This window comes from Streptomyces sp. NPDC019890 (genome assembly GCF_044903445.1).
Taxonomy (GTDB): domain Bacteria; phylum Actinomycetota; class Actinomycetes; order Streptomycetales; family Streptomycetaceae; genus Streptomyces.
In genome coordinates this window covers 121,289-317,292 of sequence record NZ_JBJDQK010000010.1, presented here as the reverse complement: position 1 = coordinate 317,292, position 196,004 = coordinate 121,289, and the positions used below count along the sequence as shown (strand labels likewise).

Sequence of the window (196,004 nt, the reverse complement as noted above, 5' to 3'; positions counted from 1 at the left end):
GTGGCCAGCAGCGGCACCACCTGCGGGTGGGCCAGCGCGACCTGGTAGGTCGCCTGCGCGATGCGGTGCAGCTCGGCGCGCCATTCGGGCCCCTCCGCGGCGTCGCCCTGAGGCGTCGCCTGCGCGCCTCCGTTGGCGAGGAAGTCCTGCAGCTCGAGATACAGCGCCTCGACCAGGCCGTCCAGGAGTGCGTCCTTGCTGGGGGCGTACCGGTACAGGGCCATGGCTTCCACGCCCAGCTCGGCTCCCACCCTGCGCATGCTCAGGGCCGACAGGCCCTCGCGGTCGACGAGTTCCAGAGCGGCGGCCAGGACGCGCTCCCGGCTCAGCTTTCCGTAACGGCCGCGGTCCGCGGCGCGTCTGCCTCGGCTCGGTCCGTCCCCTTTGGCCATCGGCGGCCCTCCAGCGGCTCGATCTCACGGCGTGATACCGATTCCTTGACTCTACGTCCAGACTGGCTCAAGGTGTACATATACGGCGTAAACGTGCGCCAAGCGGAGTATTGCGGGGATTTTTCCACCTCGCGCCATCTCCAGGGCGTGTTTCATGGAGCACTTCGCAGCGGATGCCGGCGGCGGCAACGACCGCCTGGTCCGGTCCGGCGAGCCGGAGGAAACGCTCGCCAGGCCGAGGTCCGGCGGCTCGCGCGCCTGCCTTGAGCTGATCACTGCCGAAGGACCGGTATTCGCCCGGCCGGCTCACTCCCGCGCGTCGTGCCGCGGCACTTTCGTTCCCCGGTGAGCCAGTAGGCCGTCCAAAGGACTTCCGACTCCACGGATCCCAAAGGAGAAAGCACATGCCCACCCACTCAACGATCATGGTGACCGGTGGCGCCGGCTTCATCGGCAGCCATACCTGCGTCGAACTGCTCGGCCACGGCTACGAGGTCATCGTGGTCGACGACTACTCCAACAGTTCGCCGCAGGTCGTCTCACGGATCCAGCGAGTGGCGGGCCGCTACCTGGGTGCCGTCTACGAAGTGGACCTGCGGGACCGGCGAACTCTGTCGTCGGTGTTCGACCGCCACCACGTGGACGCGGTGGTGCACTTCGCCGGGAAGAAAGCCGTCGGGGAATCCGTGCTGATACCCATCGAGTACTACGACGTCAACATCGGCGGGACCACCGCGCTGCTGGCGGCCATGCAGGAGCACGGGGTGCGCCAGTTGGTGTTCTCCTCGTCCACCTCCCTTCACGGGGACACCGACAGGGGCCCGCTGACCGAACAGGACCCGACCCGGCCCAGCAACCCCTATGCGGCTTCGAAGTGGACCTGCGAACAGATGCTTGCTGATGTGTGCCGTCTCCGCCCGGAGTACACGGTGCTGTCGTTGCGCTACGTGAACCCCGTCGGGGCGCATCCCAGCGGACTCCTGGGAGAAGCCCCGCCAAGGGAGCCGTACATCCTGGCGCCCGCCGTGGCCGAGGTCGCCGTCGGCAGCCGAGAGCCGCTCGGGGCTTCCGGCGCAGACGGCTCTGCCGCGGCTGCCTCGGGCGTCCGTGATGTTATCCATGTCATGGATGTCGCGGAGGCCCACCGCATCGCTCTGGAGCACCTCGACGACAGCACGGGCCTGCGGGTGTTCAACCTGGGCGTCGGCTCCGGCGCATCGGTCTTCGAACTCCTGATGGCATTCGGCGAAGTGTCCGGCAAGACCACCCCGTACGAGGTTGGGAACCCCCAACCGGGCGATGTCGCGGAACGTGTCGCGGCGCCCGGAGCGATGACCCTTGAATGGGGCCGGCGCGCGACCCGTGATTTCGCCGCGATGTGCCGCGACGCCTGGCGCCTCCACCGCATCGACCTCACCGGCTACGCGGGCTGAATCCCACGAGGCGCCTGCCCGGAGCAGCATGATTCTTTCCGGTCGCCGCTCTGGCATACCGGACATATCATCGAAGGGAGCTGATGGCGGGCCGACTTCGCCGACCGATGACGGGGACTGTCCTCCGTGCCCGGTGGTGGAAGGAGGCGGTTTCCATTGAGTCGGGTGCACCGCCTGATGGCCGTATACGTCGTACTCGTGGTCCCGCCCACTGTCGTCTATCTGACGGTGCCAGGACTCCATACGGTCACCTGGGCCGTGATCGGTCTCGCCAGCGTCTGCGCCATTCTCGTGGGCTTGCGGATGCATCGGCCGACGCACCGTTGGCCATGGCTGGTGCTGGCTGCTGCCAACTTCACCTTCACGGCGGGCGACACGACGTACAACGTGCTCAACACGTTCTTCGACCAGCAGAATCCATTTCCGTCGCTGGCCGACGTCTTCTATCTGGCGACCTATCCGCTGTTCGCCGCCGGGCTGTTCGGGTTCATCCGGTACCGCACCACGGAGCGTGACCTCGCGAGCCTGCTGGACGCGTTGATTCTCACGTCCGGGCTGGCGCTGCTTGCCTGGGTCTTCCTCATCACGCCCAACGCCCAGGCCGCCGACTCGACGTGGATTCAGAAAACCATCTCGATCGCCTATCCGCTCGGTGACGTACTGATGCTGGCGATGCTCGCGCGGTTGATCACGCCCGGCAGTGTGCATACCCGCTCGGTCCAGTTCCTCACTGTCGGCACGATCGGCATCCTCGTCTCCGACGTCCTGTACGGACTGCTGCAGCTCAAGGGGGCCTGGCAGGTCGGCACCCCGATGGATCTGGGCTGGGTGGTGTTCTTCACCGCCTGGGGGCTGGCGGCGCTGCATCCCTCCATGGTGGAACTGACCGAGCCGGTGCCCCCGCGTGAACCAGGGATCCTCCCTCTCCGGCTCGCCGCGTTGGCCCTCGCCTCACTTATCGCGCCGGTGCTGCTGCTCTACGAGGCACGGCGCGGCGACCTCTACGACGCGGGCGTGATCGCGGTGTTCTCGGGCCTTCTCTTCCTGCTTGTGCTCGCCCGCCTGTCGGGTCTGGTGGTGGTTCACCTGAAGGCCGTGAACCGCGAACGGGGCCTGCGCGTGGCGGCCGCTTCGCTGGTGGCGGCCGCCAGTCTGAAGGAGATCGCGGCCTCGGTACAGGATGCGGCGGAGTTGTTGTTCGGAGCAGGCGAGCGACACAGTGCCGTGCTGCTGACAGCCGATTTCGGCGTGACCAGGATGAAGGCCGTGCGCACGCCGTCGCGCGCGTGGAACTGGAATGTCACCTGGACGGACGAAAAGGCCGACACGTGGCTGCCCGGGCTGCTGACCGGTGAGACACAGGTCGTGCGCGTCGGTGACCTCGGAGCGTCCGCGGCTGCCGAGTTGGGGAGCCTGCCGAGTGCGCTGTTGTGCCCATTGGCCCTGAGGGACCGTCCGACCGGTCGCCCGCTGATCGGAGCTCTGGTCGTGGCGGGTACCGAGAGGAGCCTGCTGGAACGGTGGGCCTCGTGCGAGGCGCTGGCCTCGCAGACCGCCCTGGCGGTGGAACGCGTCGTCCTCAGCCAGGAGATCAACCGCCGCAACAGTGAGGCGTACTTCCGCACCCTCGTGCACAACGCCTCGGACGTGATCCTGATTGTCGACGACGACAACACCGTCAGGTACGCGAGCCCGTCGGCCGAGGGAATGTTCGGCCGCGTGTCCCTGAGCGGAGTGGGGCTCACCGAACTCGTCGCGCCCCAGGACAGCGACCGCGCGATGCAGACCCTGACACGCATGCGCTCCGGCAGCGACCAGGACAGCCGCGACGACTGGCAGGTGCTGCAACAGGGGGACGCGCGCATCGACGTGGAGGTCAGGTGCAGCAATCTGCGGCACGACCAGACCGTCCACGGACTGGTCCTCACGCTGCGGGACGTCACCGAGCAGCGGCAGTTGGAGCGCGAACTGACGCATCGTGCCTTCCATGACTCGCTGACCGGTCTGCCGAACCGGGTGCTCCTGCTGGAGCGGATCGAGCGCGCGCTGCTGCGCGGACGCCGGGCTTCCACCCTCACCTGCGTACTGTTCATCGATCTGGACGACTTCAAGGTGGTCAACGACACGAGGGGTCACTCGGTCGGGGACGAACTACTGGTCGCGGTGGCGCGGCGGTTGTCCGGGACGCTGCGGGCCAGTGATACGGCGGCGCGTCTGGGGGGTGACGAGTTCGCGGTGCTCATGGAGGGTGCGAAGGAGCCGGCGGACGCGGAAGTGCTCGCCGAGCAGATCGTGCATGACCTCATGCAGCCGTTCCGGCTCACGGGCGCATCGATCAGCCTCTCGGCCAGCGTCGGCATAGCCACCGCACGCGACAGCGCCAGTGGAGAAGAACTGCTGGGACACGCAGATCTGGCGCTGTACGCGGCGAAGACGGCCGGGAAGCGGCAGTGGCGCCGCTACCAGGCGAGTCTGCACACCGGAATGCTGGAGCGGCGCGAACTCCAGGCAAGCCTCGAGAGCGCGATCGCCGCCGAGTCGTTCGACCTGCGCTATCAGCCCATCGTGGAGCTTGCCTCCGGCGAGATATCCGGCTTCGAAGCGCTGGTCCGCTGGCCGCACGACGAGCGTGGCCTGGTGCCCCCGGGTCAGTTCATCGCACTCGCCGAGGAGACCGGGCACATCATGCCGCTCGGCGCCTGGGTACTGGAGCAGGCCGCCGCCCACGTCGCCCGCTGGCAGGAGTTGGTGCCACGGCCGGACGCGCTGAAGATCAACGTGAATGTCTCCGCCCGCCAGTTCCGGGACCCGGGCTTCCTCGACCAGGTGCGGCACGTCCTCGACACGTCCGGCCTGGCGCCCGGTTCGCTGGTGCTGGAGCTGACGGAGACCGTCCTGATGCACCGCGACGATCAGATCCGGGCCGTCATGGGGACCGTCAAGGATCTCGGCGTGGGAATGGCGATCGACGACTTCGGCACCGGTTTCTCGTCGCTGAGTTATCTACGGGAATTCCCGATCGACGTGCTCAAGGTCGACAAGTCCTTCATTGATGATATTTGTGTTGATGAGCAACAGATTGCCCTGGTCGAGGGTATTGTGCGCATCGCCGACACACTCGGCCTTCAGGTCATAGCCGAAGGCATCGAAGAGGTGGAGCAGCGGGACCAGCTGGTTGCCATGGGCTGCCGGTTCGGACAGGGATACCTCTTCGCCCGACCGATGACAGCGGACCAGGGGCAACAACTCCTGCGCAGCGTCCATGAGGACCAGATGCCACGCCTCGTTCGCGGCGCCGTGCAGCCGCAACGGGCTCGCATTGGCCAGAGAGGTGTTGGCCGGAGCATCGCCCTTTCGGGATCGCAGCCGTCGGGGACGAGCGAGGCGGGCGCGGAGAGGAAGTCTGGCGCGGAGCAGGACAAGGAGGCGGGCACGGAGAAGGAGGCGGGCACGGAGAAGGAGGCAGGCACGGAGAAGGAGGCAGGCACGGAGAAGGAGGCAGGCACAGATCAGGAGGCGGGCACGGAGAAGGAGGCAGGCGCGAAGAAGGAGGAAATCGTGGCCAGTCCACTGCGAGTCGGCGACGGTGCACGACGCGATCCACGCTGGGGCGATCTCGAACGCCTGCGGCAGTCCAGCCCGATGTGCGATGCGGTCTTCGACGAGGTGCGCGGTCGGCACATTCGCAGCGGCGATCACTGGATGGTCGACTTCGCGTCGAGCAGTTACCTGGGTTTCGACATGGACCCCGAGATCTTGGACGCGATCGAACCACAGGTCCGTCGTTGGGGCACCCAACCGAGCTGGTCGAGGTTGATCGGCAGCCCCCGGATCTATCCGGAGATCGAGGAGCGGCTCACCGCACTGCTCGACGCGCCGGACACCCTGCTGCTCCCGACCATCACCCTCATCCACTCCTCGGTGATCCCGGTGCTCGCCGGGGAGGGACACATCCTCGTCGAAGCAGGAGCACACCGCACGGTCTACGACGGGTGTCTCTTCGCCCGAGGACAAGGCGCCACGGTGCGGCGCTTCCACGCCGACCGGCCCGAAGAACTCAAGGCCATGCTGCGCGACATGCCGTCCAACGCGTCCCGCCTGGTGTGCATGGACGGCGTCGACAGCATGACCGGGAACGTGCCCAACCTGGCGGAACTGGTCGACGTCTGCCGTGAGCACGGCGCAGTGCTGTACATCGACGACGCGGACGGCTTCGGGATCGTCGGCGAACGCCGGGCCGACGAGTCCTCACCGTACGGGACCCGCGGCAACAGCATCGTCCGTCATCTCGGCGAGACCTACGACGGCATCGTGCTGGTGGGCGGATTCTCCAAGGCGTACTCCTCCATGCTCGCCTTCCTGGCCCTTCCGACCTGGCTCAAGGACCACCTCAAGGTGGCAGCCGCGCCCTACCTCTACTCCGGTCCCTCACCGACCGCTTCGCTCGCCACCGCCCTCGTCGGCCTCGACGTCAACGACCGGCGCGGCGACGCCATCCGCGCCGAACTGCACCGCAAGACGATGCGCATTCAGGACCACCTCGACCGCCTCGGCATCCGGACCCCGAACTCCAACGGGCTGCCCATCATCGAGATCCCCCTGGCCAACAGCGCAGACATGGACGCGGCCGCGACATTCCTGTGGGACCGAGGGATCTACGTCACGCTCGCGGCCTATCCGCTGGTCCCGCACGACCGTGTCGGGTTCCGCATCCAGGTCACCGCCACGAACACCGACGAGGACATCGACCAACTCAACGAGACGCTGACCGCCCTCTCCGAGCAGTTCCCGCTGCAGCAGAGGACCTGAATGCGGGTCATCGACGATGCGGGTCGCGGCCGCCGGGTGCGCCTGCTGGCACCCCTTGCCCACCGCGACTTCCGGATCCTGTGGATCGGGATGAGTGTCTCGCTGCTGGGCGACGGAGTGCTGCTCGTCGCCCTCGCATGGCAGGTCTACACGCTGTCCGGCACCCCCAGCGCGATGTCCGTCGTCGGTGTGGCCCTGGCCGTCCCGCAGATCGCGCTGGTGCTGGTCGGCGGTGTCGTCAGTGACCGCTTCGACCGTCGCAAGGTGATGCTGGCCAGTGACGCGGTCCGCGGGATGTGCCTGGCAGTGCTCGCACTGCTCGCGCTGACCGGCACCCTGCGGCTGTGGCACGTGATCTGCGTGGTCGCGGTGTACGGCGCCGCGTCCGGGTTCTTCCCGCCTGCATTTGAGGCCACCGTGCCCAGCCTCGTCCCCAAGGCCGAGCTGGTGGAGGCCAACGCGCTCGACCAGTTTGTCCGCCCGGCGGCCGTGCAGATCGGTGGAACCGCCCTCGGCGGCGCGCTCGTCGCGGGCGTCGGGCCCGGCTGGGCCTTCGGGTTCGACGCCCTCACCTTCACTGTCTCTGCCGCGTGCCTGGCCGTTCTGCGGCCGCTGCCGCCGAGCGACGACCAGGACCGGGATTCGCTCTGGAAGGACCTGCGCGCAGGTCTGAGCTATGTCCGGGCCAACACCTGGCTCTGGGGCACCTTTGTCTCGGCCACCTTCGCGTATCTGCTCTTTCTCGGCCCGACCGAGGTGCTGCTGCCGTACATGGTCAAGAACGTCCTGCACGGATCGGCGACGGAGCTGGGGTTGGTGCTCACCAGCGGCGGTGTGAGTGCCGTCCTCGCGGCGGTGATCGTCGGGCAGATCGGACTGCCCCGCCGGTTCATCACCTTCATGTACTGGACCTGGACCTTCGCCACCCTGGGGGTCGCCGGGTACGGCCTCGCCACCAGCAGCTGGCAGCTCGCCATCACCTGCGCGGTGGTCAACGGGCTCGAGACGGCCGGAATCATCGCCTGGGCGACGGCGAAGCAGCGACTGGTGCCTGCCGAGTTGCTCGGCCGGGTCTCCAGTGTCGACTGGTTCGTCTCACTCGCGCTGCTGCCGCTCTCCTATGCCCTCGCCGCCCCCGTCGCCGCTGCGTTGGGGGTACGCAGGACATTCATCGGCGCCGGTGTCATCGGCGCGGTGGTCACCCTGGCCTTCCTGTATCTGCCCGGAGTACGTGCTGTGGAGCGGGGCCGCCACCGCGGCCCGGAGATGGACACCTCATGAACTGGCCCGCGAACAACCGACGTAGACCGCTGCGCAATCTGGATGCGGACTGGGACCGCTGGCCGGTCCTGGACTACCTTGCGGAGAACTACCGTGAGATCCACCCCAGTGACGCCGCCGTCATCCGGCACCATTCCGCCTTCTACCGGCAGTTCGCGCCGGGCAGCCTCGGTCGTTCCCTGGAATTCGGCGCCGGCCCCAACCTCTACCCGCTCATGCTCGCCGCGGCCGCCAGCAAGTGCGCCGACGCCGTGGAGTTGAGCAGTGCCAACGTCGCCTATCTGACCGGCCAGCTCCACGACGGGCCCGACAAGAGCTGGCAGGCGTTCTACGCACTCTGCCGTGAGCTCAACACCGCCCTGCCCGCGACGCTGCCCGAGGCGCTCTCCCGTGTCCGAGTGACGCACGGAGACGTCCGGACCCTGCCCCTGCGCTCCTACGATCTGGCATCGATGAACTTCGTCGCCGAGAGCGTCACCGAGGACATCGAGGAGTTCGCGGAGTTCTGCCGCACGTTCATCGGGACGGTCAGACCCGGCGGACACCTCGTCGCCGCCTTCATGGAGAACATGCCGACCTACCGCATCGGCAACGCACCGCCGTGGCCCGGCTGTCCGGTGGACGGGTCCGCGGTCCGCGAGGCGTTCGCACCGCACACCGACCGGCTCGTGATCACCAGAGTCGACGCCGACCCCACCCTGCCCGACTACGGCGACACCGGCATGGTGCTGCTGACGGCGGTCAGACGCTCCGAAGCCCCGTGACGGACGGCTTCCGGCCGGCGGCCGCTTCCTGCAGGGCGAAGGCCGTATTGACCAGCGCCAGGTGGGTGAACGCCTGTGGTGTGTTTCCGAGCTGACGGCCTGACTCCGGATCCCACTGTTCGGACAGCAGCCCCACATCGTTGCGGACGTCGAGGACTCTCTCGAACACCGCGCGGGCATCGTGCGGTCGTCCGGTGATGGCCAGCGCATCGGCGAGCCACAGGGAGCACGCGAGGAACGCGCCTTCCGAACCCCGCATGCCGTCCACGGCGTGCACTCCGTCGCCCGTGCCCGCGTAGCGGCGCTGAAAGCCGTGATGATCCAGTGCCCCCATCGCCGAAACGGTGCTGAGCACCCGGGGGTCGTGAACCGGGAGGAAGCCGAGCCTGGGGATCAGAAGCGCGGACGAATCGAGCGTGTCGGCCCCGTAGTACTGGACGAAGGACCCCTGCTCGTCGTCCCAGCCGTCGCGGCACACCTGCTCGTACACCTCTTGGCGCATGGCCCGCCAGCGTGTCACCGATGTGTTGCGCCCGGCCAGGTGTGCGATCCGCAGGGCGCGGTCGGCGGCCACCCAGCACATGATCTTGGAGTGGACGAAGTGCCGTCTGGGCCCGCGCACTTCCCACAGTCCCTGGTCCGGCTCGCGCCAGTGCTGTTCGAGATAGTTCATGAACGAGTCGACCAGGCTCCAGACATGGTGCTCCATGGCAACGCCGGAACGCAGGGCCACAAACAGCGTGTCGAGGACCTCGCCGTAGACGTCCAACTGGAACTGGTCCACCGCCGCATTCCCGAAACGCACCGGTTCCGATCCCTCGTAGCCGGGCAGCCATTTGGCCGGTGCCTCGGGCAGCAGACGCTGTCCGGCCACGCCGTACAGCGTCTGCAGGTCCGCCGGTTCGCCGGCGATCGCACGCAGCAGCCAGTCCCGCCACGCCACGGCCTCCTCCCGGAAACCGCTGCGCAGGAGACAGGACAGGGTGAGCGTGGAATCGCGAAGCCAGCAGAACCGGTAGTCCCAGTTCCGCTCGCCGCCGATGCATTCGGGCAGGGACGTCGTGACAGCCGCGACGATGCCGCCCGTCGGGGCATAGGTGAGCGCCTTCAAAGTGATCAATGACCGCATCACCGCCTCCCGCCAGGGCCCGCGGTAGTGACACTTCGCCGCCCAACGCTCCCAGAATTCCACGGTGTCCCCGAGTGCGGTCTTCGGATCGATGGAGAGAGGGACGGGCAGATGCGACGGTGACCAGGTCAGCAGGAAGGCAATACGCTGACCTGCCGAGACGGTGAAGTCGAAGGAGGTGCACTCATCGGTCGAGTGGACCTCGACGTGCTGGTCGGTACTCAGCCACACCGAGTCGGGTCCGGCAACGGCCACTGTGTACGTGCCGGTGGAGCGCATCCAGGGAACGATGCGTCCGTGATTGAAGCGTGGCCTCAGCTCTCCGCTCATGGCGACCGAACCCGCCAGGCCCTCGACGATGCGCACGATGTACGGAAATTGGGCGCGCGGAGGCATGAAATCGGTGACCTTCACCGCACCGGACACCGAATCCCAGAATGAATCCAGCACGAGAGTGTTGCCACGGTACTCCCGGCGATTGCACGGACGCCGGTCCGCCGGGGATATCTGCCAGCATCCGTTTTCCGCCTTGCCCAGAAGTGCGGCGAAGCAGGCCGGAGAATCGAATCGGGGAAGGCAAAGCCAGTCGATCGACCCGTCTCTGCTCACCAGGGCGGCAGTCTCCAGATCGCCGATGACCGCGTAATCCTCAATCATTCCGGCCATCATGCAATGTCACCGCCGTATGTTTTCCCGAAGCGGCCTCGGCAATATGTGGCGCAGGTCGATCCAAGTCCCTCTCAGCGAGCCGCACCTCGCGAGAGAGCGGCTTCATCCCACAGTTCCAGGGTGCGCCGTCACCGGTTCGGCCGCAACTTGCGCGGTGCGTACCGGGGTGCTGCGCCGAGGCGTTACGATGCATGGCCACCTGCGGGGATACTGGCTCCCATGCGCGTTGACTTTGATCCCGAAGCCATGGACCGGGGCTCCTTCTACAGGCTGCTGACCGCGGTGGTGGTGCCCCGGCCGATCGCATGGGTCTCCACCACATCGGCCGGGGGTACCGACAATCTCGCCCCGCACTCCTTCTTCACGATCGCGTGCGTGACGCCGCCGGTCGTGCAGTTCACATCGGTCGGCCGGAAGGACTCGCTGCGCAATATCGAGGACACGGGCGACTTTGTGGTCAATGTGGCGCCGGAGCCGCTCTTCGAGCAGATCAACGCCACCGCCACCGATTTCCCGCGCGGCATCAGCGAGTTCGACGCGGTGGGCCTGGCGCGCGAGGCGAGCCTGCGGGTGAAGCCGCCGCGGGTCGCGGCATCGCCGGTGGCCCTGGAGTGCGAACTGCACAGCACCGTACGTCTCGGCGACTCGACCGTCGTCTTCGGCCGCGTTGTGCACGCCGTGGTCAGTGAAGAAGTCATGGAGGACGGGCACCCCGAGGTGACAAAGCTGGCGCCACTCGCCCGCCTTGGCAAGGACGAGTGGGTCACGCTCGGAGGCGTACGCGAGATCTCCCGTATTCCCTACGAGCAGTGGCCGGACGGAGACGGCCTGGGCCGGTAGGACGGCGCGGGGCCGCCGCTACTTCTTGACCGCCCGCAGGACCACGAACTTCGGGTCGGCGGCGACGACTTCGCAGTTTCCGAAGAGACGGCGCAGCCGCACGTGGTACCCGAGGTGTCGGTTGCCGACCACCCACAGCTCGCCGCCGGGACGCAGGGCGCGGCGCGATTCGCCGAACATCCGGCGGGCCGTCGTGTCCGTCGTCGCCCGGTGCGAGTGGAAGGGCGGATTGTTCAGCACCAAGTCGACGCTTCCGTCCGGCACGTCGGACAGACCGTCGCCCACCACGAACTCCGCCTTGGCGTCCGAAGTGACGTTCTCGCGATGGGTGGCCTCGGCCGAGGCCACCGCCGAGAACGACTCGTCGATGAACGTCACCGACGCCTCGGGGTTGGCGAGCGCGGCGGCCGTGCCGATCACGCCGTTGCCGCAGCCCAGGTCCACGACCCGGTCCGGGCCGTGGCGCTCGGGCAGGCTGCGCAGGAAGAGCCGCGTGCCGATGTCGAGCCGCTCGGCACAGAAGATCCCGGCGTGATTGGTGACTGTCCGGCCCGCGAGGGCTCCCACGTCCGCGGGCAGCGTGTACCGAAGGGGCCAGGGGCTGGGCCCCGGGGCGAGCTCGGGGTCGGGCGTGCAGAAGATCAGCCGCGCCTTCTTCACCGCCAGCGAGGTCCTGGTCGGACCCAGGATCCGCTCGAACAGCTTCAGCGTGGAGGTGTGGATCTCGGTGACCATGCCGGTGCCGATGACGACGGTGCCTGCGTGCACGGCGGGTGCGAGGCGGTGCAGTTGGTCCTCGAGGAGCGCGAGGCTCTTGGGCACCCGGATCAGCAGTACGTCGATCCGCTCCGGCGGCATGTCTCTGACCGAGAGCAGCCCCACCGCGTCCGCGGCTATGCCGTTGCGCGCCAGATTCGCCCGGGTCGCCTGCCGGCCCAGGAAGGAGTCGGCAATCTGTACCGGGTGGTGCGCGGCCAGCGAGGTGGCGAGGGCGCCCCACCGGTCGCCGACGACGGCCACCGTGCCGGTCAGATCGGTGGGCCCTGCATCGTCGATTCCCTTGAGCTGCCGCAGCAGGTACTCATCGGCGGCGTCCCAGGCGCGGAGGGTGTCGCGCGGGTCCTCGGGGAAGCGGGCGAGGTCGAAGGCGCCCCATGACGTCGTCAAACGGTTCATTGTGCACTCAGGCTAGCCGAGCGCTCCGCGCTGCCGCGCACCCGTGGAGGCCGGGCATCCCGGGGGCCGCCCGCCGCCAGGACCAGGCCGCGCGCTCGACGCTCAGGCCGCGCGCTCGACGTCCCCGAGAGCCGCCGCGGCCCACTCCACCACCAGTGCCTCGTACTCCGGGCGCCGGTCGTCGGGCAGCTCGCCGTCCGCCCACAGCTCACGGATCCGGGCATTCAGCTCGGCTGCGGACAACGCGGCTTCTGTCGCGCGGGGAAAGGGGGACATGGAGACAGGCTACGGCCTTGGCAGCACGGCCGTCTGCCCCTCGGCAGCGGGGGTCAGCCCGCCGACTCACCCGCGTGCGGGCTCAGCACATCCGCGCCGACCAGGATGAACAGCGCGATTCCCAGCACGATGCGATAGATCACGAACGGCATGAAACTCTTCGTAGTGATGAACTTCATGAACCAGGCGATCACCGCGTAGCCCACGACGAAGGCGATGATCGTCGCGAAGATCGTCTGGGGCCACGCCACATGACCGCTCTGGCCCGCGTCCTTGAGCTCGAAGACGCCTGAGGCGAGAACGGCCGGGATCGCCAGCAGGAACGAGTAGCGCGCCGCCGCCTCACGGGTGTAGCCCATCAGCAGACCGCCGCTGATGGTGGCGCCCGAGCGGGAGACGCCGGGAATCAGGGCCATCGCCTGGCACACGCCGTAGATCAGACCGTCCCGGACGCCCAGCTCCTGGAGCGTCTTGCGCTCCTTGATGGCGCGGTGCTTGGCTCCGGTCTCGTCGCGGGCGGCGAGGCGGTCCGCGATGCCGAGGACGATGCCCATGACGATGAGGGTCGTCGCGATGAGCCGCAGATCACGGAAGGGGCCCTCGATCTGGTCCTTGAAGGTGACGCCGAGCACACCGATCGGGATCGAGCCCACGATCACGAGCCAGCCCATCTGGGCGTCGTGGTCGCCGCGCATCTCCTTGTTCGTGAGGGAACGGAACCAGGCGGAGACGATCCGGGCGATGTCCTTGCGGAAGTAGATCAGCACGGCCGTCTCCGTGCCGATCTGGGTGATCGCGGTGAAAGCCGCGCCCGGGTCCTCCCAGCTCGCGAAGGCGGCCGTCAGCCGCAGATGCGCGCTGGAGGAGATGGGCAGGAACTCGGTCAGCCCCTGGACGAGCCCGAGGATGAATGATTCGAACCAAGACATGGAAAACTACGCCACCCAAGAGATCTGCACGGTCTGACGGCGCGTAGCGTTCCCGATCATGCGCCAGTTGTGAGGAAGCGTAGCGTCCTTCGTTGACGGGGCTGCCTCAGCCCCCTTGAGGCCCGTCCGACGGTGCCCGCGGCCGGGGCTCCGGGTGCCCCAACTCCCCGGCGCCGCCCGCTCAGTGGCCCTGCAGTCGGTGCCGCTTGCACCAGGCGACCGCGGCCGCCGCGATCCCCGTCACCACGATGAAGCCCATCGCGATCAGGAACGCCGGGGACGTCGGAGAGCCCGCCCGGCTGCCCGCGACCACATACGCGGCCGTGTTCGGGATCGAGCCGATGCCCGTCGCCAGCAGAAAGGGCACACAGCCCATGCGGGAGACGGCGGCGCAGTAGTTGGCCGCCGCGAACGGCACGCCGGGGAAGAGCCGCAGTGCCAGCATCGAGCGGAAGCCGTGCCTGCTCAGCTGGGTGTCGGCCGCCTTCAGCCAGCGGCCCCGCAGCAGCGGCCGCAGCGCGTCCTGCCCCAGCAGCCGGACGAGCGCGAAGGAGATACCCGCGCCCAGCACTGTCCCGGCGAGTGCGGAGACAAGTCCGGCCTGCGATCCGAACAGCGCGCCCGCCGCCAGATTGAGCAGCGGCCGGGGCACGAGGGCAGCGGTGCACGCCCCGTACGCGACGCCGAACATCACGACCGCCGCCGCGCCGCTCAGCTGCGGCGGCCAGCCCGCCGAAAGCAGCCGCTGCGGCTCGTACACGACCACCGTCACCGCCGCCGCGAGCAGCATGGCCACCAGCAGCGACAGCCGCGACCACGGTGAGAACAGCGCCCGGGTACAGCGCACGGCGAGGCCCGAAGTCGGCCTGGGGACGGGGTCGAGCATCCGGGGAGACTAACCGACAAGGGGATGTGATCGCCGTATCCGGTACGCCGAAAACCATTCGACGCGGCCACGGCCGTGGGCGATGATCAACGGCATGTTCCGGTACGCCTTCCTCGCAGCGCCGTCCGCAGTCGCGGACGCGCCGAAGGCTGCCGCATTCCCCGCAGCGGCCGCAGCCGCTGCCGCAGCGCCCCTCGACGGCGCCCGAAGCTGACCCTTCCCGGATCGTCCGGCGGACCCCACAGGGGGAGGGTCGGCAAGGCCCAGGGGTCCCAAAACGCTTCGAGTTCCGAGGGGAACAGCCATGCCCAAGACGGCATACGTGCGCACCAAGCCGCACGTCAACATCGGCACCATGGGCCATGTCGACCACGGCAAGACCACACTCACCGCAGCCATCACCAAGGTCCTCAGCGGGCGCGGCACCGGCACCTTTGTGCCGTTCGACCGGATCGACCGGGCGCCGGAGGAGGCGCAGCGCGGCATCACCATCAACATCGCGCACGTCGAGTACGAGACCGACACCCGGCACTACGCCCATGTGGACATGCCGGGCCATGCCGACTACGTCAAGAACATGGTCACCGGCGCGGCCCAGCTGGACGGGGCGATCCTCGTCGTCTCCGCGCTCGACGGCGTGATGCCGCAGACCGCCGAGCACGTCCTGCTGGCCCGCCAGGTGGGCGTCGACCACATCGTGGTCGCCCTCAACAAGGCGGACGCGGGTGACGACGAGCTGACCGACCTGGTGGAGCTGGAGGTCCGCGAACTGCTCACGGCCCACGGGTACGGCGGAGACGCCGCGCCCGTCGTCCGTGTCTCCGGGCTCAGGGCGCTCGAGGGCGAGCCACGCTGGACCGCCGCCATCGAGGCGTTGCTCGACGCCGTCGACACGTATGTGCCGATGCCCGTCAGGTACACGGACGCGCCTTTCCTGCTCCCGGTGGAGAACGTCCTTACCATCACCGGGCGGGGCACGGTCGTCACCGGCGCCGTCGAGCGCGGCACCGTCCGCGTCGGCGACCGGGTACAGGTACTCGGTGCGGACACCGGTCCGCTGACCAGCACAGTGACCGGTCTGGAGACCTTCGGCAAGCCGATGGACTCCGCCGAGGCCGGTGACAATGTCGCGCTGCTGCTGCGCGGCATGGCGCGCGACGCGGTCCGCCGCGGCCATGTGGTGGCGGCGCCGGACAGCGTCGTACCGAGCCGGCGCTTCACCGCGCAGGTGTACGTCCTGTCGGCCCGCGAGGGCGGCCGCACCACGCCGGTCTCCAGCGGCTACCGGCCGCAGTTCTACATCCGTACCGCGGATGTCGTCGGGGACATCGACCTCGGTGAGACGGCGGTCGCGCGGCCCGGCGACACGGTCACCATGACCGTCGAGCTGGGTCGTGACATCCCGCTCGAGCCCGGGCTCGGCTTCGCGATCCGCGAGGGCGGCCGCACGGTCGGCGCCGGGACGGTGACCGAGCTGGTGTGATCCCGGGCCTGCTTCCCGCCCCCCGCGGGAGGCAGGCCCTCAGGGGTGTCTTCGGGATCCTGCCGGGCTCGCGTGCCCCGGCCGCCGTGCGCAAGACTGATTCCCGTGGCTGATACGGCAGTTGTACTGGGCGCGGGCGGAATCACCGGTGTGGGCTGGGAGATCGGGATGCTGCACGGACTGGCCCGGGCCGGGGTGGACCTGACCACCGCCGACCTCCTCGTCGGCAGCTCGGCGGGATCGGTCGTCGCAGCCCGGCTCGCCTCCGGGAAACTCAGCCTCGCCGAGCTGTACGAGCGTCAACTCACTGTTCCAGAGGGCGAGATCGCGGGCGGGCTGGGTGTTTTGACGCTGCTGAAGTACACGCTCGGCATCCTGACGGTCCGCAGCCCGGAGGCGTACGGCCAGAAGCTCGGCCGGATGGCGCTCGCGGCCCACACGGTGGACGAGGCCACCCGACGCGAGGTGATCGCCGGGCACCTCCTTTCGCACGAATGGCCCGAGCGGCGCCTGCTCGTCACCGCGGTCGACGCCGTCACCGGCAAGTTGAGGACGTACGACAAGGAGAGCGGCGTTCCGATTGTCGACGCCGTCGCGGCCAGCTGCGCGGTCCCTGGAGTGTGGCCACCCGTCACGATCGAGGGCCGCAGGTGGATCGACGGGGGAGTGCACTCCACGGCGAACGCGCACCTGGCCGCCGGACACGAGCGGGTCGTGGTCATCGCGCCCATCGCCTCCGGCAACAGGGTGTTCGTCTCGCCGCGCGCTCAGGCCTCACGGCTTGCCGCGGCCGGTGCACGCGTCGAGGTCATCACCCCGGATGCCGCCGCCAAGCAGGCCTTCGGTCGCAATGTGCTGGACCCGGCGCGCCGGGCGCCCGCCGCCCGCGCGGGCCTGGCCCAGGCCGCCGCGCACGCCGAGGCCGTCGCCGCGGTGTGGGCACAATGAGACGGTGAACGAGCAGATACCCGTCATCCGCGAGGTCGACGGCGGCACCGCCAAGCTGATGCCCGACGTCGACCGCGAGCGGGCCTGGCTGCTGACGGTGAACGGCGCGCCCCAGTCGTATGTCGACCTGGACGCGCCCACGCATCTCGAGTTCGAGTACGCGCAACGCCTCGCCCATGTCGTGGACTGCGCCGCGGACGAGGGTGACCCGCTGGAGCTGCTGCATCTGGGCGGCGGGGCGCTGACCCTGCCCCGCTATGTGGCCGCGACCCGGCCTGGCTCGCGCCAGCATGTCGTGGAGGCCGACCGCGGGCTGCTGGTGCTGGTCGCCGAGCGGCTGCCGCTGCCCACGGGATCGGGCATCGAGGTGCACGCAGCCGATGCCCGCGCCTGGGTGGAAGCGGCCTCCGCGGACTCGGTGGACGTACTGATCGCCGATGTCTTCGGCGGCTCGCGGGTACCCGCGCATCTCACCTCGGTCGAGTACGCACGCGCGGCGGAACGCGTCCTGCGCCCCGACGGGATCTATGTCGCCAACCTCGCCGACGGCGCGCCCTTCGCGTTCCTCCGCTCCCAACTCGCCACGTTCGCCGCGGTGTTCGAGGAGCTTGCGCTGATCGCCGAACCGTCCGTACTGCGTGGCCGGCGCTTCGGCAACACGCTGCTGCTCGCCTCGCACGCCCCCATCGACACCGCTGCCCTGGCCCGGCGCGCCGCCTCCGACGCCTTTCCGGCGCGGGTGGAGCACGGCCAGGCGCTGGCGCGCCTCATCGGCGATGCCACGGCGGTCCGGGACGCGGACGCCGTGGAGTCACCCGAGCCGCCCGACGGCGCTTTCAGCATCGGCTGACGGCTTCGCGGCCGCGATCTGCCTGGTGCGTCGCTTCACCGTCCCCGCTGTCGCGCCACCGTGCCGAACGGCTTATCCCGCGGGCGTTCCCGCCAGTCGCACCGTGCTCAGGATCTGCTGGATGGTCGCGTTCGGGAGCTCGTCCTTGATGCCGGTGTTGGCGTAGAGGACCCAGCTTGCGAAGTCACCCTTGCTGTTCTTGAAGCTGAAGGCGATTGACTTGCCGTCGGTGCTGCACTTGTTCGTCTTCTTGGTGCCGAGGGCGGTCGCGGTCGCGACGCTGCCGCTGAGCCCGGACTTGGTGGTGTACGGCTGGGCCTTGGTGACCTTGATCGTGCCCTTGGGCTCGGTCTGGGCGTATCCGGCCCACACCCAGTTGCCGGCCTCGTTGTAGGCGGCCGTGGCGGCGTCGGTCGCGCCCTTGCCGCCCTTGGTGCCGGTCGTGCTCAGGCCCCAGTCCTCGAGCTTGCCGTCCTTGTCGGAGTCGAAGGTGCACCACTTGCTCTTGAAGTGCGCCGGCGCCGACATGGCGATGACGGGGGAGCCGTCGCCCTTCTTCTCGTCCTCGAAGCCCGTGCTCGTGCCCGAGCCCGCGACCTCCCAGCCGGGCGGGACGTCGAACTGCGTACCGTGCTTGGGGTTGGTGACGACCTTCCAGCCCGCGATGACAGGCTTGGCGTCGTCGCCGCCGCGCGGGTTCTCGGTCGGCGACGCGGGCGCCTGGCTCGCCTTGTCCGATGGCGTCTTCGAGGCGCTGACCTTGGAGCCCGCGTCCGAAGTGCCGCCCTTGTCGTCGTCCTTCAGCACGATGACGCCGGTGACCACCGCAGCCGCGACGACCGCCGTTGCCGCGACGATCGCGACGATGGTCGTCTTCTTCCTGTCGTCCTGCGGCGGTTGGGGCCCACCGGGCGGCTGCCCGGGCACGGCGTACTGCGGCACAGTCGGCTGCTGGTACGGATTGGGCTGCTGGTACCCCGGCTGCTGATACGGGTTCGGCTGCTGGTACCCCGGCTGCTGGTACGGGTTCTGGTCCTGCGGGTTCTGCTCGCCCCCGGGCGGCTGCTGTCCTGGCCACATGGCGAGTAACGATAGAGGTGCGGCGTCACAGGTGCCACGTCCGCCCCCGCACGGGGCTGGCCAAGCGTGCTACCGGTGGGTAACATCGCGGCCATGAGCGCTGATCAGATGTCCGTCGGCGAGATGCTCGCCGCCACGGTCCCCATGGCCCGGACCCTCAACCTGGAGTTCCTGGAGACCACCGCAGAGCGTGCTGTCCTGCGCATGCCGGACCAGCCCGACTTCCACAACCATGTCGGCGGGCCGCACGCCGGAGCGATGTTCACGCTCGCCGAGTCGGCGAGCGGCGCGATCGTCATCGCCGCATTCGCCGACCAGATGACGCGTGCCGTGCCGCTCGCTGTCAGGGCCGAAATCGGCTACAAGAAGCTGGCGATGGGCGAGGTCACCGCGACCGCCACCCTCGGCCGCCCGATCGCCGACGTGATCGCCGAGCTGGACGCGGGCGAGCGGCCGGAATTCCCGGTCGAGATCGCCATCCAGCGCGCGGACGGCGCGGTGACCGGTGAGATGAGGATCATCTGGACGCTGCGCCCCAACGCCTGAGATCCACCGAGGTGGGCCATTCCTCACGGCGGGGGCCGCGGGTCACCAGGTAGGCTGCCCCGACGCGCACCGACACGGTCGCGCGCCGGGGCGGCCAGGCCCCGTGTGCACACGGGAGGAACAGGCGTTGCACGTCCAGGAGTGGCTCGAGACCGTTCCCGCGGTCAGTATCTACCTCCTGGTGGGGGTGGTCATCGGCCTTGAGAGCCTCGGCATCCCGCTGCCGGGCGAGATCGTCCTCGTCAGCTCGGCCCTGCTCGCCTCACAGCACGGCGAGGTCAATCCGTACATCCTCGGTGCCTGCGCCTCCGCGGGCGCGATCATCGGCGACTCGATCGGGTACGCCATCGGGCGCAAGGGCGGACGGCCGCTGCTGGCCTGGCTCGGCGGGAAGTTCCCCAAGCACTTCGGTGAGGCGCAGATCGCCATGGCCGAGCGCTCCTTCGAGAAGTGGGGCATGTGGGCCGTCTTCTTCGGCCGGTTCGTCGCCCTGCTGCGCATCTTCGCCGGGCCGCTCGCGGGCGTCCTGCGCATGCCGTACTGGAAGTTCCTCATCGCCAATGTCCTCGGCGGGATCCTCTGGGCGGGCGGCACCACCGCTGTCATCTACTCCGTCGGCGTCGTCGCCGAGGCGTGGCTCAAGCGGTTCTCCTGGCTGGGTCTCGTCCTCGCCGTGCTGATCGGGCTCACCTCGATGCTGGTGCTCAAGAGCCGCGCCAAGAAGGCGGCCGCGCAGGCGCAGGCCGCTCCGCCGGCCGAGCCGGAGACCGTGCCCGCCGCCGACTGAGCGGTCCGGCCCGTACGCCCGGACGCTGAACTGGGAAGACGCTGAACAGAGAAAAGGACAAGGCGATGGCAGCAGAGGCACTGATCGCTTCAGTGGGCGGCAAGGAGCCGAGCATTGCGCCCGACGCCTTCACCGCTCCCACGTCCGTCGTGATCGGCGACGTCACCATGGCCGCGGGCGCCAGCGTCTGGTACCACACGGTGCTGCGCGCCGACTGCGGTCCGATCGTTCTCGGCGCCGACACCAACATCCAGGACAACTGCACGGTGCATGTCGACCCGGGCTTCCCGGTCACCGTCGGTGCGCGTGTGTCGGTCGGTCACAATGCGGTGATCCACGGCTGCACCATCGAGGACGACGTACTGGTCGGCATGGGCGCCACCGTCCTCAACGGCGCGCACATCGGCGCGGGTTCACTGATCGCGGCGCAGGCCCTCGTGCCGCAGGGGATGCGTGTGCCGCCGGGCTCGCTGGTCGCGGGCGTACCCGCCAAGGTCAAGCGTGAGCTGACCGAGGAGGAGCGCGAGGGCATAAAGCTCAATGCGGTGATGTATCTGCAACTGGCCAAGGGTCACCGCGAGGCGACCCGGATCGACTGAGCCGGGTCGACTGAGCCGGGTCGGAGCCCGACGGCCGGGGCTGATTCGCGCGCAGGGCCGACGCCCGGAGGGTCCCCGGAGCCCGACACCTGGGGCCACCCCACAGCCTGACGCCCAGGCCTCAGTGCGTCGGGCGCGCCCCCGTGCCCCGCGCGCCTCCCGCGCGCTGAGACAACTGAGGCATCACGATCTCCGCCGCCACCACACTGCCCGCCTCCAGGCGGAGCGTCGTGATCCGGGTCGCGTAGGCGTCGACGATCGAGAGGCCGTGGCCGCAGTCGGCATGGGCGTCCAGGGGCTCCTGCCGCCGCACCGGGCGGTGCTTCCACTGACCGCCGTCCCTGACCTCCGTCGTCAAGGTGTTGCCCGTGACCTTTATGGCCACGGCTACCCAAGGGCTGCCGCTGTGCAGCACCACGTTGCTGACCAACTCGGTGACTATCACGGCGAGCGCGTCGTGGCAGTCCTTCTCCAGGCGCCACCGGCGTGCCACCGCACGGGCGAAATGTCTCAGCGTGCGCGCGGCTTCCGGCGTCGCCGACATCGCACACTGGGCCAGACCCGAGATTCCGCCGTGCGGCACGCGGCCGGACGACGGACTGTGGGATGACTCCTCTGATGCGATCACGACGGCTCCTTATCGCTCAGGTGGACGCCCGAGCCCTGCTCTACGCTCGGGGTCACGCCTTGTCGGCGCAATTGGGGAGACTGAAGTACGGATACCTAAAGAAATGAAATGCCCGGAAATGTCGAGGAGGGTGAGGCGGTGAGTACGCTCAGTGACCAAGCCTGGGAGCGCTGGCTGAAACAGACGCTCGCTCATCCCACGCGCGAGCCGGCGCTGCTGCTGATCGAAGGTCCGGCCGGAACCGGCAAGAGCCGGCTCGTCGACCGGCTGATCGAGGCCGCGCAGCCCGGTCCCAGGCCGCGCATCGTGCTGGCCTTCACCGCCTCAGGCGTCGCACTGGCGCACCACCCGATCCACGCTGCCCGCAATGAGACGGCCCGTACCGACGTGGGCAACGGCCGCACCGCCGGGCGCATACGCAGCGAGCCGCCCCTGTTGCCCCCGCGCGTCCACCGGGACGCCGTCGGCCTGGCCGAGGATCTCGATGCCCTGCTGGACTCCGGTGGCCCGGTGCTGCTGATCGCCGAAGACGTCCACCGTGCCGAACCGGGCAGTCAGGAGCTGCTGCGGCGCCTCCTCGAGCGCCCGCCCGCCGGCCTCGCCGCCGTGCTTTCCTACCGCCCCGAGGAGCTGGCCCAGCCCGGTCTTGTGCTGGGCCGCGCCGTCACCTATCCGGCCCGGCTCTCCCTGCTGCGCATACGCCTCGAAGCGCTGGACGCCGACCAGGTCCGGCAGCTGGTCGAGGAACGGCTCGGCGCCGAGTCCTGCCCACCCGATCTTGTCGACCGTATCCATGAGCGCTCCGCCGGAGTCCCGCAGGTCGTCGTCGACCTGGTGCGCCAGCTGGAGGACGTGTGCGGCCCCAAGGAGCGGTACACCGCCAGGGACGTCGATGCCACGGGGACCCCCGTACGACTGGCCGAGCTGGTACTCGGCCGCCTTGCCGCGCTGCCGCAGGAGCACCGGGCCGTCGTCCTCGCGGCAGCGGTGCTCGACGAGCCGAGCAGCGCCGAAGATCTGTACGCGGTGGCCGCGCTGCCCGCCGAGACCGGCCGCCTCGCCCTCGTCGCCGCGCTGCGCGGAGCCGTACTGCAGGAGACCGGCAGGGATGTGTACGCCTTCCCCTCGCCGCTTGCAGGCACCGCCGTGTACCAGGAGCTGCCCGGACCGCTCCGGCAGGACATGCACCGCCGCGCGGCCACCGTCCTCGCGAACCGGCAGCCGGTGCCCTGGGCGCGGCTTGCCGCACACCGGCACCGCGGCGGTCCGTTCCGCCCCTGGCTGAAGGCCGTCGAGCGGGCCGCACTGCAGTGCACCGAAGCCGGCGAACACCAGACGGCGATGGACCTGCTGGAACAGGCGCTGTCCCATCCCGCCGTCCCGCGGGAGGTGCGCGCCCGCCTCGCCCCGCTGCTGGCCCACAGCGCGGTGCTGGGGCTGCACACCGACCAGACCGTACAAGTGCTGCGGCAGATCCTTGACGACCAGTCGCTGCCCCCTGCCGTACGCGGTCAGATCCGGCTCGACCTGGGGCTCGTCCTGTACAACCAGGCGGGCATGGGCCTGCAGGGCTGGGTGGAGCTCGAGCAGGCCGTCGACGAGCTCGCCGAACGGCCCCCTCTCGCCGCGCGTGCCATGTCCGCGCTCGCCATGCCCGTGATGTCCGCCGTTCCGCTGGAACGCAATCTGCACTGGCTGGAGAGGGTCAAGGAGGTGGCGGCCCGCAGCGACGACGCCGAGGTGCGCACGGCCGTCGCGGCCAACTGCATCGCCGTCATGCTGGAGATCGGCGACCCGTCGGCCTGGGACGTCCTCGACCGGCTGCGCACCGACGCCGACCACACCGACCGGCTGCCGCACGTGGCCCGGGGCCTTGTGAACGGGGCGGACGCCGCCCTGTGGCTGGGACATCTGCAGCGCGTCGCGGAGCTGCTGGAGGAAGGGCTGGACCTGGCGACCCGCAGCGGAGCCTCGTATGTCGAACAGGACGGGCGGGGCAGCGTCCTCCTGCTCGACTGGATCACCGGCCGGTGGGCCGGTCTGGCCGGCCGGGCACGGGCCTTCGTCGCCGAGACCGGCGTCATGCCCGGGCCCGCCGCCGACGCCAGGATCGTGCTCGGCAACCTCGCCCTGGCCCAGGGCGAATGGCAGCAGATGGCGGCCTGGCTCTCGGGCGACGGGCATCCGCTGCCCGTCGGCTCCCCGCTGCCGCATGTGGCTGCGGCCGCCGGCGCGCTGGTCCGTACCGCCCTGGCCCGCGGGGACTTCGACACCGCGGCCTCGGAGGCGGCGGACGCCTGGGACAGGCTGCGCGCCAAGGGTGTCTGGGTGTGGGCGGCGGAACTCGCGCCCTGGGCCGTCGAGGCCACCGCGCGCGCGGGCCGCCGTCGGACGGCGGAGGAGATGATCACCGAGTTCGAGAGCGGGCTGAAGGGAGATCCGGCGCCCGCGGCCACGGCCGCACTCCACTGGTGTCGTGGCGTCCTGCTGGAGGCGGGGGACGAACCGGCCAAGGCTGTGCCGCACTTCCGCGAGGCGGCCGCCGCATACGCCGAGATGCCCCGGCCGTACGCCGCCATCCTCACCACCGAGGCGGCCGCCCGGTGTGTGCTGGAGTCCGGGGAGGACGGCGAGGCCGCGGCCGGGGCCGTGGAGGAGCTCGCCAACTGCGTCCAGCAGCTCAGCGACCTGGGCGCGGGGTGGGACGCCGCACGCGTACGGGCGACACTCCGTGCACATCAGCCCGCGGCCGAACAGCGTCCCCGCGGCCGCCCCAGCTACGGTGACCAGCTCTCCCCGCGCGAGCAGGAGGTCATCGACCTGGCATCGGCGGGACTCACCAACCGGGAGATCGCGGCCACCCTGCACCTGTCGCCGCGCACCGTGGAGCAGCATGTCTCCCGGGCCAGGCGCAAGCTCGAAGCGCAGTCCCGGCAGTCCCACAGCCGGACCCGGACAAACCGTCCCACGTGAATTTTTTACGTATCCGTAGATCCCTTGCACGGATAGGCGTGTCTCGGTATGTGGTCATAGCTTCCAGGGACCGAAAGCGGAACGCACCGTTGCCGTCTCCCACCACGGCAACCCGAGTGCCCGCGTCGGTGCTGTGCCCGGGGGGCCGGAGGGCCGGGCGAGTGCCGCGCCACACCCCCACCTCTGTGGCTGCCGCTCGTCGAGGCGCGAGGGGCCCGGCCCCCGGGGACAGCAACTCAGGGGTGCGCACCGTCACGGCACGACCGGCGTGAACCGCACCGGGAGCGAGGTCAGGCCCCGCATCCAGATCGACGGACGCCAGGTGAGCTCGCCGGGCTCCACCGCAAGCACCACATCGGGCAACTGCTCCAGCAGCGTCTCGACCGCCGTGCGCGCGATCACGTCCGCGAGCAACGGTGCCGGATAGGGGCAGCGGTGCTCGCCGTTGCTGAAGGACAGATGGGCGGCGTTCTCGGCCCCGGTATGCCCCTCGGGCCAGATCTGCGGATCGGTGTTGGCGGCCGCGAGCCCCAGCACCAGACAGTCGCCCGCCCGGATCTGCCGGCCGCCGAGCAGGGTGTCGCGCACCGCCCACCGGCCGATGAAGTTCTGCACGGGGGTGTCCAGCCACAGGACCTCGTTCAGAGCCTGGCCGACGCTGAGGCGACCGCCGGACACATTGAGCGCGAAGCGATCGTCGGTCAGCAGCAGACGCAGCGTGTTGCAGATCCAGTTGGCGGTCGGCTGCTGGGCGCCGACGATGATCGAGACGAGGTCCTGGACGGTCTCCTCGTCGGTGAGACCGGCCGGATGCGCCAGCATCCTTGACGTGATGTCCGGGCCCGGGGCGCCCCGCTTGTCCTTCACCAGGCGCCGGATGCGTTCCTGGACCCGTCCCAACGCGGCCACCGGTTCGTCGCCCTCGGCGGCGTCGAGCGCGATCCGCAGGTCCCGCACCAGATCGTCGGTGTCCGCGCCCCGGGCGGGCATACCGCACATCTGGACGGCTGCCCGCATCGGCAGCGCATGCGCGTACGCCGCCATCAGCTCGGCCCGCCCGCTGCCGGAGAAGGAGTCGATCAGCTGCTCGGCGATCTGCCTGCACCAGTGGACCAGTTCGAACTGGTCCACCCCTTCCAGCGCCTCGGTGATGACGCCCGCGCGCCGCTGGTGCGCGGCTCCTTCCGTGAACAGCACGGAGGGCTGGTGACCCACGAACGGCATCAGCGGCCAGTCGGCGGGGACGGCGCCCCACTGGTTCCAGCGCCGGGAGTCGCGGGCGAACAGCTCGTCGTGGCCGGTGACACAGGTGACCTCGGCATAGCCGAGCACAAGCCAGGCGGGGATGAAGCCGTCCAGCAGGATCGGAGCGACCGCGCCGTGTTCCTGGCGCATCGAGCGATACAGCTGGGACGGCGTCTGCCGGTACTCCAGGCCGCTGAGCGGGACGGCGCCCGCGTGGGCGGGGCAGCCCGGCGGCGCGGGAACGGGTCCGGTGGGGTCGGTCAGTCCGGTGGGGTCGGTCACGGTGTCATCTCCCGGGCCATGGCCAGTTCATGGAGGTGGTCGACAAGGCTGATCAGGACGTACTTGCCGGACGAGCGGACCCGAGCGTCGCAGTCGATCAACGGGACGTGCCGGGGCAGCGACAGGGCCTGGCGTATCTCGTCGAGCGAGAAGGCGGCCAGGTCGTCGCCGAAGCGGTTGACCGCGACCACGAACGGCGTGTTGTGGTGTTCCAGGCGGTCGATCGCGTACCAGGAGTCGCTCATCTGCCGGGTGTCGACCAGGACGACGGCGCCGAGCGTGCCCGAGAAGAGCCGGTCCCACAGGAACCAGAACCGTTCCTGCCCCGGTGCTCCGAACAAGTAGAGGACCGTGCGGTCGTTCAGGCTGATCCGGCCGAAGTCGAAGGCCACGGTCGTGGTGGTCTTGGTGGCGGCCGGACCGGCCGCCTCGTCGATGCCTATGCCCGCCTGCGTCATCACCTCTTCGGTGTTCAGCGGGCGGATCTCGCTGACCGACTTGACCAGGGTGGTCTTGCCGACGCCGAAGCCGCCCACGATGACGATCTTCAGACCGGTCTCGGCGGTGTCGCCCAGCGGGGTACGGGCGGGCGGCTCAGAGGTTGCGGAGTCCATGGAGCACCTCCTTCAAGAGGGCCGAGTCGGCCAGGCAGGCGGTGGAGCGGGAGGCAAGCGGATGGCGAGCGGTGATGCGCCCCGTCGCGAGGAGATCGCCGAGGAGGATCCGTACCACCGTCACCGGCAGCTTCAGCTCCGCGGAGATCTCCACGACCGCGGCGGGATGGCGGCACATGTCGAGGATCCGTACGTGCTCGGACTGCATGCCCGGCGACGGACTGCACTCGCTGACGATCAGCGTCACCAGGTCGAGCGAGTCGTCGTCGGGGCGGCTGCGGCCGCCGGTGACGGTGTAAAGCCGGTCCGGATCACCCGTGTCGACGGGGCGGCGGGTCATGAGAGAGGGCTCTGCGGGTACGGCAGACGCGGCGCCGCCCGCAGATGCTCGCCGATCTGCTCGACCAACTCCGTCATGTGGTGGCCGACCACGCCGGGATCCGCGGCGTCATCGGCCACCACCGCCAGATGCGCGCCGTCGCCCGCCTCCACGATGAGCAGCAGTCCGCCGTGGAACTCGGTCATCGAGTGCCGTACGCCGCCGCTGCCGTTGCCGAACTCGACCGAGGCGCCCTGCGCGAGCGCCTGGATGCCGGAACAGATCGCGGCCAGCTGATCCGCCTGGTCGAGCGTCAGATGCCCGCTCCAGCACAGCTTCAGCCCGTCGCGCGAGAGCACCAGCGCGTGCCGGGTTCCGTGGGTGCGTTCCAACAGGCTTTCCAGAAGCCAGGTGAGGCTGTTGTCAGTGGTCTGCATCGTGTGCGTGGGGCGGGTGTTGCCCGGTAGGTCCGGGCGCCGGCCCGTGCCTCCTGTCTCACGTTCTCGTACGGGGGATGGGCGCCGGTCCCCGGGCGCCGGGCGAGGGTCTCGGGCTACTGCTCCGCTGCCTTGCGCGAGCGGTGGAAGGCGCCGAACCGGGCGCCGACGTCACGGCCGGGCGAGTCATGGACTTCGGCGGGCGCGGCAGGCGTGGCGGGCTCGGGGCGGCGGCGGTCGGCGGCGGCCATGGTGCGTCCCGGCGGCCGTACCGGCAGCCCGTTCGCGGTCGCCACCTGTGCTGCGGTCCGGGACGGGATCTCGGTCCCGGGAACGGATTCGGGCAGGACCGAACCGGTTCCGGAGGCGGTCGGGGCGTCAGGCACCGGTACGTCCAGGGCCGGCGCCTGCGGTATGCGCGGGTCCGGGTCCGATGGGTCCGGGACCGGTGGGTCCACGACCGGCCGCCGGGTGACCGGCTCCGGCACGGTGCTGCGCGGCTGGGCAAGCAACTGCGGCGGGAACAGCACCACGACACCGGTGCCGCCGCGGGACGAGGGCCGGAAGCTGACGCTCATCCGGTACTTGGCGGCCAGCCGGCCGACCACGGCCAGACCCAGCCGGGTGCCCTGCAGCGCGGCAAGGTCCGTCACCCGCCCGGAGACGGCCTCCTCGGCGCGCCGCAGGGCGGCGTCGGCCATCTTCAGACCGCTGTCCTCGATGGTGACGACGAGCCCCCCGGTGCGCTCCTCGACATAGACGTGGACCTCGTCGATCGGCGGCGAGAAGTTCGCGGCGTTGTCCATCAGCTCGGCCAGCAGGTGCATCACGCCCTCGGCGGCGAACCCGGCGACCGCGGCGGTGCTGGACGAGTGCAGCCGCACCCGCCGATAGGCGGCGATCCGGCCCACCGCGCCGCGCAGGATGCTCTCCATGCCGATCGGCTTGTTCCACGCCCGGCTCGCCCGGCCGCCCATCAGCAGGGCAAGACGGTCGGTCAGCAGTCCCAGCTGCGAGGTGTTGTGGTCGAGCTGGAGGAGATCCCCGAACACCTCTTCGCTGTGACGATCCTGCATCTCGCGCAGATCGGCGAGCATGCTCACGGCTTTTGCCTGCACCCGGCTCAGCGCCTTGGCGCTCGCGACCTGGGCGGCCGCCGCACGCCGTTCACCGGTGGCGAGCTCCCGTACCGCCGCCTCCAGCAGCGCCCGCAGCCGCGCCTCGGAGGGGCGTTCCAGCTCGGCGAGGACGGTCTCGGCCGACGCTCCCCGGCGCAGATGCGCGACCGCGGCGGGCAGAGTCACCGTCGTCAGCCGGTCCAGACCGTCGGCGGTCTGCGCCAACTGGCTGTGCGCCGAGCGCAGTTCACCGTCGGTGGTGGCGGCTTCGCCGTGCAGCCGCCGGATCGCGAGCAGGGCGGCGGCCACTGTCACGGCCAGAAAGAGCCAGCCGGCCGAGGCGGTCCCCGCGACCCAGCTGCGAGCTGCCGGCGGAGCCGCCGCGATCACCGCGCCGCCGATCGCGGCGGCCATGACGAGCGAGGCCGTCGCAACGGCGAGCGGTAATGGCCGTGATGTGCGTATCCGGTGCGGTTTCGGGCCGACTGGCACAGGCATTTCCGCGATCCCTCGCTGTTCGAGTGCGGGAAGAACAGACGGGCCGACCGGCGCGCGGCGGCAACATACGCGGGTGTGACACCGAGTTGACGGTGATCGTCCGGGCGCATGCGGCGCTCATGCTATGCACGAGCCGGAGCCGGCGAGTCCGGATGCGACCGACTACCCACAGAACGGAGGACTTGGGCCCGAACCGGCTGCCTGCGGGCCGGTAACCGTGGTAACCGGAGGAATTCAGCGGGCCGGTGATCGGCGCGGCGTGGGGTGAACATCACAGGCCGCCTGCGCGATCGGGCCAGGTCGGGCCGACTACCGTGTGCGGGTGCCGAAGAACAGAAACACGTTCTCGTCGCTCGCCGGCTGGCGGCGACGAGTTCTCGCGCGCGCGGTCCACCGAGGCTGGCGCTGGGTGCAGGAGGCAGGCGCCGTCACCGCCGAGCACCCCGGACGGTTGCGCTTCCGCCGCCTCGGCTCCGGCACCCGGCTCGCCTTTCCGCAGGGCACGGTGTTCGGCGAGGCGTGGATCGAGCTCGGCGAGCACTGCATCATCGCCGAGCAGGTCACGCTCACGGCGGGGATGATGCCGGGCCTGGACCTGGGGGCCGACCCGATCCTGACCTTGGGCAACGGCGTCGTACTCGGCCGCGGCAGCCATGTCATCGCCGACACCAGGGTGACCATCGGCTCGGACACGTACTGCGGTCCGTACGTCTACATCACCTCCACCAATCACAGCTACGACGACCCGCACGAGCCGGTCGGCAAGCAGTGGCCGCGCACCGAGCCGGTGGAGATCGGCCCCGGCTGCTGGCTGGGCACGGGCGCGGTGATCCTGCCCGGCGCGCGGCTGGGCCGCAATGTGGTGGTCGCCGCGGGCGCTGTCGTACGGGGAGAGGTCCCCAATCACTCGGTGGTGGCCGGCGCCCCCGCCCGCGTCGTACGGAGCTGGGATCCGGTCCGCGGCTGGCAGCCTCCGCTGCGCACGCCGGCGCCCGTGCCCATTCCCGAGGGCGTCACGCCCGAACAACTGCTGGCGCTGGCGGAGTTGGACCCGGACGCGGCATCGTAAGGCCTGATCCGGAGGACAGGACCTAACCGCCGGCGAGGAGCACCGTGCCCACCAGGGCGAGCCCCGCGCCCGTCGCCTGGACCAGGCGCAGCCGTTCCTTGAGGAGCACGAGCGCGGCAAGCACCGTCACCACCGGATAGAGGTTGGCGAGCACGGCGGCGACGGTGACCGGACCGTGCTGCGCGGCGATGGAGTACGTGCCGTTGGCCGCGACATCCGCGAGGCCGACGAAGGCGAGCGCCGGGAGCGAGGACAGGATGATCCGCATCCCGCCGTCCTCGGGCAGCGCCCGCGCGCCGCGCCGCACCGAGGCGTACAGGGCCGCGCCGCCCACCGCCACATTGGTGACGCGCTGTACGAAGAGCGCGAGGAAGAGCCCGGTGATGGTCGTCGAGGCCTCGGCGATCAGGGTCATGACCGCGCCGAAGCCGAAGGCGGCGAGGAGGGTCAGGAGGATCGCCTGGCGCTGCACGGGCGCGCCCCGCAGCTCGGGCCCGCCCGCAAGGACGATGCCGGCCACGGCCACCGCGATGCCCGCGAACTGGAGCAGCCCGGGCCGCTCGCCGACGAGCAGGCCGACGCCGATGGGCACGGCGACACCCAGCGAGCCCAGCGGTGAGACGACACCCATGGGGCCGAGGGCGAGCGCCTTGTAGAAGGAGAGCATTGCCACAGGGCCGACGGCGCCCGCCGCGACTGCGTACCAGAGCTGGGGTCCCGCCTCCTGCCAGCCGCCGGTGGCCATGACGATCGAGCCGAGGACGACCACCGCGATCGACTGCGAGGCGACGACGACCGTGAGGGCCGGTGTACGTCGCGTCAGCAGTCCGCCGCCGAAGTCGGCCAGCCCCCACAGGAGGCTGGTGGCCAGGGCGAACAGTGCGGTCATGGGGGGCCTCGCAGTACAGTGCAGTGAACGTTTGAGTGCACCACACCGTAGTGCACTGTATTGGACTCTGTCATCCAGAATATTGGACGGAATGTGTCGGACCTCGACCAGCTCACGCAGTCGCTCGCCCGCAATCTCAAGCGCTGGCGCGGCGAACGGGGGCTCACGCTCGACGCTCTTGCCGCCCGCTCCGGGGTCAGTCGCGGCATGATCATCCAGATCGAGCAGGCGCGTACGAATCCGAGCGTCGGGACCACGGTGAAGCTCGCCGACGCGCTTGGTGTCAGCATCACTACGCTCCTCGACTACGAGCAGGGTCCGCAGGTCCGTGTCGTGCCCCCCGAGCAGGCCGTACGCATGTGGTCCACCTCGACCGGCAGCTTCACCACCCTGCTGGTCGGCACCGAGGGCCGCGGGCCCCTCGAACTGTGGTCGTGGCGGCTGATGCCCGGTGACCGGAGCGAGTCCGACCCGCACCCCGACGGCACGATCGAGCTGCTTCACGTCACCGCGGGCGAGCTCACCCTCGTCGTCGACGGTGAGGCGCACACCATGCCGGCCGGGACCTCGGCGACCTTCGAGGCGAATGTCGCGCACGCCTATCGCAACGACGGCGAGGAGGCGGTCGAGATGACGATGGCGGTCTCCATCCCGCCCGTACGCTGATCCCGTCCGTACGCTGATCCCGCCGTGCCGCCGCCCGCACGCTGAGACGGTCAACCGTCCACCGGAACGGCGCTGTTAGCGTGACGCGTATGCGCGCACCCATCGGAAGCTTCACCGACGCCCGGCCTGCCGTCGACTGCCTCGACCTGCTCGTGCGACCGGTCGCCGACGCCGTGCGCGCCTGGAGCGGCGACATCCCTGTCGAGCAGCTGATCCACGTCGACACCGATCCGGAGATCGCGGACACAGCAGTCTTCGTGGAGCACTACGGGCAGGAGCTGCTCGAGCAGTCGGCGAACTGCGTCGTCGTGGCGGGCAAGCGGGGCGCCGAGTCCACGCTCGCCGCATGCCTCGTCCTGTCCAGCACACGCGTCGACGTCAACGGTGTCGTCCGTAAGCAACTGGCCGCGCGCAAGGCGTCGTTCGCATCGATGGACACCGCGACCGGCGAGACCGGCATGGAGTACGGCGGCATCACACCCATCGGGCTGCCTGCCGACTGGCCGCTGCTCATTGACTCGCAGGTGGTCGACACGGAGTGGGTGCTGATCGGGAGCGGGCGACGGCGGGGGAAGCTCATCGTGCCCGGCAAGGCCTTCGCCGGGCTGCCGGGCGCCGTCGTCCTGGCCGGACTTGGAATTTCGGCGGCTTGACCGCACCTTGAATGTGGCGCGGACACGCGGCGGCAAAATAGGGTATGCGTCACCCGGATGGCCTCTCGAAAGTATGGCCTGACTGGGTACTCCCAGAACTTTTGCGGCAGTTTTCCCGTTGACGCGGGGGAGGCGTGTGTCGTGACGAAATGTCCGAATCGCTGGATTCGTTCATCATAGGGAGAGTCGTGGCCGCATCTCCGCTGCCATGAGTCGTCCGTACAACCGAAAGGCGCTCAATGGACACTGCTCTTGTCTCCGCTGTCGGCAGGCCCGGGCCGGCATCCCGTGGCCAGGCTACCCATAGGGTGCCGTTGGCCAAACGGCCTGCCGCTCAGACTGGTGGGGACCTGCCCGCGTCGGTCAGTCGTCTGCTGTCGACCAGTGATCGGCCGAGTCCATTGGTTGTTGCTGCCTTTCAGTCGTCGGTCTGAGTGACCGGACAGACCTCGGCCATGGACCGGCCACTGCCATCACTGAGTCAGTTTGTGCTGAAGGTGCACAGTCGCTGCGATCTCGCGTGCGATCACTGTTACGTCTATGAGCACGCGGATTCGAGCTGGCGTGGCCGGCCCAGGGCAATGTCGGAAAAGATCATGGAAAAGACGGCGGACCGTATTGCCGAGCACGCCGGGAATCACGGGCTTTCCATGGTCCACGTCGTATTACATGGCGGAGAACCATTGCTGGCGGGGCCGATTCGACTGCGAAAAGCCGCAGCGGAGCTGAACCGCGCGTTAGCCGGTGTGTGTGCGCTGGATCTTCGCATCCACACCAATGGCGTCCTGCTCGACGAACGCTTCTGCGATCTCTTTGCCGAGCTGGACATCAAGGTCGGTGTCTCGCTCGACGGCGACAAGGCGGCGAACGACCGTCATCGCCGCTACGCCGACGGAAGGAGCAGCCACCCGCAGGTGTTGCGGGCGGTGGAGCTGCTCAACCGGCCCCAGTACCGGCCGTTGTTCGCGGGACTGCTCTGCACCATCGACATCGAGAACGATCCCGTCGCGGTGTACGACGCACTGCTCGCACTTGATCCTCCGCGCATCGACTTTCTGCTGCCCCATGCGACCTGGGACGTGCCACCGCCCCGGCCCGCCGGATCGGCCACGCCCTATGCGGACTGGCTCGATGTCATCTACCGCCGCTGGGACGGTACGGGACGACCGGTCCCGGTGCGTACCTTCGACTCCGTACTGCGCACACTGCACGGCCGGAGCAGCCTGACCGAGTCGATGGGCCTGGCTCCTGCCGATCTCGTGGTGATCGAGACCGATGGCTCCTTCGAGCAGGCCGATTCGCTCAAAACTGCCTACGACGGCGCGCCTGTCACCGGCATGGATGTCATCGCGAACTCCCTGGACGAAGTGCTTGAGCACCCCGGAATGCTCGCCCGTCAAGGGGGAGTCGAGGAGCTGAGCGAACAGTGCCGCAGCTGCCCGGTGGTCACCTCCTGCGGCGGCGGTCTCTATGCCCACCGCTACCGGACCGGCAGCGGCTTCGACAACCCTTCCGTGTTCTGCCCGGACCTGATGGAACTGATCATGAATATCGGAGACAGTGAAGCTTCCGCACCACCCCGGCCCGTGGTCTCGGTGCCGCCGGGGGAACTCTCTGAACTCGACGAGCTGGCAGCGGGGTTCGGCAGCGCGGAAACCGTCGCGCGGATGGCGGCGGCCCAGCTCGAACTAAACCGTGAACTGATTCGCGCGGTGAGCGAGCGCGTCGCGCGGGACGACAGCATCGCGGCCGCGGCCTGGGAGCTGCTGAGCGAGCTGGACGGGCAACACCCCGAAGCGCTGGACTCGGTGGTGGGCCATCCGTACACGCGGCCCTGGGCGCTGCGCATCCTGGAGGGCCGCGCACCGGCGACGATCGGCCCGGGGCTCGCGGAACTCGCCGCCGCGGGGGCGTTGCGGGCGCGGCAGGCGGACACCGTAGTCGTTCCCGTACGCGACGGACTGCTGAGGCTGCCGGGCCTGGGTGCCGTGGCGCTCTCCGCCGACGTCGATCACGCCGAAGTGACCGCGGGTGCCGATGACTTCACCGTACGGGCCGCGGGCCGGGTGCTGCGGATCGGCTGGGACGAAGGGATGGACGGGCTCACCCCGCACTGGCAGCCCGTACGCGTCGTGGAACTGCCCGACTGGGCCGTGGCACTGGAGGACACCGACCCGCTGCGCGACTGCCATCAGTGGCCGGTCGCGGGGCGACTGTCCGCCGGAGAGGCCAAGGGGTGGGCAGCGGATCTGACGGCGGCCTGGTCGCTGATCAGTCGTCAACTGCCGGTGTACGGACCCGGTTTGACTTCCGGTCTGCGAGTCATCACGCCGCTGCACGCTCCGGACGACGGCGAGGTCAGTGCCGCGTCCAAGGAGGCCTTCGGGGCGATCGGCGCGGCGCGGCCCGACTCGCCCGATCAGCTGGCACTGCTGATCATCCATGAGTTCCAGCATGTGAAGCTGGGTGCGGTCCTCGATACGCACGACCTGTACGACCCCGCGGACAGCCGGACGTTCTACGCGCCCTGGCGCAGGGATCCGAGGCCGCTGGCCGGTCTGATCCAGGGCACGTACGCGCATATCGCGGTGACGGACTTCTGGCGGGTGCGGCGGCTGGACGCGGAGGGGGGAGCGGCGCGGACGGCGGAGGCGCAGTTCGCGCGCTGGCGTCAGCAGACCACCGAGGCGATCGAGGTGCTGGCCGGCTCCGGCGCGCTGACGGAACTGGGCGAACGGTTCGTGGCGGGGATGGCGAGCACGGCGCACGGTTGGTCGGCGGAGCCCGTCTCGCCTGCGGCGTTGTCCAAGGCCACGAGCGCGGCTGCCCGGCATCGCGCCGACTGGCAGGCCCGGAATTCGATCAACTAGCTCAATTATCAGGCGTGTTCGCGCTGTTCCGCCGAGTAATCGACGTTTCCTACACTGAGGCTCCATCCAGCTGAACCGGGGGAGACGTTGGTGCTTGGATCCATGGGGGCGGGGGGAGATGGGCCAGAACCATACTTTTTCCTCAGCTATGCGCATACGCCCAAGAATCATCCCAAGGACAAAGACCCGAACATCTGGGTGGAGAGGTTCTATCGCGATCTGTGCGCCCACGTGCTGCAGCTGACCTCGCTGCCGGCCGGTGTACCGGCCGGATTCATGGATCAGCAGATGCAGCCGGGCGACGGCTGGCAGGAACGGCTCTCCGAGGCGCTGGCGCGCTGCAGGGTCTTTGTGCCGCTCTACTCGCCGCGCTATTTCCTGAGCGAGCAGTGCGGCAGGGAATGGTTTGTCTTCTCCACCCGGGCCGTGCACCACCAGGCGCGCGGCAATGGCAGCCCGGTGAGCGGGATAGTCCCCGCGCTCTGGGTGCCGGTGCCTGCGAAGCAGTTGCCGCAGCCTGCCGAGCGGCTGCAGTTCAACCACGCCACCTTCGGCGACGACTACGCCGACGAGGGGTTCTACGGGCTGATCAAGCTCAGATATCTGCGGGACCAGTACGAGCGCGCGGTCTATCTGCTGGCGAAGCGGATCGTCAGCGTGGCCGAGCAGACCCGCATCGCGGAAGGCGACCCGCACCAGGACTACGGGGCGATGCCCAGCGCGTTCGGGCCGCCCGGTCCCGCGCGGGAGATCGACGTCTCCGTACTCGCCTGTTCCCAGTCCGACTTACCCGAGGGCCGTGGCACCGACTGCTACGGCCCACGCCCGCGCGACTGGAATCCGTACCACCCGAAGTCGTCCAGGCCGCTCGCCGACCACGCCGTCGACCTCGTCCGGAACCTTGACTACCGCGTGCGCGTAGGGGAGTTCGAGGCCGATGCCGAGCGCCTGCTGGCTGCCGGCTCGCCACGGGCACCGGGACTGCTGCTGCTCGACCGCTGGGCGCTCGAAGCCCCGCACCGCAAAGAGCTGCTGCGGCGGCTCTGTGCCGAGAGCCGCCCGTGGATCAGTGTCATGATCCCCTGGAATCGCGAGGACCCCGAGTCCCAGCTGCGGGAGGACGAGTTGCGCGCGGGCATCGACGAGTCACTGGCCCCGAGGCAGGAGGAGAGCGGCGGGCATCGGTCGCCGAGTGGCGGTCTCCCCACACTGGAGGTTTTCAGCCAGGAACTGCCCGGCGCGGTCAAGGCCGCCGAGAAACACTATGCGGCCCATGCGCGCACCTATCCACCACAGGGGCCCAGCGCTGCGATCCCGCGAGTGCTTCCGTCCGGGGTCGGCTACGGCGCAGGAGTTCCGGCCTCCGGAGCCCCGGCTTCCGGCAACCCCGCCGCCGGAGGTCCGGCATCCACCACCCGCGACGCGGACCAGACAAAGGGCAACGCCGACAAGGGGGAGGGATCGTCGTGACAGAGAACCGCGAAGGCACCATTGTCACTTTTTATTCATACAAGGGCGGCACGGGCCGCACCATGGCGCTGGCCAATGTCGCCTGGATTCTGGCGGCCAACGGCCACCGGGTGCTGGCCGTCGACTGGGATCTTGAAGCACCCGGACTGCACCGCTTCTTCCATCCGTTCCTCGACCTTTCCGATCTGGAGGCCACTCCGGGGCTGATCAATCTGATCACCGAATATCAGGAGGAGGCCCGGCGGGCCGCGGAACGCGAACCGGACTGGCACCGCGACTACGCCCGCGTCAGGCCGCATGCCACCTCGCTCAGCTGGTCCTTTCCGCACGGCGGCAGCCTTGACTTCCTCTCCGCCGGCCGACGCAACCGCGACTATTCGTCGACCGTCGGAAGGATGGACTGGGACGACTTCTACGAGCGTTTCGGCGGCGGGCAGTTCTTCGACGCGATGCGCGGCGACATGCGACGGCACTACGACTACACCTTGATCGACAGCCGGACCGGGCTCAGCGACATCGCCGATATCTGCACGGTCCAGATGCCTCAGGTCCTGGTGGTCTGTTTCACGCTCAGCGACCAGAGCATCGACGGCGCCTCGGCCGTGGCGCGCGACATCGAGGAGCGGTTCCACGACAAGCGCATCCGCATCCTGCCTGTGCCGATGCGGATTGACGACGGCGAGAAGGAGAAGGCCGACGCCGGACGTGCGCTGGCCCGGGAACGCTTCCCGGGGCTTCCCGCCGGTCTGAGCGGGGAGGAACTGACCAACTACTGGGGTTCGGTGGAGATTCCGTACCGCCCGTTCTACGCCTATGAGGAGATCCTGGCGACCTTCGGAGACGCGCCGAACATCTCGAGTTCGATGCTCACCGCCTGCGAACGGCTCACCTCCGTGCTCACCGACGGTCAGGTGAACACACTGCCGCCGATCGACGAGGCGGAACGGCTCACGCATGTGATGGCCTATACCCGGCGACGGCCGGCTCCGCCGTCGAATGTGGTGCTGACCTATGTGGCAGAGGACCAGATGTGGGCCGACTGGCTGGAGTCGGTGCTCACCCGCGCCGGCTTCCATGTGCTTCCGGTCGACGTCCGTACGGCCCAACTGACCAGGATTGAAACGGAACTTGCGGCGGGCGGGACCTACCGGGTGCTCCCCGTCGTCTCGCAGGCCTTTCTCAGCTCCCGCCGGGCAGGGAACCTGTGGGAGTCGTTCATGAGCCTCGACGCCTCGGGTGCCCGGCGTCAGCTGGTCCCGGTGCGCGTCGGCGACGTACGGCTGAGCCTGCCCATCTCCAGCCGCGGTGTCGTCGACCTGGTGCGCCTCGACGAGGCCGAGGCGGCGGCCGCGGTGCTGTCCGCGCTGGACCGTGGGGAGTCGGCCGCTGCGCCGGTGGCCGCGACCGGTGGGGCGCGATACCCCGGCGCCGTTCCCAAGGTCTGGAACGTACGGCCCCGCCACGCCTGGTTCACCGGCCGCACCTCCGTACTCGACCGGCTGCGGGACCAGTTGCGCGGCGACACCCACTCCGCCCAGCGCTTCCCCCAGGTCCTGTACGGACTCGGCGGCGTCGGCAAGACGCAGGTCGCCCGGGAGTACGCGCACCGGTTCCGGTCCGACTACGACCTGGTCTGGTGGGTGGAGGCGGAACAGCCCGACCAGGTGGTTTCGTCGCTGGCAGATCTGGCGGCCGAGCTGGATCTGCGGGCCGGCGACGTGTTCGCCGAGGCGGCCCAGGCGGCGATGCAGGCGCTGCGGCGCGGTGTTCCGTACTCCCGGTGGTTATTGATCTTCGACAATGTGGATGATCTTGATCAGGCGCTGAATCTGCTGCCCGACGACACCGCTCCCATCCCCAACGATGTGTACGGCCACGTTCTCGCCACCTGCCGCAACAAGCCGGTGTCGACGCGGCTGGAGGCGATGGAGGTGGAGGTCTTCACCCGCCCGGAGAGTGTGGAGCATCTGCGCCGCCGGGTGTCGAAGCTGCCGGCCCGGGACGCCGACCTGGTGGCCGAGGCCGTGGGTGACCTCCCGCTCGCGGTGGAGGTGGCGGGCGCCTGGCTCGCGGAGACGGCCACTCCCGTGGACTCGTACGTGGAGCAGCTGAAGGAGCAGAGCACCAAGGTTCTTTCGCTGGGCACGCCCGAGGACTACTCGCAGCAGATCGGCGCGACCTGGAAGATCTCCATCAATCGGCTGCGCGAGGAGTCGAGGGCGGCGGTACGGCTGCTTGAAATGTGCTCGTTCTTCTCCGCCGAGCCGATATCGATGCGTCTGATCGGCAGCGACTCCATGTTCCAGTCGCTCCTTCCCTACGACCCCGACCTGCGGGAACGGTACATGCTGGGCAAGGTCATCCAGACGCTGAACAGATTCGCCCTGGCCAAGGTGGACCCGGCGGACAGCAGCATCCAGGTCCACCGGCTCGTCCAGGCCGCGGTCCGGGCCGAACTCTCCCCGGACGAGCGGGAGAAGGCCATGCACGAGGTGCACCGCATTCTCGCGGAGGCCAGGCCCGCGGAAGGAGTGGACAGCGACAACCCGGTCAACGACCCCAAGAGCTGGCCGAGTTTCGAGCTGATCTGGCCCCACCTGGGCGCGTCCGGCATCGCGGACTGCGACGAGGAGAACGTACGGCAGTTGATGGTGGACCGCGTCCGCTATCTGCTCAAGCGCGGTGAACTGGAGAGCGCACGAGTCCTGGGCTCGCAGCTGAACCAGACCTGGACCCGCGACCTGGGCGAGAACGATCTTCAGACGCTGAACATCCGCTTCGAGCTGGCCAACGCGCTGCGCGCACAGGGCAAGTACCAAGAGGCCCGCGAGATGGACGAGGACACCCTCGAACGACAGATCCAGGTACTCCACGAGGACCATCCGAACGACGACCACCCCAGCATTCTGATCACCACGGGGAGCCTGGCCGCCGACCTGCGCGCCCTGGGGAGGTTCGACGAGGCGCTCGGACGCGACCTGCGGATCTACCACGGACTCCGGCAGATCTTCGGCGAGAATCACCCGCGGACGCTCATCGCCGCCAACAACCTGGCGATCGACTACCGGTTGACCGGCGACAGCGAGCGAGCGCGCCGGCTGGACGAGGAAACGGTGGAGCGCCGCAGCGCCCTGCTCGGGGAGGAGCACCCGTTCACCCTGACCACCAAGGGACATCTCGCCCGTGACCTCAGGGAGACCGGCGAGTACCGGTCCTCCGTGCAGGTCCTGCGCGAGGTGGTGGCCGCATTCGAGCGGGTGCTGAACGCGGATGTGCCCGAGGTGCTGCGTACGGCCAAGAGCCTCGCGGTCTCCCTGCGCAAGGCGGGCTACCCGCACGAGGCGAAACGCATCACGGAGGAGACGTACAACCGCTACCGGGAGCGATACGGAACGAAGGTGCCCGACGCCCTGGCCTGCGGCCTCAATCTGGCCGCCGACTACTCGGCGGTCGGCGACAAACAGGCGGCCCTGGACCTCGCCTGCCAGATCCTTCAGGGATACCGGGACACGCTGGGCGAAGACCACCCCTTCACCCTGGCCTGCCGGAACAACGTGACGATCTATCAGCGTGGACTGGGCGACGCGGCGCAGGCGGCGGAGGCGGGCGAAGGAGTCCGCACGGCACTGGAACGAACGCTGGGGCCGCGCCATCCCTTCACCCTGTGCACCGCGATCAACCTTGCCAACGCCTATGGCGACCTGGGGCAGCAGGACCGCGCGGAAATGTGGGAACGGACCGCTCTCGAAGGCCTGTTGCAGCGCTACGGGCCGGATCATCCGGACGTACTGGCGTGCCGGTCCAATCTCGCGATCACGCTGCGTGCGGCAGGCCGGGAGGAGGAGGGGCAGCGGCTGCGCGCCGAGATTCTGGCTTCGGCCGCCAAGCAGCTGGGCGTCGAGCATCCGATCACGGAGGCGGCCCGGGCATGGCGGCGCATCAACCGGGACCTCGAACCGCAGCCGGTCTGACTCGGCCGGGAGGAAGCGACGGGCGGCTCAGCGGGTGGCCCAGCTCAGTACCTGCGTGAGCACCCGCAGCGCCCCGAAGTGCGCTGCCCCCCGCTCGATCACCAGCTTCGCACCGGGAATCCGCTCGGCCAGCCACCGGGTGTGCTGCACCGGGGCGAAGACATCGTCCTCGCCGTGCCAGAGCAGCACCTTGGCTCTGATGTCCTCGGGCCGGAACTCCCAGTCGGTGCTGAACGACATCACGTCGTCGATCCAGCCGCCGGCCGAACTGCGCAGCCCCTCGGCGAAGTTGCGCACCAGCATGGCCCGGATGCCCGCATCGGCGACGATCTCGCGGTCCGACTCGGGCAGCCCGTGGCGCATGGCGGCGACCGAGGCCATCGGGTCCGCCCGGATCGTCACCGTACGGAATTCCAGCGCGGCCGACAGCTGGCGGTGCCCGGCCGCCGCGTTGATGTACTCGCGGACATTGGACTCGGTCATGCCCTCGAACCAGTCGAGGCCCTGTGCATCCCGCGGAGCGAGGCCGACAAGGGCAGCCGTCCGCACGCTGCGCTCCGGCAGCAGTGCGGCGCAGGCGAGCGCATGAGGGGCGCCGCCGGACCGGCCGACGACGGCGAACTCGGTGATGCCGAGCTCGTCGGCGATGGTTTCGACATCGGCCGCGGCATGGGCCACGCTCCGTCCGGGTAATCGGTCGGACGCACCGTAGCCGGGACGGTCGAAGGTGATCAGGTGCACTCCCAGCCGGTACAGCACCGCACTGCGGGGAGCCGGTCCCAGCCGGCTGCCAGGGGTGCCGTGCAACAGGAAGACCGGTCTGCCATGCGGGTTCCCGTGCCGCTCCACTGCGAGAGTCCGACCGTCCCGGGTGCGAATCTGCTGCCCCAACTGGTGCCTCCCCCTCCGACCGATAGGGGCAAGTATGGGCGCACTGCGAGGGCGCGGTACATAGGTCCGGTCCGCACAACCCATGGGCGCTCCGGCAGCGCTCTCGTCCGGTCCCCGGCTCAGCCCAGCCGGGGGATCTCGATCGCCGGGCAGCGGTCCATCACCATGTCGAGGCCGGCCGCGCGGGTGCGCTCGTACGCCTCCTCGTCGATCACTCCGAGCTGGAACCAGACGGCCTTTGCGCCGATGGCGGCGGCTTCGTCGGCGACCTGCCCCGCCAGGGTGGAGTTGACGAAGACATCGACGACATCGACAGGGAAGGGGATGTCGGCGAGCGTCGCATAGCCCTGCTCGCCATGGACCGTTTCGGCCTTCGGATGGACCGGGACGATGCGCTTGCCGTAGCGCTGGAGGACGTCGGCGACGCCGTATGCCGCTCGGCGCTGGTTCGACGACAGGCCCACGACCGCCCAGGTGTCGCCCAGCTCGGTGAGGATCTTGCGGATCGTTGCTGGGTCGCCGTACACGGTCGGCCTCCTCGGCTTCCTGAAAGGTCTGCTGTGGCTGGCAACAGTGGCTACAGGAGTGTGATTCCCGGTGAGACGCCGAGGACTTCCAGGGGGCGAGAGAAGTCAGGAACGCGGTCGGCGCGGTTGGAGGTCAGGAACGCCGTCGGCGGTGTTGGGGGTCAGGAACGCGGTTGGCGGGGTTGATCGCCTCGCTCCGCGTTCTTCTCCTTGATCCGCACGGCTTCCTTCCGGACCTCGGCCTGGGTGGCGCGTTCCTTTTGCAGCCACTCGGGAAGGTCCCGCTTCAGCGCGTCGATCTGCTCCGTGGTGAGGGCGTCCGTGACTCCGCCACGCGCGAGACCCGCGATGGAGACGCCCAGCTTCGCCGCGACCACCGGCCGGGGATGCGGGCCGTTGCGTCGCAGTTCCACCAGCCACTCGGGCGGATCGCCCTGCAGCGCACTCAGCTCGTCGCGCGAGACGACACCTTCCTGGAACTCGGCGGGGGTGGCCTCGAGGTACACACCCAGCTTCTTTGCCGCGGTGGCGGGCTTCATCGTCTGGGCGGTCTTGTGCGACGTCATGGTGTCAAGAGTATCGAGCGTGTGCGCTACCTCTGACCATGACCGGTAGCCTGGCGCAGTGACAGGCTCGGAAGTATCCCCTTCGTTCCGGCTCGCGTATGTCCCGGGAGTGACGCCCACGAAGTGGGTGCGGATCTGGAACGAGCGGCTGCCCGACGTCCCACTGACACTCATCGCCGTGTCCGCCGCCGAGGCACCCGACGTGTTGCGGGGCGGCGGCGCCGACGCGGGTTTCGTGCGGTTGCCGATCGACCGGACGGACCTCAGCGCGATCCCCCTCTACACCGAGACGACAGTCGTGGTGGTCCCGAAGGACCATGTCGTGGCAGCGGTCGAAGAGGTGTCCGCCGAGGATCTGGCCGACGACATCGTGCTGCACCCCCTCGACGAGACCCTCGACTGGGAGCAGCGGCCGGGACGGCCCGCGAACGAGCGTCCCGCCACGACGGCGGACGCCGTCGAACTGGTGGCGGCAGGAGTGGGGCTACTCGTCGTCCCGCAGTCACTTGCCCGCCTGCACCACCGCAAGGACCTCACGTATCGGCCGGTCTCGGACGCCCCCGAGTCGCGCGTCGCGCTGTCGTGGCCGGAGGACGAGACCACCGACCTGGTGGAGGACTTCATCGGGATCGTCCGCGGGCGGACCGTCAACAGCTCTCGGGGGCGCTCCCCGGTCCCGGCACCGGCTCAGCCGAAGCGCAAGCGCCCCGATACGGGCGGCGCACGGCGGAAGCCCGCAGCCGGCAAGTCGACCGGCAAGAGCCCACGGAGTGGTTCCGGCGGTTCCAAGGGCGCCAAGGGCGGCAAACCTCGTCGCCGCTCGTAACTCCCGCCTCGCGCATCCGTGGGCTCCGGCCGGCGTTCACGGGCCGGACAATTTGATCATGAGTGCTCCGGGACAGTCGGTGTGCCGGGACGAGGAATGGCGGGGCGGGCGGCCGGGGCGTACTGAGCGGCCTGGGTGTGGAACATCGCGGCATACCGTCCGTTCGCCGCGATCAGTTCGTCGTGGCTGCCGTGTTCGGCCAGGCGGCCCTGGTTGAGGACGTAGATGGTGTCGGCGTAGCGCACGCCGGACATGCGGTGGGTGACCAGGACGACGGCGCGCCGGGGGCCGGCGAGGCGCCGGATGCGCTCGAATGCCTCGATCTCCGCCTCGGGATCGAGTGCGGAGGTCGGCTCGTCGACGATCAGGATGGTGTCGGCCGGGCAGGTCTCGGTGCGCCAGTGGGTGCGGGCCAGCCCGATCTTCTGCCACTCCCCGCCGCTGATCTCCGATGCACCGCGGAACATCCGGGCCAGCAAGGTCTTCAGTCCGTGGGGCAGTTTCGCCATGACCGGCGTCGCGCCGGCATAGCCGACCGAGGGCTCCAGTTCCTCGTGGGAGGCGGCTTGGTGAGGACGCCCGATCTGGATGTTCATCGCGGCGGTCACCGGCCAGCGCTGGAAATCCTGCGTGAGCAGGGTGACCCGTTCGAAGAGATGGGACCGGTCCAGATCCGTCACCTCCACGCCGCCCCAGCGCACGCAGCCGCTCTGCGGCAGCAGCAGCCCGGCGAGGATCTTCATCAGGGTGCTCTTGCCGGAGCCGTTCTCGCCGACCACCGCGATCACGGAGCCCATCGGTACGGTCAGCGACACCTCGTCCAGCGCGGGCTCGTCCCGGTCGGGGTACTGGTAGCTGACCTTGTCCAGGGCCACCTCGTCCATCCGTACGGGCACGCTCGCACCTCCCTGGGGGATGGCACGCTGCGCCGCCTCGGTGAGGAACCGGTCGTGGTCCTGGACGTACAAGGACTCCTCGTGCAGCTGGTTGATGTTCATCACCAGCGCCCCCAGGCTCGCCGAGCCCGACCTGACAGCGATCACGGCGGTGCCGGCGACCGCAAGCTCCATATGGCCGGCCACGATGAGCCAGCCCATGACCCCATAGGTGCAGGCCATGGCGAAGCCGGAGAGTGCCGCGGCCACCAGCTCGGTGACCGCCTTGTCGTTGGCGAGCCGCTTCTGTTCGGCCTCGGCGCTCTCGGCCATGTCGCGGTAGCGGTCCAGCAGGAACGAGCCGACCCCATGGATCCGCACCTCCTGAGCCGCGGTGCGCTCGGTGAGGAGATTGCCGATGAGGCGGCTGGCCCGCATGTGCTCGACCCAGGTCATCACCGACACGTACCGCTCCTGCGCCACCCGCATCGCACCCCACCCGCGCGGGGCGGCGATCAACAGCAGCATCGGCAGCAGCGCCGGGTGCAGGACGGTGAGGACTCCGGCGGTGGCGATCAGGGCGATCGTGCCGTTGAGCGCGGCGACGCAGGCCCCGATCATGCGCCGGGCGGAGGCGGCCCCGTACTGCGCCACGTCGATCAGACGGCGGAACTCCGGGTCCTCGATCGCCTCCAGTTCCACCGCGGTGGCCGCTGCCAGGTATTCGGTGGTGGCCAGTCGCTCCACCAGTGGTTCCAGGCGTCCGGCCCGGGAGGTGGACCAGCCCGCGAGGCCGGCGTTGACCACCGCGACGGCCGCGACGGTGATCAAGGCGGGCAGGGCCGTATGCAGCCGCTCGACCGGGGTGCCGCCGCCGAGCAGAGCGTGCATCACCGCGTTGACCGCGAGCAGGCTCACCGCGGCCGCGATGCCCTGCCCGATCTCGCTCACCCCCACCCCCAGCAGCGACGGCCGGTCCGCCTGCCAGGCCCGGTGCAATGTCCCGCGGACCAGCCGCGGCATGACCCGGATCGCCGTGAGCATCGTCAAGTCCAGCCAGGCCCGCTCATGTTCGGACCACCCCGTGTCGTACCGCAGCGGCCCTCCGAACAGCTCCCGCTCCGCCTCGGAGACCGTGGGCTCGGTCATCCGTACCCGCCCGAAGAACCTCTTCACGCCGCATCACTCCCGCCCGGGACCCAAGGGGTGACGCTCGCGACCCGGCCGTCGCCGGGCCGCGGTAACCACGACGCCGGCGGCGTCAGCCTGAGTGACGTCGACTGGTTTCGGAAACGGGAACTGTCGTACACACACGGGTCGATGACAGGCGAAGCGAGCGGATCCACGACGTCTCCTCACGGGACAGTGGGGATGAGAGTGCCCGGAGAACGTGCCTGATCAACACCCCGTCACGGCGCCGGACGGATGATTCTTCGGGCGAAGGTTCGATTGTGGCGCAGGGGTGGGCGCCGCTTTCAGGGATTGTTCGGCGGCGGCGCGTCTGGAGCGTGCGGAGCATCGCCGCCCGCTCCTCCTGGTGCTGCTTGTTCGGCGGGTCGGCCGGGTTGGCCGTGGCTAGGGTGACCACCCCGCCCCGCCGAGCACGACGGCGCCCACGGTCAGCCAGACTCGGCGCTTCATGCTCAGTGGTCGGTACGTATGCGATGTACGCCTCGCATCCCCTCCGCGCCTGCCGCTCCGTGCGGCGCATAGGGTGGCCGGATGCAGGAGCAGTACCGGACGGTCGCCCGCGAGGGTGTGCACGAGACCGAGATCAACAGATCGCGCTTCATCTGCGCGCTGGCGCCCGCCGCGACGGAGGACGAGGCGCAGGCCTTCGTCGCACGCATCCGCAAGGAGCACCCGACCGCCACGCACAACTGCTTCGCATACGTCATCGGCGCCGACGCTGCCGTGCAGAAGGCGAGCGACGACGGCGAACCGGGCGGCACGGCCGGTGTACCCATGCTGCAGATGCTGATGCGGCGTGAGGTCCGTTATGTCGTAGCTGTGGTCACTCGCTACTACGGCGGTGTGAAACTCGGCGCGGGTGGGCTGATCAGGGCCTACGGCGGAGCGGTCGGCGAAGCCCTGGACGCGCTCGGCACCCTCACCAGACAGCGCTTCCGGCTCGCCACCGTCACCGTCGACCACCAGCGGGCGGGCAAGCTGGAGAACGATCTGCGGGCGACCGGACGCGATGTGCGCGAGGTGCGGTACGGGGAGGCCGTGACCATCGAGATCGGTCTGCCCGACGCCGATGTGGACGCCTTCCGCGGCTGGTTGGCCGACGCCACGGCGGGCACGGCGGGGCTGGAGCTGGGCGGTGAAGCATATGGAGACGCCTGAAGGTGTGGGGACGCCTGAAGCCGCCCGTGATGTCCGACCCCACCGATACTCTCGGGGATCATGAGATTCCTGCATACGTCGGACTGGCATCTGGGGCGGTCGCTCCACCGGGTGAGCATGCTCGACGCCCAGTCCGCGTTCCTCGACCACCTGGTGGCGACGGTGCGCGAGCGCGACGTGGACGCGGTGCTGGTCGCAGGAGATGTGTACGACCGGGCGGTGCCTCCGCTCACGGCCGTGGAGCTGTTCGACGAGGCGCTGCACCGGCTCGCCGGAGCGGGCGTGCCGACCGTGATGATCTCCGGGAACCATGACTCGGCGCGGCGGCTCGGCGTGGGCGCCGGGCTGATCGAGCGCGCCGGAATACACCTGCGCACCGACCCGGCCGGATGCGCCACCCCCGTGCTGCTCGGCGACGCGCACGGCCCGGTCGCCTGCTATGGGCTGCCCTATCTCGAACCCGCCCTGGTCAAGGACGAGTTCAAGACGGAGAAGGCGCACCACGAAGCCGTCATCGGAGCGGCGATGGAGCGGGTACGGGACGACCTCGCGAAGCGCGAGCCGGGCACCCGGTCCGTCGTCCTCGCCCATGCCTTCGTTGCGGGCGGCCAGGAGAGCGACAGCGAGCGGGACATCACCGTCGGCGGCGTGTCCGCGGTGCCCGCGGGGGTCTTCCACGGCGTCGACTATGTCGCCCTCGGCCATCTGCACGGCTGCCAGACCATCACCGAGCGCGTGCGTTACTCGGGCTCGCCCCTCGCGTACTCCTTCTCGGAGTCGCAGCACCGCAAGACGATGTGGCTCATCGAGCTCGGCGCGCAGGGCGAGATCGGCGCGGAGCGCATCGACTGTCCCGTGCCGCGGTCCCTCGCCCGGCTGCGCGGAACGCTGGAGGAGCTGCTGGAGGACCCGGCGCTGGAGGCGCACGAGCAGTCGTTCGTCGAGGCGACCCTCACCGACCCGGTGCGCCCGGCCGAGCCGATGGCGCGGCTGGCCGAGCGCTTTCCGTACGCGCTGAGCCTCGTCTTCGAGCCCGAGCGCTCCGACGACGACGCGGACGCCTCGTACGCGCAGCGGCTGAAGGGGCGTGACGACCAGCAGATCGCGGAGGACTTCGTGGCCCATGTGCGCGGCGGCAGCGGGCCCGACGACCGCGAGCGCACGGTGCTGCGCGGCGCGTTCGACTCCGTACGGGTCGAGATGGGCGTGCGCGAGGTGGCCGGATGAGACTGCACAGGCTGAGCGTCACCGCCTTCGGCCCGTTCGGCTCCGGCCAGGAGGTCGACTTCGACGCGCTCTCCGCCGCCGGCATCTTTCTCCTCCATGGGCCGACGGGCGCCGGCAAGACGTCTGTCCTCGACGCCGTCTGCTTCGCGCTGTACGCAGCGGTGCCGGGCGCGCGGCAGAGCCCCGGGGCATCGCTGCGCAGCGACCATGCCGCAGCCGGGACATACACCGAGGTGTGCCTCGAACTGACCGTGGGCGGACGGCGGTTGGAGATCACCCGGCGGCCCGCGCAACCGCGCCCCAAGAAGAAGGGCGCCGGCTTCACCACCGAGAAGGCCCAGAGCTGGCTGCGGGAGTACGACTTTGAGGCGGGGGAGTGGAAGGCGCTCAGCCGTTCCCACCAGGAGATCGGCGACGAGATCACCCAGCTCGTCGGGATGAGCCGGGACCAGTTCTGCCAGGTGGTGCTGTTGCCGCAGGGCGACTTCGCGCGCTTTCTGCGCGCGGATGCGGAGGCGCGGGGCAAGCTGCTCGGGCGGCTCTTCGACACCCGGCGGTTCGCCGCGGTCGAGGAGCGCCTTGCCGAGCAGCGGCGCGGGGCCGAGCAGCAGGTGCGGGCCGGTGACGAGCGGCTGCTCGCGATCGCCCACCGGATGGAGCAGGCCGCGGGCGCGTCGGCGGGCGACTGGCCGCCGCCGCGCCGGCAGCCGGGCGATCCCGGTCTCGCCGCGGCCGTCCTGGAATGGGCGGCCGTCGCCCGCGCGGGCGCGCGAGAGCGGCTGGACATCGCCGGGTGCGCGCTGGCCGCGGCGGAGAGCCGGCAGGCCGCAGCCCGCCATGCGCTGGAAGCCGAACGGGAACTCGCCGGGCTCCAGGAGCGCTACGAGGACGCCCGGCGACGGCAAGCCGCGCTGGAGGCGCGGCGTCCCGAGCGGGAGCAGTTGCAGGCCACCTTGCAACGGGCCCGCAAGGCGGAGCTCGTCGAACCCGCGCTGCGGCTGCGGGACGACGCCCAGCGGGACCACCGGGTCGCGAGCGCGGACCGTGAGCGGACCCGGGCCGGGCTGCCGCCGGAGTTCGCCGAGGCCGGGGCGGAGCAACTGGCTGCCCTGGAGCGGGGTCTTCGCCAGGACCTGGGCGGCCTCGACGCCGCGCGGCGTGCGGAGCGACGCAGCGCTGAGATCACCCGCGAACGCGCGGACCTCGAACGCCAGGCGCGGGCGGACGACGACATCCTCCAGGACGCGGCGGGCTGGCTGGCGAACTGGGCAACCGTACGCCGCACCCACCAGGACCGGATCGCGGCGGCGCAGGATGCCGCCACCCGCGCTGAACACCTCGCGGGCCGGCTCGACCCCGCCCGCCGCAGACTGCGCTCGGCCCGCGAACGGGACGAGCTGGCGGCCCGCACCGAGCAGGCCGAGGAACTGGTGCGCTCGGCCCATGAGCAGGCCAACGCGACCCGCGAAAGCTGGCTCGACCTCAAGGAACGCCGACTGCGGGGCATCGCGGCGGAGTTGGCGACCGGCCTGGTGCCGGGCGATCCGTGCGCGGTCTGCGGCTCGCCGGACCATCCCGCCCCGGCCCGCGCCGGTGCCCGTCATGTGGACCGCGCGGCGGAGGAAGCGGCGTACGCGGACTACACGCGCGCGGACGCGAAGAGAGGGGCGGCGGAGCGCGAACTGGCGGTGGTGCGGGAGGCGTTCGCAACCGCGAGAAACGAGGCGCGGGCCGGGCGGGGCGCTGAGCTCGGCGCGCCGGAAGGCGATGCGGCGTCGGGGGGCTCGGTCACGGCGGCCAGGCCTGCGGAGGGCTCGGCGCCCGGGGCCGGCCGTGAGGCCGATGAGGCGGCGGGCAGGCCCGCCGGAGACGGCTTCGCGGCAGCTGAGTCCCGCGATCCCGCTGTGCGCGAACTGGCCACCCTCGTCCAGCAGTTGGAGCTCGAGCACTCGCAAGACCACCGCATCGCCTCCGGAATGCACGCCGCCCGCGAAGCCCTCGATCAGGCCGAGCGCGAGCACCAGGAACGGCTTGCCGCGCAGCAGCAGGCCGAGCGGCGGGTTGCCGCCCGTACTTCGCAGCGGGAGGCACTCGAGCGGGAACAGGCCGCGCTCGAAGGTGAGTTGGCCCTGGCCAGGGGCGGCGCGGGCAGTGTTGCCGAGCATGCCGCGCTGTTGGAGCGCCGGGTGCGGCTGCTCGGCGAGGCCGTCGATGCCGTGCGGGCCTTCGACGTCACCGCGCAGCGGCTGAAGGAGGCCGACGACCGGCTGGCCGACGCGGCGTTCCGGGCCGGGTTCGACACTCCGCGTGCCGCGGCCGCCGCGCTGGTCGGCGATGCGGGGCAGCGCGACCTGCAGCATCGTATCGACGCCTGGCAGACCGAGGCCGCCGCCGTTGCCGACCGGCTCGCCGAGGCGGAGACCCGCAGTGCCGCCGAGCATCCGCCCGCCGACCCCGAGGCGGCCGGGGCGGCTCACGACGCGGCCGAGCGAGTCCTGCGCGACGCCGCGTCCGTGCTCGCCACCGCCCGCGACCGGTGCGCGGAACTGGCCCGGCTGTCCCGCCAGGCCGTCGCGGAAGTGCGCGGACTGGGCCCGCTGCGCGAGGAGTACGACCGGGTCGCCCGGCTGGCCGGGCTTACGGCCGGCACCTCCGCGGACAACGAACGCAAGATGCGGCTCGAGTCGTACGTTCTCGCGGCCCGCCTCGAACAGGTCGCGGCCGCCGCCACCGCACGGCTGCAGCGCATGTCCTCCGGCCGCTACACCCTCGTGCACTCCGACGCCCGGGCCGGCGGCAAGCGCTCCGGGCTCGGGCTGCATGTAGTGGACGCCTGGACCGGCAGCGAGCGCGACACCTCGACGCTCTCCGGTGGCGAGACCTTCTTCGCCTCGCTCGCCCTCGCGCTCGGCCTCGCCGACGTTGTCACCGACGAGGCCGGGGGCGTACGGCTGGACACCCTCTTCATCGACGAGGGCTTCGGCAGCCTGGACGACCAGACCCTGGACGAGGTGCTCGACGTACTCGACTCACTGCGTGAACGGGACCGCAGCGTCGGCATCGTCAGCCATGTCGCCGATCTGCGCCGCCGTATCCCGGCACAGCTGGAGGTCGTCAAGGAGCGGCACGGTTCGGTGGTGCGGCTGCGCTCGGCCCCGCTCAGCGGCTGACCGGCACTGCTCAGCGGCTGAGCGGCCGGCGCGGCAGTGGCGAGGAGTAGACGACGCTCGTCGTCACCGAGCCGAGCGCGCCGATCCTGCCCGCGACCTCTTCGAGATGGCGCATGGACCGGGTGGCGACCTTCAGTACGAAGCAGTCGTCGCCGGTCACATGGTGTGCCTCAAGAATCTCGGGCGTCGTGTCCAGCAGATCGTGGAACGGCTTGTAGTTGCCGTGGGGATAGCGCAGCCGTACGAACGCGAGGACCGGCAGGCCCAGCCGCTCCTGGTCGACCACCGCGGTGTACCCCGATATGACGCCCGCCTCCTCCAGTCGCCGCACCCGCTCCGTGACCGCGCTCGCGGACATGGAGACGGCCCTCGCCAGCTCGGCGAAGGTGGCCCGGCCCTGGTGCTGGAGGGCATGAAGGATGCGCCAGTCCGTGGCGTCCGGTGAATATCCGGTCATGTGAGAGAGATAGCAGCGCAATCCCCGGCCGATCAAGACAAGTGCCGGGGAATCTCACTTCAGCCGCACCATCACCGACCGTAGATTTTCCGTCATGACGACAACGCAGCTCACTACCAACCCTGTCCTTCGCGTTCCGCCGGCCCGGCCCGCCGCCGCGGCCGCCTACTTCCGCGCCGACCTGGCCTTTCACGCCGATGTCTCCGACGTCGCCTCGGTGCTGGCGTCCGGCGGCGACCCCGGATTCGTCGTCCTCGACTCCCGGTCCACCGAGTCCTGGGACCAGGGGCACGTTCCCGGTGCGATCCACCTGCCGACCGCGCTGATCCCCGAGCAGGCCGAGCAGCTGCTGGACAGGTCGGTGCCGGTCGTCACGTACTGCTGGGGCCCGGGCTGCAACGGTGCGACCCGCGCCGCGCTGGCCCTCGCCGAACTCGGCTACCAGGTCAAGGAGATGCTCGGCGGGTTCGAGTACTGGGCGCGTGAGGGCTTCGAGTTCGAGACCTGGGAGGGCATACAGAAGCCGGCGGCCGACCCGCTGACCGCGCCGCTCGCCGCGGGCGACTGCGGCTGCTGATCCGCGAGCCGTTGGGGTCGACGGCGACAACGGCGGCCGGGCTCATGCCATGCGGGCGAGCCCGGCCACCACCCGAACGTCAGAGCTTGGAGAGCTCGTCGACCAGATCGTCCAGCCCCATCGAACCCTGCGAGAGCGCGGCCATGTGCCACGCCTTCGCGTCGAACGCGTCGCCGTGCGCCCGGCGAGCGTTCTCGCGGCCCAGCAGCCAGGCCCGTTCACCCAGCTTGTAGCCGATCGCCTGGGCCGGCATCGACAGATACCGCGTCAGCTCGCTCTCCACGAACTCCGCCGGCCGCCCGCTGTGCCTGCCGAAGAACTCCTGCGCCAGCTCCGGAGTCCAGCGCTCGCCCGGATGGAACGGCGAGTCCGCCGGAATCTCCAGCTCCAGATGCATGCCGATGTCGACGATCACCCGACACGCCCGCATCATCTGCGCGTCGAGATAACCGAGCCTGCGCTCCGGGTCGGGCAGAAAGCCCAGCTCGTCCATCAGCCGCTCCGCATACAGTGCCCAGCCCTCGGCGTTGGCGCTGACGCCGCCGACCGTCGCCTGGTAGCGGGAGAGCTGATCGGCGACATGCGCCCACTGCGCGATCTGCAGATGGTGGCCGGGCACACCCTCGTGGTACCAGGTCGACACCAGGTCGTACACCGGGAAGCGGGTCGCGCCCATCGTCGGCAGCCAGGTCCGGCCCGGCCTGGTGAAGTCCTCCGAGGGGCCGGTGTAGTACGGGGCCGCGGCACCGCCGGGCGGAGCGATCCGGGACTCCACCTTCCGTACCCGCTCGGCGAGTTCGAAGTGCGTGCCGTCCAGCGCCTCGATGGCCTCGTCCATCAGCTTCTGCAGCCAGACCCGCACCTCCTCGACGCCCTCGATGTGCTCGCCGTGCACATCGAGATGCGCAAGTGCCTCCCAGGGCTCCGCGCCGGGAAGGATCTTGTCCGCCTCGGTCTTCATCTCGGCCAGCAGCCGGTGGTATTCGGACCAGCCGTACGCATACGCCTCGTCGAGATCGAGGTCGGTTCCGTTGAAGAAGCGCGACCAGCGGGCGTAACGCTCGCGGCCGACGGTGTCGGGCGCGTCCGCGACCGCCGGCGCGTAGACATCGCGCATCCAGTCGCGCAGGTCAGCCAGGGCATCGGTGGCCGCGCGGGCCGCTTCGTCGAGTTCGGCGCGGAGCGTGAGGGGGCCGTCCGCGACGAAATCCTCGAACCAGCTGCGGCCGGTACCGAGCCAGTCCGTCATTTGGCTGATATTCGTCTGTGTGGCACGTGGGCCGCCGAACAACTTGCGCTCAAGTCCCAGTGCCAGTGAGGCCCGGTAACCCTCAAGCGCATGCGGCACCGCACGGAGCCGCTGCGCGATGGCCGTCCAGTCCTCCTCGGTCTCCGCCGGCGTCACGGTGAACACCTCGCGCACCGTATGTACGGGCGAGCGCAGATTGCTCACCGTGCGCAGCCCTTCATCCGCCTCGTGAACAGCGAGTTCGGCCGTCAGACGCTCCCGTAGCAACCGGCCGCAGCGCCGCTCCGCATCGCTCTTCGCGCCCGGCAGCTTCTCGGCGTCGTCGAGCCGGGCGAGCGTCTCCCGGGCGAGTTCGGCGAATCGCTCCTGACCTGCGGGGGAGTAGTCGGGAAGGAGGCCCGAGCTCTCCTTGATCCCGAGAAACGTGCCAATGGTCGGATCGAGTTCGATGAGTGCGTCGACGTACGCGTCGGCGACCTGGCGCGGCAGCGCGCTGCTGAGGGTGACTGGCATGCGCACATCCTCATACGAGTGGGGCCCCCGCGTCACCATCATCGGATCTCAGCGGCCTGTCAGTCACCCCTGCGTGGCGGGCGGAAGCAGCGGGCCACAGTCCCACTGCTGGAAGATCAACCGGGTCTCTACACGGGCGACTTCGGGCCGTGAGGTGAACTCGTCCACGACCAGGCGCTGCAGATCCGCCGTGTCCGCCACGGCCACATGCACCAAGTAGTCGTCCGGCCCCGTGAGATGGAACAGCGCCCGCGACTCGGGCAGTGCGCGGATGCGTTCCACGAACGGGCCGATCAGTTCGCGCCGGTGCGGACGCACCTGGACCGAGAGCAGCGCCTGCAGGCCGCGCCCGAGCCGGGCCGGGTCCAGTGCCAGCCGGTGCCCGAGGATCACACCGGAGCGGCGCAGCCTCGCCACCCGGTCCAGACAGGTGGAAGGAGCCACTCCGACTTCCGCCGCAAGATCGCGATAGGTGGTCCGGGCGTCGTTCTGCAGCAGGCGGAGTATCTGGAGATCCACCGGGTCGAGAGCGACAGTTTCAGCCATTTGCCGAACGTAGCACGGGCTCAGGCCAAAACCATCCGGTCAGTGTTCACAGTGCCGCCATGGAAAACACCGCCTTCACCGCCCACACCCCCCGGGCGCTGGCCACCGAAGCAGTCCACGCCGGACGCGAGGACCTCGCGCAGCTCGGTCTGCACGCCCCGCCGCTGGACCTTTCCACGACCTACCCGTCGTACGACGCCGCAGGCGAGGCGGAGCGGATCGACGAGTTCGCGGCCACCGGCGCCCGCCTGGAGGGGCCGCCCGTCTACGCCCGGCTGGACAACCCGACCACGGCGCGCTTCGAGACGGCGCTCGCCCGGCTCGAAGGCACGGAGAGCGCGGTGGCCTTCGCCAGCGGGATGGCGGCGCTCACCGCCGTACTGCTGGTACGGGCGAGCATGGGGCTGCGGCATGTCGTGGCCGTGCGGCCGCTGTACGGATGCAGTGATCATCTGCTCACCGCGGGGCTGCTGGGGAACGAGGTGACCTGGACGGACCCGGCGGGCATCGCGGAGGCGATTCGGCCCGACACTGGTCTGGTGATGGTGGAGACGCCGGCCAATCCGACCCTGGCGGAGGTTGATCTACGGGCGCTGCGGCACGCGTGCGGCTCCGTCCCGCTGCTCGTCGACAACACCTTCGCCACACCGGTGCTCCAGCGGCCGGTGGAGCACGGCGCCCGGATCGTGCTGCACAGCGCCACGAAGTATCTGGGCGGGCACGGCGATGTCATGGGCGGCGTGGTGGCCTGCGACGAGGAGTTCGCCCGCCTGCTGCGGCAGGTCCGCTTCGCCACCGGCGGAATTTTGCACCCCATGGCCGGATATCTGCTGCTTCGCGGACTGTCCACGCTGCCGGTGCGGATAAGGGCCGCGTCCACCACCGCCGCCGATCTGGCCTGTCGGCTGGCCGCCGATCCGCGTGTCGCTCGCGTCCACTATCCGCAGGTGGGCGGCGCGATGGTGTCCTTCGAGGTGTTTGGCGACGCGCGCCGGGTGATCGCGGGCGTACGGCTGATCACTCCCGCGGTCAGCCTCGGCAGCGTCGATACGCTGATCCAGCACCCCGCCTCCATCAGCCACCGCATTGTGGCTGAGGGAGACCGGCGCTCGGCGGGCGTCAGCGACCGGCTGCTGAGGCTGTCGGTCGGTCTTGAGGACGTCGAGGATCTGTGGCGCGATCTGACCGAGGCCCTCAGCGCTCAGCCTGTTCGAAGCGGGAGCGGGGACGTGCGGCGGTCGCGCCCAGTCGGGCTGTGACCACCAGCGTGCCCTCCTCGATCTGGTAGTCGAGCGGCAGGCCGAGGCCGCGCATGGCCGCGACCATGGCGGTGTTCGAGGACTGGGTGACGGCGTACACGCTCTCGCAGCCGGCCTCGACGGCGAGGGCGACCAGCCGGCCGAGCAGTTCCGCGCCGATGCCGCGGCGCTGCCAGTCGTCCTCGACGAGCAGCGCGACCTCGGTCTCGTCGCCGTCCCACAGAAGATGGCCGAGGGCGACGAGCCGGCCGGAGGTCGTCTGCACGGCGAGAGTGCGGCCGTAGCGCGGGCTGAGCAGGTGGTTGAGGTAACGGCCGGCGTCACCGACCGGGCCGTGGTAGCGCATGCTCAGGGTGCGGTCCGAGCAGCGCTCGTGCATCGCCTTGGCCGCCTCGAGGTCACCCTGGTCGACACGGCGCACGGTGATCTCGTTGCCCTCGGGGAGGGTGAGGACGTCCTGGCTGCGCGGGATGCGGGGGCCGAGCCGGGCATCCAGCTCGACCAGGGCGCGGGCCCGGGCGAACTCCGTGGGCGTGAACGGGAGATAGGGCCGCTCGACGGTGATGGCACCGCCGTTCGGGTCGCGCAACCGCATCACGGTGTCCTCGAGCACGCCCTCCACGGGCGGGGTCTCGCCCGAGGGCCGGCCGCTGAGGGTGACGGCGGGCACCGAGTGGATCGTGCAGCGGCCGAGCAACTGGCGCAGCGCGAGGGGAAGTTCGGCCGCGTCGAGCGCGGTGCGGGTGGCGAGGCCGAGCACCCGGGTCGGGGTGTCGACGAGATCGTGGGTGTCGGCGCGCTCGATCCAGGTGTTGCTGCCGCCCGCTGACGAGACCTCCCGGGTGAGCTCATGGGCCTGCAGCGTCGCGGGGGCGCGCAGCAGGAACTCGTCCACCGTGCCCTCGGCGAGCGGGTGCGTCTGGAGGGTGAGGATGTCGACCCGGTGCCGGGCGAGTGCGGTGCACAGTGCGGCCAGGCTGCCGGGCCTGTCCCGTACGGTCGTACGCATCCGCCACAGCACGGTCTCGTACAGGTCCTCCTCGGGTTCGGTCGCGGCAGCGCCCTGAGCCGCGGCCCCGACGGTATCCGTGGCGTGCTTCGGAGGGGCATGACTGTGGCGTCGTGCCCACCATGTGTGGAAGGTGGCCGTGGCGACGAGGGCCACGGCCGAGACGACGAGCAGGAACGGGCCGTCCGGCGCGTGCCCGATCATGTTCGCGACAGCGTCGGCGACCGCCACAGCGGTGAACAAGGCCGCCAGCTCGACCAGATCCCGCCGCCAGTAGTGTGGACGGCGGGCACTCTTCGCAGAAGTCACATCTGTCATGCCCTCACTGTGGCCGAACGGTGTTGCGTGATCACGAACGCTTTGTGACTGATGGGTAAAGCGTGGTTCTGGACCGCTATCGTCTATTTTTCGCCGTTTCTGGCGTGGAGTGTTCGGCTCAGTGGTCCAACGCGGTCAGCAGCCGGGACGCCTGCGCGATGAGCTGGGAAGATCCCCGTCGTCCGGCGAGGTCGACAAGACCGGGTATCCCACCCGGGCTGCCCGAAACCGCCGCCGACCCGCAGTGCTCGACGCATTCGGCCGCCACGGCAAGTATCTCCCCGAGCCCGCGCGGAGGTTGGTCCGCGGCCAGCAGACCGGGCAGCGCCCCGGCGAGTACGGACCAGGTCGTGGCGTACGCACCGGTCGCGGCGGCCGTGCGGGCCGACGCGGCCAGCCGGTTGGGCTTCACCGTGCCCTGCCCGACCAGCTCGGCCAGATCACGGCCGAGGCGTGGGCCGTCCAGCCGGCCCCGCGCGGCCAGCACCAGCAGGGCGTCCACCGCCGCAAGGCGGTCCTCGTGGCTACGAGCACCGAGACCGGTGGCGAGGGCCCGATGCAGCGCGGGCCCCGCGGGCTCCGCCGGTTGCCCGGGGTCGCCGGCACCGGCGGGACTGTCCGCCTCGGCCAGCGGCGGCAGACCCCAGGTCGCACCCGGCAGATCCTCCAGCGCGCACGCAGTCAGCCCCGGCAGCATCCAGGCGGCGTGCGCCTCCCGTTCGTGCGGCAGCGCGGCGACCCAGTGCGTGCGCCCGGCCGCCCAGTGGTAGCAGCTGCGGTAGGAGTTGCTCTGCGTGCGGCCCAGCCAGTGGAACGAGCGGGGGAACTCCCGCTGGATCGCGAGCCGTCCCTTGGTCTCGTCGAGCCTGCGCCGCGTGTATCTGCCGGGCTGCCAACGCCCGGGCGTGGCCGGCGCCGGGACGTCGGCCTCGTCCGCGCTCTGGAGCGCGGGGACGACCGGCCCTTCCCCGGTCAGCCACGCCGCGAGCCGGTCGCCCTCCGTGGTGCCCAGTTGCGCGGCGGCCCGGGCTGCGCTGCCGCCGGCGTCCCGCGGCACGCGCAACAGCGCCTGGGCGAAGTCCACCGGTCCAGGAGCCACGTCGAGCCGCCGGTACTCCCGTAGCCGGTCGACCAGTTCGTCGGCGTCCAGTGCGCCGGTGTGCCAGGTGGGGGTCGCGAGCAGGAACGGCAGCGGTCGGGTGCGCACACGGAAGGCGGCCTCCCACATCCGTGCGTTGAAGATGCCGTCGAGACCCGTGTGGGCGCAGCTGTCCGATGGGGTCCCGCGCACGCGAGCGTTGTGCACAGTCTTGACGGACACCCGCTCCAGCAGGGCGGCGGTCACCACCTCCAAGCCGAACGGATGGCCGGAGAAGCGCTGGTCCCGGTCCCAGCGGTAGCTGTCGTCGAGCCACCAGCGATCGGCCAGCGCGGCGCGCAGCGCATCGGCCAGCGCCGCAGGCTCGCGGTGGACGAGGCGGACGAGCCCGTCCAGGGTCCGCTCGAACTCACTCACATCGTCGTCGGACCGCAGCTGGACCACCACCTCCTCGACGAGCTCGGCCACCGAGTCCGCGGCGGGTGCGAGCCTCCGGGGTTCCGCGGCGGGCGGCAGGATCTCCATGTATTCACCCGGCACCCCGTCGTCCGGCAGGGCGCCGAAGATCTCCACGGCCGCCTTCCGGTGCGCCGGGCTCAACAGGGTCGCGGCCGCGGCCAGTTCCTTGCGCAGGCTGTCGTCGGCGGCGGGCAGATGCCGGCCCACCAGCTTCAGCGCCCGTTCCTGAACGCCTACGTCCTGGTGACCGAAGGCATCCGCGAGCATCGGCAGCAGCTCGTCGGCGGCGCCCGCGTCCCGTCGCAACACCTTGCCCAGCAGCACCAGTTGGGCCCGCACCAGCTTTTTCTCGGTACGGAAGAGAACGGCCCCCGACACTTCGGCCAGGGTGGAGGCAGAGAGCTCGCCGCTCTCGGCGAGCCGGGCCAGCACATCCTGGGCGTGCGCGGCGACCGTGGACATTCCGTCGGCCGCCATGCCGGTCCAGTCGGCGACCCTGGCGCCCTCCTCCGCCGGGGTCAGCTCGAGCCGGCGCAGCAGGACGAGGAAGAACCGCATCTCACCGGGCCGTCCGCCGCGCAGCAGCCGGGCGACGCAGGCGTCCACCAGCACCGTCCGGTCGAGCACCCCCTCCGTGGCCAGCGCGGTGAGCGCCGTCGGCCAGTGGTTGGGCGCTTCGGGGTCGTTGTACCAGGCGAGCGGGCGGGCCAGTTGAGGTGTCTCGAACAGCCGCGGTACCAGGGTCCGTACATGAGGGTCCTCGCCCAGCCTGCCGAGTCCCCTGCCCCGGGCCGAGGTGACCGCCTCGGCCCAGCCGTACACCACGCCGTCGGTGGTGGGAATCCCGCACTTCGCGAGCCGCACCAGCTCATCGATCAGCGGGTAGTCCTCCTCAGCGGTCGAGGAGCGCCCGGCCAGCCGGTGGGCGAGATCGCCGAGCCACTCGGGGTCGCGGTCCGAGAGCAGGTCGATCAGCATTCCGTGCAGTGGCCGGTCCCCGTCGCGCAGATCCCGGGCGCCGATCCAGGCGGCCGTCGCCGCGGCGCCCGTGTGGCAGCCGGCGCCCGCGGGCAGCAGCGCCCTGCTGACCTTGAAACGCTCCTGCCAGCGGTCCCAGTCCCAGCCGCGCAGCTCGGCCCGCAGTGCCTTCAACTCGACGAGGCACGCCTTGCGTTCGGCCGGTGTCAGTGGCTTCAACAGCCCCGGGACATCGCCGGCACGCCCTTCCCGGACGGCGGCGAGCAACTCCTTCATCGCGTACCTCCGGCGGTGAGGGCACTCGTCCCGGTCGTTCCGGTCGCGGCCACCGCCACTCTCGCGCCGGTCGCCACAGCCCCGCGCCGCGCCATGCGGACCGCCAGCGCGTGTTTGCAGGGGCCACGCCGACCTTGGTAGTCCGACCACCACTGGCAGGTGCAGCTGAGCACACCGCCCGTCTCCCGCACCTGGTATCTGCGCTCACCGGAGAAGACGGACGCCAGGTCCCCGGCGAGCTCCACCGACCCGGCCGCAACCAGTGCGCGGGCGGCGACGAGCCGCGGATTGTGCCGCTCGGCACGGTCCGCGTCGTACGGCAGCTCCCGGTGGAAGTACGCCGCGTCCGCGATGTCGTAGCCCACCCGGCCCGCCGTGCCGAGCCGGGTCAGCGCCGCCCGTACCCGCTCGACCGTCAGGCCGGACTGCGCGGCCAGCTCGGCCGGGTCGATCCGCGGCTCCCACGCCAGCAGTACGGAGATCAACTCCGCGTCCTGGGCGGCCTCTTCGGTGGCCAGCGCCTCCAGTACCCCGCCCTCGCCGGAGAATCCGCGCGACGCCTCGGGCGAGAGGGTGAGCGTGAGCCGCATCCCCGGCAGCACCACCTCCCAGGCGCTCGCGGTCGCCGCTCCGTCGGCCGGGGGCCCGTACACCCGAAGCGCCGTCGCCTGCCGCAGCACCCGCTGCAGCGCGGCCAGCCGCTCCGGCCCCGGCAGGCACACTGCCCCTGCTACCGGCCGGGTGGTCGGCCGCAGTGTCTTCCCGGCCGGCACCACCCACATCGCACCGCGGGACGCGCCGCCGGACCCACGGGGCAACGACCGCAGAAACCGCACCGCCTCGGCGGCGGGCAGCTCGGCCCGCAGATCGAAGGCGACGCTCGCCACCTGAGCCTCGGCGAACCCTCGCAGCCAGCGGTCCGGCAGCGGAACCTTCTTCTCCACCACGGCGCCGTCCAGTGTGGTCACCGCCAGCTCCTGCGGACCGACCCGCAGATGGAGCGGCTCGTCGCCGGTCATCCGCGAAAGAGCCTCGCGCAGCGGGTTGTTGACATCCACATTGGTCGTGCCGTGCCCGGTCTCCGCGCCGTCCAGCCCTTCGCGCAGCACATCGAGGCGGGCATACACCCCGCAGCAGCCGGAGAACGACTCGAACCGCAGCCGGTCGCCGTTCCCCGTCACCACCGGGTCGAGCAGTGGCCGCCGAGTCCGGTCGATGTACCGGGCGGCCGCGACATCCGCGACAGCCAGCAGCCCCCGCGCCGCTGTCTGCGGCGACGTCAGGAAGCCGGAGAAGAAGTGGGGATGCGCCTGGGCGCCCGTCGGTGTCCGCCCGCCGGAGGTCTCCAGACCGAGGAGCCGTCCGCCTTCGGCGGATGCGAGGGCGGACGGTCGGGCGTAGGCCAGTGCCTGCACTGATCGCGTCATGGAAACGACGCTAGAGCCCAGCACTGACAATCGCCCCGGAGGCTAGGAGAGTTCAGGCCCCCGGCGCGCGGCGCGTGCGGCGAGGGGACGAGGTCACTGGCCGACGCGGCCCGGCTGGAGCACCTTGCTGAACAGGACCGTTCCGCCCTCGGCCCGCAGCCGCACCGTCAACTCGCCGCTGCCGCCGTCGATGTCGACCTCGCCGAAGTACTGCGGGGACTCCATCGGCGACACATTGGCACGCTCCGGTGCGCGGACGAAGACGCGTTCGGGGCCGAAGGTCGAGTCGAGCGCGTTGGCCGGGAAGCCGCCGGCGGCCAGCGGGCCCGAGACGAACTCCCAGAACGGTGCGAAGTCCTTGAACGCCGCCCGCTCCGGGGCGTAGTGCTGTGCCGAGGTGTAGTGCACGTCAGCCGTGAGCCAGAGCGTGCCCGTGATCCGGCTGTGCTTGATGTACCGCAGCAGTTCGGCGATCTGCAGCTCGCGTCCGAGCGGAGCGCCGGGATCGCCCTGTGCCACCGCCTCGAAGTTCGCCGCGCCGTCCGGGACGACCAGCCCCAGCGGCATGTCGGAGGCGATCACCTTCCACACTGCGCGCGACCGGGACAGCTCCCGCTTCAGCCAGGCGAGCTGCTCGGCGCCGAGGATGCCCTGTGTGTCGTCGGCCTGGCGGCCGGGGGAGTTGGCGTTCCGGTAGGAACGCATGTCGAGTACGAACACGTCGAGCAGCGGCCCGTAGCGCACCACGCGGTGGACGCGGCCCTCGCGCCCGGGCGCGTGGAGGGTCGAGATCGGGAAGTACTCGCCGAAGGCGCGCACCGAGCGCTCCGCGAGCACATCCACGTTCTTCTCTGTGTAGCGAGCGTCGTCGAGGATCTGTCCCGGGTACCAGTTGTTGCGCACCTCGTGGTCGTCCCACTGCACCACCGTCGGCACCTGTGCGTTGAATCGCCGGACGTTCTCGTCGAGCAGGTTGTAGCGGAAGTTGCCGCGGAAGTCGGCCAGTGTCTGGGCGACGTGGGACTTCTCCTCCGTGGTGATGTTCCGCCAGATCCGGCCGTCCGGCAGGGTCACGCTGGGCTGGATCACGCCGTCCGCGTAGACCGTGTCGCCGCTGCACAGGAAGAAGTCCGGGTCGAGACGCCGCATTTCCTCGTACGCGCGGTAGCCGCCGATGTCCGGGTTGATGCCCCACCCCTGGCCCGCGATATCGCCCGACCAGAGAAAGCGCACGCCCTCGCGGCGCTTCGAAGGAGCCGTACGGAACGTCCCGTACACCGGCTCTCCGGTGCGCCGCGGGTCGTCGGGGTCGGCCAGCGTGACCCGGTAGTGCACCTGCTCGCCGGCGGGCAGCCCGCGCAGCGACGTCGTACCGGTGAAGTCCGTGCCGGATCCGAGCAGCGGGCCGTGCCAGCGGTGCGCGCGGCGGAAGGAATCGGTTGCGGAGGTCTCCACGATCATCCGCGCCGGCCGGTCGGAGCGCACCCACACCAGGCCGGACGAGGCGGTGACATCGCCGGTCTGCACACCCCAGGCGGCGCCCGGGCGGCCGGACAGCGCCAGGGCGGGCGCCGTCGCCAGGGTGGGAAGGGCCAGCGCCGCCGAGGCGGCGACTGTGCCACGCAGTACGGAACGGCGGTCGGGGGACGATATCCGCGGGCTCTGCGACATCGCTGCGCCTCCAGGGGCAGGTCGGGCGGGTGTGCCGAGCCATGCCTAACGCCCCGCCGCGGCCGGTGCGCGAACCTCACGTGAACAACTGGTCCGTTGCCCTTGCGACGCAGGATCAACGGCGGCTGGTCCGGTGCGTGCGTGGCTGGTCCGACGACTTCGAGGACTCAGTCAGTTCACTGCTGCCCCGGCCATCAGCCGCACTCCGCGCGTGATGTCGGACGGCGCCAGATGGGCATACCCGAGGACCAGCCGTACGCCGTAGTCCTCGGAGTGCGCCACCCGGTAGTCGGCCAGCGGGCGTACCGCCACGCCGGCCCCCGCGGCACGCTCCAGGAAGCGCCGCTCGGGTCCGTACCGCTCGGGCAGTCGCGCAATGATGTGCAGACCGGCCGCGATGCCGCTGACCTCGGCCCCGGGGAAGTGCTCCGCAAGGGCGCCGACAAGTGTGTCCCGGCGCTCCCGGTAGGCGCGTTGGCAGCGGCGCAACTGCCGGTCGTAACCGCCGCGGTCGATGAAGTCGGCGAGCAGCGCCTGGTCGAGGGCGGGATTGCCGAGGTCCATGGTGCGCTTGCGCTCCACGACCTCCTCGACGAGTCGTGACGGCACGACCAGCCAGCCGAGCCGCAGCCCCGGAGCGAGTGACTTGCTGACCGATCCCGTGTACGCGACACGCTCCGGGTCGAGGCCCTGGAGGGCGCCGACCGGTGCCCTGTCGTAGCGGAAGTCCCCGTCGTAGTCGTCCTCGACGATCAGCCCGTCCACGGCCCTGGCCCAGCCGAGGAGTTCGGCTCGACGCTGCGCGGAGTAGGCGATTCCGGTGGGGAACTGGTGGGCCGGAGTGGTCACCACCGCACGTACGCCCGACGCCGCCAGCGGCCCGGTCGCCAGTCCTTCGTCGTCGAGCGGCAGTTCCGTCATGGTCAGCCCGGCCGCCGCGAACAGCGGTGCGTGCTCGGGGCTTCCCGGGTCCTCCGTGCCCACCGTCCGCAGGCCGTGTCCGTGCAGTACGAAACCGAGCAGCGTCATTGCCTGGGCGACGCCCGAACACACCACCAGATGTTCGGGATCGGCGACGACTCCGCGTCGCCTGGTGAGCAACGCGGCGAGCATGGTGCGCAGTTGGGGTAGTCCGCGCGGATCGGGATAGCCGAGCGCGTGGTGCGGCAGCCGCGTGAGCACGGACTTGTGCGCGGCGGCCCACGCGGCGCGGGGGAAGAGCGAGAGATCGGGCGTCCCGGGGCGGAAGTCCACCACCGCCCCGGGGGTGCGGGGCGCCAGGTCCCGCGCCCCGCGCACAGCGGCGCGCGCCGCGTCCCCGACCCAGGTGCCCGCGCCGCGGTCGCTGCGCAGATATCCCTCGGCCGTCAGCTGCTCGTACGCCTCGGTGACCAGGCCGCGGGAGACGCCCAGATCGGCGGCGAGTTCACGGCTGGACGGCAGCCGGGTGCCCGCGGCCAGCCGTCCCGTTCGCACCGCGTCGCGCAGGGCGGACTGGAGCGCTCGGCCGCGCTGCCGGGCGGGTGCGGCCGCCGCGGGCAGCAGCAGTTCCCAGGCCGCGTTCCAGGACGGCTCGCCGGCCGTCGGATTGGTCCCCGATGACGTCATGAAAGTGGACCTTAAAGGGGACCGCTCCGCTGCCTAGCGTCGGCTGCATGAACCATGTGAACGCGGGCGCACTGCGCGGGGTCGTCCTCGTGTCTTTCGCCTACTCCCTCGTCGGCGCCTCCTTCACTGCCAACAGCGTCCTGGGCGACTATCCCTACGCGGGCGGCCAGGCCCTGCGCTACGCCCTCGCCGGTCTGCTCCTGCTGCCGCTGCTCGGCGGACGGGCGGCCGTACTGACCCGACTGCGCACCCTTCGCGGCCGGCAGTGGGGACGGCTCGCCCTGCTCGCCGCGGTCGGCATGGTCGGCTTCAATCTGGCGATCCTGGCCGCGGAACGCACCTCGGAGCCTGCCGTTCCAGGCGTGTTCGTGGGCTGCGCACCCGTCATCGTCGCCGTGCTCGTACCGCTTCTGGACGCTCGCCGGCCCGCTCGGCTCGTGCTGTACGGAGCGCTGCTCGTGGCGGCCGGGGCCTTCACCGTTCAGGGGTGGGGGCGTACCGACGCGGTGGGCATCGCCTGGTCGGTCGGCGCGCTGGCCGGCGAGGTCGGCTTCGCCGTGCTTGCCACGCCGGTGCTGCGCCCGCTCGGCCCCAGACTGCTCACCGCCACCGTCTGTGGCGTCGCGGCCGTCGAGTCCACGCTCCTCGGCCTGGTCCTCGACGGCACCGGCTTTGTGCGCACGCCCAGCCAGGCGGAGACGCTCGCCCTGTTGTGGCAGGCGGCCGTCGTCACCGTCGTCGGCTTCGTCACCTGGTACATGGGCGTGCAGCGGATCGGCACCGAGCGCGCCACGCTCTTCACCGGCCTCATCCCCGTGGCCGCCGCGCTCACCGCCCCTCTCGTCGGCACGGGGACGTTCGGTCCGGCCCAGGCGGTGGGCGGCGTCCTGGTCGGGGCGGGCGCGGCGCTCGGCTCGGGCGTGTTCAGCAGGCGGTCAGCGGCTGCCGTCCAGGATGACGCGCGCGACGAGCGCGGGGTCGTCGTTCATGGGGACATGGCCGCAGCCGGGAAGTCGCACCAGCCGCGCCCCCGGGATGGCGTGCTTGGCCCTGATGCCCTGACGGCGCAGCAGCAGCCGGTCCTGCATACCCCAGCCGATGGTGACGGGCAGATCGGGGATGTCGTCGGCGAAGACGATGTCGCGGCCGGCGGCGAGCGTCTGGTGGAAACCGGTGGCAGCGCGCAGTGCGAGGGTCTCCGCGACGGCCGCTGCGGGTGAACGCCGTCCGGGCCGTGCGTAAATGGTGCTGGTCAGCGCCGCCCGTCCGGCCGCCGACCGGGACAGCCCCTCGATCAGCGGCAGCGGCAGAGCCCGCGCCGCGCGACGCATGGTGAGCAGCATCCCGAAGGCGTACTGCCGCTCGCCCGGCGACCAGAAGCCGGCGGGCGACAGCGCCGTCACCGACCGCACGAGCTTCTCCCGGCCCAACTCCAGGGCGAGCAGCCCGCCGAGGGAGTTCCCCGCGACATGGGGGCGGTCGATCTCCAGCGCCTCGCAGAACCCGCCGAGGGCCGAGCCCACGGTGGTGAGGTCGTACGAGACCCCCTGGGGCAGTGCCGGGGACGTGCCGAAGCCGGGCAGGTCGATGGCGATGACATCGCGCTCGGCGGCCAGGATGCCCATGACCGGCTCCCAGGCCTGCCAGTGGTGCCCGATGCCATGCAGCAGCAGCAGCGGCTCACCCTTGCCCGCACGCTCATAGCTGACGGACAGCGTGTGGCTGCCCTCGGGGGACTCGATGGAGAACGAGATCTTCGCGGCCATGCTTGCTGCTCCCTGGTGTCGCCCACGTGAATACGCTTTAGACGGCTCGTCAGTAACAATTACCGCTCAGTAGCTTCCAGTTCAAGTGGGGAGCGCCGTTCGGGCGGGTGCTGCGCGCCGTACCTGCCCTGCACTGTGTGTGCGACGTGCGCAACCCCGCCTGACCCGCCTCGCTGGCCGAGGTGTGGCGGGCTCCTATCCAGCCACTTCCGTCGCACGTCAGACCCCGTGTTCCGCGAGGAAGCGGGGTCTTGTGCTACCTGTGTTTCACAGCGGCGCGAACGGCTTGTGAACGCTCTGCGAAACCGCTTGGTTTCGCTGTGTGACCGACGGAGGATTGGTCTTGACCAAGGGGGGGTGCCGCCCTATGGTCGCAGTGGTTAGTGCAGGAACCTTTAATAAACAAGGGCGCGGAATAGCCGCCGCTGACAAGGCGATTGCGGAGGATCAGGGTGGGGACCACGCAGCTGGAATCGGTGCCGGAGCCCAAGTACTGGCACCTCAAGACCGTGATCGGTGAAGCGCTCGACTCTGATTTCGCGGTGGGGGAGATCCTGCCCAACGAGCGCGATCTGGCCGCTCGCTTCGGAGTCGCCCGCGCCACGCTCCGTCAGGCGCTCGAACAGCTCGAGCTCGAGGGCCGGTTGCAGCGCCGTCGCGGCGTCGGCACGACCGTCGCCCCGCCGCGCATGGGTGTCGATGTCTCCACCACCCAGCAGGCCTGGCCGGGCACCGGACAGGACGCCTGGCAGTCCGTCGACTGCACCACCATGGTGCCGCCGACGGCGGTCGCGCGACTGCTCGACACCGACAGTGACGCCGACGAAGAGACGTACTCCGTCCGCAGGCTGCGCGTCAGCCAAGGCCAGTCGGTCGCGGCCGAGCTGCTGTACATCCCGGCCTCGTCCCTGCCCGAGCTCACGGCCATCGACGCGCCGTCCGGGCCCGCCCGCGCCCGCGCCGTACTGCGTGAGCTCCAGCGGCTCGAGCTCGAGGGCCAGGACCGCGCGGTGGAGCTGGGCTCGGCACGGGCCGACCACGCCAAGGAGCTCGACCGGCTGCCGGGCGCGCCCGTCCTGGTCGTCACCACGCGGTACTTCTCCGAGGGCAGGACGGCGGCCGTCTCGGTCGCCACCTACCGCGCCGACACGTGCCGGCTGACCTTCGGGGACTCGGGCGATCTGGAGATCAGCCACGACGACCAGGAGCGTCGCGCTTCCTGAGCCGTCTGCTCTGTCGTACGGCCCGTCGCACCGAGCCCTGCTCAGCGGCGGGCCGTCACCGTTCCCTCGACGGCGAAGAGCTGCTCCTCGACATGGTCCAGCGCCAGGCGCAGCGCACCGGTGGCCACGGCCGCCTCGCCGAGCAGCGACAGCGCAACGCGCGGCGGACGCAGACAGTACCGGGACAGCTCGTCGCGCAGCGGATCGAGTACGCCGTCGAGCCCCGCGGCCCAGCCGCCGATCACCACAAGCTCCGGGTCGAGCGCCAGCACCAGCGCCGCCACATCGTGCACCAGGCGCTGGATGAACCGCTCGACCGCGGCCTGCGCTCGGGGGTCTCCCTGCCTGGCGTGGGCGAAGACAACGGCGACAGCCTGCTCGTCCAGTGGGTGCAGCGGCTCGTCCGTCGTCGACAGCAGCCGCTCCGGGGTCGCCTCGCGGCCCAGCAGGTGCAGCGCCCCGATCTCGCCCGCCGCCCCGCCGAAGCCGCGGTGCAGCCGGCCGCCGATCAGTGAACCCGCGCCCGGGCTGAGCCCTGCCAGCACGAACACGATGTCGTCGGACTCGGTCGCGGCGCCCTTCCAGTGCTCGGCGACCGCGGCGGCGTTGGCGTCGTTCTCGACCAGCACGGGACATCGGAACGACCTGCGCAGCCGGTCGCCGAGCGCGAGCCCGGTCCAGCCCGGCAGCGCGGTCCCGAGTCGTACCGTTCCATCGGCCTCGACGATCCCCGGGGAGCCGATTCCGACGGCCCGCAGGCTGCTGCGCGCGACACCCGCCCGGCGCAGCACATCGGCGACGAGCAGCCGGACCCGCTCGAGCCGCTCGTCCGCGGAGGCCGTCTCGGACACATCCTTGGAGCCGGCACCGATGATGCGCCCGTCCAGGCCCGACAGCAGTGCGGCGACCCGGTGCGGGCCGATCTCGACACCCAGCAGATGGCCGGCCTCGGCCCGGAATCTGAACCGGCGGGCCGGGCGTCCCTGGCGGCGCGTGCCGCCCTCCTCGGGGATGCTCTCGACGACCAGTCCGCCCTCGATGAGCCCTTCGATCACACCCTCGACGGTCGGCCGGGACAGACCGGTGATTCGAGTCAGATCCGTGAGCGTGGGGGAGTCCGCGCCCCGCAGTGCATGGAGTACCACCGCGGAGTTGATCCGCCGCAGCAGCGACGGGTCTCCGCCGGTCAGCCGCCCCACTGTGTGTCCTTCCAGCTCTAGCGCGTGTCTGCCGGATCGTACTCGCTGGTTGTACGGCGCGCTGGATCTCGGCCAACCGTGGGCAGCCCCGCTGTCGCTGGTGCCTTCTGACGGGGAGCCAATTGTCAGTGGGGGCCGGTTTACTGGGTGCATGACCACCGCACGGCACCTCGAGACGATCGACTTGCTGCGCTCCCGGGCCTTCCCCACGGAGTTCGGCCCGTCGGACGTCGGCACGGAAGGCCCCGGCTTTCACATGGCGGAGCTGAACGGGCATTTCGGCGACGGGGCGGACGGGGACGGGGAGGGCGATGGTGACATCGACGCGACCGCTGAGAGGGAACAGCGCGTGGCCGAGCACGACGACCTGCTGGACAGGCTGACAGACCGCTGGGGCGAACCGGATCTGTTCAGCCTCGCCGGCACCCAACTGCGCGATGCGGCGGAGGAAGACCTGCCGGAACCATGGCTCCGGCTCAGCCGGCTGATGGGCTGGCTGCATCTGTGGCGGGCAGAGGGCCGGTGGATAGCCGTCGGCCGGACCAAGTCCCAACTGCTCGCCGTGGTCACCGAAACGGACCCTCCCTAGCCCGGCCCGCACGCCCGCACCTTGCAGAGGCACCCGCGCGCCTAGTACGAGCCGTCCTCCGTCGCCGTGCGCAGCCGGGTGAACTCCTCCGCCATCGTCTGTGCGGTCCAGTGCGCATTGAGCCCGCTGGGATTGGGCAGCACCCAGATCTTCGTGTCCCCGATCGTGCGCTCCTGAGGCCCGATCTTCGCCTTCTTCTCGCCGAAGGCCGTGCGGTACGCGGTGATGCCCACGACCGCCAGCCACCGCGGGCGCAGCCGCTGCACCTTCGCCGTCAGCAGCCGTCCGCCTTCGCGGAACTCCTCGTCGCTCAGCTCATCGGCGCGCGCCGTCGCCCGCGCCACCACATTGGTGATGCCCAGCCGACGGCCCAGCAGCTTCTGCTGCTCCGCGGGCTTGAACCGATGCGGTGTGAAGCCCGACAGATGCAGCACCGGCCAGAACCGGTTGCCGGGGCGGGCGAAGTGATGGCCCGTCGCCGCCGTCATCAGGCCGGGATTGATGCCGCAGAACAGCACGGAAAGACCGCCCGCGACCACATCCGGAACGATGCGGTCGCGGGCGGCCTCAAGCTCTTCGGGGGTCAGAGGATCGACCCCGGGGTGTAGCCCGCGGCCTCCGGGTGCTGCTTGACGATCTCCTCGATGCGCGAGGCGACCGACGCGACCTGGTCGCCCGCCGCGCCCGTGAAGGACAGCTTGTCGGCCATCAGCGCGTCCAGCTGCGCCCGGTCCAGCGGAATCCGCTCGTCCGCGGCGAGCTTGTCGAGCAGCTCATTGCGCTCGGCACCCTGCTCACGCATCGCCAGCGCCGCGGCCACCGCGTTCTCCTTGATGGCCTCGTGCGCGAGTTCGCGGCCCACCCCGGCCCGTACGGCGCCCATCAGCACCTTGGTCGTGGCGAGGAAGGGGAGGTACCGGTCCAGCTCACGGGCGATGACTGCAGGGAACGCGCCGAACTCGTCGAGCACCGTGAGGAAGGTCTCCAGCAGGCCGTCGAACGCGAAGAACGCGTCCGGCAGCGCAACGCGGCGCACCACCGAGCAGGAGACGTCGCCCTCGTTCCACTGGTCGCCCGCCAGCTCGCCCGTCATCGACGCGTAGCCGCGCAGGATGACCATCAGGCCGTTGACGCGCTCGCAGGAGCGGGTGTTCATCTTGTGCGGCATCGCGGAGGAGCCGACCTGGCCCGGCTTGAAGCCCTCGGTGACCAGCTCGTGCCCGGCCATCAGCCGGATCGTCTTGGCGAGTGACGACGGCGCGGCTGCGAGCTGCACCAGCGCCGAGACCACGTCGTAGTCGAGGGAGCGCGGGTAGACCTGGCCGACCGAGGTGAAGGCGTTTGCAAAGCCCAGGTGCCCGGCGATGCGCTGCTCCAGCTCGGCGAGCTTGGAGGTGTCACCGCCCAGCAGGTCGAGCATGTCCTGCGCGGTGCCCACCGGGCCCTTGATGCCGCGCAGCGGGTAGCGGCCAAGCAGGTCCTCGAGCCGTCCGTACGCCACCAGCAGCTCGTCGGCCGCGGTTGCGAATCGCTTGCCCAGCGTGGTGGCCTGCGCGGCGACATTGTGCGAGCGACCGGCCATGACCAGCTCGGCGTACTCGCCCGAGAGCTTGCCCAGCCGGGCGAGCACCGCGACCGTGCGGTCCCGCATCAGCTCCAGCGAGCGCCGGATCTGCAGCTGCTCGACGTTCTCGGTCAGATCGCGGGAGGTCATGCCCTTGTGGACCTGCTCATGGCCCGCGAGCGCGTTGAACTCCTCGATCCGCGCCTTCACATCGTGGCGGGTGACCTTCTCGCGCTCGGCGATCGAGGCGAGGTCGACCTGGTCGAGCACCCGCTCGTAGTCGGCGATCGCGGCCTCGGGCACCTCGATGCCGAGGTCCTTCTGAGCGCGCAGCAGAGCGAGCCAGAGCTGACGCTCCAGCTTCACCTTCTGCTCGGGGGACCAGAGGACGGCGAGCTCCGCGGAGGCGTAGCGGCCGGCCAGGACATTGGGGATGCGAGGCTTCGCAGGAACGGCAGTCACGTGTCGAGATTCTACTGGCGGTTTCTGCAGGCCAGCGCCGCGGCCCGGGTTGTACGTTGCTACGAGAGCGGCGGTGCACGGCACCGGGCCCCCGCGCCCGGTGCCGTTGCTAGTCGACCGGCGGCTCGTACGGGAGCAGTTCGGGTCGCTTGGCCGGCCGGCCGTCGCCCGACGAGCGGCCCGTCAGCCGGCGCCCTATCCACGGCCCCAGATGCGTGCGTGCGAACCGCAGATCGCCGGCCCGCCGCGCCGCCCAGCCCGGGCGTACCGCGGGTGGCAGCAGCGCCTGCCAGTCGTCCTCGGCGGCCAGGCCGAGGGTCTGCCAGACGGCCTCGGCGACGCGTCGGTGCCCATCGGCGGTCAGATGCAGCCGGTCCACGTCCCACATCCGCTGATCGGCGAGCACCTCGGAGCCGTAGAGGTCGACGACCAGGGCGTTGTGCCGGGCGCCCAGTTCGTCGACGAATCCGAACAGCTCTTCCATGCGGGGGCGGAACCGTTCCATCACCGGGCCGTTGCGGCCCGGGCTGCGCATCAGGACGAGCCGGTCGCAGGACGGACGCAGCTTCTCCACGGCCTCCTCCAGGAGCCCGCGTACCCGCCCCATGTCGCACTTGGGCCGGAGGGTGTCATTGAGCCCGCCCACCAGCGTGACCACATCGGCCTGCATCGCGGCCGCTGCGGCCACCTGTTCGTCGACGATCTGGCCGATGAGCTTGCCGCGTACGGCGAGATTCGCGTACCGGAAGTCCGGCGTACGGGTGGCCAGCCGGCCCGCGAGCAGATCCGCCCAGCCGCGGTACGAACCGTCCGGCAACAGATCGGACATGCCTTCGGTAAAGGAATCGCCGACCGCGACAAAACTGGTGTAACTGGCATTCATCTCCATGGCGGAGAGATCGTACCGCGCGGTAAGGTCCCTCGGTTCCGTACCGGGAGGGGAGCGCTGTGAGTGACGCACTGCTGAACGCCCTGGCCGAGGCACTGGCCGATCTGGTGACCACGATCGACACCTGCGACGACGATGTTCTCGACCCCGACACCGCGGTGAAATGGCTGGAGACAACGGGTTATCTCCTCGACCGGCTCCCGCCCGCCGACCGCCGGACCCTCTCCCTGCTGGTGCGCCGGGCCGCCGCGCGCCACCCCGAGGGCGCCTGGCGGGACGAACTGCTGGGCATCCCCGAGGGCTTCGGCCTCGACGACGACCAGCACGAGCTGTACTGCGACGTCATCGAGCAGCTGGAGAAGCGATTTGTCGAGACGGTACGGGACGTGGATCCGGCCACGCCCGTGCCGAGCTGCCCCGGCTGGACCTTCGCCGACCTCGTCAGGCACCACGGCACCACGCACCGCTGGATGGAACACCTCGTACGGACCCGGGCCGCCGAGCGCGTCTGGTCGCGGGACGTCCCGCTCGAACTCCCCGAGGACCCGGCGGCGTATCCGCAGTGGCTGGCCCGCGGCGTCGAGGTCACGCTGCGCACCCTGCGCAGTGTCGACCCCGAGACCCCGATGTGGTCCCACGGCGCCGACCAGCGGGTGCGCTTCTTCCCGCGGCGGCTGCTCTTCGAGGCCGTCGTCCATCTCGCCGACGCCGAACTGGCCCTCGGTCTCGATCCGCGTATCGCGGCGGGCACGGCCGCCGACGGCATCGAGGAGTTCCTGGAGAACCTGCCCTACTACACCTGGATCGCCGAGCCGGTCGCCGCTCTCGCCCAGGGCTCGGTCCGGCTGACGGCCACGGACACCGGCGCCGCCTGGACGATCGGCTTCGGTGCGGACGGCTTCTCCTGGACCAAGACCGAGCGGGAGGCGTCCGCGGCCGTCGAGGCGACCGCGGGCGATCTGCTGCTGCTCGTGTACGGACGCCTCCGGGCGGACGACGCGCGCTTCGCCATCAGCGGCGACCGCGCCGTTCTTGACGTCTGGCTGGCGGCGACCGCGTTCTGATTCCCCGCCGGGTCTGTCGCTGCGGCGATTTCCGCAGTATGTCCAGTACATGTTCACCGCAGACTTCTGGAAAGCCACCGCGGAGCGCGCCGTGCGCACCTTCGCCCAGTCCCTGGTCGCCGTGCTGACAGCCGGTGCGACGAACCTCTTCGACGTCGACTGGCAGGCCGCACTCGTCACCGCGGGCCTGGCCGCCGTTCTCGCCGTACTCACCGCGATCGGCACGGCAACAGCCGGACGGCCCGGCCCGGGTCTCACCGAGACCACGGAACGGGCCGCCACCGCAACCACGGTGAGTCAGCCGGGCACGCCGACGAGCTAGCCGGGCCCGCCGTCCGGTCAGCCGGGCATTCCCACCAGTTCGCGCAGCACGTCCTCCATCGTCACAAGGCCCACCGGCGTGCCGTCCTCGTCCAGCACCGCCGTGAGGTGCGTACGGCTGCGCCGCATCGCCGTGAGCACATCGTCGAGCGGTGTCTCCGCCCGCACCCGTGCGATCGGGCGCAACGCCGTGACCGGGAACGGCATGTCCCGCCCGGTGGCGTCCAGCGCGTCCTTCACGTGCAGATACCCGAGGATCCGGCGGCCCGAGTCCACCACCGGGAAGCGGGAGAACCCGGACTCGGCAGCCAGCAGCTCCAGCTGCGCGGGCGTCGTTTCGGTGCGCGCGTACACCACGCGCTCGACCGGCATCACCACATCCCGCACCGGTCGGCGGCCAAGCTCCAGGGCGTCGCGCAGCCGCTCGGCGGACCGGCCGTCGAGCAGCCCTGCGTTGTCCGCGTCGCGCACCATCCGGGCCAGCTCGTCGTCCGAGAAGGTCGCCTCCACCTCGCCCTTCGCCTCCACCCGCAGCAGCTTCAGCAGGCCGTTGGCGAGGGCGTTGACCGTGAAGATCACCGGTCGCAGCCCTCGCGCCAGCGCGACCAGCGGCGGGCCCAGCAGCAGCGCGGTCCGGGTGGGTTCGGCCAGCGCGATGTTCTTCGGGACCATCTCGCCGAGCAGCATGTGCAGATACGTCGCCACGGCCAGCGCGATCACGAACGAGATCGGGTGGATCAGGCCGTGCGGCACGCCCACCGCGTTGAAGACCGGTTCCAGCAGATGCGCGATGGCGGGCTCGGCGACGATGCCCAGCACCAGGGTGCACAGCGTGATGCCGAGCTGCGCGGCCGCCAGCAGCGCGGAGACATGTTCCAGGCCCCACAGGACGCTGCGCGCCTGCCGGTTCCCGGCCTCCGCCTCCGGCTCGATCTGGCTGCGGCGTACGGAGATCAGGGCGAACTCCGCGCCGACGAAGAAGGCGTTGACCACCAGCGTAAGGAGGCCGATGAGGAGCTGGATCGCGGTCATCGTCCGGCCTCCTCGGTGTCGTCGGTGTCGTCGTCCGACGGCGGGGGAGCATGCAGCAGCACCCGCGCCGCACGCCGCCCTGATGCGTCCACGACATCGAGCCGCCAACCCGCGAGCTCGATCCGGTCGCCCTCGGCGGGGATGCGCCCGAGCTCGGTGGCGATCAGGCCGGCGAGCGTCTCGTACGGCCCTTCCGGCACCCGGAGTCCGATCCGCTCCAGCTGGTCGGTGCGGGCAGCGCCGTCCGCCGACCAGAGAGTGCGTCCGTCCGCGTCCTCGCCCGCCGGCGCCAGGTCCGGCGTCTCGTGCGGATCGTGCTCGTCGCGCACCTCGCCGACGACCTCCTCCACGATGTCCTCCAGCGTCACGACACCGGCCGTGCCGCCGTACTCGTCGACGACGATTGCCATCGTGTTCTTCCCGGACAGCCGGTCGAGGAGACGGTCCACGGTCAGTGTCGCCGGTACGAGCAGTGGCTCGCGCAGCAGCTCGGAGACCGGGTGACGCCTACGGCGTTCGGCCGGGATCGCCAGGACGTCCTTGATGTGCGCTATGCCGACGACGGTGTCCAGGCTGCCCCGGTAGACGGGGAAGCGGGACAGGCCGGTCGCGCGCGTGGCATTGGCGACGTCCTCGGCGGTGGCCTGCACTTCGAGGGCCGTGACCTGGACCCGCGGGGTCATCACGTTCTCGGCGGTCAGCTCGGCCAGTTTGAGGGTGCGTACGAACAGCTCGGCGGTGTCCGCCTCCAGCGCACCTGCCTTGGCGGAGTGGCGGGCCAGGGCGACGAGTTCCTTCGGGCTGCGGGCGGAGGCGAGTTCCTCGGTCGGCTCCATGCCGAGCCGCCGCAGAATGCGGTTGGCCGAGTTGTTGAGGTGGCTGATGAGGGGCTTGAAGGCGGCGGTGAAGACCCGCTGCGGCGGGGCCACCACCTTGGCCACGGCGAGCGGGGACGAGATGGCCCAGTTCTTCGGGACCAGCTCGCCGACGACCATCAGCACCATCGTGGACAGCGCGGTGCCGATGACCAGAGCGGCTGACGACGCCACCGACGCGGAGACGCCGAGCGCCAGCAAGGGGCCGCGGATCAGCTTGGCGATGGACGGCTCGGAGAGCATGCCGACGACCAGGTTGGTGACGGTGATGCCGAGCTGGGCTCCGGAGAGCTGGAAGGTGAGACTGCGTACGGCCTTGAGGGCACTGGCCGCCCCGCGCTCGCCGCGCTCCGCGGCCCGCTCGAGTTGGCCGCGCTCGACGGTCGTGAGGGAGAACTCCGCCGCGACGAAGCCGCCGCAGGCGAGCGCGAGCAGCACTGCCACACAGAGGAGGAGCACTTCGGTCATCGGTTCACCTCCGTCCCATGATCGGGCAGGGGCAGGAGGAATGCTCGATGTCTGCTACTGGGAGGCTCGCCCATGGGCGGACGCTCACACCTTTCGTCGGGACTGTGTCGTGCTGGGGAACCCCCGGACGCCTGGCGGAAGAGCAGGAGGCCGGGCCGAACTGTCCACCATGGTAAAGGACAGGTAAATACCTGGTGCACGGCTCTGGACGATTGATTCCAAGGTGTCCCGTCTCACTCGACCTGGCCCCCAATCTCTCCGTTCGGCAACTTCCGTGGGCGGTTTGTACGCCTTCGATTCAGCGTGGCCGCAGTCCGTCGAAGACGACCTCGAAGATCCGCTCCCGGGGCGCCGGATCCGCTCCGAGCTGTTCCATCGCCCTGCCGACGCCGGCCAGGAGCGCGATGAACTCCGGCAGGCCCAGCTCCGGGCGGACCGCCCCCGCCCGTTGCGCCCCGGTCAGTAGATCGGCCAGCCGAGCCTGGATCTCCATGGTCGGCTCCTGCAGGGACGCGTGGACGTTCACCCCGGCCGCAGCGAGAGCCTGGGCGAACTCGTTCTTGCCCGCGGACTGATCCACCACCAGACGGAAGCAGGCGAAGAAGGCTTCGGCGGGCCCGGCCTCGGCGGCCAACTGCGCGGTCTGGGCTGCCATTTCCTCCAGTCTGCGCACCATCACCGCCTCCAGCAGTGCCTCCTTGGTCGGGAAATGCCTGAAGAGCGTGCCGACTCCGACCCCGGCGATGCGGGCGATCTCCTCGGTCGGCACGCTGACGCCGCGGGCGGTGAATACCTCCGTGGCGACATCCAGCAGCCTGGCCCGGTTGCGGACCGCGTCCGCCCGCAGCGGGCGCTCCTGAGCGCCACCCATCCCTCTCCCATCCCTTCGCCGGCGACGGCAGAACCACCCTGGACAACCGGAGTCTCCAGTCCGTATCGTAAAAACGGAGTCGCTAGTCCGATTCTAGCCGTGGATCCCACCGGAGGTTTGTCATGCCTGAAACGCTGTCACCGCGCGAGGTCTTCCAGGAGCTGATCGAGGGCATCAGGGCGGGGCGGTTCACGGAGCTGGCCGAGCTCTATGCCGAGGACGCCGTAGTGGAGACCGTCTTCGAGCCGGTCGGTCCGCGCCGGTTCGAGGGGCGGACCGCGCTCAAGGAGCGATTCGCTCAAGTCTCCGCAAGTTCGCCCGTGGAGCTGACCCCGGCGAACGTGGTCGTCCGGGAAACCGACGACGCGGAGGTGGTCGTCGCCGAGTTCGACTACCACGTGCACCACCGGTTGACCGGACGGACCTTCGAGGCCTCCAACATCCAGGTGCTGCGGGTCCGCGACGGCCTGATCGTCAGCAGCCGGGACTACCACGACCACCTTGCCCTCATCGTGGCCGGCGGCGGTTTGTCTCAGCTGGTGGCGGCGCTGGAAGGCAAGTAGCACGAGTGCGGTGCTCAGGGCCGGGATCCCTGAGGTCCCGGCCCGCATCGCGTTTCCGGCGCCGGCTCAGTGCTTGGCGCGGGCCGCGAACGGCTTCACCCAGCGCCGCCAGTGGTCCTCGCGGTGGTACCCGGCCGAGGCCCACGCCCGCTGGGCAGGCTCATTGACCTCCAGCACCATCGCGTCACCGCGCCTGCCGCCCACCGCCAGGAAGCGCTGCTCGGCGGTCTGGAGCAGTGCCGTCGAAACGCCCTGCCGGCGGTGCGACGGCAGCACGGCGAGCCGGTAGAGCGAGCAGCGCCATCCGTCGTATCCGGCGATCACCGAGCCCACCACCCGGCCCTGGGACTCGGCCAGGATCAGCGCTTCGGGATCGCGCACGATCAGGCCCCTGACCCCGGCCACGTCGTCCGTGATGCTCGTGCCCTCCGCCGCCTCCTTCCAGAAGCGGAGAACGGTCTCGGCCTCCTCGGCCCCGGCGGTGCGTATCTGCAGGTCGATCATGGCCGGAAGCCTATTCGGGCGCGCGGCTACTCGTGTGCGATGGCTGTCAGCACGTTCATCCGCGAGGCGCGCAGCGCCGGGAGCACCGCGGCCGCAAGACCCACGACGACCGATCCCACCACGACCGCGATCACCGTCCCCCACGGAATGGCGAACGCCGTCAGCCCCTCCAGCGCAAGCACCTGCTGCACCGCCACACCCCACACCATGCCCAGGGCCAGACCCAGCAGCGCACCGAAGACCGCGATCACGACGGATTCCAGCCGGATCATGCGCCGCAGCTGGACCCGGGAGAGACCGATCGCCCGCAGCAGACCGATCTCCCGGGTCCGCTCCACCACCGACAGGGCAAGGGTGTTGACCACACCCAGCACGGCGATCACGATCGCCAGGCCCAGCAGCGCGTACACCAGATAGAGCATCACGGCGATCTGCTGGCGGATCAGCTCCTTGTAGTCGGCCTGGTCCCGCACCTGTACCTGCGGATAGGGGTCGAGCGCCCGCTCCAGGCCCTTGCGCAGTTCCTTGGCGTCGCTGCCGCCCGCGGCGTTGACGTACAGCGCCGCGTCCTGCCCGCCCGGCAGATACTTCTCCACCGTGCCGAGCCCCATGAACAGGCCGCCTTCCATCCCCGGCCCACCGCTCTGGTCCATGTCCGTGAGCGCTCCGACCGTCAGCCTGGTCTTGTTTCCGCCGGCGAACTCGGCAGGCAGGACCGACCCGATGCGCACCTTGTGCTCCTCGGCATATCCGCGGTCCATCGCGATGCTGCCGGGCGCCAGCGCGGCCGCGGTGTTCCCGCTCGCGTAGGTGATGTGCGCGGCCTCGTCCAACTGCGGGTCGTAGCCGGAGGCGGTCGACTCCACCCGCTTCCCGTCGGGCAGATTCAGCGCGAGCGGCGCGAAGCGCTGCCGTACGACGGTGCCCGCGCTGTCGACGTCCTTCACCTTCTCGGTGATCTCCTGCGGGAACGGCTGGAAGTTGCTGTTCTGTATGACGAAGTCGGCGCCCAGTGTCTTGTCGATCTGGTTGTCGAAGGACTTGGTCATCGAGGCGCTGGCGATCGAGAGCCCGCCCACCAGTGCCAGGCCCACCATCAGCGCCGCCGCGGTGGCGCCCGTGCGCCGCGGATTGCGCAGCGCGTTGCGCTGGCTCATCCGGCCGACCGAGCCGAACAGCTTGGGGAATGCGCCGCCCAGCACCCGGATCACCGGCCGGACCAGCAACGGCCCCGCCACCACCGTCGCGATCAGCGTCAGCACCACGCCCAGGCCCAACAGCGAGGAAGCGGTCGCGGTCTTCCCGCTCACCGCGCAGCCGACGAGGGCGGCCGCGCCCGCCGCCCCGACCATGGTCCCGGCGATCGCCCGGACCGTCAACGGCCGCCCCACGCCCGCGACTTCGGCATCGGCGAGCGCGGCCATCGGGGAGACCTTGGCCGCCCGCCGGGCCGGCAGATACGCGGCCACGAAGGTGACCCCGAGCCCCACCGCATACGCGGACACCGGCGTCGCGACCTTCACCACCATCTCGGCGGCGCTGAGATTCATGCCGAGCAGACCCATCAGCTCGATCAGCCCGGCCGCCAGCCCGATGCCCGCGGCAAGTCCGAGCGTCGAGCCGACAAAACCCAGCAGCAGTGCCTCCGTGAGCACCGAGCGGCGCACCTGGCGGCGGTCCGCGCCGAGCGCCCGCAGCAGTCCCAGCTCGCGGGTGCGCTGGGCGATCAGCATGGAGAAGGTGTTGACGATCAGGAAGATGCCGACCAGGACCGCGACGCCCGCGAAGCCGAGCATCACCCACTTGATGACATCGAGGAATCCGCCCAGCTGGGCGGCCGCCGACTTGGCCTGCTCGTCCGCGGTCTTGAGTTCGTACACATCACCCAGCTCGGCCGCGACACGCTGCTTGAGCGTCGCGTCGTCGACCCCGTCCGCGGCGTCCACCGAGATCGCGGTCGCGACCCCCGCCCGGCCCAGCAGCTTGGTCTGAGCGGTCGGAGTGTCCAGGAAGACCAGCGCGGCGCCGGGGTTGGTGGTGGTGAAGGTGGCGATGCCGACGATCTCGACCTTGAAGGAGCCGGGCTGCGCGAGAACGGTCAGCGTGTCTCCGATGCGCAGCTTCTTCTTGTCGGCCGTGTCCGCATCGAGCAGCGCCTCGCCGGGCCCGTGCGGCGCGTGCCCGCTGGTCAGCTTCACCGGACTGCGTTCGGTGACATACCAGTTGGTGGCGATGGTGGGCGCACCGGTCGTCGGCCCGACCGCCTTGTTGGTCGCGTCGACGACGGTGATGTTCTCCACGGCGGCGTCGACATGGGTGGCCTTGACGCCGTCGACCGAGTCGATCCGCTCGGCGAGCGAGGCAGGGACGGTCCGTACGACTCCCGTCGGCAGGCGCTCGTCGAGGCCCTTCTTGGGCTCGACGGTCACGTCCGCCGATGTGGAGGCGAAGAGCCGGTCGAAGGTACTGGAGACGGTGTCGGAGAAGATCAGACTGCCGCTGACGAAGGCGACCGACAGCAGTACCGCCAGTGCCGACAGCAGGAGCCGGCCCTTGTGCGCGAAGAAGCTCCGCAGTGTCGCTCTGAGCACCGTGTCCTCAGCTCTTTCGCAGGGCGTCGAAACGCTTCATGCGTTCCAGCACCGCCTCTGCCGTCGGTTCCGGCATGACATCGACGATGCGTCCGTCCGCGAGGAAGAGCACCAGGTCGGAGTGGGCGGCCGCGCCCGGGTCGTGCGTCACCATGACCACCGTCTGCGCCAGCCGGTCGACGGCCTCGCGCAGGAAGGCGAGCACCTCGGCCCCCGCGCGCGAGTCGAGATTTCCGGTCGGCTCGTCGGCGAAGATCAACTCGGGGCGGGAGGCCAGCGCACGGGCGCAGGCGACGCGTTGCTGCTGCCCGCCGGAGAGCTGGGCGGGCCGGTGACGCAGCCGGTCGCGCAGTCCGAGCGTGTCGATGACCTGCTCCACCCACTCGCGGTCCGGCTTGCGCCCGGCGATGTCCATGGGGAGCGTGATGTTCTCGGCGGCGGTCAGGGTGGGCAGCAGATTGAACGCCTGGAACATAAAGCCGATCCGGTCCCGGCGCAGCCGGGTGAGCTCGCGCTCCTTCAGAGAGGTGATCTCCGTGTCGCCGAGCCAGACCTGACCTGCGGAGACGGTGTCGAGACCGGCGAGGCAGTGCATCAGGGTGGACTTGCCGGAGCCGGAGGGGCCCATGACCGCGGTGAACCGGCCGCGCGCGATGTCGACGTCGACGGCGTCCAGGGCGCGGACGATCGTCTCCCCGCTGCCGTACGCCTTGGTCAGGCCCCGCGCCCGGGCGGCGAGCGGCACGTCCGCCGACTGGTCGTGGGTGAGTGCTGTGGCAGGTGTGGACAAGGCCGCCTCCCGGGTCGTGGCCGCTCCCTCTCCCGTACAGGATGCGAGGGTAGATCGAGTCTGCGCACCTCGGTATCCCTCGTAGGTCCGGTCCTCGCGGTTGATGTAAGGGGCACGGGATGCTTGCGGGGTACGTTGGGGGCCCTCTTGCCGGTGCTAGCGCCGACACGCTAGCTTGAAGTGTGGCGAAGACTCAGCTGAACGTGAGAGTGGACGAGACAACCGCGGAGGCCGCGCGCCAGCGGGCGATGCAGCGCGGGATGAGCGTGAACCGCTACATCGAGGAGCTCGTCAAGCAGGACGCGGGCGAGGTGGGACGCACCTTCGTCGAGGCGGCGTCGGACTTCATGAAGCAGTACGAGTCCGTGTTCGCCGAGGAGTTCGGCGAGCTCGCCACGGATGACGGTACGGGCACCGGCAGCGGCGGCGCGCGTACGGGCAGCGGACGCGAAGGCACCCGTTGAGTCTTCAGATCGACCTCGCCTGGCTGCTCATGGTCGCCGAGCACAAGACCCCCGGCGATCCGCAGGTCACCGACTGGGGCGCGCTCGTCGCCGCCGTCAGCCGTCATGACGCCGAGATATTCGGCATCCCCGTCTACAGCGACCCGCACGCCCGTGCCGCCTCCCTGCTTCAGCTGCTGCTCCATGTGCCCGCGCTCGAGCACTCGAACGCGATGTTCGCCTCCGCCGTCGCGTACGGCTATCTGGTTGCCGGCGGACTGAAGGTCGTCACCTCGCCCGAGCAGGTGCGAGACCTCGCCCGGCTGGTCAAGGAGGGCAAGGCGGACGTGCGGACCATCGCCGCGGAGCTACGGCAGTGGAGCGAGTGAATCCTGTTGAGCGAGCTGTTCCTGTTGTACGGGATCACTGGAAGCCCTCCGTCCGGGCGATGCCGGCCGCCGCGGTTGCCTGCGAGCTAGCTGGGGTCCGTGACGAAGGGACGGCGGGCCACGCCCAGCACACAGGGGGACGAGGGCAGTCGCACACCGCCCTCCGGCACCTGGAGTCTGCGGTACGAACCGAGCTCGAAGCCCGCGGACTCGATCGCGGCGATGGTGTCCCGCGCGGTGTGGCAGCCGCCGAACAGCAGTGGCCAGACCGTGCGGTCCAGCGCCCGCTGGGTCCTCGCCATGCCTCTGCTCTCGGCCAGCCCGTGCTCGAAGAACCGCAGTTCACCGCCGGGCCGCAGGACCCGTCTGATCTCGCCGAGCGCCCGCGGCAGATCCCGTACGGAGCACAGCACCAGTGAGGCCACCGCGGCGTCGAAGGCCTCGCTCTTGACCGGCAGCGCCTCCGCCGCGCCCGGCACCACGTCCACCGGGACGTCCGCGCGGCGGGCGGCCTGCGTGGCCAGATGCCGCAGGATGCGCTCGGGTTCAATCGCGACGACCTCGGAGACGGCCGACGGGTAGTGGGCGAAATTCAGCCCGTTGCCCGCGCCGATCTCGATGACCCGGCCGGAGAGCCCGGACAGCAACTCCTTGCGGTGGTCGGCGATCTTGGCGTTCTTGTCGGCCACCACGCTGATTCTGGCGTAGAAGCGGGCGAAGAGCGGATGGTGCACGGCGTCCCGGGGCACTTTGGTGCTGCGCAGGGGCATTGCGACCTCCTCGGGACGGCGGTGCACTCACCGACATTGTCCCCCCGGTCAGACGAAGCAGAACTCGTTGCCCTCGGGATCCGCCAGGACCTGGAAGCGGCCGTGGTCATCGGTGATGGCCGGTCCCATCCGTACGGCGCCGAGACCGACCGCCTCGTCGACGGCCCGGTCGACATCGCCTGCGTCGAGATCGAGATGGAGCCGGTTCTTGACCGCCTTGCCCTCGGGCACGCGTTGGAAGGCGACCCGTACGAATCCGGGCGGATCGATGTACGACCAGTCGGCGCTGCGGTCGACGGGGTCCCCGCCGAGCAGGGCGGCCCAGAAGCGCACCAGGCGGGCGGGGTCCTGGCAGTCGAAGACGATCTCGTCGATCCGGGCTCGCATGGGCTCAGCGTACGGCGGCGGTGAACGCCTCGGCGTCCCAGACGCCGCCGAGCGTGGGCGCGAGCCAACGTGCGGCCCGCGCCCGGAACTCGGCGGGAGCCAGCGCACCGGCCCCGGCCGGCACGGCTCCGAGGAGCGGCGCCCCGGCCGCCTCGGGCAGGTCCACGAGATTGCACCGCGCGGCCAGATCCGGCTCGGCGGGCCAGCTCCCGACGACCACGCCGAGCTGCTCCAACTCCCGCGCGCGCAGGGCCTCCGCGGTCAGCGTGGTGGTATTGAGCGTCCCGAGTCCGGCGGGTACGACGACGAGCACGGGCGCGCGGAGCAGCCCCGCGACGTCGGCGAGCGTCGCCCCCTCCTCGTCGAACCGTACGAGCAGGCCGCCGGCGCCCTCGACGAGTACGAGGTCATGATCTGCGGCCAGCTTCTCCACGACCTCGACGACGTCCCGCGGCCGGACGGCGTCCATCCCGGCGCGCAGCGCGGCGGTCGCGGGAGCGAGAGGCTCGGGATACCGCGCGATCTCAACCCCGTTGACGTGCCCGGCGAGCCGCACGACCTCGTCCACGTCGCCGGCCTCCCCGGGGGCCACCCCGGTCTGCGCGGGTTTCACCACGGCGACGGAGGAGCCTCGCCCACGCGCGAGCGCGGCAACGGCGGCGGTGACGACGGTTTTACCGATCTCGGTTCCGGTCCCGGTGACGACGATGACTGCCATTGCTGCGGTCTGCCTTTCTGTTCATGTGCACGCCCTGAGTCCGGGGCTGCCGCCCCTTCCCGTAGCCGGGGCTCCGCCCCGGGCCCCGCGCCTCAGCCGCCGGCGGGGCTTGAAATCAAGCCCGTCCGGCGCTTGAGGACACGCGGCCGAAGGTCGCGTTCGGGGGCTGGGGGCGGAGCCCCCGAGTCCGCGCCGCGAAGCCGGCGGCCCCTGGGGTGCGAGGGCGTTAGCCCCCGCGGGTCCCGGGTCCCGGGTCCCGGGTTCCGGGGCGGGGCCCCGGTCGTGGTCAGCCCGCGGACGCCGCCGCGCATACCGCCCCGCAGACCCGGGCCAAGTCCTCGTCTCCCGTCACATACGGCGGCATCACATACACCAGGTCCCGGAACGGCCGCAGCCACACCCCCGCCCGCACCGCAGCCTCCGTCGCCGATGCCATGTTCACCTCGTGGTCCAGCTGTACGACACCGATCGCCCCCAGCACCCGTACCTCCTTCACACCCGGCAGCCCTTCCGCCGCGGCCAGCCCTTCCCGCAGGCCCGCCTCCAGGCGTTTGACCTCCCGCTGCCAGTCCTGCGCCAGCAGCAGATCGATCGAGGCGCAGGCCACCGCCGCGGCCAGCGGATTGCCCATGAACGTCGGGCCGTGCGCCAGCACCGGGACCGCGCCGCGCGAGATGCCGTCGGCCACCTCCGCCGTGCACAGCGTCGCCGCCATCGTGAGATAGCCGCCGGTCAGCGCCTTGCCCAGGCACATCACATCCGGCGAGACTCCCGCGTGCTCCGCCGCGAACAGCGTGCCGGTACGGCCGAACCCCGTCGCGATCTCGTCGAACACCAGCAGCACCCCGTGCTCGTCGCACGCCTCCCGCAGCACCCGCAGATACTCGGGGGAGTGGAACCGCATCCCGCCCGCACCCTGCACCACCGGCTCCACGATCACCGCGGCCAGCTCGTCCGCGTGCCGCGCGACAAGATCGCGCAGCTGCTGTGCGTACGACTCCTCGAAGCCCACCGGCGGCGCGTCCGCGAAGATCTGCCGCGGCAGCACCCCCGACCACAGCTCGTGCATGCCGCCCTGGGGGTCGCACACCGACATCGGCTGCCAGGTGTCCCCGTGGTAGCCGCCGCGCCAGGTCAGCAGTCGCTGCTTGGCCGGCCGCCCCACCGAGCGCCAGTACTGCAGGCACATCTTCACCGCGACCTCGACCGAGACGGAGCCCGAGTCGCAGAGGAAGACATGCCGCAGCGGCTCGGGCGTGATCTCGACCAGCCGGGCGGCGAGCCGCACGGCGGGCTCGTGCGTGAGCCCGCCGAACATCACATGGCTCATCCGCTCCAGCTGGCCGTGCGCCGCCTCGTTGAGGACAGGGTGGTTGTAGCCGTGGATCGCCGACCACCAGGACGACATGCCGTCGATCAACTCGCGCTGCCCGTGGACCGGTTCGGCGAGCCGCAGCCGTACGCCGGACGCGGACTCCACGATCAGCGGATCCGTACGGCCCGGCATCGGGCCGTACGGATGCCAGACATGCGCCCGGTCCAGCGCCAGCAGCTCGCCGGGGCCGTAGCCGGACTCCGGTACGGACTCAGGCATTGGGCGCGAGATCCGTGCCCGCGCCACGGCGGCGCACGGCGACCAGATCCGTACGCGCCGCGGGAACCTCGGCGACGGGCTCGGCGACCGCCTCACCGTCACCGCACGGCCCGCACCCGCCGGAGCCGGAGTGCGAACCGCAGCCACCCGCGAGCGCGTCCGCGCGGTGCTCCGGCAGCGTCGTCGTGTCCGTGCCCTCCACCTCGAAGCCCGCGTCCGCGATCATGTCGAGGTCGGCCTGGCCCGCCTGCCCCTCGCTCGTCAGATAGTCGCCGAGGAAGATCGAGTTGGCGAGGTTCAGCGCGAGCGGCTGCATCGAGCGCAGATGCACCTCGCGACCGCCCGCGATCCGTACCTCCACATCGGGGCAGACGAAACGGACCATCGCGAGAATCCGCAGACAGCGCTGCGGGGTGAGGTTCCACTCCTTGGCCAGCGGTGTGCCCTCGAAGGGGATCAGGAAGTTGACCGGCACCGAGTCGGGGTCGAGCTCGCGCAGCGAGAAGACGACGTCGACCAGGTCCTCGTCGCTCTCACCCATGCCCGCGATCAGACCGGAGCAGGCGGAAAGCCCCGCGGCCTGCGCCTGGTGCACGGTGTCCACCCGGTCCGCATAGGTGTGGGTGGTGGTGATGTCCCCGTATGTCCCCTCGGACGTATTGAGGTTGTGGTTGTACGCGTCCGCGCCCGCGGCCCGCAGCCGCTCCGCCTGCCCGCCCGAGAGCAGCCCGAGGCAGGCACAGACCTCGACGCCCTCGTTCTGCTCCTTGATCGCCTCGATCGTCTTCGAGACCCGGTCGACGTCCCGGTCGGTGGGACCGCGGCCGCTGGCGACCAGACAGACCCGCTTCGCGCCGCCCGCGACACCCGCGGCGGCCGCCTGCGACGCCTCGTCCGGCTTCAGCCAGGTGTACTTGAGGATCTCGGCCTTGGAGCCGAGCCGCTGCGAGCAGTACGAGCAGTCCTCGGGGCACAGCCCCGACTTCAGATTGACGAGATAGTTCAGTTTCACCCGCCGCCCGAACCACTGGCGGCGCACCTTGCCGGCCGCCGCAACCACTTCGAGCAGTTCGTCGTCGGAGGTCGCCAGTACGGCGAGGGCTTCTTCACGGGTCGGCAGCTCGCGCCGCAACCCCTTCTCCACCAGGGTGTTCAGCAGGTCCATGGCGCCGATCCTGACGTACGGCACACGCCGCGGCCAAGGAGGAACCACACAAGAGACCGTGTTTGAGGTGTGTGCATGGCCACATCCGTTCCTCGAGTGACCCCGGTTAGGGTCTTGTGCGCTGCCTACAAAAGGACCGGACCACCATGCCCCAGGATCCTTTCGACTGGATCGACGACGAGTCGCGCCGCCGTGAGCGCGCGGGCCTCGTGCGTACGCTCCGGCCGCGCACCGCCGAGTCCGAACTGCTGGATCTCGCCAGCAACGACTATCTGGGCCTCACCCGCCGTTCTGAGATCACCGGCGCCGCTGCCGAAGCGGCCCGCCGCTGGGGCGCCGGGGCCACCGGCTCCCGGCTGGTCACGGGCAGCACCGCGCTGCACGCCGAGCTCGAGCGGGAACTCGCCGCCTTCTGCGGCTTCGAGGCAGCCCTGGTGCTTGCCTCCGGCTATGCCGCGAATCTCGCCGCGGTGACCGCGCTGAGCGGCCGCGGCTCACTGATCGTCTCCGACGCGGGGAACCATGCCTCGATCGTCGACGGCTGCCGGCTCTCGCGCGCCGAGACCGCGATCGTGCCGCACGCCGATGTGGAAGCCGTACGCAAGACGCTCGACGCGCACCCAGGGCGGCGGGCCCTCGCGGTCACCGACTCGGTCTTCTCGGTGGACGGCGACGCCGCGCCGCTGGCGGCCCTCGCTCAGGCCTGCGGCGAGCACGGCGCGGCGCTGCTCGTCGATGACGCGCACGGTCTTGGCGTGCTGGGCGACGGCGGCCGCGGGGCGCTGAACGCCGCAGGCATCGCGGGCGCCTCCGGCGTCGTCGCCACGCTCACTCTCTCCAAGTCCCTGGGCAGCCAGGGTGGGGCGGTACTGGGCCCGGCCCGGGTGATCGAGCACCTGGTCAACACCGCCCGCACCTTCATCTTCGACACGGGCCTGGCTCCCGCCGCCGCGGGAGCCGCGCTGGCGAGCCTGCGGCTGCTGCGCCGCGAGCCCGCGCTGGCCGACCGTGCCCGTACCGTCGCGTCGACGCTGCACCGTCGTCTCACAGACGCGGGTCTGACCGCCGCTCGACCCGACGCCGCCGTGGTGTCCGTACGGGCGCCGTCGCCGGAGGCCGCCCTGCGCTGGGCCGCGGACTGCCGGGACGCCGGACTTGTCGTCGGCTGTTTCCGCCCGCCGTCGGTGCCGGACGGCATCTCCAGGATCAGGCTCACCGCGCGGGCGGACCTCACCGATCAGCAGATCGACCGGGCGATCGCCACGATCACCGGGGCCGCGCCGGTCGGATGACGGTCGATTGACCGTCAGTCGGTAGTAAGTCGGTGGTCAGTTGACGGTCTCCTCGTGGATGGCCGTCAGGAAGCTGCTCCAGGCTCCCGGCGAGAAGCGCAGGGCCTGCCGCCTGATGTTCTTGGAGTCGCGTACCGCGAGCGAGTCGTCGGGCAGCCGGGCCGCCTCGACGCAGTTGTTCATCCCCGTGCTGCGGCTGCTGCGCCGCCACCGTAATGCGTCGCGCGTGAGGAAATCTGACATGGAGGGTGCCTCCCTATGCGCCGTCACTGATCCGGGCGATGAGATCCAATGAGTCCGCGGGTGACAGTGCGCGCGCCTGCATCGCTCGGAAGGCGGCGCCGTACACCTCAAGGTCTTCTTTCCGCTCGAGGTAGAGGCTACTCGTCAAATGGTCGAGAACAATCACATCCAGATCAGAAGTGTTCGGAAAGGAGAAGATAATGAAAGGACTGGTGAGTCCCGCATAGCCGCCGACCGAGAACGGCAGTACCTGGAGGTGCACATGGGGCAGTTGTGCCGTCTCCGCCAGCGACCGCAGTTGCTCCCGCATCACTTGGACGCCACCCACTTCACGACGTAGCGCCGCCTCGTCGAGCACCGCGCTCAACTCCAGGGGCCTGTCGCCCCAGAGCACCGACTGGCGCGTGATCCGTACGTCCACCAGCGAGTTGACGGTCACCGCGGACAACTCCTCCAGCGCCGCACGGGTCACCGCACGCGCGTAGTCCGGCGTCTGCAGCAGTCCGGGCACCACCGAGGTCTCCAGGGTGCGCGCCGCGCAGGCATGGGCCTCCAAGCTGATGAAGTCCCGGTACTCGGGCGGGATCAGCCCGCGGTACTCGTGCCACCAGCCGCTGCCCGTGCCGTCGGCCGCGTCCACCAAGGTTTCGAGCAGCGCACGCAGTTGAGGGTCGGCGACTTCGTACACATCCAGCAACAGGTGTACATCCGCGGCCTTGACCCCGCTGGCGCCGGTCTCGATCCGGCTCACCTTCGACTGGTGCCAGCCGGCCAGTCCGCCGGCGTCCCGGCTGGTGAGTCCGGCGTCCAGGCGCAACCTCCGCAGCTCCTCGCCGAGCTTGCGACGGCGCACCGCGGGGACGTGTCGCATCTCGTGCTCCTTTCCACTCGATCAAAGCGAGAGTGTGCCGCCCAAATACGGTCTCGCGTAGCAGAGTTCACCGCTTTGAGCGACAGATATATGCATATCTTGGTGGATCCTCGCCACCGACGGCGTGTGAGGTGGCACTCTGGCGCGAAGCACAATCCGTGGCCGTCCTCGCAATTCCGCTACGAGTCGGAGCCCGGCCCCGGTGGGAAAGGGACAGCTTCGCCATGGCAGATCACCAAGAAGCATCCGTTACTCTGCCGAGCGATCCCGCCTCGGTCTCCGCGGCCCGGCGGTACGCCACACACGTCATCTCCGAATGGGGCCTGCCGGTCGAGACCGACGCCGTCGACACCGTCCGGCTGATCGTCTCCGAACTCGCCACCAACGCCGTCCAGCACACCTTCGGCCAGTCGCCGACCTTCACCGTGGACCTTCGTCTGGAGCGGGACGAGGAACTGCGCATCGGTGTGACCGACAGCCACCCGCGCTGGCCGCAGCGGCTGCCTGCCGCCGTCCGCCAGGACAACGGCCGCGGCATGGTCATCATCCGCAGCCTGACCGCGGAGTGCGGCGGACAGCTCACCGTCACTCCCACTCCGGAGGGCGGCAAGACCGTCTGGATCGCCCTGCCGTGGACCGTACCTGTGCAGAGCTGATCACGGCGTGGCCGGTCGGCCCGGCGCGCCTGGCCGGGCCGTCAGTTTCCCGCGCGGCCGAACGCACCGCGCAGCAGAGCCCGCAGCGACTCGGCCGCCGGGCCCGACTCCTCGCCACGGTGCGCCACCGAGATCGTCCGCCTGAACCCCGCCGACTCCAACTGACGTGCGCTCAATGGTGTCGCGGCCATCGCGGCGACCATCTCCGGCACCACCGCAACCCCGAGCCCCGCGCTGACCAGCGCGCACACCAGCGCATAGCCGGGTGACTCGCACACCACGGCGGGACTCGCCCCGGCGCGTGCCAGGGCTGACTCCACACCCTTGCGGGACGGGTGCGAGGGAGCGCTGCTGATCAGCGGCTGCCCGGCAAGATCGGCCACCGGCAGCCGGCCCGAGCCGCCCGCCAGTGCATGGCCGGGGGCCGTCACCAGTACCAACTCCTCGACCAGCAGGGGCTCCAGGATCACACCGGCGGGCGGCTGTGCGGGCTCGGCCGGTTCGTACGCATGCGTGAGCGCCAGCTCGACCTCGCCGGCCGCCACCGCCAGGACCCCGTCCGGTGGTTCGTACTCCGCGACGGTGAGTTCCACATCAGGATGTGCCCTGCGGAACGTGCTCAGCACCGGGGGCAGCAGATGAACGCCGACGGTGGTGAAGGTGCCGACCCGCAGCCGCCCTCCGGAGAGCCCGGACAGCCGGGACAGCTCATGACGCGCCCGGTCCATCTCGTCCAGCACCCGGCGGGCCCGCGCTGCCAGCAGCTCGCCCGCGGCCGTCAGCCGCGCCCCGCGATGGTGCCGCACCAGCAGTACCGCGCCGGCCTCGCGCTCCAGCTTGGCCAGCTGCTGGGAGAGCGCGGGCGCGGTGTAGCCGAGACGAGCGGCCGCGCGGGTGATCGAACCGGCCTCGGCGACCGCCACCAGGGCCGCCAGCCGTGTCGGGTCGTACATGCCACTCCCTCCCTGCCAGGCTTAAGCATTGCTTTAGGCAGACCCAGAAGTTTATAAGTACACGTTAAGCCCTGCGGCGGGCCACGATGGTCGGCATGGACGCACAGCTGGTCGCTTTCACCGGGGTCGCCGCGGGCATGGTCGCCATGCCGGGCGCGGACTTCACCGTCGTCGTACGCAATGCGCTCGCCTCCCGGCGCGCGGGCGTGGCCTGTGCCGTCGGTGTGGCCGGGGGGCTGCTCGTGCACACCGCGCTCGCCGTCGCGGGACTCGCGGCCGTCCTGGTCGCGGTCCCGGTGCTGTACCGCACGCTCCAGATCGCCGGTGGAGCGTATGTGCTCTACCTGGGTGTACGGGCGGTGCGCTCGGCCCTGCGTCCGGCGCTCGCCGTGCCGGAGACGGTGGGCGAAGCGGCCGACGGCATGGGCCGCAGTCTGCGGCAGGGGTTCCTCACGAACGTCCTCAATCCGAAGGCGCCGGTCCTGTTCCTCAGCCTGCTGCCGCAGTTCGTGCCGGACGGTGCGCCGGTGCTGCCGCGGACTCTGCTGCTCGCCACGATCGTCGTCGTCCTGGCTCTGCTCTGGTTCCCCGCAGTGGCGCTGCTGGTGGACCGGCTGGGGCAGTGGCTGCGCCGGCCGCGCACCACGCGCGCCGTGGAAGGCGTTACCGGCGGGGCGCTCACCGCGCTCGGCGTGACTCTGCTGGCCGAGCCGCTGGCGCACTGACGCCGGGTGCCAGGTGCCGACTGGCGGGTGCCCGGGCGCCCGGGCGCGGGCCCGGCTCGGTCCCGGTGCGCCGACCGCCGGTGATGAGCGGCGATCGGCGCACCATCAGTCAACGGGCCGTCAGCGCACCCGGCCGTACCAGACGCTCTTGCTCCAGATCTTTTCCAGTTTCACCCAGGAGCCGCTCTTCGGCGAGTGCCAGATCTTGTTGCGGCCGGCGTAGATCCCCACGTGGTAGACGCTGCTGCCGGAGTGGAAGAAGACCAGGTCTCCCTGCTGCCGGGAGGACGCCGAGATGTGACGGGTCTTGTTGTACTGCTGCTGGGCCGTACGTGGGAGCTTCTTGCCCGCCTTTTTGTACGAATAGAGCGTCAGCCCTGAGCAGTCGAACCGGCGCGGACCCGAGGCGCCGTACTTGTACGGTGCGCCCTTCTTCGAGGCGGCCACCTGAAGTGCCTTGCTCGCGTGGGTCGTAGCCGCGTATGCCTCTGAGGCTCCCCCCGGAGCCAGCAGCGAGCCACCGACGGCGGCGAGGGTCAGGGCCGATACGGCGCCCGCCCGGCCCATCAGAAACGGGACATGAATCTGCGCAGTCATGCGCAACCCTTCGTCAGCCGCCTGTGAAGGATGACCTGTCGGGTTCGGACGGACGAAGATGCCCGGCCGCGGCTGCGGCTTCACCCCAAGGGACTGCCGACCTTCCGGCTGTCCCGTCGTGCTTGGGTCCTCCACTCCTGCCGATGCACTCCTGTCGACCAGTCATCCGGGAGCGGCGGCAGGACTCGGCGTCCGCCCGGACCGCCCCGCCGCGGTGGCGGGGGCTTGTCGTCCCAGGGATCTTGACCCAACTCATGCCGGATTTCCGAACTGAAACGGCAGTTTGTGAGCTTTACCACCACTCACCTGTTCGGGTGGACAGGGCAGTTTCGAGGGGTGGCAGGGGACGCCTGAGGACCCTTGCACCAGCGGCGGAACAAGTCATTCCGCCAAATCGGTAGCCGTGCCGCGCAAGTTGTCCGTAGGGCTTCGGGGGACAGTGATTACATCGAATGGGGGAGGGCGACCAGTACCCTGATGGCCGTAGACGGAAGAGGTGAGTTCGTCAACTGAGCGGTACGGGCGGCATCGTCACCCGGTGCGCCCGGCGTTCGCCGTCGAGGGCTCGGAGCGCCTCGGCCAGCGTCGCCGCATGGATCTCGCTCTCGCCGCGCATATGCATCAGCGTCAGGGCGTCCTTGAGCGCGCCCGCCCGGCCGGCCAGGGCCTGTGCCGCGCGGAGCGCTCCATAGGTGTGCGTGGCGCGCGCCGGGTTGATGCGCCCCAGCAGATCGAGCACTTCGAGGTAGCTGTCGATGAACTCGCTCTCGGCGCGGGTCAGTGCGGGCAGCGGCGGCAGTTCGGGCGGCAGCACGGTGTGCTCACCTCGAGCCGTGGGACGACAGTGACGCCTTGCGGTTCTTGACCACATGGTCCACCAGCCCGTAGGCCTTGGCGTCGACGGCGTCGAAGATCGTGTCGCGCTCCAGGTCGGCGGCGATCCGCTGGGAGGTCTGGCCGGTGTGGTGCACGAGCATCCGGGCGAGTTGGTCGCGCAGCCGGAGCAACTCCTGTGCCTGGATCTCCAGATCGGATGGCCGGCCCTGCAACGGCTCATCGAACGCGGGCTGCTGGACGACGATCCGCGAGCCGGGCAGTGCCATCCGCTTGCCGGGGGCACCGGCGGCGAGCAGCAGGGCGGCGGTCGACGCGGCCTGCCCGAGGCAGGTCGTCTCCACGTCGCAGGTGACCACCTGCATCGTGTCGTAGATCGCGGACATGGCGCTCAGTGAGCCGCCGGGGGAGTTGATGTAGAGGGAGATGTCGCGGTCGGGCGCGGCGTACTCGAGATGCAGGAACTGCGCGATCACATCGTTCGCCGCGGTGTCGTCGACGACGGTGCCCAGGAAGATGATCCGCTCGTCGAGCAGCTTCGAGTACGGATCGAGGGTGCGGGATCCCGCGCTGGTGCGCTCGGTGAACTCGGGCAGGACATAGCGGGCGGCAGGGCGGTTCATGACGTACCTTTCCACGTGCTCCTCGGTCACTGGCCTGTAAAAAATGTACAGGACGTACAGATTGCGGGCCGGAAGCGGGGCGGATGCTCGCTGAGGGCGAACGGTCACCGCTGTACGACTGCGCCGCGGCATGACAGCGCCCCCGCTGTCCGGGCAGCGGGGGCGGGAGGTCAGGCGCTCAGCAGAACCTGTAGTCGACCCTGGTCGAGTTGTAGGAGCAGGCGTCGACCCGGACGCCCGTCGACTTCCTCAGCGTCGCCGTGTCCTTGTCGTTGTTCCACACGTACCAGGCACGCCCCTGATAGCGGTGCGCCGTGCTGTTCGTCCCCTTGCCCGTGTGGACCGTCACCGTCTTCCCGCTGCCGAGCGTGTACGTGCCGAAGACGTACCTGTGGTTCGACGCGTCGACGAGCGTCCAGCCCTTCAGGCTGACGGCCTTCGAGGTGGTGTTGCGTATCTGCACATATTCGGCGTTCAGGCTTGCGTTGGATCCCCGGTCCGAACCCGGGCTGTCGTAGTAGATCTTGTACAGATGGACGGAGCCGGCCGCGGCCTGTGCCGGCATCGGCAGCAGTGCGAGGCCTGCGGCTGATGCCGCGACAGCGGCAACGGCCATGGTGCGGGTGCGGAGCATGAGCGTTCCTCGATTTCAGGCCGGAATCCCCCCAATTGGGCCCAGCGAGAGGCCCAGACTAATGACGACCCACATGATCCGGGACGGAATCTGTAAAACCGGGACGTCATGGTCGCGGATTAAGCTATGGGCATGGCCTACGAGATTCCGGTGACGCAAGCCCGCGCAGAGCTCGCCGAGCTGATCAACCGTGTTGTCTACGGCGGGGAACGGGTGGTCGTGACCCGGCACGGGAAGCCGCTCGTGGCGCTGGTGTCCGCGGCTGACCTGGAGCGCCTGGAGAGGGATCAGGAAGCGGCCGAGGAGCAGGTCATCAGCTCGGTCTCCAAGCTGGGCCAGGTCGGATCCCCTTCCGGTGAACACGCCCGTTTCGGTCTGACGGCCGAGCACCGGCGCCCTGACCGCCGCGGCTGAACCTGCCACGTATACGACCCGGTCCCCGATCGCGGTGCGGGCTGCTCTGAGGGAGCTGATGTCATGCGTGCCCAAGATCAGTTAACGCGCCGGAAAAACTTTCGTCCTAACGTTCAACCCCTGGTCGCGAGACATCCGTGCGCACGTCAACAGAGTGTTGATGTGAACCGGTGTCCCGCAGCGCCCGGACGGGACTGGGCCGGAAGACAGTGAGGTGGACACGTGCAACTCTCCCCGCACGAGCAGGAACGACTGCTCATCCATGTGGCCGCCGACGTGGCGGACAAGCGCCGAGCGCGCGGGGTCAAGCTGAACCACCCCGAGTCCGTCGCCCTGATCACCTCGCACATCCTGGAGGGTGCCAGGGACGGACGCACCGTCGCCGAACTGATGGCATCGGGCCGCAAGGTCCTCACCCGCGCCGACGTCATGGACGGCATCCCCGAGATGATCCACGACGTCCAGGTCGAGGCGACCTTCCCGGACGGCACCAAGCTCGTCACCGTCCACGACCCGATCGTCTGAGAGGGGCCGCGCCGATGATCCCCGGAGAAATACTGTTCGCCGACGGGAACGTGCCCCTCAATCAGGGGCGCGAGGTCACCCGCCTCGCCGTCGTCAACGCCGCCGACCGGCCGGTCCAGGTCGGCTCCCACTACCACTTCGCCGAGGCCAACCCCGGTCTGGACTTCGACCGCGCGGCCGCCAGGGGCCTGCGGCTGAACATTGCCGCGGGCACCGCCGTGCGTTTTGAGCCCGGCATCCCCGTGGAGGTCGAACTCGTACCCCTCGCAGGCCGTCGGCTCGTCCCCGGGCTGCGCGGCGAGACCAGAGGTGCCCTCGAAGCGACGGGAGATGAAGGTGCCTGAGCTCAACCGTGCCGTGTACGCGGATCTCTTCGGGCCCACCACCGGCGACCGGATCCGGCTCGCCGACACCGATCTGCTGATCGAGATCGAGGCGGACCGCTCCGGCGGGCCCGGACTCGCGGGCGACGAGGCCGTGTTCGGCGGCGGCAAGGTGATCCGCGAGTCGATGGGCCAGTCCCGTACGACGCGGGCCGAAGGCGCACCCGACACCGTCATCACCGGTGTCGTCATCGTCGACCACTGGGGCATCGTCAAGGCCGACATCGGTATCCGCGACGGCCGGATCACCGGCATCGGCAAGGCCGGGAACCCCGACACGATGGACGGCGTGCACGCCGACCTCGTCATCGGCCCCGAGACCGAGATGATCGCCGGCAACGGGAAGATCGTCACCGCGGGCGCCATCGACGCGCACGTCCACTTCATCTCGCCGACGATCATCGACCAGGCCCTCGCCACCGGCGTCACCACGCTCGTCGGCGGCGGCACCGGACCGGCCGAAGGGACCAAGGCCACCACCATCACCCCTGGGCCGTGGCACCTTGCCCGGATGTTCGGGGCGATGGACTCCCTGCCCGTCAACATCGGGCTGCTCGGCAAGGGCAACACGATGTCCCGCGAGGCCATGCACTCCCAACTGCGCGGCGGGGCGCTCGGGTTCAAGATCCACGAGGACTGGGGCGCGACCCCCGCCGTCATCGACGCCTGCCTGAGCGTCTGCGACGAGACCGGCGTGCAGCTCGCCATCCACACGGACACCCTCAACGAAGCGGGCTTCGTCGGGGACACGCTGGCCGCGATCGCGGGCCGCACGATCCACGCGTACCACACGGAGGGCGCGGGCGGCGGGCACGCACCGGACATCATCACCGTGGTCTCCGAGCCCCATGTGCTGCCCAGCTCCACCAACCCGACCCGGCCGCACACCGTCAACACGATCGAGGAACACCTCGACATGCTGATGGTCTGCCATCACCTGAATCCGGCGGTGCCCGAGGACCTGGCCTTCGCGGAGTCCCGGATACGGCCCTCCACGATCGCGGCCGAGGACATCCTGCACGACCTCGGCGCCATCTCGATCATCTCTTCCGACTCCCAGGCCATGGGGCGTGTCGGCGAGGTGGTGATGCGCACCTGGCAGACCGCGCATGTGATGAAGAAGCGCCGGGGCGCACTGCCCGGGGACGGCCGCGCCGACAACCACCGCGCACGTCGCTATGTCGCCAAATACACGATCAACCCGGCGATCGCACAGGGCCTGGACCGCGAGATCGGCTCGGTCGAGACGGGCAAGCTCGCCGACCTGGTGCTGTGGGAGCCCGCCTTCTTCGGCGTCAAGCCGCAGCTCGTCATCAAGGGCGGACAGATCGCGTATGCGCAGATGGGCGATGCCAACGCTTCCATCCCGACCCCGCAGCCGGTGCTGCCGCGCCCGATGTTCGGCGCGCTGGGGCGGGCGGCGTCGCTGAGCTCGTTCAACTTCGTCGCCCAGGCGGCGATCGAGGACGATCTGCCCGAACGCCTGGGCCTGGCCAAGAAGTTCGTGCCGATCACCAGCACACGGCGCATCACCAAGGCGGACATGCGGGAGAACGATGCGCTGCCGCGCGTCGAGGTCGACGCCGACACGTTCACGGTGACGATCGACGGCGAGGCGGTCGAGCCCGCGCCCGCCGCCGAACTGCCCATGGCTCAGCGCTACTTCCTCTTCTGAGCCATGAACGACGCCACGACTGCGCGCGCCCCCGCGGCGGGCGGCTTCGGCCCGGTCGCCGGCGACGGCGGACCCGCTGCGGGCCGCTCCGCGCCGAGAGCGCGCGCGGCCCTGCTCGTCCTCGCCGACGGCCGGTTTCCCGCCGGCGGGCACGCCCACTCCGGTGGGGCCGAACCGGCCGTCAAGGCCGGACGGATTCGCGACGCCCGGGATCTGGCCGCCTTCTGCCGGGGACGGCTGCACACCACCGGTCTCACCTCGGCGGGGCTCGCCGCCGCGGCTGCCCTGGGGCTCGATCCGACGGCACTCGACGAGGCCGCGGACGCCCGTACCGCCTCACCGGCTCTGCGGGCCACCGCCCGCAAGCTCGGCCGGCAGATGATGCGCGCCGCCCGGGCGGCATGGCCGTGTGCCGAACTCGACGCGCTCGCCGCGGCGTTCCCGCGCGGCACGCACCAGCCGATCGTCCTCGGGCTCGCCGCCCGCGCCGCGGGGCTTGGGCCGATCGACGCCGCGCACTGCGTCGCGTACGAGACGGTCAGCGGTCCGGCCACCGCGGCGGTACGTCTGCTCAGTCTCGATCCCTTCCAGGCCACCGCCGTCCTCGCCCGCCTCGCCCCCGACATGGACGAGGTCGCCGCCCGCGCCGCGGCAGCCGCGGCCGAGGGCATCGACGCCCTGCCCGCCGCGTCGGCGCCGCTGCTCGACATCACGGCCGAGCAGCACGCGACCTGGCCCGTACGCCTCTTCGCCTCGTAAGACATCCAGGAGCCGCACCATGCACCTCGACCACTCCCACGACGGACCGGCCGCAGTCGGCGCCGACGCGACCCGCCCCGACGGCACCCGGCGTGCCCTGCGCGTCGGCCTCGGCGGACCCGTGGGCTCCGGCAAGACCGCCACCGTCGCCGCGCTCTGCGGCGCACTGCGCGACCGGCTGTCCATCGCGGTCGTCACCAATGACATCTACACCCGTGAGGATGCCGAATTCCTGCTCCGTAACGCCGTGCTGCCTCCGGAGCGCATCCAGGCCGTGGAGACCGGCGCCTGCCCGCACACGGCCATCCGCGACGACATCTCCGCCAACCTCGAAGCCGTCGAGGAACTGGAGGAGAGCGTCGGCCCGCTCGATCTGATCCTCGTCGAGTCGGGCGGCGACAATCTCACCGCCACCTTCTCCAAGGGGCTCGTCGACGCCCAGATCTTCGTCATCGACGTCGCGGGAGGCGACGACATCCCGCGCAAGGGCGGCCCCGGCGTCACCACCGCCGATCTGCTCGTCGTCAACAAGACGGACCTCGCGCCGTACGTCGGCTCCGACCTCGGGCGGATGGCGCGCGACGCCAAGGAGCAGCGGGGTGAACTCCCCGTCGTCTTCACCTCGCTGAAGGGCGAGGGGGGCGTGGGCCCGGTGGCCGAGTGGGTGCGCGACCGGCTCGCCGACTGGACCGCATGAGCATCCAGGCAACCGCCCGTATCGTCGCCACCCGCGAAGGACTGCCGGAGCTGTTGAGCGACGGACCGCTCGCGCTGCGCCGCACCCGCGCCACCGGCCCGTACACCCGGGTCACCGTCGTCGGCGCGATGAGCGCCCCGCTCGGCGGCGACCGGCTCGCCATCGAGACCGAGGTGGGTCAGGGCGCCCGGCTTCAGGTCGACTCCGCGGCCGCCACCATTGCGCTGCCCGGACGCACACCCGAACAGGCCTGCTACGACGTGCGGCTGACCGTCGGCGAGGACGCCGAGCTGCGCTGGCTGCCGGAACAGCTCATCTCCGCGTACGGAAGTGACCTGCAGATGCGTACGCGGGTCGAGCTGGCTGCCACGGCACGGCTGGTGCTGCGCGAGGAGCAGATCCTCGGCCGGTACGGCGAGCAGCCCGGCACCCTTGCCACCCGCCTCACGGTCCGCCGCGCCGGGCGCCCGCTGCTCGACCAGGAGCTCGGCTACGGCCCGGGCGCGCCCGGCGGCTGGGACGGCGGCGCCGTCCTCGGCGGGCACCGTGCCGTCGGCCAACTCCTTGTGGTCCATCCGGCCTTGGATGACAAACCGGTCGAATCGCGACTCGTCGGCGAGACCGCGGTTCTCACTCCGCTCGCCGGTCCGGCCTTCCTGGTCACTGCCGTCGCACCCGACGCCCGCCAGTTGCGCTGCGTCCTCGACGAGGTGCTGCGCACCGAACTCCCCGGCTGACCACCCGTCGGCGCGTGCCCCGTAATGGTGCACCGCTCAGCGGGACTTGAGTCACCGGTTATTGGTTCGGTAAAGAAACACCAGTACGACCTGTCCTCGGCATGCCCGCAGACGAAAGGATCCCCCCTAGAACTCGACAACAGATAGGGGGAGTTCTACGTGAGACGCACAGCAGTGCTCGGCTCGGCCGGCACTCTGATCGCGGGCACGCTCATTGCAGGCGCGATGGCGGCTCCGGCGGCCAACGCCGAGAGCCGCCATCGCGGCTACTCCGAGGCTCGCGGCGCTCAGTTGGCCGCCGAGCGTGCCGCAAAGAAGGGCATCGACTGGGCGGACTGCCCGGCGGACTGGGGATTCGCCAAGCCCATCCAGTGCGGCTGGGTGAGCGTTCCGCTCGACTACGCGCGGCCCAACGGCAAGCAGATCAAGATTGCCGTCGACCGCATAGGAAACACGGGCGCCGCGGCCGACCGCCAGGGCGCCCTGGTCTACAACCCGGGCGGCCCCGGCGGCTCGGGCATGCGCTTCCCGACCCGGGTCACGAACAAGAACCCGCTCTGGGTGAACACCGCCAAGGCGTACGACTTCGTGGGCTTCGACCCGCGTGGTGTCGGCCACTCGAGCCCGATCTCCTGCGTCGACCCGCAGGAGTTCGTCAAGGCCCCGAAGGCCGACCCGGTGCCCGACAGCGAGGCCGACAAGCGCGCCCAGCGAAAGCTCGCCGCCCAGTACGCGGACGGCTGTGCCGAGCGCAGCGGCTGGATGCTGCCGTACATGACCACGCCGAACACCGTGCGCGACCTGGACGTCATCCGGGCCGCCCTCGGTGAGAAGAAGCTCAACTTCCTGGGCGTCTCCTACGGCACGTACATCGGCGCGGTGTACGCGACGCTCTACCCGGGCCATGTGCGCCGGATGATCGTCGACAGCGTGGTCAACCCGTCGCGGGAGAAGATCTGGTACGAGGCCAACCTCGACCAGGACGTCGCCTTCCAGATGCGCTGGGACGACTGGAAGGCCTGGGTCGCCAAGAACGACGCGACCTACCACATCGGGGACACCCCCGAGAAGGTCGAGCAGCAGTGGCTGAAGCTGCGGGCCACCGCCAAGAAGAGCCCCCTCGGCGGGGTCGTCGGACCGGCGGAGCTCATCAGCTTCTTCCAGAGCGCGCCGTACTACGACTCCTCCTGGGCGCCCACCGCCCAGGCCTGGAGCAAGTACGTCGCCGGTGACACCCAGGCGCTGGTCGACGCCGCGGCGCCCGACCTGTCGGACACCGCGGGCAACATCGCGTCGGAGAACGGCAACGCCGTCTACACGGCCGTCGAGTGCGCGGACGCCAAGTGGCCCACCAGCTGGAAGAAGTGGGACCGGGACAACACCAGGCTGCACAAGGACCACCCGTTCATGACCTGGGCCAACGCCTGGATGAACCTGCCCTGTGCCACCTGGTCGTCCAAGCAGCAGACCCCGGTCAGGGTGAAGACGGGCAAGGGTTTGCCGCAGGTGCTGATCGTGCAGTCGACCCGTGACGCCGCCACGCCCTTCGACGGCGCCGTCGAGCTGCACAAGCGGCTCAAGGGCTCGCGTCTGATCATCGAGAAGGACGCCGGCTCGCACGGTGTGACCGGTCTGGTCAACCCGTGCATCAACGGGCGGGTGGAGGCCTACCTGCTCAGCGGCAAGCTGGACAGCAGCGATGTGACGTGCACCCCGCACGCCACGCCGAAGCCGTAGGACACACCAGCAGCACGGGGGAGGGGCGGCCGGTTCCGGCCGCCCCTCCTCCTCTCAGCTTCTTCGCCGTGGGAACTTCTTCGGCTGCTCCAGCTCCGCCTTGACGTCGGCGGCATAGCGGTCCACGTACTCCTGTCCGGACAGCTCCAGGATCGCGTACATGATCTCGTCGGTGACCGCGCGGATCGCCGCCTTGTGGTTCTCCATTCCCGCGTACCGCGAGAAGTCCATCGGCTCGCCGAACCGCACCGTCACCCGCTTGATCTTCGGCAGGACCTGCCCCGGTGGCTGGATCTCGAACGTCCCCACCATCGCGCACGGCACCACCGGCACCTGCGCCCTGAGCGCCATCACGGCGACGCCGACCTTGCCCTTGTAGAGCCTGCCGTCGTGCGAGCGGGTGCCCTCGGGATAGATCCCCAGCAGCTCGCCCTTGGACAGCACACCGAGGCCCTCACGGATCGCCGCCTGACCGGCCTCCTTGCCGGAGCGGTCCACCGGGATCTGCCCGGCGCTGTGGAAGAACGCCGCCGTGAGCCGCCCCTTGAGACCCGGTCCGGTGAAGTACTCGGCCTTCGCCAGGAAGGTGATGCGGCGCTTGATGATCGCCGGCATCAGGAAGTGGTCCGAGAAGGACAGATGGTTTCCGGCGACGATCGCCGCGCCCTCTGCCGGAATGTGCTCGAGTCCCTCGATCCTGGGCCGGAACAGCAACCGCAACAGCGGCCCCAGAATGACGTATTTGAGCACGTAGTAGAACAATTGAGGGTGCTCCTCACTTGGTCCGGATAGGCGTCAGGACTGCGTTGTGCCAGGTCAGTAGCGTCGCAAGAACGGTCAGTCTAGGTGCAGCCATCGCCCCGCGTAACCGCCTGGTACCGGACAGTCTGCTTGCGCCGGACGGGCGATGTGTTGCGGTCTTGGGCACCCGAGGTCAATCTGGGTGGTGACCCAGAAGCGACACTTGCTCACTCTTCGCACTCGGGGGTCAAGCAGCCGAAGGGGTGACCAGGTCGCGGTGAGGAGTAACGGTCATGCATGTCACGGCCGCCTGCCGCTACACCTTGGAAGTGCAGGCATCGACAGAGCGGATTCCTCAGATCCGGCGCATTCTCGCCGCGCATCTTCGGTACTGGAGCCTGGAAGACCACATCACACCGGTCTGCCGGGCGGTCGACGAACTCATAGGCAATGTCGTCCAGCATGTGAAGGGCGACAAGGCGTGCGTGGTGGAACTGCGCTGGACGGGTCGGCACCTGATCGCGTCGGTGGCGGACAAGGACCGCCGAATGCCTCGGCTGACCAGTTCCAGCCCCTCCAAGGGCGGACTCGCCACCGTCGCGGTTCTCAGCGACAGCTGGGGCACCTGCGGCACCGCCACGGGCAAGGTGATCTGGTTCAGCCGCAGGGTGAAGGAGGTCCAGCGTGTCCGTCGGGCAGCGCCGGTCCCGAAGTCGCCCGTGCCTGAGTTCAAGCCCCTGCCGGTGAGCCCCGTGCTCCACGACGACGGTGTCCCGGCCGTGCCGCAGGAGGCTCGGTCCGTCGATCGCGTGGGCGCGGCCGTGGCAAGCGGCTGACCGCTTGCCGCTGCTTGCAGACTGCGGAGCCGTACGGGCGATTCGCCTCGCCCGTACGCGCTACCCGCCCGCGCGGCCCCTTGTCGACGTCGGCCGTGAGCAGGTGCTCTGGCCTGTGGGTGGTCCGACCCTGCGCCGGGCCACCCAAGACACACGGGCCACCAAGACTCACGGACCATCAAGACTCAGGAGCCCTGGATGCACCGCAGCGCCGTCCTCGTCGCAGCAGCCCTGATGTCCCTTGCTGCGACCGCTGTCCCCGCACACGCTGTCCCCGCACACGCCGTCGGCGACGAGCCGGCCCCCCGAGGCCTGTTCCTCACCGTGTCCGGGAGCGAGAACACCTGGGTGCGCGGCGTGCTGCTGCACTGCTCGCCCGAGCCCGGCGGTGCGCACCCCGATCCCGCCGCCGCGTGCAGCGCGCTCGCGGCGGCGCGCGGTGATCTGGACCGGCTGCCGGGCGATCCGCATCCGTGCACCGAGGAGTTCGCCCCGGTCACGGTCGACGCCACCGGAACCTGGCGCGAACGCATGACCGCCTGGCACAAGACATACGCCAACGCGTGCGCGCTGGACGCGGCAACCGGCGAGGTATTCCGGTTCTGACCGTGCTCGCTCGCTGGTCGCGCGGTGAGGTCCTGTCCTAGTTGCTGCGCGAGGCCACCACCCCGATCGTCACCAGACCGAGTACCACCCAGCCGAACCAGAGCCACCCATTGCTGCCGAGTGCCGCTGTATACGCCGTCACGACCACCAGGGTCCCGACGGTGAGCACTCCCATCGCCTTCGTGGATCCGGACATGCGCGCCCTCCTCCGACGGCCCCGGCCGTCGCCCTCATGGTCACCCGTGAGGAGGGCTGCGCGCTACTGCCCGCGCGCCTGGAGCGAGGCGAGATACGCGTTGTACGCCGCAAGATCCTTGTCGCCGTCCCGGTCCGCGGCCCGGTCCATGCGCCTGGCCTGCCGTTGCTCGGAGCGGTACCACTGGAAGACCAGCGCGATCAGCACCAGCACGGACGGGATCTCGCTGAACGCCCAGGCGATACCGCCGGCCGCGGTCTGGTCGGCGAGCGCGTCGATGCCGAGCGAGGCCGGCGGATTCTCGTACGCCTTGATCATCGGCTCGGTCGCCATCATCAGCGCGATGCCGAAGAAGGCGTGGAACGGCATGCCCGCGAAGAGCTCCAGCATCCGCATCACATAGCCCGGCCGGTGCGGACCCGGATCCACGCCCATGATCGGCCAGAAGAAGACCAGGCCCACCGCGAGGAAGTGCACCATCATCGCCACATGCCCGGTCTTCGACTCCATGAGGAAGTCGAAGAGCGGGCTGAAGTAGAGCGCGTAAAGGCTCGCGATGAACAGCGGGATCGTGAACACAGGGTGTGTGACGACACGCATATAGCGGCTGTGCAGCAGCCCCAGCAGCAGCTCGCGCGGCCCCTTGCGGCCGCGGCCCGCGACCGGCAGCGCGCGCAGCGCCAGCGTCACTGGTGCGCCGAGCAGCAGCACGATGGGCGAGAGCATGCTGATCACCATGTGCTGCACCATGTGCACGCTAAACATGACCATGCCGTAGTCATTGAGCCTGGTGCACATCACCAGCGCCACGCTCAGCACACCGAGCGCGAAGGCGACGGTGCGGCCGACCGGCCAGGCGTCGCCGCGCCTGCGCAGCCGCAGTACGCCCCAGCCGTAGAGGCCGAGCGCCAGCAGACAGCCGACCAGGAAGAACGGGTCCGGTGAGAATTCGAGCCCCCGCCCCAGCGTGAACGGCGGCAGATCCATCGTCATGCCGTGCCCGCTGTGATCCATCCGCCGGCTCCTGTTTCCGCTGCTGGTTCGTGCTGAGATGTCCGCTTGTCCGCACCAGAGTAGAACTGCCCCCGATCGCCTCTGCGACCGGGGGCAATTCGTTCAGATATGGACCGATTTGTGAGGCGCCAACCTCAGGGCATGCAGCCTCAGAGCACGCACTCGGCCTCGGCGTAGCGCTCCGCCGGGACGGTCTTCAGCGTCTCCACCGCCTGGGCCAGCGGCACCATGGTGATGTCCGTGCCGCGCAGCGCCGTCATCATGCCGAACTCACCGCGGTGCGCGGCCTCCACGGCGTGCCAGCCGAAGCGGGTGGCAAGCACCCGGTCGTACGCGGTCGGGGTACCGCCGCGCTGGACGTGGCCGAGGATCACGGCCCGGGCCTCCTTGCCGAGCCGCTCCTCCAGCTCGACAGAGAGCTGCTGGGCCACGCCCGCGAAGCGCTCGTGCCCGTAGACGTCCTTGCCGCCCTCGTTGAACTTCATCGAGCCCTCGCGGGGCTTGGCGCCCTCCGCCACCACGACGATGGCGAACTTCTTGCCCGCCGAGAAGCGCTCACCGACCCGCTGGGTCAGCTCGGCGATGTCGAAGGGCCGCTCCGGTACGACGATGGCGTGGGCGCCCGCCGCCATGCCCGAGTGCAGCGCGATCCAGCCGGTGTGCCGCCCCATGACCTCGACGATCAGTACGCGCTGGTGCGACTCGGCGGTGGTCTTCAGCCGGTCGAGCGCTTCGGTCGCGACACCCACAGCGGTGTCGAAACCGAAGGTGACATCGGTCGACGCGATGTCGTTGTCGATGGTCTTCGGCACGCCGACGATCGGCAGCCCGCCCTCGGAGAGAAGGTTGGCGGCCTTGAGAGTGCCTTCGCCGCCGATTGGGATGATCGCGTCGAGACCGAGCTCGGCGACATGCCCCTTGGCCCGCTCCACGCCGTCGCGCAGATGCGCGGGCTGGACCCGGGAAGAGCCGAGAATCGTGCCGCCGCGAGCCAGGATGCCGCCCACCGCGTCAAGATCGAGCTTGCGGTAGTCGCACTCCAGAAGGCCCTTCCAGCCGTCGTGGAAGCCGATGACCTCGTCGCCGTGATCGACGACGGCGCGGTGCACGACGGAACGGATGACGGCGTTCAGACCGGGGCAGTCGCCGCCGGAGGTGAGCACACCAATGCGCATAGCCCGAAATACCTTTGCAACGTGGGCCGACTTCCGGACCACGTCGTCCGGTTGGATCCCCGCCACCCTACCGGCGATGGGTGACGGGGCCGAACCGGGCGTCCGACTGATGGACGGCAGCTTCCTGCCGGTCCGGTTCCTGCCAGGCGGACCCGGCAGCAGCTCCCGCGCGCAGGCGCCAGGTCAGGCGGGCTGCGTCGCCGACGCGATGCGCTCGGCGCGCAGCGCCTCGTACCACCGGTCGTCCGTCGGCGGCAGCGCGTTCACATCGAGGGCCAGCTTCAGCAGCAGGTCCGCGATCTGTGGATTGCGCGCCATCACGGGACCGTGCATGTACGTGCCGAAGACGGTGTCGTTGTACGCGCCCTCGGTGCCGTCGCCCGTGCCGTTGCCGCGGCCGAGGATCGTGCGCGCGAACGGGCGGGCCGTCGGGCCGAGGTGCGTGATGCCCTGGTGGTTCTCGAAGCCGGTCAGCTGCGGCAGGCCCAACTGCGGGTCGATGTCCGCCAGTACGTCACCGACGCACCGCTCGCCCTCGCCGCGCGTGGAGATCACGTCGATCAGACCGAGACCCGGCTCGCGCTCGCCGAGATCGTTGATGAACTCATGGCCGAGGATCTGGTATCCGGCGCAGACGGAGAAGATGATCGCGCCGTTGGACGCGGCCCGGCTCAGTCCGCCGTCGCGGCGCAGCCGCTCGGCCGCGAGCCGCTGCGGCCGGTCCTCGCCGCCGCCGATCAGATAGATGTCGCCGGAGGTGGGGACCGGCTGGTCGCTGCGTACGTCGATACGCATCACGTCCAGACGGCGCTGCCGGGCACGGCGCTCCACGACCAGCGCGTTGCCCTGGTCGCCGTAGGTGCTGAGCAGGTCCGGGTAGACCCAGACCAGACGCAGGCTGCTGTCGCTCATACTCTCGTCAATCCTCTGCGGTCAGTTGCCGACGCGGCGGCGCAGGTCCTGGAAGGCGGTGTAGTTGGCGATGACCTCGATCCGGCCGGGCGGGGCCAGCTGCACCGCCTCGTCTGCGTTCTCGCACACCCGGAAGTCCAGGCCCGCGACCTCCAGGCGGACGGCCAGGTCCAGCTTGCGGTCGCCGATCACGAAGATCGGATGGCCGGCGAGCCGGGTGTAGTCGACGTCCCAGAGCCAGGAGGTGTCCGTGCCGTCGGCGCCGCGCGCGTTGACCGAGAGGATGACGGGCGTCGGCGGCGGGTCGATCAGGGAGAACGTTTCGAGCCAGCCGGCCGGGTTCTTCGCGAGCAGCAGGCGCAGCTCTCGGCCGAGGAAGCTGACCACGTCATAGCGGCCGGCGACGGCCTGGACCTGGTACATGCGCTCCAGGGCGACCTGCGGCGGCACTCCGAAGCAGGCGGCGACGGCGGCGGAGGTGGCGGCGTTCGCCTTGTTGGCGCGGCCGGGCAGCTGGAGGTGGATCGGCCAGGCCGAGCCGTGCGGGTCGAGGACGTGGTCACCGCTCAGCACCCAGCTGGGGGCGGGGCGCCGGAAGCCGCACTCGCCGCAGAACCAGTCGTCGCCCGGGCGCTGCATCACACCGCCGCAGGACGGGCAGGACCAGGCGTCGTCCTTCCACTCCTGGCCGGCGGCGACCCACACCACATTGGGCGAGGAGGAGGCGGCCCACACGATCAGCGGGTCGTCGGCGTTGGCGATGACCATGGCCTTCGTACCGGAGAGTCCCTCGCGCCACTTTTCGGCCAGCATCCGGGTCTCGGCGGCGCGGTCCAGCTGGTCGCGCGAGAGGTTGAGCAGCGCGATCGCCTTGGGCGTCACATCGCGGGCGACGCCGGCGAGGTACTTCTCGTCGACCTCGATCACACCGAACTTGGCGTCGGAGCCGCCGGCCAGCGCGGAGGTGATGCCGGCGGGCATATTGGCGCCGAGCGCGTTGGAGACGACCGGGCCACTGGCCCGCAGCGCCTCGGCGATCAGCCGGGTGGTGGTGGTCTTGCCGTTGGTCGCCGACACGAGGACGACGTCCAGGTGCTGCGCCAGCCGCCCCAGCAGATCGGGGTCGAGCTTGAGCGCGACCCGGCCGCCGATCACCGAACCGCTGCCGCGTCCGGCGGCGCGCGACACCGCCGCTGCGGCCTTGCCTGCCGTCACGGCGAGCTTGGCGCGCGGCGTCAGTGGCTCCGAGTTGCCTGACATCGTCCTTGATCCTCCTTGCATCGGTCCGGCCCAGCCTATCGAGGTCCGCTCATGCGCCCGTACGTCGGCACCGGCGGAAAACGTGGAGGTCACGGCGGACCGTACGCTTACGGCCATGCGAAACCGGCCGATCCCAGGCAGTTCCGGACTCGTGAGGGGCATGAGCCTGCTCGGAGATCCGGTGCTGCACGCTCCGTGTGAGACCGTCACGGACTTCTCTCCCGTGCTGAAGACGCTCATCGAGGACATGTTCGCGACGATGTACGCGGCGCAGGGGGTGGGCCTCGCGGCGAACCAGGTGGGGGTGCCGCTGCGGGTGTTCGTGTACGACTGCCCGGACGACGATGACGTCCGTCATCTCGGACACATCGTCAATCCGCGTCTGGTGGAGGTGGACGGGGTGATGGTGCGGGGGCCGGAGGGCTGTCTGTCGCTGCCGGGCCTGGAGGCGGGTACGGAGCGCTTCGACCACGCGGTGGTGGAGGGGGTGACGGCGGACGGTGAGCCGGTGCGGGTGGAGGGCACGGGCTTCTTCGCGCGGTGCCTGCAGCATGAGTGCGACCACTTGGAGGGGGTGGTCTATACGGACCGCCTGAGGGGGTGGCGGCGACGGAGGGCGCATCGTGCGGCCCGCCGCGCGCCGTGGTCACGGTAACCGGGGGCTCCGCCCCCAAACCCCCGCGCCTCAATCTCCCCCAGACTTCGTCCGGGGGGACCCCCACGGGGCTGAATGTTCAGCCCGTCCGGCGATTGAGGACACGCCCGAAGGGCGTACTGGGGGTCCCCCCACGCCCGCAGGGCGTAGGGGGAGGGTCTGGGGCAGAGCCCCGGTTCGGGAACAGGCGCACCGCCCGGCCCGGTTCAGAACGCCTGGCCGCCCGGACGGTCCGCCGCCGCGGCCAGCCGCCCCCACAGCAGGTCCGCCAGGCACCGCACCAACTCGGCGCGGGAGCACTCGCGTTCGCCCAGCCACCAGTCCCCGGCCGCGTGCATCATGCCGACGATGCCATGACCCCACACCAGGGCCAACTGCTCGCTGCCCGGCCCAAGGTCGACCCGGTCGTAGATGACCTTCGCCAGCTCTTCGCCGAGCCGTCGCAGCAGCGGCGCCGAGTGCCGGCCGACGTCGAACCCCGCCTCCGAGGGCTGGCTGTCCTCGGCCGGATGCATCAGGAAGCGGTAGACCTGCGGCCTGGCTTCGATCGCCGCGAGATACGTGTCCAGCGTCGCCTCGACCCGCTCGCGGCGCTCGGAAGGCGCGTCGACCGCTTCCCGCAGCGCGTGCAGCAGTGCATCGGTGTGGCGCTTGGCCAGCGCCCGGTACAGGCCGCTCTTGTCGCCGAAGTGCCGGTACAGGATGGGCTTGGTGATGCCCGCCTCCGCGGCGATCGCGTTCATCGACGCCTGCGGCCCGTCCCGGAGCACCACTCGGTCCGCGGCTTCAAGCAGCTGCCGGCGCCGCTGGTCGGCCGACCGCTGTTGGCCGTCCGCCTGCTGTGTGGTCTCCATTGTCGTTTCTCCCCGCCCGTGCGATTGCGTGACGCCTGCGCAACGTAACACCCTGCCAGTCGGTCGAGGTGATCGGGCGGCGGCCGGTTGACATGGTCTACTTGCCGGTAACAGACTGCGGTTACCGCAAGTAACACGCAAGAGGTCACCGCAGTACTGGAGGGGAAATGGCCGAGTTCACGCTCGAACTCAACGACGACCAGAAGCAGATCCGTGACTGGCTCAACGGATTCGCCAAGGACGTGATGCGTCCGGCCGCCGCCGAGTGGGACGAGCGTGAGGAGACACCCTGGCCGGTCATCCAGGAAGCGGCCAAGGTGGGAATCTACTCCCTGGACTTCTACGCCCAGCAGTTCTTCGACCCCACCGGCCTCGGCATCCCGATGGCGATGGAGGAGCTGTTCTGGGGCGACGCCGGCATCGGACTCTCCATTGTCGGCACGGGACTTGCGGCGGTCGGCGTCCTCGCGAACGGCACCGAGGAGCAGATCGGCACCTGGATCCCCCAGATGTACGGCGACGTGGACGAGGTGAAGGTCGCGGCCTTCTGCTCCTCCGAGCCGGACGCGGGCTCCGACGTCGGTGCGATGCGCACCCGTGCGGTGTACGACGAGGCCAAGGACGAATGGGTGCTCAACGGCACCAAGACCTGGGCGACCAACGGCGGAATCGCCAACGTCCATGTCGTGGTCGCGGTCGTCGACCCGGAGCTCGGCTCCAAGGGCCATGCCTCCTTCATCGTCCCGCCGAACACCCCCGGCCTCTCGCAGGGCCAGAAGTTCAAGAAGCACGGCATCCGCGCCTCGCACACCGCCGAGGTGGTGCTGGAGAACGCACGCATCCCCGGCTCCTGCCTGCTCGGCGGCAAGGAGAAGCTGGACGAGCGGCTGGCCCGCGCGCGTGAGAGGGCCAAGTCCGGCGGCGAGAGGGTGAAGAACGCGGCCATGGCCACCTTCGAGGCCTCCCGCCCGGCGGTCGGCGCGATGGCGGTCGGCACCGCCCGTGCCGCGTACGAGGTCGCACTCGACTACGCCATGACCCGCAGCCAGTTCGGCCGCCCGATCATCGACAATCAGGGGATCGCGTTCCAACTCGCCGACATGCGCACCCAGATCGACGCGGCGCGGCTGCTGGTGTGGCGCGCCTCCTGGATGGCGGTGACGGGCAAGCCCTTCACCTCCGCCGAGGGCTCGATGTCCAAGCTGTACGCCTCCGAGACCGCGAAGAAGGTCACGGCGCAGGCCATCCAGATCCTGGGCGGCAACGGATTCACCCGTGAGTACCCGGTGGAGCGCATGCATCGCGACGCCGCGATCTACACGATCTTCGAGGGAACGAGCGAGATCCAGCGCCTGGTGATCGCCCGGACGCTGTCGGGCATGCCGATCCGATAGGCCGGCTGGTCCTCAGCCGCCGGACAGGCATGCGGTCAAGCCCGTCCGGCGCCTGAGGACACCGCGCCCTCAGGCGCCGAGCAGCGCCTCGATCGCCGCGACGACCTCCGGGGCCTCCGGCTCCGTACGCGGGCGGATCCGCGCCACGACATGGCCGTCCTTGCCGATCAGGAACTTCTCGAAGTTCCACTGGACATCGCCGGCCTCGCCGTCCGCGTCCGCGACCTTCGTCAGCTCCGTGTACAGCGGGTGCCGACCGTCCCCGTTCACATCGGTCTTCTCCAGCATCGGGAAGGTCACGCCGTACGTTGCCGAGCAGAAGGACTGGATCTCCTCCGCGTTGCCCGGCTCCTGGCCGGCGAACTGGTTGCAGGGCACGCCCAGCACCGTGAAGCCGCGGTCACCGTAACTCTTCTGAAGCCGCTCGAGACCGGCGTACTGCGGCGTCAGTCCGCATCGAGAGGCGACATTCACCAGCAGCACGGCCTTGCCCTCGTAGTCGGCAAGCGACGCGGACTCGCCGGTCAGGGTGCGCAGCGGGATGTCGGACAGACTCATCGGGTCTCCTTCTGGTGATAGCGATGCGGTCCAGTCTGACAAAGGCCGCAGACACTCCAACGCGCTCCGAAGCTGCTTATGCCTTGAGTTCGAGGAGTGTCACGGTGATGCCTGTCACATGCGCGGAGCCGTACGCCGTGTACCGCGCACGCAGCGCCCGCTCCTGGTCGTCGGGCAGCTCCCTGAACGGATCCCCCCAGTTGCCCGACACGACGAGCCACACGCGCTTGTCGCCCCGCAGACAGGCACCGGGGTCCCCGCACTCCGTGGGCCGCAGGTCGTCCCGGTCGGCGGCCGACTCGGCCAGGAAGACGTCATGCATCCGCAGATCGTCCGGCAGGTAGAAGCGGACCCCCGCGTCGAGCATCCGCCAGGAGTCGTCCCCACGGTCGTAGATCACCGCATCACCGGGCTGGTAGAACTTCTCGATGGTCAGGGCGGCGCCCGGATAGTCCAGGCCGCTGCTGAAGTGCGCGAACGGCTTCCGCAACGCCTGCTGCTCGCGCAAGGTCAGCACCGCGAGCACCACCAGCGCCGCCGCCACGACCGCCCGGCTCCGTGCGGCGACCAGGCCAGCCCCGGCGAGCATCACCCACGCCGGCAGGGTGAACAGAAGGTACCGGTAGAAGAAGTACGACACCTGCCCGTGCGAGATCACCCACAGGACCAGCGGCGGCAGCACCGCCATCGCGGTGCAGCACAGTGCGGCACCGCGGCGCTCGCCCCACGCGGTGACCGCCAGTGCGATCACCGCCCCGGCCAGCATCGCCGACGTAAACAGCTGCGGCCAGATGGCGACCAGGCCCCACACGTCCGGCCGGGGGATCCAGGAGATCTGCCGACCGGTCTGCGCCCTGCCCAGCAGCGCCACGGGAACCGCACCGATCACACCCACCGCGGCCGCGAGGCCGAAGCCCCACAGCACCCGCCGCTCGGCTCGCACCCGGGAGGCAGCCGCCACCATGTGCCCGAGCAGCACGGTCAGTGCCAGCAGATGGAACAGGCCGACCGCCGCCACACCCAGGGCGTACGCGGCCCAACGCCGTCTGCTTCCCGGCCGGTCCAGCGCCCGCAGCAACAACAGCGTGGACAGCGAGACGGCACAGACGACCAGTGCGTAGGGACGAGCCTCGTGGGCGTACCTGCTCACCACCGGGATCAACGCGAACAGCAGGCCCCCGGCCAGCCCGGCTCGGCGCCCGAACAGCCGTTGCCCGCACAGCGCCGCGCATCCGGCGGCACCGGCCATGGCCAGAGCCGAGGGCAGCCGCAGCGCGGTCGCCGAGTCCCCGAAGACCGTCATCCACCCGTGCAGGAACAGGTAGTAGGTACCGAGCACGGCATCCACCCGCTGGACCGTGTCCAGCAGTTGCCCGAGGTCGCGGGAGGCCACGTCCCAGCTGGTGAGCTCGTCCTCCCACATCACCGGGGTGCGGATGCCGTACACCGTGCACGCCAGCGTGGCGACAACGGGCCACAGCCAGACGCTGCGCAGCACCCGATGGGATCTCTGCGGCGCTTCGGGTGTCTGCGAGGGCCCGGTGTCCTCGGCGGGGGCCGACCGGTCGAAGGTTGTCGGGCGGGGGAGAAGTGCCATGTCGGAGCCTTACGTCGCGGCGGTAGCGCGACGACCCTAGGGACTCCGACCTGTCAAACGGGTGGCGACATACCGGATATGGCGGATTTCCCCTGTTCGGGCACTTGGCCCTGTCCGGCCGATCCTGCCGGGCTCGCTCGTCAGTCGCCCAGCCTGCGGAACAAGCCCTCCTGTACCACCGACACCAGCAGCCTGCCCTCGCGGTCGTAGATGCGGCCACGCGCCAGCCCGCGTCCGCCCGTCGAGATCGGCGACTCCTGGTCGTACAGGAACCACTCGTCGGCGCGGAAAGGCCGGTGGAACCACATCGCGTGGTCCAGGGACGCCATGTCGAAGCCGCGCCTGCCCCACAGCGGCTCGACCGGAATGCGGACCGCGTCGAGCAGCGTCATGTCGCTCGCGTACGTCAGCGCGCAGGTGTGCACCAGTGGGTCGTCCCCCAGCGGGCCGACCGCGCGCATCCACACGGCGCTGCGCGGGTCCGCCTCCTTGATCTCCTCGGGGGTCCAGCGCAGCCGTTCGGCATAACGGATGTCGAAGGGCTGGCGGCGGGCCATCCGCTCCAGCGCCTCCGGGAGTTCGCCCAGATGCTCGCGGATCTCCGTGGTGAGCGAGGGGAGGGTCTCGGGGGCCGGGAACTGAAGCCGCGGCGGCAGCTGATGCTCGATGCTGCCCTCCTCCGGCCGGTGGAAGGAGGCGGTCAGATTGAAGATGGTCTTGCCCTGCTGGACCGCGGTGACCCGGCGGGTGGTGAACGAGCGGCCGTCCCTGACGCGTTCGACCTGGTAGACGATCGGCACGCCGGGGATTCCCGGCCGCAGGAAGTACGCGTGCAGCGAGTGAACCGGCCGCTCGCCGTCGGTGGTGCGGCCGGCCGCGACCAGCGCCTGGCCCGCCACCTGCCCGCCGAAGACCCGCTGCAGGGACTCGTTCGGGCTGAGGCCGCGGAAGATGTTGACCTCGATCTGCTCCAGGTCCAGCAGATCGACCAGGCGCTCGGCCGGATTCGTCATCGGGTGGTCTCCTGTGTTCCCAGTGTCAGAGCTGGCCGACGGATGTGACCCGCAGGACGGCCCGGCCTTCGTCGTCGGATGCCGCCAGATCGACCTCTGCGCTGATGCCCCAGTCATGGTCGCCGTTCGGGTCGGCGAAGATCTGCCGGACGCGCCACAGACCGTGCTCCGGATCCTCCTCGATCAGCAGCAGCTTGGGGCCGCGCGCGTCGGGTCCGGTGCCCAGGTCCTCGTACTCGTCCCAGTACCTGTCCATCGCCTCGCCCCAGGCGTCCTCGTCCCAGCCGGACTCGGCGTCCAGCTCGCCGAGCTCGCGGACGTGGTCCAGCGCGGCCAGTTCGACCCGGCGGAACATGGCGTTGCGTACGAGCACACGGAAGGCGCGGGCGTTCGCGGTGACCGGCTTGACCTGGTCGGCCTTCTCCTGTGCCTGCTCGGCGGTCTCGATCTCCGGGTTGGCCAGCTGCTCCCACTCGTCGAGCAGGCTGGAGTCGACCTGGCGCACCATCTCGCCGAGCCAGGCGATCAGGTCTTCCAGGTCCTCGGTCTTGAGGTCGTCGGGGATGGTGTGGTCAAGCGCCTTGTACGCGCTCGCGAGATAGCGCAGCACGATGCCCTCGGTGCGCGCGAGTTCGTACCAGGAGGTGAACTCCGTGAAGGTGAGGGCCCGTTCGTACATGTCACGGATGACGGACTTCGGCGAGACCGGGTGGTCACCGACCCACGGGTGCGACTTCTTGTAGACGTTGTACGCGTGCCAGAGCAGCTCTTCCAGCGGCTTGGGGTACGAGATGTCCTGGAGTCGCTCCATGCGCTCCTCGTACTCGACGCCGTCCGCCTTCATCTGGCCGACCGCCTCACCGCGCGCCTTGTTCTGCATGGCGGCGAGGATCTGGCGGGGGTCGTCGAGCGTCGACTCGACGACGGAGACCATGTCCAGGGCGTAGGACGGGGACTCCGGGTCGAGCAGGTCGAAGGCGGCGAGCGCGAACGTCGACAGCGGCTGGTTCAGCGCGAAGTCCTGCTGGAGATCGACGGTGAGCCGGATGGTGCGGCCCTCGGCGTCGGGCTTGTCCAGCTGCTCAACCACCCCGCCGTCGAGCAGCGAGCGGTAGATGGCGATGGCCCGGCGGATATGGCGCAGCTGCGCCTTGCGCGGCTCGTGGTTGTCCTCGAGGAGGCGGCGCATCGCCTCGAAGGCGTTCCCGGGCCGGGCGATCACCGAGAGCAGCATGATGTTGGTGACCCGGAAGCGCGAGGTCAGCGGCTCCGGCTCGGAGCCGATCAGCTTCTCGAATGTGGTGTCCGACCAGGCGACAAAGCCCTCGGGGGCCTTCTTCCTGACCACCTTGCGGCGCTTCTTCGGGTCGTCGCCGGCCTTCGCGAGCGCCTTCTCGTTCTCGATGACGTGCTCGGGGGCCTGGGCGACCACAAAGCCGGCGGTGTCGAATCCGGCCCGCCCGGCGCGACCGGCGATCTGATGGAACTCGCGGGCGCGGAGAGTGCGTACGCGATTGCCGTCGTACTTGGTGAGAGCGGTGAACAGCACCGTGCGGATGGGGACGTTGACGCCGACGCCGAGCGTGTCGGTACCGCAGATGACCTTCAACAGGCCTGCCTGCGCGAGCTTTTCGACCAGACGGCGGTACTTGGGCAGCATGCCGGCGTGATGCACGCCGATGCCATGGCGTACGTAACGGGAAAGGTTCTGCCCGAACTTGGTGGTGAAGCGGAAGTTGCCGATCAGTTCGGCGATCTTGTCCTTCTCCTCGCGCGTGCACATGTTGATGCTCATCAGCGACTGCGCGCGCTCGACCGCCTGGGCCTGCGTGAAGTGCACGATGTAGACCGGCGACTGCCTGGTCTCGAGCAGCTCGGTCAGGGTCTCCGTGATGGGCGTCGTGACGTACTCGTACGAGAGCGGGACGGGCCGGGTCGCGGACCGCACGACCGAGGTCTCGCGGCCGGTGCGGCGGGTCATGTCCTTCTCGAACATGGAGACGTCGCCCAGCGTCGCCGACATCAGGATGAACTGCGCCTGCGGCAGCTCCAGCAGCGGGATCTGCCAGGCCCAGCCGCGGTCCGGCTCCGCGTAGAAGTGGAACTCGTCCATCACGACCTGGCCGATGTCGGCGTCCTTGCCGTCGCGCAGGGCGATGGAGGCCAGCACCTCGGCGGTGCAGCAGATGACGGGGGCGTCGGCATTGACGGACGCGTCGCCCGTCAGCATCCCGACGTTCTCCGTGCCGAAGAGCTTGCAGAGGTCGAAGAACTTCTCCGAGACCAGCGCCTTGATCGGCGCCGTGTAGAACGTGACCTGGTCATTGGCCAGAGCCGTGAAGTGCGCGCCCGCCGCGACCAGGCTCTTTCCCGAGCCGGTCGGCGTCGAAAGGATCACATTGGCCCCGGAGACCACCTCGATCAGCGCCTCCTCCTGAGCCGGATAGAGCGTGATGCCCTGGCCTTCGGCCCATGAGGAGAAGGCTTCGAAGAGGGCATCTGGGTCGGCGTCCGGCGGCAGCTGATCGATAAGGGTCACGCCCCCATCTTGCCTGGCTTCACCCCCTATCCGGGAACCGGAGGGCAACGGCAAGATCACGGGCGATACGCTGCCCTGTCAACTGGGCTTCACCACAAGAGCAATGGGGCGGGAACGCACATGATGGGACCGGCGCACTCTCTGTCCGGGGCGGCTGCCTGGCTGGGGGTGGGCGCGGCGACCGCTGCCGCCGGCCACCCGATGCCGTGGCCGGTCCTCGTCGTCGGAGCGCTGATCTGCGCGGGGGCTGCCCTCGCGCCGGACCTCGACCACAAGGCGGCGACGATCTCGCGGGCCTTCGGGCCGATATCGCGCGGACTGTGCGAGGTCGTCGACAAGCTGTCCTACGCGGTCTACAAGGCGACGAAGAAACAGGGCGACAAGCGCAGGACCGGCGGCCATCGCACGCTCACCCACACCTGGCTGTGGGCGGTCCTGATCGGCGCGGGCACCTCGGCGCTCGCGATCACCGGCGGCCGGTGGGCGGTTCTCGCGATCCTCTTCATCCATCTGGTGCTCGCCGTGGAGGGCCTGCTGTGGCGGGCCGCGCGAGTCTCCAGCGACGTACTGGTGTGGCTGCTGGGCGCGACGAGCGCGTGGATCCTGGCGGACGTCCTGGACAAGCCGGGCAATGGCTCGGACTGGCTGTTCACCGCCCCCGGCCAGGAGTACCTGTGGCTGGGCCTGCCGATCGTGCTGGGCGCGCTGGTGCACGACATCGGCGATGCGCTGACCGTCTCGGGCTGCCCGATCCTGTGGCCGATCCCGGTGGGGCGCAAGCGCTGGTACCCGGTGGGTCCGCCGAAGCCGATGCGGTTCAGGGCGGGCAGCTGGGTGGAGCTGAAGGTGCTGATGCCGGTGTTCATGCTGCTGGGCGGGGTGGGCGGCGCGGCGGCGCTCGGGTACATCTAACAGCGGGCGGCGGGGCGGCCCGGGGGTCGGTCGAGGACGGCCTCGAGGTCAGTCGGTCAGATCGGCGTGGGACCACACAGTGCCGTCGTCGGCGAGCAGTTCCACCCGGTCGACGGTGCTCGCCGAGCCGTACGCGATCCAGGTCGCGCGGCCGGAGGCCGGCGCCCACCACGCACCGCCGTCACGGACCGTGCCGTCCTTCAGCACCAGCCGGCAGGAGTAGTGCTTGCCGGGTGGTGCGTCGGTGATCTGCATGACGACGACTCGCTCGTCCCCGGCCTGGCTCGGTTCGACCGTGCCCACCGTTGCCCCGGTGCGGGTGACGAGCCGCGCCCCCTGCTCGCTCGCGACGACGGCCGCGGGGCCCTGGTCGACGACGGTCGCCGTCACGGCGGAGCCGATGCCGATCCCGACGGCCGCCGCCGCTGCCGCGAGAAGCAGAGGGACCCGCCGCGACCGGTGCGGAACAGGCTTCTTCACATCCAGCCGTTCAAGGACCCGGGCGTCGAACCCGGCCGAGGGAGCGACGGCCGGCGCGGCAGGCAACACGGCGTCCACGGCCCCCGAGATCTCCTGGTACGCCGCCAGGCACGAGGGGCAGGCGCGCAGATGCTCCAGCAGCGCCGTCTGCTCGTCCGGAGCATCGCCGAGCGCCAGGGCAATCAGCTGCTCCTCGCGGAGGTGCCTATCGGTCACGGCTGTCCTCCTTCATCGAATCCCGCAGCCTGCGCAGGCCGGCCCGGATGCGGCTCTTGGCGGTGCCGAGCGGGATGTCCTCGTGCCGCCCGACCTCGGCGGCGGTGCACCCGCCGATGACTGCGAGCACCACGGCCCGCGCCTGCTCGGTGGGGAGCGACCGGAGCCGACGCACGGCGCGTCTGCTCTCCAGCGCGAGGAGCGCGAGCTGTTCCGGCCCCTCGGCCTGGAGCGTCGCACCGATCAGCCGCTCCAACGTGTCCGCCACGACGGGAGTGGCCCGCCGGGTCCGCACCGAGTCGATGGCGGCATTGCGGGTGATGGTCAGCAGCCAGGTGAGGACGGACGCCCGCCGCGGGTCGTAGCTTCCGGCGGCGCGCCAGGCCCGTACGAACACCTCCTGGCTGACGTCCTCGGCAAGGCCCGGCTCGCGCGTAACGGACAGCGCGAGACCGTACACCGCCGCCTGGAAGCGGCGTACGAACGCGGTCGACGCCGCCTCGTCGCCGATGGCGAGCCCGGCGAGGAGCGAGGCGTCGTCGGCCCGGTCCGCTCGCGAGAACAGCTCCACATCGCATACATACGTCACCACCCCGCCCAGGGATTGCATCGCCGCGCAATCCGATGCTCGGGCCGCTGCGTACAACCGGGGTCGAGAAGGGATCACACATCATGATCAGAAGCACCATCCCGGCGGCCGTGCTCGTCGTGACGGCGGCCCTCGGGCTCTCCGGCTGGAGCAATGGGGGCGGCAACAGCGGCGGCGGATCGAGCGCCATGGACACGTCCACGGTCAAGATCGCCGACTCCAAGCTCGGCAACATCCTGGTCGACGGCAGTGGGCGCACGCTCTATCTGTTCACCATGGACGGCCACAACAAGAGCTCGATGAAGTGCGACGCCGCGTGCCTGAAACTGTGGCCGCCGCTGGAGGGCAAGCCGAAGGCCGGCCACGGTGTGGACGCGAAGCTCATCAACACCACGGACGCAGGCGGGAAGCCCCAGGCAACCTACGGCGGTCATCCGCTCTACTACTACGCCAAGGACAAGGCGTCCGGAGACGTGAAGGGCCAGGGCATCGGCAAGGTCTGGTACGTCGTCGACGCGCACGGCAAGGCGGTCATGAAGGCTGTCGGCCAGAACAGCGGCCAATACGGCTACTGATCCGCCACGGCCCGGGGCCACCGCGGGGGTGGGGTGCCGAGGTCCCGCTGCTGGAGCCATGCCACAGCGGGACCTCACACCTCTTCTCACCCGTGCCAGGACCGCCACAGCGCCGCGTACGCCCCGTCGGCTGCGACCAGTTCGTCGTGGCTGCCCAGTTCGCTGATCCGGCCCTCCTCCACCACCGCGATCACATCCGCGTCGTGCGCGGTGTGCAGGCGGTGGGCGATGGCCACCACCGTGCGGCCGTCCAGGACCCGCGAGAGCGAGCGCTCCAGATGGCGGGCCGCCCGCGGGTCCAGGAGCGAGGTCGCCTCGTCCAGGACCAGGGTGTGCGGGTCCGCCAGGACCAGGCGGGCCAGCGCGATCTGCTGGGCCTGGGCCGGGGTCAGCGCGAGGCCGCCCGAGCCGACCTCGGTGTCGAGTCCGGCGTCCAGCCCGCGCGACCAGGTGTTCGCGTCGACCGCACAGAGCGCTGCCCACAGCTCCGCGTCGGACGCGCCCGTACGGGCCAGCAGCAGGTTGTCGCGCAGCGAGCCCACGAAGACGTGGTGCTCCTGGTTGACCAGGGCGACATGCTCGCGGACGCGCTCCGCGGGCATCCTGGACAACTCGGCCGCGCCGAGCGTGATGCGGCCCGCCCGAGGGGAGTAGATGCCCGCGAGCAGCCGGCCCAGTGTCGACTTGCCGGCGCCGGAAGGGCCGACCAGCGCGAGCCGGGTGCCCGGCGCGACGTCGAGCGAAACCCGGTGCAGCACGTCCACGCCCTCGCGGTAGCCGAAGTGCACTTCGTCCGCACGCACATCGCGGCCGTCCGGAGCGATGTGCGCGTCACCGGCGTCCGGTTCGATCTCGCGTACGCCGACGAGCCGGGCGATCGACACCTGGGCGACCTGGAGCTCGTCGTACCAGCGCAGGATCAGATTGACCGGGTCGACCAGCATCTGCGCCAGCAGGGCGCCGGTCGTGAGCTGCCCGACGCTGATCCAGCCCTGAAGGACGAAAACACCGCCGATCAGGAGCACCGAGCAGAGGATCGTCACATGCGTCACGTTGATGACGGGGAACAGGACCGAACGCAGATAGAGCGTGTAACGCTCCCACGCGGTCCACTCCTTGATCCGCTGCTCGGACAGCGCCACCCGGCGTCCGCCGAGGCGGTGCGCCTCCACGGTCCGGCCGGCGTCCACGGTCTCCGCCAGCACGGCGGCGACCGCCGCATACCCGGCCGCCTCCGAGCGGTACGCGGACGGCGCCCGCCGGAAGTACCACCGACAGCCGATCACCAGCACCGGAAGGGCGACCAGCACGGCGAGCGCGAGCGGCGGCGCGGTCACCGTGAGCGCGCCGATCAGCAGGGCGGCCCAGACCACGCCGATCGCCAACTGCGGAACGGCCTCACGCATCGCGTTGGCCAGCCGGTCGATGTCGGTGGTGATACGGGAGAGCAGATCCCCGGTGCCTGCGCGCTCAAGGACACCCGGCGGCAGCCCGACCGACCGCACCAGGAAGTCCTCGCGCAGATCGGCCAGCATCTCCTCGCCGAGCATCGCGCCGCGCAGCCGCATCAGGCGTACGAACACGGTCTGGACGACCAGCGCGAGCGCGAACAGAGCGGCGGTGCGCTCCAGATGGAGCTCGCGCGCCCCGTCCGCCAGATCCTCGACGAGCCCGCCCAGCAGATAGGGGCCGGCCATCGAGGAGATCACCGCGACGGCGTTGACGGCGACCAGCAGCACAAATGCCCTGCGGTGCCGCCGCAGCAGTTCGCTGACGTACGCCCGCACGGTCGCCGGAGTGCCGACGGGCAGGGTTGCCGCCGTCTCCGGGGCCGCCGGGTCGTACGCCGGTGGCGCCACGCCGATCATGCCGACTCCTCGATCTCTTCCAGTGCGTCCAGCTCGTCGATGGCCGTGATGCCGACGAACCGCTCTTCCTCGGTCTCGCGGGTGACGACCGCCCGGTAACCGGCGGTGCCCTCCAGCAGTTCGCGGTGGACGCCGACCGCCGCGACCTTGCCGTCGTGCACGAAAACCACCCTGTCCGCGTGGTCGAGCAGCAGCGGTGAGGAGGTGAACACGACCGTGGTGCGACCGGCCCGCAGAGCTTTCACACCCGCGGAGATCCGCGCCTCCGTGTGCGAGTCCACGGCGGACGTGGGCTCGTCCAGGACGAGCACCTCGGGGTCGGTGACCAGCGAACGGGCCAGCGCGAGCCGCTGACGCTGCCCGCCGGACAGCGAACGGCCGCGCTCGGTGATCCGCGTCAGCATCGGGTTGCCGTCGCCGTCGCCGTCCACGGACGCCGACGCGAGCGCATCCAGCACATCGCCGCACTGCGCGGCCGTCAGCGCGTCCTTTGCGGACACCCTCCCGGAGGAGGGCACGTCGAGCAGCGCCCGGAGCGTGCCGGAGAGCAGCACCGGGTCCTTGTCCTGTACGAGGACGGCGGCACGCGCCTCGTTCAGCGCCAGCTCGTCCAGCGGCACCCCGCCGAGCAGCACGGACGTGGTGCCTTCCGCGTCGGCGGCCGGGTGCCCGCCGAGCCGTTCGGCCAGCAGTCCCGCCGCGTCCGGATCGCCGCACACCACGGCGGTGAATCGGCCCGTGGGGGCGACCACGCCGGTGGCGGGGTCGTACAGATCGCCGCTCGGGCGCCCGTATTCCACGTCGGAGGGCTCCGTCGTGCGGCGCAGCGCCAGTACCCGCGCGGCACGTTTCGCGGAGGGCCGCGAGAAGGAGTACGCCATGGCGATCTCCTCGAAGTGCCGCAAGGGATACATCAGCAGCGTCACCGCGCTGAAGGCGGTGACCAGTTCGCCGATCCCGATCCGGCCGTCCCGGGCGAGCCCGGCTCCGTACCCGACCACTGTGATCAGCAGCAGGCCCGGCATCAGCACCTGGATCGCCGAGATCAGCGACCACATGCGGGCGCTGCGGACCGCCGCCCTGCGCACCTCTTGAGACGCCTGCCGGTAGCGGCCGAGGAACAGCTCCTCGCCGCCGATGCCGCGCAGGACCCGCAGGCCCGCGACGGTGTCCGCGGCCAGTTCGGTGGCCTTGCCGGCCTTCTCGCGCTGGATGTCGGCACGCCGGGTGGCGCGTGGGAGCAGCGGTAGTACGGCCAGGGCCAGCGCGGGGACGCCGATGGCGACCACCATGCCCAGCTCCGGCTCGTACAGGACCAGGCCGACGCAGACCAGGACCACCGTGACGGCGGCCGCGGCGAAGCGCGAGACCGCTTCCACGAACCAGCCGATCTTCTCCACGTCGCCCGTGGAGACCGCGACCACCTCGCCGGCCGCGACCCGACGGGTCAGCGCCGAGCCCAGCTCCGCCGCCTTGCCCGCCAGCAGCTGCTGGACTCGTGCCGCGGCGGTGATCCAATTGGTGACGGCGGTGCGGTGCAGCATCGTGTCGCCCACGGTGATCGCCACGCCGCACACGACGATCAGCGCGCCGGCGAGTGCGAGGCGGGAGCCGGAACGGTCCACGACTGCCTGCACGGCTCGGCCGACGCCCAGCGGCAGCCCGGCCACCCCGCAGAAGTGCAGCAGGCCCCAGGCCAGTGACCTGAGCTGTCCGCCGAGCTGGTTGCATCCGAGCCAGAGCAGGAACCGCGGTCCGGACCTGGCGTCGGGCACACCAGGGTCGGGATACGGAAGATCGCGAATCTGCATGACGTTCCAAGGCTCGAAAGGGCGGCGCAAACCGTGCAAGGTTCGCCTTTTGCAGCCGCGCCCCGCAATCGATTTTTGTGCGGCAGCACACACAACACGCCAAGATCGAACAACTCGCCCTGGCACTGCGGGCCCGTCGCACGCTTCACTCCTGGCCCATGAGACGACGACAGATCATGTCCATGCTCGCCGGGTCGGCGCTGGCCGCGGGTTCACTGCTCGGCGCCGGGCCCGCCACGGCCGCCGACACACCTCCGGCGGAGTTCGGCACCGACTGGCACGATCCCGTCACCGCGGCGCCGCCCGTCTCGCGCCCGGATGCGAAGTCCTGTCAAGTGACGCTCGCCGAGGCGCAGTTCCGCGACTTCACGCCGTACAAGGGGAGTTATGCGCCGCCGAAGGAGTGCGGCGCGAGCTGGAGCAAGGTGGTGCTGCGGCTCGACGGGAGCGTCAAGGGGCGGCAGTACGACCGGCTGGGCCATCTCACCGTCGGCGGCGTCGAGATCCTGCGCACCTCGACCCCGCAGCCCTCGCCGGACGGCATCGCATGGTCCGTGGAGAAGGACGTCACGCGCTACAGCGACACGCTGCGCAGCACCCAGCCGGTCGAGATGCTCATCGGCAATGTCGTCAATGAGACATACACCGGCATCTTCGACGTCAAGGTGACGCTGACCTTCTACACGGCGAACGGCACGGCCGGACCTGCTCCGACACCCGACAAGGTGCTTGCGCTGGACGGCACTTCGCTGACCACACCGCGCAACACTGAGCGGATTCTCGCCGAGGTGTACGCGACCGGATCGGGCGGCGGCTGCGAGGAGTACTGGTATCTGACCGTCCCGGAGGCCGCCCCGTACTCCTGCAAGGCCACCGGCGGCCCCTACCGCGAGGCGCAGATCAAGGTCGACGGAGAGCTCGCCGGAATCGCCGCGCCGTTCCCGACGGTATGGACGGGTGGCTGGTCCAACCCCTTCCTCTGGTATGTGATTCCGGGGCCGCGCGCCTTCGACATCAAGCCCATCCAGTACGATCTGACCCCCTTTGCCGCCCGGCTCAACGACGGCCGCCCGCACCGGGTCGAGGTCTCCGTCACCGGAGTGCCGGCCGGGCAGACCGGCTGGAGTACGCCCACCAATGTGCTGGTGTGGCAGGACGAAGCCAGCACGGTGGTCACGGGCGCGCTGACCCGCCACGAGGAGAGCGCACCCCTCAACTCGGTGACGTACACCCCCGGTTCGGAGCACCGGCTCGACACGAAGGGCGCCCATCGGCTCACCGTCGCCGGATATCTCAACACCTCGCACGGCCGGGTCACCACGACCGTGAGCCGTGCCCTTGCGAACACCTCGGTCCACCGCTGGACCGAGGGCGAGAACCTCGACGCGCTGAAGGGGAGCTGGCGCGACGACGAGAGTGTGAGAAGCGGGCGGCAGCTCACGGTCACCCACCGGACCTACGCGATGGACGGCGTCACCACACTGGGTGCGGGGGACCGGCTCCGTACCGTCCTTACCTTGAGGGACAGGGCCGACACCGTCGTCGCCCACGGCGGGAAGCGGCTGACGTGGGCGCGGCTGGACGATACGTACAGCGGCGACGCGACCTACACGGCGAATGTGCCGCGCGATCAGCGGCATGCGGTCGGCACGACGGCGGAGCGCTACCGGCTGCAGGGCTCCGAGGGCTGCTACGACCACAGTCTGCAAACGGTGCAGGGAGTGGTGACCGAGGACCGGCGGCGCTGCTGAATCGAGGTGTGCGGGGGCCCGGTTGAGCGGGGTCCGGGGCGAGATGTGCGGGTGGAGGCTCGGGGCCCGGCAGGCGCGAGCCGGGCCCCGACTGTCCTGTCAGGCGGCGGGTTTGGCCGAGTCCACGCCGCTGCGGGACTTGCTCCACTCACCGCGGGTGAAGTCCGGTATCTGCTGCGGAGCGCCCTTCGCCCTGATCGACGCATGGCTGAGCGGCACCGGAGCCGTCCAGGTCGCCGCGTCGTACACATCGAAGTCGGGCACCAGGCCCAGCTGCATGCACTGCATCAGCCGGAAGACCATGATGTAGTCCATGCCGCCGTGCCCGCCGGGCGGGTTGGAGTGCTCCTTCCACAGCCAGTGGTCCCACTCCGCGTAGGAGGCGAAATCGCCCCACTGGTCATTCGTGTGGTCGGGCTCCAGGTAGATCCGCTCCGGGTAGTCCTCGAAGACACCCTTGGTGCCGCCCAGGCTGTTGATCCGGCTGTAGGGGTGTGGAGTCGACACATCGTGTTCCAGGCGGATGACCCGTCCCTTCGCCGTCTGGACCAGGCTGATGGTGCGGTCGCTCTCGATGTATGTCTCCTTCCAGCTCGGGTCGCCCGGCGGCATGTGTGCCTTGCGGTACTCGGCCAGACCGAGGGCCGGGGTGCCGAAGCTGGAGATGCTCACGGCCCGGTCTCCGCGGTTGATGTCCATGTAATTGGAGACGGGACCGAAGCCGTGGTTCGGGTAGAGGTCGCCGCGCAGCCGGGTGTGCCACAGCCGCCGCCAGGGGCCCTCGTAGTAGTCCGGGTCGAACATCAGGCCGCGCAGATCGTGGTTGTACGCGCCCGCGCCGTGCAGCAGATCGCCGAACCTGCCGGCGTGCGCCATGCGCAGCACACGCATCTCGTTCTTGCCGTAGCAACAGTTCTCCAGCTGCATGCAGTGGCGTCTGGTGCGCTCGGAGAGGTCGACGAGCGCCCACAACTCGTCCAGGCGCATGGCGATCGGACACTCCACGCCGACGTGCTTGCCGTTCAGCATGGCGGTTTTGGCCATCGCGAAGTGGAAGTCCCAGGGCGTGGCCACATAGACGAAGTCGACGTCGCCCCGCTTGCACAGGTTCTCGTAGTCGTCCTCGCCGTTGGTGTAGACGGCGGGGGCGGGTTGACCGGCCTTGACCACCTTGGCGGCGGCGCTCTCCGTCTTCGCCTTGACCGGGTCACAGAGGGCGACGACCTGGACCCCGGAGAGGGCGAGAAAGAGGTCGATCATGCTGCCGCCGCGATTGCCGAGGCCGATGATGCCGACGCGTACGGTGCTGCGCCGCTCGAAGGGGACTCCGGCCATGGTGGGCCCCCGGCGGGGCGGGGTGGCTGCCGCTAAGTCCTCGCCCGGCGCGCCCCCGGCCGCGCCGCCCGCCGCGTCGCTCTCCGCGGCCGCGGCGGCGCCCGTGCCCAGCGTGCCGAGGCCCAGCCCCGCGCCCGCCACTGAGGCCGTGGTCCGCAGGACCGAACGACGGCTCACTGAGCCGTCGTCGCCGTCCGCCGTACCGGGGTTCTGCTGTGCTGCGTCGTTCATCGAGCCTCCAGGAAGCCGTCGTTGAGCTGACGTTGCGCGGCGTGTTCATGAACTTCGGTAAGGACCTTGGTAGTTGGTGCTGCTGATACGCAAGGGCAGCGTTTGGACTCCTTGGTCCGAACCCATGGACTCTTCTTCACGGCCGTGTCCGGCCTACGGCACGGCGGCCGGGAGGGATCCGAGGATGAGCTGGGGTCTAGCTCCGTGGAGCGCGGTGGGTCGCCCGCTCCAGCTCCAGCAGGACGGAGCGGTAGCTACGGCCCGTCGCCCGGTCCATGGCGATCTCGCACATCCGGTTGGCGCTGAGATGCGCGTCGAAATGGCGAGCGGTGACCTCGGCCGCCTCGCGGGCCGTCGCCGAGTCCGTGAGCTCCTTGTGGAGCATTCCGCGGTCGCCCGCGAAGGCACAGCAGCCCGCGTCGTCGGGGACCACGACCTCGTCCGCGCACGCCCGGGCGAGCGCGGTCAGCCTGTCCACGTCGCCGAGATGCCGCATCGAGCAGGTGGGATGGACTACCGCGGATCCCGTTCTGCGCCGCACGTTGAGGCGGGGGAGGAGTTCGTCGGCGGCCCAGACGAGGGAGTCGACGACGGTCAGCTCCGCGTGCAACTCCCTGTTGTCGTCGGTGAGATACGGCACCACCTCACGGGCGATGCCGAGCGTGCAGGACGACGCGTCCACGACCAGTGGCAGCCGCCCGCCCGCCGTCCAGCCCCAGGCCGCCTCGACGATGCGGTTGGCCATGAGGCGGTTGCCCGCTTCGTACCCCTTGGAGTGCCAGATGGTGGCGCAACAGGTGCCCACCACGTCCTGCGGGACCCATACGGGCATTCCCGCGCGGCCCGACAGCACGACGACGGCCTGCGGGAGGGAGGGGCCCGTTCGGTCGTCGGAACTGGCGAAGATGCGGTTCACACAGGCCGGGTAGTAGACGGCGGCCGCGCCGACGCGGTTCGTACGGGGCAGGGCACCGGCGGCCGCGCCGGGGATCTGTGGCAGCCACTCCGGTACCAGATCGGGCCGTACGGCCTTGCGGACCAGGCCCGTCACGGACTGGAGAAACCGGTCGCCGATCCGGTCCGCCGCGGCGAGCGCCAGCCGCGCCGACGTCTCGACGGCGCGGAAGTTCTTCGCGGTGAGTTCGGCGATGCGCTCCTCGCGCGGCGAGTGGCGCCGGTGCCGGAAGTCCTTCATCAGGGCTCCGGTGTCGATCCCCACGGGGCAGGCGAGCCTGCAGGTCGAGTCGCCCGCACAGGTGTCGACGGCGTCATAGCCGTACGCATCAAGGAGGGCCTCCTGGACCGCTGATCCGTCGTTCTGGCGCATCATCTCCCTGCGCAGCACGATCCGTTGACGGGGCGTCGTCGTCACGTCCTTGCTGGGGCAGGTCGGTTCGCAGAAGCCGCACTCGATACAAGGGTCGGCGATCGACTCGACCTCGGGGATGGTCTTCAGACCGCGCAGATGGGCCTTGGGGTCGCGGTCGAGGACGATACGGGGAGCCAGCACGCCGTCGGGGTCGATGACCAGCTTCGTACGCCACATCAGCTCGGTCGCCTTCGGACCCCACTCCAGCTCCAGGAAGGGCGCGATATTGCGCCCGGTGGCGTGCTCGGCCTTCAGCGAGCCGTCGAAACGCTCCACGGTCAGCCTGCAGAAGTCGTCCATGAAGGCGGCATAGCGGTCGACGTCGCCCGGCCGGGCGGCGTCGAAGGCGAGCAGGAAGTGCAGATTGCCGTGCGCCGCGTGCCCGGCGACGGCGGCGTCGAAGCCGTGCCGGGTCTGCAATTCGAGAAGGGCCGCGCAGGCGTCCGCAAGACGGGAGGGCGGTACCGCGAAGTCCTCTGTGATCAGCGTCGTCCCGGAGGGGCGGGCGCCGCCGACAGCCGCGACGAACGCCTTGCGAGCCTTCCAGTAGCCGGAGATGGTCCCGGGGTCCCTGGTGAACTCATTGGTCACCGAGGCGACCGGGGCGACCAGTTCCAGTCGGGTGAGAGCCTCGGCCGCCGCACTTTCGTACGCCTGCCGGCTCTGCTCGTCGGGTGCGCGGAACTCCACCAGGAGCGCCGCGGTCTCCTTCGGCAGCCCCGCCCAGTCCGCCGGCACACCCTCGACGCTGACCGAGGCGCGCAGGGTGTTGCCGTCCATCAGCTCGACGGCGATGGCACCCGCGTCGTTGAAGTCAGGGACGGCGGCAGCGGCCGCGGGGAGGCTGGGGAAGAACAGCAGGGCGGTGGAGACCAGGCGGTCCAGCGGAACGGTGTCGAAGACGACCTCGGAGATGAAGCCGAAGCTGCCCTCGGACCCCACCATCAGACCGCGCAGGATCTGCACGGGCGTCGCGCCGTCGAGGAAGGCGTCGAGCCGGTAGCCGTTGGTGTTCTTGATCTCGTACTTGGCGCGGATGCGGGCGGTCAGTTCCGGGTCCGACTCGATCTCCGACTTGATGGCCAACAGGCCTTCGCACAGCCGTGGTTCGGCGTGCGCGAGCTGCTCGTCGGCGTCCGGCTCGCCGGTGTCGACGACGGTGCCCGACGGCAGCACGAAGGTGAGTGAGGAGACGGTGCGATACGAATTGCGGGTGGTCCCGGCCGTCATGCCGGAGGCGTTGTTCGCGACGACCCCGCCGATGGTGCAGGCGATGGCGCTGGCCGGGTCGGGGCCCAGCACCCGGCCGTGGCGGGCGAGCGTGGCATTCGCCCGCATGACGGTCGTCCCCGGGCGGATACGGGCCCGCGCTCCGTCGTCGAGCACCTCGATGCCCGCCCAGTGGCGGCGGACGTCGACCAGGATGTCCTCGCCCTGCGCCTGGCCGTTGAGTGAGGTCCCTGCCGCCCGGAAGACGACGTCACGGCCCTTGCCGTGTGCGTACGAGAGGACGGCGGAGACATCGTCGATGTCCTGAGGGACCACCACGACCTGGGGGACGAAGCGGTAGGGGCTGGCATCCGATGCGTAGCGCACGAGGTCGGAGATCTTCCAGTACACCTTGTCCGCGCCGAGGAGGGCGATCAGCTCGCCGCGCAACGGCTCGGGCGTGCCCCCGGCCTGCCGCTCGGGGACCCGGTCGGGCGACGGCGTCCGCGCACGGTCCGGGCGGAGGGCTTTCGGCTTCGGCTCCAGCAGCGGCATCTCGCGAGCCCCCTCGGCGGCGTCAGCAGCGTGGTCCCGGCCCGTCGACCAGGGTGGACAGCAGCCCGCCGAGCACCTCGCGCTGGTCGGCGGTCAATGGAGCCAGGATGTCCTCTGCGGCTGCGCGGCGCGCGCTGCGCAGTGCTCTGAGCGTGGCGCGGCCGGTGTCGGTCAGCTCGATCCGGATCACCCTGCGGTTGGTCGGGTCGGGCGCGCGGCGGACGCAGGCACTCGCCTCCAGGCCGTCGACGAGGCTGGTCACGGCGCGGGGGACCACCTCGAGGCGGGCCGCGAGATCGGCCATGCGCGGCGGCTGGTCGTAGTGCGCGAGGGTGCGCAGCAGACGGGACTGCGCGGGGGTGATCGCGATGTCGGCCGACTCCAGCTGCCGCTTCTGGCTGCGGTGGAGCCGTCGGGTCAGCCGCAGCAGCTGCTCGGCCAGCAGGCCGTCGGCGTCGGGTGCGGTGAGGGATCCTGGCTCCATGCCGGAACAATATCAGGACCGGATTCATTGTGAGCATAGGTAACAGTGAGCTAAGCTCTTAAAATCTTTGCTGCGCGACCCATCATTTGCCGCAACCCGTCGAAGGAGCCCATGCACCCCGAACCGATCACGTGGACACCCCCGGCCAAGGATCCGGAGCAGCCGCCCGCCCAGGTGTGGCGCATCCTCCGGCTCTTCCGTCCCTACCGCGGCCGCCTCGCCGTCGTCGGCCTGCTCGTCGGCGCCGCGTCGCTCGTCTCGGTCGCCTCGCCGTTCATGCTGCGCGAGATCCTCGACACCGCGATCCCGCAGGGCCGCACCGGGCTGCTCAGCCTGCTCGCCCTCGGCATGATCCTCACGGCAGTGATGACCAGCGTCTTCGGCGTGCTCCAGACGCTGATCTCCACCACCGTCGGCCAGCGCGTCATGCATGACCTGCGCACCGCGGTGTACGCCCAGTTGCAGCGCATGCCGCTGGCCTTCTTCACCAGGACCCGCACCGGAGAGGTCCAGTCGCGCATCGCCAACGACATCGGCGGCATGCAAGCGACCGTCACCTCCACCGCGACCTCCCTGGTCTCCAACCTCACGGCCGTGGTCGCCACCGTCGTCGCGATGCTCGCGCTGGACTGGCGGCTCACTGCCGTCTCGCTGCTCCTGCTGCCGGTATTCGTCTGGATCAGCCGCCGGGTCGGCCGCGAGCGCAAGAAGATCACCACGCAGCGCCAGAAGCAGATGGCCGCCATGGCCGCCACGGTCACCGAGTCGCTCTCCGTCAGCGGCATCCTGCTCGGCCGCACCATGGGCCGGGCGGACTCGCTCACCAGGTCCTTCGCCGAGGAGTCCGAGCGGCTCGTCGACCTCGAAGTGCGCTCCAGCATGGCGGGGCGGTGGCGGATGTCGACCATCGGCATCGTCATGGCCGCCATGCCCGCCCTGATCTACTGGGCCGCGGGCCTCGCGCTCCAGTCCGGCGGACCCGCGATATCGATCGGTACGCTCGTGGCCTTCGTCTCGCTCCAGCAGGGCCTGTTCCGCCCGGCCGTGAGCCTGCTCTCCACCGGCGTGCAGATGCAGACCTCGCTCGCGCTCTTCCAGCGGATCTTCGAGTATCTCGACCTGCCGGTGGACATCACCGAGCCCGAGAAACCGGTCCGGCTGGAGAAGATCCGCGGCGAAGTCCGGTTCGAGGACGTCGACTTCACCTACGACGACAAACAGACGCGGCCGACCCTCGACAGAATCGAGGTGACCGTGCCGGCGGGCGGCAGCCTCGCCGTCGTCGGGCCCACCGGCTCCGGAAAGTCCACGCTCAGTTATCTGGTGCCCAGGCTGTACGACGTCACGGGCGGCAGCGTCACACTCGACGGAGTCGACGTACGCGACCTCGACTTCGAAACCCTCGCCCGCGCCGTGGGAGTCGTCTCCCAGGAGACGTATCTCTTCCATGCCTCGGTCGCGGAGAATCTGCGCTTCGCCAAACCGGACGCGACCGACGCGGAAATTGAGGCGGCGGCGCGTGCAGCCCAGATCCACGACCACATCGCGTCCCTGCCCGACGGCTACGACACCCTGGTCGGCGAGCGCGGCTACCGCTTCTCCGGCGGTGAGAAGCAGCGCCTCGCCATCGCCAGGACGATTCTGCGCGACCCGCCCGTCCTCATCCTCGACGAGGCGACCAGCGCGCTGGACACCCGCACCGAGTACGCGGTGCAGCAGGCCATCGACGCGCTCTCGGCGGGCCGGACCACCATCACCATCGCCCACCGGCTCTCCACGGTCCGGGACGCCGACCAGATCGTGGTCCTGGACGCGGGACGCATAGCCGAGCGCGGCAGTCACGAGGAACTGCTCGACCGGGACGGCCGCTATGCCGAACTGGTCCGCAGGGACGCCCAGTTGGCCCCGGTTGTTGCCCCCTGACGGACCGGCATCCTTTCCACGCCGCCGACCACGTCCAGTGGGACGCGCGGTTCCCCGACCATCCGCTGAGCACGGGTGCGGCGCACGCTCGACGCGCTCGCCGGAGCGGTTCAGGTGGTGCCGGAGTTCGCCGCGCTGCCGCTTTTCGCCCCGTAGCGGACGGTCGTACGGCCGGGGCTGCGGCAACCGGGTCGCGCCGGGCCGGGTGTCTGGAACGGTGCACGCCGCGGGTTAGCGTGCCCGTATGAGGAACGAACCACCGTCGGCAGCGCCCGGGCGCAGGCTCCGGCTGAGCCGCCGGGGCCGGCTGGTCCTGACCCTGGGCGTGATCGTCGCCCTGGGCGCCGCGGTACTGGTGCCGCTGCTGCTGAAGCAGGCCGCCCAGGAGAAGCGGACGCTGCTCGTCCCCGAGGGCTGGCGCGCCTCACAGGTCTACGCGGCGGTCGACGAGGCCCTCGACCAGCCGCCCGGCACCACCGCGAAGGCCGCAGGCACCGCGAAGCTGAAGCTGCCCGCCGAAGCCAAGGGCAACCCCGAGGGGTACCTCTTCCCGGCCACGTATCCCATCGACGCCAAGACCACGCCGACGAGTCTGCTCAGCTATATGGTCAACACCGCCAACAAGCGGTTGGGGTCCGATCGCCTCACAAGTGGCGTGCAGCGCAGCAGGATGACGGTCTATCAGACGGTGAACATCGCGAGCATTGTGCAGGCCGAGGCCGACACACCCCAGGACATGGGGAAGGTTGCCCGGGTCATCCACAACCGGATGGCGAAGGGGATGCCGCTGCAGATGGACTCGACGCTGAACTATGCGCTGAACCGCAGCACGCTGGACACCACGGCCGCCGACACCAAGATCGACAGCCCGTACAACAGCTATCAGCGCCTGGGCCTGCCGCCGACCCCCATCGACAACCCGGGGGAGCAGGCGCTGCACGCGGCCATCAACCCGACACCGGGGAACTGGCTCTACTTCGTCACCGTGGCGCCGGGGGACACCCGCTTCACCGCCAGCTATCGGGAGCATCAGCGCAACGTGGACGAGTTCAACGCCAAGCGCAAGAGCGGCAGCGGCTGACCGGCCTCAGGCCGGAGCCGGTGCGGGCTCCGGGAGCTCCGGCAGTTCAGACCGCTCCGGCAGTTCGGACGGCTTCGGCAGTTCGGACGGCTTCGGCAGTTCCGGCGGCGCCGGCACTTTCGGCAGTTCCGGCGCGTCCAGCAGCCGTGTGATTTCGAGGACGGCCGCCCGCCCGGCCCGGTTGGCGCCGATCGTCGAGGCCGAAGGTCCGTATCCCACGAGATGGATACGGGCGTCCCGTACGGCGCGGGTCCCGTCGATCTGGATGCCGCCGCCCGGCTCACGCAGCTTCAGCGGCGCGAGATGGTCGATCGCCGCGCGGAAGCCGGTCGCCCAGAGGATCACATCCGCCTCCACGGTCCGCCCGTCGTCCCAGGCCACGCCCGTCGGCGTGATCCGGTCGAACATCGGCAGCCGGTCCAGCACGCCCGACGCGCGGGCACGCCGCACGGCGTCGTTCAGGGGCAGCCCGGTCACCGAGACCACGCTCAGCGGCGGCAGTCCACGGCGTACCCGCTCCTCGACCATGGCCACCGCCTCCCGCCCCGCGTCCTCGCCGAACGGCCCCTCGCGGAAGACGGGCGGCCGCCGCGTCACCCACGTGGTGTCCGCCGCCACCTCGGCGATCTCCATCAGATGCTGGGTCCCGGAAGCCCCGCCGCCCACCACGATCACCCGTTGTCCGGCGAACTCCTCGGGCCCCGGGTAGTTCACGGTGTGCAGCTGCCGCCCGCGGAAGGTCTCCTGGCCGGGATAGCGCGGCCAGAACGGGCGGTCCCAGGTGCCGGTCGCGTTGATCAGCGCCCGCGCCGACCAGTTCCCCTCCGAGGTCTCGACGAGCAGCCGCCCGCCCTCGCCCTCGCGCACCGCGCGGACGTCGACGGGCCGGTGGACGCGCAGATCGAAGCGCTTCTCGTACGCCGTGAAGTACTCGCGGATCACCTCGGACGAGGCCCGGGTGCCGTCCGCTCCGGTGAGCTCCATGCCCGGCAGCGCGTGCATGCCGTGCACCTTGCCGTAGGTGAGCGAGGGCCAGCGGAACTGCCAGGCGCCGCCCGGCCGCGGGGCATGGTCGAGGACCACGAAGTCGCGGTCCGGCACCAGTCCGGCGCGCCGCAGATGATAGGCGCCGGACAGGCCCGCCTGTCCGGCGCCGATGACGACCACGTCCATGGCTCGCACCCCGAAGTTGTTCACGTTTCTACCAACCGTGCCGGGGTCGTGGATCTTCCCGCCCACTCGGAGGGGCCGGAGGAAGGGCCCGTCAGAGGAAGTTCACTCCCTGAGCCAATGGCAGGCTGTCCGAGTAGTTCACGGTGTTCGTCGCCCGGCGCATATACGCCTTCCAGGCGTCCGAGCCCGACTCTCGACCGCCACCGGTCTCCTTCTCGCCACCGAACGCACCGCCGATCTCGGCACCCGAGGTGCCGATGTTGACGTTCGCGATGCCGCAGTCCGAGCCGTCGGCGGCCAGGAAGCGCTCCGCCTCCCGCTGGTCCTGCGTGAAGATGCTGGAGGACAGGCCCTGCGGAACCCCGTTCTGCAGCGCGACGGCCTCCTCCAGGGTCCGGTAGGTGAGCACGTAGAGGATCGGGGCGAAGGTCTCCCGGCGGACGATCTCGGTCTGCGCCGGCATCCGCACCACCGCGGGCCGTACGTACACGGCATCGGGCGCCTGCTCCGCCAGCTTCCGCTCGCCGCCGCTGAGGATCTTCCCGCCGTCGGCCTCGGCCGCCGTCAGCGCCTCGGCCATGCCCCGGTGCGCGCTCGCCGAGATCAGCGGGCCCACCAGGGTGGCCCCGTCGAACGGGTCGCCGAGCGGCAGCTGGCCGTATGCGTGGACGATCTTCTCCACCAGCTGGTCCGCCACGTCCTCGTGGACGATCAGCCGGCGCAGGCTGGTGCAGCGCTGGCCCGCGGTGCCCGCCGCGGAGAAGACGATCCCGCGCACGGCGAGATCGAGATCGGCAGAGGAGGTGACGATCGCCGCGTTGTTTCCCCCCAGTTCGAGCAGACAGCGGCCGAAGCGTGCGGCCACCCGCGGGGCGACCTCGCGCCCCATCCGTACCGACCCCGTCGCGCTCACCAGCGCCACACGCTCGTCGTCGACCAGTCGCTCGCCCGTCTCGCGTGCGCCCAGGAGCAGCCGGTGCACCCCATCGGGGGCACCGGTGTCGGCGGCGGCCCGGGCGAGCAGCGCGTCGCAGGCGAGAGCGGTCAGTGGGGTGAGCTCCGAGGGCTTCCAGACCACCGTGTCACCGCAGACCAGCGCGATCGCGGTGTTCCACGACCAGACGGCGACCGGGAAGTTGAACGCGGAGATCACGCCGACCACGCCCAGCGGGTGCCAGTTCTCCGAGAGCCGGTGACCGGGGCGCTCGGAAGCCATGGTCCGTCCGTACAGCTGTCGCGAGAGTCCGACCGCGAACTCGCAGATGTCGATCATTTCCTGCACTTCGCCCAGCGCCTCGGAGCGGATCTTGCCCGCCTCGATGGTGACCAGGTCGGCGAGCTGCTCCTTGTGCTCGGTCAGCAGCTCGCCAAGCCGCTTGACCAGCGCCCCGCGCTGGGGTGCCGGGACCGTGCGCCACTGCCGGAATGCCGCATCCGCCGCCGCGATCGCCGCGTCCGCCTGCTCGGGGGACGTGGCGGGCAGGGTGAAGAGAGTGCCGCCGGTCAGCGGCGTACGGGCGATGACATCGCCGCCCTGTGCGGGCAGCCGGGCGCCGCAGCCGAGCAGGCTCTCGCCAGCCCGGACGCGCAGCGAATCAGTGTCGGGGAGCGTGGTGCTGTTGCTGGTCACGGCGTGTCCTTGGGGAGTCCGATGGCCCGGCGGGCCTGCTTGAGTGAGCTGTTCTGCTGAGCGGCACAGAGATCGAAGGGGTCGTGCACGGGGCGCTCCAGTACGCCGGAGAGCCACTGCTGGTCGTAGTGGGCGCCCCGGGCCGTGGCGTCCCTGGTGCCCTCGTCGGTGAGGTTCGACTGGAAGATCCCGGCGGCCGACCGGGGCAGGAAGTCCTCGTAGACGATGGGGTTGGCGTTCACCCAGCGCCCGTCGATCAGGCCCGCAAGATCCTGCGGCGGGGTGCGGCCGTCCCGTGGGCGGTCGTCGGCCGGTTCATACCGGAAGAACGCCTGCTCCTGGACGGCGAGTTCGCGTTCGGTGCGCGGAAAGCGCTCGGCCCAGACCGGGGCGGGCTCGCCGATCAGCTCGTCGTAGCGGGCGCGGCCCGAGCGGGTGAGCGCGATGCCGCGTGCCTCGACCTCGCCGAAGCGCACCCGCAGGGAACCTTCGACGACGCTGCCGTCCGGCTCGCGGAAGCGGCGCGGTTCGGCCAGTGCGCGGAACGAGGTCTGGCGCAGCAGCACATCGGGGCCGTCCCAGCGCGGCGGACCCTGGATCCGGTCGATCATCGTGATGCCGCGCTCGCCCATGCGCCGGTAGAGCTCGTCGATGTCGAGCACCCGCGGTGTGAGGTGGTTGATATGAGTGCTGCTCACCCCGCCGATATCGGCGGCGACGGCGGAGATCCGTTCCAGCTCGGCGTACCAGGCGCGGTCGACCGGCTCGGGGGACAGCTCGAAGGCGGCGACCGCCAAGGTGAGGAAGCGCTCCGCGGACGGCTCGTCGAGCCCCCGCTCCCGCTCGGCGCGCGCGGCCAGCTCCAGCAGCTCGGGCGGGAAGAGCTCGCGCCGGCCCAGGAACGACTCGAGCCGCGCCTCCAGACCGGCGTCGAAGAACCGCCGGTCGGAGGTGGTGAGCATGGAGGTGAAGACCCGGAAGGGATTGCGCTCCAGCTCCTCGGCGTCGATGGGCCGGAACGCGGTGGACACGACCGGCACCGAGCTCGCCGCGGCCTCGCGCAGATCGTAGAAGCCCACCGGCTGCATGCCGAGCGCGGCGAAGATCTGGGCGGCCTGGCGCATCTCGCGCGGTGTGCCCACCCGGATGGCGCCGTGCCGCTCCGCGGTGACCCGCTCAATGCCGCCGAGCCGTCCCGCGTCGCCGTCCTTGCTGATCACCTCGTCGTTGACCTGCGCCGACACCTCCAGAAGCGTGGTGTACGCGGGAACTTCCGTCCCGTACATGTCGGAGAGCCGACGGGCGAACGCGGCCCGCAGTCGCCAGGTGGGGAGCATTGAGTCCTCCTTCCGGTTCGGTCGTGCGGGGGTCAGATGATGTGGGCCTCGGGGCGGACGGTCGCCCGGCCCTGGAAACGTGCCGCGGACAGCGGTCCCACATCGATGACCGGCGCCGAGTCGAGGTAAAGATCGCGGACGATCTCGCCGACGGCGGGCGCCTGCAGAAATCCGTGCCCGGAGAATCCGGTGGCATACAGGAAGCCGTACACGTCGCCCGAGCGGCCGATCAGCGCATTGCGGTCCGGAGTCATTTCGTACAGCCCGGCCCAGCCGCCCTTCGCCTCCAGACCGGCGAGCGCCGGGGCCCGCCTGCGCGCCGCCTCGCGGAACGGCTCCAGCCACTCCCGGCTGAACTCCCGCCCGAACCCCGGCTCCTGGCTCGGGTCGGACAGGCCGAGGACCAGACCGCCCGCGCTGTCGTTGTGGAAATAGAGCGTCGAGTCGAAGTCGAGGGTGAACGGGATCCGCGGCGGCACGGGGGTCAGCGGTCCGGTCAGCGCGATCTGGCGGCGCAGCGGGGTGACGGGCAGCTCCACCCCGGCCATCGCGCCGACCGCCGCGGACCAGGGACCGGCGGCGCAGACCACCGTCGAGGTGCGCACCGTGCCCGATGTCGTACGCACCGCCCGCACCTGAGTGCCGTCGACATCGATGCCGGTGACAGTGCAGTGCGTGCGGATTCTCGCGCCGAGGCGCCCCGCCGCGCGCAGATAGCCGCGCACGGCGGCCTTCGGCAGCGCATAGCCGTCGTCGGGGGAGTAGGCAGCGGCGGCGATGGAGTGCGGATCCACATAGGGGCACAACTCGTGCGCCTCGCGGGGCGAGATGATCCTGCTGCGGACGCCGAGGTCGTTCTGTACGCCCACGGCCTGCCGGAACGTCGCCACCTCGGCCTCGGTGCCGAGGAGGAAGAGATAGCCGACGCCCTCGACGCCGATGTCGGCCCCGGGGCGGGTGGTGAACGCCCGCCAGGCCTCCAGGCTGCGCTGTCCCAGTTCGATGTTGAGCGGGTCCGAGAACTGGGCGCGGATGCCGCCGATCGGCTTGCCGGACGATCCGGACGCGGGTTCGTCGCGCTCCAGGACCAGGACGCCGCGCACCCCGGCCTCGGCGAGATGGAAGGCGATGCTGGCTCCCACGACGCCACCGCCGATGATGACGACCTCTGCGACGTCCTCAGCGCTGTGACCCATGAATGCATGGTGGACGCGGCCGACTCTTCGCGTCCATTGACAGTTCCGGCAGTCGATCTTTTAGATCCTCTCTATGGAACTGGGTGGAGCGCATCTGCGCGCGCTGGTCGAACTCGCCCGCTGCGGCACCATGACGGCGGCCGCCGCGGCGCTCGGCTACACGCCCGGCGCGATCTCCCAGCAGCTCGCACAGCTGGAGCGGACGGCGGGCGCCCAGCTGATCAGAAGGGTGGGACGCCGGGTCGAGCTCACCGACGCCGGGCACACCCTCGTCGTGCACGCGGGGCACATCCTGCAGGCGCAGGCCGAGGCGGCGGCCGCGATCGAGCGCACCCGCACTCAGATCGCGGCGCGGCTGCGGCTCGGGGTGTTCGGCACGGCGGCCGCGGCGTTCCTGCCGCCCGCGCTGCGATGGCTCGGCGAGCACCACCCCGGTGTGCGCGTGGTGAGCCAGGAGGTGGATGTCGACCAGGCCCATGCCGAGGTCTCCGCCGGGCGGGTCGACCTGGCGCTCGGTCTCGACTACCCCGATGCCCCGCTCGCCCGGGACGCCGCCGCCGATCTGGTACGGCTCCACTCCGAGCGCTTTGCGGTGGCCGTGCCGACGGGCCAGGCGCCGCCCGCCGGGACGTCCTGGCGGCTGACCTCACTGGCGGAGCGGGACTGGATTCTGCCGGCGCCGCACACGTACTACGGCCGTGCCGTGCGCACGGCCTGCCGCCGGGCCGGATTCGAACCGCGGGTCGCCCACGAGGTGACCGACACCGCGACCTCGCTGGCCATGGTCGGGGAGGGACTCGGACTGGCACCGCTGACCGGGCTGATGCTGCGGCTGCGCTCCGAGGGGATCGTCGCCGTGCCGCTCGACGACGTGGTCGAACGCCATGTGGTGGTGGCGGTACGAGCGGCCTCGCGCGGGCGCCCGTCGGTGGAGGTGCTGATCGAGGCACTGCGGCGGGCGGCGACGGCGAGCTCCTGAACGACGCAGCGCAGGGGTGGTCTCCCGTCCGCGCGCAGGTGGCTCGACGGCCCGGGAACGAGAAGATGGACCCATGCCCGGACCCTTCACCACCATGACCCTGACCATCACCACAGGCTCCACCGAGACGGTGACCGATCTGACACACGCCTGCGAACAGTTCCTGCGGGACACCGCGGGCGCCAGGGACGGCCTGCTCAACATCTTCGTCCCGCATGCGACCGCCGGCATCGCCGTGATCGAGACCGGCGCGGGCAGTGACGACGATCTGCTCGCCACGCTGCACAGGCTGCTCCCGGCCGACGACCGCTGGCAGCACCGCCACGGCAGCCCCGGCCACGGCAGGGACCACGTCCTGCCCGCGCTCGTACCGCCGCACGCCACTTTGCCGGTCATCGGCGGCCGTCTTGAGCTCGGCACCTGGCAGTCGGTCTGTCTGGTGGACACCAACCGCGACAACCCGGACCGTCAGGTGCGGCTCAGCTTCCTCGGGTAGCGCGTGAGCTGGGCATGGAGTGCCCTCTCTTAGACCATGGCCGCCCAGTTCGAGCAGATCAAGCTCGAAAGGGGAGGGGGCGTGAAGCGCGCGCTCAGCCGAGCTTGAGGAGCCCGGCTTCGATGACGGTGCGGCCGAAGGGGCTCGCCAGTTCGGCGAGACGTTCGCAGTCGGCGTCACCCAGGGCGGCGTAGGCGGGCAGGGCCAGGCGGTCGGTGCGGTCCTCGATGTGCCGGCGCAGGCGTACGCCTTCCGGGCTGAGGGAGTCGCCGTCGAGGAGACCTCGTGTGCGCAGGCGCTCCTCGGTGTCGGCCCACTCCTCCTCGGGCCATGCGCGGCTTGCCTTGAGGAAGTCGACGGGAACCTCACCGGTGGCAGCGTGCAGAACCAGGGCCTCCAAGCCCCCCACACCCTCGCTCAGCAAGCACGCGACATGGCCGTCTCCACGGAACTCCCGGAGCAGCGTCTGGGCGTGCCACAGCTGCAGTACCGGCTCCTGAGGCCAGGGCAGGGCGGCGTGCGCGGCGAACAGCGGTCGGCCCTGCGCGTGTTCGCAGGCCGCCTCGGCGGCCGTGCGGGTCAGCGCCAGGACCTCGTCCAGAGCAGGGAGTTCGTGGATCCCGGCCCGTCGCAGGGCCTCGCTCGCGGCGGCGTGCCGCGCGTCCAGCACCTGCTGAGGCGTCGCCGCCTCCCACACCCCGTCGACCGCCTTGCGTACGAGACCGGGGTTGAAGTTGTAGAAGGTCGAGATGACCAGGTCGGCGGAGGCTCGGCCGAGGGCGGCGCTCCGGGAGGCGAAGTACCCGGCGCGACCGCTCAGTCCGAGGTCCGCGTACCGTCGCCGTCCCTCGGGGGCGAAGTAGATCATGCCGTGTACAGGCTCGAGCCGGCGCCAGGCTGCTCGCGCTGCCTTCATGGGGTCACCTCTTCTGGGAGTCGGCCGACGGGGTGTTCGCCGTGGTTCCGTATTCGCCGTGCGCTCGCAGATGTTCGAGCAGCAGGCGGCTCAGCGTCTCGGGTGCCTCCTCGGGGATCCAGTGGCTGACGCCCTGGAGGGTCTCGAACCGGTACGGCCCGTTGACCCACTGCCCGGTCTCCCGCGCGGCCGCCGGGCCGAACGCGCTGTCCTGTGTGCTCCAGACGTACAGCGTGGGCACGTCGATGACGCCGATCGCGCCGTCGGGGCGGCCGGCCCGGTACCAGTTCAGCGCCGCGGTGAGAGCACCCGGCTGGGACAGGTGCCGCACATAGGCCTCGGCGCTGGCCCGCGGGACCTTTCCGGCGTACGTGGCGCGAAGTGCCTCGGCATCGCCTGCGAGCATGCGCTTTTCGGTCGCGGGCGTTTCCCGCCAGGCGATCATGTACTGCGATCGTTCGCGCTGGTCCTGGTCGGTGCGCAATGTGGTGGCCAGAGCGCCGGGGTGCGGGGTCGAGACCACCGTCAGGGTACGTACGCGGCCGGGGTGGGCATCGGCGGTCCACCACGCCACCGCGCCGCCCCAGTCATGGCCGACCAGGTCGAACGACGCCCAGCCCAGTTCCTCCGTGATCGCGACCACATCGTCGACCAGGACGCTGATGCGGTAGTCCTCGGGCCGTTCGGGGCGGGCCCCGGGGGAGTACCCGCGCTGGTCGGGTGCCACCACCCGGTAGCCGTGCGCGGCCAGCTCCGCGATCTGCCGTTGCCAGACCAGCCGCGTCTGCGGGAAGCCGTGGAGCAGCAGTACCGGGCGGCCCTCGGGCGGACCCGCCACGATCGCGTCGAACACGCCCGCAGGAGTGGAGATGCTCAGCTCGGTCACGATCTGCCCTCCCAGATGATCTGGTTGAACTTGACGTCGAATTCAACTATACAACCATCGGGACGTCAGGGTGGCTCGGGTTCTCATGAGAATCAGTGGCTGCTGTCGCAACGGCCGGTGGGAAGTCGGCCGTTGTCGCATCGGCCGGTGGGATGCCGGCCGCGAGAGAGGGTGTGGATACTGTGTCGAGCGTGGTGGAAAAGGCCCGAACCGCGGTCCTCGTGGACTTCGGCGGGGTCATCACTTCCAGTGTGTTGCGGGCTTTCACCGACTTCGGCGCCGCGCTCGGCGGCGACCCGCGCCTGCCGCTGGACCTCCTCAGCGGGGACCAGCCATCACGCGCCCTCCTGGCCGACCACGAGTGCGGCCGTATCGACGCCGATGCCTTCGAGCGAGGATTCGCCGAACGTCTTCGTGCCCACGGTGCCGATGTGCCCGCCGAGGGGCTCACGGCCCGGATGCAAGCGGGAATGTCGATCGACCAGGACATGCTCGCCCTGCTCGGTGATCTTCGCGCCGCCGGGTATCCCGTTGCGCTGGTATCCAATTCGTTCGGGCACGGAACCTACGACGGTGTCGACCTCGCCGCTGTGGCCGACGCGGTCGTCATCTCCGCCGAGGTCGGGATCCGCAAGCCTTCCCGGCGGATTTACGCGATCGCATGTGAACGCCTCGGCGTCTCCCCCGAGGAGGCAGTCATGATCGACGATCTGCGGCAGAACCTCGACGGAGCGGCGCGGATCGGAATCGGGGGTGTGCTGCACACCGGTGCCGCCGACACCCGCCGCCAACTCGCCGAACGCTTCAGGATCACCGCCTGACCGATCGACCGACCTGACCGGCCGATCGACCAATCGACGGGAGATGGGTCGCGGGGAACGGTCATGCCCGGGATCGGCACCACCCGCAGGGTGGAGCGACAGTGCTCGCGCCCGCCGATTCCGCCGTCGGCTGACTTGAAGTCGAGGTCGGATTCAATTCTACTGGTGGGCGAGGGGGACCCGTACCGCATCAGCTGCTCACATCCCCGGAAGGCACCGCCCATGGCCAGTGTTTTCGACCCGGTCTGCCGCCACGCGGCTGCAATTCCCGACAACATCGCGCTGCGCGGCGGCGCGGATCAGTGGACCTACCGGCAACTGCGCGACGCGAGCGTCCGGTACGCCGCCGCCCTGGCCACCGCCGGCCTGTCCCCGGGGGACCGGGTGCTGCTGGCGGCGCCGTCGGTGCCCGAGTTCGTGGTGGCCTACCTCGGGATCCAGGCCGCGGGCTGCGTTGTGGTGCCGGTCAACACGATGTCCACCCGGGCCGAGGCCGAGTACGTTCTCGGCGACGCCGGGTGCTCGTTGGCGATCGCATGGCACGCCCTCGGCCCCGCCGTCGCCGAGGCGGCCGCGACGCTCAAGGTGCCCTCCTGGACGCTGTCCCCGGGCGCGACGGTCACCGATGCCGACCCCGTCCCCATGGTCGACCGGGACGGCGACGAGACCGCGGCCATCCTGTACACCTCGGGTACGACAGGGCGGCCGAAGGGCGCCCAGCTCACGGTCGGGAATCTGCTGTCCGCCGGGGAGATCGGCGCCGAGTGCAGCCGCGGATCGAGCGCCGACCGTACCGGCACCGGACTCCCCCTGTTCCATGTGTTCGGCCAGGCGGCGGTCATGATGGCGACCTTGACCGCGGGCGGCTCGATGTCGTTGCTGGCCCGGTTCGACCCGGCGTCGATGCTGGAGATGCTGCGCCGCGACCGGCTCACCATCATGGCCGGCGTACCGACCATGTGGAACGCGATGCTGCACGCGGCGGGCGATGCGGACCCGGCGGACTTCGCCCAACTCCGTGTCGCCGTCTCCGGCGGCGCGTCGCTGCCAGGGGAGATAGCCCGGGCCTTCGAGGCCCGGTTCGGCTGCACCATCCTCGAAGGCTATGGGCTCACCGAGACCACCGCGTTCGGCACCTTCAACGACATCGACCGCGGCGGCAAGACCGGGTACACCGGACGGGCGGTCCCGCGGCTGCAGGTCCAGGTGCGTGACTTCGACGGCAACGAGTGTCCGCCGGGTACCGTCGGCGAGGTCCACATCAAGGGATCCACGGTGATGCGCGGCTACTTCAACCGCCCCGCGGACACCGCCGCGGCGATCTCGCCCGACGGCTGGTTCCGGACCGGCGACCTGGGCGAAACGGACACGGACGGCGACCTGCGCATCGTCGACCGGATCAAGGACCTGATCATCCGCGGTGGCTACAACGTCTACCCCGGTGAGGTCGAGGAAGTTCTCTACGAGCACCCGGACATCATCGAGGCAGCCGTGATCGGCGTTCCCGACGACCACTACGGCGAGGAGGTGGCAGCGCTCGTCGCTGCCCGGCCGGGTTCGGAGCTCGGTGCCGCCGAGGTGTCGAGCTGGACACGGGAGCGACTGTCCGCCTACAAGATCCCGCGCATCATCCGGTTCGTCGACGAGCTGCCCAAGGGTCCGAGCGGAAAGATCCTCAAGCGTTCCATCGACCGTACGGAGCTGACCCGCGACCCCGCGCTCGGCGACGCACCCGCCCGCCGGTAACTGAACATCTGGGGCGCCGGTCAGGGCGTCGGCGCCCCTGCGCGCACGTGGCGAATTTGTGACTCCGGTGTCGGATTCAAGTACCCTTTCGGCGATGGATACCACCGCGCCCGAGGAGAGTTACAGCGAGAAGGCACCGCCTATGGCGCCCCTCTCGTCACTTCGCGAGCCGCCGACGACGAAGCGCGGAGCTCGGACACGGGCCGCTTTGGTGAAGGCCGCGCGGAAGGTGTTCGAGAGGGACGGCTACCTCGACACCCGCCTGATCGACATCGCCAAAGAGGCCCACTGCGCGGCGGGATCCTTCTACACCTACTTCGCGAACAAGGAAGAGGTGCTTGCCGCCGTCCTGCTGGAGGCGCAGGAGGACATGATGCACCCCGGCATGGGCCGGGTGCAGGGTACCGACGATCCGTATGCGGTACTCGAGGCGAGCAATCGCGCGTATCTCGAGGCGTATAAGCGGAACGCGAAGCTGATGGCACTGCTTGAGCAGGTCGCACAAGTGGAGCCGGAGTTCCGTGAGTTCCGGACTCGGCGCACGGATGCGTTCATCAGCCGCAACGCCCGCGGCATCGCCGACCTGCAGGCTCGGGGTGTCGCAGACCGTGAGGTCGATCCGATGTTGGCCTCCCGGGCGCTGTCGGGCATGGTCAGCGTCATGGCCTACAACGCCTTCGCGCTCGGCGAAGGGCAAGAAGAAGGTACGCCGGTGGACTTCGAGGAACTCGTCTCCACGGTCACCCGGCTCTGGGCGAACGCCCTGCGGTTCCCCGGCCACCGCTGATCCTGATCCGGCAGTAGCGCCGGCCCGGGCGAGACCGCCGCCGAGGGTCTTCTCCTCTCCTCCACGGGTGCGACGTCGCGCGCAGGCGGATGGGTGAGCCGAGGCGCAGCCGTCGGACGTCAGCAGTTGAAACGACGCGGCGCCGGGCCGTGCCTTGTTCGGTGGGCCCCTCCTACCCCTGGGGCGGACGAACGTGCGGGGACGCCCACCGTGAATTCTCTGTCCGCGGTCCAGTGGGGCGAGGCGACCTGCTCCGCGTGGTGGTGCACTCCGGACGGTTGAACTTGACGTCGGATTCAACTATACAAAGAGGCGGAGGCCACGGTCGCACCATCTCGGGGGACCGTGTCCGGTACCGCACGCCCCGCCATGGAGAGGGTCCGCTGTGAACGTTGCACAAAGAGTCGCCATCGTCACCGGTGGCGGAGGCGGCATCGGCGGCGCGCTGGTCGCACGGCTCGCTCGCGAAGGTGTCCGCATCGTCGTGGCGGACCTTGATGCGGACACCGCGCGGGCGGTGTCGGAGTCGGTCAACGACGACCATCCGGGAAGCACCGTGAGCGCCGGCGCGGACGCGTCGGACACCGCGCAGATCCAGCAGTTGATCGACCTGGCGGAGAGCGCGTTCGGTCCGGTCGACCTCTACTTCGCGAACGCGGGTATCGCCGGGGCACCCGGCCTCGGCGCGAGCGAGCAGGACTGGGACCTCTCGATCGACGTGAACCTGCGAGCCCACATCCGAGCGGCAACGCTGCTGGTGCCTCGGTGGCTGGAGCGCGGCGAGGGCTACTTCGTCAGCACCGCCTCGGCGGCCGGGCTGCTCACCCAGATCGGCTCCGCCACGTACGCCGTCACCAAGCACGCGGCCGTCGGCTTCGCCGAATGGCTGAGCGTCACCTATGGCGATCGCGGGATCCATGTCAGCTGTCTGTGTCCGATGGGGGTGAACACCGGGATGCTGTCCCTGGGGAAGGACTCCGGGGACGCCCTGGGGCAAGCGGCCACGCGGGCCGTCACGTCCGCGGGTGACGTTCTCGAGCCGGCCGAGGTCGCCGACGCCGTCCTCGCCGCGATCGAGGACGAGCGCTTCCTGATCCTGCCGCACGAAGAAGTTCTGGACATGTACCGGCACAAGGGCTCGGACTACGACCGGTGGCTGCGCGGGATGCGCCGCTACCAGAGCTCCCTGCTCGCGCAGGCAAATTTTCCCTCCCTACCCATCAGGAGTTCAGATGTCGCTGTTTGAGACCTCGGACCGCGCCAAGAAGTACCAGGCGGAGCTGCTCGAGTTCATGGCTTCGCACATCTACCCCGCTGAGGCGGTGTACGACGAGCAGATGCGCGCGTCGGGTGACCCGCACTTCCAGCCCCCGATCATCGAGGACCTCAAGGTCGAGGCCCGTCGGCGGGGACTGTGGAACCTCTTCCACCCGCATCCCGATTGGGGGCCCGGACTCACCAACCTCGAGTACGCGCCACTGGCGGAGATCATGGGGCGCAGCCACATCGCTTCGGAAGCGTGCAACTGCAATGCCCCGGACACCGGGAACATGGAGGTGCTCACCCTCTTCGGCACCGACGAGCACAAGGACAAGTACCTGGGGCCGCTGCTCGAGGGCACCATGGCCTCGGCCTTCGCGATGACCGAGCCGGCAGTGGCCAGTTCCGACGCCACCAACATCGAGCTGCGCATGGAGCGCGACGGCGACGAGTACATCCTCAACGGCCGCAAGTGGTTCGCCTCGAACGCGATGCACAAGAACTGCAAGGTGCTCATCGTGATGGGCAAGACCGACCCCACGGCGGCCCCGCATCGCCAGCAGTCGATGATGGTCGTCCCCATCGACGCCACCGGGGTCACCGTGATCCGGAACCTCCCGGTCTTCGGGTACGCCGATCGCGAGGGCCACGCGGAGATCACCTTCGAGAATGTGCGCGTGCCGGCCAAGGACATCCTCAAAGGTGAGGGCGAGGGTTTCGCGATCAGCCAGGCCCGCCTCGGGCCAGGTCGTATCCACCACTGCATGCGGGCGATCGGCGCGGCCGAGCGGGCGCTGGAGCTGATGTGCCGGCGCGCGCAGTCACGGGTTACATTCGGTCGTCCGGTTGCCGAACGGTCCAATGTCCAGGACTGGATCGCGGAAGCGCGTATCGACATCGAGATGATCCGCCTGCTCACGCTCAAGGCCGCGCATCTGATGGACACGGTCGGGAACAAGGAAGCGCGCACCGAGATCGCAGCCATCAAGGTGGCCGCCCCGAACATCGCGTTGAAGATCATCGACCGCGCGATCCAGGTGCACGGGGGAGCCGGAGTGACCGACGACTTCCCGTTGGCCATGATGTACGCGCACCTGCGGACGTTGCGGCTGGCGGACGGTCCCGACGAGGTCCACAAGAGGGCCATCGCCAGACAGGAACTGCGGCAGTACCGCGACGCGGCCACGGCAGCGGTGAACTGACATGGCCGGACTCGATCTCACCGGTCGCACCGCGGTCGTCACCGGCGCCTCACGCGGTATCGGGCTGGCGATCGCCCAGGTCATCGCCGCGGCCGGCGCAAACGTCGTCCTCACCTCCCGGTCCCAGGAGGCGGCAGACGCCGCCGCGGCCCAGGTCAAGGGAACAGCGGTCGGCGTCGGAGCGCATGCGGTCGACGAAGAGGCGGCCCGGCGCTGTGTGGATCTGACGCTCGAGCGCTTCGGAAGCCTGGACATCCTCGTCAACAACGCGGGGACCAACCCTGCCTTCGGGCCGGTCATCGACCAGGACCACGGCCGGTTCGCCAAGACCTTCGACGTGAATCTGTGGGCTCCCGTCCTGTGGACGGGGCTGGCAACGCGGGCCTGGATGGGCGAGCACGGCGGGGCGGTCGTCAACACCGCGTCGGTCGGCGGCATGGCCTTCGAGGCGAACATCGGGCTGTACAACGCCTCGAAGGCCGCACTGATCCATCTCACGAAGCAACTGGCCCTGGAACTCTCGCCGAAGGTTCGCGTCAACGCGGTGGCGCCGGGTGTGGTGCGTACGAAGCTGGCCGAGGCTCTGTGGCAGGAGCACGAGCAGGCCCTGTCCGCCTCGACGGCACTTGGGCGCATAGGGGAGCCTGCCGACATCGCCGAGGCGGTCGCCTTTCTCGTCTCGGACGCCGCGAGTTGGATCACCGGTGAGACCCTGGTGATCGACGGCGGGCAACTGCTCGGTGACGTGCTCCCGTTCAGGCAAGGGGCCGGCATCGGTGTCTAGCGCGGACCTCGCCGGAATCGACGCCGAGGCGGTGAGCCGCTGGTTCGAGACCCTCGGCGTCGACTTCGCCCGGCCGCTGACCTTCGACCGGATCGGGCTCGGCCAGTCGAATCTGACCTACCTGGTACGGGACCAGGACAGCCGCAGGTGGGTGCTGCGGCGCCCACCGCTGGGTCACCTGTTGGCGTCGGCGCACGACGTGGCACGCGAGGCGCGGATTCTGACCGCGCTGGAGGACACCGCCGTCCCGACCCCACGGGTGCTCGGGCTGACCGGTGACCCTGCCGTGACCGATGTCCCGCTGCTGCTCATGGAGTTCGTGGACGGCCAGGTCGTCGACACGATGCCGATCGCGCAGTCGCTGACGCCCGAGCGCCGCCGGGCGATCGGGATGTCGTTGCCGCGGACGCTGGCGAAGATCCACGCGGTCGATCTCGAGGCGACCGGGCTGACCGGTCTGGCCAGCCACAGGCCGTATGCGCAACGTCAGCTGAAGCGGTGGTCGGGCCAGTGGGAGAAGTCCAGGACCCGCGAGCTCCCCGCCCTCGAGGACCTCACCCGGCGCCTTGTCACGGCCGTCCCGGAGCAGCGCGAACTGACGCTCGTACACGGCGACTTCCATCTGCGCAACGTCATCACCTCCTACGACAGCGGGGAGGTGACCGCGGCGCTCGACTGGGAGCTGTCGACGCTGGGGGATCCGTTGGCGGACATGGGCAGCCTGCTGGCGTACTGGCCGGAACCGGGAGAGGAGGCGACCGGGGGCGATTTCGCCGCCTCCGTCCTCGAAGGCTTCCCGGGCCGTGCCGAGCTCACTCAGACGTATCTGACCGAAACAGGCCGGGACCCGGCGGCACTGAAGTTCTGGCACGTGCTGGGCCTGTGGAAGGTGGCTGTGATTGCCGAGGGCGTCATGAGGCGAGCCATCGACGAACCGAGAAACAAGAGCGCGACAGGCACGCCCACCGTGGAACGCATCGATGCGCTCGTGGACAAGGCATGCCGAATCGCTGACGAAGCCGGGATCTGAGAAGGAGTAGTGATGTCCGCCCAGGGCTCGGCGGTGCTGTTCGAGCGCCGCGAACACATCGGCATCGTGACGTTGAACCGGCCCGAGGCGATGAATGCGGTGAACGCCGCGCTCGCCACCGCGCTCGGGAACGTGCTCGATGAGTGCAGTGCCGATCCCGAGATCTGGGCGGTGGTGATCACCGGTCGGGGCCGAGGCTTCTGCGCGGGCGCCGATCTCAAGGCGCTTGCCGCGGGAGTGAGCATCCATGCCGAAGGCCACCCCGAATGGGGCTTCGCCGGTATGGTCCGCAAGTTCATCGACAAGCCGGTGATCGCAGCGGTCAACGGGTTTGCTCTCGGTGGGGGCACCGAGATCGTGCTGGCCTGCGACCTGGCGGTGATCGATGAGCATGCCGAACTCGGCCTCCCCGAGGTGAAGCGGGGACTGCTCGCCGCAGGCGGTGGGGTGCTCCGACTGCAACGCCAGGTTCCGCTGAAGATCGCGCTCGAGGCGGCGCTGACCGGAGAGCACATGTCGGCGCAGACGGCCCTGAAGTGGGGTCTGGTGAACCGGGTGGCTCCGGCAGGGACATCGCTCGAGGTGGCCCTGGGGCTGGCAGAGACGATCGTGGCCAACGCCCCGGTGGCGGTTCAGCAGAGCAAAGCCGTTGTCCACCGTGCCGCGGCATACGGGTCGGACTGGGAGGGCCCGATGTGGGATGAACTGAACGAGGCCGCCGTACGCAAGGTTTTCAGCAGCGAAGATTCGGTCGAGGGACCAGCGGCGTTCGCCCAGAAGCGTCCACCCCGCTGGACGGGTCACTGACTCACTCGTGTCGAGGCCGTATGCCGTGGACCAATCGGCTGCCACGAGCCGGCCGGGGATCGAGCCGGCGTGGAGCACACGGGCCCCGGCGTGGCGGGAGGCGTCAAGGTCGGCCCGGCGGCCCGCGTGGAAGGCGCCGCGGCTCACTCCTGAGGCGGAGAAGTTCCTGGTGTCCGCAATGCAAGACCTATTCCGGAACTTCTTGACCGAAGTGGTGGACGTCTGCTGAACTCCCGTTCCATGAAACCGCGCGTGGACTTGACTCGGCGGCGCCACATCGATCTGGCGCACGTGTCCAGCGCGTTTTGTTGTCGCTGATCCGGAAAGCGGTCCCCGGCAGCGGCCGGTGTGCGCTGAAGGCGCACATCAGGGACAGGCGGTGTGAAGCCGCCCGCACATCGGTGCCTCCCTGCTGGACCGCCGTATCCACTTCCTGAACGCCTCCTTCTCCGGCTCCTCTGTGCCTCTCTCCTCTCCGCTACGGGGAGAAGTGTGTGCGCTCGCGCCGCCGGCCGGCTTCAGGCAGACGAGGTGACGTACCGTCAGGTGCGGCGGGACAGCACCCGCCGGCCGCGGCGGTCGCACGGCCTTCCCCTGTGGATTGACCTGCATTGGGCGCTCCTCGTGTAGTCGTCGGTCGCTCCCGCAGTACGACCGGACCGACTACTGACTCCGCGGTCGTTCGGCCCCGCGTCTCGCCCGTTCACTCCAACTCCCAGACTCTCAGCACCCGGTGGTGCGCCCACTCCTCGAGGGGGGACCTCCTCATGCCTCCGTCCATCCGCAAACTCACCGGCCGCATCTGCGCGGTCGTAGAGGGCGTCGACTTCACGGCGCCGCCTGATTCCTCGACCGCCACGCACTGCACCAGCGTCCTGGAGGTCGGGGCATGACCGAGATCCGCCTCGCAGCGCCGGTCGTCGGGTCGGCTGCCGAGACGAAGAGCGCGCCGAAACGCGAGGTCTTCCTGCCGCGCAATGCCCGCCGCCAGACGCTGTTCAGCACGCTCCGGGGGCGGCTGCGCTGGCCGCTGGGGATCTACACGACACCGGTCGTGATCCTGATCGCCTGGGAGATCCTCTCCAGGACCGGGGTGCTGACGAAGACCTACGCTCCGGCCCCGACCTCCATTGTGAGGTCCGCTGCTGATCTGTGGCAGCAGGGCGTCCTCGGACCGGACCTGTCCATCTCGCTGCAACGGGCCGGTATCGGTCTTGCGGCCGGTCTGACGGTGGGCATCGCCACCGGGGTGCTCGGTGGTCTGCTGCGCAGCGGTGAGTATCTGTTCAACGGCGTCGTCCAGATCCTGAACACGATCCCGCTTCTCGCGGTGCTGCCGCTGATGATCGTGTGGTTCGGCATCGACGAGCTCACGAAGGTGCTCCTGATCTCGTTCGGCGCCGGGGTCCCGATGTATCTCAATCTGTTCGCCGCGATCCGGGGCGTCGACCAGCGTCTGATCGAGATGACGCGGACGACGGGCGCGGGCGCCTGGCGCCTCGTGACACGTGTGCTGGTGCCCGGAGCCCTGCCGGGGTTCCTGGTCGGCCTCCGGTTCTCTCTCGCGTACAGCGTTCTGGGCCTCGTCGCCGCCGAGACGGTCAACGCCGACAAGGGTCTTGGCTTCCTCATCACTCAAGGGCAGACCTATCTCCAGACCAACCAGGTCTTCGTGGGGCTGGTGATCTACTCGCTCCTCGGTCTGCTCGCCGACCAGTTCGTACGGGTTCTCGAGCGGGTGCTGCTGCGGTGGCGCCCCAGTTATGAGGCGGCATGAGCGCCACGGTTGCGACGCAGCCCCGCAGGCAGGCCGGGGTCGTCGTCGAGAAGGTCGTCCGCCAGTTCGGTGACCGGGTGGTGCTCGACCATCTGGACCTCACCATCGCCGACGAGGAACTGGTGGTCCTGCTGGGTCCGTCCGGCTGCGGCAAGAGCACCCTCCTGAGAGTGCTCGCCGGTCTTGACCGGCCCGACGGGGGGCTGGTGGAGGTCCCGGCGAAGCGCGCGATCGTGTTCCAGGCCGACCGTCTGCTGCCGTGGCAGCGGGTTCTGCGCAACGTCACGCTCGGCCTGTACGGACCGGACGCGGAGCGGCGAGCCCGCGACGTACTCGCCGAGGTCGGACTCTCGGGCCGCGAGAAGGCATGGCCCAAGGAGCTCTCCGGTGGCGAGGCCCAGCGGGTGTCGTTGGCGCGGGCACTGGTCTCGGAGCCCGAACTCGTGCTCCTCGACGAGCCCTTCGCGGCGCTCGACGCGATCACGCGGCTGCGCATGCACGACCTCGTGCGGGCGCTGAGGAGCAAGCACCACGCGGCCATGCTGCTCGTCACCCACGACGTCGACGAGGCGATCGCGCTGGCGGATCGCATCGTCGTGATGAGCAACGGGCGCATCGGCACGTCGCACCACGTCCGGATCTCGGCCGCGGACCGCGAAGCGAGCGTCGCACGTGAGGAGCTCCGCTCAACGCTCCTGCACGACCTCGGTCTCGCCAACCAGCACTGATTTCTCCCCTCACTTTCTCTCACCACAGCACAGAAAGCACCTGAGAACCCATGCCCAACACAGCATTCAGGAACTCCAGACTCGTCGGCGCCGTCGGCCTGTTCGCACTGGCGAGCACCCTCGTCGCGTGCGGATCGACGTCGGAGGCCGCGCCGCTGAGCGGGTCGAGCGCCTCCAGCCACCCCGAGTGGAGCAAGTACACCTTCACCATCGGTGACAACGGCGGTGACGGAAGCCAGGCCCTGGCGAAGATCACCGGAGTGTTCGACAACGCGCCCTACAAGGTGAAGTTCGCCCGGTTCACCTACGGTCCCCCGCTTGTGCAGGCTGCCGCGTCGGGCGACATCGACCTGGGAAGCGTCGGCGATGTGCCGCCGATCACCGGTGCCGCGAAGGAGTACGGCTTCAAGGTTGTCGCGGTCAATCGCTCGCTGAGGCCCACCCAGGCGCTGGAGAACATCATCGTGCCGAAGGGCTCGCAGCTGAAGACGCTCGGTGACCTCAAGGGCAAGAAGATCGCCGTACCGCAGGGCAGTTCGGCGCACGGTCTGGCCCTGAACGCGCTGAAGAGCGTCGGCCTCACCCCCAAAGACGTGAAGCTGGTCTTCCTCGACCCGGCGGCCGGCGCCACGGCGTTCAACACCGGCAAGGTGGACGCCTGGTCGATCTGGAACCCGCAGTCGGCGATCGCGGTCAAGAACGGCGCGCGGATCCTGGCGAAGGGCCTCCCGCCGATCGACCAGACGAGCAGCTACTACGTCGCCAGTGACACGTCGCTGAAGGATCCGGCGAAGCGGGCGGCCCTCACCGATGTCCTGAAGCGGCTGGCCCGCGAGTTCGCCTGGGCCGTCAAGCATGAGGACAAGTACGCGTTGGCGCTCTCCCAGGAGCAGGGCATCCCCCTGTCCGACGCCAAGGCGTCCCTGGCTGCCTTCGAGTCCCGGGTGACTCCGGTGGAGAAGTCGGACATCGAGGCGGAGCAGAAGCTCGCCGACGCCTTCCTGGAGGCGGGCCAGATCACCAAGAAGGTCGACGTCTCGTCCATCACCGACAACCTGCTCCCGGCCGGCTACGACAGCTCGAAGCTGAAGGTCGACTGAGCCAGGTCGTCCACCCCAGAACGGACTCCTCTACAACGGAAAGGAGAGCACTCGTGAGCGCGAGACCGCGCCGGCTCCACCTCAACGCCTTCCTCATGGAAGCGGGCCACCACGAGGCATCGTGGCGGCTCCCGGACAGCAATCCACGGGCCGACTTCGACCTGCAGCATTGGATCAGGCTGGCTCAGCTGGCCGAGAGCGCCGCGTTCGACTCGCTGTTCCTCGCGGACGGCCCGGCGCTCATCGGTACCGGCGAATTCCGGCCGCCGGGCCAGCTCGAGCCGCTGACGCTGCTGACCGCGCTGTCCCGGGCGACCAGCAGGATCGGCCTCATCGCGACCGTGTCGTCGACGTACAACGAGCCGTACAACCTCGCTCGTCGGCTCGCGTCGGTCGACCATGTCAGCGGCGGCCGCGCCGGCTGGAACATCGTCACCTCGGCCGGGGCCGACGAGGCGGCCAACTTCGGCCTCGACAACCGTCCCGACCACGCGGAGCGCTATGCCCGCGCCGACGAGTTCCTGCGGGTCGCCAAGGCACTGTGGGACAGCTGGGAGTCCGACGCCGTCGTCGCGGACAAGGCCACGGGACGCTACGCCGACCCTGAGCGGATCCACAAGCTCAACCACCAGGGCAGCCACTTCAAGGTGGCCGGACCGCTCAACGTCGAGCGTCCGCCACAGGGTTACCCGCTGCTCGTCCAAGCCGGCTCCTCCGAGGACGGCAAGGACTTCGCGGCACGGCACGCAGAGGCGATCTTCACCGCTCACCAGACGTACGAGCGCGCGGCCGACTTCTACGGAGACATCAAGGCACGGGCCAAGGCCGCGGGCCGTGATCCGGACGGTGTGATCGTCCTGCCGGGAATCGTCCCGTACATCGGGTCGACCGAGGAGGAAGCCCGGGCACTGGCGAAGCAGTTCGACGACCTGCGCGTTCCCGAGTACGGGCTGCGCCAGCTGGCTGCGGTTTTCGAAACCGAACCGTCGGTGTTCGAACTCGACGAGCCGTTGCCGGACTTCATCCTGGCGCGGCCGAAGCTGGAGGGGTCGCAGAGCCGCTCCGACCTGATCATCGAGCTCGCGGTGCGCGAGGAGTTGACGGTTCGCCAGATCATCTCGCGACTCGGGGGCGGACGCGGTCACTTCGAGTTCATCGGTACTCCCGATCAGGTCGCGGACACGATCACCGCGTGGTTCGAGGGCGGTGCCGCGGACGGGTTCAACATCATGGCACCCGCCCTGCCGTCGGGCCTGGAGACCTTCATCGAGCAGGTGCTGCCGATCCTGCGCGGCAAGGGCCTGTTCCGAGAGGAGTACGAAGGCACGACCCTCCGCGAGCACTACGGGCTCCCGGTACCGGCCAACCAGTTCCACCGGGCACGGACGCAGGTGTCCGCTGTCTGACGCGTTCGGTGCTCCCGCCGCTTCTCGAGGCGGCGGGAGACCGCGGGCGCTCCCCGTCCAGGGGCTGAGCACGACGTACGGAGGCGTCCGGTCTGCTCGGCGGGTACCGGCGCGAGCTCGGCTGGGGCAAGGGAAGTGCGCTCGGGGCCCGCACCGCGGTCGGGCCCCGGTTCCCGGACGGAGCTTGTCCTGCCGGTCTGGCATTGCACGTAGCGCACGGGTGCGGTGGTCTGCCGGTCTGCTGCGGGAGGATCGCGGCATGAGACAACGACAGTCGGTCACGGTGGGGGTCGACCTTGCTGCGAGCGCACGGCGTACGGCTGTGTGCCGGGTGCGCTGGGGCGGCGGAGACGGCTTGGCGGTGGAGTTCGTCGTGCCCGAGGGGGATGAGGGTCTGCTGGCGGTTGTCCGGGCTGCCGACAAGACAGGCCTCGACTGCCCTCTTGGCTGGCCGTCGAGCTTTGTGGCAACGGTCCTGGCCCACCACCGGGGTGAGCGGCTGCCGCCTGCCGTCAGGTTCGAGGAGCGTGCGGACGGGAGGCCCGGTCTGGATGCGCTGCGATTCAGGGTCACCGACGACCTCACCTGGAAGGCAACCTCGATGCGGCCTCCGCTGTCGGTGTCCACCGATCTGCTGGGCGTCGTGGCGCTGCGAGCGGCCTATCTGCTGGATGGACTCGCGGCGACCGGTGTCCCCGTGCCCCGGGACGGGTCGGGACCGGTTGCCGAGGTCTACCCCGCTGCCGCACTGCGGCGGTGGGGGATCCGCCTTCCTGGTAGCTACAAGAGCGCCACGCCCGGAGCGCGTGCCGTCCGGGAGCACATCGTCCGCTCGGTCGAGGCGGGCTTGGGGGTGGCGCTCTCCGAGCCGGTGCGCGGGCAGTGTCTGGACAGCCACGACCATCTGGACGCGCTGGTCTGCGCCCTGGTCGCTCGCGCCGTCCTGATCGGGGACACTCTGTGGCCGCGTTCTCCGGACGAGCGCGCGGCCGCCCGGCAGGAGGGCTGGATCCACCTGCCCGGTACGGATCTGGCGGCCCTCCGCCCCTGACGACTGACTGAGGATCGCCCCCGCGCGCCCGGGCCGGCCTGCTTCAGGGACCGCCAGGGCCGACGGCGAGGTCGGAGCGCTGCCACAGCTCCTTGATCACGGGCTCGAGAACAGTGCGCGGCAATGCCGCGAATTCCTCGTCGTCGGCACAGAAGATCAGCTCGTGGACAACGCGCCAACCGACGGGGTCGGATCCGGTGACAAGTTCCTGCAGGACCCTGCCGGTGTCTTGGGCATGTTTTTCCAGCAAGGGCCGAAAGAGCCAACGGAACAGCCAGCAGGCGGCCCAGAAGTGCCACTCGTCGTCCGTCTGCCGGTATACCTCCCCTATCCACCGTTCGTCCCGGAGGAGGAATGCGGAGGACAACGCCACACGGCACAGCGCCTCGATCTCCTCGTTGGAGCGCTGAATGTCACGCAGAGCTCCAAGGATCAGGTTGCGCTCGTAGTGTGATGTCCTGGACCGAAGTCGCCCCACGAGTTCTTCGTCCGTGATCGTCTTCAGTTTCTTCTTGACGTCATTCTCCATGTAGTCCGAAGAGGGCTCCCTTTTGGCGAGTCTGGTTAGTTCTTGGGTCAAAGTCGCGCTGTCCTCCGCCGACAGCGCACGACGGCTCGGCAGCTTCCTGGGGAGTTTGTGCACCTTCAGCTTGGCCGGGGGTGTCCGAAGCAGGAGGGGACGTGCATCGGCGATGGGCGGCGAAACAGCAGGACGAATGAGTGCTGCCGACGAATGGGGCGGATAGTCCGGCTTGTGGGGAAGCGGCTCAGGCGTGGATGCCCCGGACCGGTGCGGGTTGAAGTCGTAGTGATGCGACCTCCCGCCGTCGGTCAGCCCTTCGAGGAGAGCCGTGGTGCTGTCTCCCGGAACCTTCTGCGAGACCGGCAGGGAACCTTCCACAGGACGCGGTTCGCCCGCGGCCGGCCCGCCCTGAGCGCTCCGGCCCGGCTCGGCAGGCCCCTCGGGCGCCGGTGGGGACATCCGCGACGGCACGGGGTCGAGCGGCGCGGCCGGTTGCGGGTCGGTCAACCGCTCGGCGGCAGGCGGTTGCTGGAGGAGGGGCGGCGGCCGACGAGCGACGGTTGGCAGCTGTCCGGAGCCGGAAGGCTGCTGCGGAGCCGAACGCTCACTGAGCTGATGGACCGACGGAGCTGAGGGAGAAGGCGGCGACAGCGGCTGCTGCCGAGCGGCACGTTGCCTCATCTCCTCCTCTTCCTGGTCCTCCAGCCGACGTAGTTGCTCCTGTCTCCGCTGCTCCTCGAGCTCCCACTGTCTTTGCTGCTCAGCCTGTTCTTCGAGCTCGCGTTGTCTGCGCTGCTGTTCCAGTCTCTCGAGCTCGCGTTGTCTGCGCTGCTGCTCCAGCTTCTCGAGCTCGCGTTGTCTGCGCTGCTGCTCCAGCTTCTCGAGCTCCAACTGTCTGCGCTGCTCGGCCATTTCGTCGCGCTCACGCTGCTCGGCTTGCCGACGCCGCCACGAGCGCTCCGCCTCCTGCCACGCCCCCTGCTCCGGCTGCGCACGTGTCAACTCCGCGGGTGTCTCCGCCGCCGTGGGCTCGACCGGCCTGCGGTCCGGGAACAACGCCCACTCGATCGCGTCGTAGCGGTCCTCGTCCGGAAGCAGGGCGGCCTCCCGGATTCCGCGCAGCACCGGCTCGTACGGTTCCTGTGGCCTCTGGCGGAGCGCCGCCCGGTAGTGACCGACCAGGTCCCTGGCGCACCGCGCCGCCCGGTCGTCTCTCCGCTCGTCGACGGCCACCCGGGTGAGCCCTGGATCCTGTTGCGCCGACGCGAGCCACGCGCGGACGAAGGTCACCCGTGTCGGGTGCGAGTCCAGCGTGTCGTACGTGGCGTACGTCCAGCCTCCCGGCAGCCAGGTGCCGAAGATGTCGCGCAGCCCCCAGAGCGCGAGCAGCGCCGGGTCGGGGGTGTCGCCCTCGGCGCCGGCGTCCGGCCGCTTCTCCCGTGCTTGCGCGACGGATGCGGCCAGTTCGGCATGCAGCACGGACACGCGTCCTTCCGGGGTCCGCAGCAGCTGCGCGACCAGGGGCACCAGGGCGTCGAGGGCGTACGAGACACCGTGCACGAGTCCGGGCCTCGCCGCTGTGGCCGCCTCCGACAGCGCCGCCCTGCTGAGCGGGTCGATGTCGCCGCTCACCTCGTCGATCCAGGCCGGGTCGGCCCAGGGCACCGCCGCGATGGCCAGGCAGAAGCCCGCACCGAGCTGCTTGCCGGGGCCGACCAGTGCGTGGCATACCGTGGAGCGGCGGCCCCGCTCGTCGCGCGCCGAGCGGCGCCTGAGCAGGACGGCACGGTTCCCGAACCTCAACCGGACGACGCTGGTCGGCACATCGTCCCCCTCCACGCGCAGTACGGGAGCGAACTCCTGCGTCAGCTGCCGCGCGAGCTCAGGGGCGCAGGACTGGGCGACTGCGGCGATCCCTGCACCCGTTGAGCCCTGGTTGCCGGCCCACCGGAAGACCACGTGGTCCACCCGGTCCGCCTGGCCGCCCCCGCCCGAGCGGGCCGGCTGGTCCACCTGTTCCACCCGGCGTCACATCCCCACCGCGTCGGGCCCGTCGGCATCGCCCTCGCCGAGGACGCCGCACATCGCGAGGACCGACACCAGGGGCTCGAGCACCCGCCGCGGACGAGTGCCGTGCACGAAGCTCCCGTCCTGGTCGGCGCTTCCGGTGGCGGACGCGAAGTGCAGCGTGCAGCGCAGCGTCGTGTCGAAGGGGCGGACCCAGGCGGCTCCTGCCTGACTGCGCAGGAAGGCGTATGCGTCGCGGCTCTCCTGACGGAACTCGGAGGCCGACAGCCGGACACGCGGCGGTTCGTCGAGCCAGCGGTCCACGGGCGGTTCGAACCTCAGCAGGTCGCACTTGTTGATGACGACGGCTGACGCCACGCTCAGATAGGAACCGTCGCGCGGCAACCTGTCGAGGACCGTACGGAAGGCGGGGTCACCGCCCTGTGCGACATCCAGCTGGCCGCGGAGCGGGTTCAGATAGGGCGTGGGCAGCGCCCGGAGCGGATCGACGACGAAGATCAGCGCGTCGATGCCCAGGAGGAAGCGCAGCAGGGCGTCGGTGCGGCGCAGGTCCTCGCCGCTGAGGTCGAAGAACGCGACCGGCCACGTGGTGCCGTCGGGCCCCGTCAGCAGCAGCGCATCCTCGAACGAGGCGAACGTGGTGGAGACGGTGTGCGACAGCATCTCGCCGGCCCTCAGCGGGACGACGCGCTTCTCCATGAATTCCTGGTGCTGCTGCGGGTTGACGGACTGCCAGCTGACGCCGAACGGCTCGAGGCCGCCGTCCACGATCGCCCCGATCATCTGTGTCAGCAGGTGGGTCTTGCCGGTTGCGGAGTCACCGACCATGGCGACGGTCAGCGGCCTGCCGTGGCTGAGGTACGGCGCGGCGATGTAGTGCGGCTTTCCGTCGATGACGTTCCCGCAGCGCTGGTACGCGGAGCGCAGAATGTCGGCCCTGCGCAGCGGACTGGTCTGTCCCGCCAGTACGAGCTGCTTGTACTCCTGCTTCTCGTTGCGGGTGTAGAGCTGCCCTTCGTCGTATGCGATCGGTTCCAGGCAGTAGGGGCACAGCATGTCCTCGGCTGAGCCCGCGGCCGAGTTCATCGGTACGGTCATCGGTGTTGGCCCCCTTCGCGGCTGTCGGTGTCGCGGGTGGATGTGCTGCCCCCGACGAACCAGTGCCGGCGCTGCTTGCGTGGCGTGCGCGGTTCGTACTCGAGCGCGACGGGCGCGGCCGGGGAGATGTCCGGCAGGTATTCCATCGGGACGGCGGAGTAGGGATCCGGCGGCGGCGCGGTCGGCCCGGGGAGTGCCGCGTGCTTGCGCCGCATGGCCTCGTCGAACTCCCTGCGGTGCGGTTCGAGTCCGTCGGTGACGCCCGGGGCGAGGGACCGCACCTGGGTGCCGGGATGCAGCAGTTCGAGAAGCTCGTCCACGGTGGGCCGGTCCGTCGCCCTGGGCCGGAAGACGCCGCCCAGGGTCTGCTCCAGCGAGCGGTGGGAGCTCAGCAGGGCCGTGGGGCCGTCGGGGCTGCCCGGACGTCCGGTGACCAGCTGGTGCATCACCTGTCCGACGCTCCACAGGGCGTCTCTGGGGTCGGTCTCCCCGGTGCCCGCCCGCTGTTCCGGAGACGCGAACGGCGACACCCCCCATGGATCGCGGGGGCGGCGGGCACGCGTGCTGGAGCCGAGGTTCCACAACTGGATGCGCTGCCCGTCCCAGCGGACCGCCGCGGGCATGATGCCGCGATGCACCAGCCCTACGGCCTCCATCAGCCCCACTGCCAGGACGAGATCCCGCTCGATGGTGAGCTGCTCACCGGTGGACACGCCCTGGGTGTGCGAGGAGATGGGACGTCCTCGGGGCCCCGCGTAGATGGCGTACGGCTCCTCGGCGTGCATGTCGTATCCGACGAGTACGGGGAACAGACTGCGAAACGATGTCGTGCCGTAGGCGCGCTGCAGGGTCAGCGCCGTGCTGATCTCCGTCTCCAGCAGGCCGTAGGCCGTGTGATCCTTGGCGTTCGACGACGGCAGCCGTACCTGCAGGCCCTTCCATTCGTCACCGAGCTGGACGGCACGGGCCATGGCCGGCGGGCTCACCAGGCGCGGCAGATCGGGGCCGAAGCGGGCGAAGGCAGAACGCAGAGTGCCCTTCTGCGAGATGAAGGTGAGGTCCTCACCACTGGTCACGGCTGTTCCGTTCGTATTCACCATGCCCGTTCCCCGTCGTTTTCGGTTCGTTGTGCTGTTCCTTCTGTGATGCGCCGAACGGTCTCGACCGTGCCGTCCCGCAGCGGCGTGAGCCGCACCGTGCCGGCGAACCGGCCCCCGCTGGTCCAGACCGGGCCTCGGGCCGCGCCGCCCTCGGGCTCGCCGCGTGCAATAGCCGCTCGGACGGCGGCAGGTGCGAACGTGACTGTCTGCACGGCCGCCGGATCCTTGCTGAGCAGCGCGAACTGGTCCCGCGACCAGAGGGGCCGCGACGCCGCCGGGCGGAACTCGGCCCCCAGTGCCTCGCGGACCCGCTGGACACCGGCGCCGAGCAGCGCCATCGGTTCCGCCCTGCGCCGGTTGGGCCGGGTGAACCGGGGCACGGACACTACGCCGTCCCGTTCGAGATGGGTGCGGGCGGCGGCGATGCCCTGGCGGACCGCGGCCGCCATGCTGTCCGCGGTGCCCTCGCCCGGGCCGCTGTGCGCCGAACCAAGAAACCGGCGCAGTGCGTCGACCGTCGCGTCGGCCAGATCCGCGACGAGAGTGGGCAACAGCTCAGGACCGCCGTCACCGGCCTTCCGTTCGAGCCAGGACGGGGTGGCGCCGCTGTCCGCCGGTGGACCGGCGGGCAGCCGGGCGGGTAAGGGGGCACTGTCCGGTCCGGTGCCGGGATCGTCGCCCCAGTCCGCTGCCCAGGTCTGGTCGTGCCCGATCTCGTCCCGATCCGGCTGCCACGGTGTGATCTGCAGCGTTCCGGCCGGCTGCTGCTCGCTCCAGGCGTCCTCGGGCAGGGCGTCCCCGGGCCAGAACTCTTCTGCCGTGACTCCGGGTTCGGGGGCCTCGGAGGTCACGACCGACGCCCGTTCATCGACGGTGTGCGCAGGGACGGGATCGTACGAGAACGGGACGGTGTCCCGGAGTGCCGCGGGCTCGTGCTCTCTCACGCTGTCGGCCGCCGCACGAAGTGCCCCGGCGAGCGCCCGGGCGCCGTCGGCGCACCGGGTCCGTTCGCCTGCGGCCCACCACTGTTGCCGCAGGGCGTCGGTCAGCACGGTGTCGACCCGCCCGAGTTCGCGGCCCACGTCCCTGGTCCGGCTGTCCGCCCACCAGCTGTCCACCGACCTGCGCCAGTCATGCACGAGCAGCAGGACGGCACCGACGCACCCGAGCACCAGACCCGCGATCCAGGCCCAGTCGGGAAGGCTGAGGAAGCGGCACAGGGCCCATCCGGCCGCGCCGCCCACGAGCCCGGCGCCGAGTCGCCCCGCTGCCGCATGGACGACGGGCCCGCCGTCCGTCCGGCCGGGGTGGTTGTATGCGGCTGCCAGCGAACCTCCGGCCAGCAGCAGCAGCGGGATCAGCACCAGCAGTGTGCCCGGCCACGGCCGTAGCCCCGCAAGGAGGGCCATGACGGCAACCGGGGCCCAGCCGACTGGTCCCGGGCGCGCGAAGCGAAAGGGGTGGACCGTCGATACGCGCGGCGTGGCGGCTTCGAGTTCCGCCGCTCTTCCGTGGGCGGACACCGGCATCACACGCTCTGCCAGCGCGGAAAGCCGCGCGGACACCGAACGCAGCGGGAGCCCGGAAGCGAGCATGCCGAAGGCGAGCTCGTTGAGCGCCGCCTCCGCACCGTCGGCCGGGCCCGCCGCGGTGCCCGGCGGCTGCGCGCTCGGGGGCAGGACCCCGGCAGTTCTCAGCCGGAGCAACGCTTCCTCCGGCGGCAGCCCGGGAGCCCCGCCGACGCTCAGCGCGGTCCCGACCAGTCTGCGGTAGCCGTCCGCGGCCGAACTCGCCCTCAACACCGCCTGGACCAGCTCTTGGGCGGTCTTGCGCCCCGTCAGCAGGCCGAACGGGCGGCGCAGTGCGGCGCGGGCCGATGCTGCGGAGCGCAGGGCCTGCACGGCGTCCCGGTGCGCGGTGTCCGCCTGCCCACCAGGCACTCGCAGCCGCTCCGCCGTGACGGGCGGCCCGGTATCGACCAACTCGGCCAGATCCCTGGGCAGGTCGGCCACCGGTATGCCCGTATCTGCCGCTGAGGTGGCCTCTTCGGGCTCCCCGGCGAACCGGGCGAGGGCACTGCGCCAGGCCCTGTCCTTCGTCCCCGGCGGAATGTCGAACTCGACCACGCGGGCCGCGGGAGCCGCGATCCCCGAAGGGCAGCTCCGCAGCGCCCTCAGCACTCCGTCGAACACCTCGGCCGTACGCAGCAGGTCGACGAGGACGCGCGTGGCTGCCTCCGTACCGCCGGCGTTCGTGGCGGCACTGTCCCCACCGGCGAGCGGGTCCCCGGCCCACACAACTCCGGCGGTGGATGCGCGCAGTACCGAGGCGAGCCCGAGGCTGCGGCCGGCCGTGTCGGCGGCGGACAGGCTGTCGGTGAGTCGACCGATGGCCAGACAGATCAGCCGTACCGTGCCGACGCTCGGATAGCCGAGGATCTGTTCGTACGCGGCGGCGTGCGCGGTCAGGCCCTGAGGGGTGTCGAGGACGAGGAAGCGTGGGTGCTCGGGTTCCCGGCCGCCACCGCTGGTGGCGTGAGCGGCCACCAGCTGACGCAGCGACCCCGCGGTGAGCGGCAGATGCCGTTCCGTCCGAAGGTCGAGAACGACCGCAGTACCGAGGTCATTGTCCGCGGTCACTCGGGATCCTCCTCCCACGGGTCGCGGCGGACGGCAGAAGGTTCGCCGGCGGCCCGGTCGTTGTCGACGTCGTCCCAGTCGGCCTCTCCGTCGCCCCCGAATCCCCAGGGCGTCCCGGCCTCCTCACCGGGCCACGCATCTTCGAGGCTGTCGGGGCCGGGATACTCGGGGTAGTCGGCCGGCTGGCGGGGAGCGGTCGGGGGTGCCGTGGGGCGGGGCTGGGCGCCGAGTGACGCCCGGCCCGCCCGGGGCGCCCGGGGCGCGGCCGGTCCCGGCCCCGGCCAAGCCGGCTGGTCGTCTCCCCGGCCTCCGTACGGCTGCCCGTTCTGCGGCATCGCCCCCGCCGAGGAGGCGGCAGCCGGGCCGTGCTCCTGACCGACTACGGGCTCACCCGAACCGTGTGCCCGGGCCCTTTCGTACGAGCGCTCCGCCGCCAGCTCCTGGGGCCGATGCGAGCGGGGCGCCCCGCGGTCGTCGCGCGCCCAGTACTCCCCCCGGTCATGGACCGGCCGGGACGCCTCGTCCCGAGAGGGGGACGGTTCCCGGCGCCAGGTGCCGCTGCGGTCGTCCGGTGACGAGTAGCCGTATCCCCGGCCTCCGTGGGGCTTCGGCTCGTCGGGGGACGGTGCGGCAGGGTGGCCTGTGCCACCCCCGTCGGAGTACCCCCCGCCCTGGACCCACTCCTCGAGTTCCTCCAGGTTGGCAGGGCCCTGTCCCTCGCCACCGGGAAAGGGAAGTTCGAGGGCGGCGGGAAGGATCTCCGCCCAGAATTCCCTCATCGGACGCGCCCATTCGAGGACCCGGCTGCCATAGCGGCGCTCCTCCTCCTCGAGCATGGCCACCTGGCGTGGCGCCACCTCGTGCACGAGCTTCAGGTAGAGGTCCGACGGCTTGCTGCCGGCTGCGCCGAGGCCCTGCGGAAGCACGTCAGCCATGAGGACGCGGCAGTACTCCACGACGATGGACTGCTCCTCGTCGAGCAGTGCCCAGCGCTCGTAGGCGCGCAGCAGGCTCGACCAGCTGGACACACCTTCACGGTGGTCTTCGAGGCGGAGCGTCATGGACGGCTTGTCGGGGCCGAGTTCGTCGTGCAGCCGGAAGCGGACGCGCTCGGGGGAGGAGAAGTGGCCCTGGAAGTCGACCTGCCCGTTCCAGATGGCGCACAGCAGCCGCTGGAGAATGTGCGCGCGGTCCTGGGCCGTGCTGGCCAGCCACTCGTCCTGGTAGCCGAGGCGCTGCCGCCACCGCAGTTTGTCCTCCTCGTGACGATTCTCCTGCGCTTCGGCCCACACCCGCATGACCTGCCGCACACCGGGGATCTGGGAGAGGCTCATCTCGCTGCGCAGCAGCACGACCGTGATCGACTTCTCGTCACCGCCCTGGAAGACGATGTCGCGCCTGCCCTCCTTGGGCAGTCTGAGCGTCTTCTCCAAGTACTCCTTGATCGCGTTGGCGTTGCCCTGGCGGCTGGGGTAGGTGATGAGGATCTTGAGGGGACCGTTGCCCTCGGGGGTGAAGCTGAGGGGGAGCAGTCCTGCCAGCTTGTAGTCGAACTGCTGCACCGCCGTGCTGCCGACCTCGTCCTTCGCGGCCGGGTCGCCCGCCGCGGCGGCGAGCAGCGTCGCCATGCCGGGCAGCAAGGAGGCGGCGCGCCGCCTGCCGCGTGCGGTGAACAGCTCCCGCACATGGTGCTGGAACACGGCCTTGACCATGGCGACGGCGTCCCCGGGGGTGCGACGGCCGGTCTTGTAGGCGAGCTGGCGGTGCTCCGCGTCGACGATCTCGAGCAGGACGTCACCCTCGCTGCCGGTGGTGCCGAGCCCTTCGCTCTCGAGCAGCCGCTCGCGCAGTTCCTCGTAGAAGTCCCGCAGCTCTTTCTGGGGAGGCAACAGATAGGAGACTCCGGCGCGTTCGGTGTAGAGCTCCTTGACCCCACGCTTCCAGGTGCGCGGTTCCTCCTTGACGTGCTCCCGGAAGCACGCCATCAACTGCTGTACGTCCTCCAGAAGATCGTCCGCCCGGTGCCGCCAGAGCGTTTCCTGCGCGTTCCACGCCTCGTGCCAGACGGTCCGGGTGCGCCACTTGTACCAGCGGTCCTGTTCCGCCACGGCCGCGGCCACATCCTCGTCGGTCCAGTGCAGCCGGGTCACCGCGGTCAGCTTGCGCTTGATGCGCGGTACCGAGGGCGGACGGACGTCCAGCCCGACGGGCCGCGGCGGCTCATGACGCCGGTTTTCCAGCATCCGGTGGAACCCGAGTGCGGCCACCTGGTTCTGATGACCCGGCACACCTTTGACGACGGCTTCCAGGGTGAACAGATCGACGGCCCGCAGCATCTTGTCGACGGCGGTCGTGGGATCGAAATCCTTGGCGAGTGCGCGTGCTCTGCGGTCGGCCCGCAGTTTGAGGTCGCCCAGCAGCCGCTGCATGTTGTCGATGCGTTCCCGCAGCGCCTTCTCGATCTCGGTACTGCCCTTGGGGAGCGGGTCGGGCTCGGGCACCGGCAGCGGGTCGCGGCGCCACAGCTCCGCCAGGCCCGACGCGGTGAACATCTCCTTCACCAGGGGCGCCAGGTCCTGGCCCGAGCGTGCCTCGTCCTTGTCGAGGTCACGTACGGCCAGCGCGAGCATGCGGGCGGCGACCAGCTCGGTGAGTTCGTCCAGCGGCGCGGTCATCGACGCCACCAGGCTGGACGAGATGCCCCGCTTGCCAATGCCGATGGGCGACTTGGTGTTGCGCCGGATGCCGCCGTTGACAAAGTTCGACGCGAAGCTCTGGTCCTCCTCGGGCGCTGAGCCGGATCCGGGCTTCCCGGCCGCACCAGGATCGGTGCCGATCAGGGACACGACGAGCGAGACGATGGAGCGGTGCAGATCGTCCGACCCGATGCCGGTGGTGGGGCTGAAGAGGAACGCGGTGGGTACGGTGCCGGACCGTAGCCGTACCGGTGCCATCTGCGGGTAGCTCAGGCGCAGTGTCTCGCGCCGCTCCGTGTCCCCGAGGTCGGACTGGGCGTTGCGGCCGTTCTGTTCGTCGATCAGCCGTGACAGGTCCACCACAGCGCGCGCCGCGTTCAGGTCGGCCTCGCGACCCCCGCCCTGTCCCGGTGAGAACGCCGACGGCATCACCACCAGCGGGTAGATGGTGGCGCTCATGTTCTTCTCCCTGAAGACCTGCCCGATCAGGTGCAGGTAGTCGAGGAAGATGCCGCCGCCGGTGCCGCCCGCCACAGAGAACGCCACGAACACGGCGCAGCCGTCGGCCTGAGGGTGCCCGTTGCCCAGTTCTCTCATCTCGGCGTTCGACAGACCGATCGCGTCGACGGCGCGCCGCAGAGGTTCGAGGACCGGTGCCGGGCCATTGCCCAGGGTCGCGAACAAGGCGGCCCTGCCGACGGTGGGCAGCTGACCCGCACCCGTCTTCAGGGGTGTCACGGTCGGCTCGCCCTGGCTCGGCGGCAGCCAGTCCGACACTGCGGAGCGCAGACCGGCCCGCAGCATCTGGGTGACCTCGGCGCAGCTGTCGAAACCGGCCGGCAGCAGGTCGTGCGTGGCGCGGGAGGTGCGCGCGTATGCGGGCTGGAGGGCGGGGTCGACGCTCAGATGCGGCAGCTTGGCGAGTTCCGCCTCGCTGTAGTCCGCGTACACGAATTGCAGGCAGTCGGGGAGCTGGTAGGGCTGTCTGCGGCCGGTTCCGGTCAGCAGGGTCCCGTCAGGTCCGCACAACTCGGCGCGCAGTCGGCGCTCGAGCTCCGTGCCTATCTGACCGCCCGTGCCGCCAAGGCCGACGAACAGCATGCGCTGGAAGATCTTCATCGGTTCATCCCCTCAGAGGTCGTCGCTGCCGGGGGCCGCCGACGCGTGCGAATAGTCGGGGCCGTCGTCTCCGTCCGGCCCGGAGGTGCCGGTCAGCCCCGTGTCGTGGTCGCTCTCGGGCGGTGCAGAGCCCCGGTCGACCCGTAGCCGTACGTCCTGGACGAGCGGCACGGAAACGCCCGGTGTCAACTGCTGTTCGCCATCGGAGGTCCGCAGCACCGCCCTGCCGTTCTTGTCCCGCTGGAGGGTGTAGGGCCCCGACGAACGCGCCTCGATCCGGGGATCGGCTGAGGCGGGATCAACGACGTCGAAGGTGTACGCACCCTTGACGCGACGTCCGAGCACGACCGTGCTCGTCGCGCGTTCCTCCGTCCCTTCGGGGACGAGCAGGACAACGGTGAGTCCACCGACCGAGGTGACCTCCTTGACCGCGCGGTGCCGCCGGACGAGGTACGCGACGAGGCACGCCAGCAGGACCGCGGCGGTCACGATCAGCCACTTCCACCGCTGCCACAGCCTGGCGGGCCAGCTCGGGGGCGGAACGATGTCCAGGGTGACGAGGCGTGCGTCCAGAGGCTGTTCGCGGTGCGCCTCGTCGTACACGGTGAACCTGCCGGTGACGCGGTGGGTGCGCTCCCCGGCCGGGATGGCGATCGTGCCGTGGACCGTCGTCGACTCTCCCGCGGGGAGCGGCACACTGGTCGGGCTGATCCGCACATCGCCCCGCGTGACACCCAGCATCTCGAGTGTCAAACTGCGTGCGCTGCCGGAGCTGTTGGTCGCCTTCAGGGTGAAACCGAGCCTGTCGCCCGGATGGACGGTGGCATCGTGAACGCTGAGGTTGGCGACAACATCAGGGTTGGGACGGGCGATGGCGCTGTCGAACGGACGGTGGTCGGCCGTCAGGCCGACGGCGCCGAGAACACCCTCCGCCTTGAGATGGCCCGTCGCCTTCAGCGGGATCACGAGGCTGCCGGTGAAGCGGCCGTCGCCGGCCTTGGTGTCGGGTGCCTTTCCGTCGTCCGCCAGATTGACGGGCTGCGGGGAGAATCCGGTGCCGGTCAGCTGCGCCGAGACCTTCAGCCTCGCCAGGTCCCGGGGATCGCTCACCGCGTCGCCCGCCCTGGTCTGCAGCCGCAGATCGACCGTGACCTGCTCCCCGGGGCGCGGCGACGCCGGGGTCATCACGATGGACGAGCCGACCTGGCCGCGCCACTGCACCCCCACGGTGGCGAGCTGGTCGCGGTGGTTCTCCGGCGCCCGCAGGCGTACGGTCCAGTTGCCCGGCCGCGGAGCGGTGATCTGCAGGGACTCCACCTCCTGGTCCGCACCGGTGAGCTGGAAGGTGGAACCGTCCAGCGTGTCCCCGGTGTTGGCCTTCACCTGCTGGCCCCGGGGGTCGATGTACGTGGCGGTGACCTTCGAGTCCCCTTTGGAGACCACGATCGTCGCGAAGGTGGCCAGCGGCGACAGGCGCAGATGGATGTCAGTGGGCGGCTTGCCCGTCCTGGGGTCCTCGGGCACGAGACAGCGCGCCGCGGCGAACGCGTTCTGGAAGGCGTCCCCGACGGCCTTGGCATCGGGAACCAGCTTGCTCGTCGGATGCGCGTCGGGACGGTTGGTGCAGGTGCCCTGGTAACCGCCGGCCGCCATCTGCTTGAGGGCCGACGCCTCCGCCTTGCCGAAGCCGAGCGGCCAGATCTGCACCTCGGCGGCGGCCGCCTCGGCCAGGGCCTCTTTGAGCTGGGTCCTGCCGTTGCTCTCCCGCTCGCCAGGTTTCCCGTACGAAGGGCTGCTGGAGACGTCGAGCACACCGTCGGTGAGCAGGAACAGCACACGCGGCCCACCTGTCGGGTGATCCGTCATACGGGTCACGGCCTGCCGGATGGCCGCGGGGAAGTCGGTACCCGTCCCCTGTCCCTCTCCCCGCCGGTCGATCCGCCCCACGCAGTCGCCGAGCTTCTCGCGTTGGGCGGCACTGAGCACGGCCGTCGGACAGACCTCGTCCACCGGGCTCTGCCGGTCGTCGTCGGCGCTGGCGAAACCCAGCACCGTGAGCCGGGACTTCGCGGAGATCTCACTCACGGCGATGCGTTCGGCGGCGTCACGCTCGCGATCCACGTCCGTCGCGGAAAGGCTGCTCGACTCGTCCACGGCGATCGCCAGGTCGATCGGCGTGAACTCGCTGTCGGCGGCCGCGGCGTGAGCGCCCACAGCCGTCCCCGTGTGCGGCCCTGTTGCTGTGAGCAGCACCGCGGCCAGCGCGGCCCCCGCGCAGGCGGCCGTTCTCACCGTACGTCGCAGCCGGTGCCGCGCAGCGCGCGATGCGCGCCCGCTCGGCCCGGCAGATGGACAACTCCCCATGCTCCCCCACTCCATTTCCACTCTTCACCTGCATCGCTCGGCCCGCTGTCGGGCCCAGCGGTACGCCCCGTGCTCAACCGAGCAGCAACCCCGCGATCCCACAGGCCAGCCCCGAGATCAGTCCGCCCACCGCCCAGCGGATGCAGCGGTACTTCGAGGCGAGAATGTGGCTCATGTCGATGGCCTGGGTGATCAGCCAGCCCGTGGAGTCCTCACTCGCACGGGCCAGTTCCGCCGCCACCCCAGCGGTCCCGACGTCGTTGTGCAGCCTCACCACATCGGCGTAGAACGTGATGCCGGGCTCTGTCCGCGCGGTACGGCTTCGCGGCAGCACCGCCCGCACGAGCGAGGTCGCTCCGAACGACCAGGCGATCCCGGACAGGATCAGCAGGGTGAGGCCGACGGTGGACCGCTGGTGCGGCAGCCGGTCGCTGCCGACGAGGAAGGCCGGCACGGCCAGAACCACCGTGAGCAGTACCGATGCCTTGATATCGGCACGGCCGCTGTCCTCCCGGATCACGGCCAGCAGCCGACCCGCCACGGACTCCGTGGCGAGGACGGTCATGCCGACTCCTCGTCGTCCTCGTCGGACCACGCCTCGGCGGTGGCTGCCCAGTGCTCGTCGTCGCTCCTGCTGACACGCGGCGCGTGTCCTGTGCGCGTCTCGGGGTCTTCATAAGCCGTGTTCCGCTCGTACGGCGCGCTGTCGTCGTCGTACGACGCGTGCTGTCCGTAGGCCGCCGTGGTCCGATCCGTATCGCTGTCCCGGTCCGGGCGGTCGTCCTGGTCGGCCGGCCAGGGACCACGCTGGGCGGGCGGTAGTTCGGGACGTGGCGGTGCGGCGGGCGCCGCGGGTGCGGCCGCCCATTCGGGGGACCGTGGAGGCGGCGCCCAGGACCTGGCTTCCGGCATCACCTGCGCCCGCAGATACGCCTCGAGTTCCGGGCTGGCGATGCGACCGTCCTGCATCATCCGCAGGGCCATCGTCTGGTTCTCCCTGCGGCCCTCCGCGGCCTCCTCGCGCAGCACCTTCAGTGCTTCGTGGATCTGGTGGGGATCGGTGGACGACAGCCAGAGGGCGATCTGCTTCTGCGCGTCGCCCGCGACACCGTCGAACAGGGGCATGCGGCCGCGGATCTTCGCCAACTGGCTCTCTTCCTCGCGACGGGACTGCACCGCCTTGATGTGGGCCCTGTCGGTGCCCACCTCGACGAACATCTGCACCGCCAGGCCCACGTCGCGGCCGAGCCTGGACCACTCGCCGTTCTCGATCTGGGTGCGGATCGCCTGGTTGGCCCACTGGGCCTGGTCCACGGAGTAGCGCTCCGACACCTGCCGCAGCAGGGTCACGATCTCCGGACGGAGGTCCTCCTCGACGCTGCGCAGCCGTTTCTCGGCGACCAGACGGAAGTCCGTCACTTCCCACCGCAGGGACACCGTCGTCTTGAAGAAGGTGGCGGCGCCGGCCGCGGGCAGCATCACCTCGAACGCGGTGACATGGCGTCCCCTGACGATCTCGCACAACGTCGAGATCTTCGCCCACCTGCGGTGCGGCTCGATCTCACGGGCGCCTTCCGTGGTGATGACGGTGCACCCGCCGCCCACATAGAAGACCACGGAGGCCGTCTGCACGCCCTCGTGGCGAAACCGCCCGGTGACGCGCCGCTCCGACAGGAACGGACCCGCGATCTCGTCCGGGATGCCGAGCTCGTCGTCGATGTCGCCGGTCACTGTTCCCCTTCCCGCCGGCTGCGCAGGCCGGCCCCCACCTGATCCAGCACATGGCCCCCGAACACGGCCGTGGCCGGTTCCGAGGGGTCTTCGGCCATCGTTCGCAGCAGCCACTCGAGGCGCTGCCAGTCGCGTTCTCCTCTGATCAGCCCCGGCAGGAACCACAGCAGTGCCGACAGGATCTGTCCGGGTGCGTCTGGTCCGGCCCGTTCGAGCTCCTCAGGTCCGGCGTCGGCGCTCGCCTGGAAGGCGTAGGTACGCGTACCGCCGGAGGAGACACGTGCGTCCTCCTCGGCCGCCCTGAGCCAGCCGCGCAGCGCTTTCTGCGCGGCCTCGCCCGAGAGGTGACTGTCGAGCGTCCACCACAGGAGAGCGGCCAGCGAACCGGCGGCCTCGGGGACGGCGGTGACGAGCGCGAGCCCGAGTGGCCACTGCGACCGTCGCTCCAGCTCCGCGTCCGTGACAGCGGGATCCGCGCCGTGCGGCGCGTTTCCACGTGACCGGCCGGCGCCGGGTGTGCCGTCGTCTTGCACGGAGTCGGGATCCGCGCCGTCCGTGCCTTCCCGCTCCCAGAGGTCCGCGGTATGGGCAAGGAACAGACGTACCCCGGCCAGCAGGGCCAGATCCCGGTGGTCGACGGTCCCCCCGTTCACCCAGACCATCAGGGCGGCGAGCACTTCGGCGGCCCGGCTTCCCGCCGCGAGCCTGGCCAAGGAGTATGAGCAGACTTGGAGTTGCTCGCCCTCGTCGCGTGTGCCGAGTGCACCGAGCAGGTCGACCGCGGAGGCGGTGTCGTCCGTCATCCGTCCGTACCCGATCGCCAGCGCCGCCGTCCAGCGCAGGCCGTGCGAGTCTGCGTCCGCCCACTCGTCGACGACGGACCTGACGGCCGAGCGGAACGGCTCGCGGCGCCCTGCCTGGTCGAGTGCCGATGCGGTGAAGTACCTGCGACGCAGCGAGGGCGCGGAACCAAGCGGCCTGATCAGCTCGACGAAGCCGTACCCCATGTCCACGGTGCACAGCTCACCCGCGGCGACCGCGGCCCGCATCCACACCTGAGGACGGGGGTCCTCCGCCAGCGTGCGCAACCACCGCACCACCGGTGCGCGGGCAGCGTGGTGATTGCGCCACACCTCGGCGAGTACGGCACCGGCGAGTGCGCGCCCGCGATAGGCGACCGTACGTACGGGCACCGGCACGCCGCCGAGACTCTCGTCGTCGCCCTGGCCGATTTCGGCCCGGCACGAGGCGAGCAGACCCGGGAGGTTCTCCGCGAGGACCGGCCTGCCGTGAGCCCTGTCGGGGTCACGCGCCACCAGCAACTCCCAGGCGAGCTGGTCGGCGGCGTCGGCGACCGCGCTGAAGGCCTCACCGTCCAGGACCGCCAGGGCGATGCGGAACGCGGCCTCGCGAAGCGGGCCCTGGGCGTCGCCCGCCGCGGTGTCCGCGGTCGACGGCGCGATGCCGCACAACAGGCTGCTCGTGCCGGTGAACCACTCGTGCGCCTGACGGTCCGCCACCCGCGCGCAGCCGTCGAGCAACTGCCGGCGGTTGATCCGGCCTGCGACGTGCCGACAGAGCAGGTCGGCGACGAATTCGGTCTCTGCCGGGGTGAGGGAGTCGACGCCGACGCCCAAAGCCTTCTGGAACAGCGGATGCCCGAGGATCAACTCGGCGCGGGTCAGCGCGCTCGCGCCGTCGTCCTGGTCGGAAAGCCGGTACGTCAACTGTGCGGAGAGCAGCTCGCGGGCAGGGGCGGGCGGGCAGTTCCTGCCGTATCGACCAGTGAGGAGTGACCCGCCGGGGGACGCCGACGAGACGACGAACACGGCGTACACGTCGCGCTTCTGCGACGCGGCGGCAAGCGCGTCGAGGTGGAGCTCCTCGGGAACCGCCCAGCCGCCGGGCGCCTCCGGAAGGCGCAGCAGAAAGCCGCCCCCGCGCGGCATGCCGTCCACCACGCTCTGCGGGTCGTTCACGATGCGGGTCAGCGCCGAGGGATCGAGACGGCTGACCTTGTCCTGCTGCTCCTCCTGGCCGCCGCCGGCCGCCGTCCGGGCCTGTCGGCCGGTCAGTTCGTCGAGGAGGCAGAGGCCGGTGGTCGTCCGTCCACTGCCTTCCGGGCCACCGAGCACCAGTACCCTGCGGTGACGCAGCGCGTCCCGGAGCGCCTGGTACTCCTGCGGCGGGCGGTAGACCCGGCGCAGCCTCGCCATTTCGTCCGCGGGAATCGCGCCGAACACGGGAGAGCCGGTCTCGTGCGCGCCGATGTACACATCGCCGAAGTGGGCCTGGGCGATGTCGCTGCGGTCGACGACGCTGTTGTAACCGCGGACGTCGAAGCGAGTCCGCGCCTCTTCACGGGCGCGGTTCTTCGCGCGTTCGCCGCCGGCCACGTCGTCGCCGAGCGGGCCGTGCATCGCCTCGCGGAACCGTTCGCTCTGGCGCTCCCGCTCATCCCGTTCTTCGCGCTCGCGGCTCTGGTCGTCGGTGTCCCGGTCGCGGCTGTCACGGTCCGCGTCGGTGCCCTCGTGGTCCTGCTCGCGGGCGTCCTCGCCGTCGCGATCCCGGTGGCCCCGGTCCGCTTCGCCGTGATGGTCGCCTCTGCTCCCGTACGGGGCGCCGTCACGGTCGCGGTTGCCGTCGCGCCCACGATCCCGGTCGCCGTCCCGTTCCCCGTCACGGTCGCGAACGCCGCGGCGGTCCCTGCCTTGAGCGCCGATCGGTCCGTCGCCCGCGTTCCAGCCTTCGTCACGCCCCCGGTCGCCGCCCGAGCCGCGCCGGGCGGCCTGCTTCTGCGCCTCCGGCCTGGGGGCGATGCCTACGTCCTGACCGTGCCCCCCGGCCCCACCGTCACCGCTCACAGGGACCGCCGCTCGTCGTCGCGGCGCGGACCGCGCCCGCCGAACGTGACGGGCTGCTGGAAGACGGCCCGGTCCACGACGGCTACCTCTCCGCCGTGGGAGTCGATGTCGAACCGGGCCCCTTCGCGTCCGCTCCGCTCGTCCGGCTGCGTGTCGTCTGTCTTCGGCCTCTCGGCAGGCGGCCTCTCAACAGACGGCCTGTCGGCAGACGTTGGGCCGGTAGGGGAGGGGCGCGGTGCTTCGTCGTCCTCCGCCCCTGCTTCCTGGTCCCTGCCCGCGGGGCCGTCCTGGGGCGCCCGGAAGCCCTCGTCCTCCGGTAGCGGCGGCCTCTCCTGGCCGGGGACGTGGAACCAGGCGGTGGCCGGTCCTTCCTTGAGCTCCAGTGGGGCGGGCCGGTAGGTGTGCGGCTCGATGAAGCGGCCGCCGTGCCTGACCACCGCCTGATACAGCGCGTCCGACACCACGGCCACCAGATCGCGGGCCGAAGCGGCGAGCACCTGCTTCGTCACCTCGGCGTCGGCCAGCCTGCACACCAGGTCCATGGCTTCACCCGCCAAGCCGTTGGCGTCCTGTTCGACCGGCCCCACGTGCATGCCGACCCGCAGCCCGAGCGGTCTTCCGAGATCTTCGTTTCCGGCCCTCAGCCTTTGGTGCAGTTCGGCCAGCCAGGGGCCGATCAACTGCGCGGGTGGGATCCGGGCGTCGATCGCGGCGATGAACCCGTCACCACGATCCTCCCGGTACACCATCGCCGGGCCGACCCCCACCGCAGCGAACGATGCATTCGCCAGGCCGTAGACGCGCTGACGCATCCGCAGCTTCGCACCGTCCAGATAGCCCCCGGACCCTCGGGCGTCCACGCTCATCAGGAACTTGTAGACAGCACCGTCCGTCATGCAGACCTCCCCCGTATCTCCGTCCGATGCACGCCAGCATCGCGTCCCTCACAGGGGGTGCATGTGGTCGTTTACACATTCGGTGGAGGCAGTTGCATCGATCCGGGAAACGCTCACGCCCTCTAGGTCCTACTGCACGACTCGGTTCACCACTGCACGCCCCCTCGTAGGGGTTGACGATGGGCAGCTCTGCTCGTCACAGCGGTGTTCAAGACTTCAAGAAGGGCGCGGCAGTGGGCCGGAAGGACATATGAGATTGCCGGAGGCATGCCCAGGACAGCTCGGAACCGTCACCGGAGAACCGCGCCGGACCAGGAAGCGGAACCGGCGGGAGGCCGTCAGGACGTACGGCTCTGAAGGTCTACGCTGCCGCCGGCGGCGAGCAGTTCGAGCACCTTTCGATCGGCGAGCTCGATCCTGCGCGTTCTGGTACGAACAACGTCGGCCTCGCGCAGCAGGCGCAGCGCCTTCGCGACCGCCTCCCGCGTCGCGCCGAGCGCGTCCGCGAGATCGTGCTGCGCCAGGTCGACCAGAACGGCTCCCGTGTCGTGCTCGCCCGTCATCCTCGAGGCCGCTGCCGCGCCCAGCCCCTGCGGAACGGCCCTTTCCAGTTCGGCCAGTTCGAGCAGGCGGTCGGCGAGACGCTGGAGAACGGTGAGCGACGACAGGGAGCGGCGTTCGGCATCCGCATTCCTCAGCCGGGCCGCGAGCTGCGCCATGACCAGCCCGTTCGCTTGCGGATTGCGCATGACGAACCTGCGGAAGCGGTCCTCGGAGACGGTCAGGGCGCGCAGGGGCCCGAGCGCGCCGATGGTGGCGCTGCGGGTCGAGCCGTCGAGCATGGCCATCTCCCCGACGAGCTCACCGGGCCCACGCAGGGCGAGGATCAGCCGGGAGGAGGCACGCTCGGTGGCGGTCGAGACGATTGCCCAGCCTTCGAGGAGGACATACACGGCCGTGCCGTACTCGTTCTCCCGCAGCACGATCTCCTGTGCGCGATACCGCCGTTCCACGCCGAGGGCAGTGAGTTCCTCGCGCGCCTGTTCCGACAGCACGTGGAAGTACGGCTGCTTGCGCTCCACCAGACTCATCCTCGGCCCCCGACTCCCGCGCACATCCGCCGACCGCGCGTACGCGCCTTTCGCCGTGTCCGCCCGTGTACCGCCGCACACCGTCCCGCCCGAGCGTAACGGCACCACGTGCGCCGGTCAGCCGGTTCGGAAGCGGGCCTTCCGACGGGGGCTGCCGTACCGGCGAGAGCGAGTCCCCCGAGGGCCTGGCCCCGCAGGTCTGCATCGGGCGAGCCCCGACGAACCGGAGTTGTCCGCGACGCGGTTCAGGACTTGCCCGATGAGATCCAGACCTTGACGGTGCTGCCCGGATCGATGCGGGTACCGCCCTGCGGTTCCTGTTCGACGACTTCTCCCGCCGGCCACAGCTCGTCCGGGACGCTGTGCTCTTCCAGCTTCACATGCGCGATCTTCGCGCAAGCGCGTGCGTCGGCGATGGTCATGTGCTCGAGGGACGGCGGGTAGGGCTCGTCGCTGGTTGCGTACGTATCGCAGTTGGCCAGCTTTCCCGTGGCGCGGGGATCTCCGCCGCTCGAGATCCAGATCTTGACCGTGCTGCCCGCCGGTATCTGTTCCCATCCGGGTTCCTGCTTCGCGACCTGTCCGGCAGGCGTGCGCTTGTCCTGGATGGTCCCGGCTTCCTTCAGCTTCAGATGGGCGATGTCCGCGCAGACGCGTGCCTTGGCCGCGCTCCTGCCGGTGAACGTCGGGTTGGAGATCTTGCCGTGGGTCTCCTCCACCTCGCAGTCGGCGAGGTCGCCCTTGGCCCGGGGATCACCGCCCGTCGATACCCAGACGGTGACCGTGCTGCCGGACTCGACCGACCCGGTGCTCGGCTCCTGCTTCACCACGGTGTCCTTGTCGTACTTCTTTCCCGTGGTGGTCTTCTGCTCAAGCTTCAGCCCGGCGATCTCGGCACACGTCTTCGCCTCCGCCGGTGACATACCGGTGAAGCTGGGGGGTGTGAACTCGCTGTCCCAGGAAGTGATCGGGTCGCAGAGAATGAACGCTCCGGTGGCCCGGGGATCCGGGGTGTAAGACGTACTCGAAACCAGGTACTGCACGCCGTACACGGCCGCGAGCGCCATAGCCACCACCACGCCTACGATCGCCCAGATGTGGGACGCCCGAAGGCCGTTCGTCCACGGTGACAGGCGGACAACGGCCGGACCGTGCCGGCCGAAGGTCACAGAGATGGTGTCGGCCGTGAGCGTGGGGGACACCTGCGGGGGCAACTGCCGAGTGGGTGTCTCACCGGCCGCGATCTTGCGTATGTCGTCCGCCATGGCCTGGGCGCTCGGGTACCGCTGCTCGGGGTCCTTGCTCAGGGCGCGGGCCACGACCGCGTCCACGGCCGGGGGCAGTGACTCGTTGATCGAGGACGGGATCGGCGCGGGCTGCTGCACATGCTGGTAGAGCACGCTCATCGTGGACTCGCCGTCGAACGGCAGCGTGCCGGTGGCCAGTTCGAAGAGCATGCAGCCGACCGAGTAGAGGTCCGACCGGGCGTCGGCGGGCTTTCCCAGCGCCTGCTCGGGCGAGAGGTACTGCGGTGTGCCCAGTACCGTGCCCGTCCGGGTCATCGAGGTGGCGTCGGACTGCAGCGCGCGGGCAATGCCGAAGTCCATCACTTTGACGGTGCCGTCGTCGGTCACCATCACGTTGGCGGGCTTGATGTCCCGGTGAATCAGCCCGCGTTGGTGGCTGCAGGCCAGCGCGTCCAGGACGGCAGCGGTCATTGCCAGTGCCGTGCTCAGCGGGATCGCACCGTCCGCGGCCGCACTGTCCCGGATCAGGTCGCGCAGCGAGCGGCCCGACACGTACTCCATGACGATGTACTGCACGACGCCGGCTTCACCCGCGTCCTCGCCACTGTCGTGGACCGCCACGATATTGGCGTGACTGAGACCGGCGACCGCCTGGGCCTCGCGGCGGAACCGCTCGCGGAAGGACGGATCACGGGCCAGTTCGGAATGCAGGGTCTTCACCGCGACGGTGCGGCCCAGCACCGAGTCATGGGCGCGGTGCACGGATGCCATGCCGCCCTCGCCGAGCGGAGCCTTCAGGACATAGCGTCCCTGTCCCACCGCACGGATCGGTACTCCCGCGTACGCCTGCCCGCCGTCCCCGACGTCCATCGCCCTTGTCCCTCCCCCAGCCGCGCCCCCCGGCGCAGCGACACCGCACCGTCAAGGACCGGCCATCAGCAGGCGAGTCCGTGACTGATGGTCATCGACGATCCGCACACGCGTCCGTGTGTCGGAGGAGTGATCATACTGACCTGCCGTTGGTCGGGCGAGTTCGGTCTGCCAGTCAACGGCGCCCGGCGGAAAGATGATTCAGCGATCTGGTACACGGTCTGGCCGGGCCGGCCCCGGCTGCTCCGTCAGCCGTCCTTGGCGGCCCTCTCCTCCTTGTTGGCCTTGAGCTTGTGCCACACCTTGCTGAGCGCTTCGAGATCCTCCGCATCGAGCAGATCGGTGAAGACCGGCGCCAGACAGGCGCGGCGCGTGGCGTCGGCCTCCTCGAACAGCCGGTGGCCCGCCGGCGTGAGTGCCACCTCGACGGAGCGCGCATCGCGTGGGGACGGGGTGCGGGTGACCAGTCCGCGGCTCTGGAGGGCGTCGACGACACGGGACACCTGGCTGCGGCTGAGCATGGTGCTGTTGCCGAGCACGGAGGCGGGGACCGGATCGGGGCTGGAGGCGAGCCAGAGCATGACCTCGAACCAGGAGACGGGCAGATCGTGGGCCTTGCTCAGGGCGCGGTCCACGCGTTCTGTGAGGACGGTTCCGGCCCACACCAGCCCGTAGAAGGCGTGGTCGGCCACCGGCATCTCGGCCTGGGTGAGCTTCCTTTTTGCCATGGACCCGATCCTACCTATTGCGTGTGCACGCACAGAATGGTTATGGTGTGTGTACACGCACTGAAAATCTCGGTGTGATCGACGAAGGGCGGATCATGTCTTCCAAGGTTGTTCTGATCACCGGCACCTCCTCGGGCATCGGCCTGGCCGCCGCCGTCGGCGCGGCGAAGGCCGGCTGGCGGACCGTGGCGACCCTGCGCGACACCAGCCGCGCCGACGCGCTGCGCAAGGCGGCCGCGGACGCGGGGGTCGAGCTCGACATCCGGCAGCTCGACGTCACCGACCCGGCTTCAATCGCCGCCGCGATCGACGGTGTGATCAGTGACCACGGCCGTCTCGACGCCGTGATCAACAACGCGGGCGCCGGACACCTCGGCACGCTCGAGAACGAGACTGTGGCCGATGTGCGCCAGGTCATGGAGGTCAACTTCTTCGGGGTGCTTCATGTCTCCAAGGCCGCGCTGCCCCATCTGCGCGCCTCCGGTGGCCGGCTGATCACCGTCACCAGTGTCGGTGGTGTCGTCGGGCAGCCGTTCAACGAGGCCTACTGCGCCGCGAAGTTCGCCGTCGAGGGCTATATGGAGAGCCTGGCGCCGGTGGCGGCCAAGGTGGGTGTGACCGTCTCCGTCGTCGAACCCGGCGCCGTGGCCACCGAGTTCGTCAGCAATATAGGTGTCGACCTGGAGGCCGAGGTCGCGGCCGCAGGACCGTACGCGGATGCGCTGCAGGCCTACCTGGACCGCACCGTCTCGCAGTTCCTCAGCGGCGCGCAGACCCCGGCCGAGGCCGCCGAGTCCGTACTGGAGGCGCTTACGGCGGACCGGCCCGCGTTCCGTATCCAGACGTCCGACTGGGCCCGCGGCTTCACCGGCACCAAGCTGAGCGACCTGGACGGATCGGCGGTGCTCGGCCTCACCAGCGGCTGGGTCGGCTGACGTTCCCCGGCGGGGCGCCGCCCTCGCCCGTCAGGTCTCGGGGCTACCAGGTGTCGACATACGGCCGGCGCGTCGTCCCGTCCTGCTGTGGCGACCAGCCGTCCAGCGCCGCCAGGATCCAGCGCCGAGAGTCCGCCGGGTCGATCACCGCGTCGATCTCCAGCGCGGCCGCCGCGTTGACCGCCTTGCCGTGTTCGTACAGCTCGGCGACGCGTGCCTCGAAGGCCCGCTGCCGCTCCCCGGGGTCCTCGATCGCGGCGAGTTCGCTGCGGTAGCCGAGCCGGACCGCGCCCTCCAGGCCCATGCCGCCGAGCTCACCGCTCGGCCAGGCCGCGGTGGCCAGCGGCGCCCGGGTCGAACCGCCCATCATGGCCATCGCGCCCAGTCCGTACGCCTTCCGCAGGATGAGACAGACCAGCGGCACGGCGAGATGGGCGCCCGTCACGAAGAGCCGGGAGAAGTGACGTACGGTCGCGGTCTTTTCGGCATCCGGGCCCACCATGAAACCGGGTGTGTCACAGAGTGAGACGACCGGAAGACCATGGGCGTCGCACAGCTGGAGGAAGCGGGCGGCCTTGTCGGCGGCGTCGCTGTCGATCGCGCCGCCCAGATGGCCGGGGTTGTTGGCGATCAGGCCCATCGGCCGGCCCTCGATGCGGACGAGCGCGGTGACGATGCCCGTCCCGAAACCGCGGCGCAGCTCCAGCACCGAACCGGTGTCCGCGAGCGCGTCGACGGCGGCCCGGATGTCGTAGGCACGACGTCGGTTCTCGGGGACGGCGTGGCGCAGCCGGCGCGGGTCGGGGGAGTCCCAACTCCTGTGCGTGCCTTGGAAGTACGAGAGGTACTGGCGTGCCACCCGCACCGCCTCCGGCTCGTCGGCGACCGCGATGTCCACCACGCCGTTCGGCACCTGCACCGAGAGCGGGCCGACCTCCTCGGGCCGGTGCACCCCGAGGCCGCCGCCCTCGATCATCGCCGGGCCGCCCATGCCGATCGTCGCCTCCGGCGTCGCGATCACCACATCGCAGCAGCCCAGTAGTGCGGCATTGCCCGCGAAACAGCGACCGGAGGCGATGCCCACCAGCGGCACCAGACCACTGAGCCGTCCCATCTGGTGAAACGTCATGAGATCGAGGCCCGCGACCGCCGTGGTGTCGGTGTCGCCGGGCCGCCCGCCGCCGCCCTCCGCGAACAGCACCACCGGAAGCCGTCGCCGCTCGGCGAGCTGCAGCATCCGGTCGGTCTTGCGGTGGTTCTGGTGCCCCTGGGTGCCCGCGAGCACCGTGTAGTCGTACGACATCGCCACGCACGGCGTTCCGTCGACCGTTCCGGTTCCGGTGACCATGCCGTCTGCCGGCGTCGAGACGATCAGGTCCTCCAGGGAGCGGCGGCGGCGCTGTGCGGCGATGGCGAGCGCCCCGAACTCCGTGAAGCTGCCGGGGTCGCACAGTGCGTCGATGTTCTCGCGGGCCGTACGGCGGCCGGTGCGACGGCGCTTGGCGACCGCGTCGGGCCGGTTCTCGTCGAGGCCGATCGCCTGGCGGTGCAGCGCCTCGGCGAGATCCGGCCGTACGGCGTCGAGGTCGACGACTGCCTCGATCGACCCGCCCTCGGCGGGCTCGCTCCCGGCGGGGGCGAGCAGTACCAGGGGCTGTCCCTCGGCCGCCGTGTCGCCGACCCCTGCCCGTACAGCCCTTATGGTCCCGGCCGCGCCCGCCGCGATGACGTGCTCCATCTTCATCGCTTCGAGGACCAGCAGTTGCTGCCCGGCGCGCACCGCGTCCCCGGCGGCGACCGTGACGCTGACGACGGTGCCGCTCATCGGCGCGGTCACCGTGGACGCGTCGGCGTCTGCGATGGTGTGCACGCCGGCGTCCGCGGCGCTCTGTACGTCGGCGAGACGCTGTTCGACGAAGCCGGTGTCCGTGCCGCCCGCTGCGAAGTCCGGATGGCCAAGCACCGCCCGGAGCAACGGAATCCCGGTCCGTACGCCCTCCACGGCGAACTCACCGAGCGCCCGCGTCGTCCGCTCGCACGCCGCCGTGAAACCCGCTCCCGCCGGGACCCGCGCGATCACCTTCGCGAGCAGCGGGTCGTACCGGGTGCCCGTCGTCAGTCCGGTGCGCGTCGCCGTGTCCACCCGTACGCCGGGGCCCGTCGGCACCTCGAAGCGGGTCAGTGTCCCGGGCTCCTCGGCGTACACCCGCGCCTGCACGGCGAATCCGCGGGGCGGCGGTGGCTCCCCGAGCCCCAGCGAAGCGAGCGTGTCGCCCTGCGCCAGGCGCAGTTGTGCCGAGACCAGGTCGACGCCCGTCACCTCCTCGGTGACGGTGTGCTCCACCTGGAGCCGCGGGTTGGCCTCGATGAAGTGGAACTCCTCACCCGCGAGAAGGAATTCGAAGGTCGTCAGCCCGGTGACACCGGCCTTGCGCGCCATCCGCAGCGCCGCGTCGAGCAGCCGGGTCCGCAACCGTTCGGGCAGCGCGGGCGCCGGGGCGATCTCGATCAGCTTCTGGTGGCGTCGCTGGGCGCTGCAGTCCCGCTCCCACAGATGGGTCACCGCTCCGGTGGTGTCACCGAGGATCTGCACTTCGATGTGGCGCGCGCCCTCCAGCAACCGCTCGACATACAACTCGCCCCGCTCGAAGGACTGCTGGGCCTCCGACCGGCAGCGTTCCCACGCCGGTGCCAGTTCGGCGGCCGCGCGCACCGCCCGCATGCCGCGCCCGCCGCCACCGCCGACGGCCTTCACCATCACCGCCCCGCCCGGCCCGAGCCCCGCGAGGAACGCCCGGGCCTCGTCCAGGCCGGTCGCCCCTCGCGTCCCGGCGAGTACGGGTACGCCGACCTGCTCGGCCAGCTCCCGGGCCCGCGCCTTGTCGCCGAACAGCCCCAGCACCTCGGGCGAGGGACCCACGAAGCCGATTCCGGCCCCGGCGCAGCGCGCCGCGAAGCCGGCGTCCTCGCTGAGGAACCCGTAGCCGGGATGCAGCAGCGCGCACCGCGCCCGCCGCGCCGCGGCCAGCATCGCGTCGCCGTCCAGATAGGCGGTGGGCCCCGATCCGGGCAGCGGCAGTGCCTCGTCGGCCAGTCGGACATGAGGCGATGCGACGTCGTCCTCCGCGTACACGGCAGCGGTGCGCATTCCGGCCTCGGCGGCGGCTCGCAGTACGCGTACGGCGACCTCCCCGCGATTGGCGACGAGTACGGCGGCAGAACCCATGAGCCCCTCCCGAACAGACCGGACCGGTGGCCGACAGGCTACGGCCGCATCAGGAGGACGGAGTGGACGGGGTAAGCCAGTCGAAGGCGGCTCGCGCCGTGAACTCTTGCTGCCCGCCGGCGAAGAGCAGCCCCGCCGTCAGGAACGCGGGATCAGCGGCCGTGGCCGGGACATACGGCACGGCGATGCAGCGCATACCGGCGGCGTGCGCTGCCGCCGCCCCGGGCGGCGCGTCCTCCAGCACCACGCAGTCGGCGGGAGCGGCGCCCAGTCGGCGCGCGGCCTCCAGGAAGACATCGGGCTCCGGCTTCCCGTGCGCGACCTCCTCGGCGGAGACGACGGTGGAGATGAACGCGTCCAGACGGGTGCCCGCCAGAACCGCCTCGATGGCGTCGCGGGAGGAGCCGGAGGCCACCGCCATCGGCACACCCTCGGAGTGCAGCAGCTCCACGAACTTCCGCATCTCGGGGAAGACGTCCGTCGAGGCGCGCGCCAGCTCCAGGTAGTGGCGGTTCTTCCCGGCCAGCAGTTCGTCGACAGGCGCCTCGATCCCGTACTCCTCGCGCAGCACCTCCAGGGTCTCCCGCGTCCCGATGCCGATGAACCGGGTGTGGTTCTCCCAGCTGAAGCCGGTCACGCCGTGCTGGGCCAGCAGCCTGCGGCCCGCCTCGTAGTAGTTCGGCTCGCTGTCCACGAGTGTGCCGTCGAGATCGAAGATGACCGAAAGGGTGCGCGCATTGCTCATACGCTCAGCATGCCAAGGAGCGGGCGACGTCCGCCCCCGGTGCCGCTCGGCGGCCGCCGCGTTCAGCGAGACGTGCCCGCCGACCGGCCCACCGACTCCACCAGCGGCAGCAGCCGGTGCGGCACCCGTTCGCGCAGCGCCATCTCCGTACGCGTACGCACCACGCCGGGCAGCTGGATCAGCTGCTGGATGACGTCCTCGAGGTGTCCGTTGTCCCGGGCCGCGACCCGGGTCAGCAGATCCCCGCCGCCGGTGATCGAGAAGGCCTCGATGATCTCCGGTACGGCGGCGAGCGCATCGCCGACCTCGTCCAGATGCCCCTGGGTGACCTCGATGTGGACGAAGGCCAGCACCGGATGGCCCAGCGCGGCGGGCGAGAGACAGGGCCCCGTGCCGGTGATCACGCCATCCCGCTCCAGCCGGTCGATCCTGGCCTGCACGGTGCCGCGGGCGATGCCCAGGATCCGGGCGTACTCGCGCACGCTGGTGCGAGGCTGCTCAATCAGCAGCCGTAGGATCCGGGTGTCGAGCGCGTCCACCGCCATGGTCCGTTGGCCTCCTTCTGGTGCGGTATCTCCTCGCTCGACAGTACCAATGGCACACCCTTCGGCGATCTGGTTGAGCACGGACATGACGGCCTAGCCTGGGAGACACGGTCCAGTCCGGGGGGAATGGTCATGAGGCTGAGCGCGGCGCGGCGAATGGCAGCGGATCTCAAGGGCGGGGCGGCCCCGCTGATACTTGTCACCGCCGGTGTGTTCGCCGGTCTGGCACCCGTGATGGGTCTGGATACCTGGGTGTCGCCCGCGGCGGCGGTGATCGCGGTGCTGTCCGGCGCCAATGTGCTCCGCACCGATGTCCTCGCCCCGATGCGCGCCCGGGCCGTGTCGCGTGCCGTCCGTCCCTTCCTGAGCGGACCGGAGAACGGCCCGTTCCACAGCACTGCGAATGCGCTCCAGATCGGCAAGGGCGTCTGGGCCGCGCCCGCCCATGTCACGCACGAACTGGGCGCGTACCGCGTCAAGTTGCCCGACGGCGGGACCCTGGAACTCTCGCTCGCCCATCTGAGCACCGAGCACGACATCGCGGTGTTCCACTCGTCCGCCGGCTGGCCCTGGGTGGCGAAGCCGCAGTGGGACATGCCCGAACCGGGCGACAGGGCAACGCTGGTGGGGTGGCTCGTCGGGGGAGCCGTGTCGACCGTACAGGCGTCGCTCGATCTCACCGTCCAGGAGTCGCAGGAGCCCGGGTTGGTCACCATGCTGGGTCCGGCACCGCCGCCCGGATCGTCGGGGTCCGCGGTGATCGCCGCGCGGACCGGCCGCGCGGTGGGCATCCTGACCGGTGTCGGTGCGCTCGACCGGCAGCGTGATGTGCCGGACGCGGGGAGCACGGGGATCGTGTTGGGAGTGCGGTTGGCCGTCATCCCGGACCGGTTCCGCTCACCCGCCGGGAGTTGAGCGGCAGCTCTCAGCCGCTGCGGCCGAGCCAGTCCTCCTGGAGCGCGCTCCCGTCGATGGTCTTCAGGAGGCAGATGACCGTGCGGTCCCCGTTCGCCCAGGTGGATCTGCCGGGCGTCACCTTGCCGTAGGTGAGCAGCTCTTCGTCCTCGGCAGGCCAGTCCCGGGAGGCCAGGTAGTAGGCGTCCCAGCACAGGCCGTCCGCCTCTTCTGCGACCACGTCCTCGCCCGGATACTCCGCACGGTCCTCAAGGGTCGCCAAGTCGAGTGTCTGCCGCTCGTGTTCACCGTCGCACGGGACGATCACGTAGAAATTGGTGCTCGACGCCGAGTCGACGCAGTCCCCCACGGACAGGTCGTCGACGTACACCTCCTGCGTCTCCGTGGGTGAGGGTTCGTCGTCCTCAGTGGGTGAAGGTTCTTCCGGGGACGACGAATCCGGGGGATCGATCGGCTCATAGGGCTCGCTGGTCGTCTCCTGGGGTTCGCTGGTCGTCGGTGTGATGTCGTCGCCCGGCTCATCGAGGATGCCTGCGCTGACGCCGGCGCTGTCGTCGGGGCCGGGTTGGCCACTCTGGGTGAACAGCAGGGCAGCTGTGGTGATGCCCGCGACCGCGACCAGCACCGCCCCGACAGGCAGCCAGCGGCGCCGGGGCCCGCGCGGTGGCGGGGAGTCCTCCGTGAAGTGCGCGTCCACGGTGGGGTGTTCGGCGCGCCGATACGGAACCTGCTCGCCGGGCCAGGGCCAGTACGGCGGCTCCTGCCGCGGCTCTTCGGGTGGTTGGGCATCAGGCGGTGCCATGCACTCATGGTGCACGGCCGCCCGGCTTCGTCGCGGGGACATGGTGAAGAAATGCGGAGGAAGTTCTTGATCCTTACAAAGGCGAAGATTCTTTTCTCATCCGGTTCTCTTCGGGCATTCCAGAGCTCTACGGTAGGTGCCCCCACCACTCGGGGGCGGATCGTGCGCCGGCCGTGGGAGCGGCCGGCGGGGGGCGGGAGGTTCGGCGTGTCCTTGGGGGAGCTGGCACGGTGCGCGTTGGACGCGTCAGACCTGATCGAACTGCTCATACGTCATCAACCGGTCGGGGCCGGCAGCGACCCGGCCGTACGAAGCGCCCATCGACGGGCCCTCGAAGCGCTGCGGCAGGCCGCGGAGAGCGCGCGGTCCCCGTTCGGCATCGGGCTGGCCGGTGAGCTGAGCGCCGGAAAGTCGCTGCTGCTGGGACTGCTCCTCGGCCTGCCCGAGCTGCTCCCGGTCGGCGACGAAGCGGTCACCGGCAATGTCACAGTCATCCACGCCAAGGCGGCGGGGCCGGAGGTCCGCGCATCCTCCGAATCGGCTGTACGCGTCGAGTACTTCACCGAGCCGCAGGCGCTCGCCTATCTTCGGCACCTGCGCGACGCCATTGCCGACAAGGCCCAGGAGGGCGGCCTGGACCCGCGGACGGCAGCGCAGCTTCGGCAGGTGGAGTTCCAGGAACCCGACTGCCGGGAGCTGGTTCACTTCCGCGATGCGCACCTCAGCGGAGACCTGGCCAAAGCGATGGCGGGAGTGCTCGGCGAACTCGACCTGATGGACGAGGCGTTGAACCGGGCTCGTGCGCTCGGCCGCCCGCTGCTCGGCTTCACGGCGGAGCTCAACGAGACGCTGGCCCGGTCGGCGGTCGTCCTGCCCGGTCCTGCCGAATACCGGGCGCTGGACCCCCGCACCGTGGGCAACGGGATCACCGCCGAACTGCTCAGGGCGACCCTGCCGCTCGTCCGCAGGGTCGTCCGGGAAGTCCAGGTAGCCCCGTCCGTATGGGACTTGAACGACTTCCCCGGCGGGGAGCTGCTTCTTCTCGACTTCCCCGGGCTGAACAACGCCTTCAGTGCCGTACGGGACCAGTACGTCTGCGGGGCGGAGCTGCGCTCGGTGCACACGCTGCTGATCCTGCTCAAGACCACGGGCGGCGCCACGGACACGCCGGAGCGCATCATGCGCATGTGGCAGGCCGCGCAGCGGCCCGACGCGATGGAGAACTCCGTGCTCGCGGTGATCAGTCGCTTCCACGAACTGCGGGTGAGCGAGGCGACACTGGGGCCCTATCTGGTGTACGACGGCCAGCCGCTGACCCGGGACCGGTTCCTCGACGGGACCCCGGCGCTGCGGGACCTGCTCGCCGGCGCGGGGCGCCTGGTGGCGCGGGGACGCGACGACCGGATCGTCCTCACCTCCGCGATGCGGGCGCTGAGCGTCGGCGGCTGGCGCGAAAGGGTCGGCAAGGACTTCTGGGACGCGCGCCACCTGGAAACCCAGCTGCCACTTGCCGATCAGTCGGCCGCGTTATGGCTGGCGGCCGGCACGCGGCTGGAGACCGACGACGTGGGCAGCGGTCTCGGCCGGATGCTCACGGCCTTCGCGGACGACGGCGGTCTGGCGCGGCTGCGCCGCTGCCTGTTCGACCATGTGACAGAACACGGAGTGGCCCTGCGGATGGGCCAGTTCGCCGACCGGCGCACCAACGCGGCGCAGGCGCTCAAGGAGCTGCATGCCGCACTGGAGGCGTCCGGAGGCCAGGGCCGTGCGGACCACCGCGCCGAGACCGAGGTACGCCGACGGCTCACGGGGCTGATCTCCGTGTGGTCGACGGTGCGGGACACGGCCGGTACGGAACTTCTCGACGCACGGCGCCTGCACCGGCAGTGGGAGGGCACCACACCGGGCGCGACCCTTCTTGAAGAGGTGGAGCGGGACGCGGCGGAGAAGGTCTACGCCTGGCCGTCCTGGGGCCGGTTGCTCGACGCCGTGCACGAAGAGCATGTGGACCCCCGGTATCTGCTGAGCGACCGCCCCGCGCCGCTGCGCACGGATGAACTCTTCGCGGACTTCCGTGACTCGTGCCGGGAGATCGAATCCCGCAACGCCGGGCGACTGCTGGCGGCGGTGGAGGCATGGCTCCTCGCCCATCAGCAGCGCGTGGTCCAGGTGGCGCGCGAGCTGGGCACGGTGATCACCCCTGAGGCCTTCGAGCAGCTGCGCTCCGGCCCCGACGGACCAGCGCTCGTTCGCCGGTTGTCGCGTGCGACGTCCTTCCAGTGGCTGCGGGACGAGGCGGAGAAGGTCCTCCATGACGCGTCGGCCCCGGGCACCGGAGGGGACGAGGACGAACTGCGGGACCGCTTCCCGCTGCGGATGGGCCACCTGCTTCCCTGGCACCCCGACAGCCCGTTCGGCTCCAGCGCGGACTCGGCGGCCCGGCACCAGACCGCGATAGCGCGTCATCGGCGGGACCTGACGGCGATGGTGCTCCACCGGTCGCTGACCAGGCTGGCGGCAACTCAGCGCACCGTGTCGAAGCGGCTCAGGGACGAGACGGACTCCTTCATCGCCGAGCTGCGTGCGGGGCAGTTGGCCCAGGCCCTGGTCACCGCCGTCGCGGGCGGCACCTCCGGGGAGCCGGGATCGGCGCAGTTCATGGAGCAACTGCGGCTGCTCGCCGACGTATCCGTCTACTCATGGCAACGCGGCGCATGGGACTCCGGTCCGGCCGGATCGCCGTTCGGCGCCGCCGTCGACCCGGACAGCGCACAGTACGGGGACGTGTTCCACGGGGGAGGAATGCCATGACACTCGATCTCGGATTCGTCGGCGGTAACGGCCAGGGCGTCACGAGCCTGCGGCCCGACGCCCAAGGGCAGTACCGGCTGCCCGCCGTGCGGCTGTACCTGGGCGAGCCCGGCGCCGCCCCCATCTGGGTGGAGCGGTTCACCTGCCGGGCGGACGGTCTGCCTCCGGCAAGCGGGGCGTCGGCCGAGGATTGGGGCGCCCGCCTGGCAGCCGCATGGGGGAGCGTCGACCCCAGCGGGCGCCGACTCGACCGGACGCTCGACGTACAGGCGCCGCCGGTCGCCCATCCGGGCTTTGTGAGCACCGACGGCCGGGCGTGGGTCCGGCTCGTGTGCGAGGTGGAGTACTTCCACATCGACCGGCTGACCGGCCGTGAGATCAGGGGCATCCCCTATCGGGCAACTGCGGAAACCGCGGTGTCGTTCGCGGCGCCCGAGGCGGTGCCGCCGAGCGGCCCCGCCGCGCGGAGCGCGACAGATGTGCCGCAGCCCCCGGCATGGCAGCCTCACCAGCGCCCCGAGCCCGCCGAGTCCGAGGACGGCGAGTACCTCGGGCATGCCGCGATCGACTACGGAACGTCGAACTCGACCGTGACGCTGTACGACGCCTTGATCCACGTCAAGCAGCCCTTCTCACCGGCGCAGGTGGAGCGCCTGCGCGCGGGGCTGCTGGCCCAGGTACTGGGCGAGCCGTACCCGGACATCGTCGTCGGCGAGTGGGAGTCCGTACTGGCTCTCGCCGCCGCCGGGATGGAAGGCGGCGGCACACCGGAGCCGGCGGGGCTCGCCGACCGCATCCGCTCGGAGACCGGTGCCCAGGGCCTGTTCCGGCTGTGCCTGCTCCTGGAGCAGCGGCTCCCGGACTGCTCCAATCTGCTCCGTACCGAACTGGCGCTGCGTCTGCACCGTTGTTACGACGCGGCCTTCGCCGAGCCGCCGCTGGAGCAGATGCGGCTGTTCCCCGTCGAACTCGGCGACGGCACGGCAGATGTGTCCAGTCGTCTCGAGGTGCTGGCGACGAACCCGCTCACCGTGCGCCTGGGCGAACCGGAGCGGCTTCCGGGCTCGGCGACGACGTTGTCCGGCATCGCGCCGAAGGCACCCCTCGCAACCTTCCGCGGACTGAAGTTACGGCTGGGCAATCCGCGGACGATCGACGAACTGCCCGGTCGTCCGCCCCTCACCTCGGACGCCCTGATCCAGTCCGCGCTGGCCTTTCTGATCGAACGGGCCAACCGCTACATCGCCGGGCAGGCCCACGGCCGGCTCGGCTCCGGAAGACTCAACGACGTGGTGCTGACCTATCCGACCGTCGCCACCCCGGACGTCCGGCGCAGGCTCAAGTCGCTCGTGTCCGACGGGCTGGGCGTGGGCCGCGTGTCCATGCACTTCGACGAGGCCATCGCGGCCGTCATGTTCTTTGTGATGAGGGACTTCGGCGGCGACCTCAACATCGGAGTCGAGGCATTCCGCGCCCGCTCCCGCCCCGCCGGACAGGGGGCGACCTGGACGCAGAACATCCTCGCCCTGGACGTCGGCGGCGGCACCTGCGACATGGCGCTGCTGACCCTGTCCCTGCGGGACACCACACCGCTCGACGTGCTCGCCCGCTCCGACGCGGACCGACTGGGCCGGCACTACACGCTCACCCCGACCATCCGCGGGTCGAGCGGCCACACCAGGCTCGGCGGCGATCTGCTCACCCTCACGGTCTTCCACTGGCTGAAGTCCGAACTCGCGGACCGCCTGATCGCGCTGCACCCCGAGCGCTTCCGTTCGGAGCTGCAGGCCGCCAAGGCCGGCCACCTCGACGAGGCGGGCCACTACATACCGGGACGGCTGGCGGCCCATGCCCGCGCCCAGCAGCCGGAACTGCAGGCCACGGCCCGGCGACTGGCGGAGGCCGCGGTGCCGACCCGCTGGAAGAACGCGGCCGCCAGCGAACAGGACCAACGCCGCTGGACGTTCGAGCAACTGTGGAAGCTCGCCGACCAGACGAAGATCCACTTGGGTGGCTCGGCGCTCCCGGCGGGGACCGAGCCGTCGCCGATGCGCTTCGGCGAGCAGGAGCTCTCCGGTCTGCTGGACAGCCTCGGCTGGGGGCCCACCGGCGCCGGGCCACGCCCCGGCGAATCCATCGCGTTCGAACTGGACGCGGCCGGATTCCGGGAGCTCGTCGAGCCGCATCTGAGGAATGTCGCCGACCTCGCGGACGGGATGCTGCGAGGACGGCTGCTGAAGGACGAACCGCTGGACCGGGTGGTGCTCACCGGGAAGACCAGCGCGATGCCGCTGGTGCGCGATGTGCTGGTGAGCCGACTGGGGCGGGGTCGGAAACTTGACTGGGATCCGGCGAACATCGAGGTGGAACGGGAGTACGCCAAGACGGCGACCTCGATCGGAGCCGCCTGGGCCGAGCATGTACGCCAGGCCGCGTTCACGGCCCCGGGAGCTGTCCAGGCGCTGAACGAGGGGCGCACAGTCGTCCAGATCGATGTCGAGAACCTGTTCTTCTCGCTGCCGTGCCGCTTCGAACTGGCGCTGGCGCACGGGACCGGCGACCTCTCACTGTTCCACGCGAACGATGTGCTGCACCATCTGACCCACACCCATGGGCAGCCGCCGGTCCTTGCCGTACGCATGCAGGAGACCACGGAGCTCCAGGACGCCGTGCGGATCGTCCGGGTCAGGGAAGGCGCGGAGAACATCACCTGGGGCCAGTTCAAGTGCCCCGAGCCGGGACGTCCGCTTCCCGGGGGCCCGCCGGACGCGGTCCTCGACGCGCGCGTGTGGCCGGGACGGATCAGGGTCCGCTACGAGATCACCGTCGACCTGGAGGTGTTCGCCTACTTCTCCCACGGCGAACCGCACTTCACGGTCGGCTCACAGGGCCCGTCCGTCAATGTGTGGCAGCGGATGCACAAGGCGGGGCTGCTGGGCCGCGGCGATCGGCCCGAGCGCCTTCCGCTCTCGATATACGTCAACTACACCATCGCCGGGTCCGCGCAAGCCGGTGAGGGGACGGAGGTCTTCAGCGCCGGCAGCGAATTCACCGAGACGTTCCACGAGTCCGACGCCGCCGACGCACCCGTCCGCCGTGCGATGGTGAGCGGCCATCTTCCCGATCCCCCGGGATCGGGGGAGTGGGAGTTCGGGGTCGTCTCCCGCAAGAAGGACTCCGTACAGACGATCACCCTCGGCCGGCTCGCGCGGCCCCAGACCGCCCCCGGCTCACGTGCGCTCTTCGTCGCCTCGCTCGACGCCGACGGAGCGCTTCGCGTCCACGTCGCGGAAATCCCGTACTGGCAGGCACATGACCTGGTACAGGTCGAACGCGAGCCTGGGCGGGTGCTCCGGCATCTGATGACGGTCCAGGACAAGGACCGGGACGAACAAGACGATCCCTTCGCGGGCCTGCAGTGACCGCGCCGCAGCCGGACGCCGAGGCGAGCGGCCCGTGGGATCAACTGCTACGGACCGAGGGGTCGTTGATCGCCTCGGTGGCCGCCGCGGGACTCGACGGACTGCGCGGCATCCTGCGTGCCGCCCTCGCCGCCGCGCCCGCCGACGAGGGAGCTGCCGCATGCGCGGCCCTGCTCACCGAACTCGACCGGCTGCCGGATCTCAAGTTCCCGGCGCGCACAGCCCGTCAGGTGCCGTCCGGGATGTCCGCCGCCGCCTCCGCGCTCACCGCTTCCACGCTTCCGCCCATGCCGTCGCAGCCACCGCCCGCACCGGTCACCGGCATCACCGCCGTGGCCCGGGAACTGGCCATGTCCGCCCAGGTCGAGGACTTCGCGGCGGGAGCCGCACTCCCCGGCGACGATCCTGACGCCGACGGCCCGAAGGCCGACGAGGACCGGATCCGCCGCTGGTTCCACCTCACGCTGCTCAGACTGCCCGAGCGCTACGCGACGCCGTGGCGGCGCCGGGCGGCCGAGGCGGACCGGCCGGGCGAGGGCCCGTGGCGGACCCTGCGCGGCTGGGCCGACGAGGAGCTGTTGCCGCCCTCCGCGGACGGCCGGCCCGGTATACGTACCGCTCGCGAGAGCTCCGTGGAGCTGCGCGACCTCGCCGAGCTGGTGCTCGCGCTGGGCGAGTACGACGAAGCCCTGTGCCATCTGCTCGACCGGCTGTGGACGGGGGGATCCTCGCAGCTCGTGACGGACGAGGTGCGCCATGCCTACCGTGGGGAGCTGAGCCGGCGGCTGGAACTGATGGAACGCTCCGCCCAAGGCGGCTCCGAGCGCCTGCGTGCCGGTGTCTCCGCGGACGAGGCCGTCTGTTCCGTGACGCACCTGCCTCCCGGTGCCCCCGGCAGCTGGTGGCACCGTCTGGCGGAGGAGTCTCATGGCGTAGCACTCGATCTGTGCCGTGAGATGCGGGCGACGGGCCTGAACGTGGAAGCCGTACTGCCCGCCCGGCCCTACCGGGAGGCGCGCGGCCACACCCAGGGCGACGACGTCCGGCTCGGCGCCGGCGGACGACCGGGTGACACGCTGACCTGCCTGCGGCTCTGGCTGCGGGTCGACGATCAGGTGTTCCCCGGCCGCGTGGTGTACCGGGGCAAGGAATGACGGCCCCGACGCCCTGGCCGGCCAAGCAGCAGTACGCCTCGGCGGTGCGAAGGCCGGCCACCGTCTTCAGCCACCCGCGGCTGGCCGACTGCGAGATCCAGCTCAGCGCCAGTGGCATGCCGCTGACCTCCACCGGCCGTAACGCCATCGTCTTCGCGGCCCGCACCCGCGACGGAGAACGCATCGCGATCCGCTGCATGTCCCGCGAGCCCGCCTCCGGCGGCGAACGGTACCGCGCACTGGTCGCCCACCGGCACGCCAAGCCCGTCGACCACGGCAGCCCGCTGGTCGAGGCCGAGTGGGTCGAGCACGGCATCAGACTGTCGGACCGCTGGTGGCCCGTCGTCCTCATGCCCTGGGTCGAGGGCAGACTCCTGGACGAAGCCGTGGCCTCCGTCCGGGACGACCCGGCGGCCTTGTGCCACCTCGCCGGCAACTGGCGGATCGCGCTGGCGCAGCTGGCCTCCTCGCGGATCTGCCACGGCGACCTCCAGCACGGCAATGTGCTCGTCGACGACGATCTGCGTCTCGTCCTGGTCGACCTGGACGCGGTCTGGGTGCCGTTCGCCGCGCATCTGCCGCCCGCGGAGTTCGGCCACCGCAACTACCAGCATCCACACCGGGACATCAGCCACTGGGGTCCCGACGCGGACTCCTTCTCGGCTCTGGTGATCCTGCTCTCGATGCGCGCGCTCGCCGCCGACCCCGGTCTCTGGGACATCGGACGAGCCGGTGAGAACCTCCTCTTCACCCGCGAGGATCTGCTGTCCCCGGGACGCACGAAGATCTGGAAGGGCCTGCAGCGCTCTCCCGACCCCGCGGTACGACGGCTCACCGAACGCCTCGCCCAGCTGTGCACCGGGCCGGCGGCCGGCGTGCCCCCGCTGGAGGATGTCCTGCGCGCCTGCGAGGCGGGCGGCCCGCCACACGCGTAGGGCCTGACCGGCGGATCATGCCGGACAGGCCCCTGGTCCCGAGGAGGGCTCAGCGCTTGAGCGTGAAGGTGAAGTCGCCGGAGAGCTTGCCGCTCAGCCGGACTGCCGAAACGAGTTTCCCCTCCGTGATCAGTCTCTCGACCTCGGCCCGCGAAAGACCGCACCCTTCAGCGATCAGTCGCACCGGCCGGACAGGGATCCGCGCCGCAAAGCGGACCGAGACGTCGATCACCTCGCGGTCCAGGTGATCCGATCCGCCGGTGTCGAGGCGCCAGGCGTTGTCCCAGTCGAGGGCGATGCGATTACGGCGCCGCACGACCGGATCCTGGAGCAGCTCAGCCGTCAGGCCAGAGTCGTTGTCATGCAGCCGGTCCAGCAGCTCAGGTCGTACGGAGCGCACATTCATCCGCTCCAGGACCGTGAGCTTTGCAGTTTCCCCGCAAGCGGTACAGAGCGCGAGGAGCCAGGCGTCGATGAGCTTGTGGTTTGCGTTGACGCGAAATTTACCGCTTGCCCGGAAGCGCTCGGACGCGCACGCGTGGCAACGGCGGCGAACGAGCGGCAGGCAGGTGGGCACGACCACCCAGTTGTTGAGCACAGAAGTACACCGGTTTCAGTGAGAAGTCCGCAGCAGAAAGGAGCGCGGCGCACATGCGCGACGCGCGACAAATCAGCGCTCGGGAGGTCTCACAGGGTGTACAACGGCACGTCCTTGACTAGACGACTTGATTCGGCAGCACGGTAATGGCGCACAGCGGCGCTGCTCCACTGGTTTTCGAGCGCCTCACCGCCAGGTTCCATCCGGCGGATCATCGACCAGCGTCTGTGTCGTTCGTGGACGATCTTCCACGTGCCGCAACGTGCAGGCAGAGCCCGCCCGGGCACTCCGGTCCGGTCCCGGAAGAGGATCCCTAACCCATCGTGCCGGTCAGACTTCGTCACCGGGAGCGAGCAGGTTCGAGCGTTTCGGAGCCAGTAAGAAACTTGTCCACGCGAGAGTGGCGCACGTGCGCTGAGATGTCCTAAATCATTCCAACCAATAGCCAGTTGGGGCGGACATGGGCGAGATGATCAGAGCAGCACAGCCATCCGGCGGCGCCCAAGCGGCCGCCCTGGCGCAATGCCCGGATTGCATAGCAGCGCGCAAGCGCGGGCCGGGGTCAGCCGAGGATCGGTTTAGGGGGTTGCTGGAGGCGGCCCCGGACGCGATGGTCATCGTGGATGACTCGGGGACGATCAGGTTGGTGAATGCTCAGACCGAGGCGTTGTTCGGGTACCGGCGCGAAGAACTTCTCGGTCATCCGGTGGAGATGCTGGTGCCTGACCGTTTCCGTGCCCACCACACCCTGCATCGTGATGGGTACGCGGCCAACCGGCAGGTGCGGCCGATGGGGGCGGGGCTGGAACTGCATGGGGTGCGCAAGGACGGTACGGAGTTCCCGGTTGAGATCAGTCTCAGTCCCCTGGAGACTGCCGACGGTCTGCTCGTCTCCGCGGCCGTACGTGACGTCAGCGACCGCAAAGCCGCCGAGGATCGGTTTAGGGGGTTGCTGGAGGCGGCCCCGGACGCGATGGTCATCGTGGATGACTCGGGGACGATCAGGTTGGTGAATGCTCAGAC

At 70.2% G+C, this 196,004-nt stretch carries 165 protein-coding genes, 2 pseudogenes and 1 riboswitch; of the genes and pseudogenes, 75 read left to right on the top strand and 92 right to left on the bottom strand.

The features are described from left to right. Positions 1–392, bottom strand: a 392-nt coding sequence (locus tag ACI2LP_RS26505) for a TetR/AcrR family transcriptional regulator (protein WP_404727008.1), incomplete at its 3' end; no start/stop codon positions are given. Positions 393–796: 404 nt separating this feature from the next. On the opposite strand from ACI2LP_RS26505, the gene galE reads away from it, so the two are divergent. The 4 genes from galE (at position 797) to ACI2LP_RS26485 (ending at position 8,679) form a co-directional block, all read left to right on the top strand. Next, complete coding sequence (galE, locus tag ACI2LP_RS26500) at positions 797–1,825, top strand: UDP-glucose 4-epimerase GalE (protein WP_404727007.1); 1,029 nt, start codon at positions 797–799, stop codon at positions 1,823–1,825. Between the two features lie 156 nt (positions 1,826–1,981). Beyond that, positions 1,982–6,634 (top strand): aminotransferase class I/II-fold pyridoxal phosphate-dependent enzyme, encoded by a 4,653-nt coding sequence (locus tag ACI2LP_RS26495; RefSeq protein ID WP_404727006.1) that lies wholly within the window; start codon positions 1,982–1,984, stop codon positions 6,632–6,634. Next, the gene (locus ACI2LP_RS26490; RefSeq protein WP_404727005.1) at positions 6,635–7,915 is read left to right on the top strand and encodes an MFS transporter; all 1,281 of its coding nucleotides are present in this window, start codon (positions 6,635–6,637) and stop codon (positions 7,913–7,915) included. After that, positions 7,912–8,679 carry a class I SAM-dependent methyltransferase gene (locus ACI2LP_RS26485; protein ID WP_404727004.1) on the top strand — a complete coding sequence of 256 codons (768 nt, stop codon included), beginning with the start codon at positions 7,912–7,914 and terminating at the stop codon, positions 8,677–8,679. Before ACI2LP_RS26490 ends, ACI2LP_RS26485 begins: the two co-directional genes overlap by 4 nt. Here the strand turns inward: ACI2LP_RS26485 and ACI2LP_RS26480 are convergent. Further along, entirely contained in the window at positions 8,657–10,474 is a 1,818-nt protein-coding gene (locus ACI2LP_RS26480; RefSeq protein WP_404727003.1) for a glycoside hydrolase family 15 protein, read from the bottom strand. The genes ACI2LP_RS26485 and ACI2LP_RS26480 overlap by 23 nt on opposite strands. A 222-nt stretch (positions 10,475–10,696) precedes the next feature. Here ACI2LP_RS26480 and ACI2LP_RS26475 point away from each other — a divergent pair, with 222 nt between their 5' ends. Next, positions 10,697–11,317 (top strand): flavin reductase family protein, encoded by a 621-nt coding sequence (locus ACI2LP_RS26475; RefSeq protein WP_404727002.1) that lies wholly within the window; start codon positions 10,697–10,699, stop codon positions 11,315–11,317. A gap of 18 nt (positions 11,318–11,335) precedes the next feature. Here the strand turns inward: ACI2LP_RS26475 and ACI2LP_RS26470 are convergent, their stop codons facing one another. The 4 genes from ACI2LP_RS26470 to ACI2LP_RS26455 all read right to left on the bottom strand — a co-directional run bounded on the left by ACI2LP_RS26470 (position 11,336) and on the right by ACI2LP_RS26455 (position 14,584). Continuing rightward, positions 11,336–12,493 (bottom strand): methyltransferase, encoded by a 1,158-nt coding sequence (locus ACI2LP_RS26470; protein WP_404727001.1) that lies wholly within the window; start codon positions 12,491–12,493, stop codon positions 11,336–11,338. Positions 12,494–12,595: 102 nt separating this feature from the next. Next, entirely contained in the window at positions 12,596–12,769 is a 174-nt protein-coding gene (locus ACI2LP_RS26465; protein WP_404727000.1) for a hypothetical protein, read from the bottom strand. 53 nt (positions 12,770–12,822) lie between these two features. After that, positions 12,823–13,698, bottom strand: a complete 876-nt coding sequence (locus ACI2LP_RS26460) for an undecaprenyl-diphosphate phosphatase (RefSeq protein ID WP_404726999.1) — start codon at positions 13,696–13,698, stop codon at positions 12,823–12,825. A gap of 181 nt (positions 13,699–13,879) precedes the next feature. Next, positions 13,880–14,584, bottom strand: a complete 705-nt coding sequence (locus tag ACI2LP_RS26455) for a TVP38/TMEM64 family protein (protein WP_404726998.1) — start codon at positions 14,582–14,584, stop codon at positions 13,880–13,882. Between the two features lie 304 nt (positions 14,585–14,888). Here ACI2LP_RS26455 and tuf point away from each other — a divergent pair, with 304 nt between their 5' ends. The 3 genes from tuf to ACI2LP_RS26440 all read left to right on the top strand — a co-directional run bounded on the left by tuf (position 14,889) and on the right by ACI2LP_RS26440 (position 17,865). Further along, positions 14,889–16,067 (top strand): elongation factor Tu, encoded by a 1,179-nt coding sequence (gene tuf, locus ACI2LP_RS26450; protein WP_404726997.1) that lies wholly within the window; start codon positions 14,889–14,891, stop codon positions 16,065–16,067. Positions 16,068–16,172: 105 nt separating this feature from the next. Continuing rightward, positions 16,173–17,015, top strand: a complete 843-nt coding sequence (locus tag ACI2LP_RS26445) for a patatin-like phospholipase family protein (protein WP_404726996.1) — start codon at positions 16,173–16,175, stop codon at positions 17,013–17,015. A 4-nt stretch (positions 17,016–17,019) separates the two neighbouring features. After that, positions 17,020–17,865, top strand: a complete 846-nt coding sequence (locus tag ACI2LP_RS26440; protein ID WP_404726995.1) for a spermidine synthase — start codon at positions 17,020–17,022, stop codon at positions 17,863–17,865. 72 nt (positions 17,866–17,937) lie between these two features. Here ACI2LP_RS26440 and ACI2LP_RS26435 read toward each other — a convergent pair whose 3' ends face one another. Continuing rightward, the gene (locus ACI2LP_RS26435) at positions 17,938–18,945 is read right to left on the bottom strand and encodes a hypothetical protein (protein ID WP_404726994.1); all 1,008 of its coding nucleotides are present in this window, start codon (positions 18,943–18,945) and stop codon (positions 17,938–17,940) included. 108 nt (positions 18,946–19,053) lie between these two features. On the opposite strand from ACI2LP_RS26435, the gene ACI2LP_RS26430 reads away from it, so the two are divergent. From ACI2LP_RS26430 to ACI2LP_RS26420, 3 genes are all read left to right on the top strand, one after another. Then, positions 19,054–19,491 (top strand): DUF4442 domain-containing protein, encoded by a 438-nt coding sequence (locus ACI2LP_RS26430; RefSeq protein WP_404727021.1) that lies wholly within the window; start codon positions 19,054–19,056, stop codon positions 19,489–19,491. A gap of 127 nt (positions 19,492–19,618) precedes the next feature. Next, positions 19,619–20,278: a DedA family protein gene (locus tag ACI2LP_RS26425; RefSeq protein ID WP_404726993.1), complete on the top strand. Its 660-nt coding sequence runs from the start codon at positions 19,619–19,621 to the stop codon at positions 20,276–20,278. 65 nt (positions 20,279–20,343) lie between these two features. Next, positions 20,344–20,877 carry a gamma carbonic anhydrase family protein gene (locus tag ACI2LP_RS26420; RefSeq protein ID WP_404726992.1) on the top strand — a complete coding sequence of 178 codons (534 nt, stop codon included), beginning with the start codon at positions 20,344–20,346 and terminating at the stop codon, positions 20,875–20,877. A 121-nt stretch (positions 20,878–20,998) separates the two neighbouring features. On the opposite strand, the gene ACI2LP_RS26415 is transcribed toward ACI2LP_RS26420, so the two are convergent. Further along, positions 20,999–21,505, bottom strand: coding sequence for an ATP-binding protein (locus ACI2LP_RS26415; protein WP_404726991.1), 507 nt, complete (start codon positions 21,503–21,505; stop codon positions 20,999–21,001). Between the two features lie 138 nt (positions 21,506–21,643). On the opposite strand from ACI2LP_RS26415, the gene ACI2LP_RS26410 reads away from it, so the two are divergent. Further along, entirely contained in the window at positions 21,644–24,478 is a 2,835-nt protein-coding gene (locus ACI2LP_RS26410) for an ATP-binding protein (RefSeq protein WP_404726990.1), read from the top strand. A 252-nt stretch (positions 24,479–24,730) separates the two neighbouring features. Here the strand turns inward: ACI2LP_RS26410 and ACI2LP_RS26405 are convergent, their stop codons facing one another. The 5 genes from ACI2LP_RS26405 to ACI2LP_RS26385 form a co-directional block, all read right to left on the bottom strand. After that, positions 24,731–26,005 (bottom strand): cytochrome P450, encoded by a 1,275-nt coding sequence (locus ACI2LP_RS26405; RefSeq protein WP_404726989.1) that lies wholly within the window; start codon positions 26,003–26,005, stop codon positions 24,731–24,733. Next, the gene (locus ACI2LP_RS26400; RefSeq protein ID WP_404726988.1) at positions 26,002–26,619 is read right to left on the bottom strand and encodes a GTP-binding protein; all 618 of its coding nucleotides are present in this window, start codon (positions 26,617–26,619) and stop codon (positions 26,002–26,004) included. The genes ACI2LP_RS26405 and ACI2LP_RS26400 overlap by 4 nt, the downstream gene beginning before the upstream one ends. Continuing rightward, on the bottom strand, positions 26,600–26,959 hold the full coding sequence (locus ACI2LP_RS26395; protein WP_404726987.1) for a DUF742 domain-containing protein: 360 nt from the start codon (positions 26,957–26,959) through the stop codon (positions 26,600–26,602). The genes ACI2LP_RS26400 and ACI2LP_RS26395 overlap by 20 nt, the downstream gene beginning before the upstream one ends. Continuing rightward, positions 26,956–27,375: a roadblock/LC7 domain-containing protein gene (locus ACI2LP_RS26390; RefSeq protein WP_404726986.1), complete on the bottom strand. Its 420-nt coding sequence runs from the start codon at positions 27,373–27,375 to the stop codon at positions 26,956–26,958. The genes ACI2LP_RS26395 and ACI2LP_RS26390 overlap by 4 nt, the downstream gene beginning before the upstream one ends. 116 nt (positions 27,376–27,491) lie before the next feature. Continuing rightward, on the bottom strand, positions 27,492–28,991 hold the full coding sequence (locus ACI2LP_RS26385; RefSeq protein WP_404726985.1) for a sensor histidine kinase: 1,500 nt from the start codon (positions 28,989–28,991) through the stop codon (positions 27,492–27,494). A gap of 322 nt (positions 28,992–29,313) precedes the next feature. Between ACI2LP_RS26385 and ACI2LP_RS26380 the strand changes: the two genes are divergently transcribed. Next, a complete protein-coding gene (locus tag ACI2LP_RS26380) occupies positions 29,314–30,060 on the top strand; it encodes an acyltransferase (RefSeq protein WP_404726984.1) in 747 nt (248 codons plus the stop codon). Positions 30,061–30,082: 22 nt separating this feature from the next. Here ACI2LP_RS26380 and ACI2LP_RS26375 read toward each other — a convergent pair whose 3' ends face one another. After that, the gene (locus ACI2LP_RS26375; RefSeq protein WP_404726983.1) at positions 30,083–30,949 is read right to left on the bottom strand and encodes an EamA family transporter; all 867 of its coding nucleotides are present in this window, start codon (positions 30,947–30,949) and stop codon (positions 30,083–30,085) included. Between the two features lie 93 nt (positions 30,950–31,042). Between ACI2LP_RS26375 and ACI2LP_RS26370 the strand changes: the two genes are divergently transcribed. The 5 genes from ACI2LP_RS26370 to fxsT all read left to right on the top strand — a co-directional run bounded on the left by ACI2LP_RS26370 (position 31,043) and on the right by fxsT (position 40,579). Next, a complete protein-coding gene (locus ACI2LP_RS26370) occupies positions 31,043–31,615 on the top strand; it encodes a helix-turn-helix domain-containing protein (RefSeq protein WP_404726982.1) in 573 nt (190 codons plus the stop codon). Between the two features lie 89 nt (positions 31,616–31,704). Then, positions 31,705–32,268: a YbaK/EbsC family protein gene (locus ACI2LP_RS26365; protein ID WP_404726981.1), complete on the top strand. Its 564-nt coding sequence runs from the start codon at positions 31,705–31,707 to the stop codon at positions 32,266–32,268. A gap of 455 nt (positions 32,269–32,723) precedes the next feature. Then, complete coding sequence (locus ACI2LP_RS26360; protein ID WP_404726980.1) at positions 32,724–35,138, top strand: FxsB family cyclophane-forming radical SAM/SPASM peptide maturase; 2,415 nt, start codon at positions 32,724–32,726, stop codon at positions 35,136–35,138. A gap of 102 nt (positions 35,139–35,240) precedes the next feature. Next, entirely contained in the window at positions 35,241–36,608 is a 1,368-nt protein-coding gene (locus ACI2LP_RS26355; protein WP_404727020.1) for a TIR-like protein FxsC, read from the top strand. Continuing rightward, positions 36,605–40,579 carry an FxSxx-COOH system tetratricopeptide repeat protein gene (gene fxsT / locus ACI2LP_RS26350; RefSeq protein ID WP_404726979.1) on the top strand — a complete coding sequence of 1,325 codons (3,975 nt, stop codon included), beginning with the start codon at positions 36,605–36,607 and terminating at the stop codon, positions 40,577–40,579. Before ACI2LP_RS26355 ends, fxsT begins: the two co-directional genes overlap by 4 nt. Before the next feature lie 27 nt (positions 40,580–40,606). On the opposite strand, the gene ACI2LP_RS26345 is transcribed toward fxsT, so the two are convergent. The 3 genes from ACI2LP_RS26345 to ACI2LP_RS26335 all read right to left on the bottom strand — a co-directional run bounded on the left by ACI2LP_RS26345 (position 40,607) and on the right by ACI2LP_RS26335 (position 42,563). After that, positions 40,607–41,470, bottom strand: a complete 864-nt coding sequence (locus tag ACI2LP_RS26345; RefSeq protein ID WP_404726978.1) for an alpha/beta fold hydrolase — start codon at positions 41,468–41,470, stop codon at positions 40,607–40,609. 119 nt (positions 41,471–41,589) lie between these two features. Continuing rightward, positions 41,590–41,997, bottom strand: coding sequence for a CoA-binding protein (locus ACI2LP_RS26340; protein WP_404726977.1), 408 nt, complete (start codon positions 41,995–41,997; stop codon positions 41,590–41,592). A gap of 161 nt (positions 41,998–42,158) precedes the next feature. Next, positions 42,159–42,563 carry a DUF5997 family protein gene (locus ACI2LP_RS26335; protein WP_404726976.1) on the bottom strand — a complete coding sequence of 135 codons (405 nt, stop codon included), beginning with the start codon at positions 42,561–42,563 and terminating at the stop codon, positions 42,159–42,161. A 58-nt stretch (positions 42,564–42,621) separates the two neighbouring features. Here ACI2LP_RS26335 and ACI2LP_RS26330 point away from each other — a divergent pair, with 58 nt between their 5' ends. Beyond that, complete coding sequence (locus tag ACI2LP_RS26330; protein WP_404726975.1) at positions 42,622–43,389, top strand: LysR substrate-binding domain-containing protein; 768 nt, start codon at positions 42,622–42,624, stop codon at positions 43,387–43,389. A 56-nt stretch (positions 43,390–43,445) separates the two neighbouring features. On the opposite strand, the gene ACI2LP_RS26325 is transcribed toward ACI2LP_RS26330, so the two are convergent. After that, a complete protein-coding gene (locus tag ACI2LP_RS26325) occupies positions 43,446–45,413 on the bottom strand; it encodes an ABC transporter ATP-binding protein (RefSeq protein WP_404727019.1) in 1,968 nt (655 codons plus the stop codon). Between the two features lie 573 nt (positions 45,414–45,986). Between ACI2LP_RS26325 and ACI2LP_RS26320 the strand changes: the two genes are divergently transcribed. The 3 genes from ACI2LP_RS26320 to ACI2LP_RS26310 are packed head-to-tail and all read left to right on the top strand — an operon-like array spanning position 45,987 to position 51,010. Further along, positions 45,987–46,613: a YigZ family protein gene (locus ACI2LP_RS26320; RefSeq protein WP_404726974.1), complete on the top strand. Its 627-nt coding sequence runs from the start codon at positions 45,987–45,989 to the stop codon at positions 46,611–46,613. A 60-nt stretch (positions 46,614–46,673) separates the two neighbouring features. Next, complete coding sequence (locus ACI2LP_RS26315) at positions 46,674–47,840, top strand: exonuclease SbcCD subunit D (RefSeq protein WP_404726973.1); 1,167 nt, start codon at positions 46,674–46,676, stop codon at positions 47,838–47,840. After that, positions 47,837–51,010, top strand: coding sequence for an AAA family ATPase (locus ACI2LP_RS26310; protein WP_404726972.1), 3,174 nt, complete (start codon positions 47,837–47,839; stop codon positions 51,008–51,010). The genes ACI2LP_RS26315 and ACI2LP_RS26310 overlap by 4 nt, the downstream gene beginning before the upstream one ends. A 10-nt stretch (positions 51,011–51,020) precedes the next feature. Here the strand turns inward: ACI2LP_RS26310 and ACI2LP_RS26305 are convergent, their stop codons facing one another. Beyond that, positions 51,021–51,467: an Lrp/AsnC family transcriptional regulator gene (locus ACI2LP_RS26305; protein ID WP_404726971.1), complete on the bottom strand. Its 447-nt coding sequence runs from the start codon at positions 51,465–51,467 to the stop codon at positions 51,021–51,023. Positions 51,468–51,561: 94 nt separating this feature from the next. Between ACI2LP_RS26305 and ACI2LP_RS26300 the strand changes: the two genes are divergently transcribed. Further along, positions 51,562–52,044, top strand: a complete 483-nt coding sequence (locus tag ACI2LP_RS26300) for a rhodanese-like domain-containing protein (protein ID WP_404726970.1) — start codon at positions 51,562–51,564, stop codon at positions 52,042–52,044. 79 nt (positions 52,045–52,123) lie between these two features. Here the strand turns inward: ACI2LP_RS26300 and ACI2LP_RS26295 are convergent, their stop codons facing one another. Both ACI2LP_RS26295 and ACI2LP_RS26290 read right to left on the bottom strand, forming a co-directional pair. After that, a complete protein-coding gene (locus ACI2LP_RS26295) occupies positions 52,124–53,806 on the bottom strand; it encodes a DUF885 domain-containing protein (RefSeq protein WP_404726969.1) in 1,683 nt (560 codons plus the stop codon). A 63-nt stretch (positions 53,807–53,869) separates the two neighbouring features. Beyond that, entirely contained in the window at positions 53,870–54,352 is a 483-nt protein-coding gene (locus ACI2LP_RS26290) for an Lrp/AsnC family transcriptional regulator (protein ID WP_360870632.1), read from the bottom strand. 59 nt (positions 54,353–54,411) lie between these two features. On the opposite strand from ACI2LP_RS26290, the gene ACI2LP_RS26285 reads away from it, so the two are divergent. After that, positions 54,412–55,611: a trans-sulfuration enzyme family protein gene (locus ACI2LP_RS26285; protein ID WP_404726968.1), complete on the top strand. Its 1,200-nt coding sequence runs from the start codon at positions 54,412–54,414 to the stop codon at positions 55,609–55,611. On the opposite strand, the gene ACI2LP_RS26280 is transcribed toward ACI2LP_RS26285, so the two are convergent. The 5 genes from ACI2LP_RS26280 to ACI2LP_RS26260 form a co-directional block, all read right to left on the bottom strand. Continuing rightward, entirely contained in the window at positions 55,547–56,938 is a 1,392-nt protein-coding gene (locus ACI2LP_RS26280; RefSeq protein WP_404726967.1) for a GNAT family N-acetyltransferase, read from the bottom strand. The two genes, ACI2LP_RS26285 and ACI2LP_RS26280, sit on opposite strands and share 65 nt — an antisense overlap. A 118-nt stretch (positions 56,939–57,056) precedes the next feature. Continuing rightward, on the bottom strand, positions 57,057–59,750 hold the full coding sequence (locus ACI2LP_RS26275; protein WP_404726966.1) for a DUF6493 family protein: 2,694 nt from the start codon (positions 59,748–59,750) through the stop codon (positions 57,057–57,059). Next, positions 59,747–61,177, bottom strand: a complete 1,431-nt coding sequence (locus tag ACI2LP_RS26270; RefSeq protein ID WP_404726965.1) for an SWIM zinc finger family protein — start codon at positions 61,175–61,177, stop codon at positions 59,747–59,749. The genes ACI2LP_RS26275 and ACI2LP_RS26270 overlap by 4 nt, the downstream gene beginning before the upstream one ends. A 93-nt stretch (positions 61,178–61,270) precedes the next feature. Beyond that, a complete protein-coding gene (locus tag ACI2LP_RS26265; protein ID WP_404726964.1) occupies positions 61,271–62,848 on the bottom strand; it encodes an alkaline phosphatase D family protein in 1,578 nt (525 codons plus the stop codon). A 171-nt stretch (positions 62,849–63,019) separates the two neighbouring features. Then, on the bottom strand, positions 63,020–64,456 hold the full coding sequence (locus ACI2LP_RS26260; protein ID WP_404726963.1) for a PLP-dependent aminotransferase family protein: 1,437 nt from the start codon (positions 64,454–64,456) through the stop codon (positions 63,020–63,022). Positions 64,457–64,503: 47 nt separating this feature from the next. Here ACI2LP_RS26260 and ACI2LP_RS26255 point away from each other — a divergent pair. Continuing rightward, positions 64,504–65,355: pseudogene (locus ACI2LP_RS26255) on the top strand (DMT family transporter); the annotation flags it as partial. Between the two features lie 36 nt (positions 65,356–65,391). Here ACI2LP_RS26255 and ACI2LP_RS26250 read toward each other — a convergent pair. After that, a complete protein-coding gene (locus tag ACI2LP_RS26250) occupies positions 65,392–66,222 on the bottom strand; it encodes an alpha/beta fold hydrolase (protein WP_404726962.1) in 831 nt (276 codons plus the stop codon). Positions 66,223–66,674: 452 nt separating this feature from the next. Between ACI2LP_RS26250 and ACI2LP_RS26245 the strand changes: the two genes are divergently transcribed. After that, entirely contained in the window at positions 66,675–67,445 is a 771-nt protein-coding gene (locus ACI2LP_RS26245) for a GntR family transcriptional regulator (RefSeq protein ID WP_404726961.1), read from the top strand. Between the two features lie 41 nt (positions 67,446–67,486). On the opposite strand, the gene ACI2LP_RS26240 is transcribed toward ACI2LP_RS26245, so the two are convergent. Beyond that, positions 67,487–68,644, bottom strand: coding sequence for an ROK family transcriptional regulator (locus ACI2LP_RS26240; protein ID WP_404726960.1), 1,158 nt, complete (start codon positions 68,642–68,644; stop codon positions 67,487–67,489). A gap of 151 nt (positions 68,645–68,795) precedes the next feature. On the opposite strand from ACI2LP_RS26240, the gene ACI2LP_RS26235 reads away from it, so the two are divergent. Then, entirely contained in the window at positions 68,796–69,233 is a 438-nt protein-coding gene (locus ACI2LP_RS26235) for a hypothetical protein (protein WP_404726959.1), read from the top strand. A gap of 41 nt (positions 69,234–69,274) precedes the next feature. Here the strand turns inward: ACI2LP_RS26235 and mug are convergent, their stop codons facing one another. From mug to ACI2LP_RS26220, 3 genes are all read right to left on the bottom strand, one after another. Next, positions 69,275–69,820, bottom strand: a complete 546-nt coding sequence (gene mug, locus ACI2LP_RS26230) for a G/U mismatch-specific DNA glycosylase (protein WP_404727018.1) — start codon at positions 69,818–69,820, stop codon at positions 69,275–69,277. Continuing rightward, positions 69,817–71,259: an adenylosuccinate lyase gene (purB, locus tag ACI2LP_RS26225; RefSeq protein ID WP_404726958.1), complete on the bottom strand. Its 1,443-nt coding sequence runs from the start codon at positions 71,257–71,259 to the stop codon at positions 69,817–69,819. The genes mug and purB overlap by 4 nt, the downstream gene beginning before the upstream one ends. A 109-nt stretch (positions 71,260–71,368) precedes the next feature. Continuing rightward, positions 71,369–72,148 carry an SGNH/GDSL hydrolase family protein gene (locus ACI2LP_RS26220; RefSeq protein WP_404726957.1) on the bottom strand — a complete coding sequence of 260 codons (780 nt, stop codon included), beginning with the start codon at positions 72,146–72,148 and terminating at the stop codon, positions 71,369–71,371. Positions 72,149–72,207: 59 nt separating this feature from the next. On the opposite strand from ACI2LP_RS26220, the gene ACI2LP_RS26215 reads away from it, so the two are divergent. Continuing rightward, positions 72,208–73,212, top strand: coding sequence for a maleylpyruvate isomerase family mycothiol-dependent enzyme (locus tag ACI2LP_RS26215; protein ID WP_404726956.1), 1,005 nt, complete (start codon positions 72,208–72,210; stop codon positions 73,210–73,212). A gap of 49 nt (positions 73,213–73,261) precedes the next feature. Then, positions 73,262–73,534 carry a holin gene (locus tag ACI2LP_RS26210; RefSeq protein WP_404726955.1) on the top strand — a complete coding sequence of 91 codons (273 nt, stop codon included), beginning with the start codon at positions 73,262–73,264 and terminating at the stop codon, positions 73,532–73,534. Between the two features lie 17 nt (positions 73,535–73,551). Here ACI2LP_RS26210 and ACI2LP_RS26205 read toward each other — a convergent pair whose 3' ends face one another. The 3 genes from ACI2LP_RS26205 to ACI2LP_RS26195 form a co-directional block, all read right to left on the bottom strand. Continuing rightward, positions 73,552–74,565, bottom strand: a complete 1,014-nt coding sequence (locus ACI2LP_RS26205) for a hemolysin family protein (protein ID WP_404726954.1) — start codon at positions 74,563–74,565, stop codon at positions 73,552–73,554. Then, a complete protein-coding gene (locus ACI2LP_RS26200; protein WP_404726953.1) occupies positions 74,562–75,908 on the bottom strand; it encodes a hemolysin family protein in 1,347 nt (448 codons plus the stop codon). The genes ACI2LP_RS26205 and ACI2LP_RS26200 overlap by 4 nt, the downstream gene beginning before the upstream one ends. 298 nt (positions 75,909–76,206) lie before the next feature. Beyond that, positions 76,207–76,779 carry a TetR/AcrR family transcriptional regulator gene (locus ACI2LP_RS26195; RefSeq protein ID WP_404726952.1) on the bottom strand — a complete coding sequence of 191 codons (573 nt, stop codon included), beginning with the start codon at positions 76,777–76,779 and terminating at the stop codon, positions 76,207–76,209. Positions 76,780–76,901: 122 nt separating this feature from the next. Between ACI2LP_RS26195 and ACI2LP_RS26190 the strand changes: the two genes are divergently transcribed. Next, positions 76,902–77,342, top strand: a complete 441-nt coding sequence (locus ACI2LP_RS26190) for a nuclear transport factor 2 family protein (protein WP_404726951.1) — start codon at positions 76,902–76,904, stop codon at positions 77,340–77,342. A 66-nt stretch (positions 77,343–77,408) separates the two neighbouring features. On the opposite strand, the gene ACI2LP_RS26185 is transcribed toward ACI2LP_RS26190, so the two are convergent. From ACI2LP_RS26185 to ACI2LP_RS26175, 3 genes are read right to left on the bottom strand one after another with little or no spacing between them, the layout of a single operon-like run. After that, on the bottom strand, positions 77,409–77,846 hold the full coding sequence (locus tag ACI2LP_RS26185) for a GNAT family N-acetyltransferase (protein ID WP_404726950.1): 438 nt from the start codon (positions 77,844–77,846) through the stop codon (positions 77,409–77,411). A 26-nt stretch (positions 77,847–77,872) separates the two neighbouring features. Then, entirely contained in the window at positions 77,873–80,437 is a 2,565-nt protein-coding gene (locus ACI2LP_RS26180; RefSeq protein ID WP_404726949.1) for an ABC transporter permease, read from the bottom strand. A gap of 7 nt (positions 80,438–80,444) precedes the next feature. Further along, positions 80,445–81,227 carry an ABC transporter ATP-binding protein gene (locus ACI2LP_RS26175; protein WP_404726948.1) on the bottom strand — a complete coding sequence of 261 codons (783 nt, stop codon included), beginning with the start codon at positions 81,225–81,227 and terminating at the stop codon, positions 80,445–80,447. Between the two features lie 182 nt (positions 81,228–81,409). On the opposite strand from ACI2LP_RS26175, the gene ACI2LP_RS26170 reads away from it, so the two are divergent. Together ACI2LP_RS26170 and ACI2LP_RS26165 are read left to right on the top strand one after the other, a co-directional pair. Beyond that, complete coding sequence (locus ACI2LP_RS26170; RefSeq protein WP_404726947.1) at positions 81,410–81,691, top strand: antitoxin; 282 nt, start codon at positions 81,410–81,412, stop codon at positions 81,689–81,691. Then, positions 81,688–82,059, top strand: coding sequence for a fic family toxin-antitoxin system, toxin component (locus ACI2LP_RS26165; RefSeq protein WP_360870689.1), 372 nt, complete (start codon positions 81,688–81,690; stop codon positions 82,057–82,059). Before ACI2LP_RS26170 ends, ACI2LP_RS26165 begins: the two co-directional genes overlap by 4 nt. Positions 82,060–82,145: 86 nt before the next feature. Here the strand turns inward: ACI2LP_RS26165 and ACI2LP_RS26160 are convergent, their stop codons facing one another. The 5 genes from ACI2LP_RS26160 to bioB form a co-directional block, all read right to left on the bottom strand. Beyond that, entirely contained in the window at positions 82,146–82,829 is a 684-nt protein-coding gene (locus tag ACI2LP_RS26160; protein ID WP_404726946.1) for a class I SAM-dependent methyltransferase, read from the bottom strand. A 48-nt stretch (positions 82,830–82,877) separates the two neighbouring features. Further along, positions 82,878–83,216 (bottom strand): VOC family protein, encoded by a 339-nt coding sequence (locus ACI2LP_RS26155; protein ID WP_404726945.1) that lies wholly within the window; start codon positions 83,214–83,216, stop codon positions 82,878–82,880. 4 nt (positions 83,217–83,220) lie between these two features. Next, positions 83,221–83,934 carry a dethiobiotin synthase gene (gene bioD, locus ACI2LP_RS26150; RefSeq protein WP_404726944.1) on the bottom strand — a complete coding sequence of 238 codons (714 nt, stop codon included), beginning with the start codon at positions 83,932–83,934 and terminating at the stop codon, positions 83,221–83,223. Between the two features lie 286 nt (positions 83,935–84,220). Next, positions 84,221–85,528: an adenosylmethionine--8-amino-7-oxononanoate transaminase gene (locus ACI2LP_RS26145; RefSeq protein ID WP_404726943.1), complete on the bottom strand. Its 1,308-nt coding sequence runs from the start codon at positions 85,526–85,528 to the stop codon at positions 84,221–84,223. Beyond that, positions 85,521–86,693, bottom strand: coding sequence for a biotin synthase BioB (bioB, locus tag ACI2LP_RS26140; protein WP_404726942.1), 1,173 nt, complete (start codon positions 86,691–86,693; stop codon positions 85,521–85,523). Before bioB ends, ACI2LP_RS26145 begins: the two co-directional genes overlap by 8 nt. Positions 86,694–86,839: 146 nt before the next feature. Between bioB and ACI2LP_RS26135 the strand changes: the two genes are divergently transcribed. Next, positions 86,840–87,985, top strand: a complete 1,146-nt coding sequence (locus tag ACI2LP_RS26135) for an 8-amino-7-oxononanoate synthase (RefSeq protein WP_404726941.1) — start codon at positions 86,840–86,842, stop codon at positions 87,983–87,985. A 36-nt stretch (positions 87,986–88,021) separates the two neighbouring features. On the opposite strand, the gene ACI2LP_RS26130 is transcribed toward ACI2LP_RS26135, so the two are convergent. Both ACI2LP_RS26130 and ACI2LP_RS26125 read right to left on the bottom strand, forming a co-directional pair. Next, on the bottom strand, positions 88,022–88,228 hold the full coding sequence (locus ACI2LP_RS26130) for a DUF397 domain-containing protein (protein ID WP_404726940.1): 207 nt from the start codon (positions 88,226–88,228) through the stop codon (positions 88,022–88,024). Positions 88,229–88,241: 13 nt separating this feature from the next. Continuing rightward, positions 88,242–89,099: a helix-turn-helix domain-containing protein gene (locus ACI2LP_RS26125; RefSeq protein WP_404726939.1), complete on the bottom strand. Its 858-nt coding sequence runs from the start codon at positions 89,097–89,099 to the stop codon at positions 88,242–88,244. A 224-nt stretch (positions 89,100–89,323) separates the two neighbouring features. On the opposite strand from ACI2LP_RS26125, the gene ACI2LP_RS26120 reads away from it, so the two are divergent. Beyond that, complete coding sequence (locus ACI2LP_RS26120) at positions 89,324–89,755, top strand: ATP-binding protein (protein WP_404726938.1); 432 nt, start codon at positions 89,324–89,326, stop codon at positions 89,753–89,755. Positions 89,756–89,796: 41 nt separating this feature from the next. On the opposite strand, the gene ACI2LP_RS26115 is transcribed toward ACI2LP_RS26120, so the two are convergent. Then, positions 89,797–90,708, bottom strand: a complete 912-nt coding sequence (locus ACI2LP_RS26115) for a LysR family transcriptional regulator (protein WP_404726937.1) — start codon at positions 90,706–90,708, stop codon at positions 89,797–89,799. A gap of 95 nt (positions 90,709–90,803) precedes the next feature. Here ACI2LP_RS26115 and ACI2LP_RS26110 point away from each other — a divergent pair, with 95 nt between their 5' ends. Beyond that, positions 90,804–91,433, top strand: a complete 630-nt coding sequence (locus ACI2LP_RS26110; protein WP_404726936.1) for a LysE family translocator — start codon at positions 90,804–90,806, stop codon at positions 91,431–91,433. 120 nt (positions 91,434–91,553) lie between these two features. Here the strand turns inward: ACI2LP_RS26110 and ACI2LP_RS26105 are convergent, their stop codons facing one another. From ACI2LP_RS26105 to ACI2LP_RS26090, 4 genes are all read right to left on the bottom strand, one after another. After that, complete coding sequence (locus ACI2LP_RS26105) at positions 91,554–92,030, bottom strand: C40 family peptidase (RefSeq protein ID WP_404726935.1); 477 nt, start codon at positions 92,028–92,030, stop codon at positions 91,554–91,556. A 3-nt stretch (positions 92,031–92,033) separates the two neighbouring features. Continuing rightward, positions 92,034–92,218: riboswitch (cyclic di-AMP (ydaO/yuaA leader) on the bottom strand. A gap of 317 nt (positions 92,219–92,535) precedes the next feature. Continuing rightward, a complete protein-coding gene (locus ACI2LP_RS26100; RefSeq protein ID WP_404726934.1) occupies positions 92,536–92,844 on the bottom strand; it encodes a hypothetical protein in 309 nt (102 codons plus the stop codon). A gap of 7 nt (positions 92,845–92,851) precedes the next feature. Then, a complete protein-coding gene (locus ACI2LP_RS26095; protein ID WP_404726933.1) occupies positions 92,852–93,487 on the bottom strand; it encodes an ATP-dependent Clp protease proteolytic subunit in 636 nt (211 codons plus the stop codon). Between the two features lie 178 nt (positions 93,488–93,665). After that, the gene (locus tag ACI2LP_RS26090; RefSeq protein ID WP_404726932.1) at positions 93,666–94,121 is read right to left on the bottom strand and encodes a lamin tail domain-containing protein; all 456 of its coding nucleotides are present in this window, start codon (positions 94,119–94,121) and stop codon (positions 93,666–93,668) included. A 132-nt stretch (positions 94,122–94,253) separates the two neighbouring features. Here ACI2LP_RS26090 and ACI2LP_RS26085 point away from each other — a divergent pair, with 132 nt between their 5' ends. The 8 genes from ACI2LP_RS26085 (at position 94,254) to ACI2LP_RS26050 (ending at position 101,048) form a co-directional block, all read left to right on the top strand. Then, positions 94,254–94,535, top strand: a complete 282-nt coding sequence (locus ACI2LP_RS26085; protein ID WP_404726931.1) for a type II toxin-antitoxin system Phd/YefM family antitoxin — start codon at positions 94,254–94,256, stop codon at positions 94,533–94,535. 222 nt (positions 94,536–94,757) lie between these two features. After that, positions 94,758–95,060, top strand: a complete 303-nt coding sequence (locus ACI2LP_RS26080; protein ID WP_404726930.1) for an urease subunit gamma — start codon at positions 94,758–94,760, stop codon at positions 95,058–95,060. A gap of 14 nt (positions 95,061–95,074) precedes the next feature. Next, on the top strand, positions 95,075–95,404 hold the full coding sequence (locus ACI2LP_RS26075) for an urease subunit beta (protein ID WP_404726929.1): 330 nt from the start codon (positions 95,075–95,077) through the stop codon (positions 95,402–95,404). Continuing rightward, on the top strand, positions 95,397–97,118 hold the full coding sequence (locus tag ACI2LP_RS26070; protein ID WP_404726928.1) for an urease subunit alpha: 1,722 nt from the start codon (positions 95,397–95,399) through the stop codon (positions 97,116–97,118). Before ACI2LP_RS26075 ends, ACI2LP_RS26070 begins: the two co-directional genes overlap by 8 nt. 3 nt (positions 97,119–97,121) lie before the next feature. Continuing rightward, the gene (locus ACI2LP_RS26065; protein WP_404726927.1) at positions 97,122–97,877 is read left to right on the top strand and encodes an urease accessory protein UreF; all 756 of its coding nucleotides are present in this window, start codon (positions 97,122–97,124) and stop codon (positions 97,875–97,877) included. 19 nt (positions 97,878–97,896) lie between these two features. Continuing rightward, positions 97,897–98,574, top strand: coding sequence for an urease accessory protein UreG (ureG, locus tag ACI2LP_RS26060; RefSeq protein ID WP_404726926.1), 678 nt, complete (start codon positions 97,897–97,899; stop codon positions 98,572–98,574). Further along, positions 98,571–99,311, top strand: coding sequence for an urease accessory protein UreD (locus ACI2LP_RS26055; RefSeq protein ID WP_404726925.1), 741 nt, complete (start codon positions 98,571–98,573; stop codon positions 99,309–99,311). The genes ureG and ACI2LP_RS26055 overlap by 4 nt, the downstream gene beginning before the upstream one ends. 174 nt (positions 99,312–99,485) lie before the next feature. After that, positions 99,486–101,048 (top strand): alpha/beta hydrolase, encoded by a 1,563-nt coding sequence (locus ACI2LP_RS26050; protein ID WP_404727017.1) that lies wholly within the window; start codon positions 99,486–99,488, stop codon positions 101,046–101,048. Between the two features lie 54 nt (positions 101,049–101,102). Here the strand turns inward: ACI2LP_RS26050 and ACI2LP_RS26045 are convergent, their stop codons facing one another. Beyond that, positions 101,103–101,810 (bottom strand): lysophospholipid acyltransferase family protein, encoded by a 708-nt coding sequence (locus ACI2LP_RS26045; protein ID WP_404726924.1) that lies wholly within the window; start codon positions 101,808–101,810, stop codon positions 101,103–101,105. A 272-nt stretch (positions 101,811–102,082) separates the two neighbouring features. Between ACI2LP_RS26045 and ACI2LP_RS26040 the strand changes: the two genes are divergently transcribed. Together ACI2LP_RS26040 and ACI2LP_RS26035 are read left to right on the top strand one after the other, a co-directional pair. Continuing rightward, positions 102,083–102,625, top strand: a complete 543-nt coding sequence (locus ACI2LP_RS26040) for an ATP-binding protein (RefSeq protein WP_404726923.1) — start codon at positions 102,083–102,085, stop codon at positions 102,623–102,625. Positions 102,626–102,823: 198 nt separating this feature from the next. Beyond that, on the top strand, positions 102,824–103,231 hold the full coding sequence (locus ACI2LP_RS26035; RefSeq protein WP_404726922.1) for an SSI family serine proteinase inhibitor: 408 nt from the start codon (positions 102,824–102,826) through the stop codon (positions 103,229–103,231). A gap of 37 nt (positions 103,232–103,268) precedes the next feature. Here ACI2LP_RS26035 and ACI2LP_RS26030 read toward each other — a convergent pair whose 3' ends face one another. The 5 genes from ACI2LP_RS26030 to ACI2LP_RS26010 all read right to left on the bottom strand — a co-directional run bounded on the left by ACI2LP_RS26030 (position 103,269) and on the right by ACI2LP_RS26010 (position 107,788). Next, positions 103,269–103,427: a hypothetical protein gene (locus ACI2LP_RS26030; protein WP_404726921.1), complete on the bottom strand. Its 159-nt coding sequence runs from the start codon at positions 103,425–103,427 to the stop codon at positions 103,269–103,271. Between the two features lie 63 nt (positions 103,428–103,490). Then, on the bottom strand, positions 103,491–104,441 hold the full coding sequence (locus ACI2LP_RS26025) for a cytochrome c oxidase assembly protein (RefSeq protein ID WP_404726920.1): 951 nt from the start codon (positions 104,439–104,441) through the stop codon (positions 103,491–103,493). A gap of 149 nt (positions 104,442–104,590) precedes the next feature. After that, positions 104,591–105,616: a 6-phosphofructokinase gene (locus tag ACI2LP_RS26020; RefSeq protein WP_404726919.1), complete on the bottom strand. Its 1,026-nt coding sequence runs from the start codon at positions 105,614–105,616 to the stop codon at positions 104,591–104,593. Positions 105,617–105,799: 183 nt separating this feature from the next. Then, a complete protein-coding gene (locus tag ACI2LP_RS26015) occupies positions 105,800–106,528 on the bottom strand; it encodes a glutamine amidotransferase (RefSeq protein ID WP_360870776.1) in 729 nt (242 codons plus the stop codon). 21 nt (positions 106,529–106,549) lie between these two features. After that, positions 106,550–107,788: a MurT ligase domain-containing protein gene (locus tag ACI2LP_RS26010; protein ID WP_360870779.1), complete on the bottom strand. Its 1,239-nt coding sequence runs from the start codon at positions 107,786–107,788 to the stop codon at positions 106,550–106,552. A 115-nt stretch (positions 107,789–107,903) separates the two neighbouring features. Between ACI2LP_RS26010 and def the strand changes: the two genes are divergently transcribed. Next, positions 107,904–108,443, top strand: a complete 540-nt coding sequence (gene def, locus ACI2LP_RS26005; protein WP_404726918.1) for a peptide deformylase — start codon at positions 107,904–107,906, stop codon at positions 108,441–108,443. Positions 108,444–108,649: 206 nt separating this feature from the next. Here the strand turns inward: def and ACI2LP_RS26000 are convergent, their stop codons facing one another. Further along, the gene (locus tag ACI2LP_RS26000; RefSeq protein ID WP_404726917.1) at positions 108,650–109,297 is read right to left on the bottom strand and encodes a TetR family transcriptional regulator; all 648 of its coding nucleotides are present in this window, start codon (positions 109,295–109,297) and stop codon (positions 108,650–108,652) included. Between the two features lie 167 nt (positions 109,298–109,464). Between ACI2LP_RS26000 and ACI2LP_RS25995 the strand changes: the two genes are divergently transcribed. Further along, the gene (locus tag ACI2LP_RS25995; RefSeq protein ID WP_404726916.1) at positions 109,465–110,691 is read left to right on the top strand and encodes an acyl-CoA dehydrogenase family protein; all 1,227 of its coding nucleotides are present in this window, start codon (positions 109,465–109,467) and stop codon (positions 110,689–110,691) included. Positions 110,692–110,760: 69 nt separating this feature from the next. Here ACI2LP_RS25995 and ACI2LP_RS25990 read toward each other — a convergent pair whose 3' ends face one another. From ACI2LP_RS25990 to ACI2LP_RS25975, 4 genes are all read right to left on the bottom strand, one after another. After that, complete coding sequence (locus tag ACI2LP_RS25990) at positions 110,761–111,249, bottom strand: glutathione peroxidase (protein ID WP_404726915.1); 489 nt, start codon at positions 111,247–111,249, stop codon at positions 110,761–110,763. Positions 111,250–111,325: 76 nt separating this feature from the next. Beyond that, the gene (locus ACI2LP_RS25985; RefSeq protein WP_404726914.1) at positions 111,326–112,846 is read right to left on the bottom strand and encodes a glycosyltransferase family 39 protein; all 1,521 of its coding nucleotides are present in this window, start codon (positions 112,844–112,846) and stop codon (positions 111,326–111,328) included. Positions 112,847–112,986: 140 nt separating this feature from the next. After that, a complete protein-coding gene (locus tag ACI2LP_RS25980; protein ID WP_404726913.1) occupies positions 112,987–113,859 on the bottom strand; it encodes an acyl-CoA thioesterase in 873 nt (290 codons plus the stop codon). A 25-nt stretch (positions 113,860–113,884) separates the two neighbouring features. Beyond that, a complete protein-coding gene (locus tag ACI2LP_RS25975) occupies positions 113,885–116,398 on the bottom strand; it encodes a DEAD/DEAH box helicase (protein ID WP_404726912.1) in 2,514 nt (837 codons plus the stop codon). Between the two features lie 120 nt (positions 116,399–116,518). Between ACI2LP_RS25975 and ACI2LP_RS25970 the strand changes: the two genes are divergently transcribed. Then, positions 116,519–117,310, top strand: a complete 792-nt coding sequence (locus tag ACI2LP_RS25970; RefSeq protein WP_404726911.1) for a metal-dependent hydrolase — start codon at positions 116,519–116,521, stop codon at positions 117,308–117,310. A 48-nt stretch (positions 117,311–117,358) separates the two neighbouring features. On the opposite strand, the gene ACI2LP_RS25965 is transcribed toward ACI2LP_RS25970, so the two are convergent. Continuing rightward, positions 117,359–118,006 carry a hypothetical protein gene (locus tag ACI2LP_RS25965; RefSeq protein ID WP_404726910.1) on the bottom strand — a complete coding sequence of 216 codons (648 nt, stop codon included), beginning with the start codon at positions 118,004–118,006 and terminating at the stop codon, positions 117,359–117,361. Next, positions 117,996–118,616 carry an RNA polymerase sigma factor gene (locus tag ACI2LP_RS25960; RefSeq protein WP_404726909.1) on the bottom strand — a complete coding sequence of 207 codons (621 nt, stop codon included), beginning with the start codon at positions 118,614–118,616 and terminating at the stop codon, positions 117,996–117,998. The genes ACI2LP_RS25965 and ACI2LP_RS25960 overlap by 11 nt, the downstream gene beginning before the upstream one ends. Positions 118,617–118,678: 62 nt before the next feature. Here ACI2LP_RS25960 and ACI2LP_RS25955 point away from each other — a divergent pair, with 62 nt between their 5' ends. Continuing rightward, entirely contained in the window at positions 118,679–119,170 is a 492-nt protein-coding gene (locus ACI2LP_RS25955; RefSeq protein ID WP_404726908.1) for a hypothetical protein, read from the top strand. An 86-nt stretch (positions 119,171–119,256) separates the two neighbouring features. Here ACI2LP_RS25955 and ACI2LP_RS25950 read toward each other — a convergent pair whose 3' ends face one another. Beyond that, entirely contained in the window at positions 119,257–121,038 is a 1,782-nt protein-coding gene (locus ACI2LP_RS25950; RefSeq protein WP_404726907.1) for an ABC transporter ATP-binding protein, read from the bottom strand. After that, positions 121,035–122,849, bottom strand: coding sequence for an ABC transporter transmembrane domain-containing protein (locus ACI2LP_RS25945; RefSeq protein WP_404726906.1), 1,815 nt, complete (start codon positions 122,847–122,849; stop codon positions 121,035–121,037). Before ACI2LP_RS25945 ends, ACI2LP_RS25950 begins: the two co-directional genes overlap by 4 nt. 158 nt (positions 122,850–123,007) lie before the next feature. Between ACI2LP_RS25945 and ACI2LP_RS25940 the strand changes: the two genes are divergently transcribed. Then, positions 123,008–124,600 carry a peptide-N4-asparagine amidase gene (locus ACI2LP_RS25940; RefSeq protein WP_404726905.1) on the top strand — a complete coding sequence of 531 codons (1,593 nt, stop codon included), beginning with the start codon at positions 123,008–123,010 and terminating at the stop codon, positions 124,598–124,600. Positions 124,601–124,699: 99 nt separating this feature from the next. Here the strand turns inward: ACI2LP_RS25940 and ACI2LP_RS25935 are convergent, their stop codons facing one another. The 3 genes from ACI2LP_RS25935 to ACI2LP_RS25925 form a co-directional block, all read right to left on the bottom strand. After that, complete coding sequence (locus ACI2LP_RS25935; RefSeq protein ID WP_404726904.1) at positions 124,700–126,166, bottom strand: Gfo/Idh/MocA family protein; 1,467 nt, start codon at positions 126,164–126,166, stop codon at positions 124,700–124,702. Between the two features lie 196 nt (positions 126,167–126,362). Beyond that, a complete protein-coding gene (locus ACI2LP_RS25930) occupies positions 126,363–129,299 on the bottom strand; it encodes an FAD-binding and (Fe-S)-binding domain-containing protein (RefSeq protein ID WP_404726903.1) in 2,937 nt (978 codons plus the stop codon). Positions 129,300–129,321: 22 nt separating this feature from the next. Then, on the bottom strand, positions 129,322–129,783 hold the full coding sequence (locus tag ACI2LP_RS25925) for a MarR family winged helix-turn-helix transcriptional regulator (protein WP_404726902.1): 462 nt from the start codon (positions 129,781–129,783) through the stop codon (positions 129,322–129,324). Positions 129,784–129,894: 111 nt separating this feature from the next. Between ACI2LP_RS25925 and ACI2LP_RS25920 the strand changes: the two genes are divergently transcribed. Beyond that, positions 129,895–131,706, top strand: coding sequence for an ABC transporter ATP-binding protein (locus tag ACI2LP_RS25920; RefSeq protein ID WP_404726901.1), 1,812 nt, complete (start codon positions 129,895–129,897; stop codon positions 131,704–131,706). 244 nt (positions 131,707–131,950) lie between these two features. After that, positions 131,951–132,787 (top strand): endolytic transglycosylase MltG, encoded by an 837-nt coding sequence (mltG, locus tag ACI2LP_RS25915; RefSeq protein WP_404726900.1) that lies wholly within the window; start codon positions 131,951–131,953, stop codon positions 132,785–132,787. 6 nt (positions 132,788–132,793) lie between these two features. Here the strand turns inward: mltG and ACI2LP_RS25910 are convergent, their stop codons facing one another. The 4 genes from ACI2LP_RS25910 to ACI2LP_RS25895 form a co-directional block, all read right to left on the bottom strand. Further along, a complete protein-coding gene (locus ACI2LP_RS25910) occupies positions 132,794–133,969 on the bottom strand; it encodes an NAD(P)-binding domain-containing protein (RefSeq protein WP_404727016.1) in 1,176 nt (391 codons plus the stop codon). Between the two features lie 82 nt (positions 133,970–134,051). Continuing rightward, on the bottom strand, positions 134,052–135,590 hold the full coding sequence (locus ACI2LP_RS25905) for an aldehyde dehydrogenase family protein (RefSeq protein WP_404726899.1): 1,539 nt from the start codon (positions 135,588–135,590) through the stop codon (positions 134,052–134,054). Further along, entirely contained in the window at positions 135,587–136,927 is a 1,341-nt protein-coding gene (locus ACI2LP_RS25900; RefSeq protein ID WP_404726898.1) for a 2-oxoadipate dioxygenase/decarboxylase family protein, read from the bottom strand. The genes ACI2LP_RS25905 and ACI2LP_RS25900 overlap by 4 nt, the downstream gene beginning before the upstream one ends. A 32-nt stretch (positions 136,928–136,959) precedes the next feature. Further along, entirely contained in the window at positions 136,960–138,123 is a 1,164-nt protein-coding gene (locus ACI2LP_RS25895; protein WP_404726897.1) for an NAD(P)/FAD-dependent oxidoreductase, read from the bottom strand. 73 nt (positions 138,124–138,196) lie between these two features. On the opposite strand from ACI2LP_RS25895, the gene ACI2LP_RS25890 reads away from it, so the two are divergent. Beyond that, a complete protein-coding gene (locus ACI2LP_RS25890) occupies positions 138,197–139,102 on the top strand; it encodes a LysR family transcriptional regulator (protein WP_404726896.1) in 906 nt (301 codons plus the stop codon). A 73-nt stretch (positions 139,103–139,175) separates the two neighbouring features. Further along, on the top strand, positions 139,176–139,598 hold the full coding sequence (locus ACI2LP_RS25885) for a secondary thiamine-phosphate synthase enzyme YjbQ (protein ID WP_404726895.1): 423 nt from the start codon (positions 139,176–139,178) through the stop codon (positions 139,596–139,598). Positions 139,599–139,692: 94 nt separating this feature from the next. Here ACI2LP_RS25885 and ACI2LP_RS25880 read toward each other — a convergent pair whose 3' ends face one another. Together ACI2LP_RS25880 and ACI2LP_RS25875 are read right to left on the bottom strand one after the other, a co-directional pair. Beyond that, complete coding sequence (locus ACI2LP_RS25880; protein ID WP_404726894.1) at positions 139,693–140,514, bottom strand: hypothetical protein; 822 nt, start codon at positions 140,512–140,514, stop codon at positions 139,693–139,695. Positions 140,515–140,518: 4 nt separating this feature from the next. After that, positions 140,519–141,400 (bottom strand): alpha/beta fold hydrolase, encoded by an 882-nt coding sequence (locus ACI2LP_RS25875; protein WP_404726893.1) that lies wholly within the window; start codon positions 141,398–141,400, stop codon positions 140,519–140,521. Positions 141,401–141,591: 191 nt separating this feature from the next. Between ACI2LP_RS25875 and ACI2LP_RS25870 the strand changes: the two genes are divergently transcribed. The 14 genes from ACI2LP_RS25870 (at position 141,592) to ACI2LP_RS25805 (ending at position 155,899) form a co-directional block, all read left to right on the top strand. Continuing rightward, a complete protein-coding gene (locus ACI2LP_RS25870) occupies positions 141,592–142,221 on the top strand; it encodes an HAD family hydrolase (protein ID WP_404726892.1) in 630 nt (209 codons plus the stop codon). Between the two features lie 222 nt (positions 142,222–142,443). Then, positions 142,444–143,967, top strand: a complete 1,524-nt coding sequence (locus ACI2LP_RS25865; protein WP_404726891.1) for an AMP-binding protein — start codon at positions 142,444–142,446, stop codon at positions 143,965–143,967. A gap of 94 nt (positions 143,968–144,061) precedes the next feature. Next, positions 144,062–144,754, top strand: a complete 693-nt coding sequence (locus tag ACI2LP_RS25860; RefSeq protein ID WP_404726890.1) for a TetR/AcrR family transcriptional regulator — start codon at positions 144,062–144,064, stop codon at positions 144,752–144,754. Between the two features lie 385 nt (positions 144,755–145,139). After that, on the top strand, positions 145,140–146,000 hold the full coding sequence (locus ACI2LP_RS25855; protein ID WP_404726889.1) for an SDR family oxidoreductase: 861 nt from the start codon (positions 145,140–145,142) through the stop codon (positions 145,998–146,000). Further along, positions 145,987–147,216 (top strand): acyl-CoA dehydrogenase family protein, encoded by a 1,230-nt coding sequence (locus tag ACI2LP_RS25850; RefSeq protein ID WP_404726888.1) that lies wholly within the window; start codon positions 145,987–145,989, stop codon positions 147,214–147,216. The genes ACI2LP_RS25855 and ACI2LP_RS25850 overlap by 14 nt, the downstream gene beginning before the upstream one ends. A 1-nt stretch (position 147,217) precedes the next feature. Next, on the top strand, positions 147,218–148,000 hold the full coding sequence (locus tag ACI2LP_RS25845) for an SDR family oxidoreductase (RefSeq protein WP_404726887.1): 783 nt from the start codon (positions 147,218–147,220) through the stop codon (positions 147,998–148,000). Beyond that, a complete protein-coding gene (locus ACI2LP_RS25840; RefSeq protein ID WP_404726886.1) occupies positions 147,993–149,030 on the top strand; it encodes a phosphotransferase family protein in 1,038 nt (345 codons plus the stop codon). The genes ACI2LP_RS25845 and ACI2LP_RS25840 overlap by 8 nt, the downstream gene beginning before the upstream one ends. A 12-nt stretch (positions 149,031–149,042) precedes the next feature. After that, complete coding sequence (locus ACI2LP_RS25835) at positions 149,043–149,837, top strand: crotonase/enoyl-CoA hydratase family protein (RefSeq protein ID WP_404726885.1); 795 nt, start codon at positions 149,043–149,045, stop codon at positions 149,835–149,837. Between the two features lie 767 nt (positions 149,838–150,604). Continuing rightward, positions 150,605–150,730, top strand: coding sequence for a hypothetical protein (locus ACI2LP_RS25830; protein WP_404726884.1), 126 nt, complete (start codon positions 150,605–150,607; stop codon positions 150,728–150,730). Next, entirely contained in the window at positions 150,727–151,614 is an 888-nt protein-coding gene (locus tag ACI2LP_RS25825) for an ABC transporter permease (protein WP_404726883.1), read from the top strand. The genes ACI2LP_RS25830 and ACI2LP_RS25825 overlap by 4 nt, the downstream gene beginning before the upstream one ends. After that, positions 151,611–152,342 (top strand): ABC transporter ATP-binding protein, encoded by a 732-nt coding sequence (locus tag ACI2LP_RS25820; protein WP_404726882.1) that lies wholly within the window; start codon positions 151,611–151,613, stop codon positions 152,340–152,342. Before ACI2LP_RS25825 ends, ACI2LP_RS25820 begins: the two co-directional genes overlap by 4 nt. 50 nt (positions 152,343–152,392) lie before the next feature. Then, positions 152,393–153,442: an aliphatic sulfonate ABC transporter substrate-binding protein gene (locus ACI2LP_RS25815; protein ID WP_404726881.1), complete on the top strand. Its 1,050-nt coding sequence runs from the start codon at positions 152,393–152,395 to the stop codon at positions 153,440–153,442. A gap of 53 nt (positions 153,443–153,495) precedes the next feature. Continuing rightward, entirely contained in the window at positions 153,496–154,848 is a 1,353-nt protein-coding gene (locus ACI2LP_RS25810) for an LLM class flavin-dependent oxidoreductase (RefSeq protein ID WP_404726880.1), read from the top strand. A 259-nt stretch (positions 154,849–155,107) separates the two neighbouring features. Continuing rightward, positions 155,108–155,899 carry a DUF429 domain-containing protein gene (locus ACI2LP_RS25805; protein WP_404726879.1) on the top strand — a complete coding sequence of 264 codons (792 nt, stop codon included), beginning with the start codon at positions 155,108–155,110 and terminating at the stop codon, positions 155,897–155,899. A gap of 43 nt (positions 155,900–155,942) precedes the next feature. Here ACI2LP_RS25805 and ACI2LP_RS25800 read toward each other — a convergent pair whose 3' ends face one another. The 13 genes from ACI2LP_RS25800 to ACI2LP_RS25740 form a co-directional block, all read right to left on the bottom strand. Beyond that, complete coding sequence (locus ACI2LP_RS25800) at positions 155,943–158,435, bottom strand: MAP7 domain-containing protein (RefSeq protein ID WP_404726878.1); 2,493 nt, start codon at positions 158,433–158,435, stop codon at positions 155,943–155,945. Between the two features lie 15 nt (positions 158,436–158,450). Then, positions 158,451–159,548 carry a hypothetical protein gene (locus ACI2LP_RS25795; protein WP_404726877.1) on the bottom strand — a complete coding sequence of 366 codons (1,098 nt, stop codon included), beginning with the start codon at positions 159,546–159,548 and terminating at the stop codon, positions 158,451–158,453. After that, entirely contained in the window at positions 159,545–160,624 is a 1,080-nt protein-coding gene (locus ACI2LP_RS25790; protein ID WP_404726876.1) for a hypothetical protein, read from the bottom strand. Before ACI2LP_RS25790 ends, ACI2LP_RS25795 begins: the two co-directional genes overlap by 4 nt. A 17-nt stretch (positions 160,625–160,641) precedes the next feature. Then, positions 160,642–163,287, bottom strand: coding sequence for a hypothetical protein (locus ACI2LP_RS25785; RefSeq protein ID WP_404726875.1), 2,646 nt, complete (start codon positions 163,285–163,287; stop codon positions 160,642–160,644). Further along, positions 163,284–167,102 carry a tubulin-like doman-containing protein gene (locus ACI2LP_RS25780; RefSeq protein WP_404726874.1) on the bottom strand — a complete coding sequence of 1,273 codons (3,819 nt, stop codon included), beginning with the start codon at positions 167,100–167,102 and terminating at the stop codon, positions 163,284–163,286. The genes ACI2LP_RS25785 and ACI2LP_RS25780 overlap by 4 nt, the downstream gene beginning before the upstream one ends. A gap of 12 nt (positions 167,103–167,114) precedes the next feature. Then, positions 167,115–169,316 (bottom strand): VWA domain-containing protein, encoded by a 2,202-nt coding sequence (locus ACI2LP_RS25775; protein ID WP_404726873.1) that lies wholly within the window; start codon positions 169,314–169,316, stop codon positions 167,115–167,117. Positions 169,317–169,539: 223 nt separating this feature from the next. Next, positions 169,540–170,031 (bottom strand): Pycsar system effector family protein, encoded by a 492-nt coding sequence (locus tag ACI2LP_RS25770; RefSeq protein WP_404726872.1) that lies wholly within the window; start codon positions 170,029–170,031, stop codon positions 169,540–169,542. Then, the gene (locus ACI2LP_RS25765; RefSeq protein ID WP_404726871.1) at positions 170,028–171,197 is read right to left on the bottom strand and encodes a hypothetical protein; all 1,170 of its coding nucleotides are present in this window, start codon (positions 171,195–171,197) and stop codon (positions 170,028–170,030) included. The genes ACI2LP_RS25770 and ACI2LP_RS25765 overlap by 4 nt, the downstream gene beginning before the upstream one ends. Further along, complete coding sequence (locus tag ACI2LP_RS25760) at positions 171,194–174,061, bottom strand: hypothetical protein (RefSeq protein WP_404726870.1); 2,868 nt, start codon at positions 174,059–174,061, stop codon at positions 171,194–171,196. Before ACI2LP_RS25760 ends, ACI2LP_RS25765 begins: the two co-directional genes overlap by 4 nt. Beyond that, positions 174,058–174,957: a hypothetical protein gene (locus ACI2LP_RS25755; protein ID WP_404726869.1), complete on the bottom strand. Its 900-nt coding sequence runs from the start codon at positions 174,955–174,957 to the stop codon at positions 174,058–174,060. The genes ACI2LP_RS25760 and ACI2LP_RS25755 overlap by 4 nt, the downstream gene beginning before the upstream one ends. A gap of 338 nt (positions 174,958–175,295) precedes the next feature. Then, complete coding sequence (locus ACI2LP_RS25750) at positions 175,296–176,048, bottom strand: Crp/Fnr family transcriptional regulator (RefSeq protein WP_404726868.1); 753 nt, start codon at positions 176,046–176,048, stop codon at positions 175,296–175,298. A 245-nt stretch (positions 176,049–176,293) separates the two neighbouring features. Further along, positions 176,294–178,165, bottom strand: coding sequence for a protein kinase (locus ACI2LP_RS25745; protein ID WP_404726867.1), 1,872 nt, complete (start codon positions 178,163–178,165; stop codon positions 176,294–176,296). Positions 178,166–178,413: 248 nt separating this feature from the next. After that, a complete protein-coding gene (locus ACI2LP_RS25740; protein ID WP_404726866.1) occupies positions 178,414–178,893 on the bottom strand; it encodes a MarR family winged helix-turn-helix transcriptional regulator in 480 nt (159 codons plus the stop codon). A 95-nt stretch (positions 178,894–178,988) separates the two neighbouring features. Here ACI2LP_RS25740 and ACI2LP_RS25735 point away from each other — a divergent pair, with 95 nt between their 5' ends. Next, positions 178,989–179,828 carry an SDR family NAD(P)-dependent oxidoreductase gene (locus ACI2LP_RS25735; protein WP_404726865.1) on the top strand — a complete coding sequence of 280 codons (840 nt, stop codon included), beginning with the start codon at positions 178,989–178,991 and terminating at the stop codon, positions 179,826–179,828. A gap of 43 nt (positions 179,829–179,871) precedes the next feature. Here the strand turns inward: ACI2LP_RS25735 and ACI2LP_RS25730 are convergent, their stop codons facing one another. The 3 genes from ACI2LP_RS25730 to ACI2LP_RS25720 form a co-directional block, all read right to left on the bottom strand. Next, positions 179,872–183,054, bottom strand: a complete 3,183-nt coding sequence (locus ACI2LP_RS25730) for a carboxyl transferase domain-containing protein (RefSeq protein WP_404726864.1) — start codon at positions 183,052–183,054, stop codon at positions 179,872–179,874. A 49-nt stretch (positions 183,055–183,103) separates the two neighbouring features. After that, a complete protein-coding gene (locus ACI2LP_RS25725) occupies positions 183,104–183,799 on the bottom strand; it encodes an HAD family hydrolase (RefSeq protein WP_404726863.1) in 696 nt (231 codons plus the stop codon). Between the two features lie 62 nt (positions 183,800–183,861). Next, positions 183,862–184,344 (bottom strand): Lrp/AsnC family transcriptional regulator, encoded by a 483-nt coding sequence (locus ACI2LP_RS25720; RefSeq protein WP_404726862.1) that lies wholly within the window; start codon positions 184,342–184,344, stop codon positions 183,862–183,864. 132 nt (positions 184,345–184,476) lie between these two features. Between ACI2LP_RS25720 and ACI2LP_RS25715 the strand changes: the two genes are divergently transcribed. Next, positions 184,477–185,259, top strand: coding sequence for a trypsin-like peptidase domain-containing protein (locus tag ACI2LP_RS25715; protein WP_404726861.1), 783 nt, complete (start codon positions 184,477–184,479; stop codon positions 185,257–185,259). Positions 185,260–185,269: 10 nt separating this feature from the next. Here ACI2LP_RS25715 and ACI2LP_RS25710 read toward each other — a convergent pair whose 3' ends face one another. Further along, a complete protein-coding gene (locus ACI2LP_RS25710) occupies positions 185,270–186,061 on the bottom strand; it encodes a septum formation family protein (RefSeq protein ID WP_404726860.1) in 792 nt (263 codons plus the stop codon). Positions 186,062–186,298: 237 nt separating this feature from the next. Between ACI2LP_RS25710 and ACI2LP_RS25705 the strand changes: the two genes are divergently transcribed. From ACI2LP_RS25705 to ACI2LP_RS25690, 4 genes are read left to right on the top strand one after another with little or no spacing between them, the layout of a single operon-like run. Then, on the top strand, positions 186,299–188,872 hold the full coding sequence (locus ACI2LP_RS25705; RefSeq protein ID WP_404726859.1) for a hypothetical protein: 2,574 nt from the start codon (positions 186,299–186,301) through the stop codon (positions 188,870–188,872). Beyond that, positions 188,869–192,294, top strand: a complete 3,426-nt coding sequence (locus ACI2LP_RS25700; RefSeq protein ID WP_404726858.1) for a hypothetical protein — start codon at positions 188,869–188,871, stop codon at positions 192,292–192,294. Before ACI2LP_RS25705 ends, ACI2LP_RS25700 begins: the two co-directional genes overlap by 4 nt. Then, positions 192,291–193,448 carry a hypothetical protein gene (locus ACI2LP_RS25695; protein WP_404726857.1) on the top strand — a complete coding sequence of 386 codons (1,158 nt, stop codon included), beginning with the start codon at positions 192,291–192,293 and terminating at the stop codon, positions 193,446–193,448. The genes ACI2LP_RS25700 and ACI2LP_RS25695 overlap by 4 nt, the downstream gene beginning before the upstream one ends. Beyond that, complete coding sequence (locus tag ACI2LP_RS25690) at positions 193,445–194,383, top strand: hypothetical protein (protein WP_404726856.1); 939 nt, start codon at positions 193,445–193,447, stop codon at positions 194,381–194,383. The genes ACI2LP_RS25695 and ACI2LP_RS25690 overlap by 4 nt, the downstream gene beginning before the upstream one ends. A gap of 49 nt (positions 194,384–194,432) precedes the next feature. On the opposite strand, the gene ACI2LP_RS25685 is transcribed toward ACI2LP_RS25690, so the two are convergent. After that, a complete protein-coding gene (locus ACI2LP_RS25685) occupies positions 194,433–194,981 on the bottom strand; it encodes a DUF1062 domain-containing protein (protein WP_404726855.1) in 549 nt (182 codons plus the stop codon). Between the two features lie 215 nt (positions 194,982–195,196). Next, a pseudogene (locus tag ACI2LP_RS25680) lies at positions 195,197–195,295 on the bottom strand (IS5/IS1182 family transposase); the annotation flags it as partial. Positions 195,296–195,591: 296 nt separating this feature from the next. Here ACI2LP_RS25680 and ACI2LP_RS25675 point away from each other — a divergent pair. Beyond that, a partial coding sequence (locus ACI2LP_RS25675; protein ID WP_404727015.1) for a PAS domain-containing protein occupies positions 195,592–196,004 on the top strand: 413 nt, incomplete at its 3' end.

Bases quoted from the DNA above. Each gene is read 5' to 3' on its own strand.
- galE (WP_404727007.1), top strand. From the start codon at position 797: ATGCCCACCCACTCAACGATCATGGTGACCGGTGGCGCCGGCTTCATC.
- ACI2LP_RS26490 (WP_404727005.1), top strand. From the start codon at position 6,635: ATGCGGGTCATCGACGATGCGGGTCGCGGCCGCCGGGTGCGCCTGCTG.
- ACI2LP_RS26485 (WP_404727004.1), top strand. From the start codon at position 7,912: ATGAACTGGCCCGCGAACAACCGACGTAGACCGCTGCGCAATCTGGAT.
- ACI2LP_RS26480 (WP_404727003.1), bottom strand. From the start codon at position 10,474: ATGGCCGGAATGATTGAGGATTACGCGGTCATCGGCGATCTGGAGACT.
- ACI2LP_RS26475 (WP_404727002.1), top strand. From the start codon at position 10,697: ATGCGCGTTGACTTTGATCCCGAAGCCATGGACCGGGGCTCCTTCTAC.
- ACI2LP_RS26470 (WP_404727001.1), bottom strand. From the start codon at position 12,493: ATGAACCGTTTGACGACGTCATGGGGCGCCTTCGACCTCGCCCGCTTC.
- ACI2LP_RS26465 (WP_404727000.1), bottom strand. From the start codon at position 12,769: ATGTCCCCCTTTCCCCGCGCGACAGAAGCCGCGTTGTCCGCAGCCGAG.
- ACI2LP_RS26460 (WP_404726999.1), bottom strand. From the start codon at position 13,698: ATGTCTTGGTTCGAATCATTCATCCTCGGGCTCGTCCAGGGGCTGACC.
- ACI2LP_RS26455 (WP_404726998.1), bottom strand. From the start codon at position 14,584: ATGCTCGACCCCGTCCCCAGGCCGACTTCGGGCCTCGCCGTGCGCTGT.
- tuf (WP_404726997.1), top strand. From the start codon at position 14,889: ATGCCCAAGACGGCATACGTGCGCACCAAGCCGCACGTCAACATCGGC.
- ACI2LP_RS26435 (WP_404726994.1), bottom strand. From the start codon at position 18,945: ATGTGGCCAGGACAGCAGCCGCCCGGGGGCGAGCAGAACCCGCAGGAC.
- ACI2LP_RS26430 (WP_404727021.1), top strand. From the start codon at position 19,054: ATGTCCGTCGGCGAGATGCTCGCCGCCACGGTCCCCATGGCCCGGACC.
- ACI2LP_RS26420 (WP_404726992.1), top strand. From the start codon at position 20,344: ATGGCAGCAGAGGCACTGATCGCTTCAGTGGGCGGCAAGGAGCCGAGC.
- ACI2LP_RS26400 (WP_404726988.1), bottom strand. From the start codon at position 26,619: ATGGACTCCGCAACCTCTGAGCCGCCCGCCCGTACCCCGCTGGGCGAC.
- ACI2LP_RS26395 (WP_404726987.1), bottom strand. From the start codon at position 26,959: ATGACCCGCCGCCCCGTCGACACGGGTGATCCGGACCGGCTTTACACC.
- ACI2LP_RS26390 (WP_404726986.1), bottom strand. From the start codon at position 27,375: ATGCAGACCACTGACAACAGCCTCACCTGGCTTCTGGAAAGCCTGTTG.
- ACI2LP_RS26385 (WP_404726985.1), bottom strand. From the start codon at position 28,991: ATGCCTGTGCCAGTCGGCCCGAAACCGCACCGGATACGCACATCACGG.
- ACI2LP_RS26375 (WP_404726983.1), bottom strand. From the start codon at position 30,949: ATGACCGCACTGTTCGCCCTGGCCACCAGCCTCCTGTGGGGGCTGGCC.
- ACI2LP_RS26365 (WP_404726981.1), top strand. From the start codon at position 31,705: ATGCGCGCACCCATCGGAAGCTTCACCGACGCCCGGCCTGCCGTCGAC.
- ACI2LP_RS26360 (WP_404726980.1), top strand. From the start codon at position 32,724: ATGGACCGGCCACTGCCATCACTGAGTCAGTTTGTGCTGAAGGTGCAC.
- ACI2LP_RS26355 (WP_404727020.1), top strand. From the start codon at position 35,241: ATGGGGGCGGGGGGAGATGGGCCAGAACCATACTTTTTCCTCAGCTAT.
- ACI2LP_RS26335 (WP_404726976.1), bottom strand. From the start codon at position 42,563: ATGACGTCGCACAAGACCGCCCAGACGATGAAGCCCGCCACCGCGGCA.
- ACI2LP_RS26325 (WP_404727019.1), bottom strand. From the start codon at position 45,413: ATGACCGAGCCCACGGTCTCCGAGGCGGAGCGGGAGCTGTTCGGAGGG.
- ACI2LP_RS26320 (WP_404726974.1), top strand. From the start codon at position 45,987: ATGCAGGAGCAGTACCGGACGGTCGCCCGCGAGGGTGTGCACGAGACC.
- ACI2LP_RS26315 (WP_404726973.1), top strand. From the start codon at position 46,674: ATGAGATTCCTGCATACGTCGGACTGGCATCTGGGGCGGTCGCTCCAC.
- ACI2LP_RS26310 (WP_404726972.1), top strand. From the start codon at position 47,837: ATGAGACTGCACAGGCTGAGCGTCACCGCCTTCGGCCCGTTCGGCTCC.
- ACI2LP_RS26305 (WP_404726971.1), bottom strand. From the start codon at position 51,467: ATGACCGGATATTCACCGGACGCCACGGACTGGCGCATCCTTCATGCC.
- ACI2LP_RS26300 (WP_404726970.1), top strand. From the start codon at position 51,562: ATGACGACAACGCAGCTCACTACCAACCCTGTCCTTCGCGTTCCGCCG.
- ACI2LP_RS26295 (WP_404726969.1), bottom strand. From the start codon at position 53,806: ATGCCAGTCACCCTCAGCAGCGCGCTGCCGCGCCAGGTCGCCGACGCG.
- ACI2LP_RS26290 (WP_360870632.1), bottom strand. From the start codon at position 54,352: ATGGCTGAAACTGTCGCTCTCGACCCGGTGGATCTCCAGATACTCCGC.
- ACI2LP_RS26285 (WP_404726968.1), top strand. From the start codon at position 54,412: ATGGAAAACACCGCCTTCACCGCCCACACCCCCCGGGCGCTGGCCACC.
- ACI2LP_RS26280 (WP_404726967.1), bottom strand. From the start codon at position 56,938: ATGACAGATGTGACTTCTGCGAAGAGTGCCCGCCGTCCACACTACTGG.
- ACI2LP_RS26275 (WP_404726966.1), bottom strand. From the start codon at position 59,750: ATGAAGGAGTTGCTCGCCGCCGTCCGGGAAGGGCGTGCCGGCGATGTC.
- ACI2LP_RS26270 (WP_404726965.1), bottom strand. From the start codon at position 61,177: ATGACGCGATCAGTGCAGGCACTGGCCTACGCCCGACCGTCCGCCCTC.
- ACI2LP_RS26265 (WP_404726964.1), bottom strand. From the start codon at position 62,848: ATGTCGCAGAGCCCGCGGATATCGTCCCCCGACCGCCGTTCCGTACTG.
- ACI2LP_RS26260 (WP_404726963.1), bottom strand. From the start codon at position 64,456: ATGACGTCATCGGGGACCAATCCGACGGCCGGCGAGCCGTCCTGGAAC.
- ACI2LP_RS26250 (WP_404726962.1), bottom strand. From the start codon at position 66,222: ATGGCCGCGAAGATCTCGTTCTCCATCGAGTCCCCCGAGGGCAGCCAC.
- ACI2LP_RS26235 (WP_404726959.1), top strand. From the start codon at position 68,796: ATGACCACCGCACGGCACCTCGAGACGATCGACTTGCTGCGCTCCCGG.
- ACI2LP_RS26220 (WP_404726957.1), bottom strand. From the start codon at position 72,148: ATGGAGATGAATGCCAGTTACACCAGTTTTGTCGCGGTCGGCGATTCC.
- ACI2LP_RS26210 (WP_404726955.1), top strand. From the start codon at position 73,262: ATGTTCACCGCAGACTTCTGGAAAGCCACCGCGGAGCGCGCCGTGCGC.
- ACI2LP_RS26205 (WP_404726954.1), bottom strand. From the start codon at position 74,565: ATGACCGCGATCCAGCTCCTCATCGGCCTCCTTACGCTGGTGGTCAAC.
- ACI2LP_RS26200 (WP_404726953.1), bottom strand. From the start codon at position 75,908: ATGACCGAAGTGCTCCTCCTCTGTGTGGCAGTGCTGCTCGCGCTCGCC.
- ACI2LP_RS26195 (WP_404726952.1), bottom strand. From the start codon at position 76,779: ATGGGTGGCGCTCAGGAGCGCCCGCTGCGGGCGGACGCGGTCCGCAAC.
- ACI2LP_RS26190 (WP_404726951.1), top strand. From the start codon at position 76,902: ATGCCTGAAACGCTGTCACCGCGCGAGGTCTTCCAGGAGCTGATCGAG.
- ACI2LP_RS26185 (WP_404726950.1), bottom strand. From the start codon at position 77,846: ATGATCGACCTGCAGATACGCACCGCCGGGGCCGAGGAGGCCGAGACC.
- ACI2LP_RS26160 (WP_404726946.1), bottom strand. From the start codon at position 82,829: ATGCCCCTGCGCAGCACCAAAGTGCCCCGGGACGCCGTGCACCATCCG.
- ACI2LP_RS26155 (WP_404726945.1), bottom strand. From the start codon at position 83,216: ATGCGAGCCCGGATCGACGAGATCGTCTTCGACTGCCAGGACCCCGCC.
- bioD (WP_404726944.1), bottom strand. From the start codon at position 83,934: ATGGCAGTCATCGTCGTCACCGGGACCGGAACCGAGATCGGTAAAACC.
- ACI2LP_RS26145 (WP_404726943.1), bottom strand. From the start codon at position 85,528: ATGCCTGAGTCCGTACCGGAGTCCGGCTACGGCCCCGGCGAGCTGCTG.
- bioB (WP_404726942.1), bottom strand. From the start codon at position 86,693: ATGGACCTGCTGAACACCCTGGTGGAGAAGGGGTTGCGGCGCGAGCTG.
- ACI2LP_RS26135 (WP_404726941.1), top strand. From the start codon at position 86,840: ATGCCCCAGGATCCTTTCGACTGGATCGACGACGAGTCGCGCCGCCGT.
- ACI2LP_RS26130 (WP_404726940.1), bottom strand. From the start codon at position 88,228: ATGTCAGATTTCCTCACGCGCGACGCATTACGGTGGCGGCGCAGCAGC.
- ACI2LP_RS26125 (WP_404726939.1), bottom strand. From the start codon at position 89,099: ATGCGACACGTCCCCGCGGTGCGCCGTCGCAAGCTCGGCGAGGAGCTG.
- ACI2LP_RS26120 (WP_404726938.1), top strand. From the start codon at position 89,324: ATGGCAGATCACCAAGAAGCATCCGTTACTCTGCCGAGCGATCCCGCC.
- ACI2LP_RS26115 (WP_404726937.1), bottom strand. From the start codon at position 90,708: ATGTACGACCCGACACGGCTGGCGGCCCTGGTGGCGGTCGCCGAGGCC.
- ACI2LP_RS26110 (WP_404726936.1), top strand. From the start codon at position 90,804: ATGGACGCACAGCTGGTCGCTTTCACCGGGGTCGCCGCGGGCATGGTC.
- ACI2LP_RS26105 (WP_404726935.1), bottom strand. From the start codon at position 92,030: ATGACTGCGCAGATTCATGTCCCGTTTCTGATGGGCCGGGCGGGCGCC.
- ACI2LP_RS26095 (WP_404726933.1), bottom strand. From the start codon at position 93,487: ATGAACCGCCCTGCCGCCCGCTATGTCCTGCCCGAGTTCACCGAGCGC.
- ACI2LP_RS26090 (WP_404726932.1), bottom strand. From the start codon at position 94,121: ATGCTCCGCACCCGCACCATGGCCGTTGCCGCTGTCGCGGCATCAGCC.
- ACI2LP_RS26085 (WP_404726931.1), top strand. From the start codon at position 94,254: ATGGCCTACGAGATTCCGGTGACGCAAGCCCGCGCAGAGCTCGCCGAG.
- ACI2LP_RS26075 (WP_404726929.1), top strand. From the start codon at position 95,075: ATGATCCCCGGAGAAATACTGTTCGCCGACGGGAACGTGCCCCTCAAT.
- ACI2LP_RS26065 (WP_404726927.1), top strand. From the start codon at position 97,122: ATGAACGACGCCACGACTGCGCGCGCCCCCGCGGCGGGCGGCTTCGGC.
- ureG (WP_404726926.1), top strand. From the start codon at position 97,897: ATGCACCTCGACCACTCCCACGACGGACCGGCCGCAGTCGGCGCCGAC.
- ACI2LP_RS26055 (WP_404726925.1), top strand. From the start codon at position 98,571: ATGAGCATCCAGGCAACCGCCCGTATCGTCGCCACCCGCGAAGGACTG.
- ACI2LP_RS26040 (WP_404726923.1), top strand. From the start codon at position 102,083: ATGCATGTCACGGCCGCCTGCCGCTACACCTTGGAAGTGCAGGCATCG.
- ACI2LP_RS26035 (WP_404726922.1), top strand. From the start codon at position 102,824: ATGCACCGCAGCGCCGTCCTCGTCGCAGCAGCCCTGATGTCCCTTGCT.
- ACI2LP_RS26030 (WP_404726921.1), bottom strand. From the start codon at position 103,427: ATGTCCGGATCCACGAAGGCGATGGGAGTGCTCACCGTCGGGACCCTG.
- ACI2LP_RS26025 (WP_404726920.1), bottom strand. From the start codon at position 104,441: ATGGATCACAGCGGGCACGGCATGACGATGGATCTGCCGCCGTTCACG.
- ACI2LP_RS26020 (WP_404726919.1), bottom strand. From the start codon at position 105,616: ATGCGCATTGGTGTGCTCACCTCCGGCGGCGACTGCCCCGGTCTGAAC.
- ACI2LP_RS26015 (WP_360870776.1), bottom strand. From the start codon at position 106,528: ATGAGCGACAGCAGCCTGCGTCTGGTCTGGGTCTACCCGGACCTGCTC.
- ACI2LP_RS26010 (WP_360870779.1), bottom strand. From the start codon at position 107,788: ATGTCAGGCAACTCGGAGCCACTGACGCCGCGCGCCAAGCTCGCCGTG.
- def (WP_404726918.1), top strand. From the start codon at position 107,904: ATGCGAAACCGGCCGATCCCAGGCAGTTCCGGACTCGTGAGGGGCATG.
- ACI2LP_RS26000 (WP_404726917.1), bottom strand. From the start codon at position 109,297: ATGGAGACCACACAGCAGGCGGACGGCCAACAGCGGTCGGCCGACCAG.
- ACI2LP_RS25995 (WP_404726916.1), top strand. From the start codon at position 109,465: ATGGCCGAGTTCACGCTCGAACTCAACGACGACCAGAAGCAGATCCGT.
- ACI2LP_RS25990 (WP_404726915.1), bottom strand. From the start codon at position 111,249: ATGAGTCTGTCCGACATCCCGCTGCGCACCCTGACCGGCGAGTCCGCG.
- ACI2LP_RS25985 (WP_404726914.1), bottom strand. From the start codon at position 112,846: ATGGCACTTCTCCCCCGCCCGACAACCTTCGACCGGTCGGCCCCCGCC.
- ACI2LP_RS25980 (WP_404726913.1), bottom strand. From the start codon at position 113,859: ATGACGAATCCGGCCGAGCGCCTGGTCGATCTGCTGGACCTGGAGCAG.
- ACI2LP_RS25970 (WP_404726911.1), top strand. From the start codon at position 116,519: ATGATGGGACCGGCGCACTCTCTGTCCGGGGCGGCTGCCTGGCTGGGG.
- ACI2LP_RS25960 (WP_404726909.1), bottom strand. From the start codon at position 118,616: ATGCAATCCCTGGGCGGGGTGGTGACGTATGTATGCGATGTGGAGCTG.
- ACI2LP_RS25955 (WP_404726908.1), top strand. From the start codon at position 118,679: ATGATCAGAAGCACCATCCCGGCGGCCGTGCTCGTCGTGACGGCGGCC.
- ACI2LP_RS25950 (WP_404726907.1), bottom strand. From the start codon at position 121,038: ATGATCGGCGTGGCGCCACCGGCGTACGACCCGGCGGCCCCGGAGACG.
- ACI2LP_RS25945 (WP_404726906.1), bottom strand. From the start codon at position 122,849: ATGCAGATTCGCGATCTTCCGTATCCCGACCCTGGTGTGCCCGACGCC.
- ACI2LP_RS25940 (WP_404726905.1), top strand. From the start codon at position 123,008: ATGAGACGACGACAGATCATGTCCATGCTCGCCGGGTCGGCGCTGGCC.
- ACI2LP_RS25935 (WP_404726904.1), bottom strand. From the start codon at position 126,166: ATGAACGACGCAGCACAGCAGAACCCCGGTACGGCGGACGGCGACGAC.
- ACI2LP_RS25930 (WP_404726903.1), bottom strand. From the start codon at position 129,299: ATGCCGCTGCTGGAGCCGAAGCCGAAAGCCCTCCGCCCGGACCGTGCG.
- ACI2LP_RS25925 (WP_404726902.1), bottom strand. From the start codon at position 129,783: ATGGAGCCAGGATCCCTCACCGCACCCGACGCCGACGGCCTGCTGGCC.
- ACI2LP_RS25920 (WP_404726901.1), top strand. From the start codon at position 129,895: ATGCACCCCGAACCGATCACGTGGACACCCCCGGCCAAGGATCCGGAG.
- mltG (WP_404726900.1), top strand. From the start codon at position 131,951: ATGAGGAACGAACCACCGTCGGCAGCGCCCGGGCGCAGGCTCCGGCTG.
- ACI2LP_RS25900 (WP_404726898.1), bottom strand. From the start codon at position 136,927: ATGCTCCCCACCTGGCGACTGCGGGCCGCGTTCGCCCGTCGGCTCTCC.
- ACI2LP_RS25895 (WP_404726897.1), bottom strand. From the start codon at position 138,123: ATGGGTCACAGCGCTGAGGACGTCGCAGAGGTCGTCATCATCGGCGGT.
- ACI2LP_RS25890 (WP_404726896.1), top strand. From the start codon at position 138,197: ATGGAACTGGGTGGAGCGCATCTGCGCGCGCTGGTCGAACTCGCCCGC.
- ACI2LP_RS25885 (WP_404726895.1), top strand. From the start codon at position 139,176: ATGCCCGGACCCTTCACCACCATGACCCTGACCATCACCACAGGCTCC.
- ACI2LP_RS25880 (WP_404726894.1), bottom strand. From the start codon at position 140,514: ATGAAGGCAGCGCGAGCAGCCTGGCGCCGGCTCGAGCCTGTACACGGC.
- ACI2LP_RS25865 (WP_404726891.1), top strand. From the start codon at position 142,444: ATGGCCAGTGTTTTCGACCCGGTCTGCCGCCACGCGGCTGCAATTCCC.
- ACI2LP_RS25860 (WP_404726890.1), top strand. From the start codon at position 144,062: ATGGATACCACCGCGCCCGAGGAGAGTTACAGCGAGAAGGCACCGCCT.
- ACI2LP_RS25850 (WP_404726888.1), top strand. From the start codon at position 145,987: ATGTCGCTGTTTGAGACCTCGGACCGCGCCAAGAAGTACCAGGCGGAG.
- ACI2LP_RS25845 (WP_404726887.1), top strand. From the start codon at position 147,218: ATGGCCGGACTCGATCTCACCGGTCGCACCGCGGTCGTCACCGGCGCC.
- ACI2LP_RS25835 (WP_404726885.1), top strand. From the start codon at position 149,043: ATGTCCGCCCAGGGCTCGGCGGTGCTGTTCGAGCGCCGCGAACACATC.
- ACI2LP_RS25830 (WP_404726884.1), top strand. From the start codon at position 150,605: ATGCCTCCGTCCATCCGCAAACTCACCGGCCGCATCTGCGCGGTCGTA.
- ACI2LP_RS25825 (WP_404726883.1), top strand. From the start codon at position 150,727: ATGACCGAGATCCGCCTCGCAGCGCCGGTCGTCGGGTCGGCTGCCGAG.
- ACI2LP_RS25820 (WP_404726882.1), top strand. From the start codon at position 151,611: ATGAGCGCCACGGTTGCGACGCAGCCCCGCAGGCAGGCCGGGGTCGTC.
- ACI2LP_RS25815 (WP_404726881.1), top strand. From the start codon at position 152,393: ATGCCCAACACAGCATTCAGGAACTCCAGACTCGTCGGCGCCGTCGGC.
- ACI2LP_RS25805 (WP_404726879.1), top strand. From the start codon at position 155,108: ATGAGACAACGACAGTCGGTCACGGTGGGGGTCGACCTTGCTGCGAGC.
- ACI2LP_RS25795 (WP_404726877.1), bottom strand. From the start codon at position 159,548: ATGACCGTACCGATGAACTCGGCCGCGGGCTCAGCCGAGGACATGCTG.
- ACI2LP_RS25780 (WP_404726874.1), bottom strand. From the start codon at position 167,102: ATGAAGATCTTCCAGCGCATGCTGTTCGTCGGCCTTGGCGGCACGGGC.
- ACI2LP_RS25770 (WP_404726872.1), bottom strand. From the start codon at position 170,031: ATGACCGTCCTCGCCACGGAGTCCGTGGCGGGTCGGCTGCTGGCCGTG.
- ACI2LP_RS25755 (WP_404726869.1), bottom strand. From the start codon at position 174,957: ATGACGGACGGTGCTGTCTACAAGTTCCTGATGAGCGTGGACGCCCGA.
- ACI2LP_RS25750 (WP_404726868.1), bottom strand. From the start codon at position 176,048: ATGAGTCTGGTGGAGCGCAAGCAGCCGTACTTCCACGTGCTGTCGGAA.
- ACI2LP_RS25745 (WP_404726867.1), bottom strand. From the start codon at position 178,165: ATGGACGTCGGGGACGGCGGGCAGGCGTACGCGGGAGTACCGATCCGT.
- ACI2LP_RS25740 (WP_404726866.1), bottom strand. From the start codon at position 178,893: ATGGCAAAAAGGAAGCTCACCCAGGCCGAGATGCCGGTGGCCGACCAC.
- ACI2LP_RS25735 (WP_404726865.1), top strand. From the start codon at position 178,989: ATGTCTTCCAAGGTTGTTCTGATCACCGGCACCTCCTCGGGCATCGGC.
- ACI2LP_RS25730 (WP_404726864.1), bottom strand. From the start codon at position 183,054: ATGGGTTCTGCCGCCGTACTCGTCGCCAATCGCGGGGAGGTCGCCGTA.
- ACI2LP_RS25725 (WP_404726863.1), bottom strand. From the start codon at position 183,799: ATGAGCAATGCGCGCACCCTTTCGGTCATCTTCGATCTCGACGGCACA.
- ACI2LP_RS25720 (WP_404726862.1), bottom strand. From the start codon at position 184,344: ATGGCGGTGGACGCGCTCGACACCCGGATCCTACGGCTGCTGATTGAG.
- ACI2LP_RS25715 (WP_404726861.1), top strand. From the start codon at position 184,477: ATGAGGCTGAGCGCGGCGCGGCGAATGGCAGCGGATCTCAAGGGCGGG.
- ACI2LP_RS25710 (WP_404726860.1), bottom strand. From the start codon at position 186,061: ATGGCACCGCCTGATGCCCAACCACCCGAAGAGCCGCGGCAGGAGCCG.
- ACI2LP_RS25700 (WP_404726858.1), top strand. From the start codon at position 188,869: ATGACACTCGATCTCGGATTCGTCGGCGGTAACGGCCAGGGCGTCACG.
- ACI2LP_RS25690 (WP_404726856.1), top strand. From the start codon at position 193,445: ATGACGGCCCCGACGCCCTGGCCGGCCAAGCAGCAGTACGCCTCGGCG.